Origin of the sequence: Rhizobium subbaraonis (assembly GCF_900220975.1) — a bacterium.
GTDB classification, from domain to species: Bacteria; Pseudomonadota; Alphaproteobacteria; order Rhizobiales; family Rhizobiaceae; genus Mycoplana; species Mycoplana subbaraonis.
In genome coordinates, this window is the sequence record NZ_OBQD01000008.1 from 55,895 (window position 1) to 282,421 (window position 226,527).

Below are 226,527 nucleotides of genomic sequence, written 5' to 3' on the forward strand. Positions count from 1 at the left end.
CGCTATTCTGCCGCCGCAACGAACAAGGAGACGATCATGAAACGCATCCTCGTAATCGCTTGCGCGCTCGGCCTGTCCGCTCCCATGGCTTTCGCCGACTGCGCCTATCACAAAAACACAAGTGCCTCTGCCGATGTCGACAAGACCACGACGACGGCAAGCATCTCGCAGCAATCGAGGCCCGCATCCGATGAAGTCGTGCTCCTGAAGAAGGGCGACGCTTCTGCACAGCAGAAAATCGCGGAATAGCAGGCAAGGCGCAGTGATGCCTTCACCGGCGAAAAAAGGGAAGGGCGGCCTTGGCGCCGCCCTTTGTCATTTCAATAGTAGGGCGACAGGCACTGCTGGCGCGGGCCGCCATAGGGTTGGAACGTGTTGTCGTAAGCCCGGTAGGAGCGATAGCGCGCCGAACACCATTCGAAGTGACGGGGATTGATGCCGCCCTCCTCGACGTAGCGTGGCTGGCTTGCGATCGCACCGCCGATGATCGCGCCGGCGCCGAAGGCCGCGAGCGGATACCAGTAGCCGTCGTCATAGCGGCGATAGCCATCGCGATAGTAGGGATAGCCGCGGTAACCGCGATAATACCCGCCACCACCATAGTAGCGGTTGCCGCCGCGATAATACCGGCCGCCGTCGCGATAGCCGCGTCGGACGTAGTAGTCGACGGCCTCGACATCGGTCGGGACCGTGACGCCGGTGCGGGGCATCGAGGCGGCTTCGGCTGGCAGCAGGCCGGTGGCAAGCGTGGCCGCGGAAAGCGCGGCAACCATCAGGCCCGTGACGATCTTCTTCATCTTCTTACTCCCGAAAGCCAATCTGGATTCTAAGACGGTCGCCATCATGCGGCTATTCGGCTGAATGCAGGATGAACCGGATCAGCCGCCTGTATTTGTCTTCTCCTCGCGCTTTGACTGGGTGTAGCGCGCGTGTTCGAACGCCAAGACGGCAGCCAGACCCAGCACGAACGGAATGATCAGGTAGAGGATGCGGAACACCGCGAGCGCGGCGAGCACGTCCACCGGGCTGAGCTCGGGCAGGCCGGCGATGAAGATCAGTTCGAGTACGCCGATTCCGCCCGGCGCATGCGACAGGAGAGCGGCCGAGAACGAGGCGAGGAAGATGCCCAGCACCACGAGATAGCCGGGATTGCCGGCTTCCGGCAGCACGAAATAGATGATGGCTGCGGCCGCGAGTAGCTCCACCGGCGCGATCAGCAGTTGCCGAAAAGCGATCGAGGGGCGCGGGTATTCGAGTTTAAGCCAGCGGGTCCGGATCGGACGGAATCCGACCAGGCTGCCGATGACATAGAGCGAAACGAGCGCCAGGATCAGGACGCCTGTCGAGAACGCCGCCTCGACCGGAAGTACCTCCGATACCCGCTCGATGATTTCCGGCTCGATGATCAGCACGAGGCCCATGAGGACAGCGGTTCCGAGCGCGAAGGTGAAGGAACAGAAGGCGACGAGTACGCCCACCTCGCTTGCCGAAAGCCCCTTGGAGGAATAGGCGCGGTAGCGCACGACAGCGCCGGAAAAGACCGAGGCGCCGATATTGTGGGCCAGCGCATAAGCCGTGAAAGAGGCGACGGTAATGAACCAGAGCGATATGCGACGGCCCAGGTGCTCCAGCGCCAGGTGGTCGTAGGCAGCGAGCGCGGCATAGGCGGCAATCGTCGCAAGCGCTGCCAGTATCCAGCCGGAAGGCGGAATGGCCAGCAGGCTTTCCCGGAATTCGTGGAACGAAAGGCCCCTGAGGTCGTGGTAGAGGATCCAGAGCGAAAATACGATTGCGGCTGCGCCGATGAGCGGCCAGAAAAACTTATTGAGCTTCATGCGCCCGGCGCCCGTCCGCAGCGGCTACCGTCCTTCCAGGACTGCTCCGATTGCGGACGATGTGCGCGATTGTCAGTCATGCCGTGCTTCCCCTTGGCCTCTTTTCCTCCGCAACGCTGGCCGTGCGGACCTGCCCTCGCTTTCGGAACTATCGGAGCAGGTTAAACACATGGAATAGGCAGGACAATGATTCGCAATGCCGCATGCGCCCGGGATACGCAATCGTGATCGCTCCCGGGCTATCGACGGCAGCGCTCAGCGGGCGCCGAGTGCGGCGAGAATGCGCACCCACGAACGGATGCCCTTTTCGAAGGACCGCAGTTCATACTTCTCGTTCGGCGAATGGATCCGGTCGTCCGACAGTCCGAAGCCGACGAGAAGCGATTCCATGCCGAGCATCCGCTGGAAATCGCCGACGATCGGGATGGACCCGCCCATGCCGATCATCACGGCAGGCTTGGGCCACTCCTGCGAAAGGGCATCCTTCGCCTTGTTCAGAAGCGGCGAATCATAGGGCAGCTGGATTGCCGGAGAGCCGCCATGGGCGTGGAAGCTGACGGAGCAGTCCGCCGGGATCTTCGATCGCACATAGGCGCGGAACGCATCGCGGATCTTTGCCGGATCCTGCTTGCCGACGAGCCGGAACGAAACCTTCGCCGACGCCTGGGCAGCGATCACCGTCTTGAAGCCGTCGCCGGTATAGCCGCCGAGGATGCCGTTGACCTCTGCCGTCGGCCGCGCCCAGGTCAGCTCGAGCACGGAACGGTTCTTCTCGCCGGCGGGAACCGAGAGGCCGATTTCGCCCAGGAACTTGTCCGCCGTCTGCCCGAGCTTGTCCCAGGAGGCCTTGATGTTTTCAGGCGTCTCCTCGACGCCGTCATAAAACCCTTCGAGCGTTACGCGTCCGTCCGCGTCATGGAGGCCTGCCAGGATCTCGGCGAGGATATGGATCGGATTGGCCGCCGCCCCCCCGAAGTATCCGGAGTGAAGGTCGCGGTCGGCCGCCTTGACGACGATCTCCTCGCCGACGAGCCCGCGCAGGCCCGCCGAGATCGCAGGCGTCTCCGCATCCCACATGTTGGTATCGCAAACGAGGGCGAAATCCGCTTTCAGCTCGGCAGCGTTGGCTTCCAGGAAGGGTTTAAGCGAAGGCGAACCGGACTCTTCCTCTCCCTCGAACAGGATGGTCACCTTGCAGGGCAGGGCGCCGATCGTCTCCTTGTAGGCGCGGCAGGCTTCGACGAAGGTCATCAGCTGGCCCTTGTCGTCGGACGTGCCGCGGCCCGTGATGATCCGGCGGCCACCGGCGATGTCGCGCACTGCCGGATCGAAGGGATCGTGTTCCCAAAGTTCCAGCGGATCGACGGGCTGAACGTCGTAGTGCCCATAGAAGAGGACATGCGGCGCATCCGCCGTGGCGCCGTCATGATGGGCGACCACCATCGGGTGGCCGGCGGTGTCGCGAACCGTGGCATCGAACCCCAGCGAGCGCAGTTCGTTCACCAGCCATTCGGCCCCGCGCTGTACCTCTGCCTTATAGGCGGGATCGGTGGAGATGGACTTGATGCGGACGAGGTCGAACAGGCGCTCAAGGGCGGCCGGAACGCTCGCTGCTGCATGATCGAGGACGGGAAGCAGGTTGGTCATGGTCGAATCCTTCTTTTCGACCGGACATTAGCGATTGTGACCGTTCCAAGAAAGGCCGTGCGTTCTCAAGAACGCGCTCAGCGCGCGATATTGGCGATCATCATGCGCATGTACTCCAGAAGCAGTTCCCTCTCGAACCTGCGGAACCCGCGAAACAGCTCACTCTCGGCGTCTTCCGCGGCGGCCAGGGCCTCAGCGCGCATCGCCTGCCCACGTTCGCTCAGATGGATCAGCTGCGCGCGCTTGTCGTTTGGATGCGGCGATCGCGTGATCAGCCCGTCGCGCTCCATGCGTGCGAGGGTATTGGCCATCGTAGCCTGCTCAATGTCGAGGCGATCCAGCAGTTGCCGCTGGGTCAGGCCGTCGCCGGCCCACAGTTCCAGAAGCACCGGCAGCTGCCCCGGCGCAAAACCGGACTGCCTGGCGCGGGCCTGCAACGCACGCGCGGCCTCCTTTGCCAGCAACCCGGCAAGATAAGCGGCCGATTCCCTCCGGTCGAACACCATTCGAGAAGGCTATGCCGGATTTCGATTCCGGGCAATCGGGGGCACTTGTCGGTTGGGAGCGAAATCGCCACCTGCTCCGGAATGACAAAAGCCGCTGCAGGCGGGAGGTAACGCCTGCAGCGGCTTCTGCAAATTGTGGACAAAGGCCCGGAGAGGGGGATAAGGCCTTTGTCCTCTGGTCTGGCGCGGCGGGGGACAGGCCGGGATGCCAGACCACGGCTTTATCAGGTGCCGATGAGTATCATTTGGTCCCCGGATTGTGGCTTTTCAAGGGACTTGCACGCCGGCGAAAATTACAAATCGGTAACGTTTGTGTGAGTCTCAAAGCGGTTTGGCTGGCCCTGCCCAACTGCAATGGACGATGGACGCGGGAAGCGGCGCGCGCTATCCATTCGCCCATGAAAAATGGTGATCATCTCTTCCTCGTCGACGGCTCCGGATTCATCTTTCGGGCCTTTCATGCGATCCCGCCGCTGAACCGGAAATCGGACGGTCTGCCGGTCAACGCCGTGTCGGGCTTCTGCAACATGTTGTGGAAGCTGCTCAAGGATGCGCGCAACACCGATGTCGGCGTCACGCCCACCCATTTCGCCGTCATCTTCGACTATTCCTCGAAGACCTTCCGCAACGCGCTCTACGATCAATACAAGGCGAACCGCACCGCCCCGCCGGAAGACCTGATCCCGCAGTTCGGCCTGATCCGCCACGCAACGCGTGCCTTCAACCTTCCCTGCATCGAGAAGGAGGGCTACGAGGCCGACGACCTGATCGCCACCTATGCGCGGCTCGCCGAGGCAGCCGGCGCCGACGTCACGATCGTCTCCTCGGACAAGGATCTGATGCAGCTCGTAACGTCGAAAGTGTCGATGTACGACAGCATGAAGGACAAGCAGATCGCGATACCCGAAGTGATCGAGAAATGGGGGGTGACGCCGGACAAGATGATCGACCTGCAGGCGATGACCGGCGATTCGACCGACAACGTCCCGGGCATCCCCGGTATCGGTCCAAAGACGGCGGCCCAGCTCCTGGAGGAATACGGCGATCTCGACACGCTGCTGGCGCGCGCGGAGGAAATCAAGCAGCAGAAGCGGCGCGAGAATATCATCGCGAACCGCGCCCAGGCGCTGTTGTCGCGCGAACTCGTGACCCTGAAGACGGACACGCCGCTCGATGTGCCGCTCGATGATCTCGTGCTCGAAGCGCAGGACGGGCCGAAGCTGATTGCCTTCCTCAAGGCGATGGAGTTCACCACGTTGACGCGGCGGGTAGCCGAGGCGTGCGATTGCGATGCTTCGGCGATCGATGCAGCCGTCGTGCCTGTCGATTGGGGGGCGGAGGCCCACGGTCCCGACCTCGACAAGGGTGAGGCCGGCGGCGCCAGCCCCATGTCCGGTTCGCTCGCGGAGAGTGCTGCCGAGGCGGCTGAGACCCTCCTGCCGAGTGCTTCGGCCAACGGACATGAACCCGCCACACTCGCGAAATCGAGGGCCGCGCTTTTTTCCGGCAAGCCGATCGATCATTCTTCCTATGTGACGATCCGCGACCTCGCGACGCTCGACCGCTGGATCGCGGACGCGCGCGAAACCGGCCTCGTCGCCTTCGACACGGAGACGACATCGCTGGATGCCATGCAGGCCGAGCTTTGCGGCTTCTCGCTGGCAATCGCCGACAATGCGACGGATCCCACCGGTATCGCCATCCGGGCCGCCTACGTTCCGCTGCTGCACAAGGCCGGCGCCGGCGATCTTCTTGGCGGCGGGCTCGTGGACGGGCAGATACCGATGCGCGACGCACTTGTGCGGCTGAAGGACCTGCTTGAGGATCCCGCAATCCTCAAGGTCGCGCAGAACCTGAAATACGACTATCTCGTCATGAAGCGCCACGGCATCACCGTCCAGAGCTTCGACGACACCATGCTGATGTCCTACGCGCTCGATGCGGGGGCGGGAACGCATGGCATGGATGCGCTGTCGGAGCGCTGGCTCGGCCACAAGCCGATCGCCTACAAGGATGTCGCTGGCAGCGGCAAGGGCGCCCAGACCTTCGACATGGTCGATATCGACCGGGCGACGGCCTACGCGGCGGAGGACGCCGACGTCACGCTTCGTCTGTGGCACGTGTTGAAGCCGCGGCTGCCGGCTGAACGGATGACGGCGGTCTACGAGCGCCTGGAGCGGCCGCTCGTGCCGGTGCTCGCGCACATGGAAGAGCGTGGCATCACCATTGATCGACAGATCCTCGCCCGCCTCTCCGGTGACCTCGCCCAGGGTGCAGCCGCGCTGGAGGACGAGATCTACGAACTTGCAGGCGAGCGTTTCACGATCGGCTCGCCCAAGCAGCTGGGCGACATCCTGTTCGGAAAGATGGGCCTGCCCGGCGGTTCGAAGACGAAGACGGGGCAATGGTCGACCTCCGCACAGGTGCTGGAAGACCTGGCGGCCCAAGGCATTCCCTTGCCGCGCAAGATCGTCGACTGGCGTCAGCTGACCAAGCTTAAGTCGACCTATACCGATGCGCTGCCAGGCTTCGTCCATCCCGACACCCGGCGTGTGCACACCTCATACGCGCTCGCAGCGACCACCACCGGTCGTCTGTCATCGTCAGATCCGAACTTGCAGAACATCCCCGTGCGAACGGCCGAAGGACGCAAGATCCGCACCGCCTTCATCGCCTCCCCCGGCCACAAGCTGGTATCGGCCGACTACAGCCAGATCGAACTGCGGGTGCTTGCGCATGTTGCCGACATTCCGCAGTTGAAGCAGGCCTTCGCGGACGGCGTCGACATTCACGCCATGACGGCATCCGAGATGTTCGGCGTACCGGTGAAGGACATGCCCGCCGAAGTGCGCCGCCGCGCCAAGGCGATCAATTTCGGCATCATCTACGGCATCTCGGCCTTCGGGCTCGCCAATCAGCTGTCGATCGAGCGGTCGGAAGCGGGCGACTACATCAAGCGCTACTTCGAGCGCTTTCCCGGCATCAGGGACTATATGGATTCCACCAAGGCCTTCGCCCGTGGCAACGGCTATGTCGAAACGATCTTCGGCCGCCGGGCGCACTATCCCGAGATCAAGTCGTCCAACCCTTCCGTGCGGGCCTTCAACGAACGGGCCGCCATCAATGCTCCGATACAGGGTTCGGCTGCGGACATCATCCGCCGGGCGATGGTCAAGATGGAGCCCGCACTCGCCGAGAGCGGGCTTTCCGCCGTCCGCATGCTGTTGCAGGTACATGACGAGCTCATCTTCGAGGTGGAGGATGGGGACGTCGAGCGTGCGATCCCGGTCATCGTCGGCGTGATGGAAAACGCTTCGATGCCGGCAGTATCGATGAAGGTGCCGCTGAAGGTCGACGCACGCGCCGCACTGAACTGGGACGAGGCGCATTGAGCGGTCGCGGCCAATATCGAGGGTACAACTGTTGCGGGTCCATTTACCACGTGCCGACGTTCGACGTCAGTACGGCACAACAATGTTTGCGCCTTAACGCCGCCTTAATCGCTTGATGCGCTTCTGCAGGTGGCTTGTGGGGCGCGCGGCGCCTGAAACGTGCGGGTGACGGGATGGACGCGGCGCGGCAAGGTAGTCTTTCTGCAGATTTCGAGCGGCGCGCGCCGCTGGTGGTGCAGGTCGTGCGCCAGTACGCGCCGAGCCGCGGCGGGCTGGAGGATGTCGTCGTCAACCTGTCGCGTCAGTTGCAAAGCCGTGGCTATCGGGTCCGCGTCGTGACGCTCGACCGCGTCTTCACCGCCCTGGACCGCAAGCTGCCCGCAAGGGAAACGATCGACGGTATCGAGGTCGTTCGCATTCCCTTTCGCGGCAGCACCCGTTACCCCATCGCCCCGGAGGTCTTTCGCCACCTCAAGGACGCGGATCTCGTCCATGTCCACGCGATCGACTTCTTCTTCGACGCGCTGGCATGGGGCAAGGTCCTGCACGGCAAGCCGCTCGTGGCGACCACGCATGGCGGCTTCTTTCATACGTCGAGATATGCGGCGATCAAGCGCATCTGGTTCAATGTTGCGACTCGTCTGTCGGCACTTGCCTATCGAAGGGTGATCGGTTGCAGCGCGCAGGATACGCGCCTGTTCCGCAAGATCGCCGGGCGCCGCACGGTCGAGATTGGCAACGGCGCCGATGTCGCCAAATTCCATGATGCCGGTGCGACGGAGCCGCTGCGCAGGATCGTCACCATCGGACGCTTTTCGTCCAACAAGCGCCTGGACCGTCTTCTGGATGCCCTGTCGCAGTTGATCGTCCACGAGCCTGACTGGCGTCTCTTCATCGTCGGCGTGCCCGGCGAGGTCAGCGAGACGGAACTGAGGGCGATGATCGCCGAGCGCAACCTCGACAACTATGTCGAAGTGCTTATCGGGCTCTCGAATGAAGGAATCAGGAATACGCTGTCCGGCTGCTCGCTCTTCGCGTCGGCTTCCGAATATGAGGGCTTCGGGCTCGTGGCCGTGGAGGCGATGAGCGCCGGTCTGATGCCGCTGCTCCATCCCAATCAGGCCTATACTGATCTCGCCGGAAGCCATCCCGAAGTGCGGCTTTGCGATTTTCAGGACGCGGAAGAGGCCGCAGGCACCATCCACGCCGCCTTCCTGGGGCTGGCGCGCGACGTCGCCGGCTACCGGACCGGAGCGATGCGGGCGGCAAATGGCTATTCCTGGGACAAGGTTGCCGGGCGTTATGCCGAGATCTATACCGAAATACTCGGAACTGTCGCGCCGGCCGCACGGGTCGCGCCGGCGAAGGGCGTTGAAGGCAATGGGGTTGCGGCCGATGGCTGAGTGCCGACCTGAGCGTAAAGGCTTGCTTGCGACCCGGCCCGGCAAACCGATGGCGGCCCGTGTTGTTGGAGCTCTGCTGATGGCCATTCTCCTGCCGCTCGAAGTCTCCGCCGCCTGCCTGCGGGGGGTGAACTTCGCCGGTGCCGAGTTCGGCGATCCTCCCGGCGTCTACGGCAAGGACTACATCTACCCGAGCGACGAGACGATCCGCTATTTTGCCGGCAAAGGATTTAACGGCGCCCGCCTGCCGTTCCGCTGGGAGCGGCTTCAGCCGAAGCTCGGCAGGGCGTTTGCGATGGGTGAACGCAGACGGCTTCACGATGCGGTCAAGCGGTTGAAGGCGGCCGGCTTCACCGTCGTTCTCGATCCGCACAACTATGCGTACTATCAGGGCCAGCAGATCGGTTCCGCCGACGTGCCGATAGCGGCCTTCGCCGATTTCTGGCACCGGCTGGCCACGGAGTTCAAGAACGATCCCGCGGTGCAGTTCGGCCTGATGAACGAACCGCACGACATCGCTGCTACAGATTGGCTGACGGCCGCGAATGCCGCGATCGCCGCCATCCGTTCGGCTGGCGCCACGAATCTCGTCTACGTTCCGGGAACCATCTGGACGGGTGCGCACAGCTGGGAGCGCGACAATCCCGGCGGATCGAATGCGACCGTCATGCTGGGTATCGAGGATCCGGAAAGGAACTTCGCCTACGAGGTTCACCAATACCTCGACAATGACTTCTCCGGCACGCACGAGACCTGCGAGGCTGCCGATGCGGCGGTTTCGGCTCTGGAGCGCTTCACCGCATGGCTGCGCGAAAACGGCAAGCGGGGCTTCCTCGGCGAGTTTGGCGCGCCTGCGAAGACCGAGTGCCTCACCGCCCTTTCCCGGATGACCGCCGTTGTCGACGGCTCGCCCGATGTCTGGACCGGCTGGACCTACTGGGCGGCCGGCGACTGGTGGCCCGAGAACGAGGCGCTCAACATCCAGCCCACCAAGGAAGGCGATCGCCTGCAGCTGCGGGCACTGGAGTACGGCGGCAGCATCCCCGCGCCCAAGGACGCATGTCCTGCCTTGGGTGAATCCCGCTAACGATCAGGCCTTTGTGAAAGTTCTGCGTGATCCTGTCTGCTATGCGGACAGGGGCGTGGCCGCGCGTGATTGTCCTGATCGCGGCCCATCGGCCCGGCGGTAGGCGCTGGCGGTGCCGACGAGAAACCACATCAGCGCTCCGGTCTTGATCGAATAGAAGCTGTCGCTGATCAGCATCAGAAGCAGCAGATAGATGATCATCATCGAGTGGAAACGCCATCCACGCGCATCCGCCATCGGGGCATAGACGAACAGGCTCCACAGCGCGACGAAACCGAAGATGCCAAACGCCGTCAGCGAGTAGCTGATGCCGGAATCGGCCGTAAAGGCGTTGGTCGTCTCCCAGCCCAGCACGACGCCGAGATCGAGCTGCGTGAGGATGTGCGCAGTGACCGCAAATCGGCCAGCAACGTCGTTCGGCCCGCCCCCCGAAACCGACGTGATGCCATAGATCGCCAGAACTGCGAGCAGGAAGAACGGCATGACCACCCAGACGAGGCGCGGAATGAAAGAGTAAAATGGATAGAGTAGGGTGATGAGGATGCAGGTGTACAGGCCGAAGCGGGCGTCGGCGAGCGCGACGACGGTGAAGGCGAGCAGGAACACGACCCAGCGCAGCCTGAATTCCCGGCCGCGAAAAAGAGCCCAGGCGTAGATGATGGCGCCGAAGTTGCCCATCGAGACCGGCTCGAGGAAGACGGAGGAGACGCGATGCTGCCCGAGGAAGGGCAGGATGGTGCGTGCCTCCGGCCGCTGCCCGGAGATGAACAGGCCCTTTGTCTGCCCGAAGACCTGATCCAGCGTCACGGTGCCGCGCGCCAGATAGTAGCCGATCACGTTGAAGTATTCGAGGAACGTCGGCAGGAACAGATACTCGAACAGTCCGAAGCCGACGACGATCAGGCCGCTCGCCAGCACGAGCCTGTCTGCCAGCTTCACATCCGCAATCCGCGTCGCCAGGAAATAGAAGGCGAGCGGAATGAGAATGTCGCGCACGGCCTTCGGATTGACCTGACCGCCGCGCAGCATGAACAGAAACACCATGTAGCTGACGAACAGCCCGAAGATGACGTAAAATGCCGACTTGCGGGTCATCGCCGCGAGAACGGTGCAGCCCACGATCGCAAGCTCGGCCATGATGACGTGGCGGTCGGCCGTTCCCATGATGCGGGTGTTGACGAAGCAGAGGATGGCGTTGAACACCAGCCCGCCAAGAACGGTTGCAGTCGCCACCTTCCGTAGAATATCCGGGGCGTCGGTATCGCCTACAGGGATTGCCGCGCCGCGCCGGCTGCGCGTCGGGTAGCGGGAACCGTAGCCAAGCGATCCGGTGTGCGACATCGGCAAGCCCCGCTACCGGCCGCCGCCGGCGAGAAGCACGCAGCCGAGCAGCTTGTCGCGCCAGGGACCGATCTCGGCCATCAGCGCGTCCAGCGCGTCGTTGTCTGCGGTTTCCGGCGACGCAACGATGACGATCCCGTCTGCCTGCTTGAGTACGGTCGGAATGACGGCTTCCGCCTGGGTTCCGCAGCAGTCGACGATCGTGAAGTCGATGGCCTCGACTTGCGGCGCTGTGCTGATGCGCGACGACGACAGGGCTGCGAGACGTCGCAATCCGCCGGAGCCTATGCGCTCCACCTGCAGGATGTTCTCCAGTTCCTGGCCGCTGGGCCTTACGCCATCGGTCCTGACTTTCACAGACCAGGACTGCCGGCTTGCCGAGCCGAGGCCCGAGCGAAGCGCGCCGTTGGCGAGAAGAACCACTTCGCCGGCGGCATGAAGGTCGCGCGCGACGTCTCCGGCAAGGCCGTTGCTGGCGCCGCCTGCAGGTGCAAGAAAGGCCACCGTGACCGGCCGGGTGGTTGCGAATTCGGCCTGCAGCAGCTGCGAAAGGCGATGAATGCCGGTATCGCGCGCAAGCGCTGCAGGTGCGGCGGGCCTGGCAAAGGGCAGGCGCTGCACGAGCTGATCGATCCGTCCGGGATGCGGCGGTCCGGCGGGAGCGACCGTCGAAAGGATTGGGGTGCCGGTCTTGGTCACGAGCCGTCGCTCGAGCCGCTTGGCGCCGCCAAAGAGTTCACGGGCGACGGCGAGTGCTGCCCCGGCGGCTGAGCCGAACAGGACGGCCGCGATCAGCACCAGGAGTTTCGGCGCCTGGACGGGCTTGTCCGACGGCACCGCCTCGGAAATGATGCGAGAGTTGCCGCTGCCTAGATCCTGCTGCCTGCTGAGCTCCTCCGACCGCGTCAGGAAGGCCTTGTAGACGGCGTCGATGGCCTGGGCCTCGCTGACGAGCTGCACGAGTTGGAACCGGAGCCTGCCGTTGTCCTTTGTCGAGGCCGCCTGATCGTCGAAACGCGTTTCGAGGGAGGCGAGGTTGGCCTTGGCACGCTCGTAGGTATTCGCCGATAGTTCACGGACGCGCTGCAGCTCGATTTCGATCGCATTACGGATGCTGGCGATCTGCGAGCGGATGGCGCGCATCTGCGGATGGTCGTTGCCGAGGTTGGCGGAAAGTTCGGCCTGGCGGTCGAGCGCCTGGGAGTAGCGACTGCGAAGGCCGGACAGCGCGCCGGAATTGAGCGTCTCGGGAATGGCACCGGCTTCGACGTTCGACACGTTGAGCTGCCGCGCCTGTTCGTACGCCGTCCTCTGCTGTTCGACCTGCTGGCGGGCGGCGAGCAACTGCTGGTTCAGCCCGACGAGCTGCTGGTCGGTGATCAGCCCCTGGTCGCCTATGCTGATCATTCCGTTCTCGGACCGGAAGTTCTCCACCGCCTCCTGTGCGTCGAGGACGCGCTGGCGCAATTCCTCCGCCTGCTCGGCGATGGTGCGGGTCGTGCGCAGGTTCACGTCGAGGCGTGCCTTGTCGGCTATCGCGATGTAGCTCTCGGAGATCGCGTTGGCGATCTTGGCGGCCATCTCGCTGTTGCCGTGCTTGACGGTGACGGTGAACACATAGCTGTCGCCATTGCGCTCGACGCTGAGATTTTCGAGCAGCGAGTTGATCACGCCGTCGACGGTCGCAGCTTCCGCCGTCGTTTGCCCGAGCAGTCTCGATGCAAGACCGACGCGATTGAAATAGGGGTCTTTCGTCAGGTCCAGCTTCCTGACCACTTCGCGCAGCACGTCGCGCGACTGGATCAGGTAGACCTGGCTGCCGATTACCTGCTGCGTGTTCGTGCCGCCGCCGGTGTCGGTGCCGACCACCGGTCCCCGCCCCGTATCGACGAAGAGTTCGGCCGTGGAGCGGAAGAACGGTTTCTGGGTGAAGACGAACACCATTCCGAACATGACGCATGCCAGTGCGGCGAGGATGACGTAGTGGATCCTCTTCCTCACGATGCCCGGCAACTGAAAAATGTCGATGTCCATCAAATGACCAAGGCCCGTATGGGACGGGCAACGCCTATTCCAACGATTGCACGCGTGTCCGGCGGCCGATATCGCCCGCAGGATCGTCCTCAACCTCTCAGATTATGGTTAACAAGTGATCAACCGTTTGCGGCAAAGGCACCATGCTCATCGCCGCGCGCAAAATGAATCATATTGGAAATACGATGCTTTTCGGGGCGGAGCGGCCGGAGACGGAAGCTGCGCCATGTCGCGGATCGACCATCGCGGCGTTTTCATGGAAATTTATCCATGTCCTTTCAGGCCATCTTATCTCTCCCTCGTGTATGCCTCTGGTTGAACTGGCAAGGTGCGCGGCATCGTGCGCCGGCCGCAAAGAACACGCGGGAGAAAATGTCATGAAACAGAAAATCCGTGAACTGCTCGCCAAGCATGGCGGTTTGCCGGTCGCAGTGGACCAGGTTGCCGACAATGCCGATCTCTATGCTGCGGGCATGTCGTCCTTCGCGTCCGTGCAGATCATGCTGGCGATCGAGGAAGCGTTCGACCTCGAGTTCCCTGACAGCCTTCTCAACCGCAAGTCGTTCCAGAGCATCGACGCCATCGCGAAAACCGTCGAAGGTCTCACGGGCAGCGCGGAGGCCGCCGAATGAACATGTCGACCGGCGCAGGTCTGGCGGAGCGAGCCGCGCGCGTGGCCGCCGTGGCCGAGGCGCACGCCGATGATGTCGATGCAAAGGGCCGCTTTCCGAAGGAGGCGGTCGATGCGATGCGGGCGGAACGCCTGCTGTCGATCCAGATTTCGCCAGGTCTCGGCGGCGAAGGCGCGTCGATTTCCGATATCGCCGAGCTCTGCTCGCTCATCGGCCAGGCCTGTGCGGCGTCGGCCATGGTCTTCGCCATGCACCAGATCAAGGCTTCGAGCCTCGTCTCGCATGGCGAGGACGCGGACTGGCATCGCGCGTTCATGCGTCGCATCTCCGACGAGCAGCTGCTGCTGGCATCGGCCACAACCGAGGGTGGGATCGGCGGCAACCTCCGCAACAGCATCTGCGCCATCGCGGTCGAGGGCGACCGCTGCCGGCTGGAGAAGGACGCGACCGTCATCTCCTACGGTGCCTACGCCGATGCAATCCTGATCACCTCGCGCAGCCATCCGGATGCCGCTTCCACCGACCAGGTGATGACGGTATTCACCAGGGACCAGTACACGCTCGAGCGCACCCATGTCTGGGACACGCTCGGCATGCGTGGCACCTGCTCTGACGGCTATCTCTTCAAGGGCGAGGCGCCGGCAACCCAGATCCTGCCCAAGCCGTTTGCGGAGATCGCGGCGCAGTCGATGCTGGCGACCTCGCACCTGCTGTGGAGCGCGGTCTGGTACGGGATCGCCGTCAACGCCGTGGCCCGCGCGCAGGCTTTCGTGCGCGCTGCGGCGCGCAGGAGCCCCGGTCAGACGCCGCCGGGCGCGCTGCGGCTCGCCGAAGCCTCAAGCCTGTTGCAGATGTTGAAATCGAATGTCGTCGAGGGCCTGCGGGAATTCGAGGCGGCAAAGGCAGATCCTGACCGGCTCTCGTCGATGGGTTTTGCCGTCGCCATGAACAATCTCAAGATCGGCTCGTCGGAAACGATCCTGACGATCATCAATCACGCCATGCTGATCTGCGGGATCATGGGCTACAAGAACGGTACCCCCTTCAGCCTCGGGCGCCATTTGCGCGACGCGCATTCGGCCCAGCTGATGATCTCCAACGATCGCATTCTCGGCAATACGTCCAATCTCCTGCTTGTCCATAAGCAGGACACCAGTCTCGTGGGGTGAAGCACGATGGATATGCAGACCTCGTTTCTCGACCGGCTTTTCGATGCCGGCCTTCTGATCGAAACCGGCGTTGAGGGCCTCTACGGCCGCAGCGGCCAGTTCGAGGACGTGATCACAGCCTTCGAGCGCCTGATCGATCGCTTTGGCGGCGCTGATGGCGCCGAGGCCATGCGCTTTCCGCCGGGCATGAACCGCGCCTTCTTCGAAAAGAGCGGCTACATGAAGAGCTTCCCGCAGCTGGCGGGCACCGTGCATTCCTTCTGCGGCAACGAACTCGACCACATGAGCCTGCTGCAGTGCATGGAGGTCGGCGAGGAGGACTGGACGAAGGACCAGAAGGCGACCGATATCGTCCTGACGCCCGCCGCCTGCTATCCGCTTTATCCGACGATCGCACGGCGTGGACTCATTCCGGCGAAGGGCGCGCTCTACGATCTCCAATCCTACTGCTTCCGGCATGAGCCATCGCAGGATCCGGCGCGCCAGCAGCTGTTCCGCATGCGCGAATATGTCTGCATGGGGACGGAGACGCACGTCACCGATTTCCGCCAGTCCTGGATGGACCGCGGTGTGCAGATGATGAAGGACGTCGGCCTCGAGGTGACCATCGATGTCGCCAACGATCCCTTCTTCGGGCGGGCCGGCAGGATGCTGGCCAACAACCAGCGCGACCAGAACCTGAAGTTCGAGCTCCTGATCCCGATCACCTCGGTCGCCAAGCCCACCGCCTGCATGAGCTTTAACTACCATCAGGACGCGTTCGGCTCGAAATGGGGGCTGATGATGGAGGACGGCAGCGTGGCGCACACCGCCTGCGTCGGCTTCGGCCTGGAGCGCATCGCGCTGGCGTTGTTCCACACCCACGGCCTCGACGTCGCCGACTGGCCGGAAAACGTCCGCAAGACCCTCTGGGGCTGACCTTGCAGGCACCGAGCGTCTTTCCGGGCCTGGATCCCGCCAACCACCGGCCGCACGCGCTTCACGACCAGGAGCGCATGTGGCCGGAAACCAACTGCTATGTCGATCTCTGGATCGAAGTCCTCCACGCGCTGGGGCTCTCGCCCGAAGCCATGCTCGGCTTCACCCTGACGCAGGATTTCGAGGGCGACCAGTTCACCTTCTTCAAGGTCCCTCTGGAAGATCTCGAGGCGCTGTACGGCATTCGCTGTACGGAGCTTGCGGTCTATGACCGGGTGGAGCGGCATGTCGCCGAGCAGATCGGCCGCGGCCGGCTCTGCCTCGTCGAGATGGATAGCTTTTACATGCCCGATACGCGCGGTGTCGGCTACCGGCAGGAGCATGGCAAAACGACAGTTGCAATCAACCGGCTCGACCTTGAAGGCCGGGTACTGGACTATTTCCACAACGCCGGTTTCTTCCGTCTGGAGGGCGAGGATTTCGACGGGCTTTTCCAGATGAACGCATCCGCCGATGCGCTGCCGTTCCTGCCCTATACCGAATTTGCCAAGTTTCCTTCGTCCTATCCATCCGAAGCGGACCTGCTTGCGGCTGCCCATCGCCTTTTGCGCTTTCATTTCGCGCGCCGGCCCCGAGAAAATCCGATCGCCGCCTTTGCCGGCGTTTTCCCGGGACAGGTGCAAGCGGTGGCCGAGCGCCCGTTCGGCTTCTTCCACAAATACGCCTTCAACACGCTACGCCAGGTCGGCGCCAACTTCGAACTTGCGGCAAGCCATCTCGACTGGCTCGCAGCAGACGGTTCGCTGGCGCCGGCATCGGACGCCGCTCGCCGGATTTCCGAAGTTGCGAAGTCAGTTCAGTTCCAGCTTGCCCGCGCCGTGACGCGCAAGCGGTTCGAGCCGCTCGCAACTGCACTGGACCCGGCCGTCGAAGCCTGGGAGGAGCTGATGCAGGTGCTCTCCCGGCACATCGGTTAACCGGAGCGGCAGGATGGGCGATCATAGACGCGAGCACGGCACGAAGCTCGACAGCGGCTGGCGCCTATGCCTGACGCCGCCTGGCGCGTGGTCTGCCCCCTCAATGCGTACCGCAGAGACGGCCGCTTTTGACGCCCCTGTTCCCGGAACCGTTGCTGGCGCGCTGGAGCGGGCCGGGTTGTTCGATCGGACGGACCCTGAGCCCTTGATCGACCGGGACGCCTGGTATTTCCTCGACATTGCAGGCGGCGCACCGGGCCCGGCCGTCCTTGCCCTCGATGGCCTGGCGACCATCGCGGAGGTCTACTGGAACGGCGAGAGGACGCTCTCTACGCGGTCCATGTTCGTCGCCCACGAGATCGCCGTGACCGTGAGCGGCGATGATCGTCTTGCCATCTGCTTCCGCGCCCTGGCGCCGCATCTCGAACGACGCGGCCCGCGCGCCCGCTGGCGCCCGCAGATGATCGTGCCGCAGGGCCTGCGCCTCGTGCGGACCACGCTGCTCGGTCACATGCCGGGCTGGTGCCCGTCGGTACAGGCTGTAGGCCCGTACCGGCCGGTGCGGCTAAGGCGACCGCAGGAAGCCAAGTTCGAGGATGTGCAGATCCGTGCCGCTCTAGATGATGAGGGAAACGGACATCTTCACGTCTCGTTGCGGGCGGGCGATCGCTCTGTCCCCCCGGAACTCTGCTGTGCCGGTTTTCGCGCGACGATGGAGCGGATGCCGGATGGCCGCTGGTCGGGTGACTTGGCCATGGCGGACGTCGAGCCCTGGTGGCCGCACACGCATGGAAAGCCCGTCCTGCATGCGGTCGAAGTCCGTGTCGCAGGAGACCGGCAGGTGATCGGGCGCACGGGCTTTCGCCGACTTCATGTCGATCGCGGCCCGGAAGGCTCGGGCTTCTCTCTGCAGGTGAACGGCGTTCCCGTCTTCTGCCGCGGCGCGGTGTGGACGACGGCCGACATCGTCGATCTGCCGGGCGACCGGGAACGATACGCACCGTTGCTTCGCCTGGCGAGAGAAGCGGGCATGAACATGCTGCGCATCGGCGGCACGATGACCTATGAGGCGAAGGCGTTCTTCGACCTTTGCGATGAGCTCGGCATTCTCGTCTGGCAGGATTTCATGCTGGCGAACTTCGACTACCCCGCTGCCGATCCGGAGTTCTGCGATCTCCTGCGCGAGGAGGCGAAGCAACTGCTGAGCCGGCTGTCCGCTTCGCCGTCGCTGGCTGTTCTCTGCGGCGGAAGCGAGATGTTCCAGCAGGCGGCGATGCTGGGCCTTCCGAAGGCCAGCTGGAGCGGTGCGCTGACCGACAATCTTCTGCCGGAAGTGGCGCAAGCGTTGCGTCCGGACGTGCCCTACGTTGCCAATTCCCCCTTTGGCGGCGCCATGCCGTTCTCGCCCGATGCCGGGGTTACCCACTACTATGGCGTCGGAGCCTATTCCCGGCCGCTGGAGGATGCGCGCCGGGCCGGTGTGCGCTTCGCCGCCGAATCGCTCGCCTTCGCCCATGTGCCGGAGCAGGCCACGCTGGATGCGCATCTGCCCGTTCCCTCGGTCCACGATCCACGCTGGAAGGCGCGCGTCCCTCGCGACCGCGGTGCTTCCTGGGATTTCGAGGACGTGCGGGACCATTATCTCGGCCTGCTCTATGACTGCGATCCCGCGCGCCTGCGTCGTGAGAATCCGGCTCGTTATCTCGATCTCTCGCGGGCGGTCAGCGGCGAGGTGATGGAGGCGACATTTGCCGAGTGGCGTCGCCCGCAATCGACCTGCAAGGGCGCGCTGGTCTGGACCCTGCAGGATCTGCTGCCGGGCGCCGGCTGGGGCGTGATCGACGCCACCGGCCTGCCCAAGCCGGCGTGGCATGCACTTCGGCGCGCGTTCCGGCCGGTGCAGCTTCTGCTGTCCGATGAGGGGACGAACGGGCTGGACCTGCATGTCCTGAATGACACCGACGCGGAGCGCCGGTTCGTTCTGGAGATCGCCTGCCTGCGCGACGGCCGCCAGCCGGTGGTATCCGGGCGCTGCGAGCTTTCGCTGGATCCACGCAAGGCTACGACGATGGCCGCGACCGATCTGTTCGGCGCCTTCTTCGACACGACCTATGCCTTCCGCTTCGGTCCGCCCGCGCATGACGTCACGGTCGCTGTCCTGCGCGATCGCGAAACGGCGTCCCCTGTCGCAGAGGCTTTCCATTTCCCGCAAGGACGTGCCAGCGCGCTGCATCCGGCAACGGCGACAGTCGTGCTCGAGGAGATCGACGGACGCTGGCTGTTGCAGATTTCGTCGGACCGGCTCCTCCAGTCCGTGCATATCGATTGCCCAGGATTTTTGCCGTCCGATAACTGGTTCCATCTCGCGCCGGGCACGCCACGCGCAATTTGCCTGACCGGGACCGGCGGGCTGGAGCGCCCGACGGGCGAGGTCGGTGCACTGAATCTGCCCGGCACTTTGTCGTTCTAGTTTCAAGGACGCCGCCAGAAACTGAGGCTGGAAGGCTTCGCCGGCGCTATTTCGCCGCCGCGAGCGCCATTTCGAGGATATGCCGCCGCAGAAAGGTTTTCGCGTCCGGTGGAGACATGTTGTGGTCTGCGCCCTGCACGATCTCGACGGTGACGCCCGGATAGGCCTTGATGCCCGTCCCGTCCGCGCCGAAATAGGCGTGGTAGCGTTCCAGTCCGACGTCGGTTTCGCTGTAGATCAGCCGCATCGGAACGTGCCGCTCCGAAAGTCTGCCAAAAGACGCATGCACCGCATGCCTCAGCCGGCCGAATTTCGACAGCCGCCAGAAGATGCTAGGTGCCGAGCGTGCGACGCGGCTGCCAAGCTGGCGGCATATGTTGCCAGCCGCCCGCCGGATGTCGATCTCGCCGGAGGCCAGCCGCCTGAACGTGTCCGCACGCAGGGCCCGCTTGCGGTAATCGCCAAGGGAACGCGGGTTGTAGCGCAGCGCCTCCTCGACGTTCTCGTCCTCGTCCCACACGAAAGTGAACGGATTGACGGCAACGACGCCGAGGCAACGCTCTTCCTCCAGTGCGCTGCGGAAGGCGAGATAGGCCCCGCTACAGCGCCCGGCGAGCACGGCAGGCCCGAGCCCGCGTCCGCCAAGAAGGTCGAAGGCCGCACGCACGTCGTCCTGCTGGCCGGCGGAAAAGAGCACCTGCCCCGGAGCGTCGGCAACCGGCGGACTGTCGCCGACATTGGCCGCGTCGAAGCGCAGGGACACGACGCCGTTTGAGGCCAGGTACCGCGCGGTTTCCACGGTGGAGCGCGCCCAGCCAGCCTGCCGGTCGTAGGCCGTACCGAGAAGCACGACCGCGGCGCCACGCCGCTCACCCTTCGGCAGGCAGAGCGTCCCGAACAGCCGGTGCCGGGGCCCGAAGCGGATCGGCTCCTCGCAGAATTCGTCGCCCTCCACGATTGTCGGAGCGGGGGGCATTGCAGGATGGACGGCGGTGCCTGTGTCCGCGGCCAGCGAGGCGACCCAGGCGGCAACGGCGGTCGCCACCGCCTCCGGCTGCCTTGCGATGGTGGGATTCGACACGAGATCGTCGTAGCCGTCATAGTCGCGGCGGGTCACGGTCGCACCGAGGCTCTCCAGCCGATCGGCGAACGCAGCTTCGTTGTCCCGCGCGGCACGATGAACGACGAGCACGGACCGGGCCGGGATCGCCTCGATGGCCTGAATGCTGAGACCCCGGACGGCGGCTGCGATCTCCCCCGGCATGACCAGCCCGGCGATCGACACTTTTGCGGCAATGCGCTGTTCGTCGCTCAGTCCGAGGCCGTCATCGACCATTTTCGACCAGGCGGCGAGTTCGCGCAGGTAGAAACGGCCGCTGATGACGGGTGCCATCAGGACGGCACCTTCGACGGGACCGAGACTGCCGGCATTCAGGGCGGCAAAGGTCGCACCAAGTCCATGCCCGACGAGGATCAGTCGGGAAGCGCCGGAAAGCCGGCGAAGCTCGGCCGCGGCCGCCTCGATCGCCGCCTCCCATACCGGAAGACCACCGGGAAATTCCATGTCGTCGGGCGCGTCGCCGGTGCCGGGGTAGTCGAAACGCAGGCTGGAAACCCCTGACGCGGCAAAGCGCTCGGCGAGATCGCGCCAGAGCTTGCGCGTGCACATTTCCTCGAAACCCCAGGGGCTGAGGAAGAGCACCGCGCAATCCGACGGCGCCGTCCCCGCCATTGCGGGTGTGTAGTGCCCGACCGTCCTGCTGAAGGATACGGGCATCGAAGCCGAACCCGGCTCCCAGGATAGTGTATCGAAGCTGTCGGCGGTTTCCTCTTTCGTGACGTAAAGCATCTGGCAAGTCACTCCGCGGGAGCATTCGCCTTCGCCCCGGCGACGAAGGACAAGCCGCGTCGAAGCGGGGCAAGGCGGGCGGACGATCGCGAGAGCACCATGTCGAGAACATGTGCATCCGCCGGATCGACCGCGCGCAGGAGGCGCAGGGCTGCGGCATATCCCAGCGCGCCGGCGAGAACACCCGCCGCCAGCCCTGCAAAACCGCGGACGATGTCGGTCACGGCGAAGGCCGCGAGAGCGCAGACTGCCGCAGCTGCCGCCACCTTGCCGACCGTCAGCGCAAGCCTGGGCGACATGTCGGCGCTCTTCATGCTGCGAAGGAGGAGGACGCAGATCAGCAGGAAGACGCCGCCGCGCACCAGCGCACCACCTGCGCCCCCGAACTGCGGAATGACGGCGATGCAGCCGATGAGCATGGCCAGAGCGCCGATGCCCGTCGTCACCAGCCTGATGCCGATGCGATCCATGGAGTAGAGGTACTGCGTCGTCAGCTGGCTGAAGACGAAGGCCGGCGAGCCGGCGGCGAGGATCGCGACAATGAGACCGCTCGGCCTGAAACTCTCCCCGTAGATCGTCACGACGAGCGGTTCGGCGATGGCGGCAAGGCCGAAGCAGAGCGGAAAGGTGATGTAGGCGAAGCTGCGCGTGACGGCGGCGAAGATGCCGGCCGGCAGGACGCCGTCGGAGCCTTCACGGCTATGGACATAGAACGGCAGCAGGCTGCCCGTCAGTTGCACCGGCAGTTGCAGCGCCAGATTGGCAAGCGACAGCGCCACGGCGTAGAAGCCAACGTCCTCCAGGCTCCGAAACTGCTGGAGAAAGAAGAGCTCGGGCCGGTTCAGGAACACCGCGCTCAGGACGAATTCGAAGAACAGGACGGCCGACGACGATATCAGCGCCTTCGGGGCAAAGCCGGCGCTGTTGCGCGGCGCCAGCACAATCCCGAGCGCAAAGGCAAAGGGTGCGGCCTGACCGGCGATATAGCCAAGCAACGCGCCTTCCACGCCCCAGCCGACGGCGCCAGCGATGACGAGAACGAGTTGCAGGATCGACGAAACAACCGTGATGCGGAAGAAGGCGGAAACCCGCTGCTCGCCGAGCAGATAGTTCTTGGTCAGCGCCCCGATCGACTGCACGAAGAGAAGCGCGCCTGTAAGGATGACGATGCTTTCCGGTGTGCCGATCACCGCTTCGCGCTCGGCTTCCCACGAAACGGACGCATAGAGGATCACGAGCAGGACGGTGGAGACAAGGACTGGCAAGGCGATATAGGCGGCGAAACCGCGCCGGTCCTGGGTGCCAAGGCCACGCGCCTTCAGCTGCGGAAGGCAGCGCATCAAGAGCACACCGGTTCCCAGTTCGGCGACGAGCGCGCCGGTCGTGGCGACCCAGAGCGCAAAGGCGACGGTACCGTTCGCCTCGGGCCCTAGCAGGCGGGCGATGGCGATCGAGCAGGCAAAGCCGGTCACGAGCAGCAGCATTCCCGCCGCCGCGTTCGTGATCGAATTCGACATGATGCCCTTGCTCATCGCGCCTTGCTACCTGCCCTGACAGCCCCGCCGGCTCCGGGGGGGAAAACTAGCGCTCATACGTTAAAATATCCTGCGCCGGCCGCACGACGCCGGCCGCCGTCCGCCAGCCGTCCCAGCGGCCGATCAGGATTTGCTGCGAGCGGCGCGCCATGTCTGGCCTGAGCGTTAGCGCATAGATCGCCATTCCGGCGATCGGTCGCAGGAGGCGCGGCAGAAAACCGGCGGCACCGAAGCGATGCTTGCGCATCACATAGCCAAGGCCGGCGCTGTAGCGGCGGATCTTGGCGATGTTCTCGGGCACGGTCTGGTCGCAGCCATCCTCCGGGTGGTGGCCGAAAAGGGAGGGATCGTAGTACCCCCTCTCGCCGCGTTCGATGAGCGTCAGGGCCAGGTCCTGGATCTCGTATGCCCCCCATGGCGTGCCCGAGCCGGGGCCGATCTTCTCATCGAACCCGCCGGCCGCGGCAAAAGCGCTTCGCCGCACGAGGAGCATCCACTCGATCAGTGTCGTCCAGACGTTGCTGCGGTCGATTGTGGTCGCTTCGGTGTCGAACTGGCCCATGATGGTGGCACCGGCGGCATTGGTAGCCCGGCCGCAATAGAAGTCGGCGGGCATCCGGTCCGTCAGGCGGAAATACCGTTCCAGCAGGTCGGCCGGATACCAGCAGTCGTCGTCCGGAAACATCAACCATTCGCCGCGCGCCTGGGCCGCGCCGAGGTTTCGGGCACGGCAGACGCCCTTCTTTGCGGTCTTCAGGTGGACGATCTCGAGCGTCCGAGAGAACGGCACGATCACGTCCAGCAGACGGTCATCCTCGTTCTGATCGACCACGATCACCTCGAAATCACGTCCGCTCTGCGCCGCCAGCGACCGAAACAGACGCGACAGTTCATTGGTGCGGCCAAGCGTGGCCACCACGAGGGAGAGGCGGAATGATCGTTCGTTCGGCGTCATATCGACCTTGAGGACGGAGGCCGCTACCGGCAGGTCGCGGATATGGCCGCGACATTATCCGGACGAGGCGTTAAGGCTGAATGAACGTCGCAGCGGCAATGTATCGGATTTTGGAGAAGGTACCCCGATGGCCTTGCGTCGGTGGACGCTTCGGCATAGCTCTCTGGCGAAAGAGCCGGATGCCCGATGCCCCACAAGGTCACCATTTACAGCCTCAAGCTTCACGATTTTCGCAACTATGCGTCAGTCGCGCTCGGGCTCGATGATCGCCATGTCGTACTCACCGGCGCAAACGGTGCGGGAAAGACGAACCTCATGGAGGCCGTCTCGTTTCTTTCCCCCGGACGCGGGCTGCGTCGGGCGGCCTATGCCGACGTCGCCCGCGAGGGTGCTGCCGGCGGCTTCAGCGTCTTCGCCGCAATCGATGGAATGCAGGGCGAGGTCGAGATCGGCACGGGCACGGATACCGGCGAGGACGGGCAATCACGTCGCCTCAGGCTGAACGGGACGACGGCACGTTCGGTGGACGAGCTCCTGGACCATCTGCGCGTCGTCTGGCTGACGCCCTCCATGGACGGCCTTTTCACCGGCTCGTCCTCGGATCGCCGCCGCTTCCTCGATCGGCTCGTGCTGTCGCTCGACCCCGAACACGGACGAAGGGCCGCCGATTTCGAAAAGGCGATGCGCGGCCGCAACCGCCTGCTGTCGGAACCTCGCCCCGATGCACGCTGGCTGGACGCGCTGGAAACGCAGATGGCCGAGCTCGGAGTCGCCATGGCGCTGGCGCGCCGGGAGCTGGTCGGCCTGCTCGCCGATATCGTCGAGGCTTCCCGCGACGAAGGGCCGTTCCCGTCTTCTTCCATGACGTTGAGCGGATTCCTCGACGACCGGCTCGATCGTCCCGCCTACGAGATCGAGGAGGAATATGCTGCCCTCCTGCGCGACGGACGCTTTCGCGATGCCGCCGCCGGCCGAACGCTGGACGGCCCGCACCGCGTCGATCTCCTCATTCGCCATCGGGAAAAGAGCATGGACGCGGCCCGTTGCTCCACCGGTGAGCAGAAGGCGCTGCTGGTCGGCATGATCCTCGCCCATGCGGGTCTCGTCGCAGGCATGACCGGACATGCGCCGATACTGCTGCTGGACGAGATCACCGCCCATCTCGACGAGGGGCGGCGTGCGGCCCTGTTCGATCGGATCGACGCGCTCGGCGGGCAGGCCTTCATGACGGGAACCGATCGTGCGATGTTTGCGGCGCTCGGCGAGCGGGCGCGCCTGCTGACCGTCGAAAACGGCAGGATCGAGGGATGAAACCCAACTTCGGAGACGGCAGGTGACCGGCGACAAAACCAGGCTCGACAAGATAGCGGGTAGGGATGCACTGGCGCCAGACGAGATCGAGCGTTACCGGCGCCACATCGTTCTCTCGGAGATCGGAGGGGCAGGGCAGCAACGGTTGAAGAACGCGTCCGTTCTGGTTATTGGCGCGGGCGGTCTCGGTGCCCCCGTCCTTCAGTATCTGGCAGCGGCAGGCGTCGGCCATATCGGCATCGTCGACGACGATACCGTCTCGCTGTCGAACCTGCAGCGGCAGGTGATCCACGCGACCGGAGCGGTCGGACGGCGGAAGATCGAAAGTGCTGCGGCAGCCATCGCCGCGATCAATCCGCATGTGCGGGTCACGACCTTCGAGCGTCGGTTTACGCCCGATACCGCGCCGCAGCTTCTGGCAGGCGTCGATCTTCTGGTCGACGGGTCGGACAATTTCGAGACGCGCTATGCCGCCGCCGACGCGGCGGAGGCAGCACGGGTGCCGCTCGTCACCGGCGCGGTCGGCCGCTTCGATGGCTCGCTGACGGTGCTGAAGCCGTGGGAGGCGGATGACGACGGGCGAAGGAACCCCGGTTACCGCGACCTCTTTCCCGAAGCGCCCCCACCCGGCGTCGTTCCTTCCTGCGCCGAGGTCGGCATCGTAGGCGCGCTGACCGGCGTGATCGGCACGCTGATGGCGATGGAGACGATCAAGCTCATCACCAGCGCCGGCGAGCCTCTCGTCGGACGGCTACTGTTGTACGACGGGCTTGCGGCACGCTTCGATGTGATGCGCTACCGCCGCCGCAAGGAGGGCCGGTGATGCAGGTTCGGCGCCTGGAGCCGTCATTCGGCCGCTACGACGAACTGCTGGCGATGATACGCGCCGCCTTTGCCTACATGGACGCCCGCATCGATCCACCGTCCTCAGCCCAGCGGCTGACGCCGGCCACCCTGAAGGAAAAGGCCCTGTCCGAAATCGTCTTTCTGGCGGTCGACGACCAGAGGCTTGTGGGCTGCATCTTCTGCCGTCCGGAGCCGCAGCGCCTCTACATCGGCAAGCTTGCGGTGGTGCCGGACCGGCAGGGGGACGGCATTGGCCGCGCGCTGTTGATGGCGGCGGAGGCCGAGGCCCGCAGACTGTCGCTTCCGGCGATGCGGCTGGAGACGCGCATCGAACTCACGGAAAACCACGCGCGTTTTCACGCCATGGGCTTCGAGAAGACGGCCGAGAACCGTCATTTGGGCTTCGACCGGACGACGTCCATCGAGATGACGAAGCACCTCTGAACCTTTGACTCCGTCTGGCCGGCGCCCGTCAGGTGCGCCCGGGCAGGACCCGGTCCGGCGGTCGGTGGCCGTCGAAGAAGGTGCGGATGTTGATGACGACCTTCTCGCCCATCTCGATCCGCCCTTCCAGCGTCGCAGACCCCATATGGGGCAGCAGCACCACCTTGCCTTCGGTCGCAAGCTTGACCAGCTTCGGGTTGACGGCGGGTTCGTGTTCGAAAACGTCGAGGCCGGCGCCGGCGATCTTTCCCTCGCGGAGCGATTTTATCAGTGCCACCTCGTCGATGATCCCCCCGCGTGCGGTGTTGACGATGTAGCTCGACGGCTGCATCAGCGCCAGCCGCCGGGCGGAGAGCAAGTGGTACGTCGCAGGCGTCGAGGGGCAGTTGACAGAGACGATATCGACGCGCGCCAGCATCTGGTCCAGGCTGTCCCAGTAGGTCGCCTCGAGTGCCTCTTCCGTCGCCGTGCTTACGCGGTGGCGGTTGTGATAGTGGATCGACAGGCCGAAGGCCTTGGCGCGGCGGGCGACGGCGGTGCCGATACGGCCCATGCCGACAATCCCGAGGCGCTTGCCCCAGATCCGGTGCCCGAGCATCCAGGTGGGCGACCATCCGGCCCACTCGCCCTTGCGGTCGGTCAGAAGGTGCGCGCCCTCGGCAAGCCTTCTCGGCACCGACAGGATCAGCGCCATCGTCATGTCGGCGGTGTCCTCGGTCAAAACGTTCGGCGTGTTGGTGACGGTGATGCCGCGCCGCGCCGCCGCGTCCACGTCGATATGGTCCACACCGTTGGAGAAGCTGGCGATAAGCTTGAGCTGCGGCCCCGCCTGCTCGATCAGCGCCGCGTCGATTCGGTCCGTGACCGTCGGCACCAGCACGTCATTGCTCTTCACCGCCGCCACCAGCTCCGGCTGCGTGCGCGGCGTGTCCTCGATATTGAGCTCGGCATCGAACAGCTCGCGCATACGCGTTTCGACCACGTCGGGCAGGCGACGGGTGAGGTAGACCTTCGGCTTTTTCTTGTTCGTCATGGTCCGTTCGGCGTCCTGTTGACGGGTCCTTAACCAAGATAGGCAAGACTTGCTTCATCAAGGGCATTTTCTACCAGACCCCGTCGCGAAGACAATCCGCTCTGAAGACCGGTCGCGCGAATTGCGTGCTCCGGCCGGGGTCCGGTCACCGGATGCCTTGTCTGGCTGGAAGTGGATCACGTCATGCGTCACTTACATTCTCGCATCTGCACCGTTGTGTTGGTCGCCCTGATGGCGCTGGGATCGCAGGCAGTTTCCAACGCCTTCGCCCAGGCTGCAAAAGGTCCGAGCGGGCTGCCCCTGCCGCGTTTCGTCAGCCTCAAGGCCAAGAGCGTGAACCTGCGCGTGGGGCCGAGCGTCGATTACGCGGTCGCCTGGCGCTACATGAAATCGGGTGTCCCGGTCGAGATCATCCAGGAGTACGACAACTGGCGGCGCATCCGCGACGCGGACGGTACCGAAGGCTGGGTCAACCAGGCGCTTCTGTCCGGAGAGCGGACGGCGGTCACGGCACCCTGGATGCGCGGCAAGGGCGCCGACGTCTTCGTCAACATGCGCCGGGAGCCCCAGTCGTCGAGCGCCATCATCGCAAAGCTCGAGCCCGGCGTCGTGATCAAGGTCGGCGAATGCAATGGCGACTGGTGCAGGGCCGAAGTGGAGGGTGCCGGCGGCTGGGTTTCGCAGGCCGAAATCTGGGGCGCCTATCCCGGCGAAGCCTTCAAGTAGCGACCTCGCCGGCGGGGGCTCAGGCGAGCCCGGCCGCTGTTGCGGCCTCGGCAAGGGAAACCATCGGCCGCGGCCCGATCTGCTCGATCACGATGCCGGCGGCAAGGCTGCCGAGCCTGCCGCAGTCTTGCAGCGAGCGGCCCTGCGTATAGCCGTGCAGAAATCCCGCAGCGTAGAGATCGCCCGCCCCGGTCGTATCCACCACCGACTCGATCGCGGTGGCGTGCACCCGCACGCGCTCGCCGTCCTTCATGATGATCGAACCCTCCTCGCTCATCGTGACGATCGCCAGCCGGCAGTCCTTTTCGATCATCGACAGCGCATACTCGAAGTTCTCCGTCTCGTAGAGTGCCAGGACCTCGGCCTTGTTGGCGAACACGATGTCGACCGTTCCCGAGCGCATCAGATCCAGGAATTCGTCCCGGTAGCGATGGACGCAGAAGCTGTCGGACAGCGTCATCGACATCTCCCGCCCGTTGGCGTGGGCGATGCGGGCGCAGGCGAGAATGGCTTCCTTGGCGCGCGGAGGATCCCAGAGATAGCCCTCGAAATAGGTCACCTTGGCCGCAGCCACTACCTCTTCCTCGACGTCCTCCGGGCCAAGCTCGACGCAGGCACCGAGATAGGTGTTCATCGAGCGTTCGCCGTCCTCCGTCACGAAGATCATCGATCGCGCGGTCGGTGGAATGCGGTCGAGCGGGTTGGTCGCGAAGTGGACGCCCTGAGCGCGAATGTCGTGGGTGAAGATGTCGCCCAACTGGTCCCTGGCCACCTTGCCGAAATAGGCCGCGCGCCCGCCGAAGCTGGCAATGCCGGCGGCGGTGTTGCCGGCGCTGCCGCCCGAGGCCTCCACCGCCGGTCCCATCCGCGAATAGAGCAGCTCAGCGCGCTCGGCGTCGATGAGGTTCATCGCGCCCTTGATGATGTCGTTGTCGGTGAGGAAAGTTTCGTCGCAGCGGGCGATGATGTCGACGATCGCGTTGCCGACCGTCAGCACGTCGAATTGGGTCATGCGGTTTATCCGTCTCGAAAGGTAAGAGCCGGTTACCGGTCTTAGCGGATTTTCGACGGATTGTAAGGGGTGCCGCCCGAAGGTTGCCCGTCGGGCGGCGAAATATCGTCAGTCCTTGGCGCGCTCGACGTAGGAGCCGTCCTCGGTGGCGATCACGACGCGGGTGCCAGCCTGGATGTGCGGCGGAACGAGCGTGCGCACGCCGTTGGACAGCATGGCGGGCTTGTAGGAGGAGGATGCCGTCTGGCCCTTCACGACCGGCTCGGTCTCGGTGATCTCCAGCGTGACGTGACGCGGCAGGTCGAGCGCGATCGCCACGCCCTCATGCGTCGACAGGATCACGGCCATGCCCTCCTGCAGGTAGGCCTTGGCATCGCCGACGTCGTCCGCCGACATCGTCAGCTGGTCGTAGCTCTCCGGGTTCATGAAGTGAAACCCGTCGCCGTCTTCGTAAAGGAAGGTGTGCTCGCGGTCTTCGACATGGGCGCGCTCGACCTGTTCGGTCGTGCGGTAGCGCTCCGATACCTTCACGCCGTCGGAGATGCGGCGCATGTCGACCTGTGTGACCGGCGTGCCCTTGCCCGGGTGGAAGTTCTGTGCCGTCAGAACCACGTAGAGTTTGCCGTCGACGTCGAGCACGTTGCCCTTGCGGACGGAAGAAGCGATGATCTTTGCCATAAGACTTCCTTGTATCTGGAGCGGCCGCGTCGTAGAGGACGCAGCAAGTGTCATCCCCGGACCGCAGAAAGCGGGATCGGGCCGCAACTACCCTAAATTCCGGTAAAAGGCCAGCGCGTCCGCCGGAATCTGATAGAAACTTGCCATGACCGTGAAGACCTCCGCCCCATCCCCCTGGTGGACGCCCGACGTCCATGCCGACCGCCGTCCGTTCCTGCTCGCGCGCAACCGTGTCCAGGCGGCGTTGCGAGGCTTCTTCGCAGAGCGCGACTTCATCGAGGTCGATACGGCGACGTTGCAGGTATCGCCGGGAAACGAGGCGCATCTGCATGCCTTTCGCACGGAGGCGATCGGCCATTCGGGCGCGGCGACGCAGCTTTATCTGCACACCTCGCCGGAGTTCGCCTGCAAGAAGCTGCTCTCTGCGGGTGAGAAGCGCATCGCCTGCTTCGCCCACGTCTATCGCAACCGCGAGCGCGGCCCCCTCCACCATCCGGAATTCACCATGCTGGAATGGTACCGGGCCGGGGAGAGCTATGAGGCGCTGATGGACGACTGTGCCGATATCCTGGCGCTGGCGGCCCGAACGGCGGGGGCCGACCGGCTCGCCCATCGCGGCCGTACATGCGATCCGTTTGCCGTGCCCGAACGTCTGACGGTTGCGGACGCCTTCGAGCGCCATGCCGGCATCGACCTTTTGGCGACGATCGCCTCGGACGGGGCGACGGACCGCCAGGGACTGGCTCAGGCGATGGCCGAAAGCGGCATGCGCGTTGCCGAAGACGATACCTGGGCAGATCTCTTCAGCCGCGTCTTGGTCGAGCGCGTCGAGCCGAAACTGGGGTTCGATCGCGCCACGGTCCTCTGCGAGTATCCGGTTGCCGAGGCCGCGCTGGCGCGGCCTTCGCCGCGCGATCCGCGGGTTGCCGAACGCTTCGAGCTCTATGCCTGCGGCGTCGAACTCGCCAATGCCTTCGGCGAGCTTACGGATGCAGCCGAACAGCGCCGCCGTTTCGGTCTGGAGATGGCGGAGAAGCAGCGCGTCTACGGCGAGCGCTATCCGCTGGACGAGGATTTTCTCGCAGCACTCGCAAACATGCCGGAGGCGAGCGGCATCGCGCTCGGCTTCGACCGTCTGGTGATGCTCGTGACGGGCGCTTCGCGCATCGACCAGGTGATCTGGGCGCCGGTTTCGGAGACCGCGTTGTGAGCGGGGCCGCGCGAATGATCCCGGCCGGGTCCGTCGCGTCGATTGGCGCGAGGACATTGCGCTCCGTTGCGGAACTGGACGACGCACTGCTTCTGCCGCCGGATGCCAGGGCCGAAGATCTCGCCCGCGTCGGCGAGCGCTATGCGGTGGCCGTAACGCCCGCCATGGCAGCGCTGATCGATCCGAACGATCCGTCCGATCCGATCGCGCGCCAGTTCATACCGGATGTCGCGGAGCTTGAGGCACTGCCCGGGGAACAGTCCGACCCGATCGGTGACCTGGCGCACAGTCCCGTGCCGGGCATCGTCCATCGCTATCCGGACCGGGTGCTGCTGAAGGCGGTGCATGTTTGCCCGGTCTACTGCCGGTTCTGTTTCCGACGCGAGATGGTCGGCCCTGCCGGCCTCGGAACGCTGACGACGGAGGAACTGGATCGGGCGATCGATTATATTGCCGGACGTCCGGAGATCTGGGAGGTGATCCTCACCGGCGGCGATCCGCTTGTGCTCTCGCCCCGCAGGCTGCGGGAGATCACGCAGCGGCTGGCGGCGATCGGCCACGTCAGGGTCGTGCGCTTCCATACGCGCGTGCCCGTCGTCGATCCAGACAAGGTGGATGCGGGTCTCGTCGACGCGTTGAAGGCGTCGGGAAAGACCACCTACGTGGCCCTGCATGCCAACCATCCGCGCGAACTGACGGCGGATGCGCGTGCTGCCTGCGCCCGCCTGATCGATGCCGGCATCGCCATGATCAGCCAGACTGTCCTTTTGAAGGGCGTCAACGACGATGCCGATGTCCTGACGGCGTTGATGCGCGCTTTTGTCGAGAACCGGATTCGGCCCTACTACCTTCATCACCCGGATCTGGCGCCCGGCACGAGCCATTTCCGCCTCGGTCTCGACGAGGGCCGGGCGCTGGTCGAGCAGATGCGCGGCCGCATATCCGGCCTGTGCCAGCCGACCTACATCCTCGATATACCGGGCGGCTACGGCAAGGTTCCGGTGCTCTCGCCAGCGGTTCGCGAAGGCGACGACGGTTGCTTCCGCATCCGCGACTATCGCGGCGGCGAGCATATCTATCCGCCGCCGGCCGAAAGTTCCGTCGCCAACGAGAAGGGCTGAGGGGCGGCGAGAGGCGTTCGTCCGGAACGATCTTTCCGACCTTCCAACGGCACTGGCTCAGGCCAGCGGCCACGGGATCAGAATTCCTCCCAGTCGCCGTCCTTGCTCTGCGACTTGGCGCCGAGAGCGCCCATCAGTTTCTGTTTCAGGAGGTGCGCCGGCGAGGCGACGGCTTTCGACGTCTCGCTGGCTGCCTTGACGTTCCACTGGCCAGCGGATTTGCGCGGAAGCCTGGTAACCGTGCCGGACGGCGCGGCAGGTGGCGCGGAGGTGTACGATGCGTCCGGCTCGCGTTGCGTCGTTGCCGATCGCGGCGCCGGTGTCCCCTCCGATCCGGCGGCCTGCAGGCCCGGCGAACGGGAAGGCTGGCTGATGGCGTTGCCGACGTTGAAACGGCCGATCAGGCCATTGAGCGCCTGAACGTCGTTGGCAAGGCCGTGGCTGGCGGCGGTTGTCTCTTCCACCATGGCGGCGTTCTGCTGCGTTCCCTGATCCATGTTGCCTACGGCCGTATTGATCTCCGACAGGCCCAGCGCCTGTTCGCGGGCGGCCTGCACGATTGCCTGCACATGGCCGTTGATCTCCTGAACCTGGGTCACGATCGCCTGCAGCGCCGTACCGGTCTCGGCGACAAGCGCCACGCCGCTGCCCACATGTTCGCCGGAGGCGCCGACAAGGGCCTTGATCTCGCGGGCGGCTTTGGCCGAGCGCTGGGCGAGTTCGCGCACTTCCTGCGCCACGACGGCAAAGCCCTTGCCGGCTTCGCCGGCGCGTGCGGCCTCGACGCCGGCGTTCAGGGCCAGCAGGTTGGTCTGGAAGGCGATGTCGTCGATCACGCCGATGATGTTGCCAATCTCGCCGGAGGAGCGCTCGATCTGCTGCATGGCGGCGATCGCACGGTGGACGATCTCGCCCGACCGTTCCGCGCCCTGGCGCGTACGGGCCACGAGCGCCCCGGCTTCCTCGGCGCGCCGCGTCGAATCCTTCACCGTGGTGGTGATCTGTTCCAGGGCCGCCGCCGTCTCCTCCACCGAGGCCGCCTGGTTTTCCGTCCGCCGCGCCAGCGAATCGGCAGCTGCGCGGATCTCCCGGGCGCTGGCGTCGATCGCCCTGGCATTGTCGCCGACCTCGCACAGCGCCTCGCGCAGGTGCGACACCGACGTATTGAAGTCCTGGCGCAGCCGGTCGAGGTCACCTTCGAAGGGCGTTTCGATCGAAGACGTCATGTCGCCGGCTGCAAGACGGCCAAGGGCCGCGCCGAGCGTGGCAACGGCGGCCTGCACCTTGCCGCTCTCGCGGTTGCGTTCCGCGTCGCGCGCCATGCGCTCGCCCTCGGCGATCGCGCGGTCGGACGTGGCCTGCCGCTCGAGCCGCATCCGCTCCGCCGCATTGTCGCGGAAGACGGCGACGGCCGCCGCCATCTCGCCGATCTCGTCGCGCCGCTCCGCGTAGGGAATTTCCTGCCCGATATTGCCGTCGGCAACTCTGTTCATCGCGGCAGAAATGCCTCCGAGCGGGCGAACGACCCGGCGCTGCACGACGAAGATGGCGGCGATCGCGAGGCCGACCGAAAGCAGGAGGGATGCAATGGTCAGACGATAGGCGGAATCCTGCTCCGCCTGGGCTGCATCGATCGCCGCGGCCGTCGAGGTCTGGTTGGCGGCGATCAGGCTCTTCAGCGCGGTCTCGATGCTGTCGGCCTGCTGCTGCATCGGACCGTGGAATATCTCAAGCGCCGGCCCCTTGGCGGCAATGGCGGAGAACTGCTTCAGTTTCTCGGATTCGGCCAGGTAGGCGGCCAGGCTTGCCTTGATGGTGGCGACGGTTGCCGTGGCTTCCGCGGCGTCGGAGATGCTCGCCGCATAAGCGTCGATCCGCTTGCCGAGTGCATCGGCGCGCTCCGTGATCTGCGCCTCGATTGCGGTGAGTTCGTCCGGATCCATCGAAAGGAGATGGGCCGAATAGGTCCCGCTCAATTCCGAGAAGGCGTTGCTGATTTGCAGGATTTCGCTCATCTGGGGCATGCGCTCCATGCCGATCCGCTCGAACTGGCCCGTGATCGTGGACAGCGAGCGGAACGCGACGGCGCCTTGCAGCGCTCCCAGAAGCACCATCAGGACGAAAAGGGTTGGAAGCAGTCTGCTGATCCGGACGGCACGCATGTTAAAGTTCCCAAAGTATTTATTGTGATCCCAGTACTTTCGCGCCGGGAGTCTAGTGTCGGGCGTTTAATGGGGCCTTAATGAGGGTTGCCAAACCCTGCCTTGCGGGACGGTCGCCCACACCCTACATCGCTTCAGCAAAAAGGGAGTAGCAGCATGATCCTCGACGCGGCGCGGCTGGCGCTGGCCAATCTTCTGGCACCGGAAACGCGGCGTGTTTTCTGGAAGGTTCTCGGACTGACGATCTTCGTCCTTGCGGTGCTGTGGTTCTCCCTGCGCGAGAGCTTCATCGCCTGGGTGCTGCCGTGGTTTGCCGGCTACATGCCGGCCATGCCTGACTGGGGGGTATGGCTGACATTCGTCTTTGGCATCGTGGCGAGCATCGGCCTTGCGCTGTCGATGGCGCTTCTGCTGGCTCCGGTCACCGCCGTCATTGCCGGCTTCTTCCTCGACGACGTGGCCGAGGTCGTGGAAAGGCGCGACTATCCCGCCGACCGGCCCGGCCGGGCCTTGCCGCTCGGTGCGGCGATCGCCGGATCGTTGAAGTTTCTGGGTGTGGTGCTGGCCGGCAACCTCGTCGCCCTGCTCCTGCTTTTCATTCCCGGCATCAACCTGATCGCGTTCTTCCTGGTCAACGGCTACCTGCTTGGGCGCGAGTTCTTCGAATTCGCCGCCATGCGCTTCCGCTCGCCGGAAGAGGCGCGCCTGTTCCGCGCCAAGCACGCCTCCACGGTCTTTCTGGCCGGCCTCGTCGTCGCGGCATTTCTCGCCGTGCCGATCGTCAACCTGCTGACGCCGCTCTTCGCCGCCGGCCTCATGGTTCATCTGCACAAGCTGCTTTCGCGCGAAGATCCTGGCTTTCGCGGCTGACGCTACTTCGGCAATGCCGCCGGATCGTAGTGGCCCGCGAACGCCGCGCTGGGCGGGATCGGCTTGATGACGTCGATCAGCACGCCATTCGGATCGGCGGTGATGAAGTGCCGCTGGCCGAAGGCTTCGTCACAGATGTCCTTCAGGATCGGGAGGCCGGCGGCGCGGCAGGCAACGTATACCGCATCCACGTCATCGACTTCAAAATTGAGAAGGATGCCCGAGGCCTTACCCCGTCCGGACAGCGGGATCGTCTCGTGCTGGCCGTCCAGGACCGCAAGCGTCACATGCTCGTCCTCGATCGATTGCAGGTGAACGTACCAGTCGCTTGAGAAGAGGGGCGTGAAACGGAAATGCTCGCGGTAGAATGCCGCGGTTCCGGGCACGTCGTCGGTCATGATGACGGGATAGTAGCTCGTGCATTTCATCACTTTCCCCTTCTTGATGGGTAACGTACAATCTGTATGTCTTTATTTAACATACATGCAGACTGTATGTAAAGGAGGGGCTGTGAGCCGCAGCAACAGGGACCGGACGGAGGCGACGCGCGCCGCGCTCATCGATGCCGCGCGCAGGCTTTTCGTGGAAAAGGGATATGCCGAGACGGCCACGCCCGACATCGTCGCCGCAGCCGGTGTCACCCGGGGCGCGCTCTATCATCATTTCGAGGACAAGAAGGCGTTGTTCCTCGCTGTCGTCGAACGGGAGGCTGCCAGGGTTGCGGCGGAGATCGAGGCGTCGTCTGCGACGGCCGGCGACGCGCGCGCAGCCCTTCTTGCCGGTGCGCGCGGATATTTCGACGCGATGTCGGTCGAGGGGCGCACGCGCCTCTTGCTGCTGGAAGCGCCGGCCGTACTCGGCGCGGCGGCCGTCGCCGCCCTCGACCGCGACAATGCGGAAGGGGCGTTGCGCATCGGCCTGACGGCGCTGCTGCAGCACCAGGAGGGCCGGATCCCTCTCGTGGAGCAACTGACGGCATTGCTATCGTCGGCGTTCGACCGCGCGGCGCTCGAGATTGCCGCCGGCGGCAAGCGCTCCCACTTCGAGGCGGCGATCGCGGAAGTGCTGGACGGGCTTTCGGCCTGATCGATCGGGACAGGCTGCTCTACTGCGCCGCGACGATCGCCTGCGGCGGCAGTTCCACGAGAGGTGCGGGAATGTCGCAGGTCTTCTCTGCAGACTTGCAGATGTCGGCGATGACGCAACGTTCGCATTCAGGCTTTCGCGCCTTGCAGACATAGCGGCCGTGCAGGATCAGCCAGTGGTGGGCGTGGTAGAGATATTCGCCCGGCACGATCTTCATCAGATGATCTTCGACTTCGTCCGGGGTCTTGCCCGGTGCCAGACAGATCCGGTTGGCGATGCGGAAGATGTGGGTATCGACCGCCATCGTCGCCTGGCCGAACGCCATGGACAGCACCACGTTCGCCGTCTTGCGGCCGACGCCCGGCAGCGTCACCAGTTCCTCGCGCGTGCGCGGTACCTCGCCGCCGAATTCTTCGACGAGCTTCCGGCTCAGCGCGATCACGTTTTTGGCCTTGTTGCGATAGAGCCCGATCGTCTTGATGTAGTCGCGCACCTTGTCCTCGCCGACCGCGAGCATCTTTTCCGGCGTATCGGCAACCTTGAAGAGCGCCCGCGTCGCCTTGTTGACGCCGGCATCGGTCGCCTGCGCCGAAAGGGCGACGGCAACGACGAGCGTGAACGGGTTGACGTGCTCCAGTTCGCCCTTGGGCTCCGGCCTTTGGATGGAGAAGCGCCGGAAGATCTCGCGCACCTCTTCGCGCGAGTACGCCGTCCTCGGCCTCCTGCTGACGCGCTTCGGAGCTGAGCGCGACGCTGGCGCAGCGACGATCGATTTCGGTTTCGCCTTCTTCATGCTGCCTCTATAGTCAGTGGTCATGAGCGATGGCAACGACGATATCAGCCTGGATGACCGGCCCCTGAATGATCGGCCCGTGTTCTTCGCCGAACTCAGGCCGCATCGTTCGCTGGGCCAGCGCGGCCATTTCGTCTTCTTTCTCGTCGCGGGAATGCTGACCGTGGCGCATATGGCCATCTTCCTGATCTCCGGCGCCTGGCCGATCGTGATGTTCTTCGGCGTGGACTTTCTGATCCTGTTCGGTGCGTTCTGGCTCAACAATCGCGCTGCCCGGGCATGCGAACTGGTCGAAGTCTCGCGTACCAGCATCTCGATCCGCAAGCGCGCCCCGTCCGGCTGCGAGACCGCGCATGAGTTCAATCCTTTCTGGGCGCGCTTCCAGGTTTCCCGCAAGGAGGAGATCGGAATTACGGACATGTCGGTCAGCGGTCAGGGCAGGCGCACCGACGTCGGGTCCTTTCTCCATCTCGACGACCGCGAACGCTTTGCTTCAACCTTTGCCGGCGCGCTGGCCCGCGTGAAGCGCGGGCTCTGACGACCGAGGCGGGTTCTTGCGGGGCAAGTTTCGGGTGGCGCTGTGGCTGGCGGCGTGTTTTCCTGCTGCCACAGGAGACGAACGATGAACATGACCGCCACACTGAAGTCCGACATCACCCCGCAAGGGGCGGACTACGAAACTGTCCGGCAGGTGATCGAGCTGATCACCGAGGACTATCGCGACCAGCCGTCGCTCGAGGATATCGCGGCCCGGCTGAAGCAGCCGCCGACGCAGTTGCAGAAGACGTTTACCCGCTGGGCCGGCCTTTCTCCGAAGGCGTTTCTGCAGGCGGTGACCTTGGACCACGCCAAGCGCCTCCTTCGCCAGGAATCGATGCCGCTTCTGGAAACGAGCATCGAGATAGGCCTGTCCGGTCCCGGCCGCCTGCATGATCTCTTCGTCACCCACGAAGCCATGTCGCCGGGCGAATGGAAGGCGCGCGGCGCCGGTCTGACGATCCGCTATGGCTTCCATCCTTCGCCCTTCGGCCAAGCCCTGGTGATGGCCACCGAGCGCGGGCTTGCCGGCCTGGCATTCGCAGACGACGGCAACGAGCAGGCCTGTCTCGACGACATGACCTGCCGTTGGCCCAACGCGACCTATGTCCGCGACCAGGAAGCAACCGCCCCCTATGCCGCGCGGATTTTCGATCCCGGGCGTTGGCGTCCGGAGGAGCCGTTGCGCATCGTGCTTATCGGGTCCGACTTCCAGGTCCGCGTCTGGCAGGCGCTGTTGCGCATTCCGATGGGCAAGGCCGTGACCTATTCGGATATCGCCGGAGAACTCGGCCAGCCCACCGCCTCGCGGGCGGTCGGCGCCGCGGTGGGGCGCAACCCGATCTCCTTCGTCGTGCCCTGCCATCGCGCGCTCGGCAAGAGCGGTGCGCTGACCGGATATCACTGGGGCCTCACCCGCAAGCGTGCCATGCTCGGCTGGGAAGCGGGCAAGGCGTGATACAAAAAGGGCCGCGCAAGCGGCCCTTTCGTCTGATCTTCGTCGTTGCGCTCAGTGCGCGCCGGACATGTCGCCGAGCACTTCCTTGGAGGCGACGGTCGAATCCGCGTTCAACCGATAGACCATCGGCACGCCGGTTGCGAGGTTGAGGTCCAGCACCTGCTCCTTCGTCAGCCGGTCGAGCACCATCACGAGCGCACGCAGCGAGTTGCCGTGGGCGGCGACCAGCACCGTCTGCCCTGCAAGCACACGCGGCAGGATGTCGGTCAGGTAATAGGGCCAGACGCGGGCGCCGGTGTCGCGCAGGCTTTCGCCGCCCGGCGGCGGAACATCGTAGGAGCGGCGCCAGATGTGCACCTGCTCCTCGCCCCACTTGGCGCGGGCGTCGTCCTTGTTGAGGCCGGAGAGGTCGCCGTAGTCGCGCTCGTTCAGCGCCTGGTTGCGGATTGTCTCCAGGTCTGGCTGGCCGACATTGTCGAGCACGATCTGGCAGGTCTTCTGCGCGCGGGAAAGATCGGATGTAAAGGCGATGTCGAACTTGATGCCGGTATCGGCCAGCGCCTTGCCTCCGGCATTGGCTTCCTCGACGCCAAGCGGCGTCAGGTCCGGATCCTTCCAGCCGGTGAACAGGTTCTTCAGGTTCCATTCGCTCTGGCCGTGGCGAACAAGGACAAGGGTTCCGCTCATGTGGTCTTCGCTCCTCGCGTTGGGATTGGGGTCAGTTCAGCCCGAGCACGTCGAGCATTGAATAGCGTCCGGGTTTCTTGTCGCGCGCCCACAAGGCAGCCTTGACGGCACCGCGCGCGAAGATCGAACGGTCGATCGCACTATGGGAAAGGGTGACGGTCTCGCCCTCGCCGGCCAGCAGCACCGAGTGCTCGCCGATCACCGAGCCGCCGCGCAGGGTGGCGAAGCCGATCGTGCCGGAAACACGGGCCCCGGTGTGTCCGTCGCGGACCCGGACGGCGTTTTCGGCAAGCGGGATGCCGCGGCCCTGAGCGGCGGCCTCGCCGAGCAGGAGTGCAGTGCCGGAAGGCGCATCGACCTTGTGGCGATGATGCATTTCCACGATCTCGATGTCCCAGTCGGTCGCGTCCAGCGCCTTCGCCGCCTGCCGCGTCATCACCGAGAGAAGATTGACGCCGAGGCTCATGTTGCCGGACTTGACGACACGGGCATGGCGGGCGGCAGCCCCAATTCTGTCCTCGTCCTCCGCGGAGCAACCGGTCGTTCCGATGACGTGGACGATCCGCGCCTGTGCGGCGAGCCCAGCGAACTCGACGGTGATGTCGGGCTTTGTGAAGTCGAGCACGCCTTCGGCCTCGACGAAGGCCTCGAGCGGCTGGTCCGTCACGGGGATGCCGATCGGCCCCAGGCCCGCCAGTTCGCCTGCGTCCTTGCCGACAAAGGGAGAACCGGGGCGGACGACGGCTGCATGCAGCTTTGCGCCATCCATCGCATGGACGGTTCTGATCAGCGCCTGGCCCATGCGGCCGCTCGCTCCGACCACGACAAGCTTCATGTCCGCTGCCGTCATTCTCCCGCTTCCTTCTCGTTTTCCTGCATTGGGACGCCCGGTGCCTGCAGGTTGTGCAGGCGAGCGTAGAGACCGTCGATCCGCCCTGCAAGGATGTCATGGGTGCCCTCTTCGGCGACCGTCCCGCTCTGCATGACGATGATCTTGTCGGCGTTGACGACGGTCGACAGGCGATGGGCGATCACCACCACCGTCCGGCCGCTCATGGCGTGCTCCAGCGCCTTCTGCACGGCCTGTTCGGATTCGGTGTCGAGTGCCGAGGTCGCCTCGTCGAGCAGCAGGATCGGCGCGTTGCGCACCAGCGCGCGGGCGATCGACAGCCGCTGGCGCTGGCCGCCGGAGAGCGTCACGCCGTTTTCGCCGACCGGCGTCTCGTATCCCTGTGGCTGATCGAGGATGAAGTCATGCGCGTAGGCGAGCCTGGCGGCTTCCTCGACCTCTGCATCGCTCGCCTCCGGGCGGCCGTAACGGATGTTGTCCCGGATCGTCCCCTCGAACAGATAGGGTTGCTGGGAGACATAGGCGAGGTTGTTGCGCAGCGATTGCTTGGTGACGTTGGCAATGTCCTGTCCGTCGATCAGGATCTGTCCCGAAGCCGGATCGTAGAAGCGCGGAATGAGGCTGATGACGGTCGACTTTCCCGCCCCCGACGGTCCGACGAGCGCGGTCGTCCTGCCGCCCTCGGCAATGAAGCTCACACCGTTGAGGATGCTCTTGCCGCCATTGGCATAGGAGAACGACACGTCGCGGAATTCGATCGTGGCCTGGGTGACAGCGAGCGGCTTGGCGTCTGGCTTGTCGCGCTGGTGCGGCTCGATGTCGAGAATCTCGTAGATCATCCGCGCATTGACCACGGCGCGCTCCATCTGCACCTGCAGCCGCGCCAGGCGCCGGGCCGGATCATAAGCCATCAGAAGCGCGGCGATGAAGGCGAAGAAGGCGCCTGGCAGAACCCCGCCATAGATCGCCTGATAGGCGGAATAGCCGAGCACGCTCGCGATCGCCACGCCCGCGAACGTTTCGGTCATCGGCGCCGTCCGCTCGGACAGCCGCGCGATCCGGTTTGAGCGCTTCTCCGCCTGGTCGATAATCGTTTCCACTTTGGAGCGGAGCTGATCCTCCATCGTGAAGGCCTTGACGATGCTGATGCCCTGGATCGTCTCCTGGATCGCGCCGAGCACGTGGCTGTTGATGACGACGGATTCGCGGGTTGCGGACTTGAGCCGCTTGGACACGTAGCGAAGGCCGAGCAGAAGCGGCGGGGCGACGAGGAAGACGATCGCCGTCAGCAGCGGGTCCTTAGAGATCATCACGCCGATCAGCGCTATCAGCGTCAGGAAATCGCGTGCGATCGACGTCACGGTCATGTTGAGGACGTCGCGGATGCCGTTGATGTTCTGGTTGATCTGTGCTGCCAGACGCGCCGAGCGTGCCTCGCTGAAGAAGCCGACGCTCAGCGACATCAGGTGCGAATAGAGCCGCCGCTGATAGTTTGCGACGATGTTGTTGCCGATTTTCGACAGGGTGACGGCCTGGCCGTAGGTGGCGAAGCCGCGCAGGATGAAGGCGATCAGGATCGCCCCGCAGATCCAGGCGACTAGGTCGGCCCTCCGGTTGGCAAACGCTTCGTTGACCACCGCTTCCATGATCCAGGCGGTGAAGGCGGTGGAGCCCGCGACGACGACGAGGCAGAAGATCGCGAAAGCATAGCCGCGAATGTGGTTGCGGCCGTTCTCCGCAATGACGCGCTTCAGAACGCCGGTGATCGTTTCGGCACTGACGTGACGATCGGTACGGCTCTTTTCGCTCAATAACCCATCTTTCCTGCAGCTGCGTAGGATGCCCGCTCCGGAGCGGGCATCTGTTGCGCCGCTCTATAGTGCCTCGCAGGCAATTTGGCGAGTCTGCCGTTGCGCAAAGCGGCCGCCTACCTTTGCCAGTGGCGCCCTTCGCTGGTGACGCCGAAGCGATCCGGCATGCGCGCGAAGGCGGCAAGTCCGGCAAGGGCCGCCATTGGATGGGTGACGACGTAGGTCGGAATTTGCCGCAGCAGCTCGCCGTGCGGGGCCTTGTCCTCGAAGGCGGCGCGGAACTCCGGCCCGCGCAACGCCGGCAGGATCTTCTGCGAGATGCCGCCGGCCAGATAGACCCCGCCCTTGGCCATGAAGATCATGGCGATGTCGCCGGCGACGCGGCCGAGATAGGTGGAAAATAGCGAGACCGTCTCCACGGCGGCCGCATCGCTACCCGTGAGCGCGGCCGAGGTCACGGCTGCGGGAACGTCGAGCGTCGCCTCCCGCGCGTCCGCAGCGCTGATGGCGCGGTAGATGTTCATGATGCCGCGGCCGCAGAGCAGTTGTTCGGCGGAGATACGGCCCTCTATCGGTTCCAGGAAGGGCCAGATCTGGTAATCGCGCTCGGTGCGCGGTCCCATGTCGATATGTCCGCCTTCGCCCGGAACCGGTATCCAGGCGTGCATGGCGTGGACGAGGCCGGCAACCCCGAGCCCGGTGCCAGGGCCGAGCACCGCGCGCGAGGCAACGGGATGTTCGTCCCCGCCGCCGATCTTCTCCCGGTCGCCGTCGGAAAGCGAGGCGACGGCCAACGCCTGTGCCTCGAAGTCGTTGACGAGCAGCACTTCCTCGAACCCGAGCTTCGCGATCATCTCGCGCGGACGCACGACCCAATCGCAATTGGTCAGCGGCACCTCGTCGCCCTCGATCGGTCCGGCCAGTGCCAGGATCGCCGAGCGCGGCTGGACCGAGGTCTTGTCGAGGATGCAGTTCTGCAGCGCATCGTCGATGTTTTCGAATTGCGCCGTCTGGATGATCGGATACTCCTTCGGCGCGGCGAAGGCGTCGAGCAGAAGCGCGAACCTGGCGTTGGTGCCGCCGATGTCTCCGATCAGGATGGGAAAGGGAAAGGCGAGCTCGCCATCGTTCGACTTTGCCATGAAACCTGTTTCTTCCTGCGGGCGCTTTTGCCGCAATCCGTTTTCGATCCGAAAGCTTTTGCCACCGTTGTCAGTTGGCCGCAACCAGCCGTTCCGCCGTAGCAAGGTTCAATGCCATGGGGATGTCGTAGACGATCGCAAGCCGCATCAGCGCCTTCACGTCGACGTCGTGCGGCATGGCCGTCAGCGGATCGACGAAGAAAATCAGCATGTCCACCTCGCCAGTGGCGATCAGCGCGCCAATCTGCTGGTCGCCGCCGAGCGGCCCGCTCTTCAGGCGCGTGACGTCGAGTTCCGGGCAGGCTTCCAGCACGCGCCCACCGGTCGTTCCGGTCGCGAAGATCCGGCTTTGCCGTAGCGCAGCCTCGTTGCGCCGGGCGAAATCCGCCATCTCGTCCTTCTTCTCGTCGTGCGCGATAAGAGCGATGGTCTTTGGAAGCGACATGGGTGGCCCCGAAACTAAATCGATTTGATGGCTCTATACAGGACCATGGTCGCCGTGAAAAGCCGCCTCCAGCGGAGCGTCGCGGCCCCGGTCGATCTGCAGCGGCTCCTACTGCAGCGACGGTCGCGGCAACGGCACGGGAACGGCGAAGGAAGGCTGCGCGCCATCGGCGGCAATTACGGCGGCGATGCTGCCATCGGCGGTCTCCGGCTCCTGGGTGGAATAGGCAAGAGAGCTGCCGCCGCCATATGTGACCTCCTGCTCCGATGCGGGGGCAGGGCCCGCCAGAACCGCCGCGCAGGCCTTCGGAAGATCGGAAAGCGTGGCAAGGCGCGGCGGCTTTGCCGGCTTTTGGTCCTTTTTCGGCGAAGGCTTTGCCCAGGGTTCGTCGGTGAACCACCAGGCGAGCGACTTGTCGCAGCCGTCGCCTGTCGGCACGGCCGCCTGCCCCTTGCAGTTCGCCGAGCCGGGCGGGCACTTGATGCGGATGTGGAAATGGTAGTCGTGCCCGTAGATCGGGCGAACCTTGCCGAGATCGGTGCGGTCGCCGGTCCAGGTGTCGCAGAGCTTCTTCTTGATGGCCGGATTGACGAAAATGCGCTCCACCTGCGGATAGCTCGCAGCAAGCATGATCAGGCGCGCCTGCCGCTCGCTCCAGGCGCTCGGATTGATCGTCAGGAACCGCTTCGGCTGCAGCATTGAGGTTGCCTGGATGCTTTCGCGCTCCTGGTAGGTCAGCGTCCGGTCCGGCATCGGCGTCAGCCAGATGTCGGCGTCGAGGCCGATCTGGTGCGAGGCGTGGCCGTTCATCATCGGCCCGCCGCGTGGCTGGGCGATGTCGCCGAGAAGCAACCCGTTCCAGCCGACCTTGGTGCGCGCGTCCTTCGAGAACTGCTCGATCAGCTCGATCATCGCCGGGTGTCCCCAGCGGCGGTTGCGCGAAAGCCGCATCGCCTGCCATGTCGGCCCGTCCGTCGGGATGGCCACGCCGCCGGCAAGGCAGCCCTTGGAATAGAAGCCGTAGGCCTGCGGCTGCATCACCGATGGCAGGGCCTTGCCGCCGAAAAGCTCCCGCGCCGGTCTGTCTTCGGCATGCAGCGGGGAGGCGATGGCCGCCAAAAGCGCTGCCGCGGTTCCAAGGCGGGTCAGGAGTGGCTTGAACGTGGGAAGCATTTCGTCGTCCAGAATCGATTTTGACTGTCGTACGGGCACGAAGTAGCACGGCGCGCGCCCGGCGGGGATGAAATCTGCGATGGCAAGGGGGCTGCAAAAAATCGCCGCTTTCATGGCGGCTCCTGTCATTTGCCCGGATTTTGTCTAATCTTTCCGGCAGACGGTTGCGGCAGTCGATAACAAGGGGCTTGGTATGAAGATAGGCAAATCCGGAATTCTCAGTGCGTTCGTGCTTGCGGCGGCGGTATCGTCGCTTGCCGCAGGGGCGGGGGCGCAGGAGAAGGCGCCGGAATGGCGGCACGGGATCTCCACCGTCGGCGAGCTCAAGTATCCGGCCGGATTTGCCCACTACAGCTACGTCAACCCCAAGGCGCCAAAGGGCGGCACGCTTCGGCTTTCCAGCGCCGGCGCATTTGATTCCTTCAATCCGCTGCTTGCCAAGGGTGAGGCCGCAGCCGGCCTCAACCTCGTCTTCGATACGCTGATGAAGTCTTCCGAGGACGAGGTCACCACCTCTTACGGCCTTCTGGCCGAGGGCGTCTCCTATCCGGACGATATCTCGTCCGCCACCTTTCGGCTCCGTCCGGAAGCGAAATGGGCGGACGGCCAGCCGGTGACGCCGGAAGACGTGATCTTTTCGTTCGAAAAAGTGATCGAGCACAATCCGCTCTACACCAACTACTACAAGCACGTCGTCTCCGTCGAAAAGACCGGTGACCGCGACGTCACCTTCCAGTTCGACGAGAAGAACAACCGCGAGCTGCCGCAGATTCTCGGCCAGTTCCCGATCGTGCCGAAGCACTGGTGGGAGGGCAAGGATGCCTCGGGCAAGGAGCGCGACATCTCGCGAACGACGCTCGAACCGGTCATGGGATCCGGCCCCTACAAGATCGCCACGTTCTCGCCGGGCTCGACGATCCGCTACGAACTGCGCGACGATTATTGGGGCAAGGACCTGAACGTCAACGTCGGGGAGAACAATTTCGGGCGCATCGAGTATTCCTATTTCGGCGATCGCAATGTCGAATTCGAGGCGTTTCGCGCCGGCAATGTCGATTACTGGTTCGAAAACCAGGCAAGCCGCTGGGCTACGAGCTATGACTTCCCTGCCGTAAAAGACGGGCGGGTGACGCGCGAGGAGATCGCCAACCCGTATCGCGCCACCGGCATCATGCAGGCCATGGTGCCGAACATGCGCAAGCCGATGTTCCAGGACGAGCGGGTTCGAGAGGCCCTGAGCTATGCCTTCGATTTCGAGGAACTGAACAAGACGGTGTTCTACGAGCAGTACAAACGGGTCAACAGCTTCTTCTTCGGAACGGAGCTTGCCTCCTCCGGCCTGCCGGAAGGCAAGGAGCTGGAAATCCTCAACGAGCTGAAGGATCAGGTGCCGCCGAGCGTTTTCACCACGCCGTTCGAAAATCCGGTCGGCGGCGACCCCGGCAAGCAGCGCGAGAACCTGCGCAAGGCCGTCGCGCTGCTCAAGGATGCAGGCTACGTGCTGAAGGGCAATCGCATGGTCAAGGAGGATACCGGCGAGCCGCTATCCTTCGAGATCCTGCTGTCGAGCCCCACGCTGGAGCGCGTTGCCCTTCCATACGCCAACAATCTCAAGCGCATCGGCATCGACGCCCGGGTGCGCACCGTCGATTCATCGCAGTATACCAATCGCACGCGCGCCTTCGACTACGATATGACCTGGGTCGTCTGGGGCCAGACCCTGCATCCGGGCAACGAGCAGAGCGACTATTGGGGTTCTTCCTCGGTCGACCGCCAGGGGTCCAAGAACTATGCCGGCATTTCCGATCCGGCTATCGACGCTTTGATAAACCGGATCATCTTTGCCAAGGACCGCGAAGAGCTGGTTGGGGCGACGAGGGCCCTCGACCGCGTCTTGCTCGCGCATCACTATGTCGTGCCGATGTACTACCGCATGGCCGCGCCGATCGCCTACTGGAACCGCATTGCCCGACCGGCGGAGCTGCCGGCCTACGGCATCGGCTTCCCCGACGCCTGGTGGTCGACCGAGGTCAAGCCGGAGTGAGTGCTTGCATTGGACCGCGCCGGCGCTCCAAATGGCAGCCAGTACGAATCACCGCCACGGCGGCCAAGGTTTATCGGGGATTTCGCGGATTGAGAGCTGACAGGGCGACAGGTGGCGGCATGGCTGCCGCGATCACGCGGAGGCCCGGCTGATGGGCGCCTACATCCTCAGACGCCTGCTGCTGATGATCCCGACGATCGTCGGCATCATGGCGATCTCCTTCATCGTCGTGCAGTTTGCGCCGGGCGGCCCGGTCGAGCAGGTGATTTCCGACCTGACCAGCCAGGGCGGTGGCGACCGCCTGTCCGGCGGTGGCGACATGCTGCAGGACTTCTCCCAGGACGCCTCGTCGGGCTATCGCGGCGCCCGCGGGCTCGATCCCGAATTCATCGCCAAGCTGGAAAAGCAGTTCGGCTTCGACAAGCCGCCGCTCGAACGCTTCCTGACGATGATGGGCAACTATCTCCGCTTCGACTTCGGCGAGAGCTTCTTCCGCAACACCTCCGTCGTCGACCTGATCATCGAGAAGATGCCAGTGTCGATCTCGCTCGGCGTCTGGATCCTGATCCTGTCCTACGCGATCTCGATCCCGCTCGGCATCAAGAAGGCGGTGTCCGACGGCTCGCCCTTCGACGTCTGGACGTCCGGCGTCATCATCGTCGGCTACGCCGTACCCAGCTTCCTGTTCGGCATCCTGCTGATCGTTTTGTTCGCCGGCGGATCCTTCTTTGACTGGTTCCCCTTGCGCGGCATCGTCTCCGACAATTTCTGGCAGTTGCCCTGGTGGCAGAAGCCGCTCGACTACATGTGGCACATGACGCTGCCGCTGATCACGCTGCTTTTGTCGGCTTTCGCCACAACGACGCTCCTGACGAAGAATTCCTTCATCGACGAGATCAAGAAGCAGTACGTCGTCACCGCCCGCGCCAAGGGGTTGACCGAACGCCAGGTGCTCTACGGCCACGTCTTCCGCAATGCGATGCTGATCATCATTGCCGGTTTTCCCGGCGCCTTCATCTCGGCCTTCTTCACCGGCTCGCTGCTGATTGAATACATCTTCTCGCTCGACGGCCTCGGCCGCCTCGGTTACGAAGCTGTGGTTCGCCGCGACTATCCGATCGTCTTCGCGACGCTCTTCATCTTCTCGTTGATGGGGCTGGTCGTCAGTCTGATTTCCGACCTTATCTATACCTGGGTCGATCCTCGCATCGACTTCGAGCGGAGGGAGGTTTGATGGCTGTTCTTCCCGTCGCCCGCGCCCTTCCTGAAGGGTCTCCGCCGAAGGGCCTTCTCTCCCCCACCAACCAGCGGCGCTGGGAGAACTTCAAGGCCAACCGGCGCGGCTACTGGTCGCTCTGGATCTTCCTCGCCTTGTTTATCGTCAGCCTTTGCGCCGAGTTCATCGCCAACGACCGGCCAATCATCGCTTCCTACAAGGGCGAGATCCTGTTTCCTGTGCTGGCGAACTACCCCGAGGAAAAGTTCGGCGGCTTCCTTGCCGAGACCGACTACAAGTCGGATTTCATTCGCGACGAGATCGAGGCGAACGGCTGGATGGTCTGGCCCCCGATCCGCTATTCCTATCGCACCGTCAATTCCAACATCCCCCACTCCGCGCCGACGAAGCCGTTCTGGCTGATGAGCGCGGAGGAGCGATGCTCCGGCTACCCGGATGGGGCGGCCGATCGGGGCTGCATGCTCGGCAACTTGAACTGGCTCGGCACCGACGATCAGGCGCGCGACGTGCTTGCCCGCGCCATCTACGGCTTCCGTATCTCTGTCCTGTTCGGGCTGGCGCTGACGATCGCGTCCGCCATCGTCGGCGTGTCGGCCGGGGCCGTGCAGGGCTATTTCGGCGGCTGGACCGATCTTCTCATGCAGCGTTTCATCGAGATCTGGTCGTCGATGCCGGTGCTCTACATCCTCTTGATCATCTCGGCGATCCTGCCGCCCGGCTTCTGGATCCTCCTGTCGATCATGCTCTTGTTTTCCTGGGTCGGCTTCGTGGGCGTCGTACGCGCCGAGTTCCTGCGGGCGCGAAACTTCGAATACGTGCGGGCCGCCCGCGCGCTCGGCGTCGGCAACGGCACGATCATGGTCCGCCATCTGCTGCCGAACGCGATGGTGGCGACGCTGACCTTCCTGCCCTTCATCCTGTCGGGCTCCATCACCACGCTGACCTCGCTTGACTTCCTGGGCTTCGGCATGCCGCCGGGTTCGCCCTCGCTGGGCGAACTGATCGCCCAGGGCAAGCAGAACCTGCAAGCGCCATGGCTGGGCCTGACCGCGTTCATCGTCATGTCGCTGATGCTGTCGCTTTTGATCTTCGTCGGCGAAGCCACGCGCGACGCCTTCGACCCGAGAAAGACCTTCCGTTGAGCCCGGCCATGAACGAAAAGAAGAGCGAGCCGATCCTAAGCGTGGAAGACCTCTCGGTCGCCTTCCATCAGGGCGGCAAGACGTCGCTTGCCGTCGACCAGGTTTCCTTCGAGATCGGTCGCGGCGAGGTCGTGGCGCTCGTCGGTGAATCCGGTTCCGGCAAGTCGGTGACGGCGAATTCCGTCCTCAGGCTTTTGCCATATCCCTCCGCCAGCCACCCCTCGGGTGCGGTGATGTTCAAGGGGCAAGACCTTTTGAAGGCGGCTGACGAGAAGCTGCGGCAGGTGCGCGGCAACGACATCACCATGATCTTCCAGGAGCCGATGACCTCGCTCAATCCGCTGCACACAATCGAGCGGCAGATCGGCGAGATCCTCGAGCTGCACCAGGGGCTGAAGGGCGCTCCAGCCAGGGTGCGCACCCTGGAGCTCCTGAACCAGGTCGGCATACGCGAGCCGGAGAAGCGGCTTTCCGCCTATCCTCACGAACTTTCCGGGGGACAGCGCCAGCGTGTGATGATCGCGATGGCTCTGGCCAACCGCCCAGAGCTCCTGATCGCCGACGAGCCGACGACGGCACTCGACGTCACCGTGCAGGCGCAGATCCTCGAGCTCCTGAAGAAGCTGAAGGAGGAGCACGGCATGTCCATGCTCTTCATCACCCATGACCTCGGTATCGTCCGCAAGTTCGCCGATCGGGTCTGCGTCATGACCAAGGGCAAGATCGTGGAAAGTGGGCCGGTGGAGACGATCTTCACCCATCCGCAGCACGACTACACCAGGCACCTGCTCTCGTCCGAACCGCGCGGCATGCCGCTGCCGGCCGACGACGCCAAACCGGTCGTCATGGAGGCCGAAGACATCAAGGTCTGGTTCCCGATCAAGGCCGGTTTCATGCGCAAGGTGGTCGATCACGTAAAGGCCGTCGACGGCATCGATCTGAGGCTGCGCGCCGGACACACGCTCGGCGTCGTCGGCGAATCCGGCTCGGGCAAGACGACGCTCGGCCTGGCCCTGACGCGCCTCATCCCGTCTTCGGGCAGGATCGCCTTTGTCGGCAAGGATATTGCTACATATTCGTTCCAGGAAATGCGACCGCTCCGCAACCGGATGCAGATCGTCTTCCAGGATCCCTTCGGATCGCTTTCGCCACGCATGTCGGTGGCCGACATCGTCGCCGAGGGGCTGCAGATCCATGAGCCGAACCTTTCCGCCGACGAGCGCGACCGCCGGGTCGCCGCCGCCCTGGAAGAGACCGGCCTCGACGCCAGCACCCGCTGGCGCTACCCGCACGAGTTTTCCGGCGGCCAGCGCCAGCGCATTGCGATCGCCCGCGCCATGGTGCTGAAGCCGCAGTTCGTGATGCTGGACGAGCCGACCTCGGCGCTCGACATGAGCGTGCAGGCCCAGGTCGTCGACCTGCTGCGCGACCTTCAGGCCAAACACAATCTCGCCTACCTTTTCATCAGTCACGATCTCAAGGTCGTTCGCGCGCTCGCCAACGAGATCATCGTCATGCGCGCCGGCAAGGTGGTGGAGCAGGGGCTGGCGTCGCGGATCATCGAGGCGCCGGAAATGCCCTATACCCGGGCGCTGATGGCTGCCGCGTTCGATCTGGCCGCGGTAAAGTCGGACGTGGTCCACCAGTAATTCCCTTCCCCGTATCGCGCAGGTTCGCCGTGTCAAAGAAAAACCCCGTCATCATCGACCTGAAATTCGACCGCGAGCAGGTCGCTTCGGCACTGAAGAGTGCCTTCGCCGGCCGTGAGGTGATCGACCTTGCATTGCCAGCCAACAGGACACGCGACCTTTCCGAGGCCGGCTATGCGGTGGTCTGGAAGCCCTCGCCCGACCTTTTCTCGAGGGCGCGCGGCCTGAAGGCGATCTTTTCGGGCGGTGCCGGCGTGGACCACGTGCTGACGATTCCCGGCCTGCCGGACATCCCCCTCGTTCGCTTTGTCGACCCGAGCCTGACGAACCGCATGAGCGAATGGGTGGTCCTGCAGTGCCTGCTGCACCTTCGGCAGTTCAAGACCTATCAGGCGCAGAGCGAGAAGCGCGTCTGGCACGAACTCGACCAACCCGCGGCGGCCGACGTGACGGTCGGCATCATGGGAATGGGGGTGCTTGGCGTGGATGCGGCCCACAAGCTCAAGACGATAGGCTTCGACGTCATTGGTTGGTCGCGCCGGAAGAAGGTCGCCGATGGTGTGGAAACATTCGATGCTGCCGGACGGGACACGTTTCTCGCCCGCACCGATATTCTCGTCGGCCTGCTGCCGTTGACCGAAGACACCCGTGGTATCTTCAATGGCGCGCTCTTTTCGAAGCTGCGCCGGAACGGGCCGCTCGGCGGACCGTTCTTCGTGAATGCCGGCCGGGGCGGCAGCCAGGTGGAGGCAGATATCCTCGCCGCGCTCGACGGCGGCACGCTTGCGGGGGCCTCGCTCGACGTCTTCGAGACCGAACCCCTGCCGCTTCAAAGCCGGCTATGGAACCATGCCAAGGTATTCGTCACCCCGCATGCGGCCGCAGCTTCCGATGTGAGGGCGCTCTTTGCCCATGTCGAGCAGCAGATCGCTCGCCATGAGAACGGCGAGCCGCTTCAGCATCTCGTCGACCGGTCGAGCGGCTATTGATCCGTTCGCTCGCCGGGTCTGCGCGCGTGGGTCATGGCCGGCGATAGCCGGTCGGCTGCTGATAGAGCCAGCCGATCCGCTCGATGGCACTGTCCAGCCGCTCGCGCGCCACGCTCATCGTATTGCCGTTCGCGTGGACGATCGTCTCTGCGTCTTCCATGATCGCGACGTGCCCCTTCCAGAACACGAGGTCGCCGCGCCGAAGTTCCGCCCGGTCGATCGTCGCGCCGAGACCGCTCGCCTGCATGTCTGAATCACGCGGCGCCTGCCGCCCGGCCATCATCATGGAAAGCTGCACGAGCGCCGAGCAATCGATGCCGAAACCGCTGCGCCCGCCCCAGAGATAGGGCGTTTCCAAGAAGCGCAGGGCGATCGATACGTAGTCGTCGGCGATCGGCTGGCCGGCCGGCGCGCAATGGGAAGCGACGACCGACTGGCCGTCTGCTAGCGTCAGATAGCGTGTGCCGCGCGTCTCGGTCTCGCCGATCGCCGTCAGCCGGCTGCCGGCAGACAGAGCAAATGCCGCAGGTGTGCGCAGGTCCGCACCGGTATAGGCGAACGTCCGGGGAGCGGCGACGACGTGGGTGGCGGGCGCCCCGGCTTCCGAAATGGCCGTCTCGGGGACGTAGCCGACGTAGCCGTCAAAATCGGCCTTCACCCATGCCCAGCCGCCGGCGCGGTCCAGCACCCGTAGCGTTTCGCCGAACAGAAGCTCGGAATCGATGCCCGCCGTCACGTCCGGCCGTGGCCGCAAGGCGACGACAGGCGCCGAAACGGTCGCCGCGATGCCGGCCACGTAGCGCGGCGCCTCGACAGTTCCGCGCAACGCTTCCTCCGCGAGGTCGCTGCGATAGGCGTTCAGGCGCCTGTCTGGAAGGGTGTTCATCATGGCCTCATGGCTTCAGCGCACGGCCCTGGTCGATGATCAGGTCGCACAATTGCTCAAGATAGAGCGCCCCGTCCACGGTGCGCTGGATGACGACGTTGCGGCGGTCGCGTTCGTCGCGTTGGCGCGTCACCAACCCCATGGCGCCCATCGTGTCCAGCGCGCGCGTGATCACGGGCTTGGTGACGCTGAGCTTGGCTGCCAGCCCGCGAACGGTGTGCGGTGGCGGCACGAGATAGATCTCCAGCAAGATCGCCATCTGCCTCAGGGTCAGGTCTCGTCCGTCGAGCTTGACCTGGCCGGAAGAGACTGCATGCCAGAGGCCGAGCGCCTGTGAGGCGGAGAGTTCCAGTGGCAATGTGTTTCCCGATCCAGTGACGTCAGCTTCGTTACGCTACCGTATCGGTGAAGATTTGCAAAGCACGCGCAGCCCCGCGATCGGGGCTGCGCGCCTCCCGCGCCGAAGCAGATTTGCTTAGCCGGCTGTCATTCGCAGATGGTGGTAGAGCGCGCGAATAGCCTGCGCTTCCCCGCCGACCGGCGAATGCGGCCGTTCGGTCGGCGCCCAGCCGTAGATGTCGAAATGCGCCCAGCTCCTGGTGCGAGTGACGAACCGCTTGAGGAACAGGGCCGCGGTGATGGCGCCCGCCATGCCGCCCGCCGGCGCGTTCGTCAGGTCTGCGATCCGGGCGGATACGTCCTTGTCGTAGCCCATGTAGAGCGGCATGCGCCACAACGGATCGTCCACGAAGACGCTGGCCTCTGCGAGGTCCGCGGCCAGATCTCCGTCATCGGTGAAGAAGGGCGGAAGATCTGGACCGAGCGCCACGCGGGCGGCTCCCGTCAGCGTTGCCATGTCGATCAGAAGGTCCGGTTCGTCCTCGTCGGCGAGCGCGAGCGCATCGGCAAGGATCAGCCGGCCCTCGGCGTCGGTGTTGTCGATCTGCACGGTCAGCCCCTTTCGGCTGCGATAGATGTCGCCAGGCCGGAAGGCATTAGCCGAGATCGAGTTTTCAACAGCGGGAACTAGAATGCGCAGGTCGATCTTCAGCTTGGCGTCCATGATCATCAGCGCCAGGCCCAAGACGTTCGCCGCCCCACCCAGGTCCTTCTTCATCAGCAGCATCGACGATGCCGGCTTGATGTCGAGCCCGCCCGTATCGAAACAGACGCCCTTGCCGACCAGCGTGACCTTGCGATGGCCCTTCTTGCCCCAGCGCATCTCAAGCAGCCGCGGGGCTTCGGCCGAGGCCCTGCCGACGGTGTGGATCAGCGGGAAATTCTCCTTGAGCAGATCGTCGCCCTTTATCACCGAGACCTTGGCCTTGTAGTGCTCGCCGAGCGCCCGGAAGACGTCTTCCAGCGCTTCCGGCCCCATGTCGTTGGTCGGCGTGTTGATGAGGTCGCGTGCCAGGAAAACCCCGGCAAGCTGGCGCCTGATGTCGGCCGCATCCGCATCGGCGGGGATCAGCAGCGTCGGTGCGTCCTTGGTGGCGCCGCGATAGCGCTCGAATCGGTAGCTGCCGAGCCCATAGCCGAGGGAAAGCCGGTTCGCTGTCAACGGCGCGGTCTCGATGTGCCAGTCACCGGCTGGAAGCGCACGCGCCAGCTTGCCCGTCAGGAAGGGCGCCTCGGAGGGCGTCTTGCCGAGACCGAACAGCGCGCCGCCCAGATGGCCGTCCTCGGTAGGAATGAGGAGGAGCGAACCGGATTCGGCCCTGAAGCCTGCCTTCCTCGCCCAATCCAGGGCGATCGGGTCGATCGTACCGGTCTCTATATGGGCAGGGGTGATCGCGAAGATCGGAAGCGTCTTGCCGCCGCGTGTGCTGAAGGGGGAGGGGCGTTCGATGAACTGGTACGGGGCCATGGGGAGAGCCTTTGCAGGAGGTCCGGGAATCGGCGGATTAACATTCTGTTAGGGTTAACAGAATATTGCTGGAGTGAGGATTGCGGCGTGATTCTTTCACTTCGCGCTGCAGGAGACGCTCTGGGGATCTTTCATGCTTTGCTTCGTCAACGCAAAAACGTCTTGCCGAAAATTCGTCCTTTTGACGGCCACCGCCCTGGTCACGGCCACCCTTGCGGGTTGCTCGGCCGGCACAAGCAAGATGACGACCGGCTCTATTCCGAAAATGTCGAAGCCGATTACGGAGATGAATGCCAGCGAATTGAGCCGGGCGGCCGAGAGTGTCGGAAAGGCCTATGAGAAGAATCCGAAAGACCGTCAGGCCGGCCTGAACTACGCGAACCTCCTTCGCATGACCGGCAGGAACGATCAGGCGCTCGCCGTCATGCAGCAAGTGGCGATCTTCCATTCGTCCGACCGCGAAGTTCTGGCAGCCTACGGAAAGTCGCAGGCGGCGGCGGGTCAGCTCCAGCAGGCGCTCGGCACGATCCAGCGCGCCCAGACGCCTGATCGGCCGGATTGGCGGCTGAAGTCGGCCGAAGGGGCAATCCTCGACCAGCTGGGCCGCTCCGAAGAGGCGCGCGGGCGCTACCGCGAAGCGCTCGACCTGAAGCCCAACGAGCCGTCGGTCATGTCCAATCTCGGCATGTCCTATCTTCTCGCCCGCGACCTTCGCACGGCGGAAACCTATCTGCGTTCGGCCACGCAGCAGCCAGGGGCCGATTCCAGCGTCCGGCAGAACCTCGCGCTTGCCATCGGTCTGCAGGGGCGCTTCGCCGAGGCGGAACAGATCGCGCGCCAGGAACTGAGCGCCGAACAGGCCGAGGCAAACGTCGCCTACCTTCGCAGCATGCTTTCCCAGCAGAACTCGTGGAAGCAACTCGCCAAGAACGACGACAACAACACCAACTGAATCGAGTTTGCAGCCGCACGCGATATTGACGTTCGCCCGTCCTCCACTGGGGGCGCGGCGCCGCTGTGCCGGAGCTTGCTGTAGGGCTCGGCCGAACGCAGCGCATACCAGAGTGATGGCGCGCCCCGGACCGTATCGGTCGCGGGGCACTACGCTTGCTTGACCAGCGGTCAGAAGTTGTCGGCGACCTGAATGCCGGCAGGGCCGAGAATGACTGCGATCAGCACCGGCAGGAAGAAAACGATCATCGGCACCGTCAGCTTGGGCGGCAGCGCGGCTGCCTTTTTCTCGGCCTCGTTCATGCGCGTGTCACGGCTTTCCTGCGCGAGCACGCGCAGCGCCTGCGCGATCGGCGTCCCGTAGCGTTCGGCCTGGATGAGCGCCTGCATGACGGCCTTGACGATGTCGAGGCCCGTACGCGTGCCGAGATTTTCATAGGCGACGCGACGGTCCTGCAGGAAGGAGAGTTCGGCCGTCGTCAGCACCAGTTCTTCGGCCAGTTCCGGCGAAGCCATGGCGATTTCGTCCGCCACGCGCCGCAACGCCACCTCCATCGAGACACCCGATTCGACGCAGATGAGCAGCAGGTCGAGCGCGTCCGGCCATGCCCGCTTGATCGAGAGCTGACGCTTGCTTATTCGGTTCGAGATGTAGATGTTGGGCGCGTAGAAGCCGAGATAGGCGGCGCCTATCGAGGCGAAGATCCGGACGCTCATCGGCTTGTCGCCGAGATAGCCGAGATAGAAGATATAGAAGGCGCCGACCGCGAAGAAGATGAACGGCAGGACGAAACGGGCGAACAGGAAGATGTTGAGCGCGTTTTGCGAGCGGTAGCCGGCCTGGCGCAGGCGGTTGACGGTGCCGGTGTCCACCAGCGCTTGCCGCAGGTTCAGCTTCTCGACGACCTGCCGCACCGAGCCGTTCTGTTGAGCGCGCAGCGAACCCTTGCCCTGGCTGCCTTCGGAGTTCAGCCGTGCCCGTTCCCTTGCGCGGATTTGGTCCCGTTCCAGCGCCACGGATTTCATTCGTTTGTCGAGGTCGCCGCGCTCGAAATAGGGTGCTGCGAGCGAATAGAACGTGGCAAGCACCGCGAGCGCGACGAAGACCGGCAAGAGCAGGTCAGGATTGGTGAGGGTCGCTGCGAGTTCCTTCATCGTTTCCCCTCAGATGTCGAAGTTGATCATGTTGCGCATCATGAGAATGCCGATCGACATCCAGACGGCGGAGCATCCGAGGATGAGGTGGCCGCGCGAATCGGTGAAGAGGATCATCATGTATTCGGGCGTCGTCAGGTAGACGAGCAGCATGACGATCAGGGGCAGGGCACCGATGATCGCCGCAGACGCCTTTGCTTCCATCGACATGGCAGAGACCTTGGCCCTCATCTTCCGCCTCTCGCGCAGGACGCGGGACAGGTTGCTGAGCGCCTCCGACAGGTTGCCGCCGGCCTGGCTCTGGATCGCGATGACGATCGAGAAGAAGTTGACTTCCTGAAGCGGGATGTGGGTGAACATGCGTGCGCAGGCCTCGGGGATGCTGAGGCCCATCTGCTGGGATTCGACGACGCGACGGAACTCGGATTTCACCGGATCCTGTCCTTCGGCGGCAATAAGTCGGAGAGCGTCCGTCAGCGGCAGGCCCGACTTGATCGAGCGCACCATCACGTCCAGGGAGTTGGGAAACTCTTCGAGGAACTTGTTCATGCGCCGCTTGACGATGAAGTTGAGGACCCAGCGCGGCACACCCAGGCCCGTGATGACGAACAGGCCTGCGGAGATGACCGGCGGCGCGCCGGCCACGAGCGAGGCGAACGCCATGAACAAGCCGAAGGCCAGGCCGATCAGAATGAATTGCGTCGGCGTCAGGCCGAGGCCCGCCTGCGACAGCTTTGCCTTCAGCGTCGGCGCTGCCTTCTTGTGGCGCTCCTGCTGCTTCTTCTCCAGGTCTTTGAGCGAGTCCTGCACCGACTTGCGGCGCTTGGACATTTCCTGCATGCGCTCGCGGGCCGCCCGGACCTTGTTCTGGTCGGTTTCGGCTGACTTGACCCGGTTGACCCGGCTCTCGGCCTTCTTTTCCGTCTCGATTCGCGAGAACAGCAGGCCATAGCCGAGCGCGCCGGCGGCCAGGGCCGCCAGGGCGACGATCGCGAGGATGGTGGGATCAAGTCCGAACATCTGCCCCTCGGCTAGTCAGGTTTCTGCATCTGGTCGAGCGTAGCCGCCAGGCGCCGCTCCTCGTTGAAATAGCGGGCGCGATCCCAGAAGTGCGGTTTGCCGATGCCTGTGCCGACATGGCGGCCGATAATACGGCCGTTGGCATCTTCGCCTTCGATCTCGAAGCGCATCAGGTCCTGCGTGACGATCACGTCGCCTTCCATGCCCACGACCTCGGTGATGTGGGTGATGCGGCGCGTGCCGTCGCGCAGGCGCGTGGCCTGGATGACGACGTCCACCGAGCCGGCGATGATTTCTCGCACCGTCTTTGCCGGAAGCGTGTAGCCACCCATGGCGATCATCGATTCCATGCGGCTCAGGCATTCGCGCGGCGAGTTGGCGTGGATCGTTCCCATCGAGCCGTCGTGACCGGTGTTCATCGCCTGCAGCAGGTCGAATACCTCCGGGCCACGCACTTCACCGACGATGATCCGTTCGGGTCGCATGCGCAGGCAGTTCTTGATGAGATCGCGCATGGTGATCTCGCCCTCGCCCTCGATGTTCGGCGGGCGGGTTTCGAGGCGCACCACATGTGGCTGCTGCAGCTGGAGTTCGGCCGAATCTTCGCAGGTGATGACGCGCTCGTCGGCATCGATGTAGCGCGTCATGCAGTTGAGAAGCGTCGTCTTGCCCGAGCCGGTGCCGCCGGAGATCACGAGGTTGCAGCGGACACGGCCGATGATCTGCAGGAGGGTGGAGCCCTCCGGCGTGATCGAGCCGAACTTCACCAGCTGATCGAGCGTCAGCTTGTCCTTCTTGAACTTTCGGATCGTCAACGCCGTGCCGTCGATGGCAAGCGGCGAGGCGATGACGTTGACGCGCGAGCCGTCGGGAAGGCGGGCGTCGCAGATCGGGCTCGATTCGTCGACCCGGCGGCCGACCTGGCTGACGATGCGCTGGCAGATCGACAGCAACTGCGCGTTGTCGCGGAACCGGATCTCCGATTCCTGCACCTTGCCGCTCACTTCGATATAGGTCTTGCCCGCGCCGTTGACCATGATGTCGGCGATGTCGTCGCGTGCGAGCAGCGGCTCCAGCGGGCCATAACCCAGAACGTCGTTGCAGATGTCGTCGAGCAGCTCTTCCTGCTCCGAGATCGACATCGCGAAGTTCTTGATGGTGATGATGTCGTTGACGATGTCGCGGATTTCCTCGCGCGCGCTCTCGGCGTCGAGTTTGGCGAGCTGCGACAGGTCGATCGTGTCGATCAGGGCGGAGAAGACCTGCGACTTGGTGTCGTAGTAGTCTTCTGTCCGCGGCAAGCGTTTGCGGGCGATCGGCGAGGGCTGATGCGCCGGCGCGACGGCCACCGTCTCGCGAACGGGTTCGGCCACAGGTTGCGGCGCCAGGGCTGCCGGTGCAGGCATCGAGGCGGCCTGCGGCGCATGGCCGGCAAAACCGCCGCCCTTTCCACTGCCTTCGTTTCCGCGTCTACCGAACATTCCGTGTCATCCAGTTCTCGTCAAGGCTCTGGCCCGTTCACTTCCGGCCGAGCATCCCCAGCATCTTGCCAAGCCCGCCCTTCTTGGGCTTCTTCACGGTGGCTCGCCCCGTCACCACATGGGCGATCTGCGAAAAGGTCTCGGCCGCCGGCGATTTCTTGTCCATTTCCGCGATCATCCGTCCGCTGTTGGCTGCCGCGCCGAACAGCTGGGCATCGAACGGAATGATCGCGATCGGCTGCGTCTCGATGGCTTCGCAGAAGTCGTTGGGCGCGATCTCCGGCCGCTTCGGCATACCGACCTGATTGAGGATCAGATGCGGCGGCCGGTCGTTGGGCCGCAGCTTCTTCAAGGCATCGAACATGTTCTTCGCATTGCGCAGGTTTGCGAGATCGGGCACGGCCGTCACGATCACTTCGTCCACCTCCGACAGAAGCGTGCGCGTCCATTCCGACCAGGCATGCGGAACGTCAAGCACGTTCACCGGCGCGCTTCTCTGCAGCACCTCCATCATCGGCTGGAACGATCCGCGCTCCAGATCGTAGGCGCGGTCGAGCATCGACGGCGCGGCGAGCAGCGAAAGGTGATCGGAGCACTTGGCGAGCAGGCGGTCGAGAAACACCTCGTCCAGCCTTTCCGGCGTATAGACGGCTTCCGCCATGCCCTGGGGGGGATCCTGGTCGAAGTTGATGTTGGCCGTGCCGTAGGGCAGGTCAAGGTCGGCCAGCACCACTTCCGTCGAAAACAGGTTGGAGATGTCCCAGGCGCAATTGTGCGCGATGGTGGACGAGCCCACGCCACCCTTGGCGCCGATGAAGGCGATCGTGCGGCCGAGCGGTTCGGCCTCCGGATCGACGAAGATGGCTGCGACCGCGTTCAGCACGTCGGCCATCGACACGGGGGCGACGAGATATTCCGAAATGCCGTTGCGGATCAGCTCGCGGTAGAGCGTGATGTCGTTGTGGTGGCCGACGACGATGACCTTGGTGCTGGGATCGCAAACCTCCGCAAGCGGAGCCAGTTCGCCCATCAGTGCGGATGGAGGGGCCGAGGTCTCCAGTATGATGAGGTTCGGCGTGGGGGCGGCGGAGAACATGTTGACCGCCGCCTGGATGCTGCCGTTGTTGATGCGGAAGCTCACCTTCGACATCCGCCGGTCGCTGGCGCAGCGCTCCATCGCCTGGAACATGCCTTCGCTTTCGCAAAAGGCATGGATCGATATGCGCGGCAGCGGGCGCACGTTGTCGAGCTCGCCGGCGCCCGGGCCTTCGTCAGGGCCGGCCGCCGCGGCGTGTGCCGCGTCGATGCTGTACTGGATGCTCGTCATCTTCAAAGCCCCGTCACTGTTCGCTCACCGTCACTCGCTCATTCCGTAGTCGCGATAGTCCTGGATCACCGTGCCGCGGCGTTCCGCATCGATGGACGTCATGCCGCGCGGGCCGACGAGATCCATGGGATTTGCGATCTGGGCGGCAAGGTTTGCCTGGCTCGCGCAGCCGAAATTGTAATACTGCCTGTTTTCCATCGTGTTCAGCGTCAGGTCCTCCGGCCACTGGCCGCAGGCGTTCGTCTTCGCGGTGGTGGAGACGAAGGCCAGCCGGATCGGTGCGGCATCCCCCTGTCCCGTCGCGCTGTAGGACGTTTCGATGATGCGCTTGCTGGGAATGCCTTCCTTCACGAGCGTGGCGCGGATATCCTTGCGAAGCGCTGCTGCGGCGCCGGCATTGTGCGACCCCTGCGGCACCATGATCTGCACCGTTCCCTTCGATGTCGCCTCATAGTCCTGCGCAAAGCCGCGAATGTTATCGCGCATGGGCAGCGTCAGCGAACGGTCCCCGGAAGCGACAGGCACGTCCAGAGTATGCTCGGCTTCGGTCAGCACGATCGGATGGCGCGTGCGGTAGTCGTCAGGGATCGATCCCGTCGCCGTCGCGTCCTTGGACGCGCAGCCGGCCAGCATGGCCGCCGAGAGGAGGAGCGAGGCCGTCACGAGGCGGGAGATCGGCATGAGGCGTTGCCTTTCGACAGGGGCGTGGATGCGGGTGGGTTCGGTCATTTTCCTGCCCCCGCTCACTTGTAGATGAAGCCGACGGAGCCACTATATGTGCCGGCGGGCACACCTGCTTCCTTGCGGCCGTAGATCTGGTTGACGCGACCGAGGAAGAAGCCTGCGGCGTCGTTCGTCGGGTTGAAGTTGTCGTCCGGCTTGTTCAGGGCGGTTCTGGCGACAGGGCGAACCAGATAGGGCGTCGCGATGATCACCATTTCCGTCTCGTTGCGGACGAAATCCCTGGATCGGAACAGGGTGCCGAAGATCGGGATTTTCGAAAGACCCGGGTAGCCGGACATGGCCTGGCGGATATCGTCGCGGACAAGACCTGCGATGACGATCGAACCGCCCGAGGGCAGCTCGACGCTGGTCGATGCCTGCCTGCGGCGAATGCCGAGCGCGGTGGCGCCCGGAATGGCCTTCTGGCCGATCAGCGATGCCGATCCTTCCAGGGTCGGCTCGGAAACTTCGGTCTCCACCTTGAGGCTGATGCGCCCGGCGGAAAGCACGACCGGCCTGAAATTCAGGCGGATGCCATAGTCGACCGTGTCATAGGTGCGGGCGACTTCGGGCGCGCCGGTGTCCTCGTTTGCCTTGATGCTCTGCTCGCTGAGGACCTTGAAGTCGCCGCCGACATAGAACTTTGCCTGTTCGCCGGAAATGGCCGTGAGGCTCGGTTCGGCGAGCGTGCGCATCACGCCGGCCTGCTCCATCGCGCTGATATAGCTTGCGATTGCGGTTCCGCCGATCGTTCCGGTGAGCCCGCCGCTGGTCGCCCAGTCGATGGCGCCGCCGAGATTGGTGGGGTTGCGGAAGGAGATGCCGCCGTCGCTGCCGGTCACCGAGCCGTTGAAACCGAGCTGCTTCAGCACCTGGCGGCTCACTTCGGCCACGGTGATCTTCAGCGTGACCTGGTCCTCGCCGTCGATCTTGAGCATGTTGACGACCTGCGACTTCTGCCGATCTTCGCCGAAGATGGCGGCGTCGCCGTTGTTGCCCTGGGCCGTCACGGTTCGCGTTGTCGCTTCACCGCCCGTGAGGAAGACATCGGCCAGGCGTGCTGCCTGCAGCGCGTCCTGCGGGGTCCGCACGGTGCCTGTCAGCACGATGTTGTCGGAGATGATCTCGACGGAAATGTCGGAATCCGGGATGAACCGGCGAAGATGGGCTTCGAGCCCGGAGATGTCACGCTCGACGGCGAGGTCCAGGCTGACGATTTCTTCGCCATTCGGCCCGAAGATGAAGACGTTCGTCTGTCCGATCTCCTTGCCGAAGATGTAGATGCGGCGCGAGGTCCGCGTCACCGCATCGGCCTTCATGGGGTCGGCCACCAGGATGTCGTGCGCATCGGTCGGAAGATCGACGACGATGGCCTTGTTGAGACCGAGCTTCAGCGACTTGCGCGCCCCCGGTCCGGCATTGGCGATGCGAACGATCGAGGCGGAAGCCGCCTCCGCCCTGCCTGCCGCTCCGTCGATCATCGCTGCGGGCATACCCGAAAAGGCGAGGCAGAAGCTCAGCCCGCCGGCAACCGAAGCCCGAAATTTCTTCCCGATTTCACGCACCTTGCGCTCCTGCTTCACTGGTTGGCCGCGGGCGAATTGGCCCTGACGATCTCGCCGGATTTGATGACCTGGATGGTCGGAGCGCCGTCGCCGCCGCTCAGCAGATGTTCCGCCGCCTGCGTGTCTTCCTCCTGGGCATCGGCCACGCTGCGAAGCGCCAGCTGCAGCCGTTCGGCCATCTGCTGGGCAACCGTGATCACCTTTGCCTGGTCGGGGGTCAGTTCCAGTGTGGCGGTGGTGCCGACGACGGTCTTCGAGCCGTCGTCCTTTTCCTGGATCTGCTGGTCGATCGCCAGCACGCGGACATTGTTTAGAATGGTTTCCGTGATCTTGGCGTCGTCGTCGCCTTCACGCACCATGATCACGTCGACGCGGTCGTTCGGCAAGATGAAGCCGCCGGCACCGGTGGCAACCGAGATCTCGGTGGAAACCGCCCGCTTTCCGGCGGGGAGCAGCGAGGACATGATCTTGCTGCTGGAATCGGCGATCTTTTCCTGCCGGATCGGCTCTCCGTTGAAGATCGGCATGCGCACGACCGCACCTGCGAGCTTTTCCAGCGCATCGGGCCGGCCCTGCTCGGTAATGAAGCCCTCGACGACGTTGCCCTTGGGCCACTCGCTCCAGCCGATCGAATCGGCGTTGAGCCGCGCGCCGATCGGAAGGCTTTGCTTGGCGACGAGCACGTTGATGCTCGGTTCGCGTTCGACCACCGGCTTACTTGCGACGGATATCTTGTTGCCGCGGGCGAGCTGCAGCGCGAGATAGCCTGCAACACCGGCCGACAAGACGGCCACTGCCAGAATAATGATTCGCGCCGGTTTCATGGTTCGCCCCTGGACGTGCAAGATTGCATCGTCACATTGCGCACCAAATGGTATAATTATGGTTAATGAGTTGCTTAAGGATGTGGTTAACGAAGTGTTGTGCGACGCACACTATGATACGTTGCCGGCCTTTATGCTCAATCTGGAATTGCAGATGCTCACGCCGGACCAGAATTCTCCGTCTGGCGTGTCGAGGATTGCCCTGACCATCAAGCCGTCGCGGCCGGCAGTTTCAGTGGAACGTGGCGAGGGCAGCCTGCATCAGGGGCGATGCCGGATAGGCGACAAAGGCTGCAATGCCGATCGCGATGCCATAGGGCACCTTCTTATGCGTCAGCAGGTGACCGGGAACCGGCAGGCCTGATGCGAGGATCGTGTTGGAACGGGCGCGCATCGAGAGCAGCACAAGGGTGAGAAGGCCGCCGAAAACCGACACGTAGAGCAGGTAGGACACGAGCGAGGCACTCATTCCGAACCAGACGGAACTCGCGGTCAAAAGCTTCGCGTCACCCCCGCCCATGACGTTCGCAGCGAAGAGCATGAAGCAGACGCCGAAGACCAGAAGGCCGGCAAGAAGGTGGAGACCGATCTGTGTCAGCGTCAGTCCCGCCAGCGGTGCAACAAGAATGAAGGAAGCGAGAAGTATCGCAGAGACGCGATTGGGTATCGTCATCGTGAGCAGGTCGGACAACGCTGCAATCGCCAGGCAAATCGGAAATACGACAAAGATAGCTGCTTCGGTCACAAGCTCTTCCTCACGCGCCCAGTATGACTTGCCCAGTATGGCCTTGCGACAATTAAGAATTCGCGACCAGCTGCCAATCATGACGGCAGGCTGCCGGCAAGGCGGCTGAAATGAAGAGAGGACCGGCCTTTGGGCGCGGTCCTCAACATCATGCTGTCCATGCGGCGAACCGCCTGGCATCCATCGAAATCAGGGGGCCGTGTTGTTTTCCCCGAGGGTGGTCGACAGGTTGTTGAACGTCTCGTTCAGTTCGCCGCCGAGGAGGCCAGCGCCGCCGATCAGGGCAACGGAGATGAGGGCAGCGATCAGGCCATATTCGATGGCGGTCGCGCCGGATTCGTCCTTCAGGAAGCGAGCGAAGATCTTGGTCATGGGAATTTCTCCTAACTCCAGGGTTTTGGTTCAGCACGTCCGACAACTGTTTGCCGTTGTTCGGATGACTGCAACCTACACGGGCCGGATTGCTGGCTGCTTAAGGAAGTGGGTTACCATCGCGTTAACATGGCTTCCCGAATATCGTGGTAAACAAAGGAGCAACATCGCCGCTAAAAGGCGCGCTGTCGCTCGCGTGCATACCGGCTATACTGAGAGCGGCTCCTTTTTCCCGCTGTTGCGATATCCTTGCCGAGAGGGCAGTCCCGCAACGCTCCGTGCGGGCAGGAAGAAAGCGCCGGGCGCTTAAGTATTCATTCACCATTCGAGTCCATCTTCTAGGCGACCTCAGTTCGGGACATTGTAGATGAGAACCGCTGGCACACTTGCGACTTCCAGGGGCATCCGCCTCGCCGTTGGCGCTCTCCTGCTTCCCTCTTGTATGGCGGTGGGCGTCGCCCGCGCCGAGGATGGCGAGATGATGCGGGTCTATATGGATCACGCGCGCGTGCTTAAGCTCGACCGTCCGGTCAGCAAGGTCATCGTCGGAAATGCCGAAGTCGCCGATGCGACGGTCGCGGACGCCAAGACCATCGTGCTCACCGGCCGCAATTTCGGAACGACCAACCTCGTCCTGCTGGATGTGGACGGCAACGCGATCGTGGACGAGCGCATCCTCGTCTCCATCGACGAGGGCAACACGGTTCGCGTCTTCCGCCAGACCGAGCGTTCCGTACTCTCCTGCACGCCGATCTGCGAGCAGCACGCCGATCGCGCTAAGAATGCGGCCGCCAGCGGTCCCTGACGCATTTTTCACCGTCACGACCTGCGCGAAAGTGAGAAGTGACTAAAATACGTCTTTCTCCGCTCACGAAAAATAAACGTTCTATCTCTTAGGCTCGTTGATAACCGTCGTGGACAGTCGTCGTGACGTCCTGATGGAGCTTGGGCACGGGTCTGTGCGTCGATTGTCCGGCGCGAATTTGGATGGGATGGCGGCCATGCTGAGGAAATCGGGCGGATTTGGTGAAAGAGCAAGGGGCAGGCTGAGGGCTCTTCTGCGGGAGCGCTCGGGCGGATCCGCTCTGCAATTCGCAATCCTTGCCCCGATGTTCTTTGTGGTCGTCTTTGCAACCATGGAAACGGTTGCTTCCTTCGCCGCCGAGCAAGTCCTGGTCAACGCCAACGACACGATCGCCCGCAAGATCAGAATGGGCGAAATTACCTTCAATACCGGCCAGCCGACCGACGTGAAGGATGAAGCGGCATTCCGCGCCAAGTTCTGCGAGGAACTCAATATCATGATGACCTGCTCGCTGCAGGAAATCGACATTCCCTCCCGGCTGTTCCTCGACGTGCGCAGCGCTCCGAGCTTCGCGGATTTGCCGGCCAACACGGTCCCTCGAACCGGAGATCCTAAGACCGGCCCGCTCGACCCCACGAAGTTGAAATTTTCGCCGGGCGGAAAATCCGCGATCAACATCGTGCGCGCCTATTATCGCTGGCCGGTTATCCTCGATTTCATGCGGCCCTACCTGGCGAACCTGCAGGCGCCCGACGGTTCGTTGAGCGACTATCTCCTCGTCGCAACGGCGGTCATTCAGAACGAGGCATATTGATGACGAAGAGCACGAGAACACCGAGTTCAGGTCGAAGCTTGAGGGCCGCTTTCCGCAGACTGATACGCGCACGCGACGGAGCGGGTGCTGTCGAGTTTGCCATCGTGATGCCGCTGTTGCTCGTTGGTTACATTGGAGCCTACGAAATCTCCGTCGCCTGGTCCTTCACCTCCAAGGTCGGGCGTTCCGCCGCCACGATTGCCGACGTCGTTGCCCAGGCTAAGGAAGTTTCACCCACGTATCTCGACGAGATGCCGTCGATAGCGTCGAACCTTCTGGCACCGTACAACGCCAACAACTACACCTTGAAAATCACCGGCATCCAGATCGACGACAACGGGAATGCCACGATTGCCTGGTCGCGCAACGAGGCCAAGGGCGTGCCCTACGTCAAGGGCACGACCGTGGAGCTGCCCTCGGAAATGACGAAGGTCAAATCCTTCATCGTCAGGACCGAACTGACGATGCCCTACAAGGTGCTGGTGGCCATACCCGGTGCGACCGCCGAGACGATCAAGTCTATCAATCTTCATCGGACGAGCTACAGCCGAGCGCGATTGGACAGCACCATCACGTGCACGACCTGTGGCTGACGCCGATTTTTCTTGAGCCGGTCCCCTCTTCCATGCCATTCCGACCCTAGATAAGCGTTTTTGAGCCGCGGCGCATATAACCTTCCGGAGTGCGTCCGGAGGCTTTGCGCCCGCTGCCAAACCCGATGTCGATAGGTGAAAGATGGCGAGAGCCTTTCTATTCGTGCTGGATTCCTTCGGTATCGGCGCCGGACCGGATGCGGCCGACTTCGGCGATGACGGCGCCGATACGCTTGGCCACATCGCCGAATTCTGCGCTGCCGGCGCCGCCGACCGCGCCGGGCTGCGTCACGGGCCGCTGAAGCTCCCCAACATGTCCGCACTCGGTCTGCTGCATGCGGCCAAAGCTTCCTCCGGGCGATTCCCCGACGGAATGGAAGTGCCTGCCCGCGTCTTCGGCCAGCATGGCGCGGCGAGCGAAGTCTCGCGCGGCAAGGACACGCCGTCGGGCCACTGGGAGATCGCCGGCACGCCGGTGATGTTCGATTGGGGGTACTTCCCGGCCGAAGGTGAAGCCTTTTCCGCCGATCTCGTCTCCACGATCTGCGAGCTCGGAAGGGTGCCTGGCATCCTCGGCAACTGCCATGCGTCCGGCACCGACATCATCGCCCGTCTCGGCGAAGAGCATATCCGCACCGGCAAGCCGATCTGCTACACCTCCTCCGATTCCGTCTTCCAGGTCGCCGCGCACGAAGGCCATTTCGGCCTCGACCGGCTGCTCGCCTTCTGCCAGACCGTCCGTATCATCCTTGACGAGTGGCCCGGCGGAAAGGTCGGTCGTGTCATTGCCCGTCCCTTCGTCGGCGAGACGCCGGCGACGTTCGACCGAACCGGCAACAGGCGCGACTATTCCGTTCCTCCGCCGGAGCCGACCCTGCTCGACCGCCTCAGCGAGGCAGGGCGCACGGTGCATGCGGTGGGCAAGATCGGCGACATCTTCGCCCACCAGGGCATCGGCCGGCTGACCAAGGCCAACGGCAACATGGCGCTGTTCGACGCCACGCTCAAGGCCATGGACGAGGCGGAGGCCGGCGATCTGGTGTTCGCCAATTTCGTCGATTTCGACATGCTCTACGGCCATCGCCGTGACGTTGCCGGCTATGCGGCGGCACTTGAGGCCTTCGACCGGCGCCTGCCGGAGGTGGACCGCAAGCTTCATGCGGGGGATCTGGTGATCCTCACCGCCGACCACGGTTGCGACCCCACCTGGCGCGGCACCGATCATACCCGCGAGCGCGTGCCCATCATGAGCTTCGGGCCGGGCATCCGCTCCCGCCTTCTCGACATCCGTCCGACCTTCGCCGACATCGGCGAGACGATCGCAAAGCATCTCGGCATCCCGCCGGGGCCTCATGGGCGCAGCTTCCTGTGACGCGGCTGCTGAGAAAGGCGGAACTTCACTGCCATCTCGAAGGCGCCGTTCCCCCGGCGCTGGCCCTGGCGCAGGCGCGCAGATACGGCGTCGCCACGGACGCCTTCATGAAGGATGGCGCCTACGTCTGGCACGACTTCACCAGCTTCCTCGGAGCCTACGATGCCGTGTCCGGGCTGTTTCGCAGCGAGGACGATTACGCGCTTCTGACCGAAACCTACCTCGACGACCTGGCAGCCGCCGGCGCGATCTACAGCGAACTCTTCATCTCGCCCGACCATGCAGAGGCTGTGGGCGTTGGCGCAGATGCCTATGTTGCCGGCATCGGTCGGGGCATCGAGGCGGTACGGGCGCGTAGCGGCATCGAGTGTCGCATGGTCGTCGTCGGACTGAGGCATTGCGGCCCGGAACGGGTCGAATGGGCGGCGCGCTACGCCGCGGCCGCCCGAAATCCGCTGATGACCGGCTTCAACATGGCTGGCGAGGAGCGCATGGGGGCTGTTGCCGATTTCGCCCGCGCCTTCGATATCGCCCGCGACGCCGGCCTTGGGATCACCATACACGCCGGCGAATTGAGCGGTGCGTCCAGCGTGCGCGACGCGCTCGACCTTATCCGCCCCACCCGCATCGGCCATGGCGTGCGCGCCGTCGAGGATCCCGGTCTCCTGGCGCGGCTGGCCGACGAAGGCGTCGTGCTCGAAGTCTGCCCCGGTTCGAATGTCGCGCTGGGCGTCTTTCCCGACTTCCCCGCCCATCCGCTCCGCCGCCTGCAGGCGGCCGGCGTGAAGGTCACGCTGAATTCCGACGATCCGCCCTTCTTCAAGACCTCGCTTGAGCGCGAATACGAGATCGCCTCGCGCATCATGGGCTTTTCCGACGAGGAACTGGATACGATGACGAGGACGGCGATCGAGGCTGCCTTCGTGGATGAGGAGACGAGAGCGCGCCTGCTCGCGCGGCTCTGATCGTGCTTGCCGCGGCGCGAACCGGGGATGACGCGGCGCCACCGCCTGCATTCTCTTGCAGGACATGGAGCGAATGTGAAAAAAGAAGGGATCAACCAACATGACGGAAGGTTTGGCCATGGACGGCGTCACAGTCATCGATCACCCGCTCGTGCAGCACAAGCTGACCATCATGCGCAAGAAGGACACTTCCACCGGCAGCTTCCGCCGGCTGCTGCGCGAGATCTCGACGCTGCTTTGCTACGAGGTCACGCGTGATCTCGAACTGACCACCGAGCGCATCGAAACGCCGCTGCAGACGATCGATGCGCCGGTCCTCGAAGGCAAGAAGCTCGTCTTCGCCTCGATCCTGCGCGCCGGCAACGGCCTGCTGGAGGGCATGCTGGAACTCGTACCCTCCGCGCGCGTCTCGCATATCGGCGTCTACCGTGACCACGAGACGCTCGAGGCCGTCGAGTACTTCTTCAAGGCGCCGGACCTTCTGAACGAACGTCTGGTCATCGTCGTCGATCCCATGCTGGCGACCGGAAACTCCGCCATCGCCGCAATCGAGAAGCTCAAGGAGCGCGGCGCCACCAATCTCCGTTTCCTTTGCCTGCTCGCCGCACCCGAAGGCATCCGCAATTTCCGCGCCGCCCATCCCGACGTCCCGGTCTATACCGCCTCCGTCGACAGCCACCTGAATGAAAAGGGCTACATCATGCCGGGCCTCGGCGACGCCGGCGATCGCATGTACGGCACCAAATGAGCGTCTTAACGGTCCGTTAGCCACGTCTTTCATTGATTGTGGCGAAATAGGACGCCCGCGCCGGTTCTTTGTGGTCCGTCAACCCGCGCATGGTCTACTGCCGGCATCCGCCCGGGGAGCTTCGAGTCTTGAGCTCGCCCGGGTCGGGGATGATTCCCGAAGGAGATGCCATGTTCGCTCGCAGTCTGTTTGTGGTCGCGGCCGTTGCGGTCGCAGCCGTCTATGTGCCCGGCTTGGCCGGCACATACCTCGCTCCAGGCGAGGCACCGGACAAGGCGCCCGAACCCGAAACAGCAGCAGCGCCGGCACAACCGGCCTCGACCGCACGCTACACCGGTAGCCGTGGCGTGACGCTCGAGGCAGACGACAGGGGGCATTTCTCCGGGCTCTTCACCATCAACGGCCGCAAGGTTGAAGGCATGGTCGACACCGGCGCCAGCATGGTCGCGATCAATCTTTCGACCGCCGAGCGACTAGGTTTTTCCCGCAACAAGCTCGAATTCCGCTATGCCGTTGACACCGCCAACGGCCGGGCGCGGGCTGCCTATGTGCGGCTGGACAGTGTCTCCATCGGCTCCATTACGGTTTCCAACGTCGGCGCGATGGTGCTGGACGACAAGGCGCTGGACGGCATGCTCGTCGGAATGACCTTCCTGAAGGGGCTCGCATCCTATCAGGTGGACGGCAGCAGCATGCGGCTCATCCGCTGATCCGGCTGACGATCGGATAGTCGGGCAGGGGGGCTGCGTCCTCGATCGTGTAGAGGGCGCGCAGGCGTGCAGCGAAGGCCTCGGCCTCTTCTTGCGAGCGCGCGTGCACGCGCCCGAGCTCGTCGCCCTTCTCCACGCGCGAACCAAGCGGAAGCAACCGGTCGAAGCCGACGCGGTGGTCGATCACCTCATCCGGTCTGGTCCGGCCGCCGCCGAGTTCGATCACCGCCAGGCCGATGCCGCGCGTATCGCAGGATGCCACGTAGCCCCCTGTGTCGGCCGTGACCGGCAGGATGACCGGCGCTCTCGCAAGCCAGCGTGACGGCTCGTCCATCAGCTTTGCAGGCCCGCCGAGCAGGAATATCATCTTCGAGAAAGCCTCGGCCGCACTTCCGTCCGCAAGCGCCCGCTGGGCGCGCCCATGTGCGGCCGCCGCATCTGCTTCGACACCTGCGCTGACCAGCATTTCGGCCGCCAGCGAGAGTACGACGCGTTCCAGCCGTGTGCCTTTCTTCGCCCCCTTCAGGACGTCGATGCAGTTTTCGACCTCGACCACGTTGCCGACTGCGTCGGCAAGCGGCTGGTTCATATCGGTGATCAGTGCGGTCGTCGGCAGTCCGGCCCCGTTGGCGACCTCCACGAGCGCGTGCGCCAGCCGTTCCGCATCGGCCCGGCTTGTCATGAAGGCTCCGTTGCCGAGCTTGACGTCGAGGACGAGCGACTGCAGGCCGGCTGCAAGCTTCTTCGACAGGATCGAGGCGGTGATCAGCGGTACGGAATCCACCGTCGCGGTGACGTCGCGTATCGCGTAGAGCCGCCGGTCGGCCGGCGCCAGCGCAGCACTCTGGCCGACGATCGCGCAACCCGCCTCCCTCACTGTCTTGCGAAAAAGACTGGGCGCGGGATCGATCGCATAGCCGGGGATCGATTCCAGCTTGTCGAGCGTGCCGCCGGTATGGCCGAGCCCGCGGCCGGATATCATCGGCACGGCCAGCCCGCAGGCGGCGGCGATCGGTGCCAGCATCAGCGAGACGTTATCGCCGACCCCGCCGGTCGAATGCTTGTCCGCCACCGGCCGATCGATCTCGCGCCAATCGAGCACGTCGCCGGAATCGCGCATGGCCTCGGTCAGCGCGACGGTTTCGCGTGCATCCATGCCGCGGAACCAGATGGCCATGGCAAAGGCGGCGATCTGGCCCTCGCTCGCCGCGCCATCGGTCAGCGCAGCGATGAAGGCGCCGATTTCACCCGCCGTCAGGACCTCGCCGTCGCGTTTGCGCCGTATGATCTCCTGCGGCAGCATCGTCAGTAGGCTGCGTTCTGGGTGCCGGACTCACGGCCCTCGAGGACCGCAATGATGTCACCGAGGAGTCCGGAGGCGCCGAAACGGAAGGTGGACGGCATCGCCCAGTCGGGACCGTGGATCGTGGCGGCGAGGTTGAGATAGAGTGCCGCCTCGCCGACGGTCCGCACGCCGCCGGCAGGCTTGAAGCCAACGTTGCGGCCGCTCTCGCGGATTGCGTTCAGCATGATGTCTGCGGCTTCCAGCGTCGCGTTCACCGCCACCTTGCCGGTCGAGGTCTTGATGAAGTCGGTGCCCGACGAGATCGCCAGATGCGAGGCGTTGCGGATCAGATCGCGATCCTTCAGTTCGCCGGTCTCAAGGATCGTCTTCAGCGTCACCGACGGCGGGCAGGCGTCCCTGACGGCGCGGATCATCTGCCGCACGGCATTCTCGTCCCCGGCCATCAGCGCCCTGTAGGGAATGACGAGATCGATTTCGTCGGCGCCGTTGGCGATCGCCTGCCGCGTCTCGGCAACGACCGCATCGACCGGAAGGTCGCCGGATGGGAAGTTGACCACGGTTGCAATCCGGATAGCGCTGTCGGCGCCGAGCAGCGCGCGCGCCTGCGCGACGAAACGCGGCCAGATGCAGATCGCGGCCGTCGGGCCAAACGGGGTGCTGGCCTGCCGGCACAGCGTCTCGATCGCGGTCCCGTCGCAGTCGTCGGTAAGATCCGTCAGGTCGAGCAGCGAAAGCGCCCTTGCGGCGACGAGGCGGGGTGTGGCTTCATGCATTGGCATTGTCTCCGGCCGCGATCATTTCGGCGAGGATGGCGGCGAGCCGCGCACCGCCCACCGGGGCCATGTCCTTTGTTTCATGGTGGCTGAGTTCGGCCCCGGTCATGCCGGCGCCGTAGTTGGTGATGACGGATGCCGCAGCCACCTTGAGGCCGAGGAAACGCGCGATCAGCACCTCCGGCACGGTCGACATGCCGACGGCGTCGGCGCCCAGCACGCGCGCCATCCGGATTTCCGCCGGCGTCTCGAAGCTCGGGCCGGAAAACCACATGTAGACGCCCTGATGCAGCGGCGTCCCCGTCTTCTGCGCTGCCGCTTCCATCTGCTCCGCCAGTCCGGCGTCATAGGCGTTGGTCATACCGACGAAGCGGTCGTCGCTCTCGACGCCGATCAGCGGATGGGTCCCGGAAAAATTGATGTGGTCCGAAATGCGCATCACAGAGCCGGGCGGCATGTCTTCGCGCAGCGAGCCCGAGGAATTGGTCAGGATCAGCGAGGTGACGCCGAGACCCTTCAAGACCTCGATCGGTCCGCGCATCGCGTTCGCATCGCCCTTTTCGTAGTAGTGCACCCGCCCCGACAGCATGATGACCGGAACGCCGCGCAAAAGGCCGATCACCATCTCGCCGGCATGGCCGGAAACGGAGCTTGCGGGAAAGCTCGGCAGCTCGGAATAGGGGATGCGGACGCCGCCTTCGACGGCATCCACCAGCGAGCCCAGGCCGGAGCCGAGCACGACGCCGTAGCGCGGCGCCAGTCCGCCAAGGCGCGGCACGAGGTGGTCGAGTGCGGCCCTCATCCGATGACCTCCGTCTTGAAGCTGTGCGGCAGCAGTTCGCTCATCGTCATGGTCTCCTTCACCCCGGTCTCGTCGCAGAGATAGATGCGCGTCGAAGGCGAGGCAAACTCGGCGATCTTCTGCCGGCAGCCGCCGCAGGGCGGGCAGAGCGGCAGCTTTTCGGCGATGACGGCGATTTCGACGATCTTTTTCGCGCCGCCCATGATCATGGCGCCGATCGCCGTCGGTTCGGCGCACCACCCCTGCGGGAACGAGATATTCTCGATGTTGGCGCCGGCATAGACCTTGCCGTCATCGGCACGGATCGCAGCCCCCACCGGAAACTTCGAATAGGGCGCATAGGCAAACCCCATCGCGGCGCGCGCCGCTTCGAACAGATCGTGGGACATGGATTACCGCTCCTTCACATAGGGTACGCCGCCGGCCCTGGGCGGAATGGCCTTGCCGATGAAGCCGGCCAGCAGAATGACGGTGAGGATATAGGGCAGCGCCTGCATCAGTTGTACCGGCACCTTGCCGATCAGCGGCAGCGGCGTGCTCTGATAGCGGATCGCGAACGCGTCGAGGAAGCCGAACAGCAGGCAGGCGAACATCACGGGCACCGGTTTCCATTTGGCGAAGATCAGCGCCGCAAGCGCGATATAGCCCTTGCCTGCGGTCATGCCCTTGGTCCAGCCGGCATTGGCGGCGAGCGACAGGTAGGCGCCGGCGATGCCGCACAGGATGCCGCAGCAGATGACGGCGCGGTAGCGCATCCAGATCACCGAAATACCGGCCGTGTCGACCGCGCCGGGGTTTTCGCCCACGGCCCTGAGCCGCAGCCCGAAGCGGGTGCGATAGAGGATCCACCAACTGGCCGGCACCATCAGGAAGGCGAGGTAGGTCAGCGCCTGGTGGCCGGAGATGAGATCGGCATAGATCGGCCCGAGCAGCGGCACGCCGCGCAGTTCCTCGGCAAACGGCAACTGGATCACCTGGAAGCGCGCGCCTTCGGCAAGCGCCGGCGTGCGGCCGCCCTGCCGGAACCAGGCTTCGCCGAGAATGACGGTGGAGCCGGCAACGATGAAGTTGATGGCGACACCCGAGACGATCTGGTTGCCGCGCTGGGTGATCGAGGCAAAGCCGTGCACCAGCGACAGGAGCACCGACACGACGACGGCGGCCAGCAGTCCGGCCATCGCCGACTGCGCGACGAAGGCGACGCAGCCGGCAGCAAAGGCGCCGCCGAGCATCTTGCCTTCGAGGCCGATGTCGAAGACGCCGGCACGCTCGGTGAAAAGACCGGCAAGTGCGGCCAGGATCAGCGGCGTCGAAAGCCGCACGGTCGACTGCGCGAGTTCAAGGAAGAGCTGAAAATAATCCATCGATCAGGCCCCCTTGACGGCTGCTTGCGTGCGGCCGCGCCCGGAAAACGCGAGCACGGCACGGGTGATGGCGGGGCGGAACATGTGCTCCAGCGCGCCCGCGAACAGGATCACCAGGCCCTGGATGATGACGATCATGTCGCGCGAGATCGAAGGCATCTCGAAAGCGATCTCGGCGCCGCCCTGGTAGAGGACGCCGAACAGGATGGCAGCCGGGATGATTCCGGCCGGGTGCGAGCGGCCCATCAGCGCTACCGCGATGCCGACAAAGCCGGCGCCCTGCACGAAGTCGAGCTGCATGCGGTAGGTCTCGCCCATGATCGGGTTCAGCGCCATCATGCCGGCGAGCGCGCCGGATATCATCATGGTGATGACGATGATCCGCGCCTCCTTGATGCCGGCGTAGCGCGCGGCCGAAGGGCTGTGGCCCATCGTGCGCATCTCGTAGCCAAGCTTCGTGCGCCAGATCAGAACCCAGACACCGAAGCTTGCAGCCAGAGCCAGAAGGAAGGTGACGTTGAAGGGCGCCGTGCCGACGCTCAGTCCGAAGATCGACATCAGCCAGTCGAGCCTCGGCAGCTGGCCGCCGGCTTCGAACGTGCGTGTTTCCAACGACATGGAACCGAGCGGCTTCAGCACCCGGTTGAGCATGTAGTTCATCAGGCTCGCGGCGATGAAGTTGAACATGATCGTGGTGATGACGATGTGGCTGCCGCGCTTGGCCTGGAACCAGCCGGGCAGGAACGCCCAGGCCGCACCGAACAGGGAGGCGCCGAGGATCGCCACCGGAAAGACCACGTACCATGGCATGAAGCGGTCGAGCCAGAGGCAGGCGAGCGCGACGCCGATGCCGGCGACATAGGCCTGTCCCTCGCCGCCGATGTTGAACAGCCCCGCATGGAAGGCGACGGCGACGGCAAGTCCCGTGAAGATGAAGGTGGTGGCGTAGTAGAGCGTGAAGCCGATATATTCGCCCCGCCCGAAGGCGCCGTTGACCATGTGGTAGGCCGCTTCCAGCGGACTTTCTCCGACCAGCAGCACGACAAGGCCCGCGACGGCGAAGGCGACGACGAGATTGACGAGTGGGATGAGGCCGTATTCGACCCAGCCCGGCAGTTTCGCGTAAGGGGTGCTCATTCGGCGGCCTCCTTCGGGCCTTCGACGCCGGCCATCAAGAGGCCGAGATCGCCTTCGGAGGCATCGGGCTTGCGTTCGCCGACGACGCGGCCGGCAAACATGACGAGGATACGATCGGACAATGCCCTGATTTCGTCGAGCTCGACCGAGACGAGCAGCACGGCCTTGCCCTGGTCGCGCATCTCGATGATCCGCTTGTGGATGAACTCGATCGCGCCGACGTCGACGCCGCGGGTCGGCTGACCGATGATAAGCACGTCCGGATCGCGTTCCATCTCACGCGCCAGCACGATCTTCTGCTGGTTGCCGCCGGAGAAGTTCGCGGTCTTCAGCCGAGCGTTCGGCGGGCGGATGTCGTATTTCTGGATGTTGGCTTCCGCGTCGGCGCGGATGGCGTCGATGTCGAGCACGAAGCCTTTGCGGTATTTCGGATCATCGTGATAGCCGAGAATGGCGTTCTCGCTTTCCTCGAACTTCAGCACCAGCCCGACATGATGGCGATCTTCGGGGACATGGGCGAGCCCGCGCCGTCGCAGCTCGGCCGGGTCGGCATGGCCGGTGACGTCTATTGCCTCGCCACCCAAATGCACATTGCCGGAAACCGCACGGCGAATGCCCGATATCGCCTCCAGCAGCTCCGACTGGCCATTGCCGGCGACACCCGCAATGCCGACGATCTCGCCGGCGCGCAGCTCGAAGGAGACGTCGTCGACCATGGTCACGCCGCGACTGTCGCGCACGGTCAGGTTCTTCACCGAAAGCTTGACGTCGCCCGGATGCGCCTCACCTTTTTCGACGCGCAGCAGCACCCGGCGACCGACCATCAGCTCGGCCAGTTCCTCGACGGAGGTCTTCGCGGTCTCGCGCGTCGCCACCATCTCGCCGCGGCGCATGACGGACACTTCGTCGGTAATCGCCATGATCTCCCGCAGCTTGTGGGTGATGAGGATGATCGTCTTTCCCTGGGCCTTCAGCTGCTCGAGAATCCGGAACAAATGGTCCGCCTCGGCGGGAGTCAGAACGCCGGTCGGTTCGTCGAGGATCAGAATATCGGCCTTGCGGTAGAGGGCTTTGAGGATTTCCACGCGCTGCTGCAAGCCTACCGGCAGTTCCTCGATGACGGCGTCCGGGTTGACGTCGAGCGCATATTCCCTCTCCAGCCGCTTCAGTTCGGCCCTGGCCTTGGAAATGCCCGCGTTCAGGATCCAGCTCTCCTCGGCCCCCAGCATCACGTTTTCCAGCACGGTGAAGTTCTCGACCAGCATGAAGTGCTGGTGGACCATGCCGATGCCGGCCGTGATCGCCGTGTTCGGGTCGCGGATGTCGATGGCGCGGCCGTCGACCAGGATCTCGCCACGGTCGGCCTGATAGAAGCCGTAAAGGATCGACATAAGCGTCGACTTGCCGGCGCCGTTCTCGCCGATGATGCCGTGGATGGTCCCCTTCCGGACCTTCAGGTTGATGTCCTTGTTGGCATGGACGAGGCCGAAACTCTTGTCGATGCCTTTCAGTTCGATTGCCAATTCACCCATGACGATCCGTTGTTCTTGTGTGCCGAGGCCGTCTGCCTGTCGGAAGCGACCGGCCCGGCTTTGGCGATTTCGCCGCGCCATTGGACGTGTCGCCCGCGCTTCAGTCTTGTTTCTTCCGCCGCGCTTGTCCAGCATCATTGCGGCCGGCGCCGTCATTCGCTAGGGCGTCCCCTGTGACGATGAACGGCTCCAGATCGAATGCACAGAAGCGGAAGGCTGCCTGAACGATGACCAATCCCCAGAACCCCGCCGCCGACAGCATCGGCCGCATTGCCGCTCTCGAAGAGCGTATCGCCCATCAGGACCGCACGATCGAGGAACTTTCCGACCAGTTGACGGAGCAGTGGAAGGTCGTCGAGCAGATGCGAGCCAAGCTGGACAAGCTGACCGAGCGCTTCCTCATGCTGGAGGAGAATTCGCTCGAGGCTCCGGCGATCACCCGCCCGCCGCACTATTGATGCCGCAAAATCGCAAGAAAAGCCCGCCGGCGTCGACTGACGACGCCGGCGGGCTTTTCATTTCAGCGGCAATCAGTAGGGGCAGGATTCGTCCGACATGTAGTCGTGGACGGTTACCGTACCGGCGATGATGTCGGCCGTCGCCTTGTCGACCGCGGCCTTCATCTCGGGCGTGATCAGCGCGGCGTTGTTGTCGTCCATCGCGACGCCCACGCCATCTTCCTTCAGGCCAAGCACGTTGACGCCGGGCGTAAACTTGCCGTCGTTGGCCGACTTGAAGGCATCGTAGACGGCGACGTCGACGCGCTTGAGCATCGAGGTCAGCACCTTGCCCGGATGCAGCATGTTCTGGTTGGAATCGACGCCGATGCCGAGCTTGCCCGCATCCGCGGCTGCCTGCAGGATGCCGACGCCCGTGCCGCCTGCGGCATGGTAGACGACGTCCGAGCCCTGGTCGAACTGCGACTTGGCGATTTCGCCGCCCTTGACCGGGTCGTTCCAGGCGTCAGGCGTGGTGCCGGTATAGGCTTCCAGAACGTTGACGTCGGAGCCGGTCGACTTCGCGCCGCCGATATAGCCGCAGGCGAACTTGTGGATCAGCGGAATGTCCATGCCGCCGACGAAGGAGACGGTCTTGGACTTCGACGCCATGGCGGCCATGATGCCGGCCAGCCACGAGCCTTCCTCTTCCTTGAAGACGACGGAGCGCACGTTCGGCTTGTCGACGACCATGTCGATGATGGCGAACTTCGTGTCCGGATACTCGGCCGCGACCTTTTCCAGCGTGGCGGCCCAGGAGAAGCCGGCCATCACGATCGGGTTGTTGCCGTCGCCGGCGAAGCGGCGGAGCGCCTGCTCGCGCTGGGCGTCGTTGGCGATCTCGAAGTCGCGGTAATCGATGCCGGTCTCTGCCTTGAATTTCTCGGCGCCGTTGAAGGCGGCTTCGTTGAAGGATTTGTCGAACTTGCCGCCGAGATCGTAGATGATCGCCGGCTTGATGTCGGCCGCAAGAGCCGTCGCCGACATGGCCGCCGTGGCAAGGAAAGTGATCAAGGTTTTTTTCATCGTGCAGCCCTGTTGCTATTGATTTTTTTGGGTCCTCCCGCACGTCCCGTAAAGTGACTGTCTGCGGAGTGCCGACCCTGTTCCCTAGGATCGGACGCGGCGATCCTTGCACGCCGCCAGCAAAATTTCACGACAATTTTTTCAAGTGGTAAAAAAACGTTGCGGGCCTGTCAGGCCCGCAATTCGCTTCTCTCCGAAGGTGTCTCGTTCCGTCATCCGATGGCGCAGGAGACGCCGGTGCCGCGCAATCCGGTCGCGCACCTTGAGCGCGGTTTGCAACTGTTCGTCTTCGTTGGTGTAGATCGCCGAGCGATACGTCGTGCCGATGTCGTTGCCCTGCCGCATGCCCTGGGTCGGATCGTGCTGCTCGAAGAAAACCTTCAGAAGCGCCTCTAGGGAAACGGTCTTGGGATCGTATACGACGCGGACGACTTCCGTATGACCGGTCAGCCCGGTCGTCGTCTCCTGGTAGGTCGGATTCGGGGTGAAGCCGCCGGAATACCCGACTGCCGTGACGTAGACGCCGGGAATCTGCCAGTAGAGCCGTTCTGCGCCCCAGAAGCAGCCGAGGCCCAGCAGGATGCTCCGGGTATTGTCGGGATAAGGCTCCTTCAACGGGTTGCCGTTGACGAAGTGCGTCTCGGCCGTCGGAATGGGCTCCGGCCGGCCGGGCAGGGCGCCCTCAGGCGTCGGCATTGTCGTCTTCTTGTTGAACATGTCGATCAGGAACACGCGGGATACTCCTTTCAGGCCCGGAGGGCCGGGCGTTTTCATAAGCGAGAAAGACAAAACCCCGGCATCTCGCCTCGGAACGTCTCTTTTTCAGGCGGTGAAGCGGCCGGCGAAGGGTCGGCGCTTGTAGCCGATCATCCACAGGAGCAGCGCTACGACCAGCAGCACGATCGCAGCCGGCTGCGACAGCACCCACAACGCCGCCGGGTCCCAGAGCAAGGGATGCACCCGGTTCATCAGCGTGTCGGCGAGGAACGCGATCGATTCGGGGCTGGCGGCACTCCAGGCAACTGCAAGCGGCGTCAGGATGGGAGCGGAGGCTGCAACCGACTGGATGGCGTCCAGCGTCGCGGCCATGATCGCCAGCACCAGCACGCCGAGGCTTAGCATCCTGAAAACGAAGCGTATCATCGTGGTTGTCACTCCGGGAGAGGCGGGGGAGGGCCGGCCGGTTCCATGCTTCTGCACATAGATAAGGGGCGCTGTGTCCCGTTGCAATCGGCCGCCCGATTGCTTCTGAAGGCGCGCGTCAAATTTCTGTCAGAAAGCGGTTGATCCCGCCGCCATCATCGGTATATATCGCGCCGTCCCGCCAACTTGAAACAGCCTGGCGGTCCGCGCCGGATTGACCACCGGCCGTCAGCGGATGGACAGGTGGCCGAGTGGTTGAAGGCGCACGCCTGGAACGCGTGTATAGGGGAAACTCTATCGAGGGTTCGAATCCCTCTCTGTCCGCCATATTCCCAAATGTCCGACCCGAACACCTTGAATTCGCGCACTCGTCAGCAAGAAGACCGCCTGCGATCACAGCACGATGCCTGATTGCTATCGTTGCGTGCTGATGATGCGCCAGCCGAGCAGGGTCAAGAGGATCGTCGTCAGCGGATCGAGCAGATGAAGAAGCAGAAGCCGGCGCAGCCGATCGTGCCGACGCCGAATGCCTCTGCCATGTGCGCGCCGCAGCTGTTCCAGGTCCTCACGGACACCATGATTCGCGCTGGCCGGTCCAGGGGCGGGCATAGCCACGGGCCACGAGCACGTCGCCGATCGACTTTCCGTTGCGAACGACGATCCGCAGCTTGCGGCCGTACTGGTCCTCGTCGATCGGCTTCCATGCCGCAAGTTCGAAAGCGCCGGCATTGAGCAGCAGGCGAAGCGCCTCCTTCGCGTCGCCGCCCAGATTGCGTTCGCGGTCGCATTTGGCTTCCTTCGTCGCCGGCACATAGATGTCCGCCAGCCGGATCTTCGCGCCTCGATAGACGAAATTGCCCCCGTCGATGACGCAGTTGTCCTGCTTTATCCCGCAATAGAAGAAGGCCGTCCCGCCTGCGGCCTGGCTGGGCGGCGCGGGAATCGGCTGCGGCGGCAACAGCGGCCTCGTGTCGGGGGTTGGTGCCGCGGCGGCTGCGGGCATAGGCGGGCGCTTTTCAGTCGGTTCGGCCAGCTTTGGCGGCACGCGGTGCGGCGGCTCGGCCGGCTTGGGCCGTGTGGCCGGCTGTTCGGTGAGGCGAATCGTATTGCCTGGCCGAAGCAGGCTCGTCAGGCCGTCCAGATTCTCGCGTGCAACGATCGCGACGATGATCGCCACACCCAGTGCGTACCAGGGCCACATGCGCTGCCGTGCCGACGACGGCTTGCGGATTCCGGACGAGCGGCGTTTTCGCGGTTTTTTGGAGGGCATGTTCTATTCCGGAATCGCTGGCTGAGCTGCTGCGGTAAGTACGCCCGCTTCGTCCTGGATGTCAAAGCGGCGCGCGCCGCGCGGCTATCGGAAGGGCCTGCAAAGGCTCTCCATGTCAGGCGTATACTTTTCGTTACTTTTCCCGTTCAAACTTTTTTGTTCATCTGGCGTTCAGAAAAGGCCGGTGCGGAGCAGCGCATTGGGATAGTCTGTGTGCTGAAAGGAGGGCCGCCATGATTCGCACCACCCTGTCCGTGACGGTTTTTGTCACGTTCGTAGCCGTCATGTTCGGACTGGCTTTGGTTCCCGAGATGGTCGACCACTACACCGTGTCCGGCCAGGCCGATCAGGTAGCCGTCGTCGAGTAATACGGAACAACGCCTGAAACGAAATGCCCGGGCTATGATTGAACGGCAGCCGCATTGCGCGCGCTGCGGGCTATCGAACGATCTAGCTGCTCGATAATTCGAGCTAGATTGTGGAATTCCGCTTGGCGCAAACAATGATTGCACCTAAGCTTTTCTGCGTGGCGCCGGCGTCACCTCAGAAAATGCCCCAACCTGTGCCTCCCGGCGCCCGCACAGCGCCGGGCTCTTCTTGTCTGGTGACCGGTTCATTTCCATCGCATGCGAACGCTGAACACATTTGGCGGTTGCAGGAACTTCCGCCGTTTCCGCCCGTTGTTCGGCATGTGTGGCAAGAGGGCTTGCCGCCGAATAGGGATCGGAGGCCGGCAATCCGCGGTCTGTTTTGTCTGGCGAGGCACTGCTTGCCTTCCGATCGGTTTCAACAAGGAAAGGGAGATCACCATGGCAGAGTTGGACGCCCAGACGCAGCTTGCGAGCCTTCGCGAGGAAATCGACAGGCTGCGAAAGGAAATGTCTGCCCAGGCGAGCGAAGTGGTGGATGAAGCGCGCGACCGCGCCGGTCGAGCCGGAAAGTCCATGCGTGCTGCCGCCCGTCACGGCGCAGGGTATGTGCGTTCGGAGGGCGCGGCTGTTGCGGATACAGCCCGGGAACACCCCGCCGCGGTCTCCACGCTCGTCCTTGTCGCCGGCCTTGCCGGTGTCGCCGTCGGATATCTGCTGGCATTGGCCAGCGAACACCCCTCGCGCAGCAGCCGCTACTGGCGTTGAGGCGACTGACGGCCGGCTTCGATGAAGAATGGTCGCCCGGCTGCTGCCGGCCGCATATTGCGGCCGGCAGGCGTCAGCGTCGGCGCAAGCCGAAAAGATAGCCGACGAGTGCCGCGCCGAAGAGCGCCCCGAGTGGGTTGGCGGCAACCGCGACGCGCACTTCCTCCCGAACCGAATTGACGCGGGAAACCGCATATTGCCCGGTGTTCTCGGCAATCACGCCGAGGGTATCGCGCAGCTGCGCCACCTCGGCCTTCAGAATTTCCAGCTGTTCCGTGATTGCCGCCTTCGCCGCTTCCGCATTGGCGTCGGCACCGTATGCGCCGAGGGTATCTTCGACGGTTTTGTCCGACTTCGTGGAAGGTTCGACGACGCCGAGCGGCGCGCGGCGGCCTGGCTGCTTTTCATCTGCCATTGCAGTTCTCCTGGGTGCAGTACCTTGTCTTGGATGAACTAGAGATACCTGTGTCGGGTTCCCCAAAAAGGCAAATCATTCCGCGCTGCGCCTTGTCTGCGGATCTTTTCCGGTCCTTAACCATTTGTTAACCAAAGCCGCCGATGCTGAGGCAATCGGAGCTGCACCGTCTTCTGTCACACGGCTGTTACCGTGAGCTCTTAGAAGGTGTGCCTGAGGCGCTCGACACCATGCGCCGAAGAGTTTCGGTTCGTTCTTGCTGACCACGGATGTACTGGCAGCAGACGGATCGCTTCCCGCCACAGGCGGGAATGAGGAAGCGGGGCAAGTCCCCGCTTTTTTCATTTCGCGCGGGAGTGGACCGCGCCATCCGCTTCCGCTACCGATTGCAGATGAAGGTGCTGCGCACTCGCGCGCGCTCCGCTCCGTTTCTCCCGTCGCGTGCGCCCATTCCATGACCGATACTGCAACGAACGTCATCCCCCTCTTTGCGCTCATTCTGCTCGGCTGGATGCTCGTGAAGGCGGGGTATCTCAAGCCCGCCGTCGGCGAGGCGCTCGGGGAGTTCGTCTTTCGGGTTGCCGTCCCGGTGCTGCTGTTCAGGACGATCGCGGAGGCGACGTTCGAAGGCGACTCGCCCTGGCGCATCTGGGTGGCCTATTTCAGCGGGGTCGCCGTGACCTGGGCGATCGCCCATCTGGTGGCAACGCTCGTCTTCCTGCGCGATCGCCGTTACGGCGTGCTGGCCGGTGTGTCGGCCGCCTTTGCCAACACCGTCTTCATCGGGCTGCCGCTGGTTTCTCGCATCGTGGGCGAAGACGGGCTGGTGGCGATCTCCGTTCTCCTGTCGGTACATCTGCCGGTGATGATGATCGCCGGCTCGGTACTGATGGAGCTGGCGGAGCGCAAGGAGGGGACGCGACCTGCGCAGAGCGCCGCCAGCCTCGTGCTCGGGCTCAGCCGCAGCCTGGTGCGCAATCCGCTGGTCATCGGCCTTGTTTGCGGCGCATTGTTTCATCTCTTCGACGTCCCGCTTGAAGGCCCCGCAAAGATCGTCGTGGATCAGCTTGCCTCGGTCGCGGCACCGGCAGCCCTTGTCTCGATCGGTATGGCGCTGGTGAAATACGGCCTTCGCGGCAATGTAGCCCCGGCCATCGTCATGTCGGCCTTCAAGCTCTTCCTGCTGCCCGCCTGCGTCTTCTTTGCCTGCCGCCTCGTCGGTCTGGACCAGGACTGGACGACTGCGATCGTGCTGACGTCGGCCGTTCCGACGGGCGTCAATGCCTGGCTGCTGGCCAACCACTTCAATGTCGGGCATGCGCTGGCGTCGTCGACGATCACAATATCGACCATGGCGGGCGTCGTCAGCGTCTCGTTCTGGGCGTGGCTCCTGGGGGCGTGATCTGGCCGCGGCAATGCTTTCTCCGCGCGGCGCGCAGGGCGCCCAAGGCTGACCGGGCGGCTTTGCCGCTCCGGCAAGCGCGGATATCCGCCGCCCTGCGGCAGAGGCCTCAAACGAAAAACCCGGCCATTGGCCGGGTTTTGAAATCGAGTGTCAGGCAGGATCACTGCGCCGCCGGTGCAGTCTCCGCTGCGGGGGCGGTCTCCGCTGCGGGTGCCGCGCCTTCCGCCGGTGCCGCACCGTCTGCCGTTGCCGCACCTTCTGCTGGTGCCGGGCTTTCGGCGGCGGGTTCAGCCGCAGCGCCTTCTGCAGACGGGCTTGGCAGCGGGGCCGGATTGTCGGAAAGCGAACGCAGGTAGGCGATCAGATTGGCGCGCTCGTCGTCCTTCTTCAGGCCGGCAAAGCCCATCGCCGTCCCGGCAATGTACTTCTTGGGAGCCGCCAGGAAGTGGTTGAGGTGTTCGTAGTCCCAGACCTGCTTGCCGCCCTCGGCGAAGGTCTTCATTGCCGCGGAGTAGCTGAATCCTTCATGCGCGGCGATCGGGCGGTTCACGATGTCCCAGAGATCGGGGCCGACCTTGTTCGGTCCGCCCTTCTCTCCGCTATGACAGGCCTGACACTTCTTGAAAACCGCTTCGCCGGCCGAAGCGTCGGCCGATGCCAGCAGCGTCGCGATCGGGGTCGCTGCCGCCTCGGCACCACCCTCCGCGCCGCCCTCGGTTGTCCCTTCCGCTGCGACGATCGTGAACCCTTCCTTCTCGGGGGCAGCCGAATGGAAGATGCCCTCCGAGGCGATCGACACCGACATCAGCACGAAAATAGTGCCAAGCAGGGCGCCCACGCCCATATTGATATAAGGGTTCATCCTCAGCTCCCACGAAACGGCACTATTATGCCGATAGTCTTGAATTTGCGCGGAACCTATGTCTTTTGCTGCTTCGTTGCAACAGTCATTGTGCGCCCGGCACTGAGACGTTTTGACACTTTTATGCGCGATTTCTGAAGGGCTACGAATGAATTCCCCGAGTTTCGACGAGACGCTTGTCCTGATCCCGGCCCGCATGGCCTCCACCCGCCTTCCGGGCAAGCCGCTGGCCGACATTTGTGGAGCGCCGATGATCGTGCAGGTGGCAAGGCGCGCCGCTGAATCCGGGGCCGGTCGCGTGGTCGTAGCCGTCGATCACCAGGAGACCTTCGACGCGGTGGCAGCGGCAGGCTTCGAGGTGGTGATGACCAGGGTGGAGCACCAGTCCGGCTCCGACCGGATCCACGAAGCGCTGCTGAAGTGCGACCCGGACGGCCGGGCAAGGGTGATTATCAACGTGCAGGGAGATCTCCCGACCATCGATCCGGCAACGATCCGCGCCGCGCTGAACCCGCTTGCCGATCCGGCAACGGACATTGCGACGCTGACGACCGAGATCATCGATGTGGAGGAGAAGACGAATCCGAACGTGGTCAAGGTCGTGGGCTCGCCGATCGGTGAGAACCGGTTGCGCGCGCTTTATTTCACCCGCGCAACCGCCCCGTACGGCAACGGGCCGCTCTATCACCATATCGGCCTCTATGCCTATCGGCGCAAGGCGCTGGAGATGTTCGTCTCTCTGCCGCCCTCGACCCTCGAAAAACGCGAGTCCCTGGAGCAGTTACGGGCGCTCGAGGTTGGCCTTCGCATCGACGCCGAGATCGTTGACACCGTTCCGCTCGGTGTCGATACTCCCGCCGATCTCGAAAAGGCCCGCAGGCTGCTTGCGGCCGCGCCCCTCTGATGGACCGTCCCATGATACAGAAGAACAACAGGATCGCCTTCCAGGGCGAGTTCGGCGCGAACTCCGACATGGCCTGCCGGGACATGTTCCCGCAGATGGAGCCGCTGCCCTGCCAGACCTTCGAGGAAGCCTTCCTTGCGGTCGAGAACGGCGATGCCGATCTCGCCATGATTCCGATCGAGAACACGCTCGCGGGGCGGGTCGCCGACATCCATCATCTGCTGCCGGAATCGCGACTGCACATCGTCGGCGAATACTTCATGCCGATCCGCTTCCAGCTGATGGTGCTGCCGGGCGTGACGAAGGACGAGGTCCGCACGGTGCACAGCCACATCCACGCGCTCGGCCAGTGCCGGCGGATCGTGCGCATGAACGGCTGGAAGCCTGTGATCGCAGGCGATACGGCGGGTGCGGCAAAGCTCGTCGCCGAGAAGGGAGACCGCAGCATGGCGGCGCTCGCGCCGCGGCTGGCTGCCGATCTCTACGGCCTGGAAATCATCGCGGAGAACGTCGAGGATTCCGAAAGCAACGTCACCCGCTTCGTCGTGCTTGCGCGCGAAGCCGACGTGCCGGCGCGTGCCAAGCCAGACGAGGTGATCGTCACGACTTTCGTCTTCAATGTGCGTAACATCCCCGCCGCGCTCTACAAGGCGCTGGGCGGCTTTGCGACGAACGGCATCAACATGACGAAGCTGGAAAGCTACCAGATCGGCGGCAAGTTCTTTGCCACGCAGTTCTATGCCGATATCGAGGGGCACCCGGACGACGCCAACCTGCGGCGCGCGCTGGAGGAGCTGCGGTTCTTCTCCGAGAAGGTTCGCATCCTCGGCAGCTACCGCGCCCACCCGATGCGCCTCAGCATGTGAGGCGCCCCCGGCTCGTTCAGGCGAGCCGGCTCAGGCGAAGGTCGTTCAGGTTGGCCACTTCAGGCGGGCCACTTCAGGCGGGACTGTGCAGGTGGGTCCGCTCAGGTGGGCCAGTCCAGCCAGTCGCGCATCAGCAGGTGTGCGATCGCGCCCTTCGGCGGCGAGGTGGTCGCCCCGGTCACGGGATCGGTGCTCGCCGTCCGCGCCAGCATTGCCGCAGTCTCCTCCCGCGTGAACCAGCGGCAATCTTCCAGTTCTTGTTCGTCGCGATGAATGTCGAAGGATTTCGCTTCGCCGTAGCAGCCGATCATCAGCGAGTGCGGCATGGGCCAGGGCTGGGAGGCGTGGTAGCGCACCCGTCCGAGGCGGATGCCTGATTCCTCCAGCGTCTCGCGCCGAACGGCATGCTCGATCGTTTCGCCCGGCTCGACGAAGCCGGCAAGGCACGAATACATCCCTTCAGGAAAATGCGGCGAGCGGCCGAGCAGGCAGCGATCACGCTCGGCATCGATCGCCAGCATGATGACGACCGGATCCGTGCGCGGGAAAGTCTGGTGCCCGCAGGCGTTGCACACCCGCCGGTAGCCGCCGATCTCCATGCGGGTCGGAGAACCGCATCTGCCGCAGAAGCGGCTGTTGCCGTTCCACGTCAGAAGCGCGGAAGCCTGGGCGAATTGTCCGAGCAGGTCGTCGTCCAGCATCTGCTGGCGGTAAAGCGTGCGGCCGTCGGAGGCCCTGAGCGGCTCGTGCAGCGTGTCGGGATCGGCGCGGACGGGAATGGCGAGCCGGGGCTCGCCGTTCTTCAGATAGCCCAGCAGGATGGCTTCGTCGACGATCGGATCGAGCCCCGCCAGTTCGTAGGGTGCAAAGAGCGGATCGATGATCTTCTCGTCATGCTTGACGACGAGCTTGCCGGCGGCCAGCACAAATGCGTGCACGCCTTCGGTGTCGAGCGCGCGCGCCACACAGTCTTCAGCGCGGTACTCCGAACGCCGGTCGAGGCTGTTCTCGGCGAAGGCGACCATGGTGCTGGGTTCGGCGTGCGGCAGGTGCAGGTCGAAAATCGAGGATTTCATGAGTTCAGATGTTCCAGCAGTGTCTTGGTGAAGATGGCCTTCCTCTCGTCCGCCCAGGTTTCGGCCGCGCCGAAGCCCCAGACCGGGCCGGGCCAGTTCGGGTCGCCCTCGCTGCGCGCAATCACATGGACGTGTAGCTGACGGACGATGTTACCCAGCGCGCCGACATTGATCTTGGTGGCGCCGGTCGCCCGCTTCAGGGCATCCGCCACCAGGTTGATCTCAAAGGTCAGCATCGTCTGGTCGAGCGGCGTGAGGTCGAAGATCTCGCAGGCGTCGGCGCGCTGGGGCACGAGCACGAGCCAGGGCCAGCGTGCGTCCTTCATCAGGCGCAGTTCGCAAAGCCCGATCTGTGTCAGAAGCTCGCTGTCTCGACCAAGCCGCTCGTCCACCTCGAATGCGTTCAAATCCGTCGCTCCCGTCTTTGCTCCGTGCCCCGTTGAGTCATGCCACGCCTTCGCCCCCGCACCAATAGTTTTTTGGCGTGCCGGCTTGCATTCTGGCCCAAGATTGCCGATATGGAGGTCGGGAGGTTGGTGGTGGACGAGCCACTCGCCAACCGGGTCAGGTCCGGAAGGAAGCAGCCCTAACGAGCCCCGGCACGGGTCATCGTGCCAGCCTCCCACCCAACGTCCTGTCCTGTCGGGACGCCATTTTCAAGCGATGCGGCAGGGGCGATGAGCGACGACACTCCACTTCCGTCAGGTGAGAAACCCGCCGCATACCGGGTTCTGGCGCGCAAGTACCGCCCCAAGGATTTCACGGACCTGATGGTCGGTCAGGAGCCGATGGTCCGCACACTGACCAACGCCTTTGAAACCGGCCGCATCGCGCAGGCCTATATGCTGACAGGCGTTCGCGGTGTCGGCAAGACGACGACCGCCCGCATCCTGGCCCGCGCGCTGAACTACAAGACCGCCGAGATCGACCGCCCCACCATCGACCTGAGGGTGCCGGGCGAGCATTGCCAGGCGATCATGGAAGGCCGGCATGTCGATGTGATCGAGATGGATGCCGCCTCGCACACCGGCATCGACGACATTCGCGAGATCATCGAGCAGGTGCGCTACCGCCCGGTCTCGGCGCGCTACAAGGTCTACATCATCGACGAAGTGCACATGCTTTCGACGCAGGCCTTCAACGGCCTGCTGAAGACGCTCGAGGAGCCGCCGGAGCATGTGAAGTTCATCTTCGCCACGACGGAAATCCGTAAGGTGCCGATTACGGTGCTATCGCGCTGCCAGCGTTTCGACCTGCGCCGCATCGCCGCCACCGATCTCGTCGGGCTTTTCGGCACCATCCTCGGAAAGGAAGGCGTGCAGGCCGAGCCCGACGCGCTCGCCATGATCGCGCGCGCCGCCGAAGGCTCCGCGCGTGACGGCCTGTCGCTGCTCGACCAGGCGATCGCCCATGGCGGCGGGGTCGTCGAGGCGGCTGCCGTGCGGTCCATGCTGGGCCTTGCCGACCGCGCCCGTATCGTCGATCTCTTCACGCACGTCATCCGCGGCGACGTCGCGGCCGCGCTGGCCGAGTTCCAGGCGCAGTACGAGGCCGGCGCCAGCCCGCCGGTCGTGCTGACGGACCTTGCCGATTTCACCCATCTCGTGACGCGAATGAAATATGTGCCCGATGCGGCAGGCGATCAGTCGCTGAGCGAAATCGAGCGCGTGCGCGGCGCCGAGCTGGCGCAGAGCGTGGCAGTGACCGCGCTGTCGCGCATCTGGCAGATGCTGCTGAAGGGGATACCGGAGACGGAATCCTCCAGCCGCCCCGCCGGGGCGGCGGAAATGGTGCTGATCCGGCTGGCGCATGCGGCCCACCTTCCTTCGCCGGAAGACGCCGCGCGGCGCCTTGCTGAGCTGGCCAACGGCGGCGGCAACGGAAATGGCCAGCGCCCGTCGTCCGGGCCGGCCTATTCCGGCGCCGCGCCCGCGCCCACGTCCGTTTCCGCAGTCTCGCGCAGTGCCGAGCAGCCGAGCATGCGCTCGGGTGGCGGTGCGACCATGCTGCGGGCGGTGCCGGCTGGCGACCAGCAGCCGCAGGCGACGATCCAGCCCTCTCCGCAACCGGCTGAGGCCGCACCGGTGCCGAAGGTGCCGGTCGCCTCGCTTGAGGATATTTCCGAGCTCTGCACGAAGAACCGCGACATCCGCCTTCGGGCGCTGCTTCGCAATTTCGTCCGGCCGGTGAAGTTCGAGCCGGGACGCGCCGAGATCGGCCTTGCGGACGATGCGCCGAAGTCGCTTGTGGGCGACCTGCAGCGCCGCCTGGAGGAATGGACGGGCATCCGCTGGATGGTCATCGTTTCGCGCGAGGCCGGCGGCCTGACGCTGGCCGAAGCCGAAGCCAAGGCGCAGGAGGCGCGTGTCGCCGACGCGCGTCAGGACCCGGACGTGGCAGCCATTCTGCAGCGTTTTCCGGGCGCGAAGATCACCGACGTGCGGATCAAGCCGCCGGAGGTCGAGAACGAGACGGTCGAGGTCGCCGCAGTGGCAGAATCTGCCGAGGGCGATATCCTGCCCGGCGACGACATCGAGTTTTGATGCAATTCAGCGAGAAGAACGGAAGGAGCGGCCGATGCGCGACATCATGGGCATGATGGGCAAGGTCAAGGAAATGCAGGCCAAGATGGAGAAGATGCAGGAGGAAATCGCTGCGCTCTCCGTCGACGGCACGTCCGGCGGTGGTCTCGTCACCGTCACGCTGGACGGCAAGGGCAACCTGCACGGGCTGAAGATCGATCCTTCGCTCTTCAAGGAAGACGATGTCGAGATCCTGGAAGACCTTATCGTGGCCGCTCACAAGGACGCCAAGGACAAGGCCGAGGCGCTGGCCGCTGAAAAGACCAAGGCGCTGACCGCCGGCCTGCCGATCCCGCCGGGCTTCAAGCTGCCGTTCTGATCCCTACCGAAAGGCGGGGCGTCACGTTTCGCCAGCCACTCGCCAGCCGGAGGCGCCGTTGTCACGCAGGCGTGGCAACGTTGATCGCGCCCGCTGGTCAGCCGGTCAGCGCGGCGCGCAGCTTGTCGCTGATGGGCGTTGCCAGATAGCGTGCGCGATCGGCGTCGGACAGGTTCCTGCCGTAAGTTCGCAACAGTTCCGGCATGGTGACGGCCGGGCCTTGGAACGGTGCATATGTCGCTTCGTCCCCGGCCTGGATGATGCCGTCACGCAGTACGCGGCAATAAAATCCCGGTCGGGCTGCATTCATGAAGCGCCTGGCGAAGCCGGGATCGCCCATGCGCACGGCGAGCGTAGCGCAGGGAACGCGCGTCGAAGTCACCTCCAGGAGCGCGCTTTCCGTCTCGAACCGGTCGCCGACGCAGATGCTGCGACTGTCGATGGCCTCGATGACAACATTCTCGCCGAACGTGCCGGGGTGGATGGTGCGGCCGAGTTCGTCAGACCACCAGTCCAGGTCGATCGATCCGAGGCCGTAGATCGCCTGTTCCGGACCGCCGTGATGCCGGCGGTTGCAGATCGCATCCCCGATCAATCCTTCCCGGTCGACCATGATCGGCGCGTCGGACGGCGCCTTGAAAATGCCGGACTTGTAGCTCTTTCCGGGGACCGGGCGGGCGACGCCGGTGCATACGGCAAGGATCTTCATCGATTGTTCCCTGTGTGCGGCATGGATTCCGTTTCTTGAGGATATGGGATAGAAACCGGCCATGGCAAAACGAGTCACCGGACCCGAAATCGAAAAACTCATCCAGCTCCTGGCCAAGGTGCCGGGGCTCGGACCGCGTTCCGCCCGCCGCGCCGCGCTGCATCTGGTCAAGAAGAAGGATCAGCTGCTCGGGCCGCTGGCCGACGCCATGGGCGAGGCACATCGCAAGGTGCGGATCTGTACCTGCTGCGGCAATGTCGACACCGTCGATCCCTGCACGGTCTGCACCGACGAGCGGCGCGACCGCTCGGTCATCATCGTCGTCGAGGACGTCTCCGATCTCTGGGCGCTTGAGCGCGCCGGCGCGATGAACGCCGCCTATCATGTGCTTGGCGGCACGCTTTCTCCGCTGGATGGCGTCGGCCCCGATGATCTCAATATCCGCGGCCTCATCAACCGCGTGTCGGAAGGCGGCGTCCGTGAGCTGATCATCGCCGTCAACGCCACCGTAGAGGGCCAGACCACCGCGCACTACATCACCGACCAGTTGCAGGGGCTGGACATCAAGATCACCCGCCTTGCCCATGGCGTGCCTGTCGGCGGCGAGCTGGACTATCTCGACGAAGGTACCCTGACGGCAGCGCTCAGGGCGCGTACGACGATTTGACCTAAGGAGCGGCGATGCGAACACGCGACCACATCAGGCCTGCAGGCCACCCGCCTCACCCGAGGGCCAAGGCGCCGGCGGCGGGATCGCGGACAGGGAAGGCGCGCGCCGCCGTGCTGGCGCTGCTCGTGGCCGCACTTCCTTTGCCGACCTTCGCCCAGAGCCGGACCGACGTCGAGCGCCAGTTCCAGGCCTGGCTCCAGAAGGACCTCTGGCCGGAGGCCAGCCAGGCCGGCGTGTCGCAGAAGGCATTCGCGGCGGCGTTCCAGGGCATCAGCCTGAACTGGGACCTGCCCGATCTCGTGCCGCCCGGATCCAGGCCGAAGAGGGATCAGAAGCAGAGTCAGGCCGAGTTTTCCTCACCCGGCGCCTATTTCTCCGAGAAGCGACTGCAGGGGCTTGCCGCCAGCGGAAGAACGCTGGCCAAGACCCATGCGGCGACCTTGCGCAAGGTGGAGCAGGCCTATGGCGTCCCCGGCGAGATCGTCCTCGCCGTGTGGGGACGCGAATCGGGCTTCGGCCGCGCCGACATTCCCCATCCGGCGATCGAGGTGCTGGCAACCAAGGCCTTCATGTCGACCCGCAAGGACATGTTCCGTCGCGAACTGATCGCCGCGCTCCATATCGTCGACGGTGGCGACCGTACCCCGGCCCAGCTGAAGGGGTCGTGGGCCGGCGCCATGGGGCAGCCGCAGTTCATGCCGACGAGCTACCTGAAATATGCCGTCGACTTCGACGGCGACGGTGTGCGCGACATCTGGAATTCCGTGCCGGACAGCCTTGCCTCCATCGCCAACTACCTGCGCCAGAAGGGTTGGGAGCAGGGCCGCAGCTGGGGATTTGAGGTACGCATCCCCGATGGCGTTTCCTGCGCCCAGGAAGGGCCGGACCTGGCAAAGCCGATCAGCCAGTGGTCGGCCGCCGGCATCGAGCGGGTGTCCGGCAAGCCGTTCGCCCGCAGTGAGGCCGGCGCCTCCGGCATGATGCTGGTCCCGGCTGGCACCCACGGCCCGGAATTCATCGTCACGCCCAACTTCTACGTGATCAAGGAGTACAACAATTCCGACCTCTATGCGCTCTACATCGGCAATCTCGCCGATCGGATCGCCTATGGCAGCGGATCGTTCACTGGCGCGTGGGGCGATGTGGGCAAGATGCTGCGCTCGGACGTGCTTTCGATGCAGAAGGCACTGGTCGCCAAGGGCTACGACGTCGGCAAGGTTGACGGATTGCCCGGCTACAAGACCCGACGCTCTCTCGGTGCCTGGCAGGCAAAAGCCGGGCTACAGCCGACCTGCTATCCCGACGCGTCCCTGAAGACGAAGCTGCGCTGAACCGTCCGGCTTCCTGTTCTCGCGCCGTGCAGTCTGAAGACTAAGCTGAAAGCCGCTTTGGAGCGAGGAATGGTGCGTCGGATCCGGCAGCTCTACTGTCAGTGGTGCATCTCCACCTGCTTGTAACGCTCGTATTCGGTCGGCAGGATCGTCTGCCGTTCGATCATCCGGTGGACCCGCGGCGGCTCGTCGCCCCGATGCAGCGCGCGAAGAAGATCGCCGTTCTCGGCATCGGCCTGCGTGCGCCGCTGGTTGTGGCGGACATATTCGATCCATGTCGGCACGTGGTACGTCTCGGTCCAGACGGTCGGATTTTCGAGATCGCGCATCAGCGTCCATTGCCCCGCGCCATCCCGGATGCGAATGCGCCGCCGTTCCGTCATGGCCGTCAGGAAGGCCTGGATGTCCTCTTCCGCGATCTCGTAGTCGATGAGGACGACGATGGGACCGCTGCGGGGCTTCAGGTCGAGCGGCAGATCCGGCTCGCTGAAGCGGTTGAGCGGATCGAGGTTGAGCGATTCGAACTGCGGCAGACCATAGCGCAGCCCGAGCGCGCCGCCGACGAGCATGGCGGCGGCCGCCCAGAGGAGCGCGTTAGTGGCACCCTGTCCGTCTGCCACCGCACCCCAGAGCCAGCTGCCAGCCGCGATGCCGCCGAAGGTGGTGGTCTGGTACAGCGACAGCGCGCGGGCGACGACCCAGCGTGGCGTCGAAAGCTGCACGGTCGTGTTGAAGAGCGACAGCGCCAGCACCCAGCAGGAGCCTGCGATAAACAGTGCGGGTCCCGTGATCACGGCGTAGCTGCTGGTGGCCGTGATCGTCGCGCTTGCCGCAAAGCCTGCGAAGGCGAAGCGTACGATCGCTTCGCTGGTAAAGCGCTCGCGCGCCCAGGCGCTGGTCAGCGCTCCGCCGATCGCGCCGACGCCGAAGCAGCCGAGCAGGATGCCGTATGTCAGAGGTCCGCCGGCGACCAGATCGCGGGCGACCAGCGGCAGCAGCGCCAGGATGGCGCTGCTCGAAAGGCCGAAGGCGAAGCCGCGCAACAGCACCTTGCCGATGTTGGGCGACATGGACACGTAGCGCAGTCCGGCGGAGATCGCCCGGCCGAACGTCTCTCGCGGAAGCGGATTTTCCGGCACCACCGGCTTCCAGCGCAACAGCGCGAAGATGAGGGCGAAATAGCTGCAGGCATTGGCGGCAAAGGCCGCTGCCGCACCGGCTGCCGCCACGATTGCGCCGCCGACGGCCGGGCCGACGCTTCGGGTGATGTTGAAGCCCATCGAGTTCAGCGCCACGGCGGCCGGAAGATCCTCGCGCGGTACCATATCGCCGACGGAGGCCTGCCATGCCGGGTTGTTGAGGGCCGTCCCGCAGCCGATCAGGAAGGTGAAGAACAGCAAAAGCCACGGCGTGATCAGTCCCCACCAGGCACAGAGCGTCAGCGTCAGCGACACGACAAGCATGAAGAACTGCGCCGTCAGCATGATGCGGCGACGGTCGAAACTGTCGGCAAGGGCCCCGGAAATCAGCGAAAACAGCATGATCGGCAGCGAGGTCGAGGCCTGCACCAGCGCCACCATGTTGGCCGAGCTGGAGATGGACGCCATCATCCAGGCGGCCCCGACCGACTGCACCAAGCCGCCGAAGTTGGAGACCAGGCTCGCCGCCCAGATGAGCCGGAAAGTTTTGTGCCTGAAGGGCGCAAGCGGGGATTTGCGGTCGGGCACTGCTCATTCTCACTGTTCTTGTTCGTCGTTGCGCGACAGGATAGCCAGGACGGCGCCTGCGGCAAGATGAACCATGTGCGAACCCTGCAATTTTGACAGCTCGGCGGGCTTCCCGCCGCCCGACCTTGCAATCCGGTCCGATCGCGTATATATCAGGCTCAAATTCTTGATCGGTTTGATGAAGAGTGGGCCCCGCGAGGACCCGCTCTTTTTTATTGCCCCGGTCAGGCGCACACTGGACGACGCCCCGTCGGGCCGCGCGGCTTCGATTGCCGCCGGCGCCTTGCCCGGGTGGAGAAAGCGATTATGACTGAAATTCAGAACGAACCGCGGCTGATCGTTGAGACGGGTCTCGACCGGCGCGTTGCCGACATCATCGAGCCTACGCTCGAACAGTTGGGCTATCGCTTGGTGCGCGTGCGCATGTCGGCGCAGAACGGCCTGACGATGCAGATCATGTGCGAGCGCAACGACGGCACGATGACGGTTGAGGATTGCGAGGCCGTCTCGATGGCCGTCTCGCCGGTCCTCGACGTTGAGGATCCGGTCGACAAGGCGTATCATCTCGAGGTTTCGTCGCCGGGTATCGATCGCCCGATGGTCCGCAAGTCGGATTTCGCGCGTTGGCAGGGTCATCTCGTCAAGTGCGAGACGTCGATCCTCGTCGATGGTCGCAAGCGTTTTCGCGGCAAGATCGTATCCAGCGATGCGGACGGTTTCAAAGTCGAGCGCGATCAGCCGGCCTACGGCGAGGAACCGACCGTGGTGATCCCGTTCTCGGCGCTGGCCGAGGCGAAGCTGATCCTGACCGACGATCTGATCCGTGATGCCCTGCGCGCCGACAAGGCCGCCAAGGCGGAAGCGGCGAACCAGAACGGCGAAGACGAAGAGTGAACAACGAGTGCGCCGCGACCAAAGGGCAGGACCCGGGCAGTTGCGGTGAACAGGACGGAACCGGAGCGGCGCGCCGCTCCCCATGGCCGGCGGAAGCGTCCGGCGTGACAACGGAGACTTGAGACAATGGCAGTCAGTGCTAACCGGCTCGAACTTCTGCAGATCGCGGATGCCGTGGCCCGCGAAAAGGTCATCGATCGCGAAATCGTTCTGGCTGCGATGGCCGACGCCATCCAGAAGGCCGCCCGTTCGCGGTATGGCTCGGAATCGAACATCCGCGCCGACATCAATTCCAAGACCGGCGAGATCCGCCTGCAGCGCCTGCTGGAGGTCGTCGAGCACGCCGAGGACTACTCCACCCAGATCCCTCTGGAACTGGCGCGCGACCGCAACCCGGACGCCAAGCTCGGCGATTTCATCGCCGACCCGCTGCCGCCGATGGATTTCGGCCGTATCGCCGCCCAGTCGGCCAAGCAGGTGATCGTGCAGAAGGTGCGCGAGGCCGAGCGTGACCGTCAGTTCGACGAATACAAGGATCGCGTCGGCGAGATCGTCAACGGCACGGTCAAGCGCGTCGAGTACGGCAACGTCATCGTCGATCTCGGCCGTGGCGAAGGCATCATCCGCCGCGACGAGATGATCCCGCGCGAGAACATGCGCTACGGCGATCGCGTTCGGGCCTTCGTTTACGACGTCCGTCGCGAGCAGCGCGGCCCGCAGATTTTCCTGTCGCGCACCCATCCGCAGTTCATGGTGAAGCTGTTCACTATGGAAGTTCCGGAAATCTACGACGGCATCATCCAGATCAAGTCGGTTGCGCGTGACCCGGGTTCGCGCGCCAAGATCGCCGTCATCTCCAACGACAGCTCCATCGATCCGGTCGGCGCCTGCGTCGGTATGCGCGGTTCGCGCGTCCAGGCCGTCGTCGGCGAGCTGCAGGGCGAGAAGATCGATATCATTCCGTGGTCGCAGGACCCCGCTTCCTTCATCGTCAACGCCCTTCAGCCGGCCGAAGTCGCCAAGGTCGTTCTCGACGAGGACGCCGAGCGCATCGAAGTGGTCGTTCCGGATGAGCAGCTGTCGCTTGCGATCGGTCGCCGCGGCCAGAACGTGCGTCTCGCCTCGCAGCTGACCGGCTGGGACATCGACATTCTCACCGAGCAGGAAGAAAGCGAACGTCGCCAGAAGGAATTCAACGAGCGGACCAATCTCTTCATGGATGCACTCGATGTCGACGAGATGGTCGGCCAGGTGCTCGCATCCGAAGGCTTTGCCGCCGTCGAGGAACTGGCTTACGTCGATCTCGACGAAATCGCCTCGATCGATGGCTTCGACGAGGACACGGCGACCGAGATCCAGACCCGCGCCCGCGAATATCTCGACCGCCTCGAGGCGGAACTGGACGCCAAGCGCAAGGAACTCGGCGTTGCCGACGAACTGCGCCAGATCGACGGCCTGACATCGCAGATGCTGGTCGCGCTCGGCGAGGACGGGATCAAGACCGTCGAGGACTTCGCCGGTTGCGCCGCGGACGATCTCGTAGGCTGGTCGGAGCGCAAGGACGGCGAGACGAAGAAGTTCGAGGGTCTGTTCTCGAAGTTTGACGTTTCGCGCGCCGAAGCCGAGGCGATGATCGTTCAGGCTCGCCTGGCCGCCGGCTGGATCACCGAGGCCGATCTCGCCGCCGAGGACGCCCCGGTCGAAGTTGTCGAAGGTGCGGAGCAGGACGCCTGAGCGGCATCCCTCTCAATAGCGGTTCCGGCAGCGGCGTTTGATCGCCGCTCCCGGTATCGCAGGGACGAAGATGATGGAGCGTTTCCGGCTCTGCGAGAGGCGGAAATGAGACTGGAACGCAGCAGCCGGAGAAGCCGTTGCCCGAGAGCAGAAAGAAGGACGACGGCGAAAACGGCCGCATGTGCATCGTGACCCGCGAGAGCGGCGATCCCGATGCGCTGATCCGCTTCGTCGCCGGTCCCGACGGCAGTGTCGTCGCTGATCTGAAGCGGCAGCTGCCGGGACGCGGCTGCTGGGTGAAGGCCGAGCGTTCGCTGGTCGAGAAGGCGGTGGCGAAGAAGCTGTTCGCACGCGCGCTGAAGGCCGAGGTGAAGGCTTCGGCGGACCTCGCTGCCGAGGTCGACCGGCTTTTGATGGGGCAGCTGGCGGGGATGATGAACCTTGCCCGCAAGGCCGGTCAGTTCGTCACCGGCGGCGCCAATGTCGACAAGGCGGTGCGCAGCGGGGCGGCGCTGGCGGTGTTCCACGCCACCGATGCGGCTGCCGACGGCGTCAGGAAGATAGATCAGGCGCGGAGGGCATACATGTTCGCCGCTGACGAGGAAAGCGAAATTCCTTCCTACCGCCTGCTTTCGCAGGGCGAAATGGAAGGGCTTTTGGGCCAGAATGCTTTTATCCATGCTTGCGCGCTTGCAGGGCAGGCGGGTGAGGGTGTAGTGAAGCGCGCAATCATGCTCGAAATGTACCGTGGCGATGGCTCGGGTCGGGCGCAGGGCGACGCTCGCCAGCCAAAGCGATGACGCGGGTGACCGGCCGAAACCGGCATCAAGCGCGTCGGGCGACAGGAATTGAACGACAGGGTCTGGTGTTGCGCATCCGGCTCTGATCCAACGGAACGGATACGGAATGACCGACAACAAAGACGACAAGACGATCAGCGTAGCGGGCAAGAAGACGCTGACCCTGAAACCCTCGGGGGTTCAGCAGGGTACAGTGCGTCAGGACATGGGCCGTGGCCGCACGAAGGCCGTCGTGGTCGAGACCCGCAAGCGCCGTCCGTCGCGGCCGGAGGACGAACGTCCGCCGATCCAGCCGGTGACGTCTGCTCCGCGCGTTGCCGAGCAGTCGCCCGTGCGCCAGCAGCCGGTTTCGGCGCCCCCGCCGCGCCAGGAGCCGCAGCGGCCGCGTGTAGGCGTCGTGCTGAACCAGCTTTCTCCGGATGAGATTGAGGCTCGCCGCAGGGCGCTCGCCGATGCGCAGGTGCGCGAGGCCGAGGACGCCCGTCGTCGTGCCGAGGAGGAAGCCCGCCGCAAGGTCGAGGAAGAGGCCCGCCGCAAGGCCGAGGAAGAGGCCCGAATTCAGCGCGAAAAGGAAGAAGCCGAGCGCAAGGCCGCGGCCGAAGCGCGCGGCGAACCCGAGGCCGAGCCTGTGGCTGCTGCGGTCGCACGGCAGGAATCAGCGCCCGCTGCTGCACCCCGTCCGGCCGTTGCCCGGCCCGCCGCACCGTCGGCTCCCGCGCCGGCAGGCGCAGTCCGCGGACGCCGTGAGACGGAGCAGGATGACAGCCGCGGCCCCCGCGGTGCCGGCGCGCCCGTGCGCGGCAAGGTCACGCGTCCCGAGCCGGCAAAGGTTCCGGCTCGTCCGAAGGGCGACGAAGGCCGCCGCCAGGGCAAGCTGACGCTGACGACTGCTTCATCCGACGAAGACGGCTCGACGCGCGGTCGCTCGATGGCTGCGATGCGCCGCCGTCAGGAGAAGTTCAAGCGCTCCATGATGCAGGAAACGCGTGAAAAGATTTCGCGCGAAGTCGTGTTGCCCGAGACCATCACCATTCAGGAGCTGTCGCAGCGCATGTCCGAGCGCGCCGTGGACGTCATCAAGTTCCTGATGAAGGAAGGCCAGATGATGAAGCCGGGCGATCTGATCGACGCCGATCTGGCTGAACTCATCGCCGGCGAATTCGGCCACACCGTCAAGCGTGTGTCGGAATCCGATGTCGAAGAAGGCATCTTCAACGTTGCCGACGAAGAGGCCGAGCTGCAGCCGCGTCCGCCGATCGTCACGATCATGGGCCACGTCGACCACGGCAAGACCTCGCTGCTCGACGCGATCCGCCATGCCAACGTCGTCGCCGGCGAAGCCGGTGGCATCACCCAGCACATCGGCGCCTACCAGGTCGAACACGACGGCAACAAGATCACCTTCATCGACACGCCCGGTCACGCCGCGTTTACGGCGATGCGTGCCCGCGGTGCGCAGGCGACCGACATCGCGATCCTCGTGGTCGCGGCCGACGACAGCGTCATGCCGCAGACGATCGAGTCCATCAACCATGCCAAGGCTGCGGGCGTTCCGATCATCGTGGCGATCAACAAGATCGACAAGCCGACCGCCGACGCCCAGCGCGTTCGCACGCAGCTCCTCCAGCACGAGGTGTTCGTCGAATCCATGGGCGGCGAGGTGCTCGACGTCGAGGTATCGGCGAAGAACGGCACCAACCTCGACAAGCTGCTCGAGGCGATCCTGCTGCAGTCGGAAATCCTCGATCTCAAGGCCAATCCGAACCGGACCGCCGAAGGCGTCGTCGTCGAGGCCGAACTCGACCGTGGTCGCGGTGCGGTTGCCACCGTCCTCGTCCAGAAGGGCACGCTGACGCCCGGCCAGATCATCGTCGCCGGCGACCAGTGGGGCCGCGTGCGCGCGCTTGTTACCGACAAGGGCGAGCATGTTAAGTCCGCAGGCCCGTCCCTGCCGGTCGAGGTTCTCGGTCTTTCGGGCACGCCGGCTGCGGGCGACAAGTTCGCCGTCGTCGAGAACGAAAGCCGCGCCCGCGAGATCTCCGAGTACCGCCAGCGCCTCGCCCGCGAGAAGCAGGTGGCCCGCCAGTCCGGCTCGCGCGGCTCGCTCGAGCAGATGATGACCCAGCTCCAGACCTCCGGCATGAAGGAGTTCCCGCTGGTCATCAAGGGCGACGTGCAGGGTTCGATTGAAGCGATCGCCGGTGCGCTGGAAAAGCTCGGAACGGACGAAGTCCGTGCCCGCATCGTCCATTCTGGGGCAGGCGGCATCACCGAGTCCGACATCTCGTTGGCGGAAGCCTCGAATGCCGCGATCATCGGCTTCAACGTCCGTGCCAATTCGCAGGCCCGCAGCCTCGCCGAGCGCCAGGGTATCGAAATCCGCTACTACAACATCATCTACGATCTGGTGGATGACGTGAAGGCGGCTATGTCGGGCCTGCTGTCGCCGGAACGGCGCGAGACCTTCCTCGGCAATGCCGAGATCCTGGAGGTGTTCAACATCACCAAGGTCGGCAAGGTTGCGGGTTGCCGCGTCACGGAAGGCAAGGTCGAGCGTGGGGCGGGCGTCCGCCTGGTTCGCGACAACGTCGTCATCCACGAAGGCAAGCTCAAGACGCTCAAGCGCTTCAAGGACGAAGTCTCCGAAGTCCAGTCCGGCCAGGAATGCGGCATGGCTTTCGAGAACTACGAGGACATCCGCGCAGGCGACACGATCGAGTGCTTCCGCGTGGAGCATGTTACGCGCACGCTGTAACGGCTCGATCAGGCAGTTGTCATGCGGGCGCCGGAGGGTTTCGGCGCTCGCATTTTTTTGAAGGTAACGACAATGACCAGAGCAACGTCCTCCGCGCCCTCGCAGCGAATGCTGCGCGTCGGCGAACAGGTTCGCGCTGCGATCACCCAGGTACTGCAGCGCGGCGAAGTGCGCGATCCGTTGATCGAGAAGACCGTCATTTCCATTTCGGAAGTGCGCATGTCACCCGATCTGAAGCATGCGACGGCTTATGTGACGCCGCTCGGCGTTCCCGACCACGCAGCCGTCATCGATGCGCTGAACCGCAACGCCAAGTTCATCCGCGGCCGGCTCGGCCCGCAGCTCAGGCAGATGAAGTACATGCCCGACGTGCGCTTCCGCGATGACACGAGCTTCGACAACTACAAGAAGATCGATGAGCTTTTGCGCTCCCCCGAGGTTGCACGCGACCTCGACGAAACCGGCGAAGAATAAATAGAAGAAACGATGTCCAGACCCCGCAAACCGAAAGGCCGCCCGATTTCGGGCTGGCTGATTCTCGACAAGCCGTTCGACTTCGGCTCCACCGAGGCCGTCTCCAAGATCAAGTGGCTGTTCAAGGCGCAGAAGGCCGGGCATGCCGGCACGCTCGATCCGCTCGCCTCCGGCATGCTGCCGATCGCGCTTGGCGATGCGACGAAGACCGTTCCCTACGTCATGGACGGACGCAAGATCTACGAGTTCACTGTCACCTGGGGCGAAGAGCGGGCTACCGACGATCTCGAAGGCGACGTGACGCGGTCGTCGGAGATCCGTCCCGTGCCCGAGGCCATCAAGGCCCTGCTGCCCGGCTACACCGGCGTCATCCAGCAGGTGCCGCCGCAGTTCTCGGCGATCAAGATTGACGGCGAGCGCGCCTACGACATCGCACGCGATGGCGAGACGGTTGAAATTCCCTCGCGCGAGGTCGAGATCCACCGCCTGACCCTTCTGGGCTGCCCGGATGCGAACACCGCACGGTTCGAGGTGGAGTGCGGCAAGGGCACCTATGTGCGGGCGCTCGCCCGCGACTTCGGCCGCGACCTCGGCTGTTTCGGGCACATTTCCGAGCTGCGGCGCACCTATGTGGCTCCCTTCGGCGAGGACACGATGGTGCCGCTGTCGGCGCTGACGGCGCTGGAAGAGATCGAGGACGAGGCCGAGCGGCTCGCCGCACTGGACGCCTATCTGATCGATACCGGTGAGGCGCTCTCCAGCCTGCCGCAGATCGTTATCAACGACGACCAGGCCCATCGGCTGCGCATGGGCAACCCCATCATCCTGCGCGGTCGCGATGCGCCGGTGTCCGCCGACGAGGCTTACGCCACGGCGCGCGGCAAGCTGGTGGCGATCGGCGAGATCGGCGGGGGGGAGTTCCGTCCCAAGCGTGTGTTCGCCGGCTAAGGAAATCCGGGCTGTCGACGGCTCACGTCGGCGGTGGTTGCTTGCCGATTCGGGCCAAAGCGCCATTGGCGTCTTGATTTCGCAGGCTGTGAAAGGCTCAATAGACCGATGTCGCCATTCGGCGGCGTCGGCCGTGGCGCAGGCCGGCCGTTTGGCGCTCATGGCAGCAGAGGGGCCATCGGTTGATCTCTGAGAAGAAGAAGCCGCAGCAATCGTCCGAAAAGGGTGTCTTCGGCTGGCGCACCCGCTTCCGGCATCCCATCGCCTTCTACCTTGTATCGCTTATCCTGCTGGCGATCGTTCCACCGTTCATATTCTCCGCCGTGCTTCTCAACCGCGCCAACGAGGCGCAGGAGCGTGCGCAGGAATCGCTGCTGCGAACCTCGACGGGCGCCGTGGGGCGTGTCATCGAGCGTGAAATAACGTCGATGCTGTCGACGCTTGCGGTGCTGGCGACCTCCGAGCAGCTGTTGCGCGGCGATTTTCGCGGCCTGCAGGAACAGGCCGAAAAGGCGCTGTCGGGGACCAACGACTACTTGCTCGTGATCGACAGTAATTTCGATCAGCGGCTGAATACCCGTGTGCCCTACGGCACCGACCTTGGTCCGACCTCTGACAAGGACACGGCAAAACGGGCCTTTGAAACCGGCAAGCCCACCGTGTCGCGGCTCTTCTACGGGCAGACCGCGCAGAAATGGGTCTTCAACGTGCACATGCCGGTGACGCTGGCATCCGGGGAGCAGATTCTCCTGACGCTGACGCAGAACGCCGAGGACTTCCTCGGAACCGTGCATCGCGACATGCTTTCGCCCGGATGGAGCGCCGCAGTGCTCGACGATGCCGGCACCGTCATCGTTTCGACGGATCCGGCAGCCACTGTCGGCAAGCCGTTCTTCCTGCAGGTCGTGCCGGCCCTCAGGATAGGGATTGGCGATGCGCGCCACGACAATACGGACTATCAGGTCGTGACCGATTTCTCTGCGCTCACCGGCTGGAAGATCGTCGCCTGGGCGAAGGCCTCGGACGTTCAGGCCCCGGCCAAGTCCTCGTTTCTCTGGCTGGTCTTTGGCGGCGCCGCATTCGCGGGACTGGCCGCCACCGCCGCAATCCTGATTGCCCGTGCCGTTTCCCGCGACGTCAGGCAACTCGCCCGCGACGCGACGCAATTGGGGCTTGGAAAGGACGTTCCGCCGCGCCGGCACGTGATCTCGGAACTCGACACTGTCTCCAAAGCGCTGTCGGAGGCTGCCGATGCCCGGGCGAGAGCGGAAAACGAAGTCCGCTTTCTGATGCGGGAGGTTGCGCATCGCTCGAAGAACCAGTTGACGGTTATTCAGGCCATGCTGAACCAGTCCGCCAACACGGTCGATTCCGCGGCGGTTTTTGCCGAAACCTTCCGCAAGCGCGTGGCGGGTCTCGCGCGTTCGACAGATCTGATGATCGCCCATGCGGCCCAGGGGGTGGAACTGGCCGAGCTCGCCAGAAACCAGCTGAAGCCCTTCATCCCGGACAACGGTGCACGGGTGCGCATAGGCGGGCCATCGGTGCGCGTCGACAGTCAGGCCGCCCAGACGCTTGGCATGGCCCTGCACGAACTGGCGACCAATGCCTCCAAGTATGGCGCGCTGGCGAACGAGCGCGGCATTGTCGACTGCTCCTGGACGATCGAGGACGGGCGGCTGGCTTTCGTCTGGCGCGAGCGCGGCGCAGATATCGACCAGGAACAGATCGCCACGCAGCGAAAGGGCTTCGGCAGTGTCGTTCTGGAGCGGATGCTCGGCATGGCGCTGCAGGCGGAGCTTGAGCGCCACATGAGGCCGGACGGAATTGAATGGCTCGTCTGGATCCCGCTTTCGCAGCTGAAAGGCGAGGGGGATCAGGGATCCGGCGATGCCAGCTCGCCCCCCTGAACGCAATCGCCGGCACCGTGTCGACCCGGCTTTTCGACGGCTCTTCCATTTCGGCATTGAATGGTTTATAGGCAGCGCCAGCATGCGGGACTGTATTCCGCCATGCCTTCATGGCCGTCGCTGGACGACATCCCGGCGACCGGCGTCCCAAGTCCTCCGTTTTCAGAAAGGATATACGATGTCGATCACTGCCGAGCGCAAGGCTGCGCTGATCAAGGAATATGCAACCGCCGAAGGCGACACCGGTTCTCCGGAAGTTCAGGTTGCGATCCTCACCGAGCGCATCAACAACCTGACCGGTCACTTCAAGGACCACAAGAAGGACAACCACTCCCGTCGTGGCCTTCTGACGCTGGTTTCCAGCCGCCGCTCGCTTCTTGACTACCTCAAGAAGAAGGACGAAGCCCGCTACAGCAAGCTGATTGCTGCCCTGGGCATCCGCCGCTAATCACTTCTGGCGGGCGTTCCGTATGGGACGCCCGCCAGCGCTTTTTTGCGGAAGACTTTCCGCAAAATGTTCCGAGACCCGGAACCGAGATATTCCAGCAGGCCGGATGGGCCGGTCCTGCGGAACCAACCGATGACCTGTCATGGGGCAGGATTGCAGGATGCTTCAGGCGCTCGCCTGTCTCCGGTAGCGCGCGAAGCGCCAGAGCGGGGCGGCGTACACGGTGCCAAAGCGAAGCCTCCCGTTGTCTTGCCCATGATGTGTCATGAATGCGGATAGAGCCACCTGCGCCGGCAAGGCGGCGGTGCGTATCTCCGCAACCACGTAAGGACAAGACATGTTCGATACCCATACGGTTGAAATCGAATGGGCGGGCCGTCCGCTCAAGCTTGAAACCGGCAAGATCGCCCGTCAGGCCGACGGTGCCGTTCTGGCCACCTACGGTGAGACCGTCGTTCTCGCCACCGTTGTTTCGGCCAAGGCGCCGAAGCCCGGCCAGGACTTCTTCCCGCTCACCGTCAACTACCAGGAAAAGACCTACGCGGCCGGCAAGATCCCCGGCGGCTACTTCAAGCGCGAAGGCCGTCCGAGCGAGAACGAGACACTCGTCTCCCGCCTGATCGACCGCCCGATCCGCCCACTCTTCCCGGAAGGCTACAAGAACGACACCCAGGTCGTCGTTACCGTTGTCCAGCATGACCTCGAGAACAATCCGGACGTTCTCTCGATGGTCGCCGCCTCGGCAGCCCTGACGCTCTCCGGCATTCCGTTCATGGGCCCGGTCGGTGGCGCGCGCGTCGGCTACATCAACGGCGAATACGTTCTGAACCCGCATCTCGACGAGATGGACGAATCGGTCCTCGACCTCGTCGTCGCCGGCACCCAGGACGCAGTTCTGATGGTGGAATCCGAAGCCAAGGAACTGAACGAAGAAGTCATGCTCGGCGCCGTCATGTTCGGCCACAAGGGCTTCCAGCCGGTCATCGACGCAATCATCAAGCTCGCTGAAGTGGCTGCCAAGGAGCCGCGCGAATTCGAGCCGGAAGATCATTCGGAACTCGAAGCCGAAATGCTGGGCCTCGCTGAAGCCGAGTTGCGCGCTGCCTACAAGATCACCCAGAAGGCCGACCGCTACGCTGCTGTCGATGCCGTCAAAGCCAAGGTCAAGGCGCACTTCTTCCCCGAAGGCGTCGAGCCGAAGTACTCCGCCGAAGTCATCGGCGCCGTCTTCAAGCACCTGCAGGCCAAGATCGTCCGCTGGAACATCCTCGACACCAAGAGCCGCATCGACGGCCGCGATCTGTCGACGGTTCGTGCGATCGTCTCCGAAGTCGGCATCCTGCCGCGTACCCATGGTTCGGCGCTTTTCACCCGCGGCGAGACCCAGGCGATCGTCGTCGCCACGCTTGGCACCGGCGAGGACGAGCAGTACGTTGACAGCCTGACGGGCATGTACAAGGAACGCTTCCTGCTGCACTACAACTTCCCGCCCTACTCGGTCGGCGAAACGGGCCGCATGGGTTCCCCGGGGCGCCGCGAAATCGGTCATGGCAAGCTCGCATGGCGTGCCATCCGTCCGATGCTGCCGTCGGCCGATCAGTTCCCCTACACGCTGCGCGTCGTTTCCGAGATCACCGAGTCCAACGGCTCGTCCTCGATGGCAACCGTCTGCGGCACCTCGCTGGCGCTGATGGACGCAGGTGTTCCGCTGGCAAAGCCGGTCGCCGGCATCGCCATGGGCCTGATCCTCGAGGGTGACCGCTATGCGGTTCTCTCCGACATCCTCGGCGACGAAGACCACCTCGGCGACATGGATTTCAAGGTCGCCGGCACCGCCGACGGCATCACCTCGCTGCAGATGGACATCAAGATCGCTGGCATCACCGAGGAGATCATGAAGGTCGCGCTTGAGCAGGCGCAGGGTGGCCGCAAGCACATCCTCGGCGAGATGGCCAACGCCATCACCGAAGGCCGCTCTGAACTCGGCGAGTTTGCGCCGCGCATCGAAGTGATGAACATCCCGGTCGACAAGATCCGCGAAGTCATCGGCTCGGGCGGCAAGGTCATCCGCGAGATCGTCGAGAAGACCGGCGCCAAGGTCAACATCGAAGACGACGGCACCATCAAGATCGCTTCCTCCTCGGCCAAGGAGATCGAGGCAGCCCGCAAGTGGATCCACTCGATCGTCGCCGAGCCGGAAGTGGGTCAGGTCTACGAGGGCACGGTTGTCAAGACCGCCGACTTCGGCGCCTTCGTCAACTTCTTCGGCCCGCGCGACGGCCTCGTCCACATCTCGCAGCTCGCTTCCGAGCGCGTTGCGAAGACCTCCGACGTCGTCAAGGAAGGCGACAAGGTCTGGGTCAAGCTGATGGGCTTCGACGAACGCGGCAAGGTTCGCCTCTCCATGAAGGTCGTTGACCAGTCGACCGGCAAGGAAATCGCCGCCGAAAAGAAGAGCGACGGCGGCGAAGCTGCCGAGTAAGATCTTTTCGATTGTTATCGGGGGCGCGGAGCGGAACGTTCCGCGCCCCTTTTCTATGATAGCGCACAGCCCGCACACACTCCGAAAGCCCTCCCGATGAGCCGCGACGCCCTCAAGACCCTGTTCCATCCCTTCTCCGCCGGGATTCTCGATCTGCCTGCTGAAGGCCAGCGGTATCTCTTTCTCGGTGCCGAGGCCGGGCAGCGGCTCCCGGAGGGCTTTTCGGCCGAGATCGACGCCGTGCAGCCGTTGCGACCGCTCTACCGCGCACTCGAAGCCCAGCGTGCAAAAGTGACGCCGACGATCGAAGGCGAGGGGTATGACGGCGCGTTGGTCCTTTGCGGCAAGCACAAAGGTGAAAACGAAAACCGCATCTCCGAAGCCCTGAGGCGCGTTCACGAAGGTGGCCTGATCGTGATTGCCGGCGGCAAGGAAGACGGCATCCAGTCACTGCGCAAGCGGATCGACCGCTTCGGCTTCGGCGGCGACCACGCGCCGAAATACCATGGTGTCGCCTTCTGGTTCCGCCGCCCGGCCGACGTTTCAGAACAGGCCGGCGCGCTTGCCGCCCGCCCCGTCCGCGTCGAAGGCCGCTTCACCGCCGCGCCCGGCATGTTCTCGCACGACAGGATCGACGAAGGCTCGGAGCTCCTTGCCACGCGCATCCCCGAGGACTTCCGCGGTCACGCGGCCGATTTCGGCGCCGGCTGGGGCTATCTCTCGGTGCTGCTCGCAGAGCGCGCGCCCGGCCTGAAGGGCGTGGACCTGTTCGAGGCGGACTATAATGCGCTGGAGGCGGCGAAGGAGAACCTGGCGGAAAACTGCCCGGATGTCCCCACGCGATTCTACTGGCAGGACCTGACAGCCGAGCCGCCGCGCGACCACTACGACCTGATCGTGATGAACCCGCCCTTCCACGAAGGTCATGCGGCCGATCACGGCCTTGGCGCATCCATGATCCGCATGGCGGCAAAATCGCTGAAGGCCGGCGGCCGCCTGATGCTCGTCGCCAACCGCGGCCTTCCCTACGAGCCCGTACTGAAGGAAGCGTTCAAGGATAGCGGCGAGGTTTGCCGCAATGCCCGCTTCAAGGTGCTGTTCGGCCGGAAGTAGGCATTTCCGGTTCCGGCTGGCTTTAGGCGGCCGTGACGCGTCCTGCGGCAAGTGATCAACAGGCTGTGAGATCGCGCCGCCGGAGCGGCTGGAGCCGCCACGAACCTTTCCCTTCTCTGTGTGACGTGATTCCGTCTGCCTCGTGATTCGCAAACTCCGCGCATCGAGGGAGATGGTTTGAGCTATTTCGCATCCAAATTCTTCTGGCTTGCGGCGCAACCGCTTTCGCTGGCCTTTTTCGCTGTCGCCGCCGCTCTGCTGCTTGGCTGGTACGGACGGAGGCGCCTGCAGGCCGCCTCCCTGCTTCTCTGCGCCGGCATTCTCTTCGTCACCCTTTACACCAGCACCGGTACGGTCCTGCTGCAGAACCTGGAAAACCGGTTCGCACGCGCCAGCCTCCCCGAGGGCGGACCGCGCTGCCTCATCGTGCTGGGCGGCAGCTTCGAGGCGGAGGTCATCGCTTCACGCGGCGGCTTTGAGATGAACCAGGCGGGCGATCGCTTTGTCGAGGCGCTCAGGCTGTTGCGGACATATCCGCAGGCGCGCGCACTCGTTTCGGGCGGCGACGGTTCCTTCAGCGGGCGCTACGCGGGTGACGCGGCCGTCTCGGAAACGTTGTTCGCAGCCTTCGGCATCGGGCCGGAGCGGCTCATTCAGGAGGGGACCTCGCGCACCACCTTCGAGAATGTCGAGAACGCCAAGGGGCTGTTTGCCGAGAACGGCCTGCAAAACTGCCTGCTCCTGACCTCAGCCTTCCATATGCCGCGCGCGATCGGCCTGTTCCGCAGATCGGGGCTTGAGGTTTTGCCCTGGCCGACCGACTACCGAACGAGCGGCAACGCCAGCCTGCGTCTCGATTTCACCCAGCCGTCGTCCAACGCGCAGCTGACGACGACGGCGCTGCGTGAGTGGATCGGGCTGCTAGCTTACTTTATAGCCGGACGAACCGAGACGCTTTTCCCGCAGTAGCGCCTCAGCGCTTGGAGATCGTGTCGAACCGCAGTCCGCGTACGCGGCTGGTGATGATGCAGTAGTCGTCGTCGTCACGGCCGCAGGAGGCGGCGTTCGCCTTCATTTCGAAGGTCAGGTTGCCGTAGCGCTTCTTCAGTTCGTAGCCGTAGAGGTCGGCATTGGCGATGAAGACATATCCGCCCTCGGCGACGCCGACATAGAAATTGTGCGGGCAGCCAACGTTTCCGCAGAGCTTGCCATCGACGCCGTCGCAATTCACCGCGCCACGGTTGACGATCACGTCGTCCAGCCCGTCATTATTGAAGTCGACGATATCGGCGAAATGCTCCCCATAGGTTGCGACCTTGCACGTCTGCGCCACTTCGGCCTTCTCCTGTGCGATCGCGTCGTCCACGATTTCGGCCGCGTTCAGCGGCGCGGGGGAGAGCAGGGCGAACGAAAGGACGAAGCTGGAGAGCACCGTGCGGGAAAACATCGTTCAGGGCCTTTCCTTGATGTCGGGATCGGTCAAGATAGGTAGGGACGCGCCGTTGCGGGCGTTGTGAGGGGATCATTGCCCGATCAAGCTTTTGCGAGGCTTGGCTGCGGCTTTCTCGGAGGATGGCGTGACCGTTCTGGAACTGCTCGATTATGCCGGCGTTGCCGTGTTTGCCGCAACCGGTGCCCTTGCGGCGTCGCGCAAGCAGCTGGACGTCATCGGCTTCCTGTTCCTGGCTGCTGCGACCGGCGTCGGCGGCGGCACGTTCCGCGATGTCGTTCTCGGCGCCGTGCCGGTCTTCTGGGTCGTCAAGCCGGCCTACCTGCTCGTCTGCATCGGGGTCGGCCTGGTGGTCTATTTCACCGCCCATCTCTTCGAGTCGCGATACCGCATGCTGCTCTGGCTCGATGCAGTTGGCATGTCCGCCTATAGCGTCATGGGAGCGGCAAAGGGCTTTGCCGCCACGGGGTCGCCGACGGTTGCGGTCACCACGGGCGTCATGACGGCGAGCGTCGGCGGCATTCTGCGCGATCTTCTTGCGGGAGAGCCCTCGGTGTTGTTGCGGCCGGAAATCTATGTCACCGCTGCGCTCAGCGGCGCCTCGGTGTTCACCGCTGCATCGGTAGCGGGAGCTCCGCTGGTCTTAGCGTCTGCTGCCGGCGTACTGGCGGCCTTCGCCGTGCGCGGCGGCGCGTTGCGTTACGGATGGCGGATTCCGGTCTACAAGCCGCGGCCTGGCAGGCACCCCGATGACGTCATGTAGCCGTCAGGGCCGCTATCAATCTTGAGAAGGGAGGAGGGAAACCTCGGTACGTCAACGGCTTTTCTTGTGCCGCAGACGGATGATCACGTCGACATGAGCGATTTCCATGCCTTCGGGCGGCTGTGGCAGGTTGCCGATCTGGATGCTGCTGACGGGAATATCCAGCACCTCGTTCTGGCCTTCGACGAAAAAGTGATGGTGGTCGGAAATGTTGGTGTCGAAGTAGGTGCGCGACCCCTCCACCGCCAGGACGCGGACGAGCCCGGCCTCGGTGAACTGGTGCAGGGTATTGTAGACGGTCGCGAGCGAAACCGGCACGCCGGCCTCGACGGCCTCCTCGTGCAATTCCTCGACCGTCAGGTGCCGGTCGCCCTTGGCGAAGAGCAGATCTGCGAGCGCGATGCGCTGGCGGGTCGGCCGCAGGCCACAGTCGCGCAACCGCGTTTCGATGCTGACTTCTCTTACATGCGCCATGGTCGACGAATCCATTCGTCCGCTCTTGCAGAACAATCTTGACGTTTCGATATAACTTTTGAAAGAGCCGGATTCAATAGTTTTGAATGGGGAGGAAAGACTGCCGCATGCCGAAAACCAATGCTTTGGCGTCGCAGTCGGCACTTAGGACTAGCTGTCGCTCCGGTCATCATGTATGCGGGACGCGAAATTCGCACTGGCGCGCCCTCGCTTGGCGCGCCAGTCGCAGCCGGTGCAGGACCGGGTCATCGCTTCATTTTGGCCCCGTACTGCTCTAAAGCTAAAAGACAAGAACTCTAAGGACCGGGAAGAAACAGTCCATGACGACCAGGCAATCCAGCTATAACTACGAGGAAATCCTGTCCTGCGGACGCGGCGAGCTTTTCGGCCAGGGCAATGCCCAGTTGCCGCTTCCGCCGATGCTGATGGTGCATCGCATCACCGACATTTCCGAGACCGGCGGCGATTTCGACAAGGGCTATATCCGGGCCGAGTACGACGTTCGCCCGGACGACTGGTACTTTCCCTGCCACTTCCAGGGCAACCCGATCATGCCCGGCTGCCTTGGCCTCGACGGCATGTGGCAATTGACCGGCTTCTTCCTCGGCTGGCTGGGCGAACCCGGTCGCGGCATGGCGCTTTCCACCGGCGAGGTAAAGTTCAAGGGCATGGTCCGCCCGCACACGAAGCTGCTGGAATATGGTATTGATTTCAAGCGCGTCATGCGCGGGCGCCTCGTTCTGGGGACCGCCGACGGCTGGCTCAAGGCCGATGGCGAATTGATCTATCAGGCCACCGACCTCCGGGTCGGTCTGTCGAAGGAAAAGGCCGAGTAAGGTCGAAGCGCGCATCGAGCGACAAAGCAAGAAAAGGTCAGAATCTATGAGACGGGTTGTTGTCACAGGTCTTGGGATCGTGTCTTCCATTGGGAACAATGCCGACGAGGTCACGGCGTCGCTTCGCGACGCCAGATCCGGCATCAGCTTCTCCAATGATTTTGCCGAGCATGGCTTCAAGTGCCAGGTCTGGGGTGCGCCGAACATCGATACGTCCGACATGGTCGATCGCCGTGCCATGCGCTTCCTGTCGCAGGGCGGCGCCTGGAACCATGTCGCCATGAAGCAGGCGATCGCCGATTCCGGCCTTGCCGAAAAAGACTATTCCGAAAACGATCGTGCCGGCATCATCATGGGCTCCGGCGGCCCGTCGACGCGCACCATCGTCGAGGCCTCGGACATCACGCTGAAGAACGGCAGCCCGAAGCGCATCGGTCCGTTCGCCGTTCCGAAGGCCATGTCTTCGACCGCCTCCGCCACGCTCGCCACCTGGTTCAAGATCCATGGTGTGAACTATTCGATCTCCTCGGCCTGCTCGACGTCGGCGCACTGCATCGGCAATGCGGCAGAAATGATCCAGTGGGGCAAGCAGGACGTCATGTTCGCAGGCGGCCACGAGGATCTCGACTGGTCCATGTCGAACCTGTTCGATGCCATGGGCGCGATGTCCTCGAAGTACAACGAGACCCCGGCAACGGCCTCGCGCGCCTATGACGTCAACCGCGATGGCTTCGTGATCGCCGGCGGTGCAGGTGTCCTCGTGCTTGAAGAGCTGGAGCATGCCAAGGCGCGTGGCGCCAGGATCTATGCCGAGATCGTCGGCTATGGCGCCACCTCGGATGGCTATGACATGGTGGCCCCGTCCGGCGAAGGCGCTGTCCGCTGCATGCGCCAGGCGCTTGCGACCGTGAAGGGCGATGTCGACTACATCAACACGCACGGCACATCGACGCCGGTCGGCGATTCAAAGGAAATCGGTGCCATCCGCGAGGTCTTTGGCGACAAGATCCCGCACATCCAGTCGACCAAGTCGCTGACGGGCCATTCGTTGGGTGCTGCCGGCGTGCAGGAATCGATCTACAGCCTTCTCATGATGCAGGCCGGCTTTATCGGCGAGAGCGCACATATTGCCGAGCTGGATCCCGAATTCGACGGCGTGCCGATCGTCCGCAAGCGCATCGACGATGCGAAGATCGATATCGCGTTGTCCAACTCGTTCGGCTTCGGCGGCACCAACGCAACGCTCGTGTTCCAGCGCTACAACGGATAAGAGATCGATGACGGGGATCATGAAGGGCAAACGCGGCTTGATCATGGGGGTCGCGAACAATCACTCCATCGCCTGGGGGATTTCGAAGGCGCTGGCCGGCCAGGGTGCGGAACTCTGCTTCACATATCAAGGTGAGGCGCTGGGCAAGCGGGTGAAGCCGCTGGCCGCCGAGCTTGGCTCGGATTTCCTGCTGCCGTGCGACGTCGAGGACATCGCCTCGGTCGATGCGGTCATTGACGCCATCAAGGAGCGCTGGGGCAAGCTCGACTTCATCGTTCACGCAATCGGCTTTTCCGACAAGAACGAGTTGAAGGGCCTCTACGCCGACACGTCGCGCGAAAACTTTACCCGCACGATGGTCATCTCCTGCTTCTCCTTCACCGAGATCGCCCGCCGCGCGGCCGATCTCATGAGCGAAGGCGGCACGATGCTGACGCTGACCTATGGCGGCTCGGTTCGCGTGATGCCGAACTACAACGTCATGGGCGTCGCCAAGGCGGCGCTGGAAGCTTCCGTGCGGTATCTGGCGTCCGACTACGGCCCGCGTGGCATCCGCGTCAACGCGATCTCCGCCGGCCCGATCCGCACGCTTGCGGGTGCCGGCATTTCGGACGCGCGCGCGATGCTGTCCTGGCAGCAGAAGAATTCGCCGCTGCGCCGCACCGTGACGATCGACGACGTCGGCAATTCTGCACTTTACCTGCTGTCCGATCTCTCCGGCGGTGTCACCGGGGAAATCCACTATGTGGACTCGGGCTACAACATCACCTCGATGCCGGCGCTCGAGACCCTGTCGAGGGCAGACAGCGAGTAGGGGTTCGGCTTTTTGTGCACGAAAGGGGAAGTGCCGCCCTGCTGCGGCCTTCTCATCTCAGCACGAGTATCGCCAGCAGAACCGCAATCGAGATTACCGTTCCCAGCAACAGCCAGCGCACGCGACCGTTCATCTGCACCGGGTTTCCCGGGTGGTGGACGAAGGCAATCGGGCTCTCCGACGTTTCGGAATGGCCCTCGCCCTGCTTGACGTCCTTTGCAATCACCTCTGCCACGTCTTCTGTGATTGGCGGTCTTGAAGGTCCGAACACCATCGCGCGCTCTCCTCGAAGGGGATCGGCAGGATGGTGTACCTGATCGGGCCGGATTGCAATCGGGATCTGCAATAGCGGTCATGCGCCACACGCGAGCGACTGCGGCTTCAGGTGGCGGTCGCTACTGGCCCCACCCGCTTGTAGAACAGCGTCGTGCCGCAGAAGCTGCCGTCCGGGTAGAGCGCATAGTCCGGAATGACGCCGACCCATTCCCATCCGAGCTTGCGGTAGACGGTTTCGGCGGGGCTGCCTGTCGCAGTGTCGAGGACGAGCACGCTCTTGCCGCGTTGCGCCGCCTCCTGCTCGGCGCGTTCCATCAGTTGCCGTGCGATGCCGCGGCCGCGCGCCGTCTCCTTGACCAGCAGTTTCTTTATGTCGGCGCGGTGGCCCTGGTTCGGCATCTGCTGGAGGCCGACCTGCACGGTGCCGACGATGACGCCGTCGAGCTCGGCGACGAAGAGCAGGACCGAGCCGTCGGCGACACCTTTGGCAACGCCCTCCCAGAAGGGTAGCGCATCTGCCTTGCCATAGGGCGCCATGAAGCCGACCGACGCGCCGCCCATGACACAGTCTACGAGAACGTCGGCGAGTTGAGTGATCCGGGTCTTCGTCTCGTCGTGGTCGAGTAACCTGATGATGTGCATGGCTTTCGCTTCTCTTCAATTGCGGCCGCGGTCGAGCACGACGGCATAATGTGCCGCCGCATCGCCGGTATTGTGAAAGACGTGCCCCTCGGAGATGCTCATGTAGAGGCAATCGCCAGGCGCCAGTCGGTAGGTGACGTTCGCAACGGTCATCTCCAGCACGCCGGAGAACAACCAGACGTGCTGGCTCATGCCGGCCTTGCCGGTCTCCGGAGGGTAGGTGACCCTCGCATCGGCCGGAAGCTCCACCTCGACCAGGTCGATCCTGGAGGCGGTCTGCGGCGGCGATACGGCGCGGCGCTCGTAGCCCGTCTCCGGGTCGCGCCAGATCGGTTGCTCGGCGCGTCGGGCCAGCGGACCCTTCTCGTCGCGTTCGGAGGCGAAGAAGGTGGATAGCGTGACGTCGAGCGCGGCGCAGAGCCGCGACAGCAGCTGGGCTGTCGGGCTCGCCTCTCCGCGTTCGATCCGTGAAATCATAGCCCGGCTGACGCCGGACCGGTTCGAAAGTTCGTCCAGCGTCAGGCTGCGCCTGCCGCGCAGCGCCTTCAGGCGCTCCGCAATAGCGGTGTCAATTTGGTCCGTCTCAATTTCCATTATAGTAGATATAAGCGGCACTATGATGGAGTCAAGCGTCTCGCGGTTTCAGGAAATATTTCCCTTTGTGCCGCTAAGACGACAACGCGGCCGGCTGGCGACGGCTATGGTGGCGGCTGTCGCGGGGAAGGGGTCTCTACACATGCAGGCGAGCAAGGCAAAGAGCGCGTCGCTCCTGTCGATCATGGCGATCGTCTTCTCGATGTGCGGTGTCGCAATCGGCAACGGCATCATGTTCGCCTACGTACCCTTCGTCCTGTCGAAGACCGGAGACGCCGGCTGGGCGCCCGGAGCAGCCGTGACGGCGATCGCCTTCGGCGGCCTTCTCGGCTGCGTGCTTGCCGGCCCGCTCATCCGGCGGGTGGGTCATGCGCGCGCCTTTTCCTGCTCTCTTGCGCTTGTGATCCTGTCCGCAGTGCTGATCAGCCTTGGCGTGCATCCGATCGTCTGGATCGTTGCGCGCGGGCTGTACGGTACGGCCGGCAACATCAACTTCATCATTGCGCAGAGCTGGCTGAACCACGCCAGTGAAAACAGCTGGCGCGGCAAGGCCATGTCGTTTTTCTACATGGCCTACGTCATTTTCCTGGGGCTCGGCGCGTGGCTGTTCGGGCAGATGCCGGCCGGCGGGAACATCGCCCCCATCGCAACGATCTTCTTCACCGCGGTGGCGCTGCTGCCGATCGGGCTGACCCGCCTTGCCAATCCGCCGCCGCCCGCCAAGGCCAGCCCCGACATAAGGAAGGCATGGCGCAATTCGCCGGTGGCCTTCGTCGGCGTTCTCGCCGCCGGCGGGCTCTCGATGGTCGTGCAGGGTTTCACGCCCATCTATGCCGCTGCCAACGACGTCAGCCAGCAGGACATCGCCGCGCTGATGTTCGGCATGCAGTTCGGGCTGTTCTTCGTGCAGTATCCGCTCGGCATGCTCTCGGATCGGCTAGACAGGCGGATTGTCCTGATCCTCACCTGCCTGCTGATCACGGCGACCGCGGTGGCCGCACTCGGGGTTACATTCTCCAACCTGATCCTGCTGATCGTCGTCTTCGCGATCTGGGCCGGGACGGTGGAGAGCGTCTATTCGATCGCCAATGCCCACGCCAACGATCGCGCCGACCCGGCCGATTTCGTGCCGTTGGCGTCTACGCTTCTGGTCGCATGGTCCGTCTCGGCAACGCTCGTGCCGCTGCTGGTCACGCTGCTGACGCCGGTGCTCGGCGAGCAGACGTTCATCTATGCCGCCATGGCGGTTGCGATCGCCTACGGCGTCTTCGTGCTGGCCCGCCTGCGCAAGCGCGAGACCGTGCCTGTCGAGGAGCGGGAGGGATTCGAGCTGATGAGCGCGCAGGTTCCGAATGCCGGGGCGCTGGTGGAGGGGACACCGCACGCGACAGCCGAGAAGCGATAGCGCAATTCTCCGTGATCAGGCCATCGGCGCCGCATGGGCGGCGCCGTCGGGCTCAAGCAGGTTCAGCCGGTAACCTGGGCGATCCAGTCGTTGAGGCTGTAGTAGTTGGTGACGCGGCTCACCTTGTCGCCCTTCACCTCGAAGAAGGCGCCGGCCGGCAGCTTGTAGGTCTGGCCCTTGGCTTCCGGCAGGCCCTCGTCGGTTGCGAGATAGGCGCCATTGACGATGAATTCGGCTGCGCCCCGGCTGCCGTCCTCGCTGGTCATGATCACCATGTCGGTCAGCTCTTCCTTGTAGCAGCGGTTCATGTGGGCCATGAACGTCGCGAAGGCCGCCTTGCCGATCTGGCGTTCGCCCTGGTTGATGTCGTGCACCACGTTTTCGTCGAGTAGCGCCAGAAAGGCATCCATGTCCTGGCGGTTGAAGGCTTCGTAGTAGGCGCGGATGATCTCGGCGGCTTTCATGATTCTCTCCTTGAACGGGGCATGCTTGCTGAACTGGACGGTCGATGTATAACCAAGCCGGCGTCACGTGGAAATGCTGAATGACCCTTGAAATCAAATCGTTTTCGGGTGCCGAAGCGGCGCCTTATTTTGAAGATCTCGCGCGGCTGAGGATCTCCGTCTTCAGGGATTTTCCCTATCTTTACGACGGCGATCTCGCCTATGAGCGAACATATCTGGCCACATATGCGAAATCCGAGGGATCGGTCTTCGTTCTCGCCTTCGACGGTGACAGCGTGGTGGGGGCTGCGACCGGAACGCCGATGGCGGCGGAGACCGGGGAGGTGCAGGCGCCATTCGTCGCCTCCGGCCGCGATCCCGGCAATTATTTCTATTTCGGCGAAAGCGTCCTGCTGTCGGGATATCGCGGCCGCGGCGTCGGCGTGAAATTCTTCGAAGGCCGCGAGGCGCAGGCGAAAAGGCTGGGGCTGATGCTCTGCACCTTCTGTGCCGTCGAGCGGCCCGCCGACCATCCGCGCCGACCTGCTGACTACGTTCCGCTCAACGGCTTCTGGCAGAAGCGCGGCTATCGCCATCACCCGGAACTGCGCACGACCTTCACCTGGCGCGATCTCGATGAGGCGCAGGAAAGCCCCAAGCCGCTGTCCTTCTGGATCCGCGACCTTCGCCACAATGACTGATGCCCGACCGGCGAAGGCGCAATAGCCTGAAAATACGGCGAACGGCCGGTTAATTTACCGCTTTGCGGGCGCAAGACGCACTGCTATATGGCGGCCATGAGCACCAATTCGTCGACGCCCCTTGACCATATCCGCAACTTCTCGATCGTGGCCCACATCGACCACGGAAAATCGACGCTGGCCGACCGGCTGATCCAGTCGACAGGCGGCCTCGCGGATCGGGAAATGTCCGAGCAGGTGCTCGACAACATGGAGATCGAGCGCGAGCGCGGCATCACCATCAAGGCCCAGACCGTGCGCCTGCACTACAAGGCCAAGGACGGCGAGACCTATGTGCTGAACCTGATCGACACCCCCGGCCACGTCGACTTCGCCTATGAAGTCTCGCGGTCCCTGTCGGCCTGCGAGGGCTCGCTGCTGGTCGTCGACGCCTCTCAGGGCGTGGAGGCGCAGACGCTCGCCAACGTCTATCAGGCGATCGACAACAACCACGAGCTCGTCACCGTCCTCAACAAGATCGACCTGCCGGCGGCCGAGCCCGACCGCATCAAGGACCAGATCGAGGAGGTGATCGGCATCGATGCGTCCGAAGCCGTGCTGATCTCCGCCAAGACCGGCCTCGGCATCCCCGACGTGCTCGAGGCGATCGTCCACAAGCTGCCGGCGCCCAAGAGCGAGGGTGGCGAAAAGGCGCCGCTGAAGGCGCTCCTGGTCGACAGCTGGTACGATACCTATCTCGGCGTCATGGTGCTGGTGCGCATCATCGAGGGCCGCCTTTCGAAGGGCCAGACGGTCCGCATGATGGGCACGGACGCAAAATACACGGTCGAGCGCGTTGGCGTTCTGACGCCGAAGATGGTGGCTATGGATAGCCTCGGCCCGGGCGAGATCGGCTTCATCACGGCGTCCATCAAGGAAGTGGCCGATACCCGCGTCGGCGATACCATCACCGAGGACAAGCGCCCGACGGCAAAGGCCTTGCCGGGCTTCAAGCCGGCCCAGCCGGTGGTCTTCTGCGGCCTTTTCCCGGTCGATGCGGCCGATTTCGAGGACCTGCGCTCGGCGATGGGCAAGCTGCGCCTCAACGACGCCTCGTTCTCCTTCGAAATGGAAAGCTCGGCAGCGCTCGGCTTCGGCTTCCGCTGCGGCTTCCTCGGCCTTCTGCATCTGGAGATCATCCAGGAACGGCTGGAGCGCGAATTCGATCTCGACCTGATCGCGACGGCGCCCTCGGTCGTCTACAAGCTGTTCATGACCGACGGCTCGGAGCGCGAGCTGCACAATCCGGCCGACATGCCGGACGTCGTCAAGATTTCCGAGATCCACGAGCCGTGGATCCGCGCGACGATCCTGACGCCCGACGATTATCTCGGTGGCATCCTGAAGCTGTGCCAGGATCGCCGCGGCATCCAGATCGAGCTGACCTATGTCGGCACGCGCGCGATGATCACGTACGATCTGCCGCTCAACGAGGTGGTCTTCGACTTCTACGACCGGCTGAAGTCGATCTCCAAGGGCTATGCTTCCTTCGACTACCAGATCACCGACCACAAGGAAGGCAATCTGGTAAAGATGTCGATCCTCGTGAACGGCGAACCCGTCGATGCGTTGTCGATGATGGTGCACCGCATGGCGGCGGAAAAGCGCGGCCGCGAGATGTGCGAGAAGCTGAAGGAATTGATTCCGAAGCACATGTTCAAGATCCCGATCCAGGCCGCGATCGGCGGCAACGTGATTGCCCGCGAAACGATTTCCGCCCTGCGCAAGGATGTGACCGCCAAGTGCTACGGCGGCGACGCGACCCGCAAGCGCAAGCTGCTCGAAAAGCAGAAGGCCGGCAAGAAGCGCATGCGCCAGTTCGGCAAGGTGGAGATCCCGCAGGAAGCCTTCATCGCTGCGCTGAAGATGGGCGACGAGTGAGCGAAGTCCTGAGCTGTAGGTCTCCTGCCGCCAAGGCCGCGTCGTTCTGTGCCTCGATGCAGGACCGATAGGCGAGGGGCCGTCGGATCGCCGGGTATCGGCGATCTGTGGGGCAGGGATAAGAGCGCCTGCCTGCGTGCCCCGAAGGGCTCAACGCCGCTGCCATCGTCTGGTTCCGGCTTCCAGCCGCTCTCGACCCGTTGCGGTTGTGGGCATGTCGTGTAGCGTCCGTATCCTGTTTGTTCAAACGGTCCATACCAGTCTTGATCGGTACTCGAGAACGCCTCGTCCTATATGCTCTTTTGACGTCACTGACCTCGCTCAGTATTGACGCGCTGCTGCCGGGGCTGCGGGACATCGGTGCGGAAGTCACGGCTGCCCCACCGCTTTCCACGCAGCACATCATAACCCTCTTCATCTTCGGCATGGCATTCGGCGAATTGCTCATGGGCCCCTTGTCCGATGCAGTTGGACGAAAAAGGGCTCTGCTGCTGGGCCTGGCGATCTACGTCGCAGGCACGATCATTGCCGGTCTGGCCGGAGGGCTGGAGACAGTCGTTCTCGGCCGGTTCCTTCAGGGCGTGGGCGTGGCCGGCCCGAAGATTGCGACACGTGCCATGATACGTGACCAGTTCGAAGGAGATGCCATGGCTCGCATCATGTCCTTCATGTTCACCCTCTTCATTCTGGTGCCCATGCTCGCTCCGAGCCTGGCTCAAGGGCTCATCTTCCTTGGGGGGTGGCGCAGTGTTTTTGCGGCCTATCTCGCAATCGCAGGACTTCTTGGCCTCTGGCTGGTGGTTCGGCAGCCGGAAACCTTGCCTGTCGCAAGACGCATTCCCTTTCGACCTGCACTCCTGTTCCTCAATGGCTGCCGCATCCTCTCCAATCGCCGCGTAACCCTCCTGATCGTGGCGACCGGATTGGTTTTCGGTGCGCAGCTCCTTTATCTCAGTACGGCGGCCGATCTCTTCTTTGATGCATACGGCGTCAGGGAAACATTTCCCTTCTATTTCGCGCTGCTGGCTACGGGTATGGGGCTTGCGTCTTTCTTGAATGCCAGGCTCGTTCAACGCTTCGGCATGGAGGCAATGGCGCGTGCAGCCTTCACGGGGTTGGCATCCATCGCCCTTCTGATGATGCTGACATCCCTCTGCTATGGTGACCGCCTGCCATTCGCAGTGTTGATGACGTTCCTGTATGCGGTTTTCTTTGCCATCGGTGTGCTCTTCGGCAATTTGAATGCCATGGCCATGCAATCGCTGGGGGAGGTTGCCGGTTTTGGCGCTTCCTTGATCGCGTCAGTATCCAGCTTTGTCGCAACGCTGTTCGCCGTCGGTCTGGGCGCGCTCTATGACGGAACGGCGGTGAACCTCTCGATGGGCTTTCTCGTTGCGGGCTTCGTTTCGCTTGTTCTGGCGGAAGTGGCGCTCCGAAGCGATGCGTCGCCGGTAAGCGCTGCTCGATAGTCCGGCATTCAAGGTGACGGTCAGGGGTGCCGACAGCTGCCGATGCATGCGGTTGGCGCAACGCGGCCTTCCATTTCCTTGTTTAGATCCAGTGCCACGCCTGCCTTACTCCGTCCCCTCCCTCATCTCCTTGTGCCGCGCCTCGAACTCATGCCGCAGTGTCCGGCGTCCTTCGGCGGCCTTCGCGCGGCGCTTTTTGGTCTCCGTGTCGAGGACGAGCGCCGGCACGGCGGTCGGCTTGCCGTCGGCGTCGACGGCGACCATCGTGAAATAGCAGGAATTGGTATGCCGGCGCTCGCCGGTACGGATGTTCTCCGCCTCGACCCTTATGCCGATCTCCATGGAGGTCCGGCCGGCAAAGTTGACCGAGGCGCTGAAGGTGACGAGTTCGCCGACATGGATCGGCTGGCGGAAGACCACCTGGTCGACCGAGAGCGTCACCGCATATTGCTGCGAGAAGCGCGAGGCGCAGGAATAGGCAACCCGGTCGAGCAGGTTCAACAGCGCCCCGCCATGCACCTTGCCGGAGAAATTCGCCATGTCTGGCGTCATCAGCACCACCATTTCGAGCTGGCTTGGGTCGTGGGCGCGGTCCATGCGCGGTCCTTTCAGAAACGGGGTACGACAGCCGATCCGCGGACCGGGCGACCAAGCCTACAGTCCGCCCGCTGCAAGGAGAAGCGTGGGACCTGTCCATCCCCTGCGATTCGTTGGCAGCGATCGCCGGCGTAGACGCCCGATGCCCTCGCGCGGGACCGATTGACGCCATCCTCCCACTACCTCACAGGTCGCCGGTCGGGCGGCGCTGCTGCCGGCTCGCCCGTGCGACGCAGTTGATTATCCGGCTAATAAATTCGCTGGAACGTTCGACTCCTTCTCCGACGCGCCGTCGAGGTAATCTCCTTCCGAACGACGCGTCCGGCGCCTCAGACGTTGCGTCGCCGCCCTTCCAGAAGGTCCAGCACGGAGTTTGCCGCCTCGATGACGTTCGTTCCCGGGCCGAATACCGCAGCCACGCCGTGGTCATGCAAATACTGGTAGTCCTGCCGCGGAATGACGCCGCCGCAGACGACGATCACCTCGCCGCCGCCTTTCTTCTTCAGGTCCTCCACCAGTTGAGGCAGCAGCGTCTTGTGGCCTGCAGCCAGTGAGGAGACACCGACGACATTGACGCGCTCCGCCAGCGCCAAGTCGGCTGCCTCTTCCGGCGTCTGGAACAGCGGGCCCGCAAGCACGTCGAAGCCGATGTCGCCGAAAGCCGATGCGATCACCTTGGCGCCGCGATCGTGCCCGTCCTGGCCGAGTTTGGCGACCATGATCTTCGGCTTGCGGCCGAGCTTGCTCTCGACGCCGGACATGCGCGACTTGAGAACCTCCAGTTCCGGCTCGTCACGATAGGCTTCGCCGTAGACGTCCTTGATGACCTCAGGCGTCGCCGCATGGTCGCCGAAGGCCTGGCGCATGGCATCCGAAATCTCGCCGACGGTCGCCCGTTCGCGCGCGGCCTCGACAGCGGCCGCCAGCAGGTTGCCCTTGCCGGAGCTAGCCGCCTCGGCGAGCCGGTCGAGCGCCGCCTTGACCTTGGCGCTGTCGCGCCGTCGCTTCGTCTCCTCGATGCGCCGGATCTGGGCAGCGCGCACCGCGCTGTTGTCGATCTCAAGGATGTCGATCGGCTGCTCGTTCTCGAGCCGATATTTGTTGACCCCGACGATGACTTCTTCGCCCTTGTCGACCGCTGCCTGCCGCCGCGCTGCCGCTTCCTCGATCAGTCGCTTCGGCAGGCCATCGTTCACTGCCTTCGTCATGCCACCAAGCGCCTCGACCTCGCTGATCAGCGCCCAGGCCTTCTCCGCCAGTTCGTTCGTCAAGCTCTCGACGTAGTAGGACCCGGCAAGGGGATCGACGACCTTGGTGACGCCAGTCTCGTGCTGCAGGATCAGCTGTGTGTTGCGGGCGATGCGGGCGGAAAACTCCGTCGGCAGCGCGATCGCCTCGTCGAAGGAATTGGTGTGCAGCGATTGCGTGCCGCCAAGAGCGGCCGACATCGCCTCGAAGGCGGTACGGACGATATTGTTGTAGGGGTCCTGCTCGGCCAGCGACACGCCGGAGGTCTGGCAGTGGGTGCGCAGCATCAGCGAGGAGGCCTTCTTCGGCTGGAACTCCTCCATGATGCGGGTCCAGAGAAGCCGGGCGGCGCGCAGCTTCGCCGCCTCCATGAAGAAATTCATGCCGATAGCGAAGAAAAACGACAGCCGACCGGCGAAGTCGTCGACGTCGAGCCCCTTGGCGAGTGCGGCGCGCGCATATTCGCGCCCGTCCGCCAGCGTGAAGGCCAGTTCCTGCACCAGCGTCGCGCCCGCCTCCTGCATGTGGTAGCCGGAGATGGAAATGGAGTTGAACTTCGGCATCTCCGTCGCCGTGTACGCGATGATGTCGGCGACGATCCGCATGGAGGGCTCGGGCGGATAGATATAGGTGTTGCGGACCATGAACTCCTTGAGGATGTCGTTCTGTATGGTCCCGGAAAGGGCGGCGCGGGAAACACCCTGTTCCTCCGCCGCCACGATGAAGTTCGCAAGGATCGGGATGACCGCGCCGTTCATCGTCATCGAAACGGACATCTGGTCGAGCGGAATACCGTCGAACAGGATCTTCATGTCCTCGACCGAATCGATCGCAACGCCTGCCTTGCCGACGTCGCCTTCCACGCGCGGATGGTCGCTGTCATAGCCACGGTGGGTGGCAAGGTCGAAGGCGACCGAAAGCCCCTTCTGTCCGGCGGCGAGGTTCCTTCGATAGAAGGCGTTGGACTCCTCCGCCGTCGAGAAGCCGGCATACTGGCGGATCGTCCAGGGACGGCCGGCATACATCGTTGCCCGCGGTCCGCGCACGAACGGTGCGATGCCGGGCAGCGAAGCGAGATGACTTATGCCCTGAAGATCGTCCGCCGTGTAGAGCGGCTTGACGTCGATGCCCTCGGGCGTGTGCCAGGTCAGCGCATCGGCCGAAGCCTTCAGTTCGCGCTCGGCCAACGCCTGCCAGTCCTTGATTGTCTTCTCGGCCATCGTTCCACTCCGATTCCAATCTCTCTGCAGCTGCGCCTCTGCCGGTGTCAGCCCCTCATTCCCCTCGGGACCTTCTCCCCGCAAGCGGGACGAAGGCGGCCTGCGGTATCGGCAACGCCCCTCCCTCTGCCGTCGGAGGCCATCCGCGTCCCCTCTCCGCGCTTGCAGGGGACTAGGGTGAGGGGCAAGTCCGGCGTGCGAAAGGTCATCCTGCCCGGGCGCCCCCAGGCCGCCATTCTACGCGCTTATTCGAACTCCATGATGACCTCGTCGACGGCCAGGCTTGCGCCGACGGAGACCGGCACGCGTTTGACCACCGCTTTTCGCTCGGCACGCAGGATGTTTTCCATCTTCATCGCCTCGATCGTGGCGAGCGCCTGCCCCGCCTCCACCGTGTCGCCTTCGGCGACCGCGACCGCGGTGATCAGACCCGGCATGGGGCAGAGAAGCATCTTGGATGTATCGGGCGGCAGCTTCACCGGCATCAACCTGGCCAGTTCCGCCACGCGCGGTTCGCGCACCCGGGCGATCACATCGATGCCGCGCCAGCGCAGCCGCAGCGAATATCCGATCTTGTCGACTTTCACGCCCATCGGCATTTCGTCGATGAAGAAGGTCGCATGCGTCTGTCCCGGCAGCCAGTCGCTGCGGATCGAGGCTGTCCCGCCGTCCGCAAATGTGACGCGGGACGCATCGCCCTCCTGGGCGAACGTGACGGCAATAGCCTCGCTGCCAAGCGCCACCGACCATTCCCTGCCGACGACGCGGCGATGGTTGCCGATCGTGCCGGAAATCTTCGTCGCCCGCCTCTGCAGGCGGTCGTTGATCAGGGTCGCGACCGCTGCGAGCTTGCGTCGCGCATCTGCATCGGGCGAGACGCCCTGGAAGCCGTCCGGAAACTCCTCGGCGATGAAGGCGGTCGTCAGGTGGCCCTCGCGAAACCGGGCATTCTGCATAACCGCCGACAGGAAGGGCAGGTTGTGACCGATGCCCTCGACCTCGAAATCATCAAGGGCTTGGCCCATGGCCTCGATTGCGGCCTGCCGGTCCGGCCCCCAGCTGCACAGCTTGGCGACCATCGGGTCGTAGTACATCGATATCTCGCCGCCCTCATAGACGCCGGTATCGTTGCGTATGATCGCGCCGTCCTCCTGCACGCCTTCTGCCGGCGGGCGGTAACGCGTGAGCCGGCCGATCGAAGGCAGGAAGTTGCGATAGGGGTCCTCGGCATAGAGCCGGCTCTCGATCGCCCAGCCGTTCAGCTTGACTTCCTCCTGGCCGAAGGAAAGCCTCTCGCCGGCGGCGACGCGGATCATCTGCTCTACGAGGTCGATGCCGGTGATCAGTTCGGTGACGGGATGCTCCACCTGCAGCCGCGTGTTCATCTCCAGGAAATAGAAGTTGCGGTTCCCGTCGACGATGAATTCGACCGTGCCCGCCGAATGGTAGCCGACGGCTTTGGCCAGCGCGACCGCCTGTTCGCCCATCGCCTTTCGGGTGGCTTCGTCGAGGAAGGGCGAGGGCGCCTCCTCGATGACCTTCTGGTTCCGTCGCTGGATGGAGCACTCGCGCTCGCCGAGATAGAGCGTGTTGCCGTGCCGGTCGCCCAGTACCTGGATTTCGATGTGGCGCGGCTGGGTGACGAATTTCTCGATGAAGATGCGGTCGTCGCCGAAGGAGCTCTTCGCCTCGTTCTTCGACGACTGGAAGCCTTCGCGTGCCTCGGTGTCGTTCCAGGCGATTCGCATGCCCTTGCCGCCACCGCCGGCGGACGCCTTGATCATCACGGGATAACCGATTTTGGCGGCGATCCGCACCGCTTCCTCGGCATCCTCGATCAGGCCCATATGGCCGGGTACGGTGGAGACGCCGGCCTCGGCTGCGATCTTTTTGGACGTGATCTTGTCGCCCATCGCCTCGATGGCGCGCAGCGGCGGGCCGATGAAGGCGACGCCCACTTTCTCCAGCGCGGCGGCAAAGGCGGCGTTTTCCGACAGGAAGCCGTAGCCGGGGTGAACCGCGTCGGCGCCGGTCTGCCGGATTGCGTCGAGAATCCGGTCGATGACGATATAGGACTGGTTCGACGGTGCCGGACCGATATGCACCGCCTCGTCGGCCATCTGCACATGCAACGCCTCGCGGTCGGCGTCCGAATAGACGGCGACGGTGGCAATGCCCATCTTGCGGGCGGTCTTGATGACGCGGCAGGCGATCTCGCCACGATTGGCAATGAGGATTTTCGTGATCGCCAAGGCTAGATCTCCATCACGTCTTCAAATGATTCGGGGAAGGAGGCGCGGGCCGCCTTCTCGTCGATTATCAGCAATGCTTCATACGAGGTGGGGTCGAACTCCTTCTCCGCCGCCACAACCTCACGGCCGAAGAGCAGGTTCAGCCGGGCGGCATCGAGATTGCCGCGTTCGAACGGTTCCGGTCCGAACTGATGCCAGAGCGCATGGAGGAAGGCCGCGTCTATCTTGTGCTCGGCCGAGCCCGGTCGGGCACGACGGGGCAGGGCCTTGATCGGCGTCACGCCTTTCGGGTTGGCCCGGCGGATGGTGAACTGGACGCCCGTGCCCGGCATGCCGGACGGGAAGCCACGATGTTTTGTCATGTCGGGAAGCTTGGCCATGATCCTGGTCTTCCCTCACAACGGAATGGTGTCGTGCTTGCGCCAGCGCGCATCCACCTGCTTGTTGCGCAGGGAGGCGAAGGCACGGGCAATGCGCTTGCGCGAGGAATGCGGCATGATCACCTCGTCGATGAAGCCGCGCTCGGCGGCGACGAAGGGGTTGGCGAACCTTTCCTCATACTCGGCCGTCCGTGCGGCGATCTTGTCTGGATCGCCCAGTTCAGAGCGGTAGAGGATCTCCGTCGCGCCCTTGGCGCCCATCACCGCGATCTCGGCGGTCGGCCAGGCATAGTTGACGTCTGCGCCGATATGCTTGGACGCCATCACGTCGTAGGCGCCGCCATAGGCTTTACGGGTGATCAGCGTCACCATCGGCACCGTCGCCTGGCTGTAGGCGAACAGAAGCTTGGCGCCGTGCTTGATCACCCCGCCATATTCCTGCGCAACCCCCGGCAGGAAGCCCGGCACGTCGACCAGCGTCAGGAGCGGAATGTTGAAGGCATCGCAGAAGCGCACGAACTTTGCCGCTTTCCGCGACGAGTCGATGTCGAGGCAGCCGGCGAGCACCATCGGCTGGTTGGCGACGACGCCGACCGTCTGGCCCTCAAGCCGGATGTAGCCGGTGATGATGTTCTTTGCAAAATTCTCCTGCAGCTCGAAGAAGTCGCCTTCGTCGGCAATCGCCAGGATCAGTTCCTTCATGTCGTAGGGCTTGTTGGAGCTGTCCGGGATGAGCGTGTCGAGCCGTGCCTCCAGCCGCGCCGGATCGTCGTGAAACGGGCGCACCGGGGGCTTCTCGCGGTTGTTCAGCGGCAGGAAGTCGAACAGCAGCCGCACATGCTCCAGCGTCTCGATGTCGTTCTCGTAGGCCCCGTCGGCGACGGAGGATTTTTTCGTGTGCGTCCCGGCCCCGCCCAGTTCCTCGGCAGTGACGATCTCGTTGGTCACCGTCTTCACCACGTCCGGCCCGGTGACGAACATGTAGGATGAATCCCGCACCATGAAGATGAAGTCGGTCATGGCAGGCGAATAGACCGCCCCGCCCGCACATGGGCCCATGATCACGGAGATCTGCGGGATGACGCCGGAGGCCTCGGCGTTGCGGCGAAACACCTCGGCATAGCCGGCAAGCGAGGCGACGCCTTCCTGGATGCGGGCGCCGCCCGAATCGTTCAGCCCGATCACCGGGGCGCCGTTGCGCACCGCCATGTCCATGATCTTGCAGATCTTCTGCGCATGGGTTTCCGACAGCGATCCGCCCAGCACGGTGAAGTCCTGGCTGAAGACGTAGACCTGTCGCCCGTTGATCGTGCCCCAGCCGGTGACGACGCCGTCGCCGGCGATCTTCTGGCCGGCCATGCCGAAGTCGACCGCCCGGTGGGTGACGTACATGTCGTATTCTTCGAACGAGCCCGCATCGAGCAGCACCTCAAGCCGCTCGCGTGCCGTCAGCTTGCCCTTGCCGTGCTGGGCGTCGATCCGCTTCTGCCCCCCGCCGAGATAGGCCTCGTCGCGTCGAGCCTGCAACTGCTCCAGTATCGGGCGCATTCTCACTCCCTGTGAATTCGGTTTGTGCGCCCATTATGCCGATATTGGCTTGCGGAAAACAATTGAACGGGTGCGAAAGCGGAAATATAAAATAGCAAACTTGAAAATGCGAATTTGCAAAATCGGTGAGTCATGGCGATCGGCAAACTCTTCATCGGCCGCAAGGTCCGCGATCTCAGGCAGGCGAGCGGCATCACACAGAGCCAGTTCGCCGAGCGTATCGGTATCTCCACCAGCTACCTGAACCAGATCGAGAACAACCAGCGCCCGGTATCCGCAGCGGTGCTTCTGGCGCTCGCCGACAAGTTCCGCCTCGACATCGCCGAGCTGTCGGTGGGGGAGAACGACCGGCTGCTGTCTGCGCTGTCGGAGGCGCTGACCGACCCGCTGTTTGCGACCTACTCGCCGAGCCTGCAGGAGCTGAAGCTCGTCACCCAGAACGCACCAGGGCTGGCGCATGCGCTCATCGCCTGTCATCAGGCCTACCGTCGCAACAGCGAAAGGCTCGCAAGCTTCGACGCCACGCTTGGCCGGGCCGGCGGGCCTGCCGAAATGACGCCCTATGAGGAAGTGCGCGACTTCTTCCATTTCGTCGACAACTACATCCACGAGCTGGACGCCTTCGCCGAACGGCTTGCGATGGACCTCGGCATCGGCCGCGGCGACAACCAGGCTGTCCTGACCGAGCATCTGGCACGGAGGTTCGCGGTGCGTGTCGCCCGTGGGGCGGCCGGTGACGACGCCATCCGGCGCTACGATCCGCAAGCCCGCGTCCTGACGGTCAATCCCTACGCCGCCGCCTCGACGCGCGATTTCCAGCTGGCGCTGCAGATCGCCCAGCTTCAGGCTGCCAGCGAGATCGACGCGGTGGCGCAGGCGGCGGGGTTCCGCTCGGAGGAGGCGCTGGAAATCTGCCGCATGGGGCTGGAAAACTATGTCGCGGGCGCCCTGCTTTTGCCCTACGGCACGTTCCTGCAGGCTGCACAGGATCTGCGCCACGACCTGGAACTGCTTGCCGCCCGCTTCGGCGCCTCGATCGAGCAGGTCTGCCATCGCCTCAGCACGCTGCAGCGCCCGGGCCTGAAGGGTGTGCCGATCTTCTTTGCCCGCATCGACCGCGCCGGCAACATCACCAAGCGCCACAGCGCAGCTAAGTTTCAGTTCGCCCGCTTCGGTGCCGCCTGTCCGCTCTGGAATGCCCATGAAGCCTTCGAGCGTCCCGGCCGCATCCTGCGCCAGCTGGCGGAGACGCCCGACGGCGTTCGTTATCTCTGTCTTGCCACCCACACCTCCAAGGGCAGCGGCGGCTTCCGTGCCGCGCGCCCCGAATATGCGCTGGCGCTCGGCTGCGAGATCTCCTACGCGCCTGCGTTCGTCTACGCCGATGATCTCGACATGGAGAATTCGGGGGCCTTTGCCCCCATCGGCATCTCCTGCCGCATCTGCGAGCGCGCCGACTGCGCCAGCCGCGCCGTCCCGCCCTTCAAGCGCCGGCTGCACGTGGACCACAACGTGCGCCGGATCGTGCCTTACGGTTTGGGGGTATGAGCGCGTCGAAGCCGTCGGCCTGGGCGACGCATGATTGACGCGAATGGCCGTTGTGATATTGGCGCTACGACGAGTATCGCACCGCTGCGAAGACGCGCTGGAGAAACAGAATCATGCGATGGGGCTTGCCCAAAAAGGTCGAGAAAGAGGCGAAAAGCCAACGGGTCGTGATCCCGACGCACGATAGCATCGATGATCTCCTGCAGGCAGGCTTCGGCTCATGCGGTCACTATTTCTTCCATGACAACGAACAGAAGAAATACATCCTGGTTTTCTTCAACGGCGCGATGAACCGCCAGTATCACTCGGAAACGCCGCTGTTCAACCGTTGGTCGTGGGGCAGCCGGTGCAAGTTTCCCGTCGTCTGTGTCAGCGATCCTGCGGTCGCGCCTTCAACAGGCCTGCATATCGACTGGTATCTCGGTCGCCGGGATGAGTGGACCTTGGAGAGGGTCTGGGCACAGCTTCACCACATCAGGTCAGTGATCGCTCCCGAGGCGAAGTTCATCGTCATGGGCTCGTCTGGCGGCGGCTTCGCCGCCCTGCAATCTACGATGATGGGCCACGCCAAGGAATGCTACTGCATCAATCCCCAGATCGAGTTGTGGCGCTTTCAGAACCAGTCCCGTTACTTTGCCTCGCTCCGCAAATACAATGGTGACGATTCCGGCCAGATCCCGCCGGAGGATTTGCATCGTTTTTCCGTGATCGAGGCAGGCAAGAGCCGTGCCCATCGCGGGTCGGCCATCTTTTACGCGCAGAACAGCGCGGACGTTCCCCATGTCCGCGACCATTTCCTGCCGTTCATGACCGAGTTTTCCGCCACGTCTCACAACCGCACCAGCAAGATTCACCACATCTCCTTCCGGGATGCTGCTCTGAAGCACCTGCCGCCAAGCTATGAGCAGACGCTGAAGATATTCGGCCAGCCGTTTAAGCGGTTGATGAAATAGCCCGGCAACCTGTTTCGACCGGCGTCTTGTCCGGAGGGGCGTTTCGGGCCGGCGCCGGTTGTCGTTGCGCGGAAGCGTAAAGCATTGCCCTAAAAAGAAAAACCCCGGATGACCGGGGTTTCTTTAAGACGTCTTGAAACGTCTTCACAATGGAATGGTGCCCAGAAGAGGACTCGAACCTCCACACCCTTTCGAGTACCAGCACCTGAAGCTGGCGCGTCTACCAATTCCGCCATCTGGGCGACGGACGCGGATGTACGGGGAGCCGCCGTCGGTGTCAACTGGCTTTTTGAAGTTTTTGCAACGACATGCGATTTTCCCTCGGCTTCTCCACGGTGGGCCGTTACGCTTGACGACCGGCCGCCCATCGGCGGATCAGATCGAGGCCGTCCTCGAGCAGGCCCTGGGCGGCGCCCGCGTCTGCAGCTTCCACATAGCAGCGCATCTCCGGCGCATTGCCGGAGGGGCGGAAATGGATGATACGGCCGTCTTCGAGCGTCACGCGCAGCCCGTCGATGTCGCTCGTCCTTGCCGGAGTGCCGAGCGGTGCCAGAAACGCGGCCAGCGCCTGCGGGCCTGAGCGAAGCTCCGCCATCAGCGCCGCGCTCGTTTCCACCGGAAAGTTCTCGAGCCGGTCGGCGGCGGCGGCCGGCAGGCCGAAATCGGCGGCTACGGCCGATAGCGGCTGATCGCGTTCGGCGGCCAGTGCCAGAACCGCAAGCGCCGGCAGGAAGCTGTCGCGGGTTGGAAGGGCAGAGAGCGTGCGGCCGTTGACGATGCAGCTCGTACCCGTCAGCGTGCCGCCATTGGCCTCAAAGCCGACGACGGCCCTTGCACCGGCGGCGACAGCTGCGTCCATGGCCGCGATGACGAAGGGCGAACCGACGCGTGTGCGCCGGACCTCGAACGTTCCTGCGGCTTCGATGCCGGAATTGGAGGTGACGGGCGTGGCCACAACGTCGGCGCCGAGGAAGTTCGCGGTGATCAGGCCGAGCAGGTCCCCCCGTAGCGGTGTGCCGGTTTCGTCGGCCACGAGCGGACGGTCGCCGTCGCCGTCCGCAGAGACGATAGCGTCGAGATCGTGCTCGCTGGACCAGCGCCGTAGCATCTCGATCGTTTCTGGCGAGACGGCCTCGGTATCGACCGGGATGAATTCCTGCGAGCGTCCGAGAGGCACGCAGTCGGCGCCGAAGGCCGAAAGCACGGTGACGAAGAGGTCCCGCGCCACCGTGCTGTGCTGGTAGATGCCGATACGCTTGCCATCAAGGGCGCCAGGTGGCAGCAGGCCGTCATAGCGCTTCAGGAACAGGGTTTCGGCATCGGCGGAGCCATCGGGTGCGACCGCTGGTTCCGCATCGGGGACCTGGCCTGCGCCGGAGAGGGCGGCTGCCAACTGCGTGATCGCCGCCTCGTCATCTTTGCCGATTTCGCCGTCCGGCCGGTAGAACTTGATGCCGTTGCGGTCGGCGGGAATGTGGGAGCCGGTAACCATCAGGCTGGCGGCTCCCTTTTCTAGGCCAAGGAGCGCCAGCGCCGGTGTCGGGACGGTGCCGCAATCGAGAGGCGCCAGGCCGGCCCTCCGCAGGGCGCCGGCTGTGATCGCGGCGATTGCCGGGCTGGACGGCCGGAAGTCGCGGCCGATCAACACCGTGTCGCCTGGCTTGGCGAGGCCGGCTTTCAGCAGGTAGCGTGCAAAGGCGGTGGCGTAAAGTGCTGCCGGCGGCCCCTCCAGATCGGTCGAAAGACCGCGCAGTCCGCTGGTGCCGAATTTCAGACTCATCTCATGCTCCAAGTTGTAGTATGCTGGCGTCCGCCCGCATTTCATGCCCGATTTTTTCCGGCTTGTCCCGTCCTTCGATGCCGAAGGTCAGCGGCTTCTGGAACGGGAGCGGATGCCGGCCAGCGAGGACGATATGGCGCGTGAATGCGCCGACATGCCACGGAACTTGTCGAAATTCCATCTCTCCTAACGCACAGGGGGTCGAAATGTTCAGGCTGCGCAGTTTCGTTTTCACCGGCGCACTGGCCCTTGCCGGCGCTCTCGTCTCGGCCCCCGGCGCCAGTGCCGGATCTTTCGTGCAGGCCGATCGGATCGTCGGAACCAAAGTTCTGCCGGCCGCAGTTGCCTGCAATGCCTATAGTTGCTGGAATTCCGGACCGTTCTACAATCCGATCAACCGGCCATATTATCGAGCCTACGCCTGGCCGATTTATCGCCCCTACAGGCCCTATGCACCCTATTACCGGCCGTACTACCGGCCCTATTCGTCGAGCGTGACGATCTACCGGCCCTATGAGAGCCCATACTATGCGCCGCGCGCCTACAGCGGGGCCGGTGCTCACGTCGCATGGTGCATGAACCGCTATCGGACCTATGATCCGGCGACCAACCGCTTTCATGCAGGCAACGGCGTCTACAGGGCCTGCGTCTCGCCCTATCCGTGATGAGGCAAGCGTCGCCTGGAGCCGCCTTCGGGCGGCGCTCGCGTGCTTCGCCTGTCAGTTCCTGTCGACGTGACCGAGATCCCGCTCGGGCTCGATGACGTCGCGCACCTTTTGTTTCAGTTCCTTGGGTCCTGGGAAACCGCCGTCGCGTTTGCGCTCCCAGATCAGTTCCCCGTCGATCCGGATCTCGAAGTTGCCGCCGGTGCCGGGAATGAGGGCGACCTCGCCAAGGCTGTCGCCGAACGTCTGCAACAGCTCCTGGGCCATCCAGCCCGCCCGAAGCAGCCAGTTGCATTGGGTGCAGTAGAGGATGGAAATCCGGGGCTTGTGTTCGCTCATGGTTCAGTCCGCCTGCCTGGCTTTCGTCGGGGCCGATAGCGACGGGCTTATGCCCATGGCGCCCGATTGGCAATCCGCACCGTTGAACCGCTCACGAAAATGTCAACTCGGTTCATCATGTTTTGTCGAGGTGCTGCTTGCGCCTGGAAAGCCGTCCGCGGACAAGGGTGCAGTGCAACAATTTCGACGGTAACCCCCATGAGTGACATGCATTCAACTCGCGACAGGCTGTTTCTTCCCTTCCTCGGTCCTGTCTATTCTTCTCTGAGCGAAAGTGCGGAAACGCTGCTCCGCGTCGTCGCCGGCCTGCTTCTCGTCACGCACGGATACGGAAAGATCCTCAACCCGTTTGGCGCAGTCGGTATGGTGGAAGGGCTTGGCTTCTACCCGGGCGTGTTCTGGTCTCCGCTTCTGGCGGCGACCGAGTTTTTCGGTGGCATCCTCGTGGCAATCGGGCTGTTGACGCGCCCTGCTGCCATCGCCTCAGCGATCGTCCTGGCTGTCACCGTCTATTTCCACTGGATCGTCAAGGCAGAGGGCATCGGCGGCGCGGAAAAGTCCATCCTCTGGACTGCGATCATGCTCTATTTCGCGGTTCGCGGCGCCAACACCCAATCTGTCGACGCACGACTGGGCCGTCAGTTCTGACGCGGCTTTAGGTCGGGCATCATCCGCCCTACGGCGGCGAGCAGGATCTCGTCGGCGTAGGGCTTCATTATGACCGGAGCGCCATCGACGGGCGCGACACCGGATCGGTGCACCTCCGATACCGAGGTGAAAATGAGCGGTACGCCGAGCCTCTTCAGTCGCCGCACGCCGTCGCTGACGGATAGGGATCGCACGGAAAGATCGACCAGACAGAGGCTCAGCGCCGAAAGGTCGGAATCTGCCCATCGCTCGAACTGATTGGGCCGAATGATCGAAACGCGGCATTCAAAAGCTGAACTGATCAGGAATTCGGCATCGACGGCGATCAGGAACTCTTCCTCCACGATTGCGATATGCGGATAGGCCTTGTTCATTGCAGGCGTACTTTCCAGGGCAGAGGAGGGCTTGCGAGCTGGCTCCTTAAAAATGGGTGCAAGTGCGCCCGGGGCGGGGCAATGTCTCTCTCGAACGCGCTGACGTCATTTAAAAAAGACGTAGGGACTGCCCGTTGGCTGGAACCGAATAAATCGCTTTCGCGTTGATAGACGACATGTCTGCAACCGGGGAAGGAATGGTTTGATGGGGCTTGATCCAAACGTGCGGCAGCGCTGTCGCAGCCTGCGGATTCCAACATGACCGGGTCGTCCGCATCCGCGCCGGGCAAGTGGCACACACCGTGTTCCAAATGTCCGCTTCAGGAACTGAAGAGCTTCCGCAAATTTTCGCCGCGCGAGCTGGAATTCGTGTCCCAGTTCAAGGTCGGAGAGTTGTCGGTCGAGCGCGGGGCGACGGTTCTGGTGGAGGGAACCCACAGCCCGCACATCTATACCGTGCTGATCGGCATGGGATTCCGCTACAAGCTGCTGGAGGACGGGCGCCGGCAGATCATGAACTATGCCTTTCCCGGAGATCTGCTCGGTCTGCAGGGCGTGCTGATGGGAGAGCTCGACCACTCTGTCGAGGCGCTGACGCCGGTCACCCTTTGCGTATTCGAGCGCTCGAAGCTCGACAGCCTGTTTACGCGCCATGCCTCTCTCGCCTACGACCTCACCTGGATCGCGGCACGGGAGGAGCGGATTCTCGACGAACACCTGCTCAGCATCGGACGGCGTTCCGCACTGGAGCGAACTGCCTATCTTTTATCTTACATCCACCAGCGCGCATTGGCCGTAGGGATGCTGCACGGTGCACGCCGGACCATCCCGCTGACGCAGCAGCACCTGGCCGATACGCTCGGCCTGTCCCTTGTCCACACCAACAAGACGTTGCGCAAGCTGTCGGACCGTCAATTGATCCGCTGGCAGGACGGTGGCTGCGAGGTGAACGAGCCCGAAGGCCTTCTCAGGGTGTCGGGCTGGGAGGGCCTCAAGGAGACGGCTCGTCCCTTTATCTGACGCACGCCGTCAGACGACGTCCCAGTGAAGGGGAAACATCGGGTCGAACACCGTCACGGGCCCTGCTCCCGTCTCGATCTTTGCCGGGTAGGTGACCGGCGTCTCGCGCCGCACCAGCCGGATCGTGTCCTCGTTCGCCGGCAGGCCGTACCAGGCCGGGCCGCTCAGCGAAGCGAAGGCTTCCAGCCTGTCGAGCGCATTCTCCTCTTCGAAGACGTGCACCAGGCAGCTCATGGTGTTGATCGAGGTGTAGATGCCGGCGCAGCCGCAGGCGCATTCCTTGAGCGGATCGACATGCGGAGCCGAATCGGTGCCGAGGAAGAAGCGTGCATCACCCGAGGTCGCAGCGGCGCGAAGTGCCAGGCGATGGTGTTCGCGCTTGGCGACCGGAAGGCAGTAGTAGTGCGGCTTGATGCCGCCGACCAGGATCGCATTGCGATTGATGATCAGGTGGTGGGTCGTGATCGAGCCGGCGAGATTGGCCTTCGAGCTGCTGATGTAGTCGATGCCGTCCTTCGTCGTCACATGCTCCATCGTCACCTTCAGTTCCGGCAGACGCTTGCGCAGCGGTTCCAGCACGGTGTCGATGAAGACGGCCTCGCGATCGAAGATGTCGACTTCCGGTGTCGTCACCTCGCCGTGGACGCAGAGCGGCAGGCCGATCCTGGCCATACGCTCGAGCACGGGCATCGCCTTCTCGATGTCGCGCACGCCGCCATGCGAGTTCGTCGTTGCCCCTGCAGGGTAGAGCTTGACGGCGGTGATCAGCCCACTCGCCTTGCCTGCCTCCACGTCGTCGGGGTTCGTGTGCTCGGTCAGATAGAGCGTCATCAACGGCTGAAAGCGGTCGCCGGCCGGAACCGCGGCCATGATCCGCTCGCGATAGGCTGCCGCGTCTGCAGTCGTGACGACCGGCGGAACGAGATTCGGCATGATGATCGCACGGGCAAAGTGACGGCTGGTATCGCCGATCACGCCCTTCAGCATCTCGCCGTCACGCAGATGCAGATGCCAGTCGTCAGGTCGGCGAATGGTGATCGATTGCATGCGCTGAGAACTCCACGGCTCGATGAAAAATCATGCCGCGGGCATTATCACCCCAGGACCGCCGAAGGCAAACATTTTTGCCGGTCGTCAGGCCGGGCTGGTGCCGAACCGGTTTTCGCCGCGCGTTCCTTCGCTCGCATACCAGTAGACCAGCACGATCCAGCCGATCAGCGGAATGAGCCCCACGAGCAGCCACCAACCCGAGCGGTCGGTATCGTGAAGGCGGCGAATGGCGACGCCGAGCCCGGGCAGGAGCACGCCCAGTCCGTAGACCACGCTGAGGATCTCCCGGCCGAATACGGCCTGATCGACGCCGCCAAGCACCACGGAGGCAATGACGTTGAAAAGCGCGAACCACCAGAACTCCGGGCGGCTCGCACGGCCGGTAAAGACGGCATACTTCGAAAAGACGGTAGAGACTGCTTCCGAAAATGTCATGCTATCCCCCTCCGGCGCCATAAGGCGCAGCCGCACACTGTGGTTGTGTTCTGTGAAATTGCACCATCTTGCGCCGCGCATCAATGCGGTCGGCATGGACGGCCGGCAGGAGGAAAAGGCGTGTCAGGCGTTGTCGATCGTCACATTCGCGTGCCGGCGGCATTCCAGCACCAGCCGCCCGTTTGGCAGGTCGTTACCGTGCGCCTTCGCACGTGCCACGTCCTCCGCAAGTCCATAGCCCAGCCAGCGCTCCAGAAGGCGCTTCTCGAGGACTGGCACGGGCGGAGCGAGCATGACGGAATAGTCGAACATGCCTTCCAGCTCCGCCCATTTGCCCTGGTCCAGCAGCAGGTAGTTTCCCTCGACGATGATGAAACGGTGCTCCGGCAAAACCACCCTGGCAGAGGCTATGGCCAGCTCGCGCGAGCGGTCGAAGACGGGGACCAGCACCTCCTGATCGGCCGGGCGCACGGCGCGGATGATGTCGAGGAACGCGCGCACGTCGAACGTTTCGGGGGCGCCCTTGCGGGCCAGCAGGCCTCGATCGATCAGGACGGAATCGTCCATATGAAAGCCGTCCATCGGCAGCACCTCCGCCCGCTCGCCGCGGGCCTTCAGGGACGCGCGCAGTTCGTCGGCCAGGGTGGACTTTCCCGAACCCGGCGGACCTGCGATCGCAATCAGAAAGCGCCGGGCATCGCCGGCGCGCCGGATGATGTCCGACGTCATCTCCGCAATGATGCTGTTCACGTTGCCCGCGCCTCCCTTGCGATCCCTTGATACCGCCGTGGCGGCAACCGCAGAAGTCGGCATATTGTGCGAGACGAAGGGTATCGGCAAGGCGCGGCTGGCCGCGCGATGGCGCCCTCCACATTCCCGCTGAAAAGCCGCAAGACGCTGTATCGCTTGGACCTTGAACGCCGGATCCCGCTGTGCTTGTGTGCCGACACGAAAGGGAGAAGCACATGCGCGTACTGGTCGTGGAGAATGACAGGATAACGGCCCTCGGCCAGATAAAAACCGCCCTACTCGAGGCCGGCGCGGAAATCGAGCTGTGCCGTCCCCACGCCGGCGAGGCGCTACCGTCGGACGGACCGGCCTTTGACGCCCTGGTGGTCATGGGCGGCCCCCAGTCGGCCGTCGATGATGAGCGACATCCTTATCTGCCGGCCTTGTGCGCCATGATGCGGCGCTACGGTGATGCTGGCAAATCCGTGCTCGGCGTCTGCCTCGGAAGCCAGCTTCTGGCGCGCAGCTACGGTGCGACCAATCTCATCGGCGAAGCCTTCGAGTTCGGCTGGTGCGACATCCAGCCGACGGAACAGGGGCTCGCTGACCCTTTGCTCGCTTCGGTCGGCGGTGCCTTTCCGATCTTCCAGTGGCACAGCGACACCTTCACGCTGCCGGAAGGCGCCGTTCGCCTGGCACACAATCAGACCGCGTCGAACCAGGCCTTCCGCATCGGGCGCGCCACCTACGGCACGCAATTCCACTTCGAGGTGGACCGGTCGGTGGCCACCTGGTGGCGCGACCTCTTCCCGGAACAGATCGAGCGGATGGCGCCGGGATGGATCGACAGCTTCGATGCGACCGCCGCCGCGCGCGGGCCTGATGCCGATGCCGCGGGCCTGGCGATTGCCCGTGCCTGGGTCTCGACGATTGCCGCCGGCATGGAAACGCAGGACCTGGTTACGGTCGGCAGCGCGGCCTGAGTCTTGGCAATGAGCACAGGCGGCCTGCCGCCTTGCCTTGCGGACATGGCAGCTTGGATCGGGCCGCTGCCGGCCCTACCAGGGCAAACCGCGCAGTTCGCGTTCGCGCGAGAGCGGTGGATTGCGGCTTGAGAAGCTGCGGCCGTTCTGCGTGCAGGTGTAGACCGGGTGATTGAACTCGCCCCAGCGACGACCGTCGGTGTCGTCATAGCTCCGCGTACAGACAACCTCGTTTGCAGCCTCTGCCGCAGCTTTGTCTTCCTGGGACTTTACGCCGGGCAGGTCTGTGAAAGGATAGGCGTTCTCTCCGCCTGCAAAGGCTCCCGCCTGTTGCGCGAAAGTGGGGGAGGAGAGCGAGAGCAGCGCCACAGCAAGGGGAATGGCAAGGAAGGTGCCGCGGTGGCGGTCAGGTTTCGACGGTTTCATATCTATCCATTGCGTCAGCGGCTGCAATCTTGGCCTCGCATAGTACCGTGGCGGGCAAACATGCGATATAGCCCAGGCAGTTTCTGCGGATTATGTGGGGTTTGAGATGGCAAGTGCAATACGATATCACGAGGGCGACATTCCGGCGGCCGATGCAGCGCGCTATGACGGCGCGATCGCGATCGACACGGAGACCCTCGGCCTGATCCCTCGCCGAGACCGGCTGTGCGTCGTCCAGCTTTCCCCCGGCGACGGCACGGCGGACGTCATCAAGATCGCCGCCGGCCAGACGCGGGCGCCCAATCTCGTCGCCATGCTCAGCGATCCTTCCCGCCAGAAGATCTTTCACTACGGCAGATTTGACATCGCCGTGCTGTTCCACACTTTCGGCGTCACCTGTTCGCCCGTCTTCTGCACCAAGATCGCTTCCCGGCTGACGCGCACCTACACGGACCGGCACGGGCTGAAGGACAATCTGAAGGAGCTTCTGGAGGTGGATATCTCCAAGCAGCAGCAGTCTTCCGACTGGGCTGCCGAAACGTTGTCGCCGGCCCAGCTCGAGTACGCGGCATCCGACGTGCTTCACCTGCACGCGCTGCGCGACAAGTTGATGGCGCGGCTTGTCCGCGACGGCCGGCTGCAGCATGCAGAAGCCTGCTTCGCGTTTCTGCCGACGCGCGCCAAGCTGGACCTGCTCGGCTGGGACGAAACGGATATTTTTGCCCATAGCTGAGGCTGTCGGCAAAAGCCGGCACGGATCGGTCAGGATTGCTTAACCAAATCGCCGCTATTTTCGGCTGCATGAATTTAGGTTTTGCAATCGGGACAGTTTAATGATTCCGCCTCTGTCGCAGTCGACCGGCCTGCTGGTCTCCGATCAGCTTAGCAAGATGATCGAGGAGATGGAGGCCCGCCACAAGGAGGCCGACGACAAGGCGAAGGGCAAGGATCGCAAGGACGAGACCTTCGGCGTGACCAGCGATCCGCCGAAGGCCGCCGCCAACGAGAAGATCAACGCCTATTTCTTCGGTTCCCTGAAGGGCGAGCCGGATCCGCTCGCCACGCTGATCTCCCGCTTCTCCTCGGCCCTCGGCATCACCCAGGGCAAGGACGAAACGAGCTTCTCCTTTGCGCAGCGCCTCAGTGATGCCGTCTCCATGCTCGGTTTCGCCAAGACCGGCAGCGGCGGAGAAGCGGCCGTTCTGACGCTGAAGTCGCTCGGCGTGAGCGAGGCCGAAGTGATCGACGTCATGCAGGGCAATTCGACGTCGAAGACGGCTCCGAATGCTGTCCTTGCAGCGCGCATTGCGAGCCAGGCGGGGCTGACGGGCGAGGAGGAGGACTTCGGCGCCCGCATCGCCGAAACGCTGACGGCGCGACGGGCCGCGCTGCCGAAGAGCGTCGCCGCACTGGAGGAAACGACCGGGCTGAAGAAGCTCGGCCTGACCGCATCCGACATGATCGCTGCCATCGCAAATCCCTGGAGCGACGCCGGCCAGCGGGTGAAGGACGCACTCGCCGAGCAGGCGGAGAGCGAAAGCGGGATGAGCCGCGACATGCGCAAGGTCATCCAGCGTCTCGAGGACGTTGCCGATCCCAGTACGCTGGCAGAGTTGAAACGCGGCGACAACGGCTATGATCCAAGCCGCGTCGAGGATGCGGAAACGAGGGCTGAGCGCGAAGAGACTATCCAGGACCTGGAGAACGCTGAAAAGCTTGAAGACGTTCGCGACATGCAGGCGGCGCTCGGCGAGCATATCGCTGAGCGCGATGAAGATGACGCAGGCGGCCCGGCTTCGGCGACCGACGCCGGGCTGGAGCTGATCCAGGTTCTGGCCGCGCTTCCCGACGCACCGGACGCTGGCAACGACCAGGCTGATCCGGACAACACCGATCTTGACGACCGCGCGGTTGACGAACGCCTGTCCGCCGGCGTGGCAGGCGCGGGTTCGAAGGCAAAGGAGGAGGTCGAGGACGCACTTGCGGTCAAACGCTTGGCCGATGCTGAGCGGGACCTGTTCCTGCCGGTGGACGACATCGGCATCTACGAGTTGCTGCGCCGCAAGGCCGCCTGACACGAGGCCCTGACACGGGAGGCTGCCAGGATGCGGCCTGCTGCTGGCGAGCCTGAGACCGGCCAGCGTCGGTCGCGATGTTTACAGCGTTCAACTGCCGGTCCTGCGGACGATGCCGACCCTTGCGAGGACCTCCTTGGGGATGGCGTAGCGGCGGACGATGTCGCGTTGGTCGCGCAGGCCGCAGATTTCGCGCTGGATGAAGAAGGCCCATACCGCGTCCGCCGCTAGATCCAGCAATTCCTCCCGCTCTGCCGGACTGCAGCCCTGTTCGGCCCTCCCGCGCAGCTGTTCCAGTGCCTTTTCAACCTTCGTTCCATGGCGTCCCAGCGCATCGGCGCGCTCCGCCATCAGTTCGTACTCGAGCACGTTTAAGCCCGATGAGACGTGACGATCCTGAAATTGCGGTGGTCGAACGGACATGGTGCTCTCGATATCGCTAGATGGTATCCATCTTCGGCGATCCGGCGCGGGACGGCAAGTCGCCGGCCTTTGTCGTAATAACGCAAAATTAACCATGATGTGAGATCCCATGGAGATCAAGCATGCCCGGGTACAGCCTATTTTCACTCCGGCTTCCCGCGGCAAGCTTCAGAAGCAGAGCGGTCCGTCCAGGTCGAAAGCTTGAAAATGGCAGGCCGCAGCGCGGGGCCGAACGTCAATCTCATGGGCGCGCATGATGCCCCGCCATCCTGAACATGGATCGTTTGAGAGAGGCATCGTGCCTGCCGGAACGGCAGTGATCTGAGGATGCCCTATGGAGATGGTGATGCTGCCGCGCATAGCGACGTCGATCACAGTCCCGATCCCGTCACCGACGGAACCTGGAGGCGAAGCCGCACCCGATGCGGCCCGTCCCGTTCTATCCGCCGAAGCCCTGGCCAATCTCAGGGCCGCGGTGCTGCTACGCCTGCTCGAAGCGATGATGCGTCAGATCGAGCGTGGCGGTGACGGAGCTGGCGGCGATAACGCTGGAAACAGCGGTAACAGTGGCGTCAGCCGGCGACTGCTCGATGCCCTCTTTGCTGCCATAAAGACGCTGCCGCAGCGGGGCGGCGCTGGCGAGGACGCCACCCGCAACCTCGCAAACCTCATTGCGCGCCTGCCTGCCGAACTGAGGCCTTCGACCGAGAAGCTTCTTACTACCGTGCTGGCATCGACGCCCACGCGCATCCTTATGGAAGTGATCCGCAATCCCGGCGGGCCGGATGCGCAACGCCTGGCGCAGGCACTGCTTTCGGCCGCGGCACAAACCGGCGGCGACGAAGATGGTCCGGTGGTCCGCTCTCCCCAGCGCTTTTTCCTTGCCGAGGCCCATCTGGCCGCTGCAGGCCGCAGGGCAGGGGAGGCGGTGCAGCCGGCGCGCGAAGGGATCGTCGACAGCCGCGCGCTGCAGGCAGCACTCCGGCGTCTGTTTGAAGGGGAGAAGGAAACGAACACGGGGACGCCCGCTCGACCCTCGCTGCCCGCTTTGCACGAAGAGGCGTCCACGCCATCGCGAAAGCCGGTACCGGAAGAGACCACTCGAACGCAGCAGCCAGCCTCCCGCCCCGCCACGGAGGCGCAGGCGCCGGTGCGCGAGCACGAACGGGTGCCTGGCCGTCCTGCCGGTGAGGTGAACAGGCCGCTCGCCGGGACGGCCAGCCCGGTGCAGAACACGGTAGGCCGCGAGGTCGCAGAAGGGCCCGCGCAAACCACAAACGTGGGCAAACCCGTCAGCGCTCAGGCGGGCGCAGCTGTACCTGCAAACGCCGGCCGCGAGCACGAAGGCATGATGCGCCTGATTGCCGGCGTAGTCGCCAATTTGAGCGAGGACGAAGCGCTGGTGCTGCGTCTCCTGCTGCAGGCGCCCCTGCCGGAAGAGCCGGATATGCCGGCGTTGCAGATCGTTGCCCCGCAGGAAGGCGACGACCAGCCCGAAGGGCTGCCAAGGGCAGCAAGCACCGTGCTGGCACCGGCCGCTGAGGCGACCGTAGCGCGCGCCCCGGAACAGGCTCCCACCGATGCCGTAAAGGAGAGGGCGGTCGCAGCGCCCGTCTCGCTGACGTTGCCTGCCGACGATGATACGCCGACCGGTCAGCCGCGCGCTTCGGCCCAAGGCGAGGCGGCGTCCGCCCGCCCGCCGGCCGTCGCGCTGCCTGATCAGCAGACGGAAAGGCCGCCATTGCCGGCGATGATGCGTGAGGGACTTGCCATTCCGTTCGTGCCCTACCTGCCCGCTGCAGACGATCTGGAGACGCGCGAGGCGCGTCGTAAGGACGAGGCGGAGGAGGACAAGCCAACGGCCGAGGACGACGAAGCGCCGGAAGATCGGGCACAGGACGAGGAGGCTGGCGAGGGCGACGCGGAAGGCGACGGCCAGCAACCGTCAGGGCAAGCCGACAGTGCGGACACGGAGCGGCGGCGCCGCAGGGTCGAGGAATTGGTGGGCCCGCCAGACCCCGGCTTCGCATACTATCAGAAGCTCGGCGAATACTGGACGTGACGGCCGCGTCACGACGGAAATGACGGGGTCCACAAACGGAAAACCCGCGGGGATCGCTCCCCGCGGGTTCTTAATTTTCAGACCGTGAAGAACGATTACTCGTTGTTCTGGCGGTTCTTCAGGGCCGCACCCAGGATGTCGCCGAGCGAAGCGCCCGAGTCGGACGAACCGAACTGTGCGACGGCTTCCTTTTCTTCGGCGATTTCCAGAGCCTTGATCGACAGCTGGATCTTGCGGTCCTTCTTGGAGAAGTTCAGCACGCGTGCATCGACGACCTGGCCGACCGAGAAACGCTCGGGGCGCTGCTCGTCACGGTCGCGCGACAGGTCGGCACGACGGATGAACGACGAGATGTCCTCGTGGTTGACCAGCTTCACTTCGATGCCGCCGTCGTTGATTGCGGTGACTTCGCAGGAGACGACAGCGTTCTTGCGCAGGTCGCCGGAAGCGGCAGCTTCGCCGACCGCATCGCGGCCGAGCTGCTTGATGCCGAGCGAGATGCGCTCCTTGTCGACGTCCACGTCGAGAACGACAGCCTTGACGACGTCGCCCTTGTTGAACTCCTCGATGACCTGCTCGCCCGGACGGTTCCAGTCGAGGTCGGAGAGGTGGACCATGCCGTCGACGTCGCCTTCGAGGCCGATGAACAGGCCGAACTCGGTCTTGTTCTTGACTTCGCCTTCGACTTCGGTGCCAGCCGGATGGCTATGCGCGAATGCTTCCCACGGATTCTCAAGCGTCTGCTTGAGGCCGAGCGAGATACGGCGCTTGGTCGGGTCGACTTCGAGAACGACGACGTTGACTTCCTGGCTCGTGGACAGGATCTTGCCGGGGTGTACGTTCTTCTTGGTCCAGGACATCTCGGAGATGTGGATCAGGCCTTCGATGCCCGGCTCCAGCTCGACGAACGCACCGTAGTCGGTGATGTTCGTGACCGTACCGGAGATCTTCTTGCCGGTCGGGTACTTCGTGCCGATGCCATCCCACGGATCGCTCTCGAGCTGCTTCATGCCGAGCGAGATACGGTGGGTTTCCTGGTTGATGCGGATGATCTGAACCTTGACGGACTGGCCGATGGACAGGATCTCGGAGGGATGGTTGACGCGACGCCATGCCATGTCGGTGACGTGCAGCAGGCCGTCGATGCCGCCGAGGTCGACGAACGCACCGTAATCGGTGATGTTCTTGACGACGCCGTCGACAACCTGGCCTTCTTCGAGGTTCTGGACGATTTCAGAACGCTGCTCGGCGCGGGACTCTTCGAGAACCGTGCGGCGCGAAACGACGATGTTGCCGCGGCGCTTGTCCATCTTGAGGATTTCGAAGGGCTGCGGGTTGTGCATGAGCGGGGTGACATCGCGGATCGGACGGATGTCGACCTGCGAACGCGGCAGGAAGGCGACGGCGCCGTCGAGATCGACGGTGAAGCCACCCTTGACCTGGTTGAAGATGACGCCTTCGACGCGCTCGCCAGCTTCGAACTTGACTTCGAGCTTGGCCCAGCTCTCTTCGCGGCGAGCCTTTTCGCGCGACAGAACAGCTTCGCCGAGAGCGTTTTCGATGCGCTCGACATAGACTTCGACTTCGTCGCCGACCTTCAGCGTGCCGTCCTTGGACTTGGCGCCGAATTCCTTGAGCGCGATGCGGCCTTCGACCTTGAGGCCGACGTCAACGATCGCGACATCCTTTTCGATGGCGGTGATGATGCCCTTGGCGACATAGCCTTCGGCCAGGTCGTGGGTGGCGAAGGATTCCTGCAGAAGGGCTGCGAAATCGTCGCGCGTGGGATTAGCTTGAGACATGGAAACTCCTGATGTGCCTCTGGGGCACGGGCGCCGGGGGTTAGCGTTGACAACGAGCGAGGCGCATCCGCCTCCCCTGTGGGAAAGCAAAACCGGCGCGGGGACGGCTTGTCGCTCTAATGCTTAAGGGCAGCCTCGATGATGGATCGCGCAGCCGAAAACGCCGCCTCTATACTCATTTCCGAGGTGTCAAGCAAGTGCGCGTTTTCCGCAGGCCGCAGCGGACTGTCGAGGCGGCCCATGTCGCGCTCGTCGCGGCGGCGCACATCCTGAAAGACGGCGTCGTATTCCGCAGCACCGCCATTGGCGATGATTTCGTCGTAGCGACGGCGGGCGCGCACGTCCGCGGACGCGGTGACGTAGAGCTTCACGACGGCATCCGGGCAGACCACGGTACCGATGTCGCGGCCATCGAGCACGGTGCCGGGCGCGCGTTCGGCAAATTCGCGCTGTGCTTCCACCAGAGCCCGGCGGACGGCCGGCATAACTGCGATCTTCGAGGCAGCCTCGCCGATGTCGTGGGCAGACAGCAAGGTACGGTCGAGGCCGGAAAGATCGAGATTGCGGGCAACGCCTGCGGCCACCGCCTCGTCGTCCAGCGGCAGCCCTCGGTCGAGCAGCGCCTTTGCGGTGGCGCGATAGGTCAGGCCGGTGTCGAGGTGGTGGAAACCGTAAGCCTCGGCGATCAGCCGCGACAGCGTACCCTTGCCGGCGGCCGCGGGACCGTCGATGGCGATCGTCGTCATTTCACACCCTTACGTCGCTTCGGTTTCACGAGCGTGTTAGCGGAAAAGGGTAGGCGCTGCCAAGAGGAGAAGTCCGCCCTGGCGGCCCGCCTGCTCACGTCCCGCTTACGTTTCGGTGATCGGCGGCCCCCCAGGTCAAACAGAGGGTGCCCGCCACAGTCAGCCTAGTCGATCTTCGCGCCCAGTCCCGTCATCAGGCCCATGAATTCGGGGAAACTGGTGGCGATCATCGTCGCATCGTCGACCGTCACCGGATGTTCGGAGACCAGCCCCATGACCAGGAAGCTCATGGCGATGCGGTGATCCAGGTGCGTTGCGACGGCGGCGCCCGACGCGTTGCCGAGGCCAAGGCCGTCCGGTCGGCCGTGCACGACCAGCGAGGCCTCGCCCTCGTCGCAATCGACGCCGTTCAGCTTCAGCCCTTCGGCGACGGCGGAAAGGCGGTCGCTTTCCTTCACCCGCAGTTCCTCCAGTCCGTTCATCACGGTTGTGCCTTCGGCAAAGGCGGCCGCGACGGCCAGGATCGGATACTCGTCGATCATCGAGGGCGCCCGTTCCTCGGGCACGGTAACGCCCTTCAGTTCCGAATGCCGCACGCGCAGGTCGGCCACATCCTCGCCGCCGGCGAGACGCGCGTTCAGCACTTCGATGTTCGCACCCATTTCCTGTAGCGTCAGGATCAGCCCCGTGCGCGTCGGGTTCATCAGCACGTTCAGAATGGTAACGTCGGAGCCGGGGACCAAGAGGGCCGCGACGAGCGGGAAGGCGGTCGAGGATGGGTCGCCCGGCACGTCGATCACCTGCCCGGTCAGCTTGCCCTGACCCTCAAGCCGGATCGTGCGCACACCCGCCGCGTCCGTCTCGACCGTCAGGTTCGCGCCGAAGCCCTGCAGCATCTTTTCGGTGTGGTCGCGCGTCATGACCGGCTCGATCACCGTGGTGATGCCCGGGGTGTTCAGACCGGCCAGCAGCACGGCCGACTTCACCTGCGCGGACGCCATCGGCACGCGGTAGGTGATCGGTGTCGGCGTCTTCGGGCCGCGCAGCGTCACCGGCAGCCGGTCGCCGTCAGCGGACGTCACCTGCACGCCCATTTCGCGCAAGGGATTGAGCACGCGTCCCATCGGCCGCTTCGTCAGCGAGGCATCGCCTATGAACGTGGAATCGAAATCGTAGACGCCGACGAGGCCCATCGTCAGGCGGCAGCCGGTGCCGGCATTGCCGAAGTCGAGCGGTGCCTCCGGTGCGAGCAGCGCGCCGTTACCCACGCCGTTGATGATCCAGGTGTCGCCCTCCTTGCGGATCTTCGCGCCCATGGCCTGCATCGCCTTGCCGGTGTTGATCACGTCTTCGCCTTCCAGAAGGCCGGTGATCCGCGTCTCGCCGCTGGCAAGTCCGCCGAACATGAAGGAGCGATGCGAGATCGACTTGTCGCCGGGAATGCGGACAGTGCCGGAAAGGGCGTTCGACTTGCTTGCGGTTGCGGGCTTTGCCTGGGCGCCATGCGACATGGTGCGGTTCCTTCAATAAAGAGCGTGCGTGCCTTGGCGAACGGCCACCCGCGCGGCCGCAAGCGCCTGCGGCCTGCGTGCGGGACCCTTCGCCGGAAGTTCTGCGGGGTGCTATCACAAAGCGTATCGAGCGTCATCAACCCGCCCGAGAAAAAGCCGCAGGCGCTCCAAAGCCCGCAAGCCCCGCAAAAGGCGGCAAAGTTAGCCTTTGACAGCGGCGGTCAAGACGATTATGGGGACCGGCTAATTCTTTTACCCGACCATCCGCCGGTTATCCGGCTTCGCCGGAAATATTCGGCCATTCAAGAGGCTTTGACAGTGGCAAAACCGGAACTTGGAACCAAGCGCATTGACCCGGAGACGGGCCGTAAGTTCTACGACCTGAATCGCGACCCGATCGTATCGCCTTACACCGGCAAGTCCTATCCGCTGTCCTATTTCGAGGAGACGTCCGCCGCCGCCGTCCTGGAGAAGGATGAGGACGAGGAGGTCAACGAGGTCGATACCGAGAACACCGAAGTCGAATTGGTATCGCTGGAGGATGCTGACGACGAAGCATCGGGCGGCGACGACCTGCCGGATCTGGGCGACGACGATGTCGATATCGGCGATGACGACGACGACACCTTCCTCGAGCAGGACGAAGATGACGAAAACGACGACATGAGCGGCATCATCGGCGTTACCGGTGACGACGAGGAAGTCTAAGTTTATGATTTTCCGGCCGGATTTAAAAAATTCGGCCGGATTGGATTTTTCGGCTTGCCATCTTCTGAAACCGGAAGTATGAAGCCGCACCTGCCGGGGAAAACCCGGTTCGGTATCCCGGAACCGGCCTCGCCGGACCCTTGATGGGGCTATAGCTCAGCTGGGAGAGCGCTTGCATGGCATGCAAGAGGTCAGCGGTTCGATCCCGCTTAGCTCCACCAAATCTCACCTGAAAAATTAACGAATTGTCGAAGTTTCGCATCGATGAATGTCGTCGCGATGCCGTCGGCTGTGCGCGACATCTCCATTGGATGTTGCTCCCTGGCCGGCTGCAAGGATCGCAAGCGGCTGCCCGCCCTGCGGGGACGCGCGCTAAAATGCTCCGGCGGGAGGCGGAGGATCGGGAGGGAAGGTGATTTTCCCGAAAGGAAGCCGAAATGCCTGCCACGCATGGACCTCAAGCAACGGATCTCGAGACCATCGCCCGTACGGGCGGACGTTTTCGCCGCATGGCGGCGCGCGTTCCGACCTATCTTGCCGATGTGAGGGAAAACCCGGCCTGGCTGCCGATGTTCCTGCTGGCGCGCACCATGCCGTTTCGCAGGGCGCACTGGCTCACCGCGCGGCGCGTGCCGCCTGCTTCGGCTGCGGCCTCATCGATCTTCGGCAAGCTGGATGCTGCGCGTATTGCCGATGAACTGAGACGTAGCGGCATCTGCTCCGGTCTGATGCTGCCGGCCGAGATCCGGGAGGAAATCGCGCGCTTCGGGCATGAGACGCCATGTTTCGGCAATTTCGAACGCAAGCTCGAGTTTCTGGCGTCCGATCATGAGCAGGCCGAACGCCGCTTCGGCAGAACGATCCTCAGCGGCCATCATTTCGAGCGGGTGATGCAATGCGAGGCAGCGCTTGCCCTCCAGCGCGATCCGCTTTTGCTGGATGTGGCCCGGCATTATCTGGGCGGGGAAGCGCAGATCATCTGCACGCGCACCTGGTGGAGCTTTCCGACGCGATCGGCATCCGATGCCGATCTCAGCCGCGCCTCCTTCAAGTATCATTTCGATCTGGACGATTGGCGCATGTTGAAGTTCTTCTTCTATCTGACCGATGTCGACGAGACCGCGGGCCCGCATGTCTACGTCCGCGGCAGCCATCGCCGTCGGCGCCTGAAGCATCAGCTGACGCTGCTCGTCGGGCATCCGGCTGGCGAAGTGCTGGATTTCTACGGCGAGGAGAATGCCCAGGCGCTGACCGGCAGCGCAGGCTTCGGCTTCGTCGAGGATCCCTTCGGTTTCCACATGGGAACGGTGGCGACGCAAAAGCCGCGCCTGATGATGGAGGTAGGGTTCGGCGTGTCCAGGCCATCACGGCGGCGATATCACGGCGAGCCTGTGATCAGGTAAGCCGAAGGCGCGCCTGGCAGCTTGCGGCCCGCACGATGAAGCCGATGTTACGCCGCCGGCAGCGGCGCGACAAAATCATCAGGCGCAGAACCACTCCAGTTGGAAAGGCTCGTGCTTGGTGGCATTCCAGGGCTTGCTCTTGCCCGCATAGTGCAGGATCGTTGCCTGGGAAGCGAAGTCGCTACGCCTCGCTTGTTCGATATAGCGCAGGTAGTTGGCCTGAAAGTTGTATTTCACGCTTACCGTCGCCATGAGTGAGGGGTTCTCGGCGAAGTATTTGCTGAAGTGACTCTGCTCGTTCAATTGCGGTTCGGAGGCAAAGGCGTAGCGCAGCAGTTCGTCGCGAAATTCCGTCTTCAGCAGCGGTTCGCGGATAAGCATCATTCCGCTGTTGACGCGCCGAGTATGCGGGCCCCACAGTTCCCCATCCAGCAACCTTTGCAGGCGCTCCTCGATGTCAGCGTTTGCTCGCCGCTTGCCGTCGCCATCCTGAAACAGCGATCGCTGGATCTGTGGCGCGCAGAGAAAGGGCTTTCGAGGACGCAGCGTCAGCAGTTCCTCCAGCGGGGAACGGCAGATCATGTCGACGTCAAGGAAAAGAAGCTGGCTCGTTTGCTGGCGCTCGAACACCGACCATTTGAGGAATGTGCCCTTGTTCCAGGCCGCTCGCTCCGGTCTTTTCACGGTGTCCCTGGCTGCCTTGTACATGGTCTCGAGAAGCGACCCGTCGACGGTGCGCTTGACGTCGGCGACGGCCAGGACCAGCGGATCCTTGAAGACGTTTGGATCGTCGGTGTAGATCGCAATCGGGCAGTCGAGCAGCGTGCGCTGTCTGACCATGGAGCGTATCATGGCGCCGAAGGGCGCGAGATAGCCACTGTCGAATGCAAATGCGAGGGTCGTCTCTGAATTGGCAGGGCTTCCCCCGGCGATCTTGCGTAGCGACACCAAAAGGCTCCATTGGATTGGCCGGTTTCGGCCAATGATATATCCTTAACGTTCGGCGGATCCGCTCAGAATTGACCGCCGACAGCAGCGGGCTGCTCTCTCGCCCAGAGATCAGGCGCGTTTCAAGCGTTCTGCTCGTCCCGCGAAGGCCTCCAGCCTTTCCGGGAACTGCTGCTGGTTGCAGTGCCGGACCACGAAGTCACGCCCTTTCTGGGCCTGCGCCCGATAGGCCGCTTCGTCGGTCCAGAAACGGCGCACCGTCTCCAGAACCTTTTCGGGCTCGCAGTAGACGGCCGCGTCCCCGAAGGTCTCGCGGAACTGCGGCGGCAGGATCGTCACCTTGCCGACAGCCATGCCTTCCATGGGCGCGCGACCGAACTCCTCGATATAGAGTTCGTGCGGGAAGTGGATGAAGAAATCGAGGTCCGCCAGGAAGGTGCTGACAGGAGTGGCATCGAAATGCTGGACTTCCCAGTTCTGCGGCGAGTAGCCGAGCATGCCTCGCGCGTGCTTCGCGCCGCCCTGAAACTTCACTTCGACGTCCGTGTCGACGCAGTAGGCGGCCTTGAGCGCCTCGAGCGTGCTTGGCCATTTGGTATAGGCGTCCCGGCCATGGCGACCGAGGACCGGGCGGCGATCGCCGCCTCCGCGCCATACGATCGGTTCCGAGCACCACGTATCGGTATCGACCATCGGGTGCCAGGGCTCGGAATATGGCTCCGGATAGGTCGGATCCTCCTGCATGAGTCGCTTCACCCAATGCGAGATCGGTATCCAGGTGCCGGGGGTGCCGAACAGTTCCACCAGATGCTGGCGGATCACCTCGGGTTCATACTGGCGGTCGGAGCCATCCACCAGGCGGGTCGCGAACTGGTTGATCAGAACGATGACGCTGTCGGCCTCGATCTTGGCAAAGCGGTCGGGCAGGTTTTGCAGCACGGCAGGATAGCCGATCAGCACCGTTTTGGCCTTCACGATGTCGCCCGGCGTGAGGATGGCAATGCCGTGCTTCAGGCAGGCGTCATAGAAGACCGGGTTAAGCGGCGACTCGACGTTCAGCTCATACTTCCGCCAGTGGACCGCGGCAATCTTCAGTCCGGAGCGAGCAGCGGCCGCAATGTAGTTCATCGTCGAAACAAACGCGCCGCCCTTGAGGACGAAGTCGCAGATGACCACGAGGTCGAACGTCTGCTCCCCGGCCGGCCGGCGCTGGTTGCCCATCGGCACCGGGAAGCGGCCGTTTGTCCGCGGAAGATAGGGATCGCCGCCTTGCTCGAGGCTCAGATGCCAGTTCCGGTAGGAATCCCGGTATTGGCCGCGAACGCCGTAATAGAGCGAGCGCATGTGGGTCGCCTTTGAGCGGGTCAGCGAATCCTCGCGCGCCAGGGAGAACGAGAGGATATTGTTATGTCTCACCTTGCAGATCGAAGCCTCGCCGTAGACGGCAACAATCCGCGACCTGAACTCCGCATCCCCGGTCACCCTCACTTCGTCCCAGCCGCGCAGGCGGTCGAAGACCTCGCGCCGGACCAGCAGCGAGGAGAAGTTCATGTCGAGCAGGCTCTTCTTCGGAATCCAGGAACCGACCACGCCGAGATCTTCGTCGACGCGAAGCCAGTGGGAAAGGACCGCCACGCAGTCCGGATTGGCCAGCAGCTCCTGCATCTGCCGCTCGATCTTCTCCGGATGAGACCAGTCGTCGCTGTCGCATACGGTGATGAAATCGCCGGTCGCGACTTCCACACCGTCGTTGCGCGATGGATAGGCGCCGCCGTTGACCTTGCGCCGAACGAGGCGGACACGCGGGTCATTCGCCGCAAACCGCTCGACCAGCGCGCAGGTGTCGTCGGTACTGCAATCGTCGACGACGATGATCTCGATGTTGCGCCATGTCTGCGCAGACAGGCTCTCCAGTACCATCGTCAAGGTCTTCTCGGCATTGAAGGCCGGAATGATGATGGAAACCTTGAGGTCCTGTACCGCCTGGCTTGCGGGCGCGTGCGCGGCGATGTTCCAGATGCTGAGCGGTTTCGCGGGGTCGGCGAGCCTGATCGGTGCCATGCCCGATGGCGCCATCGCGAAGTTGAGGCCATTCAGATAGATCTGGTCGCATTCGGAGGGCGACTGGCCCTCAAGACGCGCCTTGCGGCGCAGCACGTCCGCCTGCATGAGCGAGAAGTCAATGAAGGAATCCACCTTCGCCTGCATGCCGCGCATCAGCGCGTCGGCTTCTGCGGCGCGGCCCGCCTGCGCCAGGCACATGAACTGGCAAAGGCGTTTCTCGCGAATGTTGTCGCGGTGGAGCCGGATGCTGCGGTCCATCAGGTCGGCCGCATGGCTGAAGTCACCCTCGACGAAGCTCCAGCGGGCGAGGGCATAGGCTGCGGCCGATCGCTGGCTGGAACTGAGGCTGCGGTCTTCCACGCATTGCTTGAGTTCGGGGTGCGCGTATCTGGCGAACCCGCCCCACATTTTTGCTTCGAGGTCGGCGATGTTGCGATGGTTCGATGCCTGGCCGTCGCCCTTTTTCACGCGCTTGCCTGCAGACCCCTGCCTGTTGTTCCTTTTGAAGTCTGCATAGGTATGGCGCAGGGCAAAGGGCAGCTTCAGCATTGCCGGCAGCGATCGCGCCGCGACGATGTCTGCACCGAGGCGGTAGGCGAGCTGGGCCTGGATCTGGCTGATCGCGTCCTTCGACCGCCGCTTGGCCTGGTCTGCCTGAACGGCACGCTCCAGAAGCATCGCGTTACTTTGCTGTAGCGCCTCGATCTGCGCCCGTAGATTGTCAGCGAGCTCCACCTGCGATCGAACATTCTCGGCGGTTGCGGCAAACGCCGGAGCCGTCTCCTCTGCTGGATGCGTGGCCGCATCGTCCGGGGAGGGTGCGTCCTGATCGCGCTTCGACAGGTCTATCCTGTATTCCCTGTAGGCCCGGCGCAGCGAAACCGGCAGCCCCACGAGCCCGGAGACGGAACGGCTGGCCGCAATCAGTTCGCTGCCAAGCCGGTAGGCAAGCTGGTCCTTCTGCCTGTCGGCGGCGGCGGCAGCGTTCCGCATGGCCCGCTCCGAAGCCTCGACACGCAGCCGAAGGGCGGCGTTCAGATCGAGAAGCGAGCGAAACTCTTCTCTCAGAGCAAGTATGTCGGCACCCTTGGAGGCATGCGGCGTACCGGTGTTGCCGTCGATCGGAAGGGCTTCTCCAGAAGCTTCAAGCATATCGTCGTCCTGCGATTGATGCTGGCCTGTCATGCATCCCTCTTGATGTTGCGGTCGATTGCAGTGATTTTGCCAGTGACCGCTACAGCTGTGGCACCGTTCGCCGAAATAGCGGCACATCCATAGTGGAGGCCCCTGTCGAAGTCAAAATGCATGGGGACGGAGAGGGCCATTTTTTAACGAATTTTGGAGACTGTCTCGACCTTGAAGGCGAGCTGTGCTGATCTGCGGCCGGGCCGCCAGAAGCTGGGGTTGGCGTCTGCATGTCTGTCGATTGAGCAAGCGGCAAAATTAGGGCGATCGTCGAGTAGGCGCCCTGGATTTTCCGGCTGGAACAACTGACATGTGCGGGTTCTATTCTTTTCCGGTCAGTATTCCTAAACTCAACTACAGACGGTGGTGACGAAATTGGCAATATACACGATAGAAGTCGGCGCTAAAGCTGCCGACATTTCGGCCCTCATCAAAAACGCGGCCGCGGGCTCGACAATCCAGTTCAAGGCAGGAAACTACACCTTCGACGACAAGGTCGTGATCGCACGCAGCGACATCACCATCCTCGGCGCGGGCGTTGGAAAGACGAACATCACGGTCAAGGCGAAAGACACAGACAACGCCACCGCCTTTGACGTTCAGGGCGGCAAGGCCGTCGAACTGACAGCCAGTCTCACGGAATCGACCGTCAAGGGAAAGACGACGACGCTCAAGTTGTCGAACGTCGATGGCATTTCAGCAGGTTCGATCATTCAGCTTCAGCAGGCGAACGACGACGCCTGGTTCAAGTCCGTGGGCAATACGCACCTTAAGGTCGCAGGAACCGACCCGCTCCGAGAAATGATTGCAAAGGTCAAGTCGGTGAATGCCAAGACCGGCGAGGTGGTGCTGGAGAAGTCGCCAACGCCTTACAATTTTGAGAAGGGCAAGACGACCGTCAGCGTCGTCAACGTGGTCAAGAACATCGAGATCGGCGGGCTCTCGATCAAGACCGACCTTGGAACGGCCGGCAAATTCGACTTCACCAACAAGGCTGACAAGTTCAACAATTCCTCGACCGTCGAGGTCACCCGTGCGACCGATGTCAATCTGCACGACATCGAAGTGAAGGACAACGCCTCGCACGGCTTCACCTTCAGTTCGGTATACGGCATTTCGGGTGATAGGCTGACGACCATCGGCTCGCACAACAAGGGCGCAGAGGGCAACGGCTACGCGTTCTTCTTCAAGCACGCCTTCAACAACACCTTCGCCAACCTCACCGACATGGACATGCGCCATTCGGTTCTGTTCGGTTCGTGGAGCGCGGAGCATTACAATAGCTTCCACGTCCTTTCGACAAACCGCGACATCAACTTCCACGGCAGTCCTGACGACCAGAACACCATCTACGTCGATCGCGCGGTGTTGAGCTACGACGGCAAATATGCTCACGGCGGCGTTGCACCGGGCAATCCGAAGATCCACCCGAATTCGACGATCGATGCGAACGACGTGAAGTTCAAGTATTTCCGCGGCAACTCGGCGCAGGACAATATCTACGGTTCCAACTCCGGCAGTGACCTCGCCGGCGGCGCCGACATGGACAAGCTCGTCGGTGGCACCAGCAAGGATCGTATCGACGGCGGTGCCGACAATGATATCCTGACAGGCGGTGGCAGCGCCGATCTGTTCATCTTCAAGCGCGGCTACGACTTCGACACGGTGACTGATTTCTCGCTTTCCGAAGACAAGCTGGATCTTTCCAGCACCGGCATCGTCCGCAAGGCCGACCTTGCGATCCGCCAGATCGGTAAATCGACGGTCATATCGCTTGGCGGGGGCGACGAGGTCGTTCTCAACAACGTGACCGCCAGCAAGCTCGCCAACAAGAACTTCACCTTCAGCAAGGCCGTGAGTAAGGGCGTCACCGTCGAACTGATGGGCTCGGATCGCGGCGCGACCGGCACCAACAAGAATGACGTGTTCAAGATGTCGCCCGGTTACCTTGACGACAAGCTCAATGTCATCGGAGGTGCGGGCACCGACACCATTCAGGTCGTCAAGGGATCCAGCCTCAAATTGACCGCCTTCGGTCGCCTCGACGGGATCGAAGTCATCGACATGACGAAGGCGCCGTCGGTCGGCACGGTTACGATCAGCAAGAAGACAGCGCTCCAGAGCGACAAGGGATACCTGACCGTCAAGGTTGACAGCACGGGAACGAAGATCGCGACGACCGACATCAAGGATGTCGATCTCGTCAGGATCAGCGGCTCGGGTCCGGTCAAGCTGGACAACGGCGGCGCATACATTTCCGCGGCGTCCGGCACGAAGCTGAACGTCACCGGCGGCAAAGGAAGCGACCATATCGAGGGTGGTTCGTCTGCGGACAAGATCAACGGCGGCAGCGGCAATGACTTCATCGACGGCGGCAAGGGCAAGGATATCCTTTCCGGCGGCAGCGGCAACGACCGCATCACCGGCGGCCTGGGGGCAGACGTGCTGACCGGCGGCTCCGGCGGCGACCGGTTTATCTTCACCTCGACAAAGGACTCCACCGTTGCTGCCAGCGGTCGGGACACGATCAAGGACTTCTATCGCAGCCAGGGTGATCTGATCGACGTATCGCGGGTCGACGCCAACACGAAGAAGTCCGGCGGCCAGGCTTTCAGCTTCATTGACAAGGACGCGTTCAGCGGCAAGGCCGGCGAACTGCGCTATGAGAAGTCCGGCGCAGGGACGCTCGTCACCGGCGACGTGAACGGCGACAAGAAGGCAGACTTTTCGATCTTCGTGGATCAGCTGATCACCTTTAAGGCGTCCGACTTCATTCTCTGATCGGAGAGATCATTCAAGATGGTGAGAGCGCGCCGTGACAGGCGCGCTCTTTTCGTTTGTCGTCCGAGCCGGGCCGCAGCTGCCCCCTTTCCAGTTTTGCCTTGTTGGTCGGAACTGACGAGCGCCGGATCGGGGGCTGGAAACGCAGCGTCAACGCATTGCCGCGGGATATGCTGCCTCGAGGGGATCTGAAGCCACGACGTGCGCGCCCTGCGCCGTACAAATGATGGCCGCTCCACGTAGTGCCAGGAGAGGTCGGCCAATGCCAGCGTGAGAGTGATCAGGATCACTGACTGGATGAAGCTGGGCGTCGTTCCGAAACAGTGGTGGGAGAAGACGAAGACGACGTAGTGGATGAGATGCCGCGAGCATCGCAACGGATCACTTCGGCATTATACGGCTCCAATATTCTAGTTGACTAGGAAACCTCGTTGATTTAGTTTCCTAGTCAACAAAGGATGACTTATGACCTCGACCTCGGAACTGACCGATCACACCGGCTACTGGATGCGAATGGTGTCAAACGCCGTGTCGCAGGAGTTCGCGCGCAAGGTATCGGACGAGGATGTCACCGTCGCGGAGTGGGCGTTCATGCGAGCTCTCTACGACTTCGAGCCGACGCCTCCGTCAGTTTTGGCGGAGAGGATGGGCATGACCAAGGGTGCAATCAGCAAGCTCGCGGAAAGGCTGGCGGCCAAAGGACTGGTTAGGCGGGTGGAGAGCCGGGACGACAAGCGCGCTCACACCCTGTCCCTGACGACGGAGGGCCGGGCCAAAATCCCGGTCCTGGCATCGCTTGCCGACGAGAATGACGCTGAATTCTTCGGCGTGTTGACGAAGGAAGAGCGCGATGCGCTCGACCGTATTCTGAGGGTTCTCGCCGCACGGCGCCAGCTGACAGCACCCCCGGTGGACTGAACCCGCCGGCCAAACTCAATAATGAAGCGAAAGGAGGCCGCCATGGACGCGGAACGGATTTCTATTGCCGCAACTTGCCTGCACGCAGCTCACGATGGAAGCCTGAGCTTTCCGGAGATTGTTGGCAAACTGGTCGCTGCCGGCTTCGAGGGCTACACGGTCGACTATCGCCGCAACAGCCAGACCTGCTATCTGCCCGACGGCGACAGCGTAACGATGGATATGCAGCCCTCAGCTGGCAAAGTCGCCGCTGCCTTCGATGCCACCGAGGTGGAGCGCCTGGTGCGATGGGCGCAGGCGAACCCCGCCGACTACAGCTATGTCGCTTTCTGTGAGAAGGCGAAAGCCGCCGGCTGCGCGGGATACCTCGTCTCATTCCTGGGCCGGCGCGTCGTCTATTTCGGCCGCACCGCAGAGACCCATGTCGAACACTTCCCAAAGTGACGGGGGTGCCGGTCATGCCGCTTTCCGGCTTGCTCGTCGGCGGGGCCATTCCCGCCGTCTGCCTCGGGCCCGGCACCGTATTTGCGCGGGTGAGCCTAGGCGCCGGCGTATCCAGCCCTTTAGAACAGCCCTGATCGCCGCGTAGCCGGGGCGATGACGGACTATCACCCTGACGAGGCATGCGGCGACGTTCACGCGTTACCCGTTCAAGGACATCGGCCTTTCACGAAATTGAGGAGCTTCCCGGAAGGCGGCGTCCGACATTGGGCAAGTCTTGCCGCCGCAAAACAACGAGAGAGCGCAAGGCTGCCTCAATCTTTACGGTACTAAGCTTGTTCCGGAGCAGTGGAAAGAAATGGCGCACCCGAAGAGATTCGAACTCCTGACCCCCAGATTCGTAGTCTGGTGCTCTATCCAGCTGAGCTACGGGTGCGCTTTGAAGCCATGGGCGTGTTGCCCGGCTGCGAGCGATCTCCTACTGGGTCCGCCGTGCGATTGCAAGCGCCTTTTCTCAAAAAAATGAAATTGGTTGATCGGTGCCGCCTGGAATGTGGATGACGCCGTGCCGCCCTTGGGAAGCGTTGCGACCGTCGGGACGAATTCCGGGATCGCGCATGCTGAAGGCGACGCGGCCGCCAGCCCGCTCTGTCCGTGCCTAGGAGGCGCGGTTGCGGAAGGCGGCCAGCGGCACTGGTCGGTCCGGCAGCTCGATGCGGAACTGCGTGCCTTCGGTCGGCTTCTCCACGAGCGCGATCGTGCCGCCATGGGCAAGCACGAGCTCACGGGCGATCGCCAGCCCAAGGCCCGTTCCGCCGGAGCGCGTCGAGCCTCTAAAGGCGGTGAACAGATTTTCCCGGGCTTTCTCCGGCATACCGGGTCCGGTATCGTCGATCGTGATGGATACGACGCTGCCGGTGCGCACGGCCGCCACGGTCAGTCGGCCATGGTCGTGCTGCTGTGTCATGGCCTCGACCGCGTTCCGGCAGATGTTGTGGATCACCCGGAACAACTGTTCGCTGTCGGCGTCGACCTGAAGTCCGGCTTCGATCTGGATGGCGAACTCGACGCCCGAATGCCGGTCGTTGGCCAGCATTTCCGAAACGTCGACCACCAGCGGCGCCAGCGGAACGAAACGGCGGCGCGGAGCCGGCTCGCGCATGCGGCCATAGGCCAGAACGTCGGTGGTATAGCCGACGGCGCGATCGATGGTTCGCAAAAGCTTCGGCGCGATACGCTTGACGAGCGGATCATCGACATCGGCCAGACGGTCCGACATCAGCTGCGCCGACGACAGGATGTTGCGCATGTCGTGGTTGATCTTGGAGACGGCCAGGCCGAGATCGGCGAGGTTCTTCTGTTCCCGCAGGGTTCCTTGCAGTGCCTTTTGCATTTCCGCCAGGTGAGCGCCCGCCACGGCCAGTTCATCGTCGCCGTCGGCCGGCTGCAGCACCCGCGTACTGTCCGTGGGATCGGCGGCAAAGTCGCGCATGTTGCCCGTCATGCGGCGTATCGGGCGGATCAGCATCCGGTTGATGGCGAGGAAGATAAGCCCCCCGGTGATCGCGGAAAGAACGACGGTGAAGAACAGAACGTTGCGGGCATAGACGAGCATCGCCTTGCGCAGGGCCTTGTCGGCGAGCACCACTTCGATCGTGGTGTCGCTGTCACCGAGCGGGCCGTAGGCGCGGATGATCCGGTCCCCGCCGAAGAAGAGCGTGTCGAAGGCGTCGCAGATGGCCGAGATCGGCTCGACCGCGGCAAGGTCGTATTGCGCGTCGACGGTCGGCGGGATGTCGGCTACCGCGACGAGGCGCGCGGCATCATGGCGGCGCAGCACGATCGCCTTGGTGCCGGTGGCCATCAGCGTCTCGTCCTGCAGCGCCCGGGAGAGATCCTGCTGCGGGAACCCGTCTGCGACGATCGCGGCGGCGGCCGCAACGTTCAGCCGATCGCTCAGCCACCGGACCCGCATGCTTGCCACAGAGGGGACGAAGATCAGCACTTCCGCAAGGACGATGAAGGCGACCGTCAAAAGCAGCAGGCGCCCCGACAGCCCCTTCAGGGTGCTCGGCATCTGCACGCGTCCCAGCATCGGCGTAGTTTCGCTTTCCTTCATGGTCACTCCTGGCCATGCCATATCGGGATGGCGGCGTATCAGCGACGGTGTCTGTCGGCCCCCTCGGGTTCCTGACATCCGGACCGGCTGCGCGCGAGCGCAGATGTCGCATCGTTCCGGAAGTCTGGGCATGCCGGCGCATGCCGTTCAATATTCATCATAACGGATGTGGCCACGCATTCCAATCGGCGGGAGCGCGGCGGCAAGGGCTGCCGGACACCCGGCATGTCGCCAAACAAAAGGGTGGCGAACTGGCCGCCACCCCTCATCCATCGACTTGCTTGCTGTCGGAAGGCTCAGAACTCTTCCCAGCCGTCCGGGCTCACCGCCTGTGCCGCATTCCCGCGGCTGACGAACGCGCGTGCCACGTTGCTCACCATCTTGCGCGCCGGCGATTCGACCGGCCGGTGGGAGGGCTGGGCGACGACGACGGGGCTCTCGCCGGTGCGGAAGCGCGACACGAGGCTGGTCAGGCTGTCGGCTTCAGCCTTGAGCTTGTGGGTGGCAGCGGAGCTTTCCTCGACCATCGCCGCATTGTGCTGCGTGACCTGGTCCATCTGGTTTACCGCGGTGGATACTTCCTGCAGTCCAGTCGCCTGCTCGCGTGCTGCGGTGGCGATCGAGTGGATGTGGTCGTTGATCTTCATCACCCGGATCTCGATGTCGGCGAGCGATTCGCCGGTGGCCTGGACGTACTTTACCCCGACAGACACCTCGTCGCCGGACTTGGTGATGAGGCCCTTGATGTCCTTGGCGGCGCTTGCAGCGCGCTGCGCAAGCTCGCGCACCTCCTGCGCCACGACCGCGAAACCCTTGCCGGCGTCGCCCGCACGCGCCGCTTCCACGCCGGCGTTGAGCGCCAGAAGGTTGGTCTGGAAAGCGATCTCGTCGATCACGTTGATGATCTGCGTGATCTCGTTCGAGGCCTGTTCGATGCGCCCCATGGCGTCGATGGCATTGCGGACCACTTCGCCGGACTGCTTGGCGCTGCGGGTCGCCTCGCCGACCATGGTGGTCGCTTCCTGGGCGCGTTCGGTGGAATTGCGGACGGCTGCGGTGATCTGCTCCAGTGCTGCCGACGTCTCTTCCAGCGCGGCCGCCTGCTGTTCGGTGCGCTTGGAAAGGTCGTCGGATGCCGTGCGCAGTTCGCCGGAGTTGGCGTTGATGGAGTCGGTGGAGGCGCGCACATCGCGCATCGCGTTCTGCAGCGTTGCCAGCGTGCTGTTCACGTTGGTCTGCAGTTCGGCGAATGCGCCCTGGAACGAGCCGTTCATCTTGCTCGTCAGGTCGCCTTCGGCAAGCGCTGCGATCACGCGGCGCGTCTCATTGATGCCGGTATCGACGCTGCTGACGAGTTCGTTGACGCTGGCGGCGAACCGATTGAGGTCGGCGTTGCCGTAGTCCTTGTCGATGCGCTGCTTGAAATCGCCAGCGGCAGCGGCGTGCACCACGGTTGCGATCGAAGACTGCAGGTCGGCACTCTTCTCACGCAGGACCTGTTCCTGTGCGTTGAGGTCGCGGACCTCGATCGCGTTCTTGCGGAAAATGGCGACGGCGGCGGCCATGTCGCCGATCTCGTCCTTGCGGCCGGCATAGGGCACTTCGGTCGACAGGTCACCGGCGGCGAGCTGTTTCATGGTGGTCGTCACGTTCTGGATCGGTTGGCTCAGATGGTTGGTAGCGACGTAGAAGGCGGCACCCCCGCCGACGGCGAGGCCCAGCACGATCGTCGAGAGCACGAGTGCCAGCATGAGGGTCTGGAATTCGGATACGTCGGCCTTGATCGCGGCGAGGTTTGCGCGGTCGGTTTCGACGACGGCATCGATTTCCTGCTGGAACGCCTTGCGGTTGGCCCGGTTGGCGTCGTTGTTGCCCTGCTCGTTGGCGGCCTTGGGCGAGACTTCCGAGCCGAGCCGGGCGGTTTCTGTGCGGAACGTGCGGAATTCGGCGGCGCGGCTTACCACGGCCTCGAACGCCTTCATCTGCGCCTCAGGAACCTTCGGACGCCAGGCGGTCAGGGTCTTGTCGATCTCGTCCAGTTCGCTCCGGATGCCGCTTGCGAATTTCTGTGCGGCCTCGGTGGTGGGCGAGCTGTAGACGCCGCGCGCCTCCATGACGACGGCGGTCACCTGCCGGTTGAGATGCTCGCCGAGATAGGCGCGATCGGCAGCGTTTTCGAACTGGCGAAGCTTGTGGTCGTACTGATAGACGACGCCGATCGCCATGCCGCCGATGACGATGGCGATCATCCCCATCAATCCTACGATGAGATAAATTCTTGCGCGTATTTTCATTGCGGCCCCCTCTGCCACGAGAAAGAATTGCACAGGCAGCGGCTGGCCGCACTGAATGCTGCCTATTTTGTAGTCTTTAAAAGTTAATGAGAATTCTAATGGATACTAACGTGATAAAGCGTGCGGAAGCATTTCGGACTTGATTTTCGTCAAGGAAATCAGCTTCTTCAGATAACGTTACGTAAGGCCGTTGTCCGCGTCGCGCAACTACGCCACCAGAACTTGCAATTCCACGTTAAGCCATTTCGCGTTTTGCCCCGCATTTGCGGCGTGGAATTGACTTTCCCCGGGCTTTGCCCTTATAAGCCGCGCACGTCCGGGCGGGCCGTCATATTGTGATGGCCGACAGCGTCCGTAAACGTAACGCTCCTTGCTTAAACGCAAACCCAAGAAGGGCCGCACACCGCGGTATTAAAATAAATGTCGAAGCGTACCTTTCAGCCTTCCAAGCTTGTTCGCAAGCGTCGCCATGGCTTCCGTGCCCGTATGGCCACCAAGGGCGGTCGCGCGGTTCTTTCCGCTCGCCGTGCACGCGGCCGCAAGCGTCTTTCGGCCTAAGGCCGCGCTTGCCCGAAGCGAGATAGCCGGGCAATGACGAAGAATGACGAAAAATTGACTGTCGGACGGCTGAAAAGCCGCCCGCAGTTTCTTTTTGTTCGGGACGGCGAGAAGCGCAAGGGGCCGCTGTTCCTTCTTGAACTGCGCGACCGGCAGGAGCCGGAAACCGCGCCGCGCGTCGGCTTCACCGTCACGAAGAAGCACGGAAATGCCGTCGAACGCAATCGCATGCGCCGTCGCCTGAAGGAGGCCGTGCGACTGTCCGCCGGGTTTGCAATGGCGCCCGGACACGACTATGTCATTGTCGCCAGACGCGACATTCTCAATGCGAGCTTCGCAGAGCTTCAGGACCGTCTTCGCGAGCGCATCAGCAACAGGCAGAAACAAAAGAGGCCGGCTTCCGCAGGCCCCGGGAAAGAATGATGGAAAACAACCGCAATTATTTCGTGGCGATTGCGCTGTCGGTGCTGATCCTGATCGCCTGGCAGTTCCTCTACGTCAATCCGAAGATCGAGCGCGAGCGTTCGGTCGCCGAGATGCAGGCGGAACTGGACAAGGCCAACCCGGTGACACCGCAGGGCACGACCGCAGCGTCGGAATCGGCGCCGTCCGCCGGCGCGGTGCCGGGCACGACCACGGAAGGCGGCCAGGCGGCTGCGCCCCAGTCGGTGCGCATCCAGATTGACACGCCGTCGCTGCTCGGCTCCATCAACCTCACCGGCGCCCGCTTCGACGACCTGAAGCTGCGCGAGTATCACGAGACCGTCGACCGCTCGAGCCCGATAATCACGCTGCTGAGCCCCGCCGAGACGGAGCATGGTTACTTTGCCGAAGTTGCCTATGTCGGCAACGAGACGACGGGCCAGGTCCCCGGCCCGCAGACGGTCTGGACCCAGGAGGGCGAGGGTAAGCTGACGACCACGACGCCGGTGACGCTCAGCTATACCAACGACAAGGGCATCAAGTTCGTCCGCACCGTCGCGGCCGACGAGCACTACATGTTCACCGTGACGGACTCGATCGAGAATGCGTCCGGCGCGCCGATCTCGCTGTCGAGCTATGGGCGCGTGACCCGGTTCTCCAAGCCGACCACGCCGAGCGTCTACGTGCTGCACGAAGGCTTTATCGGCTACCTCGGCGAACTCGGCCTGCACGAGGTGAGTTACTCCTCCGCTGAAGACGACACCACGATCGCGCCCGGAAGAGCCACCAGCGGCTGGCTCGGCATTACCGACAAGTACTGGGCGACGGCGCTGATCCCGCCGCAGGCAACCCCCTACGAGACCCGCTTCTCCCACTTTACCGACGGGCGCCCGCGCTTCCAGGCCGATTTCCGGCAGGAGCCGATCACGATCGCGCCGGGTCAGAAGGGCGAGGTCAAGAACATGCTGTTCGGCGGCGCCAAGGAAGTTCCGGTCATCGACAGCTACCAGACGTCGCTGTCCATTCCGCGCTTCGACCTGATGATCGACTGGGGCTGGTTCTGGTTCTTCACCAAGCCGATGTTCCAGTTGCTCGACTTCTTCTTCCGCTATTTCGGCAATTTCGGCATCGCCATCCTCATCACCACCATCGTCGTCAAGGGCGTCTTCTTCCCGCTCGCCAGCAAGCAATATGCATCGATGGCGAACATGAAGCGGCTGCAGCCGAAGATGGAAGAGCTGAAGGCCAAGTTCGGCGACGATCGCATGGGCCTGCAGCAGGCCATGATGGCGCTGTACAAGGAAGAGAAGATCAATCCGCTTGCCGGCTGCTGGCCGATCCTCTTGCAGATCCCGGTCTTCTTCGCGCTCTACAAGGTCATCTACATCACGATCGAAATGCGCCACGCGCCGTTCTTCGGGTGGATCCAGGACCTTTCCGCGCCCGATCCGACGTCGCTGTTCAACCTGTTCGGGCTACTGCCCTGGGACGTTCCGCATGCGCTGCTGATCGGCGTCTGGCCGCTGATCATGGGCTTCACCATGTTCCTGCAGATGCGCATGAACCCGACGCCGCCGGATCCGACCCAGGCGATGATCTTCACCTGGATGCCGGTCGTCTTCACCTTCATGCTGGCGAGCTTCCCGGCCGGCCTGGTCATCTACTGGGCATGGAACAACACGCTCTCCGTCATGCAGCAGGCCGTCATCATGAAGCGTCACGGCGTGAAGATCGAACTGTTCGACAATCTCAAGGGTGTTTTCCGCAGGAAGAAACCCGATCCGGCCAAGTAGCCGGCCTTCATCGAAGTCGCTCCCGAAGCCCCGGTTCGCCGGGGCTTCTTGCGGTTTGGGCCTTGATTGTGATGCCCGCATTGCGACACCTGCCTGTCGTTGCCGCATGCGTCAGCCAGACGCCGTTCTGCCATGATGTCCCGTCCACTCTCGGCGAGCCTCATCATGCCTGCACCCGTGGTTTCAACTCAGACCGCCCGCGCCGGGGTTCGTGGCGAGAGGATCGGCGCGGCAATGGTGCTGGGCTCTGCGATCGTCTGGAGCTTTGGCGGCGTGCTCGCCCGCATGCTCGACATTGAGGACGGCTGGACCGTCATTTTCTGGCGCTCGCTCTTTGCTGCCCTGTTCCTGCTGGCCTTCATGCTGCTGCGCGATGGCGTCCGGGGCACGCGGGCGCTTTTCGCCGACATGGGAATGGCGGGCTTTGCCGTCGGTGCCTGCTTTGCGACGGCGTCCACCTCGTTCATTCTCGCGCTTGCCTATACGACGGTTGCCAATGTCGTGCTGATCCAGGCAAGCGTCCCGCTGATTGCGGCCTTGCTCGGCTGGGTGCTCTTCGGCGAGCGGGTCGGCGCGGCCACTTGGGTGGCAATCGCGGCGGTCATTTGCGGGGTCGCAATCATGGTTTCCGGGTCCCTGACGGGCAGCGTCTCCCCGCTCGGTGATGCCCTGGCACTCCTGATCGCCTTTGCCTTCGCCTCGGCGACCGTGATCACGCGGCGCTATTCCGATGTGCGCATGACGCCCGCCGGCTTCACGGGGGCCGTTCTCGCCGCCGGCGCTGCAGCAAGCCAGACGAGCGGCTTTGCCGTGACCGCCGGCGAGCTCGGTATTCTGGTCGTCTTCGGCGCGCTGAACTTCGGGCTGGGCCTTGCGCTGTTCGTCACCGGCGCGCGCCTGATCCCGTCGGCGCTGGCAGCTCTTCTCGGAACGGCGGAGACGGTCTTGCAGCCGCTCTGGGTTGCGATCTTCCACGACGAGATTCCCGGCGAGCGCACGGTCGTCGGCGGCGCAATCGTCCTAGCGGCGCTACTATGCCACCTCGGGCGGGAGATGTGGCGCCAGCGCCGTGGCTGAGCGCAACCGCGTTGTCGCTTGACAATGCCGGGCAAAACCTTGAAGCCGGGCAGACAATTCGCGAAGGCCGAGAGAGATGACTGTGACGAAATCCGACGACAAACCGCTTTTCGGCCGGCCCTGGATCTTCATTCGCGGCGTGCCGGCGATGAAGTTCCTGCCGCCCGAGGGCCCGCCGGAAATTGCCTTCGCCGGTCGTTCCAATGTCGGAAAGTCGTCGCTGATCAATGCGCTGGTCGGCCACAAGGGGCTGGCGCGCACGTCCAATACGCCGGGGCGCACGCAGGAGCTGAACTACTTCGTGCCGGACGGCTTTTCCGGCGAGGCGGACGACCTGCCGCCGATGGCGCTCGTCGACATGCCGGGCTACGGCTATGCCCAGGCACCGAAGGAGCAGGTCGACGCATGGACCAAGCTCGTCTTCGACTACCTGCGCGGCCGTTCCACGCTCAAGCGCGTCTACGTGCTGATCGACAGTCGCCACGGCATCAAGAAGAACGACGAGGAGGTGTTCGACCTGCTCGACAAGGCGGCCGTCTCTTACCAGATCGTGCTGACGAAGACCGACAAGATCAAGGAAGCCGGCGTGCCCCGGCTGATCGGCGAGACGGCGGAAAAGCTGCGCAAGCGGCCTGCGGCCTATCCTGAGGTGCTGGCGACGTCGTCGGAGAAGGGCCGCGGACTCGATACACTGCGCGACGCCATCGTGACGACGATCACGCGCTGAAACACCCGATGCCGAAGAACCGCGACGTTCTCCGGATCGTAAATCCGCACTGTTGAACGTTCCTGCCCGAGTTGAACATTCCTCCGGTGTGTTGACCTGCGTCACTACACCGTCATCAAACGTGCCCTATCTGCTAGGTCGTCGTGCGTCCGACCGGACGCGCGCGGGAAGCAGTAGACTCGAGTTTGCGCATGCGCGACCAGAAGACCGTGCCGGTCCGCGGGGCATGCGCCAGCAGTATCAAGCGGTCGGCGTCCGCCGACGCGGTTTCAACAGGGAGCACGCTCATGTCCGATTTGATCGTAGTGGGATTTGATACGCCGGACGAGGCCGACAAGGTCCTCGTAAAGCTGAACGGCCTGAAGAAGGAATATCTGATCGATCTGGAAGATGCCGTGGTCGTCGTCCGCGACACGGCCGGCAAGGTTCACTTGAAGCAGAGCATGAACCTGACGGCGATCGGCGCCTCATCCGGCCTGCTTTCCGGCGCCCTGTGGGGCGGCCTCGTCGGGCTCCTGTTCCTCAACCCGCTGGCCGGCTTCGCCATCGGCGGCGCCGTCGGCGCAGGCGCAGGCGCTCTCTCCGGATCGCTCGCCGATTACGGCATCGACGACGAGTTCATCAAGTCACTGGGCGATACGATCCCGAACGACTCCTCGGCTCTCTTCATCCTCGTGCGCAAGGTTCAGCCGGAGAAGGTGCTGGCCGAGTTTCAGGGCGTCCGCGGGCGCGTACTCAAGACGTCGCTCTCGCCCGAGCAGGAAAAGAAGCTGCAGGAAGCCCTCTCCGGCGCCGCCGCACAACCCGCCGCTCCCGCCGCGAGCTGATACTGGCGGGCGACGTTCGTTGAACGAGCGTCGCCAGCAAGTGGGGCCATCGCGGACCTGACGATGGCCCCTGCCGATGCCGATCCGCCCGACCAGACGCGTGCGTCGCACGCCCCTGATGGGCCAGGGATCAGCTCTTCGGCAACAGCACCCTATCGATCACATGGATCACGCCGTTCGATTGCTTGACGTCGGCGATCGTCACCGTCGCGACGCCGCCCGTCTCGTCGGTCAGGGTCAGCTTGTCGCCATCCATCCTGGCCTTGAGAACGCAGCCGCCCACGGTCGCGACATCGTGCTCGCCGCCGTCGTCGGCAATCATCTTGCCGATCGCCGCAGCCATCGCGTCGGCCTGTACGACATGGCATGTCAGTACGGTAGTCAAAGTTGCCTTGTTCTCAGGCTTCAGCAGCGTGTCGACCGTGCCGGCGGGAAGAGCCATGAAGGCCTCGTTCGTCGGCGCGAAGACGGTGAAGGGGCCGTCGCCCTCCAGTGTCTCGACAAGGCCAGCGGCCTTGACAGCCGCGACCAGCGTCGTGTGGTCTTTCGAGTTGGCCGCATTCTGGACGATGCTCTTGTCCTCATACATGGCCGCCCCGCCGACCATGGGGTTCTTGGCCTGTGCCGTGAGCGCTCCGAGGCAGAGGATCGAGGCGGTCGCGACGAGGGATATCCCTGATATGCGCATGTTTCCAATCCTTCCGTACTGCTTTTTGAAAAAACGGCCTTGCTGCCGTCACGATTGTCTACGGAAGATCGAATGAGAAAGTTTCACCGCCGGTGCGCAATCCATGAGGCGGGTGTTGCCGGTACAGCAAGGAGAACCTGCCGTCCCTGGTTCAGAAGCTCCGTGCCCTGCCCGAAGCGATCACGGGACCGGTGGCAACGCCGGTGGGCGAGCCTCCGAGCGGCTCGACGCTGACGGCGAGCACCGCTCCCCTCAGTCGCGGCCGCATCGCGTCCGGTATGCGGATCATGCCATCGCCCGATTGCGGCAGGACGCCGAGCGATACGGGTGCCTTTCCGTCCTCGACGAGCCAGAGTTCGAGTGACTTGGCGCTTTCCTGCTTGGCCGCGACCGGGGTCATCATCAGCATGCCTTTCGCCGCGTCGAAGTGTGCGACGAGGCCCATCGGGCTGCCTGTGCCTGCGAGCTCGGCGATCTGTTCGGGTGCCGGCGGAGCGGAACGGAAGATTTCGGGGCCGAGCGCGACGAGCCCCACCGAGAGCGCCGTCATCGCCAGCGCCGCCCCGCGCCAGAAGGGCAGGGAAGCCCAGATGCTGCGCTGTGGTCGTGCCTGTCGCGTCGCCGGTTCGAAGATGCGCTGCTCGATTACGGAATAGACGCGCGGTGAGGGCGGCATCGTTTCCAGCTCGTGATTGATGGTCGACAGGTTTTCTTCCCATCGGTTGACCATGGCCGCGAATACCCGGTCATTGCGGAGCCGGGCCTCGACCTTGCGTCGGTCCTCCGCCGATAGAACGCCAAGGACATACTCGCCTGCGATCACCTCGTCGCGGCGCGGATCCCTGCTGTTCTGGTCGGGCGTTGTCATGATCCCAGGCACTCTCTCAATTTCAGCAGGCTTCTGCGAAGCCAGGTCTTCATGGTGTTCAGCGGCACGCCATGGCGCGTGGCAAGCTCCTCGTAGCTCAGGCCCTCGACATAGGCCGCCCGCACAGCCGAGGCCTTGTCTGTCTCCAGGCGCCTCAAGCAACCCTCGATGCGGCGCCCTTCCGACCGTTGGATGGAATTTTCCTCCGGGCTCGGGTCCGTATCGGCGATATCATATGCTTCCTCGATGTCGCTTGCCACTGGTCTTCGCGCGCGGATCACGTCAATCGCATGATGGCGCGCGATCGCGGCAAGCCAGGCAAAGGCGCTCGTTTCGCCTGGTGCAAAGCGATCGGCTCTCTGCCAGATCTTGACGTAGATTTCCTGCAGGGCCTCCTCGGCATCCTCGCGCCTACCGAGCATACGCAGGCAGATCGGAAAGAGTTTCGCGCAGGTCAGATCGTAGAGCCGACGGAACGCCTGCCGGTCCTTCAGGCTGATGCGACCGATCAGGTAGGAGATTTCGTCGTCACGCACGGAGTGCCCTTTTCTTCCCCGGAGGCGCATGTCATCCGGCCCGCCTGCTGCTGCATATATGGCGCGGAGCGGATTAGGAAAGAGCAGCGCCCGCCGCCGCATTCGTCATTCCATCGTCACGCGACATGCGTTAAACAGGCGCCGACAATTTTGCGAGGCTCTCATGTCCCTGACCGAAAGCGAAACCCAGGCCCGGCTGCTGGCGCAGGCTCTGCCCTACATGCAGCGTTACGAGAACAAGACCATCGTGGTGAAGTACGGCGGCCATGCGATGGGCAATCCGGAGCTCGGCAAGGCATTCGCCAGCGACATCGCGCTTCTCAAGCAGTCGGGCGTCAATCCGATTGTCGTCCATGGCGGCGGGCCGCAGATCGGCGCCATGCTCGCCAAGATGGGAATCGAATCAAAGTTTGAAGGCGGCCTGCGCGTGACCGACCAGATGACGGTCGAGATCGTCGAGATGGTGCTGGCAGGCTCGATCAACAAGGAGATCGTCGCCCTGATCAACCAGACGGGCGAATGGGCGATCGGGCTCTGCGGCAAGGACGGCAACATGGTCTTCGCCGAGAAGGCCAAGAAGACCGTTGTCGATCCGGACAGCAATATCGAGCGCGTCCTGGATCTGGGCTTCGTCGGCGAAGTGGTGGAGGTGGATCGCACGCTGATCGACCTGCTGGCGAAATCCGAGATGATTCCGGTCATCGCCCCCGTTGCGCCCGGCCGCGACGGCCACACCTACAACATCAACGCCGACACGTTCGCCGGCGCGATCGCAGGAGCGCTGAACGCCACGCGCCTCTTGTTCCTGACCGACGTGCCCGGCGTTCTCAACAAGCAGGGCGAGCTGATCAAGGAGCTTTCGGTTTCCGAAGCCCGGGCGCTGATCAAGGACGGCACGATCTCCGGCGGCATGATCCCCAAGGTAGAGACCTGCATCGACGCCATCAAGGCGGGCGTTCAGGGCGTGGTCATCCTCAACGGCAAGACCGCGCACTCCGTACTGCTCGAAATCTTCACCGAGCGCGGCGCCGGCACGCTGATCGTGCCCTGACCATGTGCGCGGGCAGCCATTGAAAACTCGGCCCGCGCCGCCCCTTGCGCCTGAAGCCCTCAGGGTGAGCCGTAGACGGTCGCCGCCTGCCTGCCCAGCCATTCGATCATGGCGCGGTAGGGCCCGGGGCCGTAGCTGACGCGGGCGACACCGAGTTTGGCAAGCGCTGCGACCGCCGGCACGCCGGCCCTCATCATCACGTTGACGGGCAAGGGCACTGCGTCGCAGATGCGTCCGATCAGTCCGCTCTCCGCCAGTCCCGGGACGAAGAACCCGCTGGCGCCGGCTTGCGCATAGGCCCGGCCTCGTTCGATTGCGGCGTCCACCAGCGCTTCGTGCCGGCTTGCGTCGGGCTGTTGCAGGAAAAGGTCCGTTCGGGCGTTGATGAAGAACGGCGTCCCCTTGTTCTCTGCCATTAGCCGGATGGTGCGGATGCGCCGTGTCTGCAGGTCGACGGGATGGATGCCCGAGCCGCCTATCACCTGATCCTCGAAATTGATGCCGACCGCCCCCGCATCGACGATCCGCGACACGTTCAGGGCCACGTCGTCCGGTTCGACGGCATAGCCACCCTCGAAGTCGATCGTGACGGGGAGATCGGTCGCATCCACGATCGACCGGGCGATTTCCGCAAGGCGAAGGAGCGGAACGGCTTGGCCGTCCGGATAGCCGCCGGCGGCTGCGACCGACCAGCTTCCGGTGGCGATCGCCTTTGCGCCCGCGGCAGCGACGGCCTTGGCGCTGCCTGCATCCCAGATGTTGTACAGCACCAACGGGTCGCCCCTTCGATGCAACTCGGCAAACGCCTCGGCTCTCAATTTCTGTTCCATGCCCTGCCTCCGCTGGAGAGTATCCTGCCCATCGTCCTGAGCAGGATGGGGGGCTTCCACTCCGCCAGGCCAGGGTCGAAATAGCATGTAGGCTTGCTATCCGGATTTCCAGCCTCTCGGCCGACCCGGCGACGGAAAAGGACGGACGGGGTGCTACTTCCACATCAACAGAAGCAGGATGCCCGTGACGATGAGCGTGCAACCAGCCGCCTCCATGCGGTTGATCCGCTCGCGGAAGACGAAATAGGAGGACGCGAAGGTGAAGAGCAGTTCGATCTGGCCGAGCGCGCGCACATAGGCAACCTGCTGCAGCGCCATCGCGGTGAACCAGCAGGCCGAACCGGTGACGCCCGCAAGTCCGACGATGGAGGAGGAGCGCCAGGAGCGGATGACACGGCCGATCTCCGAGGGATCCTTGAGAAGCATCCAGCCGAGCATGAAAACGGTCTGGAACGTGGTGACGCAGGCAAGCGTCACGGCCGCCTGCATGACGGGGTTCGGGCCATCCAGCGACAGCGCCGCCGAACGATAGGCGACGGCGGAAATGCCGAAGATCGCGCCCGACGCGATGCCGATCAGGGCGGTTCTGCCGGTCAAGGCCACAAGAAGATTGCGCCACGACAGCGGCATGCGGGCGACCGAAATCATCATCACGCCGACCACGCCCACGACGATCGCGCCGATGGCGCCCGGCGTCAGCCGTTCGCCTAGAAGCAGAAGCCCGAAGATCGCAGCCTGCACCGGCTCGGTCTTGGAATAAGCCGTGCCGACGGCGAAGTTGCGCAGCGAGAAGAGATAGACGAGCAGGATGGTGGCGAAGATTTGTGCCAGCCCGCCGATGACCGACCAAACGGCGAACGAAACACTGAGATCAGGGAAGGGGTAGCCCGCGAAATGGTGCAGCGCCGTCACGTAGGCGATCGCGATGGGAAAGCCGTAGCCGAAGCGGACGAAGCTCGCACCGGTCGTTCCGAGCGCACTGCGCAAATGCTTCTGCAGCGCCGATCTGAGGTTCTGCAGGAACGCGGCGCAAATGGTAATGACGATCCAGGCTTCCATTGATGCGGGCTAGCATGACGGTTGCCGCAAATCCATTGCCGCATCGCGGCGACGATTCCTTTTTGCTTCCTGTTGCGCCCGTGTCATAAGGGCGCCCATGACCGAGATCAGCAATATCCCCGACAAGTCAGACTTCGCCCATGTCACCGAGTGGGTGTTCGATCTGGACAATACCCTCTATCCGCATCACGTCGATCTCTTCTCGCAGATCGACGTCAACATGACGGGCTATGTTGCAGCCCTTCTGGGGCTGTCGCGCGAAGAAGCGCGAACGCTGCAGAAGCGCTACTACCAGGATCACGGCACGACGCTGAAGGGATTGATGCTGCATCACGGCATAGACCCGCTGGATTTTCTCGAAAAGGCCCATGCGATCGACTATGGCGTGCTGGCCCCGGATCCGGCGCTGGGGGAAGCGATCAAGGCGCTGCCGGGGCGCAAGTTCATCTTCACCAATGGCAGCGTCAAGCATGCGGAGATGACGGCCCGTGCGCTCGGCATCCTCGACCACTTTGACGATATCTTCGACATCGTGGCGGCCGAATACGTGCCGAAGCCGGCCGACGCCACCTACGACAAGTTCATGGCGCTCAACCGCGTCGACACGGCGCGTGCGGCCATGTTCGAGGATCTGCCGCGCAATCTCCTGGTGCCCAAGGCGCTCGGCATGAAGACCGTTCTCCTGATGCCGCGCGACGAGAGCCACGAGTTCACCGATGCCTGGGAAAAGAGGACCGATGCGGATGTGCACATCGATTACGCCACGTCCGACCTCACCGGCTTCCTTTGCCGGCTGATCGACCGATAGGGCTGCCGTACGAGTTTGCGAAGAGGCCGGCTTTTCACCGGCCTCCCGCCATCATGCCTGGCTTATTTTCCGGTTGCCGCCGCTTCCGTATCCAGCGTCTCGTAGAACTTCTCGATCACCGACCAGGCCTCGTCGGCTGTGTCGACGAAGTGCATCAGTTCGACGTCGCCCGGCGAGATCGTGCCGAAATCGGCGAGCGCGTTGAAATTGATGATCGAGTTCCAGAAGGTCTTGCCGAAAAGGATCAGCGGCACGAGCGCCATGCGCCCGGTCTGCATCAGCGTTACGGTCTCGAAGAGTTCGTCGAGCGTGCCGAAGCCGCCCGGGAATACCGTGACCGCCTTTGCGCGCAGCAAGAAGTGCATCTTGCGCACCGCGAAATAGTGAAAGTTGAAGCTGAGGTCGGGCGTCACATAGGCATTGGGCGCCTGCTCGTGCGGCAGCACGATGTTGAGGCCGATCGACGGCGCGCCGACATCCGCCGCGCCCCGGTTGCCCGCTTCCATCACGCCGGGGCCGCCGCCGGTGACGACCACGAACTCCTTGAACCCGGTCTCTGCCGAACGCTCCGAGCACAACTTGGCGAATTTGCGCGCCTCGTCGTAGTAGACCGACGCTGCCTCGAGGTTCTTGCGCTGCGTCTCGTTGCGGGCTGCCCAAGCTTCCATGCCGGGCGCGGGAATGCGCGCGCCGCCGAACATCACCACCGTCGAGTTGATGCCGCGCTCGGCGAGCATCATCTCGACCTTGAGAAGCTCGAGCTGCAGCCGCACCGGGCGCAACTCTTCGCGGCAGAGGAATTCGTCGTCCACATAGGCGAGCCGGTAGGCCGGCGACATCGACTGCGGGGTGTGGGGAACGACCGAAGCCCGGTGCTTGTCGAACGCGCTGTCGGCCAGCGGATCCCAGACGCCGTCCTTGCGGCGAAGGTTCTTTTTCTTCAGTCGTGCCATATCACTATCCATCCAGCGGTCTGCTTCACATGAAGGCGCGTAGCAGGCCTGTTCAACGTTGTCATTCGGGCAATGTCCGGCTGTATCATCTCGCCGGTCTCGTCGCGACACCATCCGCCGGAAAAGGGCTTCAACTTTCCGGGATCATGCTCTAGGACTCGCTGCCGAAAATGATATGTCCCCTCCGGCATCCCGATGGGCCAGAATAATGGTCGAAGTTTAAGGAATTCCGATGAACAACTCCAATCTCGCCGCCCTTGAAGCCACCATTGAACGCGCCTTCGAAGAGCGCGATTCCGTTACCACCTCGACGCGCGGCGAGGTTCGCGATGCCGTGGAGGCCGCGCTGAACCTGCTCGACAGCGGCAAGGTGCGGGTGGCCGAGAAGGGTTCCGACGGTAACTGGACGGTCAACCAGTGGCTCAAGAAGGCCGTGCTGCTGTCGTTCCGCCTCAATCCGATGGAGATCGTTCCCGGCGGCCCCGGCGCTTCGGTCTGGTGGGACAAGGTGCCCTCGAAGTTCGACGGCTGGAGCGTCAACGAGTTCGAGCGCGCCGGCTTCCGCGCCGTGCCGAACTGCGTCGTTCGCCGCTCCGCCTACATCGCGCCGAACGCGATCCTGATGCCCTCCTTCGTCAACCTCGGCGCCTATGTGGGCGAGGGCACGATGGTCGATACCTGGGCGACGGTCGGCTCCTGCGCCCAGATCGGCAAGAACGTCCACCTGTCCGGCGGCGTCGGCATCGGCGGCGTACTGGAGCCGATGCAGGCCGGACCGACGATCATCGAGGACAACTGCTTCATCGGCGCCCGCTCGGAAGTTGTCGAAGGCTGCATCGTCCGCGAAGGCTCGGTGCTCGGCATGGGCGTCTTCATCGGCAAATCCACCAAGATCGTCGATCGCGCGACGGGCGAGATCATGTATGGCGAAGTGCCGCCCTATTCCGTGGTCGTCGCAGGCTCCATGGGCTCTGGCGCCACGATGGCTAATGGCCAACCCGCGCCGAACCTCTACTGCGCGGTCATCGTCAAGCGCGTCGACGAGAAGACCCGCTCCAAGACCGGCATCAACGAACTGCTCCGGGACTGAGCAATGGGCAGTTCGGACCAGCCGCCAAGTTTGCGATGGCTCTTCTTCGGCTGGTCCGGCCGCGTCTCCCGTCTGCCCTATGCGCTCGCTTGGGCTTTCTGGATGACGCTGGCCGCGGCCTTTCTGACACGCATGGTAATGACGCCGCAGGATCAGCCGGCGTTCGTTGTCTGGACGCTCCTGTTTTTCGCGGTGGGCGTCGTCTCCACCCTTTCCTCGGTCATGCTGACGATCAAGCGCTTGCATGACATGGCCCTGCCGGCGCCGCTGGTTTTGTGCCTGTTCGTCCCGGCGATTTCCATCTTCGCGCTCATTGCCTTCCTCGTCTGGCCCGGCACGCCCGGGCCAAACCTGCATGGCGCTGTTGCCGACCGCCCAAAGGAATGACGCCAGTGGCCCGCTGCATTATTTCCCGGCCGCTCCGCATCGCCTTTCGGGTGCGAAACATGCAGCGAATTCAGAATTTTGTCGGAGTGCCGTTGCGCCATCTTTCCCCTGCATGCAGGTGAAGGATGATGACAGCGCGCGCCCTATGAGCTAGACCCGACAAAGCGCTCCAGAACCTAAGACCGGCGGTGCATAGCGCGGCCAGCCGGCAGGCAGTCCAGCACATGACCACGATCGATCCCGTCCTCAATCTCGCCACTCTCATCCGCTGCCCTTCCGTCACGCCGGCCGAAGGCGGTGCGCTGGCGGCGCTGGAGGCCATGCTCGCCCCGCTCGGCTTCAATGTGGAGCGCGTGGTGATGTCGGCTCCGGGGACGCCGGATGTGGAGAACCTCTATGCGCGCATCGGCACCAACGGCCCGCATCTGATGTTTGCCGGCCACACCGACGTCGTGCCGGTCGGCGATGAGACCGCCTGGACCCACGGCCCTTTCTCGGCCGATATCGCCGACGGCGAAATGTACGGCCGCGGCGCTGTCGACATGAAGGGCGGGATTGCCTGCTTCGTTGCGGCCGTCGCCCGCCACATTGAGAAGCACGGGCCGCCGGCCGGCTCCGTCTCCTTTCTGATTACCGGTGACGAGGAAGGCCCCGCGGTCAACGGCACCATCAGGCTTTTGGAATGGGCGGCGGCGAAGGGCGAGCGCTGGGATGCCTGCGTGGTCGGCGAGCCGACCAATCCGGACATGCTGGGCGACATGATCAAGATCGGCCGGCGCGGCTCGGTCTCGGGCACGCTGACCGTCTTCGGGGTCCAGGGGCACGCCGCCTATCCGCACCTGGCGGACAATCCCGTCCGCGCCGTCATTGCTCTTGCCGATGCGCTGATGGACCCGCCCTTCGATGCGGGCACGGCCGACTTCCAGCCTTCGAACCTGGAGGTGACCACCATCGACGTGGGCAATCGCGCCGTAAACGTGATCCCGGCCAGGGCCTCTGCCAGCTTCAATATCCGCTTCAACGACAACTGGACGGCCGATGGCGTGAAAGCCGAAATCGTTCGCAGGCTGGAAAAGGCGGCATCCGACGACCGGCTCCGCCCGGGCCGTCAGCCGGTCCGCTACGAAATCACCTGGGCGGAACGTCCGAGCCACGTGTTCCTGACGCGCGACGACCGGCTCATCGCCTCCCTGTCGGCGGCGATCGAGGCGGCGATCGGCAGGGTTCCGAAGCTGTCGACCACCGGCGGCACGTCTGATGCGCGTTTCATCAAGGATTACTGCCCCGTCGTCGAATTTGGCCTCGTCGGCCAGACGATGCACATGGTCGACGAACGCGTCGCCGTCGCCGATCTCGAGACGCTGACGAAGATATACGAAACCTTCCTGGAACGCTGGTTCGCCGATGCCGGGGATTGACGAGGTCCTCCATTATCTCACCGGTGTCTGGCAACTCGTCCGACAGAAGCCCGAAGGCTTCCGCTGGCTGGACCTCACCTGGCGCGGTCTTGTTCGCTCGTTCTGGGCGATGGCCTGGAGCCTGCCGGCGCTGGCAGTCATATGGGCCTCGTGGCGCCTCTATTTTCTCGGCCGCATGCCGGAAGGAACGGGTGCCGGGTTCGATTTCGTCCTGAAGCTCGCCTTCATCGATCTCGTCGGCTGGTTCCTGCCGCTGATCCTCGTCGCCTTGCTGGCACGCCCGCTGGGATACGCGCAGCATCTGGCGACCATGGTCATCGCCAGCAACTGGATCGCCGTGCCCTTTGCCTACGCGACCGCCATTCCCTTTGCCATCGCGCTGGTGGTGCCGGATTTCTCCGCTTTTTCCGGGCTCCTGCTCTACGCCGTCTTCGGCATGAGTATCATGCTGCAGTACCGTCTGATGTGGATGTGCGTCGGCAAGCAGTCGCTGCTGGCGGCGACTATCACCGCATTGTTCGTGCTGCCGCCTCTTCTTGCAGGGCAGGGTCTGCAGGTTCTGCTCGGCACATTGCCGGGCTGAGAAATATCAGTAGTCGACCTGCATGAAGTAGAGCCCCTCCGGTGGGGCGACCGGGCCGCACGCCTTGCGGTCTCGAGCCTGCAGCGCTGCCCGCACATCGGCCACGCTCCACTTTCCTTCGCCTGCAAGCTTCAGCGTGCCGGCAAACGAGCGGATCTGATTGTGAAGGAAGCTCTGCGCCGTGGCGCGGATCTCGATCAGCTCGCCCGTGCGCGTCACGTCGAGCCGGTCGATCGTTCGGACCGGGCTGTTGGCCTGGCAATGGGCCGAGCGGAAGGTCGTAAAGTCGTGCTTGCCGACGAGTTCCTGCGCGGCGGCGTGCATCGCCTCGTGGTCGAGCGGCTTTGCCACGAACCACGCGCGCTTCGCCTCCAGCGCCAGCGGCGCCCGGCGCGCGATGATGCGGTAGAGGTAGTGGCGCCGCTGTGCGGAAAATCGGGCATCGAAGGTGTCGTCCACCAGCGCGGCATCAAGGATCGCCACCCGCTCGCCCGCCTGCATCAGATGCGCGTTCAGGGCGTTGCGAAGCGTGTGCTCCTCCCAGGCCCGGGACAGGTCGGCATGGGCGACCTGTCCCATGGCGTGGACGCCTGAATCGGTGCGGCCGGCGCCCCGGATCGAGATCGTTTCGCCGGTGAGGGAGAGGATCGCCTTTTCCACGGCGCCCTGAACGGAGGGGCCGTTTTCCTGCCGCTGCCAGCCGACATAGGGCGTACCATCATACTCTATGATCATGCGGTAGCGCGGCATCAGGCGATCACCGTGCCGGCCGGAACCGGTGTACCGCGCAGGAAATCCGCAACGTCGAGCGGCTTGCCGCCGGCCTTCTGCAGGCGGGTGAGCGAGATGGCGCCATCCGCGCACGCGACGACGAGACCATCGCGGGATAGCACCGTTCCCCTCGCCCCGTTGCCATCGGCGATCCGTGATCCCAGCACCTTCACCCGCTCGGGCCTGCCGGCAACGTCCAGTTCGAACCAGGCGCCTGGGAAGGGGGACAGCGCACGGATGTGGTTGTGCACATCGGCCGCGGGGCGGGCGAAGTCGATCCGGGTCTCGCCCTTGTTGATCTTGGCCGCATAGACAACACCCTCGTCGTCCTGCGGCGTCAGCGGCAGCACACCGGTTTCCAGGCGTTCCATCGCCTGTGCCATCAGCGTGCCGCCAACCTGCATCAGCCTGTCGTGCAATTCGCCGCCGGTCATCTCGGGCGCAATGGCGACGCGCTGGGTCAGCGCAACGGGACCGGTGTCGAGCCCCTTGTCCATCTTCATCACCATCATGCCGGTTTCCGTGTCACCAGCCATGATCGCCCGCTGGATCGGTGCCGCACCGCGCCAGCGCGGCAGCAGCGAGGCGTGACCGTTGTAGCAGCCGAGCCGGGTGCCGGTCAGGATCGCCTCGGGCAGGAGCAGCCCGTAGGCGACCACTACGGCAACATCGGCTTCGAGCGCCCGGAAGGCTGCACGATCTTCCTCGGCCTTGAAGTTCAGGGGCGTGTACACGGGGATGCCGAGCGCTTCGGCGCGCTGGTGCACGGGCGATTTCTGCAGCTCCAGCCCGCGTCGCCCCGCAGGCCGCGGCGGCTGCGAATAGGCGGCGACGATTGTATGGCCGGCCTCGAAAAGCGCGTTCAGCGTCGCCACGGAAAATTCCGGCGTGCCCATGAAGATGATGCGAAGCGCCATGCCGCAATGCTCCCGTCAGGCGCATGATTCTCCGGATCGGACCGATCGCCAGAGCGGCGCATGCGCGGGTTCAAACTGTTACCGTAGTGGCCCGGGGTCAGCGTTTCAACGTCGCCGTCAGATCGCCTTGGCGCCGCGGGTCTTTGCGGCCTTGGTGAACTTGCGGATCACCATGTCGCGCTTGAGCTTGGAGATATGGTCGATGAAGAGCACGCCGTTGAGGTGGTCGATTTCGTGCTGCAGGCAGGTCGCCAGCAATCCGTCGGCCTCGATCGTCTGCTCCTTGCCGTCGCGGTCGAGATAACGCACGGTGATCGCGGCCGGGCGCTCCACTTCGGCGTAGTAGTCCGGGATCGAAAGGCAGCCTTCCTCGTAGACGGAACGCGCATCGCTCGAGGCGACGATCTCGGGGTTGATGAAGACGAGCGGCGTCTTCTCCTCGCCGTCCTTCGAGACGTCCAGCACCAGCATGCGGCGCGGCACGCCGATCTGGATCGCCGCCAGGCCGATGCCGGGCGCGTCGTACATCGTCTCCAGCATGTCCGTTGCCAGGCGGCGCGTCTCGTCGTTGATGGCCTCCAGGGGGGTGGAGACCTGTCGCAGGATGGGATCGGGAAGAATAATCAGCGGTTTGATCGTCATGTGCTTCACTTAGCGGTTTGTCGGGCGCCTTTCAATTGTCTTGGAAGGCATCGCTTTCCATCCAGGCTACCCGGCATTCTGTTCACGTTATGATCTATCTTCGGGCGCAAATACTGGTATGTTTGCGCCATGACTCCGCAATTCTCTTTCAAGGAAACGCTGATTCGGCTGGTGGATGCCCTGTCGCGGGATCCGGCCCTGCAGCTTCTGTGCATTCTGGCGGCGGCCGTGCTGCTAGGCATCTTCTATGTCGCTCGCCGTTCGGCGCGTATTCGGCAGCAGGCATCGGCCGTAGCCGACGCGCGGCTTTCGGAGCTGTTACGGGCGCAAAACGAGATGCAGGGCCGTGTCGCGGCCATGGCCGAGGTGTTTGGCGCGCGGCAGGCGGAGACCAACCAGTCGATCAATCAGCGGCTCGACGGGCTGACGCAGCGGCTCGGCCAGTCGATCAGCGAGCAGACGCGCGCCACCCATGAGAACCTCCGCCGGCTGCAGGAGCGGCTGGCGGTGATCGACACCGCGCAGACGAACATCCAGTCGCTGGCCAAAGACGTCGTCGGCCTGCAGGCCATTCTCTCCAACAAGCAGACGCGGGGTGCGTTCGGGCAGGCGCGCATGGAGGCGATCGTCGCGGACGGCCTTCCGATGGGTGCCTACGAATTCCAGCCGCAACTGGCAAACGGCGTCCGTCCCGATTGCGTCATCCGCATGCCGAACGGCCAGCCGCCGCTGGTGATCGACGCCAAGTTTCCGCTGGAGGCATGGAACGCCATGGGCGCGGCCAAGAGTGCCGAGGCGTCGAAGGCCGCAGCCCAGCAGTTTCGCCGTGACATGGAGGTCCATGTCCGTGACATCGCGGAGAAGTACCTTCTCCCGGGCGAGACGCAGGACACCGCCTTCCTCTTCGTTCCCTCGGAATCGATCTTCGCGGCCGTCCACGAGAACTTCGAGGCGATTGTCCAGAAGGCCCATCGTTCCCGCATCGTCATCGTCTCGCCCTCCCTCCTGCTGCTGTCGATACAGGTGCTTCAGGCCTTGCTGAAGGACCAGCGCATGCGCGAGCAGGCGCACGTTATCCAGGGTGAGGTGGTCCGGCTGATGGAGGACCTCGGACGTCTCGATGACCGCGTTCGCAAGCTGCACGGCCATTTCACCTCGGCACAGAAGGATGTGGACCAGATCCTTACCTCGACGGAGAAGCTCGCCCGCCGGGGCGCGCGCATCGGCGAGATGGAGTTCGAAACCGCAGCCGCGTCCGCCTCGGTCCAGCCGCAGCAACCGGCCGAGCGAGGGGTCGAGAGCCGCACCGGCCAATTGAAGCTCAGAGTGGTTGACGAGGACTGATCGTCTCGGGCAGTGTCGGCCGAAGAAAACCGCTGAGGAACGCGTCCCCATGATCACCGTCTTCGGATCCATCAACATGGATCTCATCGCCACGACCGAGCGTCTGCCGAAGCCGGGGGAAACCGTGCGCGGACATACGTTCACGACTGCGGCCGGCGGCAAGGGCGCCAATCAGGCGCTGGCGGCCCGGCGTGCGGGCGCGACCGTACGGATGGCGGGTGCGGTAGGCGGCGATGCCTTCGCAGCCGAATCGCTGGTGCTGCTGACGCAGGCCGCGGTAAACCTCGACCTGGTGAAGGTCGCAGACGAGCCGACGGGCACGGCCCACATCCTCGTCAGCGACGACGGCGAGAACGTTATCGTCGTCGTGGCCGGGGCCAACGGCGACGTCACGGCTGCGGACGCCAAGGCTGCGGTCTCGCAGATGTCGGCGGGCGACGTCCTGATGCTGCAGCTGGAAGTGCCGCCGGAAGCCGTGGAGGCGGCGCTCGACGCGGCAAAGGCGCGGCGGGTCACGTCGGTCATCAACCTCGCGCCGCTGACGTCGGATGCCCAAATGCTGGGTGCCAAGGCCGATATCGTCGTCACCAACGAAACCGAGTTCGAGCTTTTCGCCGGCAAGCAGAACCTGTCGGACGCGGCGCGGGAAGCCGAAATGCGCGCGATCCATGAGCGCACGGGCCAGACGCTGATCGTCACGCTCGGCGCCGACGGGGTCATCGCCATCCGCAAGGGCAACGTTTTTCGCACCCCCGGCCTGAAGATCGAGCCGGTGGATACTGTCGGTGCCGGCGACAGTTTCTGTGGCTATCTTGCTGCCTCGCTCGATGCCGGCCTTCCCTTTGCCGACTGCCTGCGCCGCGCGGCCGTCGCCGGCTCGCTGGCGTGCCTCAAGCGCGGCGCCCAGCCCTCGATACCCGATGCTGCTGCGGTCGATGCCCTGGTGTCGGCAAGCTAGCCTTGTTCATGCGCAGGTGGAACCTTTCTTGAAACGCGGGTGCTGCGGCCTACCTTTTGTTGCGCTGCGGCAAGGAGAGAGGCGATGAGCGAAGACGAGGCCCCGGAGACCAAACTTACCCAGACGAAGCGCCGCTGGGCCGAGCAGGGCCGCTTTCTGACGGGCCGGATCAGCCGGCAGGGTACGGATCGCCTGCCGCCGGGCCAGCATCTGGTGAAGAACTGGCCCGTTCTCGATCTCGGTCAGCAGCCGGTCGTCCGGCCCGAGAGCTGGCGGCTCGATATCGCAGGCGAGGTGGATAGCCCGGCTTCGCTCGACTGGCGCGCCTTTCAGGCGCTGCCGCAGACCAACAATCAGTCCGACATCCACTGCGTGACGACATGGTCGCGCTACGACAATCGCTGGCAGGGGGTCTCCACGCATGACCTGCTCGATCTCGTCATGCCGAAGCCGTCGGCGAGCCATGTCATGCTGTCGAGCTATGACGGCTATACCACCAACCTGCCGCTTGCCGATTTCGCCGTCGAGGACGCGATTCTGGCCACCCACTGGGAGGGAGAACCCCTGTCGGTGGAGCACGGCGGCCCGGTGCGCCTCGTGGTGCCCCACCTCTACTTCTGGAAAAGTGCCAAGTGGGTGAACCGCATCGAGTTCCTGGTCGGCGACCGGGCGGGTTTCTGGGAGCGCAACGGCTATCACATGCGGGGCGATCCCTGGACCGAGGAGCGCTATTCGGGGGATTGAGCTTTGTCCCTAGCTCGTAGGAGCTATTCTTCCCGTTGTCGACAGGTTCACGAGGGATCAGTATATTAGCGCCTTCTTTTAAAATGGAGGGCGCCCCCGATGGCGACGTACACCGTCTATTTTCCCGGTGGCAAGTATCCCCAGGACTACAGCCCTGCCATTGCCGGCTTCAACTACAATCCGATGTTCGGCGAACTGGTCGATCTGTCTTCGGCGACGGTGATCGGCAGTTCGTCGACGCGCTATACCCTGCAGCTCGATGACGGCCTCAAGCTGCGCTTCAGTGGCTCCGGCTTCACCTTCGATGGCGGCGGGGACGCGACCGGCGGGACGGTGACGAAGGTCGAGTTGCTGCAGTCGAACGGCACGACGCTGGTATCGACGCTCACGGGACTCAGCCTGTCGCTGGAGGCCCTGCAGGATGCGGCGACCGTCTTCGATCCGTGGAGCCTCCAGTCCTGGATACTCAACCGCAGCGACATCCTGAACGGGTCGTCCGGAAACGACGATCTGGAGGGTTTCGCCGGCAACGATACGATCAACGCCAAGGGCGGCGACGACTTCGTCATCGGCGGTGAGGGCAGGGACCGCTACGACGGCGGAACCGGCTGGGACAATCTCAGCTTCCAGGACGCGCGCTTCAATCCCAATGCGCTTGGCGGCGTCGTGCTCGACGCGGCATCCGGCACAGTGGTGGACCCTTACGGCAACACCGAGCAGTTCCAGAATTTCGAGACCTTCCGGGGTACCCAGTTTCGCGACATGCTGAAGGGGTCGGCCAGGGACGAGGATTTCCAGGGCGTCGGTGGGCGGGACGTCATCGACGGCCGTGGTGGCTTCGACACCGTCAGCTATCATCGCGACCAGAGCAACGGTGGTCGCGCCATCGGCGTGACGGTGGACCTCAAGGCCGGAACGGCGATCGACGGCTTCAGCAAGACGGACACCCTCAGCCGCATCGAGGGCGTGCGCGGCACCGCCTATGCCGACAGCCTGACCGGCGGCAACGGCGACAACTGGTTGCGCGGAGACGGAGGAAACGACTATCTCGCAGGCGGCCTCGGCAACGACCAGTTGCGCGGTGACGGCGGCAGCGACTACTTCGTCTTCAACACGAAACTCAGCGCTGCGTACAATGTCGATGAGATCGAGGACTTCAACGTCGCCGCCGACACGATCAAGTTGGAGAACGCGGTCTTCACCAAGCTGAGCGGCATCGGAACGCTCTCGGCATCGCAGTTCGTGGCCAATGACAAGGGCTGCGCGGAAAACGCCTCGCACCGCATCATCTACGAGAAGGACGCCGGCAATCTCTACTACGATTACAACGGCAAGGCGTCCGGCGGTCGCGTGCTGTTCGCGACGCTTGACGACGGCCTGGCAATGACGGCGGCAGATTTCTTCATCATCTGACGGCGCCATGCCCCCGGCGGCGTCAGCGCGCAGACCCGTCAGCGTCGGAACGTGTCTTCGTAGATTGCGGGCTTGAAGCCTGCAAGATAGCGGCCGTCCACGTCGAGGATCGGTCGCTTTATCATCGATGGCTGCGCCACCATCAGCGCAATCGCCCTTTCGGCGTCGAGATCGGCCTTCTCCGCCTCGGGAAGCGCGCGGAAGGTGGTGCCGGACCGGTTCAGGACCGTCTCCCAGCCCAATTCGTCGATCCAGCGTCTGATCGATGCGGCGTCGATTCCCTCCGCCTTGTAGTCGTGGAAGAGATAGGGGATGCCGTGCGTGTCGAGCCAGGTCCGGGCCTTCTTCATCGTGTCACAGTTCTTGATGCCGTAGATCCTGACGGTCATTTCCATGTTTCCTTTCGGCTCAAAGGCTGAGGAACTTTTCGACCACCGCATCGACCTCGGCGCTCTTCAGGCCGGCGATGTTGATGCGGGCAGAGCCGGGCATGTAGATCGCGTGCTCGGCGCGAAGCCGCAACACGTCCTCTTCGGCAAGCGGCAGCAGCGAGAACATGCCCTCCTGTTCGGCGACCGCTGTCAGGACCTGCCACCGGCGCGAAAGCCCGGCAGCGAGGCGTTGGCGGATCGAGGCGACACGGCCGCGCATCACGTCGAGCTCCGCCATCCAGTCGGCCTTGAGCACGTCGTCTCCCAAGATCTCGCTGACGATCGCGGCCCCGTGGTCGGGCGGCATCGAGTAGGCGGTACGCGCCAGCGCGGCAAGGTTGGAGCGGGCCGAAAGGGCGATATCCCCTGTCGCCGTCACGGCGAACACCGCCCCGGTGCGTTCGCGGTAGAGGCCGAAATTCTTGGAGCAGGAAATCGCAAGCAGGGCCTCCGGGACGGCGTCTAGCACCGTGCAGAGGCCCGCCCGGTCCGCTTCCAGCCCCCTGCCGAAACCCTGATAGGCGCTGTCGATCAGCGGCAGCAGGCCGCGCTCGGCGATCAGCGTCGAAAGCGCGTGCCATTGGTCCGCAGTGAGAACGGCGCCGGTCGGATTGTGGCAGCTGGCATGCAGCAGCACCGCGTCCCCTTTCTCTGCCGTTTTCAGAGCCTCCATCATCTCGTCGAACAGGATCGACTGGGACGGAACGTCGAAGAACGGGTGCGAGACGACCTCCAGTCCGGCGACCTTGAAGATTGCCGGATGGTTCGGCCACGTCGGCACGCCGACCCAGATCCGTGTCACGCCCATGCGTGCCATCAGGTCCGCGGCAAGCCGCAAAGCGCCCGAGCCGCCGGGCGTCTGCAGGCTGGCGACGGCCCGGTCGCGTCCGGAAGGACCGGTCGTCAGCTCCCAGAGCCGTTCGAGGAACACGGGGTCGCCTTCGGGCCCGACATAGGATTTCGTCGCCTGGCCAGCGACAAGCCGGCGTTCGGCTTCCTTCACCGCGCGGAAGATCGGCGTCGCGCCCTCTTCGTCACGGTAGACGCCGACACCCAGATCCACCTTTCCGGCCCTGGCATCGGCGCGATAGAGCCCGATCAGGGCGAGAAGCGGATCATCGGGCTGGCGGTTGAGCGTTTCGAACATGATGAGACCCCTTCGACTGGGTTTGGCTTGTGATCGTTTATGCGAAATCCGCCCCAATTTCGAGCCTGAACTTGCTGGACCGCACCTGTAATCCGGAGGGGGACGCTCATTCATTTTCGCCGACGGACCTGCGTCACGCGGTTGCGGCGAGGAAGGGGCTACCCTATGTTCTGCCTTGCCTGCGCGCCCCTGCGAAGGAAGGGCTGTTGAAGAAACTGAACGAAAAGATGAGCTCCGCCGCCCTGGCGGCGATCCGCAATCGCCGTGGGCACCGGCCGTTCTCCGCCAATCGCGACGGCGGCGACACCGTCATCGCCTCCTACAACGTCCATAAATGTGTCGGCGTCGATCGCAAGTTCGATCCGGACCGCGTGGCGGCTGTCATCTCGGAGATCGATGCCGATGTGATCGCGATCCAGGAAGCCGACAAACGCTTCGGCGCGCGCTCCGGCCTGCTGGATCTGACGGCGCTTGAGCGGGACTGTGGCCTCATCCCGGTTCCCATTATGACGCATTCGACCAGCGGCCACGGCTGGCATGGCAACATGCTGATGATCCGCAAGGGCACCGTCCTGAACGTGCGCCAGTTGAAACTGCCGGGCGTGGAGCCGCGCGGGGCGCTGGTGGTGAATTTCGATTTCCCCAATGGCAGGCTGCGCGTGGTCGCCGCCCATTTCGGCCTGCTCAAGCGGTCGCGGCAACTGCAGGCCAAGGCGGTGCTGGCCTCCGTGGCCCAGGAGGAGGAGATGCCGACCGTTTTGATCGGCGATCTCAACGAATGGCGCGTCGGCCGTCGCTCCTCACTGTCGCCGCTCGCTCCCGTGTTCGATCCCGCTGCCGGCGCAGTTCCAAGCTTTCCCTCGCGCTTTCCCGTTCTGGCGCTGGATCGCGTGCTCGGCCACCCGCACGATCTCGTGGCCGCTGTCGAAGTTCACGACAGTCCGCTTGCCCGTGTCGCCTCCGATCACCTGCCGATCAAGGCGCATATCGATCTTCAGTCGATCTGGGACCGTTCCTACGGCAACGCGCATCGCGTCGGGGCGACGGCGGAAGCGGTTCGGTAAAGGGCGCGATCTCAAAGATAGGGCGAGCCCAGCCAGGTGATCCGCTCGATCAGCCGCCGCGAGAAGGGGCGTGCCCGCAGAGCCTGCAGGTTCACCTCCTTCGCCGTCCTGAGCGCTTTGCCGATGCGCGCTTCGATCTCGGCTGCGAAGAACGTGTCGAACACCTCGATGTCAATCTCGAAGTTCAGGCGTAGCGAGCGCGGATCGAGATTGGAGGATCCGATGTAGGACCAGACCCCGTCGATGACTGTCAGCTTGGAATGGTTGAAGGCGCCGCCTGCGCGCCAGATCCTGCAGCCGGCCTTGAGCAACTGGTCGAACTGCGCCGTCATTGCAAGATCGACCAGTTTGAGATTGTTGGTCCCGGGGACGACGATGTCGATGGCCACGCCGCGGCGCGCCGCCGTCGCAAGCGCGCTGATCAGGTCTCTCTCAGGCAGGAAATAGGGCGACATGATCCGGATACGGCTCTTGGCGACCGAGATCGCCCCCATCAGCATGCGCTGGTTGGCTTCGAGGCTGCTGTCGGGGCCGGAAGAGACGGCGCGCGCGAACAGCGCGGCGTTGGGCTCAGCCTTCGGCGGCGCCAGTTGCCATGCCTCGCCATCGAGCGCGGCGCCGCCGGAAAATCGCCAGTCCTCGTAGGCAACGTGGAAGATATCGCCGACAATCGGTCCTTCCGCGCGGAAGTGCGTGTCCTTGGCTTCGTCATCGCCGGAAAATTCGCGGGCGAACGCAGCGCGTATGTTGAGCCCCCCGGTGAAGGCGACGGCGCCGTCGACGATCAGGATCTTCCTGTGCGTCCGAAGATTGGCGTAGGGCAGCCGCAGTCCCATGACGATGTTGCCGTTGAAGACGCGGGTGGAGACGCCGCCCTGTTTGAGCGTCTGCATGATGCTGGGCGTCGAATAGCGGGCACCGACCGCGTCGATCAGCACATGCACCTTCACCCCGCGCGCCACCGCTGCTGAAAGGGCGGAGGCAAACCGCAAACCCATGCCGTCGCGGTCGAAGATGTAGGTTTCGAGCAGGATGCTGCGCCGGGCTCCGTTGATCGCATCGAGCATCGCCGTATAGGCGATGTCGCCGGTTTCCAGAACCGCGATGCGGTTTCCGGAGGTCAGCGCGAAGCGGCTGACATTGTCGCCCAAGTGCTTCATCGCCGAAAGGGCGCCGCCGTAGCGGCTGTAGACTGTCTCTCCGGACACGTCGTGATGAACGGTGTGGTGGCCCTTCCTGGTGATCGCGCCGGCTCGCTGCAGCGTCAGCGTCTTGCGCCGGATCCGGTTGATGCCGACGACGTAGTAGATGACCGCGCCAAGGATCGGCGACAGCAGGATGACGCCGACCCAGCCGATCGCTGCGCGCACCTCTTCCTTGGTCATCGTCGCGTGGATTGCAGCCGGTGTGCCGAGCACGATCGAAAGCACGACCAGGACATGCGGCCAGTAGTCGGAGATCGTCTGCAGCATTCCGTTCCGCCGGTCACCATCTGAAGGTTGAACGCTATTGTCCCTCCACCTTAGCGTATCGGCAAAGAAAATCAGTATCGATTTTAAGGAGGGATTGCGCGCAGATTCAACGTCTTATCACGCCGACCTGCGCGCGGGGGCTCAGTCTTCCAGCGTTCCAGGGGCGCGATCGGCGCGGGTGCGTTCGCGGCAGGCAATCTTCATTAGGTCGTCGCCGCGGCGCACGAACCGGTCGGAGGTCCGCGTCGCGATCAGACCGGGCTGGGCGGCCCGAACCTCGATCGAACCGTCAGCAAACCCCGGCCGTGTCACGAGCGTTGCAAGCAGGTCGCCAGCCTCGATCGTGTCGCCGATGTCACGGTGGAACAGCACCGTGCCAGGCTCCATCGCCCGCACCATCTCGATGTTGTCGAGGGGAACGGCCGGTCCGGAAAATGCCTGAGCGGGCAGCAGCGGCCCGCCTTGTGGCGTGGCGATCACGCCGCGCGCGACGAGAAAGTTAAACAGCCCATCGGCGTCTTTTGTTGCACTCTCAGGATAGACGTCGCGCCGCCCGCGCAACTCGACGGTAGCCGCCAGCCGTCCCGGAACGGAGGCCTGCTTCTCGCCGCCCTGGCGCTTGAAGGCATAGCCGACTGCCTCCTCAAACGCGGTGCTTTCGCCGTCCGACAGGAACACCGCTTCCATCGAAAGCGCATTCGCAAGATCTGCCGCCTCTGGCCAGAAGGCCTCGTCGATATAGGCGTATTGCACGGATTCGTCGTCGCAATGAAGGTCCAGCACCAGTTCGGCGCCGAGCGCCATGTGAAGCAACGTCCGCTTCAGCCGGTTCACCGCCGTCTGCTGATCGAAGTCCTTCAGGAGCCCGTCCCGCTCCGAAAGGGGGACGAGCGGAAAATCGCGGTTGAAATTTGTGCGCGAGGCTAGATCAAAGCGGCCCTGCATCTCGCCGAAATGCGCCTGTGCCGCGCCGATCGGATTGGCCTGCGGCACGATGGTGATATCGCCCAGGACGGCGCCGGCCGCTTCCGCCTCGCGCAGCCGCGCGCAAAGGAAGTGGATGAGAGCCGTGCCCGGCAGCTCGTTCGAATGCAGTGCCGCCTGGATGTAGACCTTCGGCGCATCCGCAACGGTGCCGGTGAAACGCAGCACGGGAAGCCGCCATTCGAGGCCGGGCGTGTCGCCGGCAAGGGTGATCTCGGTAACGTCCACGATGTCTCCTCGCAAAGTCTTTTGCCGCGGTTATGGGGATTGATTGCAATCGGTGCAAGTCCGCACGCATTTTTCGAGCGCCCGGAATCGGGTTGAACTGGCGCCGGCAAGGGACGATCTTAGGTAAACGAAGCGGAGCCTGGATCATGTCGAGCGCGTGCAGCTACCTGATCTTTGAAACGGCAGGCGGTCCTTGCGGCATCGCCTGGAGCCGCACCGGCGTCCTGCGCTTCCAGCTGCCGGCCGACGATCCAGAGACGACACGGCGTCTGCTTATGCGCCGGTTGCCGTCCGCCGAGCCGGCGGATCCGGCACCTGCCATCGCCGAGGCCGTCGCGATGGTCCGGCGCTATTTCGCCGGCGAAGCGGTCGATTTCTCCGGCGTCCCGCTCGACCTTGCCGGCCAGAGCCCTTTCTTCACGGCGATCTATGGTGCCGCCCGGCGTGTCGCCTGGGGGCAGACGACGACCTACGGCGCCCTTGCCCGTGACCTCGGCGCCGGTCCCGAAGCCGCGCGCGACGTCGGCCAGGCCATGGCCAAGAACCCCGTCGCGCTCATCATCCCCTGCCATCGCGTGCTCGCCGCCGGAGGCAAGGTCGGCGGCTTCTCCGCCCCCGGCGGCGCCGGCTCAAAGCTCAGGATGCTGGCGCTGGAGGGCATCACCTTTGCCCCGCGGGAGCCGGCACAGCAGACGTTCGGGTTCTAGCCGGGCTGGGGCGCGCCGGCCAGCCTGTCCGGTTCCAGGATCACAGAACCGGAAGGACCCCGCCATCATCGACCATTGGTCTTACCTCCGCGCCGCTGGAAAGCCGTGGCGCTTAGCCGCCCAAACCACGGCCAGCGTTGGGACCAGCAGCGCCAGCAGTGCGGGCGAGAACGCGGAGACGCCGAAGAGACCCAGCAGAGCGCCGCCGATGATGCCGCCGCCCGCAATCGCCATGTTCCAGGCCGTGACCAGCATCGACTGTGCCACATCGGCCGCCTCCCCAGCCGTCTTTGCGATGGCTGTCTGGAACAGTGTCGCAGCGCCTCCGTAGGCCAAGCCCCAGGCCGCCGTTGCGGCATAGATGACGCTGGGTATTTCGCCTGTCACTCCAAAGGCCAAGGCTGACAGGCCGAACAAGACGGTACTGGAAAGCGTCAGCGCACGCAGATGACGATCAATCAGTACGCCGATGATCCAGATGCCCAGCAGAGACGTGACGCCGAACACCAGCAGCACCAGATCCGTCCGTTCGGCCATGCCTGCCACCGTGAGGAACGGGGCGATGTAGGTATAGAGGATGTTGTGAGCCAGCACGAAGGCCAGCACCGCAAACAGCACCGGGCGCACGCCGGCCACGGTAAACACATGCCCCAGCGAGAGCCTCTTGCCCGCTGCCTGTCCCGCAAAGTCCGGCACCGTGATGCGCACCCACACCATGAGCACCAGCGCCAGCCCGCTCATGATGCCGAAGCACATCCGCCAGCCCACAAGGTTTCCGAGGAAAGTGCCGGCAGGTACGCCAAGCGAGAGCGCCAATGGCGTGCCCACCATGGCAATGGCAATGGCTCGGCCCTTCTGGTGCTCGGGCACCATGCGCGCGGCATAGCCCGCCAGCAGTGCCCATAGCAGCCCGGCCGACACTCCCGCCAGGAAACGCGCCACCATCGTCAGAACATAGCTGCCGGAAAACGTCGTGACAGTGTTGGCGACGGCGAAACCCGCGATGGCGGCCAGCAGCAACGGGCGGCGACGCGCGCCCTGCGTGGCGGCGGTCAGCGGAATCGCCGCCACCAGCGAACCGATGGCATAGAACGTGACCAGTTGCCCGGCCAGTGCCTCGGAAATCTCCAGACCGGCACTGATCTGCGGCAGCAGGCCCGCTGGCAGGGCTTCGGTCAGGATCGTGACAAAGCCTGCCATTGCCAGTGCCAGCAGCGATGCCATGGGAAGGCGTGCGGCCTGTGCGCCGCTATCGAGAGTCGTTGTCGAAATTGCCATGAATCTGCCTTTTCGGGTGCCGACGGCGTGCGCAACTGGCACTCAACCGGCACGAATTGAAGTAGGCCGTCATATTGAGGTGTTCCCAATGCAAGACAATAATGCCAATGTTCAAAACATATCGGACAAATATTCTTAAATAGCGGAACCATGGACTCTCTCAATGGCATCTCGTTCTTCGTGCAGGCGGCTGAGACCCGCAGTTTTTCCAAGGCGGGGCGCATCCTCGGCGTATCCTCGTCGGCTGTGGGCAAAAGCGTGTGCCGATTGGAAGAGCGCTTGGGCGTGCGCCTGTTTCACCGCAGCACGCGCAGCATCACGCTGACCGCCGAGGGCGCGCTATTCCTTGAACGCTGCCGGCGCATCCTGTGCGAAGTCGAAGCAGCCGAGTTGGAACTCTCCGAGACGCAGCAAGCGCCGCGGGGGCGGCTGCGCATCAGCCTGCCCCTGGTCGGGATGCTGGTCGTGCCCGCGATCACTGCCTTCATGCGTCGCTATCCAGCCATCGAGTTGGACGTGGATTTCTCGGATCGTTTGGTGGACGTGATCGAGGAAGGCTTCGACGTGGTGGTGCGTACCGGCCAACCGACCGACTCGCGCCTCATGTCTCGCCCGGTGGGCAGCTACCGGCTGATACTGGTCGCCTCGCCGGACTACCTGGCGAGACACGGAATGCCCGAGGTTCCCGCTGATCTGGAGTGTCACGCCTGCTTGCAGCACAAGTTTCCCTCAACCGGAAAACTGGAGCCGTGGCCGTTGAAGGGCACGGAAGGCGCGCCGGAACCGACGCTGCCGATATCTATGGTGTGCAACACATCCGCTGCCTTGATGGACGTGGCGGTGGCGGGCCTGGGCATCGCGTGCCTGCCGGACTTCATGGTGCGTCGGGCCATTGAACGGGGCCAACTGGTTTCGGTACTGGACGCGCATGTCGAGCACCAGGGAACCTTCTGGCTGCTTTGGCCGTCGAGCAAGCATCTGGCACCGAAACTGCGCGTTTTCATCGACTTCATGGTCGAGGCGCTTTTTGCAGAAAAGGCGGTGGCACCGGCCAAGGCCAGAGCCACTGCCCCTTCTTTCTAGTGGTTCAACGGCCGTAGGGCCGGGTCTATGCCGGTCGCAGCATCATTCCCACTCGATTATTGATTGGCAGCATAACGCCTTGAAATATCGTCATTAAAAATATTTTTCGCGGCGATATACCGTCAGCCATCCCGGCAAAACCGCTGGCTTTTGAAATTATTGGATTTTTCCGGAATACCCCGAAAAACCGTACTTTCGGGATCTATCGTCAAGCGAGGAACGCAGGAAACAATCCGACTCGATCCGTGCATCCCGCCGATTTCACTACGTAGTCCTATCATCAAAGCCGTCGATTGTCACTGGACCGTCGCGCGTGGGACGGAAGTGAGAACATGGCTACGATCAAAGCAAGCAGCGCTAGAAGGCTCTTGCCCGATTGACCGTCTCGACAACTCCGGCCTCGCCCGCTTGTTGTCGATGAGGTGCCGCCGGAGGTGACTGCTGAGTGTGACGGCACTCAGGAAATTGATTGCAGCCGTAAAAGGTGGTGTCGTTGCGACCTTTGCGCTCAACCAATTCCCCGACCAGGCAACTGGGACACTGGTCGAGTTCCTTCCCCTCTATGGTTTCAAACCGGACCTCATTGCCGGCGATTTCGCAAAGCTCGCGAATGTAGCGTGAGGGCTTGCGCCTATTGCAGAGGATGAACGTCCCTCTGCTGGCGCGGGTAAGCGCGACATAGAAGAGTCGGCGCTCCTCCGCGTAGGCGAACGTCTCCGGGCGCGGGATAACGAGATTGAGCAGCTCGTCATCTTCGATGCGGCTGGGAACGCCGTAGTCGCCCTCGCTGACATCAAGCAGGATCGTGTAATCTGCCTCAAGGCCCTTGGAGCGATGAAACGACATGCCGGCAACCTCGATCGCCGAAAATTCGGGGGGCTGACCGTGAAATGGATCCAACAGGTTGTAACGCCACAAGACCAGCACCTTCAGCTTTTGCCCGGTCTCACGCCGCCACTGGCTCGAAATGCCATCAAGAAAGGTGTTCAGGCGATCGAGCAGTTGGAAACAGGCTTTCGGGAAGCTTGGCTTTCGCCACTCCACGCTGACCGGAATGACCCGGATTGATCGCGGTATGGAGGCGCGCGTCGACCGCACTGTCTTCCTGATCTGGTCTGGATTGCGCTGAACGAAGCCCGCAGCAGTGTCGGCGAGCAGCTGGTTGCAGCGGTAGGTCTGTTCGAGCCGCCCTTGCCAGCAGGCGCCAAAGTTCGCCTCGAACTGGGTGAAGATCGTAATGTCCGACCCGGCGAAGCGGTAGATCGACTGCCAATCGTCTCCGACAGCAAAAACCTTGGTGAAGGGCTTCTGGTGTTTGAGCGCTTTGATCAGATTGGCCCTCGGGTCCGAAATATCCTGAAACTCATCCACCAGGACCAGTGAATACGGGCTCTGATAGCGACCCGTCTCGACGAGGCGCACTGCGTCGCCGATCATCGAATCGAAGTCGATACGCTTCGCCTCGTCGAGCTTGCGTGAATAGGCTTCGGTGATCAGCCAGACAGCACGCGCGAAATGCTGCGCGCGGGGTTTGTCATGCAGGGACTTGGCCCGCTCGAGCAGCATCTCCAGCGTAAGCTGGCTAGCCCGGATATGCTTGATGCACACGCCGATCAGCTTCTGGTAGTGCGTGATCACCACCGGCTCGACCGCCTTGAGGATCTCGTCGACACTTTTCTCGGTCAGCGGAATTTCGCGTTTTGTCAGCTGTGCCTCGAGATGCGGCAACAGCGTCCCATCGCGCGCCTGTGCTGAGGTCGTCTCGAAGAAATCCAACTCTTCGCGCTTGTATCCGGCGCGTTTACCCTTGGTGTGCTCGGCGTAGTTCACAAAAGGCGACGAACCATCCGCGTTAATCGCGAAATGCTCATGGAATGTGTCGGTCAGCGGGTAATGGAAGTCAGGCTGAACAAAGCGCTCGCTCCCATCCTCCTCTTTGAATGAGATCTGCTTTTCATACTCGAACTCGACAGAGTGGACCCACAACCAGTTCGCGATCCGTTGCTCCTGAAGGGATTTCACATACACGTCTGCAAGTGTGCCGATGGTGCTACCGCCCTTGTCGTTGCGATCGGCGATGTAGCGATTGTAGTCCGCCTCCGAGTCAAAGACCTCCGCCGGAATGTCGGCCTTGGGCAAAATGGAGAGAAGGTCGATCCACAGGCGGCGAAACTCTTCATCAACCTCCATCAGCTCGCGTATGATCTTGTCAATCACACGGGCTTCGCCGGCGGGATGCTCGACCCAGTTGGCAAGCTGAGGTGGGCGGCCTTCCGTCTCTTCGATGATCCCTCGGCCGAGCGCGTGAAAAGTCGTCACCCGGCACTCCAACGCCTCCTCATCTACGTTCAGTTGCCTGGCGATCCGTTCCTTCAGCTCATCGGCTGCGCTCTTATTGAATGCCAGAACAAGAATTTCGCTCGGATGGTAGAGCTCCTTTTCGAGGACATAGGCGACTTTCCCGACCATGGTTGCGGACTTGCCTGAGCCAGCCGATGCGACGAGCAGGTTGTTGTCTTCGAGACGGATGCAGGCCTCCCGCTGCTCTTGGGAAAGCGAAAATCCGCCAAGGTTGGCGAAGAATTTCTCGAACTTCTGCATCTCGTGAACAACGAAACTTTCGTTGTAGCGACTGCGGACAGCCGGGTCGGTGAGCATGGCAAATGAGGTTGGCAGATAGCCTCTTAGTGTGCCGGGGATCAGAGCTGCATCAAACAACGGGTGCGCCAATGCCAGTGACGCCTTTCCCGGGACGCTCGCGATCGCCCGGCTAACGTCCGCATGAGCAAGATATTGCCTGTTGCTGTCGGTGATCGCGCGAATCTTGCTGTCGACCTCGCGCAGGCGTTCCTTGTCGGAGTCGATAAGGTTCGCGAGGTGCAGATTCACGAAAGCCAGCAAGTCGTCGCATAAAGTTTGAGCCGCTTTGGCCGTCAGGCCGGACAGAGCATCAATACGGCCCTTCGACCGGATCTCGACCGTGTGCCAAAGGAGAGCCTTGGTTGACGAAATAGACGAGATCTCAAGACACTGGATTTCGTCTTCGTGTGTTGATTTCAGGCTAATCCGGTCCTGAGAAGATGAGCTGAGAACCAGTTTCCATTTCTCTGACAGGAAAAGACGCGCCCAAAGGCTGGGCCGGTATGTGCGGGATCGACCAAATATTGGCGGTTTCATCGAGCCGCCCGGCCTGTGGTTGCGGCGTTCCACAGAAATCGGGGATTTTCATCCCTTTCGATGTCGCTCATCTCCCCCCGATCCCCCAGTTTCTTATTTGGCCGTGCTGTTCGCGCGCGCGGCTATATCGGCGCACCGCGCCATGAGCGCCTCGAACGGCTCCGCGTCGTCGAAGAGCAACCCATCCTCGACCATGCGGGCATAGTCATCCTCCAGCGCCTTCGCGCCATCGCCAGCCGGAACGAGTTGCAGGCCGCCATTGACGGCTGCCCCGTAATCAATCGGCGAGCGATCAGCCGCTTTCTCCGCAAAGAACATCGACTTGTGGCGAGCGACCGCGTTCGCCAGATCGCGATCCGCGAAGGCAGCGTCCGCAAGACCGGCTTCATCGAGCCGGGCGACATCATGCCAATGCCGGGCGAAGCGGTCCCCACGCAGCCGGTCCTGGTGGCAGAAAACATGGATGGCGGTCGCCTTCTCCCAGAACGTCCGCTCGGCGTGCATGACGCGCGGACGCGCTGTCGGGAATATCAGGCCATCGATCAGGCCAGAGGCATCGCAGACAACATCGCGCAAACTGGCCGGCTCGCCCGTCGACCGCGCGCCGAACTCCAGCATGACACTGGGGGCGACATAGCCCGATCCGACTGCGGTCGGTTCGTAGTCGATAAAGAGCCGATCACCTTCGACGCGGATCGTCGCCGCCAGACCTTCCGTGGCCAGGGCGTCGGCGACTACCGGCTGCACGACAGCGCCAACCCATTCCGGTAGCCGGCGACGAACCTCGCTGGACCAGCGCTTTTCCTCGCTTCGCGTTTTCGGCAGGCCCTCGCCATTGTCCCCGACCAGGTCGGGCGCGATGGCCCGAATGTCGTAGGTCAGATCCACATCCTCCGAAAACCGATGGATGACCTGATAGGCTTTCGACAGCGATGTGCCGCCCTTGAACACCAGATGCTCACCAAGCGGCGCCGTGTAGAGCATGCTCAACGCCCACACCACCCAGACGTCCTTTTCGAGCAGATGCGCGGGCCGCCCCGAACGATCCGCCGCGACGCCAAGGGCGTCGCGGCGATCCTGAGCCGAGAGGAGCAGGAAGGTTTCAGCCATAGGCCGCCTTCCCGACACTCTGCGCCAGCCATGTCGGAAGCTGCGGCGCGGCCGCCACCAATTCGCCAAAGGCGCCGGGCGGCAGCTTTCGCTTCAATGTCCTGAGCGCAGTTTCGGCTTTCTCCGGGCCGAGCCAGGCCAAGGCCCGGACGGCCTCTCCCGCCGGCCGGTTGGCCAGAGCCAATTGCCAGCGCGGGGCATGGCGCAATTCCACGACCTGCTTGCCGAGATTCATCTTCCGGCTGCGCCCGGAAGTTAGATAGACCGAGCGAACCGGCACCTGCGTCGTCAGGCCAAGCGCGTTTGCGGCCGCCACACCGTTCGAGACAATGGTCTCGCCACGCTGGCTGGCAAGGGCCTCCACAGCCTGTTCGACCGACGGCGCGCGCGTCCCGAACCGACTGGCGACGGGACGGAGATAGACACCGCGCCCAGCCCGGATGAGTTGTTCGCGCTCGGCCAGACGCGACAAGGCCTGGTCTACCGCGGCGCGATTGCCGAGATGGAGCAGCCCCTTAGCGGACACAGAAGCGCCCTCGGGCAAACCCGCCATATGCGACAGAATCTGTTCGGTCAGCCGTGTCATCGTCTTTCTCCTGTCAGGAACATACGCAGTTTTCTGACAGTTTTCAAGGAAACACATCCGGGACGGAAAGCTGGGACAAGGGGAAAGCCTTCCCCTGCGGTCGAGCGTTGGGTCTCGCCCGACCCCTTCTGCGGGGAGATCCCCGCAACGCCCCCCATAGAGTGAGAGTGCGGACGGGTTTCCCGTGACGGGTCGAGGGCTGGAGAAGAGGTCTCCGGCGCCCGTCGCGGAGATCCGCGATGTTCAGGAAAAACCACAGTTCCCGTGCCGGCTCAGGCCGGACGAGCCTCTATGACGACATCACCGACAAGATCATCGCTGAGCTTGAGGCGGGCCGTGCTCCCTGGGTCCAGCCATGGGGCTCGGCCGCGGCCAAGGCGCCGCTCGCCATGCCCCGCAACGCTGCGACCGGACGGCACTATTCCGGCATCAACGTGCTCATCCTCTGGGGGGCGGTGATCCAGCACGGCTTCCCCGACCAGAGTTGGCTCACCTTCCGCCAGGCGCTGTCGCTGGGCGGCAATGTCCGCAAAGGCGAGCACGGCACGACCGTCGTCTATGCCGACCGCTTCACGCCGGAGGACGAGAAGCGCCGAGCCCGCGAGACTGGTGAGGACGCCGCCGCGATTCCGTTCCTCAAGCGCTTCACCGTCTTCAACGCCGCGCAATGCGACGGCCTGCCGGACGACATCGCCGCCATCGCTCCACCGCCACCGCCTGGCCTCATCGAGCCGCGCGTCGAGGCTCTGATCGAAGCGACGGGCATCGATTTCCGCATCGGCGGCGATCGCGCCTTCTATGTGCCCGCGCACGACTATGTGCAGGTGCCGCCACCGCAGGCCTATTTCGAGCCGATCAACTGGCACCGCACGGCCCTGCACGAACTTGGGCACGCCAGCGGCCATGCCTCCCGGCTCGGTCGCGATCTGACCGGCGGTTTCGGCACGAAGAAATACGCCTTCGAGGAGTTGGTGGCCGAGATCAACGCGGCCTTCTGCTGCGCGTCTCTCGGCATCGTACCGACCGTCCGCCATGCCGACTATATCGGCGCCTGGCTGGAGGTGCTGCGCGAGGACAATCGTGCCATCGTCCGCGCCGCCTCCCAGGCCAGCAAGGCGGCCGATTGGCTGCTCGGCTTCCTGCCCGACGCCGATGTCGGCACGGCCGGCCACGGACGGGAAGCGGCGTGATGGACACACATGGTGAAATCGGCCCACGCAAGGCTTAACAGTCCATTACTGACCTTGCTGTAGACTTCCCCCAGCCTTTGCAGGCAACAGGACGCAGTGGGATTCGTAACTCGTGATGGAAAACACCTTGGGGCCAGATAACGCCATATGGGATGATGGTGAATGGGTGAGCTGGGACGAAATCAATCAGCAGATTCAATATAAAGAGTGGCGTGCGCGCTATCCGAATGCGGACCTGTCGCTTGTATCGGTCTTTGAGTCGTTGATCGGCACCGCCGAGGAATACTACCATCTCACCGGCAGACACCTGCAAGTATATGGTGATATTGGCGAGCTGTATGGTGCGATCACCCATGGCATCAAGCTGCACCGCAATTACGCCAAAGGGTCCGATGGCCGTCTTGGCAATGACTTCGTTGAGGTGAAAACCATCACGCCATTCAAGAATTGCGATGTTGTCGAGATCAATCTTGAGCGCAATTTCAGCAAAATCCTGATCGTGAAGATCAACGCGGATTTTGAGGTGCGAGGCAAGTTGATCGACCGCAAAGCCCTCCCCAAAGGCAATGGAAGGGGGAAGCGGCTACGCATCGACTGGTCGCTGGTGGAAGCGTAGCCGGCGATAGCAAGCCGCACTCCGACATGAATGGATTGTGTGTGGCCCGATTAATGGGAGACCTCGCGCGGCGTGACGATCCGGAAAGGCGGGAAAGCGGGGCTCCGGCTGCACGCTTTTCCGCTTCTGCGGCGCTGCCCTTCTTAGAGTGAGAGGGCGGCGCTTCGCTTCGTGACGGGTTGGAGGTCGAGAGAGAGTCTCCCGGCCGCCCGTCGCGGAGTAACGAACATGGCGACTGCCATCCAGAAGATTACCCTGTCGTCGGCGCGCGACATCCCCTTCAACAAGCTGGTGCTGAGCCAGTCCAACGTCCGCCGCGTCAAGGCCGGCGTCTCGATCGAGGAAATGGCCGAGTCCATCGCCCGGCGCGGCCTCATTCAGAGCCTTCATGTCCGTCCGGTCCTCGACGCCGATGGCGCAGAGACCGGAATTTTCGAGGTGCCGGCCGGCGGTCGCCGCTATCGCGCACTCGAACTGCTCGTGAAGCAGAAGCGTTTGGCCAAGACGGCGACGGTGCCCTGCGTCATCGGCGACGCCAACAGCGACATCCTCGTCGACGAAGTGTCGCTGGTCGAGAACATGGAACGCGCACCGCTCCATCCGCTCGACCAGTTCCGCGCCTTTCAGGCCATGCGCGACAAGGGCATGACCGAGGAGGCCATCGCCGCCGCCTTCTTCGTCAGCGTCACCGTGGTAAAGCAGCGCCTGCGCCTCACCTCCGTCTCGCCGACCCTGCTCGAAATCTATGCCGATGACGGCATGACGCTCGAACAGCTCATGGCCTTCACCGTCAGCCCCGACCATGCCCGTCAGGAACAGGTCTGGGACGCGATCAAGGATAGCTGGCAGAAGGAGCCCTATCAGATCCGGCGGATGCTGACCGAGACCGCGGTTCGCGCCTCGGACAAGCGGGCCATTTTCGTCGGTGTCGATGCCTACGAGGCCGCAGGCGGCATCGTACTGCGCGATCTGTTCCAGTCCGACGACGGCGGTTGGCTGCAAGACCCCGTCCTGCTCGACCGTATGGTGGCGGAGAAGCTGAAAGCCACCGCCGATCAGATCGCCGAGGAAGGCTGGAAGTGGATCGAGGTCGCGGTGAGCTTCCCCTATGGCCACGACCACGGCCTTCGTGAACTCACCGGCGTTGCAGTCGATCTGTCCGACGAGGAGCGTGCGACCCGCGAAGCGTTGCGCGAGGAATATGACCGGACCGAAGCGGAATATTCCGAGGCCGACGAGTTGCCAGACGTGATCGATCAACGTCTCGGCGAGATCGAGCAGGCTCTGGAGGCCTTCGAGAACCGCCCCGTCAGCTACGATCAGGCCGACATCGCAATTGCCGGCGCCTTCGTCAGCCTCGACGTCGACGGCTCGCTGTCGATCGACCGCGGCTATGTCCGCGCCGAGGATGAGCCCCAGGCCGAGCCCGATGGCGAGGCGTCCGAGGGCGACCAGCCCGATACGCCGGCCGTCCAACGCGCGGTCATCACCATCGGTGGCAAGCCCGCCGAGCCCGAGGATGATGAGGAAGACGGCATCAAGCCGTTGCCCGAGCGTCTCGTGATCGAGTTGACCGCCCATCGCACCCTGGCGCTTCGCAACGCGCTGGCGGAACATCCGCACGTCGCCATGACCATGTTGCTGCACAAGCTTCTGAGCGACACCTTCATCCACACCAACCCGTCCGGTTGCCTCGAGGCCAATGTCCGCCACATCTTCTTCTCGGCCCAGTCCGAGGAATTGAAGGACAGCCCATCGGCGCAGGCGGTCAACGATCGCCACGAGCGCTGGGGGGATCACATCCCCGCTGACGATGAGGCGCTCTGGGCCTGGCTGACCGATCTCGATGACGGCACGCGCCTGGAACTTCTGGCGCTTTGCGTCAGCTACGGCGTCAATGCGCTATTCGAACGTCCGAACCCCTATTCCGGCTCGGGCGTCAGCCAGCATGGCCTCGACGTGCGTCTGGCGCAGGCCGACCGGCTCGCACGGGCTACGGGCATGGACATGGTGGCCGCAGGCTGGAAGCCCACGGTCAGCAACTATCTCGGCCGCGTGACCAAGCCCCGCATTCTCGAGGCCGTCCGCGAAGGCGCCGGCGAGCGGGCCGCGCAGCTCATCGACCACATGAAGAAGGGCGACATGGCCAAGGAAGCCGAACGCCTTCTGGCCGACAGTGGCTGGCTGCCCGAACCGCTGCGCCTCGCGTCCATCGATGGCGATCAGCCTGGTCCCGACGATCAGGCCGATCCAGGCGAGGACACCGCCTTGCCGGACTTCCTCACCGAGGGCGGCGAAGACGACGATACCGCCGACGACGAGGATGAGGTCCAGCACGCCGTCGCCGCCGAATAGCGCGGATCGCGCGGGGCGGCTCCATTCGTCCCGCGCATCTCACCCCGATCTTCCACACCGCTCGGCCCCACGGTCGACAGCCTGCGTGGCTGTGCCGTGCGGACCGAGCATTTCCGTTTCAGGAGCCCGTCATGGCCGACTATTTCACCCATTTCTCATGCCTGCTCGATGTCGGCACGCCCGAGAACGCCGCCCGCGCGCTCAACCTCTATAACCGCCTGTCCGAGACCGGCGCATCGGAGGAACCGCCTTCCGAGGGCTTCCTCCTCTCGATCCAGCCCGAGCATGGCGGCACGCAGCTCTGGATGCACGACGACGTCACCGGCGATCCCGAGCGCCTGATCCAGTTCGTGAAGCGCTGTGCCGCAGAGTTCGGTCTGACCGGCCGCTGGGGGGTCCAATATGCCAACACCTGCTCGAAGCCCCGGCTCGACGGCTTCGGCGGCGGTGCGCATGTCCTCGATCTCGCCACCGGAGAGACCGTGGACTGGATCTACACCGATGGCTGGCTCGACCAGACCCTCTCCGACGAGGGAGGCCCGCTATGAGCATCCCGTCCTATGCCCGGAGCAATTTTCAGACGCTGCTGCGCGCTGCCGGTGACGGCAACCTTGCGCTCATGGAATGCCTCGATGCCGTGACCGGCGCTCCGCGTTACGTCATCTGCGCGGTGGGACGAGACGATGGTGATTTCGTCTTCACGCCCTTCGGCCACCTCGCTGACGGCAATCCCTATGACGCCTATCTGCCGCCCAACCCCGGCGATCCTGGCGGCTTCATGCATCCGGGTACGCTGGGAGAAGCGTCATGATGGACATCGACGCCATCTTCGCCGCCGATCACGACCGCCCGCCCGCCGAGCGGTCTCTCCCTTGGCTGGAAACCAGAGACGGCATCACCGTCGTCGTGGAGCCCAAGCCCCATTGGGCCAGCGACATGCGGGCCTTCCGGGCCGAGGCTCGCGAATATTGCGCCTATGCCGATTGGAACGCGAACGGGGCGCGCGCCCGGTTCTTCGGGCACATCGACACCAGCGGCGATGACCTGATCCGCAAAGCGCGCAGGCTCGTCGCCCGCGAGATCACCAACGGGCACTGGGCCTGACCCCTCAAAGCGCCTCTGCCGCTCGGCCGAGGCGCTTTTTTCATGTCGGCAGCGACGTGTTCGAGAGTGAGAGGGCAGCCGGGACGGGTTTGAGTTCGGGCGGTCGAGAGAGAGCGCCGTCCGGGCCTGCCGTTCCCGCTCTCCCGAGGTTCCGATCCATGAACATCATGTCCCCCGTGGCCGGTCCGGCTGCGCCCGTTGCCCGCGCGTCCGCCATCATCGCCGCCGCCCATCAGCTTCTCACCATGCTCGAACGCGGCCAGCGGATCGACAACGCCAATCTCCGCATCGCCATGGAAACGGCCTTCGAGGCTTCCGACACGAGCGGCGCCTGGGACTGGAAGACGGCCTACGAAGCCTGTGAAGGCGCGACCGTCCTGTTCCTGCGCAAATACGGACGTGCGCTTTTCCGTAAAGCCGGCACTCCGGCTGCACGGCTTGCCGCCCTGTCGAAAATCACCGGCCTTCTGCCGACACACACCCGTCGCTCGGAGGAAGCCCAGGCGCTTCAGCAATTCTCGACGCCGGTCCCGCTCGGCCTCGCCGCTATCGCGGCCGCCGCGATCACACCGCACGACATTGTGCTGGAGCCGTCGGCAGGCACGGGTCTTCTCGCCATCCTCGCCGAGATCAGCGGAGGCTCGCTGCTCCTCAACGAACTGGCGGAAACCCGCGCTGATCTACTTGGCCAGCTCTTTCCAGCCCTTGCCGTCACGCGGTGTGACGCCGCCCAGATCGACGACCACCTTCCGGCGTGCGCCATCCCTTCCGTCATCGTGATGAACCCGCCCTTCTCGGTGATGGCGCACGTCTCTGGTCGGGTCGCCGACGCCGCCGCGCGTCATGCTGCTTCGGCCCTGGCGCGGCTTGCCGATGGTGGACGTCTGGTGACGATCACCGGCGCAAACTTCGGCCCCGAGCAACCGGCCTGGCGTGACACCTTCATTCGGCTTCAGGGGCGTGGGCGCGTCGTCTTCACCGCGGCGATCCACGGCTCCGTCTATGCCAAGCACGGCACGAGCATCGAAACGCGGCTGACCGTCATCGACAAGCTGCCGGCCGAAGACCCGGCCACGTTCCCTGGGTCCGCTGGCGTTGCGCCCGACGTCGCCACGCTGCTCGCGTGGATCGAAGCGCAGATTCCACCGCGCCTGCCGGTCGCTCTGCCCGACATCGCGCCGCCCGTGTCGGGCTCGGCGCCCCGCACCGTGCGGGGTTATCTCGCGCGCGCCGCCACGGAGCGTCCGGCCGCACGCTCCACCATGGACCCGCAGGGCGTTGAACTCGCCTACGACACGATGGACTGGACACCGCCGGAAGGCGCCCACCTCACGGACGCGATTTATGAAGAATATGGATTGCAGTCGATCCGTATTGCCAGTTCTCAGGCGCACCCCACCAAGCTCGTGCAGTCGGCGGCCATGGCGAGCGTTGCACCACCCAAGCCTGCCTATCGGCCGATGCTGCCCGCGAACATCACCGATCTCCTGTCGGACGCCCAGCTCGAAACCGTCATCTATGCCGGCGAAGCCCATTCGGGCTTCCTCGCCGGCTCCTGGATCGTTGATGCGACCTGCGATCTCGTGCAGGCGGCCAAGCCCGATGACGAAAACGCCGTGCGCTTCCGGCGCGGCTTCATGCTCGGCGACGGCACTGGGGCGGGCAAAGGACGTCAATCTGCCGGCATCATCCTCGACAACTGGCTGCGCGGTTGCCGCAAGGCGGTCTGGATCTCCAAATCCGACAAGCTGATCGAGGACGCGCAGCGCGATTGGTCCGCGCTCGGCATGGAGCGTTTGCTGGTCACGCCGCTGTCGCGCTTCCCGCAAGGGCGGCCGATCACGCTTTCGGAAGGCGTCCTGTTTGCAACCTATGCCACGCTACGGTCCGACGACCGTGGTGAGAAGGTTTCCCGCGTCCGGCAGATCGTCGAATGGTTGGGCTCCGATTTCGATGGAGTGATCATTTTCGACGAGAGCCACGCCATGGCCAATGCCGCAGGCGGCAAGGGAGAACGCGGCGACGTTGCCGCCTCGCAGCAGGGACGTGCGGGCCTTCGGCTTCAGCATGCCCTGGCCAACGCGCGCGTCGTCTATGTGTCGGCTACCGGCGCGACCACCGTCCACAATCTCGCCTATGCCCAGCGGCTCGGCCTGTGGGGCGGTGAGGATTTCCCCTTCGCCACCCGCGCCGAATTTGTCGAGGCGATCGAGGACGGCGGTGTCGCGGCCATGGAAGTGCTCGCCCGAGATCTGCGTGCGCTGGGCCTCTATACCGCCCGATCGCTCTCCTACGATGGCGTCGAATATGAGCTGATCGAGCACGCCCTGAGCGACGAGCAGCGGCGTATCTACGATGCCTACGCCAGTGCCTTCGCCGTCATCCACAATCATCTCGACGCCGCGATGCAGGCGGCCAACATAACCGGCAGCCCAGATAGCGGGGGAGCCACACTGAACCGCCAGGCCAAGTCCGCCGCCCGCTCGGCCTTCGAGTCCGCCAAGCAGCGTTTCTTCGGCCATCTGCTCACTTCGATGAAAACGCCCACGCTGATCCGGTCCATCGAACGTGACCTGGATGATGGCCACGCCGCTGTCGTCCAGATCGTCTCGACCGGCGAAGCGCTGATGGAGCGCCGGCTGGCGGAAGTCCCAACCGAGGAATGGAACGATATTCGCGTCGACATCACGCCGCGCGAATATGTTCTGGACTATCTGGCCCATTCCTTCCCGGTCCAGCTCTACGAGCCGTTCACGGATGGCGAGGGCAATCTGTCCTCGCGCCCGGTCTATCGCGACGGCCACCCCGTCGAGAGCCGCGAAGCTGTCGCGCGCCGTGACGAGTTGATCGAACGTCTTGCGTCTTTGCCTCCCGTGCCGGGGGCGCTCGACCAGATCGTACAGCGCTTCGGCACAGATATGGTCTCCGAGGTGACTGGCCGCTCCCGGCGCATCGTCCGCAAGGGAGAACGCTTCGCCGTCGAAAACCGCGCGCCATCCGCAAACCTTGCCGAGACGGCTGCGTTCATGGACGACCTGAAGCGCATTCTCGTGTTCAGCGACGCCGGCGGCACCGGCCGCAGCTATCACGCCGAACTCTCAGCAAAGAACCAGCGTCTGCGCGTGCATTATCTGCTCGAACCCGGATGGAAGGCCGACGCCGCCATCCAGGGTCTGGGCCGCACCAATCGCACCAACCAGGCGCAACCGCCGCTGTTCCGCCCGATCGCCACGAACGTCAAAGCCGAGAAACGCTTCCTGTCCACGATCGCACGCCGGCTCGATACGCTGGGCGCGATCACGCGCGGTCAGCGCCAGACCGGCGGCCAGGGTCTGTTCCGGCCGGAGGACAATCTGGAATCGAGCTACGCCCGCGATGCGCTGCGGCAGCTCTATCTCCTGATCGTTCGCGGCAAGGTCGAGGGTTGCTCGCTGGGTCGCTTCGAGTCCGCGACCGGCCTGAAATTGACCGACGAGGGCGGCATCAAGGACGAGTTGCCGCCGATCACCACGTTCCTCAACCGCCTGCTGGCGCTGACCATCGAGCTTCAGGGCATCCTCTTCACCGCCTTCGAGCAATTGCTCGACGCCAAGGTGGCCGGAGCCATCGCCAGCGGCGTTTATGACGTCGGGCTGGAAACGCTGACGGCGGAGAGTTTCGTCGTCGCTGAGCGCACGACCATCTACACCCATCCGGCAACGGGCGCACAAACGCGGCTGCTCACCATCACCGAGCGCCGCCGAAACCAGCCAACCACGCTCGATACGGCGCTCGACTGGCTCGACGATCCGCATGCCCGGCTGCTCATCAACGCGCGTTCGGGACGCGCTGCTGTCCAGGTGCCGGCGCCGTCCATCATGCTCGACGACGGCGAGATCGAGCGCCGTGTCCGCCTGATCCGGCCGATGGAACAGCACCACGCAAGCCTCGCCATGATGGAAGACAGCCATTGGCAGGAAACCGCTCGCGACAGCTTTGCAGCGGTCTGGCAACGTGAAGTCGCCGAAGTGCCAGCCTATACCGATGGCGCCATCCACATGGTCAGCGGTTTGCTCCTGCCGGTGTGGAAGCGCCTGCCGAACGAGTCGACGCGCGTCTATCGGCTCCAGACCGATGATGGCGAACGCATCATCGGGCGGCGGGTTTCGCCCGCCTGGGCCATGAATGCCGTCTCGACGGGAACGGCCAACCTCAGCAGCGATGATGCCTACGCCGCTCTGGTGGACGGTCGCACCATCCTCGACCTGGCCAGCGGGCTCCAGCTTCGCCGCGCGCGCGTCATGGGCGCGAACCGGATCGAACTGTCCGGCTTCACCGACACCATGCGGGATCGCCTGCGCGCCTATGGCCTCTTCAGCGAGATCATCTCGTGGAAGCTGCGCTTCTTCGTTCCGGTCGATGCCTCTGGTCCCGCCATCATAGGCAAGCTGCTCGCCACTTATCCGGTCGAGCGGATCAGCGAGCGTGAGGCAGCGTGATGGCTCGGCGGGACGCTTCTGAACTGGCACACCGTCTCGGCCGACAGGCCGAGGCGGTCTGCCGCCACTATCTCTCCAACGGCCACCGGCAGGGCAATTACTGGCAGGTTGGCGATGCTCGTAATGCCGCAGGCCGTTCCATGTTCGTGCGCCTGCGTGACACACCGAAGGGACCAGCGGGCAAATGGACCGACGCCGCCACCGGCGAACATGGCGACCTTCTCGACATTATCCGGGAATCGCTCGGCCTCATCGACTTCGCAGACGTTGCTCAAGAGGCGCGCACCTTCCTCAGCCTGCCGCACCCCGAACCGGAGCGGGCATCACGCCGCGGACTGGCGCCAGCGCCATCGGGTTCGCCCGAGGCGGCACGCCGTCTCATCGCCATGACGCAGCCGATCACCGGGACCATTGTGCAGACCTATCTGCGCAGACGCGGCATTGCGCTTTTGCACGGAACCGGAAACCTGCGCTTCCACCCCCGCTGCTACTACAAGCCCGACGATGGCCCGACCGAGACCTGGCCCGCCATGATCGCCGCCGTCACCGACCTCGCTGGCAAGATCACCGGCGCGCACCGCACCTGGCTCGCGCCTGACGGCTCCGACAAAGCCCCCATCGACACACCGCGCAAGGCGATGGGCGATCTCCTCGGCAATGCCGTCCGCATCGGTGCGCCCGGCAGCGTGATGGCGGCAGGCGAAGGTATCGAGACCATGCTGTCGCTCCGGCAGGTTCTGCCCGATATGGCGATGGCGCCGGCGCTTTCGGCAGCACATCTGGCCGCCATCCTGTTCCCGGCGACTTTGCGGCGACTCTATATCGTCCGAGACGACGATCCGGCCGGTGACGGCGCGCGGGACATACTGATCGAACGGGCGAACGCCGAGGGAATCGAGGCCATTCCATTGTCGCCGGCATTCGGGGACTTCAACGAGGATTTGCGGCGGCTCGGTATCGACGCACTTCGGGCAGGCGTTCGAGTGCAGCTCGCTCCAGACGACGTCGTACGCTTCATGAACCTGGCCGCTTAGCCGGAAAGGATTGGGGAGCGGCGTACAGCCGCCATGCCCGCAACGATGCGCCAGTGACGGCAAAAGGACCGCGCCTCGGCCTTCGAGAGGGCGATCGGCCATCAGCCGGGCCGGACAAGGCAATGGCTGCGGCCGACGATTTTCCGGCGGCGCATGTCCACCCCGCGCGGCAGGCCGCGCGGGGTGGACATGCGCCTTTCCATCGCGAAACAAAATCGCCGGCCTTCGCCATCCTCCGCTGACGCTTCGGCCCTTCGGCTCACGCTCTCAGGGTGCAGGTCCGTCCCGCCCGACGGTTTCGTCGCCATGAAGGCCGCGACGGTCGCGGTCCTTGCCGACGGAGCATCCCATGAGCGAGCATGACGACTACGAACCGCACCACGAGACATCCCCGACCGACCATCTGATCCAGGATTTGCAGCTCCACGGCTACCGCCCCTCCGAAGACGAGTTGGACCAGCGCCCGCCACCTGAAGACCGCATCATCGAAGGCGCCGTCGCCGACATCTTCGACGCCCTGGTCGCCACGATCACCGACACCAGCCTCGACTTCGATCTCCCCGATCTCCTCTGGTCGACCGTCAATATGTTCCACCGTGCCGTGGACCGCATCGAACAGAAGCTCGACGACAACGAGCAGGCGCAAAGGCAGCTTCAGCGCGAACAGGATGGCTCCGAGGTGAAGTCCCTTCAGCTCGAGCGCCTCATCGACATCGGCATGAACCTGATCGACCGCCGCGACGGCATGGAAACCTTCCGCGAAGCCGCCGCTGGACGCTACCTCGTCGCCACCGGCTCCCCCTGGTCGCAACGCACCGGATCACGGGTCAACCATCGCCACCTCACCGCGTCGCTGATCGACAGCAGGGATTTCCTCGCCGCCAGGAGGCGCGCGGATACCGAGGTGCTAGTACCCGCCGGCCCGAAGATCGCCTTCTCGGGCGGCGACACCGCCGACCATAAACAGATCTGGGCCAAGCTCGATCAGATTTATACCAAGCACCCCGACATGGTGCTGCTGCATGGCGGCTCTCCGAAAGGCGCCGAAAAGATCGCTTCCCGCTGGGCCGACAGCCGCAAGGTGCCGCAGGTCGCCTTCAAGCCGGACTGGACGAAGCACGCCAAGGCCGCACCGTTCAAACGCAATGACCAGATGCTCAGCATCGTGCCGATCGGGGTCGTGATCTTCCCCGGTACGGGCATTCAGGACAACCTGGCCGACAAGGCCCGCAAGATGGGCATCCCGGTCTATCGGTTCGGCTCGGGCGGCGCGTGAGCGCCGCCGGGACCGGCTGCCTTGAAAAATGATAGCAACTCTTATATGATGCTATCACCGCTATCAAACTTGCAGGAGGCGCTATCATGCCCGCAGTCACGATCAGGAATCTGTCCGACGCGACGCATCGCGCCCTCAAGGTGCGGGCGGCGCAGCACGGCCGCAGCGCCGAAGCGGAAATGCGCGACATCCTCGAAATGGCTGTTCGTCCCAATACGCGCCTCCGGCTCGGCACGGCGCTCGCGGAACGCAGCCGCCGCCTCGGCTTGACCAATGAGGATGTCGAGGCCCTCGACCAGGCTCATGACAAGGCACCCGCCAAGCCGATGAGCTTCGAATGATCCTCCTCGACACCAATGTCGTATCGGAGGCGATGAAGCCCGCTCCCGACGAGGCCGTGCGCGCATGGCTCGACGAGCAGGCGGCGGAAACACTCTTTCTCTCCAGCGTCACCATCGCCAAGCTGATGTTCGGCATCGGCGCGCTCCCCGACGGCAAGCGCAAGGAGCGTCTCACCGAAGCTCTAGATGGGGTGATGGAACTGTTCGCGGACCGCGTCCTCCCGTTCGATGTCGATGCTGCGCGCCGCTATGCGGATCTCGCTGTCAAAGCCCGAGCGGCCGGGAAAGGCTTCCCTACTCCCGACGGCTACATCGCGGCGGTCGCAGCCGCCAAGGGTTTTGCCGTCGCCACGCGCGACAACAGCGCATTCGAGGCTGCGAATGTCACGGTCATCGATCCCTGGAAGGCCGGGCGCTGACATCCGGCCACCGGCAGCGCAGGTGAGGTCAGCCGAGCCGGCAGCAACAGTCCTCGCTGCATGCAGACAACCCGGTCTCCTGATCGGACGACCACCCCCGCTTCAAGACGCTGATCCTTGGGTTCAGCCGATGGCCTGACGCCATCAACCCGTAAAGGGTCGGACTACGCATAGCGTGCCGCCGCTCCGGCTTCGCCTGCACGGTGATTGCGGCCACCGGCCGAACTCTTCGGGCGCCTGTCAGCGGGGGATGGACCTCCGCTCAAACAGGAGCCAGGTCGATGCCCTTCCAAACCGCTCACGCCTTCGCCTTCAGCCTCGCTACAACCCTGATGGCGGCCATCGTCATCTATCGCGCCGGAGACGGCACGCTCTCCGTCACCCCAGCGTCGGAATATGATGGCGATGAAAACGCCATCGTCGGCGAAATTGACCCCTTCGCCTCCTGAGGCGAACCGGGTCGCGCAGTCGGCGGACGCTTCACGCTTCTGCTCCCCCCGTGGCTCGAATTCTGCTAATCTCGCATGTGCGCCGTGGTGGTGGTGGAGGCGCGTCCGTCTGACATTTGACGAAAGACACCACCATGATCTTCATCGGCATTCTCCTCAGCATCGCCGCCATCGGCTTCCTCTGCTGGCTCCTTTTCACGCTTGCGGTGTTCGCTCTTCCGTTCTTCGCGAGCGTGTCTGCCGGCACATGGGCCTACGGCACCGGCGCGGGCTGGCTCGGCGCGATTGTCGTCGGCTTTGTCGCCGCCGGCCTGACCTTCGGCATCGGCCAATTCCTGCTCGCCACCGTCCGTCCGACCTGGGCACGCCTGCTCATCGCCGCAGCCTTCGTCGCCCCGGCCGTCGTCGCCGGGTTCCATGCCACCCATGGCATCGTGAAGCACACCATGCCGTCGGAGACATGGCAGACCGTGTTCTCGGTCATCGGAGCGATCGCGGTCGGCATCGTCGCCTTCGCGCGCATCACTGGAATGGCGGCCTCCGGCCCATCTGCCGAGCATGTGTCCCACGCCTAAACCCGCAGCGCCCATCGCGGCGGGATCCAGCGGCACATGCCTTTGTCCCCCACGCCATCTGGTCGCCCGATGGGGAAGCGGCATCGCGAAGGATCGGCTGCGCCCACCTGTCACGGAACGATGGAGCGCATCGGGGCGGCAACGACGTCGTGGCCGGCAGATCCTCAGCGTCGAGGCGTTCCGTCAGAGCTGGTGGAATGGCGAAATGCGCAGCGCAGGCCTCTTCGAGGGAGGTCTACGCCTGTGATCGCCGATCGGACTTCCCGGGCCAATGCGAAGGTCTCCGCCGTCTCCGCCGTCGATCCTCCAGCACCCGCACCAAAACGGCCTCTTCAATGGCCTGATCTGGCCGAAGGACGGCTTTGCCTCGAGCGCCTAAGCCACAACGGCTGGCCCCGACTTTCTTCCCCTGCCGGCTGCGCCGTCATTCCTCGCGAAACAACAAAGTCGCGCCTGCGCCATCCTCCGCTTTGCTGCGGTCGCAAGCGATGTGTCGTCGCTCGCCTCCGTCCGGTCGATCGCCATCGAGGCCGCAATGGTGCGGGCTCGAAACGGAAAACGGAGACTTACAATGGCGACCATAGGCACCTTCAAGAAGACCGGCTCGAACGAATTCGGCGGCGAAATCGTCACCCTCAGCGTCCAGGCCAAGGGCGTGCGCATCGTCCCCGACCTGCGCGCCAGCGGCGAGAACGCCCCCAGCCACCGGGTCCTGGTCGGCCGCGCCGAGATCGGCGCCGCCTGGTCCAAGCGCTCCAACGAGGGCCGCGACTATCTGGGCCTCAAGCTCGACGATCCGAGCTTCAACGCTCCGATCTACGCCAACCTCTTCGATGACGAAGACGGCGAAGGTTACTCGCTGATCTGGTCCCGCCCCAACGGCCGCCGCGCAGACTGAGGCGGCTTCACGAGGCCCCGGCCGAAAGGTCGGGGCCGCCTTCCTGCTCAAATCGCACCCGATCGCAGATGCGTGCCCCAAATAGTCGGGTCAAACCGAAGGCGCGCTCTCCAGCTTTACTGCAAAAGCCAGCCCGCAGAACCTTCACTTCACTGACGACAACGCCTCGATTGCCCGAATCAGCAAATCGGCGCCAGCACGACACGGCCCTTCGGCAACCTCTTTGAGCTGGCAGAAACGGGCCAATACGACTAAAATAGCCGTAGTTCTGGAGCGCGCGCCAGTTGCGATGGGAGGTGATCATGCATGATCACCGCCCGACAATCACGGGCCGCACGCGCGTTGCTGGGTTGGACACAGGAGACGCTCGCTGACAAGGCCCGCCTATCGCTGACCGCGCTCAAGCGCCTCGAATCCGAAAGCGGGCTCGATGTGTACGAGACGACGCGCGATCAGGCACGCAGGGCCTTGGAAGCTGCCGGCATCGTCTTCCTGTCGACCGACCGAGGGCAAGGAGTGCTGCTGGTCGATGATCGCGGAAACAAGCCGAACCGATCTACAGGCTTACGCTGACCTGTGGGCAGCCAGGTTCCTCATCATTCGCACTGCCTCCATTTCGGATCAAACATGGATAATAGACGGGCACCGCATATTCGCCGAGTCTGCACCATGACCGCACCATTCCAGGACCTCGCGCCATCGGGGCAAGATCTCACCGATTACGACAAGTCGCACGCCAAACTATACATGCGCTTGCTGGATGCGGCCGCTGACGGCGCGCATTGGGAGGAAGCCGTGCGCGTGCTGTTCGACCTCGATCCCGCCCGTGAACCCGAACGCTGCCGCCGCATCCACGACAGCCACCTCGAACGCGCCCGCTGGATGACCCACACCGGCTATCGACACCTCTTGCGATCGGCTCACCGCTGAGAGGTTTGCCCACCGTGATGCCGTTCTGACATCATGCAATGCCCTCCGCCGGGCTTCCAACACCCTCGTCGCGCCCCGAAAAATCACACGCTCGACCTACGCGCACCACGCGGGAGAGTTGATGCGATGAGGCCCGATACATCGAACTGGCGAGACGACCGCAGCTACGATTTCTTCGATACACTGCCGATCGAAGGTCTCGCCTGGGAGTGCCTTCGCAGATACCGCCCTTATCAGGACGATTACGCCAGTCTGGTCGATGCTGGCGCCGAGACTCAGCCGCTGCCAGACGACAGGCAGCAGCGCTGGGGGTTGCGATTTCCCCGCAAGACCAGGTCGTTCTGCCCTACAGCAACAGGTGGTGTGGTCGCCGCAGAGCGATCCCGCCGTCCTCTTTCTGACAGCGCGGCCGAGCTTTCTGCCGTCCAGCTCAAACCGCCTCGCCGACAGGTTCGCTGCGGGACGTGATGGCCCTGAAGGAGCCTATGCTGGTCTTCCCGAGCACGACCTCCAGCTACTCTTCCTACCCGGCATATCCGCACACGACCAGCTTGCGGCGGTCGTCCCCATCGATGACGACATCCTCGATCGCATCGATGCGCTGACACGCCTCGCGCGCGCCTGGCTCCAGCGTCCGTCATTGCGCGACACGCGCATGACCGCCGAGCAGCGCCGCCGCTTTCGCCTCAAACTTCGTGCTGCTGACGGCCGCATGAACGGCGCGACCTATCGCGACATCGCGATCGCAATCTATGGCGCGGCGCGCATCGATACCGACCCGTGGAAGACCTCGCCGCTGCGGGATGCCGTGATCGCCTTCGCCGAAGCCGGATTGGCCCTCATCGATGGCGGCTATCTGCACCTGCTTCGGCATCGTCGGCGCACCTAGCCTGCGCCACCGACAGGGGTGGGGAATTTAGCCATCCCAAGTCCCCCATCCATCCCGCCGGCGGTTCTCCGCCACCGTTGTCGCTGTCAGCCGCTGATCGCCAGCGGCCCCCAGCAACCCAACGGAGGCCCGCCCAATGCGACCCGATACCGCCGCGCTCCCGCCACGCTACCTGCGGACCAAGGAAGCCGCTGAATTTCTCAGCCTGTCTGCGCGCACCCTGGAAAAGCATCGCACCTACGGCACTGGTCCGGCCTATCACAAACTCGGCGGGCGCGTCGTCTATTCGGTCGACGATCTGGAGACCTGGGCTGAGCGCGGCGCCGTGACCTCGACGTCCGATCCGCGCGGCTCCGTGCTTCCCGCAAAGCGCCAGACGCTACCGACCGGCCAGATCGCCGGCCGATACGCACGCTGATCGTGGCTGGTCCCTTTCATGGTGGTGCGTCGTCGTGACCCTTCGGAGCGTGGGCAGCTCGACCTGTTTCGCGCGCTTCCCGGCGACTTCGCGCCACGAGACGCGCAGGATCTCATGGCCTATCCCTTCTTCTCCCTCTCGAAATCGCACCGCATAGCGCCGATCGATTTTTCGGCGGGCGGCGTCTCCATCCGGGTAGAGGCCGTTCCCGATCATGGCATGGCCACGATCTGGGACGCCGACATCCTGATCTGGGCCGCCAGCCAGATCGTCGAGGCCCGCGACGCAGGCCTGCGCACCTCGCGTCTGATGGCGGCGACACCTTATGAGATCCTCACCTATGTCGGGCGCGGCACATCCATGCGCGACTATCAGCGGCTCAAGGCCGCGCTCGACCGGCTGCAATCGACCACCATCTCGACGTCGATCCGCCAGCCCGCCGAAGGCCGCCGTCACCGCTTCTCGTGGATAAACGAGTGGCAGGAGCGCACGGATCGCCAAGGACGACCGGATGGCATCGAGCTGATCGTCCCCGACTGGTTCTACAAGGCCGTCCTCGATGACGCGCTCATCCTCACCATCGATCCGGCCTATTTCGATCTCACCGGCGGCCTCGATCGCTGGCTCTACCGCATCGTGCGCAAACACGGCGGCCGTCAGCGCGGCGGCTGGCGTTTCGACCTACGCCACCTCCACCTCAAATCCGGCAGCCTGTCGCCGTTCAAGCGCTTCGCCTTCGAACTGCGCGACATCGTGCGGCGCCAACCACTGCCCGGCTACGTCCTGTCGCTCGAAGTGGAAATCGGCGGGCGCACGCTGCTGGCTTTCGAACCACTGGCCGCCTGTGGAAAACCTGTGGACGGCCTCGTGCTATCGGGAACCCGACCTATCGTGCCATCGGGAACCCGAGGCTCGTGCCATCAGGAACCCAGTCCGGCCTTAACTTCTGGAAATCGTGGGCGGATTCGTGCCCTTAACTTAGAGTCTAACCAAGAATCTAACTTTGAAGAGCGCGCGCGCGATGTGGAAAACCTCATCCGCACCGCCGCAGCGAGCCTCCGCGCCGCCGGTAAATCACCGCGCAAGGGTGCTCCAGCAGCTCAGACGGGCCGGAAAGAGAGCGAACCGGCTTCCCCCGATCAGCTGCCGCACCTCGATCGGCCTGGAGGTGCGCGATGATCGTCGCGTTCCTCAACCAGAAAGGCGGTGTCGGCAAGACGACGCTGGCGCTCAACCTCGCAGGCGAACTCGCCGGGCGCGGTCAGCGCGTCACCCTGATCGACGCGGACCCACAAGGCTCGGCCCTCGACTGGTCTCAGCAACGCAGCCATGAGGGCCTGCCGCGCCGGTTCGGCGTCGTCGGCCTGGCGCGCGACACGCTCCACCGCGAAGCGCCGGAGCTGGCCCGCGATCTCGACCACATCGTCATCGACGGCCCACCGCGTGTCGCAGCTCTCATGCGCTCGGCGCTGCTCGCCGCCGATCTCGTGCTGATCCCGGTGCAGCCATCGCCGCTCGACGGCTGGGCATCGGCCGAGATGCTGGCGCTGTTCCGCGAAGCCCGCGTCTATCGCCCGGAACTGGTCGCCCGCTTCGTACTCAATCGCTGCGGCGCGCGCACCATCCTGGCCCGCGAGACGGCCGAGACGCTGGCTGATCACGATCCTCCGCTTCTCGCCACCACCATTGGTCAGCGCATCGCCTTCGCCGCCGCCGCGCAGACCGGCCGCCTGGTCGCCGAACTCGACGATGCGACATCGGCCACACGCGAGATCGCGGCGTTCGCCGACGAACTCTTGCGTCTGCGGATCGACGGGGGCGCACAATGAACGAACGATCCCCTCGTCGTGGCTTCGCCTCGCGCCCCGCCGATCCCGACCAATGGATCAAGGCTGCGGACAACGCACCACGCGCCGCTGACGTCGCTGCGTTCACCGCCAGGCTCACCATCGATGTGACGCCCGAACTGCGCGGACGGATCAAGATCGCCGCGTTCGGGCGCGGCGTCACCGTCGCCGACATGCTGCGCGAGCTGCTCGCGCGTGAATTCCCCTCGACACCAGGAGACCCCACATGACCGGCACTGCGGCTCCCCGCATGCGTGGCGGCCCGCTGCCGTCAGCGCTCCCCCATGACAGCATGACCCACGTCGAACTGACGTGGATCGAGAAGAAAATCGAATACTGGATCAGGTTCGGCCGTGAGGCGCATGAACAGATCCTCGACCGCCGCCGGCGTGTCGTCTCCTTCCGTCCGAACACCGTATTCGCGTTCGTGCGATGGGCAGCCAACGACTTCGGCACGATCATCTCGCGCATCGACATCGTGCGCGCGGTCGAGCCCGGAGAACCCTACCAGACGCTGCCCTTTGTCCGGCCGGGCGGTGAAATCCTGCTCAGGATCGACGGATGGCCGAAGGTCGAAGACGTACTGCGCCACGTCGATGCCATTGAAGCGATCGACATCGAGGCGGACGCCGTTTCGCCGGAACACTGGCGTCACGTCCACAATCGGATGGCGGCTGGACATCAGCCGCGCCCCTATACGCTCGACCAGCATCGCGCCTTCCTCCTGCGCCGGAGGACGCGGTCGTGACGCGCGCCGGTCTCTTCCTCGTCATGGCTCTCGCGACCACGGGCATCGGCTATCCGGCGCTCACCCCGATGCCGATCAAGTTCCTGTGGAACGCATCGGCGAGCGCCCCCATTGGCTTCTACACGATCGACGTCGATGGCCCGTTCGACGTCACCGATCTCGTTGCCGTCGATGCGCCCGAGCCGCTCGCGACCTTCATGGCCGAACGCGGCTATCTTCCCAAAGGCGTCCCGCTGCTGAAGCGCATCCTCGGCGTTTCCGGGCAGACCGTTTGCCGCTCGAACCTCTCCGTTACGATCGACGGCCTCGAGATGGGCGATGCGCTGCCGCGTGATCGCGCCGGGCGTGACCTCCCGGTCTGGCAGGGCTGCCGCCGTATCCCGACCGGCGAAGTCTTCCTCATGAACTGGCAGGTCCGCGACAGCCTGGACGGTCGCTATTTCGGCCTGACCTCCACCGACCAGATCATCGGCCGCGCCGTCCCCCTGTGGACCGACGAGGACGGAACGGGCCGCTTCGAATGGCGCGCACCGACGCGATGAACACCTCGCCATCGGCGGGGGACGGCGCCCACCGATGGCTTTCCCAACGTCGCCGCAAAGGAAGTCATCATGCCTCAGATTGGTCAATTCACGCGCCAGGACACGGGCTTCGCCGGCAAGCTGGAGACGTTCACGCTCTTCCGCGATGTCGTCATCGTGCCGGCAGAGCCCTCCGATGCCGAGAACGCGCCGGATTACCGCGTTCACGCCAGCGACGATGGCAAAGCCGAAGCAGGTCCGGAAATCGGTGCGGGCTGGAAACGCACCGGCGAGCGCGCGGGCGAATACGTTGCCGTACTGATCGACGACCCTGCGCTGCCGCAGCCGATCCGCGCCAATCTGTTCCGCGACGATGACGCCGGGAACGCCTGGTCGCTGCACTGGTCGCGCCCGCGCGACCGCGCCGGGAAGGACTGACCGATGTCCGGTCCTCGTCCAACGATGAGCCGTAGGGATGCGCGCGGGCGGCATCACGCCGTCCGGCGCATGGCCTTCCTTCTCTTTTCCGGCCTGGCCCTCGCAGCAGGCGCACAGGACGCCGCTCTTGCCCAGTCCGTGTCGGCTGCGCGCACGGTCGCTGGCGATCCGCACGCCGCCTTCGTCACCGAAGCCTCGCAGCGGTTCGGCATTCCCGAACACTGGATCGTCGCCGTCAAACGCGCCGAAAGCGCCGGCGATGTGCGCGCCATATCGTCGGCCGGCGCGCTGGGGTTGATGCAGGTCATGCCCGATACCTGGGCCGCGCTTCGCGTTCGCTATGGGCTCGGGCGTGATCCCTACGACCCGCGCGACAACATCCTCGCAGGCGCTGCCTACCTGCGCGAAATGTTCGACCGCTATCGCACGATCCCCGCAATGCTGGGGGCCTACAATGCGGGGCCTGGCCGCTACGACGAATACGTCCAGACCGGCCGCGCCCTGCCCGCCGAAACGCGGGCCTACATCGCGCTGCTGGCTCCGCAGCTAGGCGCACCATCGCCGGCGAGCGCGCCATCAGTTTCGCCGCCACCGCCGCCGGATTGGCGGGAAGCGCCGCTCTTCGTCGTGCGTTCCGCCGACGCTCGTTCGGCAACATCGCCATCGGAAAGCGCGCGGTCGAACGACAGCCGCTCCTCCGTCGCGGCGCGCACTCCCGATACCGCCGAAGACTCGAACGCCCCGATCGTGGTCGCTCGCTCTGACGGGGGGACGCCCCGATGAGCTGCGGAAGTATCCTTCGCACTCTGTCGCATTCCGGCGTGACATGGAGGGCACAAGGGGGAGAGGCAGGCACAACAACCGCACGATGGCAGGATAAAAGGCCGCACATTGCGCGGCGGTCGGGCGGTTGTTTTTGCAAGAGGTTTTGGCGCGCTCCGCACATTGCCGTGCTCATCGGCAATGTGCGCCTGACGCCCAATTGCTTGTATCAGCGTGATTTTTCGCACATTGCGGCCTTGCGTCATGGCCGATGACCACGAGTTTCGTGTTCGGCCTGGGCGCATCCGGTCAAACCGTGCGCAGTCGGCTCGGCCCTTCATCGCGCAGGCGCTGGCCGCCGCGAAGAAGGCGGGCGGCGGCGTCTCGCGCTCCGGGCGCGTCGTTGCCGCCAATCGCTCGCGCTTCGGCCACGGCCAGCGCGCCAGCATCCAGGCGAACCGCTTCATCACCGCGCGCACGCGCGGCGCAGTCATCAAGGCCCGCGTCGTGCGGCACTCCGGCCGCACCGCGCCGCTCGGCACGCATCTCGACTATCTCCGCCGCGATGGCGTGACCCGTGAGGGAGAAAAGGCCCGGCTGTTCGGGCCGGGAACGGAGGAAGCTGATGGCCGCGCCTTCGCCGGGCGATGCGAGGATGATCGCCATCATTTCCGCTTCATCGTCTCACCGGACGACGCCGTGGAGATGTCGGACCTCAAGTCCTTCACCCGCGATCTTGTCGGCCAGATAGAAAGGGACCTGGACACGCGGCTCGATTGGGTCGCGGTCGATCACTGGAACACCGAGCATCCTCACGTCCATCTGATCGTGCGCGGCGTCCGCGACGACGGCCAGGACCTCGTGATCTCGCGCGACTACATCAAGGAGGGTATGCGCGATCGCGCGCGTGACCTCATCACACAAGAGCTTGGCCCGCGCACGGATCTCGATATTCGCCGCACGCTCGAACGCCAGACCGAGGCGGAGCGCTGGACGCACCTTGATCGGCAGCTTGCCCGCGACGCTGGAAAGACCGGCGTCATCGATGTCGCCCCGGAAGGCGGCCGCCAGCCCGACGCTTACGCCGTCGAGAAAGTAGGTCGCCTGCGCAAACTCGCAACCCTCGGCCTCGCCAGTGAAGTCGGACCTGGCCAGTGGATGATCGACGATCAGGCTGAGGTGACGCTGCGCCAGCTCGGCGAACGCGGCGACATCATCAAGCGCATGCACCGCGCACTCACCGAACGCGGTATCGACCGCGGCTCGGGCAACTATGTCCTGGCAGGGGAAAGTCTCGATGTGCCGGTCATCGGCCGTCTGGTCGAGCGCGGCCTCGATGACGAGCTGAAGGGAACGGCCTACGCCGTGGTCGACGGCGTCGATGGCCGGACCCACCACATCCGCTTGCCGCATCTCGATGCGGCGGGGGACAGCGCACCGGGCTCGATCGTCGAGCTGCGCGCCTATGAAGATGCGAGAGGCGAACGCCGCGTCGCGCTCGCCGTCCGCTCCGATCTCGATCTCCAGCATCAGGTGAACGCCTCGGGCGCGACCTGGCTCGACCGGCAGTCCATCGCCCGCGAACCCATCGCCATGTCGGAGGGCGGCTTCGGCGCCGAGGTGCGGCACGCAATGCGACAACGGGCGGAGCATCTGGTCCACGAAGGTCTCGCCGAGCAGCAAGGCCGCCGCGTCATCTTCAGCCGCAACCTGATCGAGACGCTTCGCCGCCGCGAGGTCGACGCCGTTGCCGACCGGCTGGCGAAGGAGACAGGCCGGCCGTTCAAAGTGGCCGGCAATGGCGAATATGTCGCCGGCACCTATCGCCAGCGCATGACGCTCGCATCCGGCCGCTTCGCGATGATCGATGACGGCCTCGGCTTCCAGCTCGTGCCCTGGTCGCCGTCCCTCGAAAGCCAGCTCGGCAAACACGTCTCCGGGGTCGCCCGCGGCGACGGCGGTGTCGACTGGAGCTTCGGCCGCAAGCGGGGGCTCGGCCTCTAATCACCTAAGAAGAAAGGACCGCAGCAATGTCCGCGACCAAAATCCTGTGGGGCCAGATCGCCGTCGTCTTCCTCATCGTGCTGCTCACCACCTGGGCGGCGACGCAATATGTCGCATGGAGCCTCGGCTTTCAGGCACAGCTCGGCGCGCCCTGGTTTTCCCTGTTCGGCCTACCGATCTACTATCCGCCGGCGTTCTTCTGGTGGTGGTATTTCTACGACGCCTACGCGCCGGAGGTCTTCGCCAAGGGCGGGATGATCTCGGCGTCGGGCGGCTTCATCGCCATAGCCGTCGCCATCGGCATGTCGGTCTGGCGCGCCCGCGAAGCAAAAAGCGCAGCGACCTACGGCTCCGCCCGCTGGGCCGGAAAGGACGAGGTGAAGGCCGCGGGCCTGCTCAGTCCCGACGGTGTCGTGCTCGGCCGCTATGATCGCGACTATCTCCGTCACGACGGCCCCGAGCATGTGCTTTGCTTCGCCCCGACCCGATCGGGCAAGGGCGTCGGCTTGGTCGTGCCCTCCCTGTTGACCTGGCCGGGCTCGGCCATCGTCCACGACATCAAAGGGGAAAACTGGCAGCTCACCGCCGGTTTTCGCGCCCGGCATGGCCGCGTTCTGCTGTTCGACCCGACCAACCCCAAATCGTCGGCCTACAATCCGCTGCTCGAGGTGCGCCGCGGCGAATGGGAAGTCCGCGACGTCCAGAACATCGCCGACATCCTGGTCGATCCCGAAGGCTCGCTCGAAAAGCGGAACCATTGGGAGAAGACCAGTCATGCCCTGCTGGTCGGCGCCATCCTGCATGTGCTCTACGCCGAGGACGACAAGACATTGGCCGGCGTCGCCGCTTTCCTGTCCGATCCAAAGCGCCCGATCGAGTCGACGCTTGCCGCGATGATGAAGACCAGCCACCTCGGCGAGGCAGGGCCGCACCCCGTCATCGCCAGCGCCGCGCGCGAGTTGCTCAACAAATCGGACAACGAACGCTCGGGCGTGCTCTCCACCGCCATGTCGTTTCTCGGCCTCTACCGTGACCCTGTCGTCGCCGAGGTGACACGGCGCTGCGACTGGCGGATCAGCGACATGGTGGGCGGCAAGCTCCCGACCACGCTCTACCTTGTCGTGCCGCCGTCCGACATCAACCGCACCAAGCCATTGATACGCCTGATCCTCAATCAGGTCGGCCGCCGTCTCACCGAGGATCTGCAAGCGAAGGCCGGGCGGCATCGCCTGCTGCTCATGCTCGACGAGTTTCCCGCCCTCGGCCGCCTCGATTTCTTCGAGTCCGCGCTGGCCTTCATGGCGGGCTACGGTCTCAAGAGCTTTCTGATCGCTCAATCGCTGAATCAGATCGAGAAGGCTTACGGCCCGAACAACTCGGTCCTCGACAACTGCCATGTGCGCGTTTCCTTTGCGACGAACGACGAAAGGACCGCGAAGCGGGTCAGCGACGCGCTCGGAACCGCGACCGAGATGAAGGCGATGAAGAACTACGCCGGGCATCGGCTCTCGCCCTGGCTCGGCCATTTGATGGTGTCGCGTTCGGAGACCGCGCGACAGCTCCTGACACCAGGCGAGATCATGCAGCTCCCGCCGACCGACGAGATCGTCATGGTCGCCGGGACGCCGCCGATCCGGGCGAAGAAGGCGCGCTACTATGAAGATGCCCGCTTCAAGGAACGCATCATGTCACCGCCGGGGCTGGCGCGGCCTGCTGAAGGTCGGCCCGACGATTGGAGCAAGCTGCCGATCCCCGCGCGCCCGGACATGACCGAAAACGCTGCGCCAACGATGAGCGGTGACAACGAAGAGGATTCCACCGACTCCGAACGTCGGCATCAGCCCGAACTCAACCGGGTGAACCCCATCGAAAAGAAGGCGCCGATCGACAATGAGTTTGAGATCGATTTGCCTGACGACACAGAGGACGACGCCGCGCGCAACCAGCGGCTGACCCGCGTCATGCGCGGCGTTGCCCGCCAGGTCTCGCTCGATCCCAATGACGGCATGGAGCTGTAGCACCATGCCCGGACGCAAGAAGAAGGTGCCGATTTCCGTATATCTCGACCCCGACATCATGGCGACACTATCGGACTATGCAGGCCGACGTGAACAACCGCTCTCCCTGATCGCCGAGGCCGCCATCGCGTCCTTCCTGTCGCCGGACGATGCGGAGCGGCGTGAAGCCGTGGTCGCCAAACGCCTCGACCAGATCGATCGCCGTCTCAACCGCATGGAGCGCGACATCGGGATCTCCGTCGAGACCATGGCCGTATTCATCCGGTTCTGGCTCAACACGACGCCGGCGCTGCCCGAGCCCGCAGCCCAGGCAGCGCGCGCCATGGTCGGGAAGCGCTACGAGGCGTTCATCGCGGCCCTTGGACGGCGCTTGGCCCAGGGACCGAAACTTCGGCAGGAGATCGTTGAAGATGTCGGCGAGTCGCCGTCCAGCCCGACAGAGAGCGATCCATAGGCTTCAGCGCGCGTGGATCAATAGCATCGCCCAACCGCCGTTCTCCTGTATTTGCACGCCACGCTACTACGACGATCGATACTTGTTGAATCAGCCTGATTCACGGCTCTTTTAATCACCCCGATCCGGGGACCGTCTTTTTCAGCCCCGTCAGAAAGCGGGGCCGAAATGACCACAACCAGCCAGAAGCCGGAGGCGTTCGCGCGCGGTGCGCGCATGCTTCGCACCGCGCTCGGCTCGACCATCACCCATTTTCTCGAAGACCCAGCCGTCGTCGAAATCATGCTGAACCCGGACGGCCGTCTCTGGGTAGATCGCCTCTCTGAAGGGCTGGCCGATACGGGTGAGACGCTGTCGCCCGCCGATGGCGAACGCATCGTGCGGCTGGTCGCTCACCATGTCGGCGTCGAGGTGCATCCGCGCAGCCCGCGAGTCTCCGCCGAGCTTCCTGAGACGGGAGAGCGGTTCGAGGGCTTGCTGCCGCCCGTTGTCGCCGCACCGGCCTTCGCCATCCGCAAGCCCGCCGTCGCGATCTTCACGCTCGACGATTATGTGGCCGCCGGAATCATGTTCGCCGACCAGGCGGCGACGCTACGCGCAGCCGTGATGGCGCGCGCCAATATCCTTGTCGCGGGCGGCACTTCCACCGGCAAAACCACGCTGACCAATGCGCTTCTGGCCGAGGTCGCCAAGACGGCGGATCGCGTCGTCATCATCGAGGATACCCGCGAGCTTCAGTGCGCCGCGCCCAATCTTGTCGCCATGCGGACCAAGGATGGAGTGGCCACGCTCTCGGAGCTGGTTCGCTCTTCGCTACGCCTGCGCCCCGATCGCATTCCCATCGGCGAGGTGCGCGGCTCTGAAGCTCTCGATCTCCTGAAAGCATGGGGAACCGGCCACCCCGGCGGCATCGGCACGATCCACGCCGGGAGCGGCATCGGCGCGCTGCGCCGCCTTGAACAACTCATCCAGGAGGCCGTCGTCACGGTCCCGCGCGCCCTGATCGCCGAGACCATCGATCTTGTTGCCGTCCTCTCCGGCCGCGGCTCCGCGCGCCGGCTCGCCGAACTCGCCCGTGTCGAAGGGCTCGGCCCGGACGGTGACTACGCCATCACCCCCGCAACCCTTGACCGCACAGGAGCCCCAACATGATCCGCACCACGATGAGCGTTCGCCGCTATGCCGCGACGGCCGCCGCCTTCACCTACATCAACCTCGTCCTCGTTCCCGCCGCCCATGCCTCCGGCTCGTCCATGCCGT

Annotated in this window: 218 protein-coding genes, 4 tRNA genes and 1 other RNA gene (1 of these 223 running past the window's edge); 128 read left to right on the forward strand and 95 right to left on the reverse strand. The window is 64.0% G+C overall.

Annotated features, from left to right (window positions below; genetic code table 11):
- Positions 1-36: 36 nt before the first annotated feature.
- Entirely contained in the window at positions 37-249 is a 213-nt protein-coding gene (locus CRO48_RS13445) for a hypothetical protein (RefSeq protein WP_097140088.1), read from the forward strand.
- Positions 250-320: 71 nt separating this feature from the next.
- On the opposite strand, the gene CRO48_RS13450 is transcribed toward CRO48_RS13445, so the two are convergent.
- From CRO48_RS13450 to CRO48_RS13465, 4 genes are all read right to left on the reverse strand, one after another.
- Positions 321-797: a BA14K family protein gene (locus CRO48_RS13450; RefSeq protein ID WP_097140090.1), complete on the reverse strand. Its 477-nt coding sequence runs from the start codon at positions 795-797 to the stop codon at positions 321-323.
- A gap of 81 nt (positions 798-878) precedes the next feature.
- Positions 879-1,835, reverse strand: a complete 957-nt coding sequence (locus tag CRO48_RS13455) for a lysylphosphatidylglycerol synthase transmembrane domain-containing protein (protein ID WP_097140091.1) — start codon at positions 1,833-1,835, stop codon at positions 879-881.
- A 255-nt stretch (positions 1,836-2,090) separates the two neighbouring features.
- Positions 2,091-3,482, reverse strand: coding sequence for a dipeptidase (locus CRO48_RS13460; RefSeq protein WP_097140093.1), 1,392 nt, complete (start codon positions 3,480-3,482; stop codon positions 2,091-2,093).
- A gap of 77 nt (positions 3,483-3,559) precedes the next feature.
- On the reverse strand, positions 3,560-3,988 hold the full coding sequence (locus CRO48_RS13465) for a MarR family winged helix-turn-helix transcriptional regulator (protein WP_097140095.1): 429 nt from the start codon (positions 3,986-3,988) through the stop codon (positions 3,560-3,562).
- A 398-nt stretch (positions 3,989-4,386) separates the two neighbouring features.
- Here CRO48_RS13465 and polA point away from each other — a divergent pair, with 398 nt between their 5' ends.
- From polA to CRO48_RS13480, 3 genes are all read left to right on the forward strand, one after another.
- Positions 4,387-7,380 carry a DNA polymerase I gene (gene polA / locus CRO48_RS13470; RefSeq protein ID WP_097140097.1) on the forward strand — a complete coding sequence of 998 codons (2,994 nt, stop codon included), beginning with the start codon at positions 4,387-4,389 and terminating at the stop codon, positions 7,378-7,380.
- Positions 7,381-7,553: 173 nt separating this feature from the next.
- Positions 7,554-8,783, forward strand: coding sequence for a glycosyltransferase family 4 protein (locus CRO48_RS13475; protein WP_097140099.1), 1,230 nt, complete (start codon positions 7,554-7,556; stop codon positions 8,781-8,783).
- Positions 8,784-8,862: 79 nt separating this feature from the next.
- Positions 8,863-9,870 (forward strand): glycoside hydrolase family 5 protein, encoded by a 1,008-nt coding sequence (locus tag CRO48_RS13480; RefSeq protein ID WP_245423521.1) that lies wholly within the window; start codon positions 8,863-8,865, stop codon positions 9,868-9,870.
- A 39-nt stretch (positions 9,871-9,909) separates the two neighbouring features.
- On the opposite strand, the gene CRO48_RS13485 is transcribed toward CRO48_RS13480, so the two are convergent.
- Together CRO48_RS13485 and CRO48_RS13490 are read right to left on the reverse strand one after the other, a co-directional pair.
- A complete protein-coding gene (locus CRO48_RS13485) occupies positions 9,910-11,211 on the reverse strand; it encodes a UDP-phosphate alpha N-acetylglucosaminyltransferase (RefSeq protein WP_097140103.1) in 1,302 nt (433 codons plus the stop codon).
- 12 nt (positions 11,212-11,223) lie between these two features.
- Positions 11,224-13,245 carry a GumC family protein gene (locus CRO48_RS13490; protein ID WP_141402052.1) on the reverse strand — a complete coding sequence of 674 codons (2,022 nt, stop codon included), beginning with the start codon at positions 13,243-13,245 and terminating at the stop codon, positions 11,224-11,226.
- A 377-nt stretch (positions 13,246-13,622) separates the two neighbouring features.
- On the opposite strand from CRO48_RS13490, the gene CRO48_RS13495 reads away from it, so the two are divergent.
- Genes CRO48_RS13495 through CRO48_RS13515 form a run of 5 tightly spaced genes read left to right on the forward strand, consistent with a single transcriptional unit; the run spans position 13,623 to position 19,411 of the window.
- A complete protein-coding gene (locus CRO48_RS13495; protein ID WP_097140107.1) occupies positions 13,623-13,877 on the forward strand; it encodes an acyl carrier protein in 255 nt (84 codons plus the stop codon).
- Positions 13,874-15,046, forward strand: a complete 1,173-nt coding sequence (locus tag CRO48_RS13500) for an acyl-CoA dehydrogenase family protein (protein ID WP_097140109.1) — start codon at positions 13,874-13,876, stop codon at positions 15,044-15,046. Before CRO48_RS13495 ends, CRO48_RS13500 begins: the two co-directional genes overlap by 4 nt.
- A gap of 6 nt (positions 15,047-15,052) precedes the next feature.
- The gene (locus CRO48_RS13505; RefSeq protein ID WP_097140111.1) at positions 15,053-15,964 is read left to right on the forward strand and encodes an amino acid--[acyl-carrier-protein] ligase; all 912 of its coding nucleotides are present in this window, start codon (positions 15,053-15,055) and stop codon (positions 15,962-15,964) included.
- Entirely contained in the window at positions 15,955-16,941 is a 987-nt protein-coding gene (locus CRO48_RS13510) for a DUF1839 family protein (RefSeq protein WP_097140493.1), read from the forward strand. Before CRO48_RS13505 ends, CRO48_RS13510 begins: the two co-directional genes overlap by 10 nt.
- Before the next feature lie 13 nt (positions 16,942-16,954).
- Positions 16,955-19,411 (forward strand): glycoside hydrolase family 2 protein, encoded by a 2,457-nt coding sequence (locus tag CRO48_RS13515; RefSeq protein ID WP_097140113.1) that lies wholly within the window; start codon positions 16,955-16,957, stop codon positions 19,409-19,411.
- Positions 19,412-19,457: 46 nt separating this feature from the next.
- Here CRO48_RS13515 and CRO48_RS13520 read toward each other — a convergent pair whose 3' ends face one another.
- From CRO48_RS13520 to CRO48_RS13530, 3 genes are read right to left on the reverse strand one after another with little or no spacing between them, the layout of a single operon-like run.
- Positions 19,458-21,260, reverse strand: coding sequence for an alpha/beta hydrolase family protein (locus CRO48_RS13520; RefSeq protein WP_097140115.1), 1,803 nt, complete (start codon positions 21,258-21,260; stop codon positions 19,458-19,460).
- Between the two features lie 8 nt (positions 21,261-21,268).
- On the reverse strand, positions 21,269-22,792 hold the full coding sequence (locus CRO48_RS13525; protein WP_097140117.1) for a lipopolysaccharide biosynthesis protein: 1,524 nt from the start codon (positions 22,790-22,792) through the stop codon (positions 21,269-21,271).
- 49 nt (positions 22,793-22,841) lie between these two features.
- Positions 22,842-23,750 carry a glycosyltransferase family 2 protein gene (locus tag CRO48_RS13530; protein ID WP_097140119.1) on the reverse strand — a complete coding sequence of 303 codons (909 nt, stop codon included), beginning with the start codon at positions 23,748-23,750 and terminating at the stop codon, positions 22,842-22,844.
- A gap of 186 nt (positions 23,751-23,936) precedes the next feature.
- Here CRO48_RS13530 and recF point away from each other — a divergent pair, with 186 nt between their 5' ends.
- From recF to CRO48_RS13545, 3 genes are read left to right on the forward strand one after another with little or no spacing between them, the layout of a single operon-like run.
- Positions 23,937-25,061, forward strand: a complete 1,125-nt coding sequence (recF, locus tag CRO48_RS13535; protein ID WP_097140121.1) for a DNA replication/repair protein RecF — start codon at positions 23,937-23,939, stop codon at positions 25,059-25,061.
- Between the two features lie 22 nt (positions 25,062-25,083).
- The gene (moeB, locus tag CRO48_RS13540) at positions 25,084-25,884 is read left to right on the forward strand and encodes a molybdopterin-synthase adenylyltransferase MoeB (protein WP_097140123.1); all 801 of its coding nucleotides are present in this window, start codon (positions 25,084-25,086) and stop codon (positions 25,882-25,884) included.
- Complete coding sequence (locus tag CRO48_RS13545; RefSeq protein WP_097140125.1) at positions 25,884-26,351, forward strand: GNAT family N-acetyltransferase; 468 nt, start codon at positions 25,884-25,886, stop codon at positions 26,349-26,351. The genes moeB and CRO48_RS13545 overlap by 1 nt, the downstream gene beginning before the upstream one ends.
- 28 nt (positions 26,352-26,379) lie before the next feature.
- On the opposite strand, the gene CRO48_RS13550 is transcribed toward CRO48_RS13545, so the two are convergent.
- Positions 26,380-27,384 carry a 2-hydroxyacid dehydrogenase gene (locus CRO48_RS13550; RefSeq protein ID WP_097140127.1) on the reverse strand — a complete coding sequence of 335 codons (1,005 nt, stop codon included), beginning with the start codon at positions 27,382-27,384 and terminating at the stop codon, positions 26,380-26,382.
- A gap of 231 nt (positions 27,385-27,615) precedes the next feature.
- On the opposite strand from CRO48_RS13550, the gene CRO48_RS13555 reads away from it, so the two are divergent.
- Positions 27,616-28,110 carry an SH3 domain-containing protein gene (locus CRO48_RS13555; protein ID WP_407071929.1) on the forward strand — a complete coding sequence of 165 codons (495 nt, stop codon included), beginning with the start codon at positions 27,616-27,618 and terminating at the stop codon, positions 28,108-28,110.
- Positions 28,111-28,129: 19 nt separating this feature from the next.
- Here CRO48_RS13555 and CRO48_RS13560 read toward each other — a convergent pair whose 3' ends face one another.
- A complete protein-coding gene (locus tag CRO48_RS13560) occupies positions 28,130-29,122 on the reverse strand; it encodes an adenosine kinase (protein ID WP_097140131.1) in 993 nt (330 codons plus the stop codon).
- A gap of 108 nt (positions 29,123-29,230) precedes the next feature.
- Positions 29,231-29,800 (reverse strand): elongation factor P, encoded by a 570-nt coding sequence (gene efp / locus CRO48_RS13565; RefSeq protein ID WP_097140133.1) that lies wholly within the window; start codon positions 29,798-29,800, stop codon positions 29,231-29,233.
- Positions 29,801-29,945: 145 nt separating this feature from the next.
- Between efp and epmA the strand changes: the two genes are divergently transcribed.
- Together epmA and CRO48_RS13575 are read left to right on the forward strand one after the other, a co-directional pair.
- Positions 29,946-31,010 (forward strand): EF-P lysine aminoacylase EpmA, encoded by a 1,065-nt coding sequence (gene epmA / locus CRO48_RS13570; RefSeq protein ID WP_097140135.1) that lies wholly within the window; start codon positions 29,946-29,948, stop codon positions 31,008-31,010.
- Positions 31,011-31,024: 14 nt separating this feature from the next.
- Positions 31,025-32,131 carry a lysine-2,3-aminomutase-like protein gene (locus tag CRO48_RS13575; RefSeq protein WP_097140137.1) on the forward strand — a complete coding sequence of 369 codons (1,107 nt, stop codon included), beginning with the start codon at positions 31,025-31,027 and terminating at the stop codon, positions 32,129-32,131.
- Positions 32,132-32,208: 77 nt separating this feature from the next.
- On the opposite strand, the gene CRO48_RS13580 is transcribed toward CRO48_RS13575, so the two are convergent.
- Complete coding sequence (locus tag CRO48_RS13580; protein WP_097140139.1) at positions 32,209-34,293, reverse strand: HAMP domain-containing methyl-accepting chemotaxis protein; 2,085 nt, start codon at positions 34,291-34,293, stop codon at positions 32,209-32,211.
- A gap of 156 nt (positions 34,294-34,449) precedes the next feature.
- Here CRO48_RS13580 and CRO48_RS13585 point away from each other — a divergent pair, with 156 nt between their 5' ends.
- Positions 34,450-35,163 (forward strand): sulfate transporter family protein, encoded by a 714-nt coding sequence (locus CRO48_RS13585; protein WP_097140142.1) that lies wholly within the window; start codon positions 34,450-34,452, stop codon positions 35,161-35,163.
- Between the two features lie 2 nt (positions 35,164-35,165).
- On the opposite strand, the gene CRO48_RS13590 is transcribed toward CRO48_RS13585, so the two are convergent.
- On the reverse strand, positions 35,166-35,591 hold the full coding sequence (locus CRO48_RS13590) for a VOC family protein (protein WP_097140143.1): 426 nt from the start codon (positions 35,589-35,591) through the stop codon (positions 35,166-35,168).
- Positions 35,592-35,673: 82 nt separating this feature from the next.
- On the opposite strand from CRO48_RS13590, the gene CRO48_RS13595 reads away from it, so the two are divergent.
- Positions 35,674-36,249, forward strand: coding sequence for a TetR family transcriptional regulator (locus CRO48_RS13595; RefSeq protein ID WP_097140146.1), 576 nt, complete (start codon positions 35,674-35,676; stop codon positions 36,247-36,249).
- Positions 36,250-36,268: 19 nt separating this feature from the next.
- On the opposite strand, the gene nth is transcribed toward CRO48_RS13595, so the two are convergent.
- Positions 36,269-37,042: an endonuclease III gene (nth, locus tag CRO48_RS13600; RefSeq protein ID WP_097140148.1), complete on the reverse strand. Its 774-nt coding sequence runs from the start codon at positions 37,040-37,042 to the stop codon at positions 36,269-36,271.
- A gap of 22 nt (positions 37,043-37,064) precedes the next feature.
- On the opposite strand from nth, the gene CRO48_RS13605 reads away from it, so the two are divergent.
- Both CRO48_RS13605 and CRO48_RS13610 read left to right on the forward strand, forming a co-directional pair.
- Positions 37,065-37,580, forward strand: a complete 516-nt coding sequence (locus CRO48_RS13605) for a DUF2244 domain-containing protein (protein ID WP_097140150.1) — start codon at positions 37,065-37,067, stop codon at positions 37,578-37,580.
- A gap of 84 nt (positions 37,581-37,664) precedes the next feature.
- On the forward strand, positions 37,665-38,537 hold the full coding sequence (locus CRO48_RS13610) for a methylated-DNA--[protein]-cysteine S-methyltransferase (protein WP_097140152.1): 873 nt from the start codon (positions 37,665-37,667) through the stop codon (positions 38,535-38,537).
- A 51-nt stretch (positions 38,538-38,588) separates the two neighbouring features.
- Here the strand turns inward: CRO48_RS13610 and CRO48_RS13615 are convergent, their stop codons facing one another.
- From CRO48_RS13615 to mepA, 6 genes are all read right to left on the reverse strand, one after another.
- Entirely contained in the window at positions 38,589-39,224 is a 636-nt protein-coding gene (locus tag CRO48_RS13615; RefSeq protein WP_097140155.1) for a 2,3-bisphosphoglycerate-dependent phosphoglycerate mutase, read from the reverse strand.
- 31 nt (positions 39,225-39,255) lie between these two features.
- Positions 39,256-40,074 (reverse strand): 4-hydroxy-tetrahydrodipicolinate reductase, encoded by an 819-nt coding sequence (gene dapB, locus CRO48_RS13620; RefSeq protein ID WP_097140157.1) that lies wholly within the window; start codon positions 40,072-40,074, stop codon positions 39,256-39,258.
- Positions 40,071-41,885, reverse strand: coding sequence for an ABC transporter ATP-binding protein (locus tag CRO48_RS13625; RefSeq protein WP_097140159.1), 1,815 nt, complete (start codon positions 41,883-41,885; stop codon positions 40,071-40,073). The genes dapB and CRO48_RS13625 overlap by 4 nt, the downstream gene beginning before the upstream one ends.
- 116 nt (positions 41,886-42,001) lie before the next feature.
- A complete protein-coding gene (locus CRO48_RS13630) occupies positions 42,002-43,027 on the reverse strand; it encodes a glucokinase (RefSeq protein ID WP_097140161.1) in 1,026 nt (341 codons plus the stop codon).
- Positions 43,028-43,097: 70 nt separating this feature from the next.
- Complete coding sequence (locus CRO48_RS13635) at positions 43,098-43,472, reverse strand: methylglyoxal synthase (protein ID WP_097140162.1); 375 nt, start codon at positions 43,470-43,472, stop codon at positions 43,098-43,100.
- Positions 43,473-43,580: 108 nt separating this feature from the next.
- A complete protein-coding gene (mepA, locus tag CRO48_RS13640) occupies positions 43,581-44,645 on the reverse strand; it encodes a penicillin-insensitive murein endopeptidase (RefSeq protein WP_097140495.1) in 1,065 nt (354 codons plus the stop codon).
- Between the two features lie 193 nt (positions 44,646-44,838).
- Between mepA and CRO48_RS13645 the strand changes: the two genes are divergently transcribed.
- The 5 genes from CRO48_RS13645 (at position 44,839) to CRO48_RS13665 (ending at position 51,706) form a co-directional block, all read left to right on the forward strand.
- Complete coding sequence (locus tag CRO48_RS13645; protein ID WP_097140165.1) at positions 44,839-46,689, forward strand: extracellular solute-binding protein; 1,851 nt, start codon at positions 44,839-44,841, stop codon at positions 46,687-46,689.
- Between the two features lie 151 nt (positions 46,690-46,840).
- Complete coding sequence (locus tag CRO48_RS13650; RefSeq protein WP_097140168.1) at positions 46,841-47,923, forward strand: microcin C ABC transporter permease YejB; 1,083 nt, start codon at positions 46,841-46,843, stop codon at positions 47,921-47,923.
- Entirely contained in the window at positions 47,923-49,068 is a 1,146-nt protein-coding gene (locus tag CRO48_RS13655) for an ABC transporter permease (RefSeq protein ID WP_097140170.1), read from the forward strand. The genes CRO48_RS13650 and CRO48_RS13655 overlap by 1 nt, the downstream gene beginning before the upstream one ends.
- 8 nt (positions 49,069-49,076) lie before the next feature.
- Complete coding sequence (locus tag CRO48_RS13660) at positions 49,077-50,717, forward strand: ABC transporter ATP-binding protein (RefSeq protein WP_097140172.1); 1,641 nt, start codon at positions 49,077-49,079, stop codon at positions 50,715-50,717.
- Positions 50,718-50,746: 29 nt separating this feature from the next.
- Entirely contained in the window at positions 50,747-51,706 is a 960-nt protein-coding gene (locus tag CRO48_RS13665) for a 2-hydroxyacid dehydrogenase (protein WP_097140174.1), read from the forward strand.
- Between the two features lie 31 nt (positions 51,707-51,737).
- Here CRO48_RS13665 and CRO48_RS13670 read toward each other — a convergent pair whose 3' ends face one another.
- From CRO48_RS13670 to CRO48_RS13680, 3 genes are all read right to left on the reverse strand, one after another.
- Complete coding sequence (locus tag CRO48_RS13670; RefSeq protein WP_097140506.1) at positions 51,738-52,592, reverse strand: C40 family peptidase; 855 nt, start codon at positions 52,590-52,592, stop codon at positions 51,738-51,740.
- Positions 52,593-52,599: 7 nt separating this feature from the next.
- Positions 52,600-52,950, reverse strand: a complete 351-nt coding sequence (locus CRO48_RS13675; protein ID WP_097140176.1) for a MarR family transcriptional regulator — start codon at positions 52,948-52,950, stop codon at positions 52,600-52,602.
- Between the two features lie 117 nt (positions 52,951-53,067).
- A complete protein-coding gene (locus tag CRO48_RS13680; protein ID WP_097140178.1) occupies positions 53,068-54,459 on the reverse strand; it encodes a leucyl aminopeptidase family protein in 1,392 nt (463 codons plus the stop codon).
- 133 nt (positions 54,460-54,592) lie between these two features.
- On the opposite strand from CRO48_RS13680, the gene CRO48_RS13685 reads away from it, so the two are divergent.
- Positions 54,593-55,411 (forward strand): tetratricopeptide repeat protein, encoded by an 819-nt coding sequence (locus tag CRO48_RS13685; protein ID WP_097140180.1) that lies wholly within the window; start codon positions 54,593-54,595, stop codon positions 55,409-55,411.
- Between the two features lie 170 nt (positions 55,412-55,581).
- On the opposite strand, the gene CRO48_RS13690 is transcribed toward CRO48_RS13685, so the two are convergent.
- The 9 genes from CRO48_RS13690 to CRO48_RS13730 form a co-directional block, all read right to left on the reverse strand.
- Positions 55,582-56,565 (reverse strand): type II secretion system F family protein, encoded by a 984-nt coding sequence (locus CRO48_RS13690; RefSeq protein WP_097140183.1) that lies wholly within the window; start codon positions 56,563-56,565, stop codon positions 55,582-55,584.
- Between the two features lie 9 nt (positions 56,566-56,574).
- Positions 56,575-57,585 carry a type II secretion system F family protein gene (locus tag CRO48_RS13695; RefSeq protein ID WP_097140185.1) on the reverse strand — a complete coding sequence of 337 codons (1,011 nt, stop codon included), beginning with the start codon at positions 57,583-57,585 and terminating at the stop codon, positions 56,575-56,577.
- An 11-nt stretch (positions 57,586-57,596) separates the two neighbouring features.
- Positions 57,597-59,066, reverse strand: a complete 1,470-nt coding sequence (locus CRO48_RS13700) for a CpaF family protein (RefSeq protein WP_097140187.1) — start codon at positions 59,064-59,066, stop codon at positions 57,597-57,599.
- A gap of 37 nt (positions 59,067-59,103) precedes the next feature.
- Complete coding sequence (locus CRO48_RS13705) at positions 59,104-60,393, reverse strand: AAA family ATPase (protein WP_097140189.1); 1,290 nt, start codon at positions 60,391-60,393, stop codon at positions 59,104-59,106.
- A 30-nt stretch (positions 60,394-60,423) separates the two neighbouring features.
- Positions 60,424-61,074 carry a CpaD family pilus assembly protein gene (locus CRO48_RS13710; RefSeq protein ID WP_097140509.1) on the reverse strand — a complete coding sequence of 217 codons (651 nt, stop codon included), beginning with the start codon at positions 61,072-61,074 and terminating at the stop codon, positions 60,424-60,426.
- Positions 61,075-61,136: 62 nt separating this feature from the next.
- Positions 61,137-62,681, reverse strand: a complete 1,545-nt coding sequence (locus tag CRO48_RS13715; RefSeq protein WP_176526755.1) for a type II and III secretion system protein family protein — start codon at positions 62,679-62,681, stop codon at positions 61,137-61,139.
- Positions 62,682-62,695: 14 nt separating this feature from the next.
- A complete protein-coding gene (cpaB, locus tag CRO48_RS13720) occupies positions 62,696-63,505 on the reverse strand; it encodes a Flp pilus assembly protein CpaB (protein ID WP_097140190.1) in 810 nt (269 codons plus the stop codon).
- Positions 63,506-63,737: 232 nt separating this feature from the next.
- Positions 63,738-64,250 (reverse strand): A24 family peptidase, encoded by a 513-nt coding sequence (locus tag CRO48_RS13725; RefSeq protein WP_097140192.1) that lies wholly within the window; start codon positions 64,248-64,250, stop codon positions 63,738-63,740.
- Between the two features lie 189 nt (positions 64,251-64,439).
- On the reverse strand, positions 64,440-64,622 hold the full coding sequence (locus CRO48_RS13730; protein WP_097140194.1) for a Flp family type IVb pilin: 183 nt from the start codon (positions 64,620-64,622) through the stop codon (positions 64,440-64,442).
- A gap of 442 nt (positions 64,623-65,064) precedes the next feature.
- Here CRO48_RS13730 and CRO48_RS13735 point away from each other — a divergent pair, with 442 nt between their 5' ends.
- From CRO48_RS13735 to CRO48_RS13765, 7 genes are all read left to right on the forward strand, one after another.
- The gene (locus tag CRO48_RS13735) at positions 65,065-65,427 is read left to right on the forward strand and encodes a pilus assembly protein N-terminal domain-containing protein (RefSeq protein WP_097140196.1); all 363 of its coding nucleotides are present in this window, start codon (positions 65,065-65,067) and stop codon (positions 65,425-65,427) included.
- Positions 65,428-65,623: 196 nt separating this feature from the next.
- On the forward strand, positions 65,624-66,241 hold the full coding sequence (locus tag CRO48_RS13740) for a TadE/TadG family type IV pilus assembly protein (RefSeq protein ID WP_245423522.1): 618 nt from the start codon (positions 65,624-65,626) through the stop codon (positions 66,239-66,241).
- Positions 66,241-66,834 (forward strand): TadE/TadG family type IV pilus assembly protein, encoded by a 594-nt coding sequence (locus CRO48_RS13745; RefSeq protein WP_141402053.1) that lies wholly within the window; start codon positions 66,241-66,243, stop codon positions 66,832-66,834. The genes CRO48_RS13740 and CRO48_RS13745 overlap by 1 nt, the downstream gene beginning before the upstream one ends.
- Positions 66,835-66,976: 142 nt before the next feature.
- The gene (locus CRO48_RS13750; RefSeq protein ID WP_097140203.1) at positions 66,977-68,206 is read left to right on the forward strand and encodes a phosphopentomutase; all 1,230 of its coding nucleotides are present in this window, start codon (positions 66,977-66,979) and stop codon (positions 68,204-68,206) included.
- A complete protein-coding gene (locus tag CRO48_RS13755) occupies positions 68,203-69,171 on the forward strand; it encodes an adenosine deaminase (RefSeq protein WP_097140205.1) in 969 nt (322 codons plus the stop codon). The genes CRO48_RS13750 and CRO48_RS13755 overlap by 4 nt, the downstream gene beginning before the upstream one ends.
- Before the next feature lie 118 nt (positions 69,172-69,289).
- On the forward strand, positions 69,290-69,919 hold the full coding sequence (gene upp, locus CRO48_RS13760) for a uracil phosphoribosyltransferase (RefSeq protein WP_097140513.1): 630 nt from the start codon (positions 69,290-69,292) through the stop codon (positions 69,917-69,919).
- 170 nt (positions 69,920-70,089) lie between these two features.
- Positions 70,090-70,629, forward strand: coding sequence for a TIGR02281 family clan AA aspartic protease (locus tag CRO48_RS13765; RefSeq protein WP_097140207.1), 540 nt, complete (start codon positions 70,090-70,092; stop codon positions 70,627-70,629).
- On the opposite strand, the gene deoA is transcribed toward CRO48_RS13765, so the two are convergent.
- From deoA to CRO48_RS13800, 7 genes are read right to left on the reverse strand one after another with little or no spacing between them, the layout of a single operon-like run.
- Positions 70,619-71,932 (reverse strand): thymidine phosphorylase, encoded by a 1,314-nt coding sequence (deoA, locus tag CRO48_RS13770; protein WP_097140209.1) that lies wholly within the window; start codon positions 71,930-71,932, stop codon positions 70,619-70,621. The two genes, CRO48_RS13765 and deoA, sit on opposite strands and share 11 nt — an antisense overlap.
- A 2-nt stretch (positions 71,933-71,934) precedes the next feature.
- Positions 71,935-72,708 (reverse strand): deoxyribose-phosphate aldolase, encoded by a 774-nt coding sequence (gene deoC, locus CRO48_RS13775; RefSeq protein ID WP_097140211.1) that lies wholly within the window; start codon positions 72,706-72,708, stop codon positions 71,935-71,937.
- Positions 72,701-73,510, reverse strand: coding sequence for a purine-nucleoside phosphorylase (locus tag CRO48_RS13780; RefSeq protein ID WP_097140213.1), 810 nt, complete (start codon positions 73,508-73,510; stop codon positions 72,701-72,703). Before CRO48_RS13780 ends, deoC begins: the two co-directional genes overlap by 8 nt.
- On the reverse strand, positions 73,507-73,899 hold the full coding sequence (locus tag CRO48_RS13785; RefSeq protein ID WP_097140214.1) for a cytidine deaminase: 393 nt from the start codon (positions 73,897-73,899) through the stop codon (positions 73,507-73,509). The genes CRO48_RS13780 and CRO48_RS13785 overlap by 4 nt, the downstream gene beginning before the upstream one ends.
- A 3-nt stretch (positions 73,900-73,902) precedes the next feature.
- Positions 73,903-74,874, reverse strand: a complete 972-nt coding sequence (locus CRO48_RS13790) for an ABC transporter permease (RefSeq protein ID WP_097140216.1) — start codon at positions 74,872-74,874, stop codon at positions 73,903-73,905.
- 3 nt (positions 74,875-74,877) lie between these two features.
- Positions 74,878-76,011, reverse strand: a complete 1,134-nt coding sequence (locus CRO48_RS13795; RefSeq protein WP_097140218.1) for an ABC transporter permease — start codon at positions 76,009-76,011, stop codon at positions 74,878-74,880.
- Positions 76,008-77,543: an ABC transporter ATP-binding protein gene (locus CRO48_RS13800; RefSeq protein ID WP_097140515.1), complete on the reverse strand. Its 1,536-nt coding sequence runs from the start codon at positions 77,541-77,543 to the stop codon at positions 76,008-76,010. The genes CRO48_RS13795 and CRO48_RS13800 overlap by 4 nt, the downstream gene beginning before the upstream one ends.
- Positions 77,544-77,770: 227 nt before the next feature.
- Here CRO48_RS13800 and CRO48_RS13805 point away from each other — a divergent pair, with 227 nt between their 5' ends.
- Positions 77,771-78,001, forward strand: coding sequence for a SlyX family protein (locus CRO48_RS13805; protein ID WP_097140220.1), 231 nt, complete (start codon positions 77,771-77,773; stop codon positions 77,999-78,001).
- 72 nt (positions 78,002-78,073) lie between these two features.
- Here CRO48_RS13805 and CRO48_RS13810 read toward each other — a convergent pair whose 3' ends face one another.
- The 3 genes from CRO48_RS13810 to CRO48_RS13820 all read right to left on the reverse strand — a co-directional run bounded on the left by CRO48_RS13810 (position 78,074) and on the right by CRO48_RS13820 (position 80,209).
- A complete protein-coding gene (locus CRO48_RS13810) occupies positions 78,074-79,066 on the reverse strand; it encodes a BMP family lipoprotein (RefSeq protein ID WP_097140222.1) in 993 nt (330 codons plus the stop codon).
- Positions 79,067-79,207: 141 nt separating this feature from the next.
- Positions 79,208-79,798, reverse strand: coding sequence for a peptide-methionine (S)-S-oxide reductase MsrA (msrA, locus tag CRO48_RS13815; RefSeq protein WP_097140224.1), 591 nt, complete (start codon positions 79,796-79,798; stop codon positions 79,208-79,210).
- 90 nt (positions 79,799-79,888) lie between these two features.
- Entirely contained in the window at positions 79,889-80,209 is a 321-nt protein-coding gene (locus CRO48_RS13820) for a hypothetical protein (RefSeq protein WP_245423523.1), read from the reverse strand.
- A gap of 237 nt (positions 80,210-80,446) precedes the next feature.
- Here CRO48_RS13820 and CRO48_RS13825 point away from each other — a divergent pair.
- Positions 80,447-80,536: transfer RNA gene (locus tag CRO48_RS13825), tRNA-Ser, on the forward strand.
- A gap of 238 nt (positions 80,537-80,774) precedes the next feature.
- On the opposite strand, the gene CRO48_RS13830 is transcribed toward CRO48_RS13825, so the two are convergent.
- Complete coding sequence (locus tag CRO48_RS13830; protein WP_097140226.1) at positions 80,775-81,479, reverse strand: thermonuclease family protein; 705 nt, start codon at positions 81,477-81,479, stop codon at positions 80,775-80,777.
- A 233-nt stretch (positions 81,480-81,712) separates the two neighbouring features.
- Between CRO48_RS13830 and CRO48_RS33250 the strand changes: the two genes are divergently transcribed.
- Together CRO48_RS33250 and CRO48_RS13835 are read left to right on the forward strand one after the other, a co-directional pair.
- Positions 81,713-81,847: a hypothetical protein gene (locus CRO48_RS33250; RefSeq protein WP_280952672.1), complete on the forward strand. Its 135-nt coding sequence runs from the start codon at positions 81,713-81,715 to the stop codon at positions 81,845-81,847.
- A 441-nt stretch (positions 81,848-82,288) separates the two neighbouring features.
- Positions 82,289-82,615: a hypothetical protein gene (locus CRO48_RS13835; RefSeq protein ID WP_097140228.1), complete on the forward strand. Its 327-nt coding sequence runs from the start codon at positions 82,289-82,291 to the stop codon at positions 82,613-82,615.
- A gap of 73 nt (positions 82,616-82,688) precedes the next feature.
- Here the strand turns inward: CRO48_RS13835 and CRO48_RS13840 are convergent, their stop codons facing one another.
- Positions 82,689-83,030: a hypothetical protein gene (locus CRO48_RS13840; protein ID WP_097140230.1), complete on the reverse strand. Its 342-nt coding sequence runs from the start codon at positions 83,028-83,030 to the stop codon at positions 82,689-82,691.
- Positions 83,031-83,484: 454 nt separating this feature from the next.
- Between CRO48_RS13840 and CRO48_RS13845 the strand changes: the two genes are divergently transcribed.
- The gene (locus CRO48_RS13845; RefSeq protein ID WP_097140232.1) at positions 83,485-84,432 is read left to right on the forward strand and encodes an AEC family transporter; all 948 of its coding nucleotides are present in this window, start codon (positions 83,485-83,487) and stop codon (positions 84,430-84,432) included.
- Between the two features lie 163 nt (positions 84,433-84,595).
- Here the strand turns inward: CRO48_RS13845 and CRO48_RS13850 are convergent, their stop codons facing one another.
- Positions 84,596-85,297 (reverse strand): c-type cytochrome, encoded by a 702-nt coding sequence (locus CRO48_RS13850; RefSeq protein ID WP_097140234.1) that lies wholly within the window; start codon positions 85,295-85,297, stop codon positions 84,596-84,598.
- 148 nt (positions 85,298-85,445) lie between these two features.
- Here CRO48_RS13850 and CRO48_RS13855 point away from each other — a divergent pair, with 148 nt between their 5' ends.
- Positions 85,446-86,201, forward strand: a complete 756-nt coding sequence (locus tag CRO48_RS13855) for a 3-deoxy-manno-octulosonate cytidylyltransferase (protein WP_097140236.1) — start codon at positions 85,446-85,448, stop codon at positions 86,199-86,201.
- 11 nt (positions 86,202-86,212) lie between these two features.
- Complete coding sequence (locus CRO48_RS13860) at positions 86,213-87,067, forward strand: prephenate dehydratase (protein ID WP_097140518.1); 855 nt, start codon at positions 86,213-86,215, stop codon at positions 87,065-87,067.
- A 101-nt stretch (positions 87,068-87,168) separates the two neighbouring features.
- Here CRO48_RS13860 and nudC read toward each other — a convergent pair whose 3' ends face one another.
- Together nudC and CRO48_RS13870 are read right to left on the reverse strand one after the other, a co-directional pair.
- Positions 87,169-88,143 (reverse strand): NAD(+) diphosphatase, encoded by a 975-nt coding sequence (gene nudC, locus CRO48_RS13865; RefSeq protein ID WP_097140237.1) that lies wholly within the window; start codon positions 88,141-88,143, stop codon positions 87,169-87,171.
- Positions 88,140-88,550, reverse strand: a complete 411-nt coding sequence (locus tag CRO48_RS13870) for an HIT domain-containing protein (protein WP_097140239.1) — start codon at positions 88,548-88,550, stop codon at positions 88,140-88,142. Before CRO48_RS13870 ends, nudC begins: the two co-directional genes overlap by 4 nt.
- A gap of 121 nt (positions 88,551-88,671) precedes the next feature.
- Here CRO48_RS13870 and ffs point away from each other — a divergent pair.
- From ffs to CRO48_RS13885, 3 genes are all read left to right on the forward strand, one after another.
- Positions 88,672-88,769: signal recognition particle sRNA small type (gene ffs, locus CRO48_RS13875), an RNA gene on the forward strand.
- A 51-nt stretch (positions 88,770-88,820) separates the two neighbouring features.
- Positions 88,821-90,686, forward strand: a complete 1,866-nt coding sequence (locus tag CRO48_RS13880) for a DNA polymerase III subunit gamma/tau (protein WP_097140241.1) — start codon at positions 88,821-88,823, stop codon at positions 90,684-90,686.
- 34 nt (positions 90,687-90,720) lie between these two features.
- Positions 90,721-91,044: a YbaB/EbfC family nucleoid-associated protein gene (locus CRO48_RS13885; protein WP_097140243.1), complete on the forward strand. Its 324-nt coding sequence runs from the start codon at positions 90,721-90,723 to the stop codon at positions 91,042-91,044.
- 97 nt (positions 91,045-91,141) lie between these two features.
- Here the strand turns inward: CRO48_RS13885 and CRO48_RS13890 are convergent, their stop codons facing one another.
- Positions 91,142-91,753, reverse strand: coding sequence for an MOSC domain-containing protein (locus CRO48_RS13890; RefSeq protein WP_097140245.1), 612 nt, complete (start codon positions 91,751-91,753; stop codon positions 91,142-91,144).
- 61 nt (positions 91,754-91,814) lie between these two features.
- On the opposite strand from CRO48_RS13890, the gene recR reads away from it, so the two are divergent.
- On the forward strand, positions 91,815-92,420 hold the full coding sequence (gene recR / locus CRO48_RS13895) for a recombination mediator RecR (protein ID WP_097140248.1): 606 nt from the start codon (positions 91,815-91,817) through the stop codon (positions 92,418-92,420).
- Between the two features lie 14 nt (positions 92,421-92,434).
- Positions 92,435-93,754: a lytic murein transglycosylase gene (locus tag CRO48_RS13900; RefSeq protein ID WP_097140250.1), complete on the forward strand. Its 1,320-nt coding sequence runs from the start codon at positions 92,435-92,437 to the stop codon at positions 93,752-93,754.
- Positions 93,755-93,852: 98 nt separating this feature from the next.
- Here CRO48_RS13900 and CRO48_RS13905 read toward each other — a convergent pair whose 3' ends face one another.
- The gene (locus tag CRO48_RS13905; protein WP_097140252.1) at positions 93,853-95,481 is read right to left on the reverse strand and encodes an MFS transporter; all 1,629 of its coding nucleotides are present in this window, start codon (positions 95,479-95,481) and stop codon (positions 93,853-93,855) included.
- Between the two features lie 306 nt (positions 95,482-95,787).
- On the opposite strand from CRO48_RS13905, the gene rimP reads away from it, so the two are divergent.
- The 11 genes from rimP to CRO48_RS13965 all read left to right on the forward strand — a co-directional run bounded on the left by rimP (position 95,788) and on the right by CRO48_RS13965 (position 110,008).
- Positions 95,788-96,375, forward strand: coding sequence for a ribosome maturation factor RimP (gene rimP, locus CRO48_RS13915; RefSeq protein ID WP_097140256.1), 588 nt, complete (start codon positions 95,788-95,790; stop codon positions 96,373-96,375).
- 126 nt (positions 96,376-96,501) lie between these two features.
- Positions 96,502-98,109 (forward strand): transcription termination factor NusA, encoded by a 1,608-nt coding sequence (nusA, locus tag CRO48_RS13920; RefSeq protein ID WP_097140258.1) that lies wholly within the window; start codon positions 96,502-96,504, stop codon positions 98,107-98,109.
- Between the two features lie 137 nt (positions 98,110-98,246).
- Positions 98,247-98,909: an RNA-binding protein gene (locus CRO48_RS13925; RefSeq protein ID WP_245423524.1), complete on the forward strand. Its 663-nt coding sequence runs from the start codon at positions 98,247-98,249 to the stop codon at positions 98,907-98,909.
- Between the two features lie 106 nt (positions 98,910-99,015).
- Positions 99,016-101,664 carry a translation initiation factor IF-2 gene (gene infB, locus CRO48_RS13930; protein ID WP_097140260.1) on the forward strand — a complete coding sequence of 883 codons (2,649 nt, stop codon included), beginning with the start codon at positions 99,016-99,018 and terminating at the stop codon, positions 101,662-101,664.
- Positions 101,665-101,736: 72 nt separating this feature from the next.
- Positions 101,737-102,138: a 30S ribosome-binding factor RbfA gene (gene rbfA, locus CRO48_RS13935; RefSeq protein ID WP_097140522.1), complete on the forward strand. Its 402-nt coding sequence runs from the start codon at positions 101,737-101,739 to the stop codon at positions 102,136-102,138.
- Between the two features lie 12 nt (positions 102,139-102,150).
- The gene (gene truB, locus CRO48_RS13940) at positions 102,151-103,086 is read left to right on the forward strand and encodes a tRNA pseudouridine(55) synthase TruB (RefSeq protein WP_097140263.1); all 936 of its coding nucleotides are present in this window, start codon (positions 102,151-102,153) and stop codon (positions 103,084-103,086) included.
- A gap of 182 nt (positions 103,087-103,268) precedes the next feature.
- On the forward strand, positions 103,269-104,996 hold the full coding sequence (locus CRO48_RS13945; protein ID WP_097140265.1) for a sensor histidine kinase: 1,728 nt from the start codon (positions 103,269-103,271) through the stop codon (positions 104,994-104,996).
- Positions 104,997-105,174: 178 nt separating this feature from the next.
- A complete protein-coding gene (gene rpsO, locus CRO48_RS13950; protein WP_097140267.1) occupies positions 105,175-105,444 on the forward strand; it encodes a 30S ribosomal protein S15 in 270 nt (89 codons plus the stop codon).
- 337 nt (positions 105,445-105,781) lie between these two features.
- Complete coding sequence (gene pnp, locus CRO48_RS13955) at positions 105,782-107,926, forward strand: polyribonucleotide nucleotidyltransferase (RefSeq protein WP_097140269.1); 2,145 nt, start codon at positions 105,782-105,784, stop codon at positions 107,924-107,926.
- A gap of 96 nt (positions 107,927-108,022) precedes the next feature.
- A complete protein-coding gene (locus tag CRO48_RS13960) occupies positions 108,023-109,039 on the forward strand; it encodes a class I SAM-dependent methyltransferase (RefSeq protein ID WP_097140271.1) in 1,017 nt (338 codons plus the stop codon).
- A gap of 177 nt (positions 109,040-109,216) precedes the next feature.
- Positions 109,217-110,008 carry a YdcF family protein gene (locus CRO48_RS13965; RefSeq protein WP_097140273.1) on the forward strand — a complete coding sequence of 264 codons (792 nt, stop codon included), beginning with the start codon at positions 109,217-109,219 and terminating at the stop codon, positions 110,006-110,008.
- Between the two features lie 4 nt (positions 110,009-110,012).
- Here the strand turns inward: CRO48_RS13965 and CRO48_RS13970 are convergent, their stop codons facing one another.
- Entirely contained in the window at positions 110,013-110,486 is a 474-nt protein-coding gene (locus CRO48_RS13970) for a hypothetical protein (RefSeq protein WP_097140275.1), read from the reverse strand.
- Between the two features lie 130 nt (positions 110,487-110,616).
- Here CRO48_RS13970 and CRO48_RS13975 point away from each other — a divergent pair, with 130 nt between their 5' ends.
- Positions 110,617-111,252: a trimeric intracellular cation channel family protein gene (locus CRO48_RS13975; protein ID WP_097140277.1), complete on the forward strand. Its 636-nt coding sequence runs from the start codon at positions 110,617-110,619 to the stop codon at positions 111,250-111,252.
- A gap of 51 nt (positions 111,253-111,303) precedes the next feature.
- Here CRO48_RS13975 and irrA read toward each other — a convergent pair whose 3' ends face one another.
- Positions 111,304-111,726: an iron response transcriptional regulator IrrA gene (gene irrA / locus CRO48_RS13980; RefSeq protein ID WP_097140524.1), complete on the reverse strand. Its 423-nt coding sequence runs from the start codon at positions 111,724-111,726 to the stop codon at positions 111,304-111,306.
- Between the two features lie 320 nt (positions 111,727-112,046).
- Here irrA and fabA point away from each other — a divergent pair, with 320 nt between their 5' ends.
- Genes fabA through fabI form a run of 3 tightly spaced genes read left to right on the forward strand, consistent with a single transcriptional unit; the run spans position 112,047 to position 114,646 of the window.
- A complete protein-coding gene (fabA, locus tag CRO48_RS13985) occupies positions 112,047-112,562 on the forward strand; it encodes a 3-hydroxyacyl-[acyl-carrier-protein] dehydratase FabA (RefSeq protein ID WP_097140279.1) in 516 nt (171 codons plus the stop codon).
- Positions 112,563-112,608: 46 nt separating this feature from the next.
- Positions 112,609-113,832 (forward strand): beta-ketoacyl-ACP synthase I, encoded by a 1,224-nt coding sequence (gene fabB / locus CRO48_RS13990; protein WP_097140281.1) that lies wholly within the window; start codon positions 112,609-112,611, stop codon positions 113,830-113,832.
- Positions 113,833-113,839: 7 nt separating this feature from the next.
- Positions 113,840-114,646 (forward strand): enoyl-ACP reductase FabI, encoded by an 807-nt coding sequence (fabI, locus tag CRO48_RS13995; protein ID WP_097140283.1) that lies wholly within the window; start codon positions 113,840-113,842, stop codon positions 114,644-114,646.
- A 52-nt stretch (positions 114,647-114,698) separates the two neighbouring features.
- Here the strand turns inward: fabI and CRO48_RS14000 are convergent, their stop codons facing one another.
- From CRO48_RS14000 to CRO48_RS14010, 3 genes are all read right to left on the reverse strand, one after another.
- The gene (locus tag CRO48_RS14000; protein ID WP_097140285.1) at positions 114,699-114,920 is read right to left on the reverse strand and encodes a hypothetical protein; all 222 of its coding nucleotides are present in this window, start codon (positions 114,918-114,920) and stop codon (positions 114,699-114,701) included.
- 107 nt (positions 114,921-115,027) lie between these two features.
- Positions 115,028-115,564, reverse strand: a complete 537-nt coding sequence (locus tag CRO48_RS14005; protein ID WP_097140287.1) for a GNAT family N-acetyltransferase — start codon at positions 115,562-115,564, stop codon at positions 115,028-115,030.
- Between the two features lie 15 nt (positions 115,565-115,579).
- Positions 115,580-116,158 (reverse strand): helix-turn-helix domain-containing protein, encoded by a 579-nt coding sequence (locus CRO48_RS14010; protein ID WP_097140289.1) that lies wholly within the window; start codon positions 116,156-116,158, stop codon positions 115,580-115,582.
- A 142-nt stretch (positions 116,159-116,300) separates the two neighbouring features.
- Between CRO48_RS14010 and CRO48_RS14015 the strand changes: the two genes are divergently transcribed.
- Positions 116,301-117,563 carry an MFS transporter gene (locus tag CRO48_RS14015; protein WP_097140291.1) on the forward strand — a complete coding sequence of 421 codons (1,263 nt, stop codon included), beginning with the start codon at positions 116,301-116,303 and terminating at the stop codon, positions 117,561-117,563.
- A gap of 62 nt (positions 117,564-117,625) precedes the next feature.
- Here the strand turns inward: CRO48_RS14015 and CRO48_RS14020 are convergent, their stop codons facing one another.
- On the reverse strand, positions 117,626-118,027 hold the full coding sequence (locus CRO48_RS14020; protein WP_097140293.1) for a ketosteroid isomerase-related protein: 402 nt from the start codon (positions 118,025-118,027) through the stop codon (positions 117,626-117,628).
- Between the two features lie 80 nt (positions 118,028-118,107).
- Here CRO48_RS14020 and CRO48_RS14025 point away from each other — a divergent pair, with 80 nt between their 5' ends.
- The 3 genes from CRO48_RS14025 to CRO48_RS14035 all read left to right on the forward strand — a co-directional run bounded on the left by CRO48_RS14025 (position 118,108) and on the right by CRO48_RS14035 (position 122,096).
- The gene (locus CRO48_RS14025) at positions 118,108-118,707 is read left to right on the forward strand and encodes a GNAT family N-acetyltransferase (RefSeq protein ID WP_097140295.1); all 600 of its coding nucleotides are present in this window, start codon (positions 118,108-118,110) and stop codon (positions 118,705-118,707) included.
- Positions 118,708-118,794: 87 nt separating this feature from the next.
- Positions 118,795-120,627 (forward strand): translation elongation factor 4, encoded by a 1,833-nt coding sequence (gene lepA, locus CRO48_RS14030; RefSeq protein ID WP_097140297.1) that lies wholly within the window; start codon positions 118,795-118,797, stop codon positions 120,625-120,627.
- Positions 120,628-120,929: 302 nt separating this feature from the next.
- Positions 120,930-122,096 (forward strand): MFS transporter, encoded by a 1,167-nt coding sequence (locus CRO48_RS14035; protein ID WP_245423525.1) that lies wholly within the window; start codon positions 120,930-120,932, stop codon positions 122,094-122,096.
- Between the two features lie 105 nt (positions 122,097-122,201).
- Here the strand turns inward: CRO48_RS14035 and CRO48_RS14040 are convergent, their stop codons facing one another.
- The 5 genes from CRO48_RS14040 to CRO48_RS14060 form a co-directional block, all read right to left on the reverse strand.
- The gene (locus CRO48_RS14040; protein ID WP_097140301.1) at positions 122,202-122,693 is read right to left on the reverse strand and encodes an acyl-CoA thioesterase; all 492 of its coding nucleotides are present in this window, start codon (positions 122,691-122,693) and stop codon (positions 122,202-122,204) included.
- 329 nt (positions 122,694-123,022) lie between these two features.
- Positions 123,023-125,161 (reverse strand): methylmalonyl-CoA mutase, encoded by a 2,139-nt coding sequence (scpA, locus tag CRO48_RS14045; RefSeq protein ID WP_097140303.1) that lies wholly within the window; start codon positions 125,159-125,161, stop codon positions 123,023-123,025.
- Positions 125,162-125,406: 245 nt separating this feature from the next.
- Complete coding sequence (locus CRO48_RS14050) at positions 125,407-127,413, reverse strand: acetyl-CoA carboxylase biotin carboxylase subunit (RefSeq protein ID WP_245423526.1); 2,007 nt, start codon at positions 127,411-127,413, stop codon at positions 125,407-125,409.
- 2 nt (positions 127,414-127,415) lie between these two features.
- Positions 127,416-127,793: a hypothetical protein gene (locus tag CRO48_RS14055; RefSeq protein ID WP_097140304.1), complete on the reverse strand. Its 378-nt coding sequence runs from the start codon at positions 127,791-127,793 to the stop codon at positions 127,416-127,418.
- A 15-nt stretch (positions 127,794-127,808) separates the two neighbouring features.
- Entirely contained in the window at positions 127,809-129,341 is a 1,533-nt protein-coding gene (locus CRO48_RS14060; RefSeq protein WP_097140306.1) for an acyl-CoA carboxylase subunit beta, read from the reverse strand.
- A 132-nt stretch (positions 129,342-129,473) separates the two neighbouring features.
- Here CRO48_RS14060 and CRO48_RS14065 point away from each other — a divergent pair, with 132 nt between their 5' ends.
- Together CRO48_RS14065 and CRO48_RS14070 are read left to right on the forward strand one after the other, a co-directional pair.
- Positions 129,474-130,889 (forward strand): helix-turn-helix domain-containing protein, encoded by a 1,416-nt coding sequence (locus tag CRO48_RS14065; RefSeq protein WP_097140308.1) that lies wholly within the window; start codon positions 129,474-129,476, stop codon positions 130,887-130,889.
- A 113-nt stretch (positions 130,890-131,002) separates the two neighbouring features.
- Positions 131,003-131,842, forward strand: a complete 840-nt coding sequence (locus CRO48_RS14070; RefSeq protein WP_097140310.1) for a hypothetical protein — start codon at positions 131,003-131,005, stop codon at positions 131,840-131,842.
- 155 nt (positions 131,843-131,997) lie between these two features.
- Here CRO48_RS14070 and CRO48_RS14075 read toward each other — a convergent pair.
- A tRNA-Leu gene (locus tag CRO48_RS14075) sits at positions 131,998-132,084 on the reverse strand.
- Between the two features lie 101 nt (positions 132,085-132,185).
- Positions 132,186-133,622: a phosphomannomutase gene (locus CRO48_RS14080; RefSeq protein ID WP_097140312.1), complete on the reverse strand. Its 1,437-nt coding sequence runs from the start codon at positions 133,620-133,622 to the stop codon at positions 132,186-132,188.
- Positions 133,623-133,828: 206 nt separating this feature from the next.
- Here CRO48_RS14080 and CRO48_RS31800 point away from each other — a divergent pair, with 206 nt between their 5' ends.
- Positions 133,829-134,287 carry a BA14K family protein gene (locus CRO48_RS31800; RefSeq protein ID WP_141402054.1) on the forward strand — a complete coding sequence of 153 codons (459 nt, stop codon included), beginning with the start codon at positions 133,829-133,831 and terminating at the stop codon, positions 134,285-134,287.
- Between the two features lie 54 nt (positions 134,288-134,341).
- On the opposite strand, the gene CRO48_RS14095 is transcribed toward CRO48_RS31800, so the two are convergent.
- A complete protein-coding gene (locus CRO48_RS14095) occupies positions 134,342-134,626 on the reverse strand; it encodes a SelT/SelW/SelH family protein (protein ID WP_097140315.1) in 285 nt (94 codons plus the stop codon).
- Between the two features lie 198 nt (positions 134,627-134,824).
- Between CRO48_RS14095 and CRO48_RS14100 the strand changes: the two genes are divergently transcribed.
- Complete coding sequence (locus CRO48_RS14100) at positions 134,825-135,274, forward strand: DoxX family protein (RefSeq protein ID WP_097140317.1); 450 nt, start codon at positions 134,825-134,827, stop codon at positions 135,272-135,274.
- On the opposite strand, the gene CRO48_RS14105 is transcribed toward CRO48_RS14100, so the two are convergent.
- Positions 135,265-135,648, reverse strand: coding sequence for a hypothetical protein (locus CRO48_RS14105; protein ID WP_097140319.1), 384 nt, complete (start codon positions 135,646-135,648; stop codon positions 135,265-135,267). The two genes, CRO48_RS14100 and CRO48_RS14105, sit on opposite strands and share 10 nt — an antisense overlap.
- A gap of 258 nt (positions 135,649-135,906) precedes the next feature.
- Between CRO48_RS14105 and CRO48_RS14110 the strand changes: the two genes are divergently transcribed.
- Positions 135,907-136,668, forward strand: a complete 762-nt coding sequence (locus CRO48_RS14110; RefSeq protein ID WP_097140321.1) for a Crp/Fnr family transcriptional regulator — start codon at positions 135,907-135,909, stop codon at positions 136,666-136,668.
- 9 nt (positions 136,669-136,677) lie between these two features.
- Here CRO48_RS14110 and pyrC read toward each other — a convergent pair whose 3' ends face one another.
- The 3 genes from pyrC to CRO48_RS14125 form a co-directional block, all read right to left on the reverse strand.
- A complete protein-coding gene (gene pyrC / locus CRO48_RS14115) occupies positions 136,678-137,715 on the reverse strand; it encodes a dihydroorotase (protein ID WP_097140323.1) in 1,038 nt (345 codons plus the stop codon).
- Between the two features lie 87 nt (positions 137,716-137,802).
- Positions 137,803-138,153: a DUF805 domain-containing protein gene (locus tag CRO48_RS14120; RefSeq protein WP_097140324.1), complete on the reverse strand. Its 351-nt coding sequence runs from the start codon at positions 138,151-138,153 to the stop codon at positions 137,803-137,805.
- A 123-nt stretch (positions 138,154-138,276) separates the two neighbouring features.
- Positions 138,277-138,903, reverse strand: coding sequence for a nucleoside triphosphate hydrolase (locus CRO48_RS14125; RefSeq protein ID WP_097140527.1), 627 nt, complete (start codon positions 138,901-138,903; stop codon positions 138,277-138,279).
- A gap of 215 nt (positions 138,904-139,118) precedes the next feature.
- On the opposite strand from CRO48_RS14125, the gene CRO48_RS14130 reads away from it, so the two are divergent.
- Complete coding sequence (locus CRO48_RS14130) at positions 139,119-139,865, forward strand: type 1 glutamine amidotransferase (RefSeq protein ID WP_097140327.1); 747 nt, start codon at positions 139,119-139,121, stop codon at positions 139,863-139,865.
- A 75-nt stretch (positions 139,866-139,940) separates the two neighbouring features.
- Here CRO48_RS14130 and CRO48_RS14135 read toward each other — a convergent pair whose 3' ends face one another.
- The gene (locus tag CRO48_RS14135; protein ID WP_097140328.1) at positions 139,941-140,291 is read right to left on the reverse strand and encodes a hypothetical protein; all 351 of its coding nucleotides are present in this window, start codon (positions 140,289-140,291) and stop codon (positions 139,941-139,943) included.
- Positions 140,292-140,397: 106 nt separating this feature from the next.
- Between CRO48_RS14135 and CRO48_RS14140 the strand changes: the two genes are divergently transcribed.
- Together CRO48_RS14140 and CRO48_RS14145 are read left to right on the forward strand one after the other, a co-directional pair.
- Complete coding sequence (locus CRO48_RS14140; RefSeq protein ID WP_097140330.1) at positions 140,398-141,024, forward strand: ribonuclease D; 627 nt, start codon at positions 140,398-140,400, stop codon at positions 141,022-141,024.
- 100 nt (positions 141,025-141,124) lie between these two features.
- On the forward strand, positions 141,125-142,366 hold the full coding sequence (locus CRO48_RS14145) for a hypothetical protein (protein WP_097140332.1): 1,242 nt from the start codon (positions 141,125-141,127) through the stop codon (positions 142,364-142,366).
- 90 nt (positions 142,367-142,456) lie between these two features.
- Here the strand turns inward: CRO48_RS14145 and CRO48_RS14150 are convergent, their stop codons facing one another.
- Positions 142,457-142,789, reverse strand: a complete 333-nt coding sequence (locus CRO48_RS14150) for a DUF6665 family protein (protein ID WP_097140334.1) — start codon at positions 142,787-142,789, stop codon at positions 142,457-142,459.
- A gap of 346 nt (positions 142,790-143,135) precedes the next feature.
- On the opposite strand from CRO48_RS14150, the gene CRO48_RS14155 reads away from it, so the two are divergent.
- Complete coding sequence (locus CRO48_RS14155) at positions 143,136-144,851, forward strand: hypothetical protein (protein ID WP_141402055.1); 1,716 nt, start codon at positions 143,136-143,138, stop codon at positions 144,849-144,851.
- A 95-nt stretch (positions 144,852-144,946) separates the two neighbouring features.
- On the opposite strand, the gene rpsA is transcribed toward CRO48_RS14155, so the two are convergent.
- From rpsA to aroA, 3 genes are all read right to left on the reverse strand, one after another.
- Entirely contained in the window at positions 144,947-146,653 is a 1,707-nt protein-coding gene (rpsA, locus tag CRO48_RS14160; RefSeq protein WP_097140337.1) for a 30S ribosomal protein S1, read from the reverse strand.
- Positions 146,654-146,769: 116 nt separating this feature from the next.
- Positions 146,770-147,399 carry a (d)CMP kinase gene (gene cmk, locus CRO48_RS14165; protein WP_097140339.1) on the reverse strand — a complete coding sequence of 210 codons (630 nt, stop codon included), beginning with the start codon at positions 147,397-147,399 and terminating at the stop codon, positions 146,770-146,772.
- Positions 147,400-147,563: 164 nt separating this feature from the next.
- A complete protein-coding gene (gene aroA / locus CRO48_RS14170) occupies positions 147,564-148,910 on the reverse strand; it encodes a 3-phosphoshikimate 1-carboxyvinyltransferase (protein WP_097140341.1) in 1,347 nt (448 codons plus the stop codon).
- Positions 148,911-149,228: 318 nt separating this feature from the next.
- Between aroA and CRO48_RS14175 the strand changes: the two genes are divergently transcribed.
- The 3 genes from CRO48_RS14175 (at position 149,229) to CRO48_RS14185 (ending at position 151,021) form a co-directional block, all read left to right on the forward strand.
- Positions 149,229-149,618 (forward strand): TIGR02300 family protein, encoded by a 390-nt coding sequence (locus tag CRO48_RS14175; RefSeq protein ID WP_097140343.1) that lies wholly within the window; start codon positions 149,229-149,231, stop codon positions 149,616-149,618.
- 145 nt (positions 149,619-149,763) lie between these two features.
- Positions 149,764-149,839, forward strand: a tRNA-Ala gene (locus CRO48_RS14180).
- A 216-nt stretch (positions 149,840-150,055) separates the two neighbouring features.
- Positions 150,056-151,021: a phytanoyl-CoA dioxygenase family protein gene (locus tag CRO48_RS14185; protein WP_097140345.1), complete on the forward strand. Its 966-nt coding sequence runs from the start codon at positions 150,056-150,058 to the stop codon at positions 151,019-151,021.
- A gap of 78 nt (positions 151,022-151,099) precedes the next feature.
- On the opposite strand, the gene CRO48_RS14190 is transcribed toward CRO48_RS14185, so the two are convergent.
- Together CRO48_RS14190 and CRO48_RS14195 are read right to left on the reverse strand one after the other, a co-directional pair.
- Entirely contained in the window at positions 151,100-151,969 is an 870-nt protein-coding gene (locus tag CRO48_RS14190; protein ID WP_141402056.1) for a glycosyltransferase, read from the reverse strand.
- A 111-nt stretch (positions 151,970-152,080) separates the two neighbouring features.
- Positions 152,081-155,185: a glycosyltransferase gene (locus CRO48_RS14195; protein ID WP_176526757.1), complete on the reverse strand. Its 3,105-nt coding sequence runs from the start codon at positions 155,183-155,185 to the stop codon at positions 152,081-152,083.
- A 408-nt stretch (positions 155,186-155,593) separates the two neighbouring features.
- Between CRO48_RS14195 and CRO48_RS14200 the strand changes: the two genes are divergently transcribed.
- The 3 genes from CRO48_RS14200 (at position 155,594) to CRO48_RS14210 (ending at position 159,361) form a co-directional block, all read left to right on the forward strand.
- Positions 155,594-157,999 carry a calcium-binding protein gene (locus tag CRO48_RS14200; protein ID WP_097140350.1) on the forward strand — a complete coding sequence of 802 codons (2,406 nt, stop codon included), beginning with the start codon at positions 155,594-155,596 and terminating at the stop codon, positions 157,997-157,999.
- Between the two features lie 465 nt (positions 158,000-158,464).
- Positions 158,465-158,917, forward strand: coding sequence for a MarR family winged helix-turn-helix transcriptional regulator (locus tag CRO48_RS14205; protein WP_097140352.1), 453 nt, complete (start codon positions 158,465-158,467; stop codon positions 158,915-158,917).
- Between the two features lie 42 nt (positions 158,918-158,959).
- Entirely contained in the window at positions 158,960-159,361 is a 402-nt protein-coding gene (locus CRO48_RS14210) for a DUF1398 domain-containing protein (RefSeq protein WP_097140529.1), read from the forward strand.
- Between the two features lie 356 nt (positions 159,362-159,717).
- Here the strand turns inward: CRO48_RS14210 and CRO48_RS14215 are convergent.
- From CRO48_RS14215 to CRO48_RS14225, 3 genes are all read right to left on the reverse strand, one after another.
- Positions 159,718-159,794: transfer RNA gene (locus CRO48_RS14215), tRNA-Arg, on the reverse strand.
- A gap of 222 nt (positions 159,795-160,016) precedes the next feature.
- The gene (locus tag CRO48_RS14220; protein ID WP_097140354.1) at positions 160,017-161,477 is read right to left on the reverse strand and encodes a sensor histidine kinase; all 1,461 of its coding nucleotides are present in this window, start codon (positions 161,475-161,477) and stop codon (positions 160,017-160,019) included.
- A gap of 296 nt (positions 161,478-161,773) precedes the next feature.
- Positions 161,774-163,771, reverse strand: a complete 1,998-nt coding sequence (locus CRO48_RS14225) for a methyl-accepting chemotaxis protein (protein WP_097140356.1) — start codon at positions 163,769-163,771, stop codon at positions 161,774-161,776.
- 420 nt (positions 163,772-164,191) lie between these two features.
- Here CRO48_RS14225 and rpmH point away from each other — a divergent pair, with 420 nt between their 5' ends.
- The 6 genes from rpmH to CRO48_RS14255 all read left to right on the forward strand — a co-directional run bounded on the left by rpmH (position 164,192) and on the right by CRO48_RS14255 (position 169,176).
- Positions 164,192-164,329 (forward strand): 50S ribosomal protein L34, encoded by a 138-nt coding sequence (gene rpmH / locus CRO48_RS14230; protein ID WP_097140358.1) that lies wholly within the window; start codon positions 164,192-164,194, stop codon positions 164,327-164,329.
- Between the two features lie 33 nt (positions 164,330-164,362).
- Positions 164,363-164,752: a ribonuclease P protein component gene (rnpA, locus tag CRO48_RS14235; protein ID WP_097140361.1), complete on the forward strand. Its 390-nt coding sequence runs from the start codon at positions 164,363-164,365 to the stop codon at positions 164,750-164,752.
- The gene (gene yidC, locus CRO48_RS14240) at positions 164,752-166,545 is read left to right on the forward strand and encodes a membrane protein insertase YidC (protein WP_176526758.1); all 1,794 of its coding nucleotides are present in this window, start codon (positions 164,752-164,754) and stop codon (positions 166,543-166,545) included. Before rnpA ends, yidC begins: the two co-directional genes overlap by 1 nt.
- 165 nt (positions 166,546-166,710) lie before the next feature.
- On the forward strand, positions 166,711-167,622 hold the full coding sequence (locus CRO48_RS14245) for a DMT family transporter (protein ID WP_245423527.1): 912 nt from the start codon (positions 166,711-166,713) through the stop codon (positions 167,620-167,622).
- A gap of 76 nt (positions 167,623-167,698) precedes the next feature.
- The gene (gene yihA, locus CRO48_RS14250) at positions 167,699-168,349 is read left to right on the forward strand and encodes a ribosome biogenesis GTP-binding protein YihA/YsxC (RefSeq protein WP_097140367.1); all 651 of its coding nucleotides are present in this window, start codon (positions 167,699-167,701) and stop codon (positions 168,347-168,349) included.
- Positions 168,350-168,636: 287 nt separating this feature from the next.
- Positions 168,637-169,176: a DUF1269 domain-containing protein gene (locus CRO48_RS14255; protein ID WP_097140369.1), complete on the forward strand. Its 540-nt coding sequence runs from the start codon at positions 168,637-168,639 to the stop codon at positions 169,174-169,176.
- A 130-nt stretch (positions 169,177-169,306) separates the two neighbouring features.
- Here CRO48_RS14255 and CRO48_RS14260 read toward each other — a convergent pair whose 3' ends face one another.
- The 3 genes from CRO48_RS14260 to CRO48_RS14270 all read right to left on the reverse strand — a co-directional run bounded on the left by CRO48_RS14260 (position 169,307) and on the right by CRO48_RS14270 (position 171,268).
- A complete protein-coding gene (locus CRO48_RS14260; protein ID WP_097140371.1) occupies positions 169,307-169,864 on the reverse strand; it encodes a fasciclin domain-containing protein in 558 nt (185 codons plus the stop codon).
- Between the two features lie 151 nt (positions 169,865-170,015).
- A complete protein-coding gene (locus CRO48_RS14265) occupies positions 170,016-170,732 on the reverse strand; it encodes an anti-sigma factor (RefSeq protein ID WP_097140373.1) in 717 nt (238 codons plus the stop codon).
- Positions 170,729-171,268, reverse strand: coding sequence for a sigma-70 family RNA polymerase sigma factor (locus CRO48_RS14270; protein WP_097140375.1), 540 nt, complete (start codon positions 171,266-171,268; stop codon positions 170,729-170,731). Before CRO48_RS14270 ends, CRO48_RS14265 begins: the two co-directional genes overlap by 4 nt.
- A gap of 163 nt (positions 171,269-171,431) precedes the next feature.
- Between CRO48_RS14270 and argB the strand changes: the two genes are divergently transcribed.
- A complete protein-coding gene (argB, locus tag CRO48_RS14275) occupies positions 171,432-172,319 on the forward strand; it encodes an acetylglutamate kinase (RefSeq protein WP_097140377.1) in 888 nt (295 codons plus the stop codon).
- A gap of 59 nt (positions 172,320-172,378) precedes the next feature.
- On the opposite strand, the gene CRO48_RS14280 is transcribed toward argB, so the two are convergent.
- Both CRO48_RS14280 and CRO48_RS14285 read right to left on the reverse strand, forming a co-directional pair.
- Positions 172,379-173,149, reverse strand: coding sequence for an isocitrate lyase/PEP mutase family protein (locus tag CRO48_RS14280; protein WP_097140379.1), 771 nt, complete (start codon positions 173,147-173,149; stop codon positions 172,379-172,381).
- 153 nt (positions 173,150-173,302) lie between these two features.
- Entirely contained in the window at positions 173,303-174,208 is a 906-nt protein-coding gene (locus CRO48_RS14285; RefSeq protein WP_097140382.1) for an EamA family transporter, read from the reverse strand.
- 97 nt (positions 174,209-174,305) lie between these two features.
- Between CRO48_RS14285 and CRO48_RS14290 the strand changes: the two genes are divergently transcribed.
- On the forward strand, positions 174,306-175,016 hold the full coding sequence (locus CRO48_RS14290; protein WP_097140385.1) for a pyrimidine 5'-nucleotidase: 711 nt from the start codon (positions 174,306-174,308) through the stop codon (positions 175,014-175,016).
- A 62-nt stretch (positions 175,017-175,078) separates the two neighbouring features.
- On the opposite strand, the gene CRO48_RS14295 is transcribed toward CRO48_RS14290, so the two are convergent.
- Positions 175,079-175,969, reverse strand: coding sequence for an LOG family protein (locus tag CRO48_RS14295; RefSeq protein ID WP_097140387.1), 891 nt, complete (start codon positions 175,967-175,969; stop codon positions 175,079-175,081).
- A 232-nt stretch (positions 175,970-176,201) separates the two neighbouring features.
- Between CRO48_RS14295 and dapD the strand changes: the two genes are divergently transcribed.
- The 4 genes from dapD to CRO48_RS14315 all read left to right on the forward strand — a co-directional run bounded on the left by dapD (position 176,202) and on the right by CRO48_RS14315 (position 179,447).
- Complete coding sequence (gene dapD, locus CRO48_RS14300) at positions 176,202-177,059, forward strand: 2,3,4,5-tetrahydropyridine-2,6-dicarboxylate N-succinyltransferase (protein WP_097140389.1); 858 nt, start codon at positions 176,202-176,204, stop codon at positions 177,057-177,059.
- Between the two features lie 3 nt (positions 177,060-177,062).
- Entirely contained in the window at positions 177,063-177,446 is a 384-nt protein-coding gene (locus CRO48_RS14305; RefSeq protein ID WP_097140390.1) for a DUF805 domain-containing protein, read from the forward strand.
- A 224-nt stretch (positions 177,447-177,670) separates the two neighbouring features.
- Positions 177,671-178,864, forward strand: coding sequence for a succinyl-diaminopimelate desuccinylase (gene dapE / locus CRO48_RS14310; RefSeq protein WP_097140392.1), 1,194 nt, complete (start codon positions 177,671-177,673; stop codon positions 178,862-178,864).
- Entirely contained in the window at positions 178,851-179,447 is a 597-nt protein-coding gene (locus tag CRO48_RS14315) for a hypothetical protein (protein ID WP_097140395.1), read from the forward strand. The genes dapE and CRO48_RS14315 overlap by 14 nt, the downstream gene beginning before the upstream one ends.
- A gap of 6 nt (positions 179,448-179,453) precedes the next feature.
- Here the strand turns inward: CRO48_RS14315 and truA are convergent, their stop codons facing one another.
- From truA to def, 3 genes are all read right to left on the reverse strand, one after another.
- On the reverse strand, positions 179,454-180,197 hold the full coding sequence (gene truA, locus CRO48_RS14320; protein WP_097140397.1) for a tRNA pseudouridine(38-40) synthase TruA: 744 nt from the start codon (positions 180,195-180,197) through the stop codon (positions 179,454-179,456).
- On the reverse strand, positions 180,197-181,135 hold the full coding sequence (fmt, locus tag CRO48_RS14325; protein ID WP_097140400.1) for a methionyl-tRNA formyltransferase: 939 nt from the start codon (positions 181,133-181,135) through the stop codon (positions 180,197-180,199). Before fmt ends, truA begins: the two co-directional genes overlap by 1 nt.
- 117 nt (positions 181,136-181,252) lie before the next feature.
- A complete protein-coding gene (def, locus tag CRO48_RS14330) occupies positions 181,253-181,777 on the reverse strand; it encodes a peptide deformylase (protein ID WP_097140402.1) in 525 nt (174 codons plus the stop codon).
- Between the two features lie 129 nt (positions 181,778-181,906).
- Between def and CRO48_RS14335 the strand changes: the two genes are divergently transcribed.
- The 4 genes from CRO48_RS14335 to CRO48_RS14350 all read left to right on the forward strand — a co-directional run bounded on the left by CRO48_RS14335 (position 181,907) and on the right by CRO48_RS14350 (position 186,236).
- Positions 181,907-183,121: a DNA recombination protein RmuC gene (locus CRO48_RS14335; RefSeq protein ID WP_097140403.1), complete on the forward strand. Its 1,215-nt coding sequence runs from the start codon at positions 181,907-181,909 to the stop codon at positions 183,119-183,121.
- 49 nt (positions 183,122-183,170) lie between these two features.
- The gene (locus CRO48_RS14340) at positions 183,171-184,079 is read left to right on the forward strand and encodes a ribokinase (protein ID WP_097140406.1); all 909 of its coding nucleotides are present in this window, start codon (positions 183,171-183,173) and stop codon (positions 184,077-184,079) included.
- 84 nt (positions 184,080-184,163) lie between these two features.
- Entirely contained in the window at positions 184,164-184,823 is a 660-nt protein-coding gene (locus CRO48_RS14345; protein ID WP_097140408.1) for a sulfite oxidase-like oxidoreductase, read from the forward strand.
- 99 nt (positions 184,824-184,922) lie between these two features.
- Positions 184,923-186,236 (forward strand): calcium-binding protein, encoded by a 1,314-nt coding sequence (locus CRO48_RS14350; protein ID WP_097140409.1) that lies wholly within the window; start codon positions 184,923-184,925, stop codon positions 186,234-186,236.
- Between the two features lie 38 nt (positions 186,237-186,274).
- On the opposite strand, the gene CRO48_RS14355 is transcribed toward CRO48_RS14350, so the two are convergent.
- Positions 186,275-186,625 carry an ArsC family reductase gene (locus tag CRO48_RS14355; protein WP_097140531.1) on the reverse strand — a complete coding sequence of 117 codons (351 nt, stop codon included), beginning with the start codon at positions 186,623-186,625 and terminating at the stop codon, positions 186,275-186,277.
- Positions 186,626-186,644: 19 nt separating this feature from the next.
- Positions 186,645-187,814, reverse strand: coding sequence for an amino acid aminotransferase (locus tag CRO48_RS14360; RefSeq protein ID WP_097140410.1), 1,170 nt, complete (start codon positions 187,812-187,814; stop codon positions 186,645-186,647).
- A 227-nt stretch (positions 187,815-188,041) separates the two neighbouring features.
- Between CRO48_RS14360 and CRO48_RS14365 the strand changes: the two genes are divergently transcribed.
- Positions 188,042-188,878 (forward strand): endonuclease/exonuclease/phosphatase family protein, encoded by an 837-nt coding sequence (locus CRO48_RS14365; protein ID WP_097140533.1) that lies wholly within the window; start codon positions 188,042-188,044, stop codon positions 188,876-188,878.
- An 11-nt stretch (positions 188,879-188,889) separates the two neighbouring features.
- On the opposite strand, the gene CRO48_RS14370 is transcribed toward CRO48_RS14365, so the two are convergent.
- Both CRO48_RS14370 and CRO48_RS14375 read right to left on the reverse strand, forming a co-directional pair.
- On the reverse strand, positions 188,890-190,350 hold the full coding sequence (locus CRO48_RS14370; protein ID WP_097140411.1) for a phospholipase D-like domain-containing protein: 1,461 nt from the start codon (positions 190,348-190,350) through the stop codon (positions 188,890-188,892).
- A 141-nt stretch (positions 190,351-190,491) separates the two neighbouring features.
- On the reverse strand, positions 190,492-191,562 hold the full coding sequence (locus tag CRO48_RS14375) for a M14 family metallopeptidase (protein ID WP_097140413.1): 1,071 nt from the start codon (positions 191,560-191,562) through the stop codon (positions 190,492-190,494).
- Positions 191,563-191,708: 146 nt separating this feature from the next.
- Between CRO48_RS14375 and CRO48_RS14380 the strand changes: the two genes are divergently transcribed.
- Complete coding sequence (locus CRO48_RS14380; protein ID WP_097140415.1) at positions 191,709-192,269, forward strand: methylated-DNA--[protein]-cysteine S-methyltransferase; 561 nt, start codon at positions 191,709-191,711, stop codon at positions 192,267-192,269.
- Positions 192,270-192,350: 81 nt separating this feature from the next.
- On the opposite strand, the gene CRO48_RS14385 is transcribed toward CRO48_RS14380, so the two are convergent.
- A complete protein-coding gene (locus CRO48_RS14385; RefSeq protein ID WP_210201992.1) occupies positions 192,351-193,493 on the reverse strand; it encodes an MFS transporter in 1,143 nt (380 codons plus the stop codon).
- 204 nt (positions 193,494-193,697) lie between these two features.
- Between CRO48_RS14385 and CRO48_RS14390 the strand changes: the two genes are divergently transcribed.
- A complete protein-coding gene (locus tag CRO48_RS14390; RefSeq protein WP_097140418.1) occupies positions 193,698-194,630 on the forward strand; it encodes a LysR substrate-binding domain-containing protein in 933 nt (310 codons plus the stop codon).
- A 357-nt stretch (positions 194,631-194,987) separates the two neighbouring features.
- Here the strand turns inward: CRO48_RS14390 and CRO48_RS14395 are convergent, their stop codons facing one another.
- The 3 genes from CRO48_RS14395 to CRO48_RS14405 all read right to left on the reverse strand — a co-directional run bounded on the left by CRO48_RS14395 (position 194,988) and on the right by CRO48_RS14405 (position 199,503).
- Complete coding sequence (locus CRO48_RS14395) at positions 194,988-197,807, reverse strand: UvrD-helicase domain-containing protein (protein WP_097140535.1); 2,820 nt, start codon at positions 197,805-197,807, stop codon at positions 194,988-194,990.
- A gap of 93 nt (positions 197,808-197,900) precedes the next feature.
- Entirely contained in the window at positions 197,901-198,917 is a 1,017-nt protein-coding gene (locus CRO48_RS14400; RefSeq protein WP_097140420.1) for a nucleotidyl transferase AbiEii/AbiGii toxin family protein, read from the reverse strand.
- Positions 198,910-199,503 (reverse strand): DUF6088 family protein, encoded by a 594-nt coding sequence (locus CRO48_RS14405; protein WP_097140422.1) that lies wholly within the window; start codon positions 199,501-199,503, stop codon positions 198,910-198,912. Before CRO48_RS14405 ends, CRO48_RS14400 begins: the two co-directional genes overlap by 8 nt.
- Before the next feature lie 239 nt (positions 199,504-199,742).
- Here CRO48_RS14405 and CRO48_RS14410 point away from each other — a divergent pair, with 239 nt between their 5' ends.
- The 31 genes from CRO48_RS14410 to CRO48_RS14560 form a co-directional block, all read left to right on the forward strand.
- The gene (locus CRO48_RS14410) at positions 199,743-200,693 is read left to right on the forward strand and encodes an ArdC family protein (RefSeq protein WP_097140424.1); all 951 of its coding nucleotides are present in this window, start codon (positions 199,743-199,745) and stop codon (positions 200,691-200,693) included.
- A gap of 115 nt (positions 200,694-200,808) precedes the next feature.
- Entirely contained in the window at positions 200,809-201,309 is a 501-nt protein-coding gene (locus tag CRO48_RS14415; RefSeq protein ID WP_097140426.1) for a hypothetical protein, read from the forward strand.
- Between the two features lie 228 nt (positions 201,310-201,537).
- Complete coding sequence (locus tag CRO48_RS14420; RefSeq protein ID WP_097140428.1) at positions 201,538-203,664, forward strand: ParB/RepB/Spo0J family partition protein; 2,127 nt, start codon at positions 201,538-201,540, stop codon at positions 203,662-203,664.
- Between the two features lie 131 nt (positions 203,665-203,795).
- On the forward strand, positions 203,796-204,212 hold the full coding sequence (locus CRO48_RS14425) for a hypothetical protein (protein WP_097140430.1): 417 nt from the start codon (positions 203,796-203,798) through the stop codon (positions 204,210-204,212).
- Positions 204,209-204,475 (forward strand): DUF6117 family protein, encoded by a 267-nt coding sequence (locus CRO48_RS14430; protein WP_097140432.1) that lies wholly within the window; start codon positions 204,209-204,211, stop codon positions 204,473-204,475. Before CRO48_RS14425 ends, CRO48_RS14430 begins: the two co-directional genes overlap by 4 nt.
- Positions 204,472-204,768: a hypothetical protein gene (locus tag CRO48_RS14435; protein ID WP_097140435.1), complete on the forward strand. Its 297-nt coding sequence runs from the start codon at positions 204,472-204,474 to the stop codon at positions 204,766-204,768. Before CRO48_RS14430 ends, CRO48_RS14435 begins: the two co-directional genes overlap by 4 nt.
- Before the next feature lie 158 nt (positions 204,769-204,926).
- Positions 204,927-209,246, forward strand: coding sequence for a strawberry notch family protein (locus CRO48_RS14440; RefSeq protein ID WP_097140437.1), 4,320 nt, complete (start codon positions 204,927-204,929; stop codon positions 209,244-209,246).
- Positions 209,246-210,280 (forward strand): DUF7146 domain-containing protein, encoded by a 1,035-nt coding sequence (locus CRO48_RS14445; RefSeq protein WP_097140439.1) that lies wholly within the window; start codon positions 209,246-209,248, stop codon positions 210,278-210,280. Before CRO48_RS14440 ends, CRO48_RS14445 begins: the two co-directional genes overlap by 1 nt.
- Before the next feature lie 349 nt (positions 210,281-210,629).
- Positions 210,630-211,556 carry a DUF2493 domain-containing protein gene (locus CRO48_RS14450; RefSeq protein WP_097140441.1) on the forward strand — a complete coding sequence of 309 codons (927 nt, stop codon included), beginning with the start codon at positions 210,630-210,632 and terminating at the stop codon, positions 211,554-211,556.
- An 86-nt stretch (positions 211,557-211,642) separates the two neighbouring features.
- Positions 211,643-211,897 carry a FitA-like ribbon-helix-helix domain-containing protein gene (locus CRO48_RS14455; protein WP_097140443.1) on the forward strand — a complete coding sequence of 85 codons (255 nt, stop codon included), beginning with the start codon at positions 211,643-211,645 and terminating at the stop codon, positions 211,895-211,897.
- Positions 211,894-212,316, forward strand: a complete 423-nt coding sequence (locus CRO48_RS14460) for a type II toxin-antitoxin system VapC family toxin (RefSeq protein ID WP_097140444.1) — start codon at positions 211,894-211,896, stop codon at positions 212,314-212,316. The genes CRO48_RS14455 and CRO48_RS14460 overlap by 4 nt, the downstream gene beginning before the upstream one ends.
- A 281-nt stretch (positions 212,317-212,597) precedes the next feature.
- The gene (locus CRO48_RS32205; protein ID WP_169800605.1) at positions 212,598-212,765 is read left to right on the forward strand and encodes a hypothetical protein; all 168 of its coding nucleotides are present in this window, start codon (positions 212,598-212,600) and stop codon (positions 212,763-212,765) included.
- A gap of 134 nt (positions 212,766-212,899) precedes the next feature.
- Positions 212,900-213,340 carry a hypothetical protein gene (locus CRO48_RS14465; RefSeq protein ID WP_097140446.1) on the forward strand — a complete coding sequence of 147 codons (441 nt, stop codon included), beginning with the start codon at positions 212,900-212,902 and terminating at the stop codon, positions 213,338-213,340.
- A gap of 571 nt (positions 213,341-213,911) precedes the next feature.
- Positions 213,912-214,238: a DUF736 domain-containing protein gene (locus tag CRO48_RS14475; RefSeq protein ID WP_041535876.1), complete on the forward strand. Its 327-nt coding sequence runs from the start codon at positions 213,912-213,914 to the stop codon at positions 214,236-214,238.
- 306 nt (positions 214,239-214,544) lie between these two features.
- On the forward strand, positions 214,545-214,811 hold the full coding sequence (locus CRO48_RS14480) for a helix-turn-helix domain-containing protein (protein ID WP_045811379.1): 267 nt from the start codon (positions 214,545-214,547) through the stop codon (positions 214,809-214,811).
- A 96-nt stretch (positions 214,812-214,907) separates the two neighbouring features.
- Positions 214,908-215,168, forward strand: coding sequence for a DNA -binding domain-containing protein (locus CRO48_RS14485; protein ID WP_097140448.1), 261 nt, complete (start codon positions 214,908-214,910; stop codon positions 215,166-215,168).
- Between the two features lie 126 nt (positions 215,169-215,294).
- Positions 215,295-215,636: a transcriptional regulator domain-containing protein gene (locus CRO48_RS32915; protein WP_245423528.1), complete on the forward strand. Its 342-nt coding sequence runs from the start codon at positions 215,295-215,297 to the stop codon at positions 215,634-215,636.
- Positions 215,530-216,057 (forward strand): DUF2285 domain-containing protein, encoded by a 528-nt coding sequence (locus tag CRO48_RS14495; protein WP_342588276.1) that lies wholly within the window; start codon positions 215,530-215,532, stop codon positions 216,055-216,057. Before CRO48_RS32915 ends, CRO48_RS14495 begins: the two co-directional genes overlap by 107 nt.
- 136 nt (positions 216,058-216,193) lie before the next feature.
- On the forward strand, positions 216,194-216,475 hold the full coding sequence (locus tag CRO48_RS14500; RefSeq protein ID WP_012110094.1) for a helix-turn-helix transcriptional regulator: 282 nt from the start codon (positions 216,194-216,196) through the stop codon (positions 216,473-216,475).
- Positions 216,476-216,493: 18 nt separating this feature from the next.
- Positions 216,494-217,654 (forward strand): replication initiator protein A, encoded by a 1,161-nt coding sequence (locus tag CRO48_RS14505; RefSeq protein WP_097140451.1) that lies wholly within the window; start codon positions 216,494-216,496, stop codon positions 217,652-217,654.
- Entirely contained in the window at positions 217,651-218,304 is a 654-nt protein-coding gene (gene parA / locus CRO48_RS14510) for a ParA family partition ATPase (RefSeq protein WP_097140453.1), read from the forward strand. Before CRO48_RS14505 ends, parA begins: the two co-directional genes overlap by 4 nt.
- On the forward strand, positions 218,301-218,552 hold the full coding sequence (locus CRO48_RS14515) for a hypothetical protein (RefSeq protein WP_047820995.1): 252 nt from the start codon (positions 218,301-218,303) through the stop codon (positions 218,550-218,552). The genes parA and CRO48_RS14515 overlap by 4 nt, the downstream gene beginning before the upstream one ends.
- Positions 218,549-219,070, forward strand: a complete 522-nt coding sequence (locus CRO48_RS14520; protein WP_097140455.1) for a DUF2840 domain-containing protein — start codon at positions 218,549-218,551, stop codon at positions 219,068-219,070. The genes CRO48_RS14515 and CRO48_RS14520 overlap by 4 nt, the downstream gene beginning before the upstream one ends.
- A complete protein-coding gene (locus tag CRO48_RS14525; protein WP_097140456.1) occupies positions 219,067-219,612 on the forward strand; it encodes a S26 family signal peptidase in 546 nt (181 codons plus the stop codon). The genes CRO48_RS14520 and CRO48_RS14525 overlap by 4 nt, the downstream gene beginning before the upstream one ends.
- A 69-nt stretch (positions 219,613-219,681) precedes the next feature.
- On the forward strand, positions 219,682-220,029 hold the full coding sequence (locus CRO48_RS14530; RefSeq protein WP_045811420.1) for a DUF736 domain-containing protein: 348 nt from the start codon (positions 219,682-219,684) through the stop codon (positions 220,027-220,029).
- A 3-nt stretch (positions 220,030-220,032) separates the two neighbouring features.
- Positions 220,033-220,812 (forward strand): lytic transglycosylase domain-containing protein, encoded by a 780-nt coding sequence (locus CRO48_RS14535; protein ID WP_097140458.1) that lies wholly within the window; start codon positions 220,033-220,035, stop codon positions 220,810-220,812.
- Positions 220,813-221,055: 243 nt separating this feature from the next.
- Positions 221,056-222,795: a relaxase/mobilization nuclease domain-containing protein gene (locus CRO48_RS14540; protein WP_097140460.1), complete on the forward strand. Its 1,740-nt coding sequence runs from the start codon at positions 221,056-221,058 to the stop codon at positions 222,793-222,795.
- Between the two features lie 26 nt (positions 222,796-222,821).
- Positions 222,822-224,813, forward strand: coding sequence for a conjugal transfer protein TraG (locus tag CRO48_RS14545; protein ID WP_097140462.1), 1,992 nt, complete (start codon positions 222,822-222,824; stop codon positions 224,811-224,813).
- A gap of 4 nt (positions 224,814-224,817) precedes the next feature.
- Entirely contained in the window at positions 224,818-225,267 is a 450-nt protein-coding gene (locus tag CRO48_RS14550) for a CopG family transcriptional regulator (RefSeq protein ID WP_097140464.1), read from the forward strand.
- Positions 225,268-225,435: 168 nt separating this feature from the next.
- Entirely contained in the window at positions 225,436-226,419 is a 984-nt protein-coding gene (trbB, locus tag CRO48_RS14555) for a P-type conjugative transfer ATPase TrbB (protein WP_097140466.1), read from the forward strand.
- Positions 226,416-226,527, forward strand: partial view of a TrbC/VirB2 family protein gene (locus tag CRO48_RS14560; protein WP_097140468.1) — the beginning only. The gene runs 221 nt beyond the window's last position; only the first 112 of its 333 coding nucleotides appear in the window; the start codon lies at positions 226,416-226,418; the stop codon falls past the right edge of the window. Before trbB ends, CRO48_RS14560 begins: the two co-directional genes overlap by 4 nt.

Coding starts and splice junctions, on each gene's coding strand:
- CRO48_RS13445 (WP_097140088.1), top strand. CDS start 37: ATGAAACGCATCCTCGTAATCGCTTGCGCGCTCGGCCTGTCCGCTCCC.
- CRO48_RS13450 (WP_097140090.1), bottom strand. CDS start 797: ATGAAGAAGATCGTCACGGGCCTGATGGTTGCCGCGCTTTCCGCGGCC.
- CRO48_RS13455 (WP_097140091.1), bottom strand. CDS start 1,835: ATGAAGCTCAATAAGTTTTTCTGGCCGCTCATCGGCGCAGCCGCAATC.
- CRO48_RS13460 (WP_097140093.1), bottom strand. CDS start 3,482: ATGACCAACCTGCTTCCCGTCCTCGATCATGCAGCAGCGAGCGTTCCG.
- CRO48_RS13465 (WP_097140095.1), bottom strand. CDS start 3,988: ATGGTGTTCGACCGGAGGGAATCGGCCGCTTATCTTGCCGGGTTGCTG.
- polA (WP_097140097.1), top strand. CDS start 4,387: ATGAAAAATGGTGATCATCTCTTCCTCGTCGACGGCTCCGGATTCATC.
- CRO48_RS13475 (WP_097140099.1), top strand. CDS start 7,554: ATGGACGCGGCGCGGCAAGGTAGTCTTTCTGCAGATTTCGAGCGGCGC.
- CRO48_RS13480 (WP_245423521.1), top strand. CDS start 8,863: ATGGCCATTCTCCTGCCGCTCGAAGTCTCCGCCGCCTGCCTGCGGGGG.
- CRO48_RS13485 (WP_097140103.1), bottom strand. CDS start 11,211: ATGTCGCACACCGGATCGCTTGGCTACGGTTCCCGCTACCCGACGCGC.
- CRO48_RS13490 (WP_141402052.1), bottom strand. CDS start 13,245: ATGGACATCGACATTTTTCAGTTGCCGGGCATCGTGAGGAAGAGGATC.
- CRO48_RS13495 (WP_097140107.1), top strand. CDS start 13,623: ATGAAACAGAAAATCCGTGAACTGCTCGCCAAGCATGGCGGTTTGCCG.
- CRO48_RS13500 (WP_097140109.1), top strand. CDS start 13,874: ATGAACATGTCGACCGGCGCAGGTCTGGCGGAGCGAGCCGCGCGCGTG.
- CRO48_RS13505 (WP_097140111.1), top strand. CDS start 15,053: ATGGATATGCAGACCTCGTTTCTCGACCGGCTTTTCGATGCCGGCCTT.
- CRO48_RS13515 (WP_097140113.1), top strand. CDS start 16,955: ATGGGCGATCATAGACGCGAGCACGGCACGAAGCTCGACAGCGGCTGG.
- CRO48_RS13520 (WP_097140115.1), bottom strand. CDS start 21,260: ATGCTTTACGTCACGAAAGAGGAAACCGCCGACAGCTTCGATACACTA.
- CRO48_RS13525 (WP_097140117.1), bottom strand. CDS start 22,792: ATGAGCAAGGGCATCATGTCGAATTCGATCACGAACGCGGCGGCGGGA.
- CRO48_RS13530 (WP_097140119.1), bottom strand. CDS start 23,750: ATGACGCCGAACGAACGATCATTCCGCCTCTCCCTCGTGGTGGCCACG.
- recF (WP_097140121.1), top strand. CDS start 23,937: ATGCCCCACAAGGTCACCATTTACAGCCTCAAGCTTCACGATTTTCGC.
- CRO48_RS13545 (WP_097140125.1), top strand. CDS start 25,884: ATGCAGGTTCGGCGCCTGGAGCCGTCATTCGGCCGCTACGACGAACTG.
- CRO48_RS13550 (WP_097140127.1), bottom strand. CDS start 27,384: ATGACGAACAAGAAAAAGCCGAAGGTCTACCTCACCCGTCGCCTGCCC.
- CRO48_RS13555 (WP_407071929.1), top strand. CDS start 27,616: ATGGCGCTGGGATCGCAGGCAGTTTCCAACGCCTTCGCCCAGGCTGCA.
- CRO48_RS13560 (WP_097140131.1), bottom strand. CDS start 29,122: ATGACCCAATTCGACGTGCTGACGGTCGGCAACGCGATCGTCGACATC.
- efp (WP_097140133.1), bottom strand. CDS start 29,800: ATGGCAAAGATCATCGCTTCTTCCGTCCGCAAGGGCAACGTGCTCGAC.
- epmA (WP_097140135.1), top strand. CDS start 29,946: ATGACCGTGAAGACCTCCGCCCCATCCCCCTGGTGGACGCCCGACGTC.
- CRO48_RS13575 (WP_097140137.1), top strand. CDS start 31,025: ATGATCCCGGCCGGGTCCGTCGCGTCGATTGGCGCGAGGACATTGCGC.
- CRO48_RS13580 (WP_097140139.1), bottom strand. CDS start 34,293: ATGCGTGCCGTCCGGATCAGCAGACTGCTTCCAACCCTTTTCGTCCTG.
- CRO48_RS13585 (WP_097140142.1), top strand. CDS start 34,450: ATGATCCTCGACGCGGCGCGGCTGGCGCTGGCCAATCTTCTGGCACCG.
- CRO48_RS13590 (WP_097140143.1), bottom strand. CDS start 35,591: ATGAAATGCACGAGCTACTATCCCGTCATCATGACCGACGACGTGCCC.
- nth (WP_097140148.1), bottom strand. CDS start 37,042: ATGAAGAAGGCGAAACCGAAATCGATCGTCGCTGCGCCAGCGTCGCGC.
- CRO48_RS13605 (WP_097140150.1), top strand. CDS start 37,065: ATGAGCGATGGCAACGACGATATCAGCCTGGATGACCGGCCCCTGAAT.
- CRO48_RS13610 (WP_097140152.1), top strand. CDS start 37,665: ATGAACATGACCGCCACACTGAAGTCCGACATCACCCCGCAAGGGGCG.
- CRO48_RS13615 (WP_097140155.1), bottom strand. CDS start 39,224: ATGAGCGGAACCCTTGTCCTTGTTCGCCACGGCCAGAGCGAATGGAAC.
- dapB (WP_097140157.1), bottom strand. CDS start 40,074: ATGACGGCAGCGGACATGAAGCTTGTCGTGGTCGGAGCGAGCGGCCGC.
- CRO48_RS13630 (WP_097140161.1), bottom strand. CDS start 43,027: ATGGCAAAGTCGAACGATGGCGAGCTCGCCTTTCCCTTTCCCATCCTG.
- CRO48_RS13635 (WP_097140162.1), bottom strand. CDS start 43,472: ATGTCGCTTCCAAAGACCATCGCTCTTATCGCGCACGACGAGAAGAAG.
- mepA (WP_097140495.1), bottom strand. CDS start 44,645: ATGCTTCCCACGTTCAAGCCACTCCTGACCCGCCTTGGAACCGCGGCA.
- CRO48_RS13645 (WP_097140165.1), top strand. CDS start 44,839: ATGAAGATAGGCAAATCCGGAATTCTCAGTGCGTTCGTGCTTGCGGCG.
- CRO48_RS13650 (WP_097140168.1), top strand. CDS start 46,841: ATGGGCGCCTACATCCTCAGACGCCTGCTGCTGATGATCCCGACGATC.
- CRO48_RS13655 (WP_097140170.1), top strand. CDS start 47,923: ATGGCTGTTCTTCCCGTCGCCCGCGCCCTTCCTGAAGGGTCTCCGCCG.
- CRO48_RS13660 (WP_097140172.1), top strand. CDS start 49,077: ATGAACGAAAAGAAGAGCGAGCCGATCCTAAGCGTGGAAGACCTCTCG.
- CRO48_RS13670 (WP_097140506.1), bottom strand. CDS start 52,592: ATGAACACCCTTCCAGACAGGCGCCTGAACGCCTATCGCAGCGACCTC.
- CRO48_RS13680 (WP_097140178.1), bottom strand. CDS start 54,459: ATGGCCCCGTACCAGTTCATCGAACGCCCCTCCCCCTTCAGCACACGC.
- CRO48_RS13685 (WP_097140180.1), top strand. CDS start 54,593: ATGCTTTGCTTCGTCAACGCAAAAACGTCTTGCCGAAAATTCGTCCTT.
- CRO48_RS13690 (WP_097140183.1), bottom strand. CDS start 56,565: ATGAAGGAACTCGCAGCGACCCTCACCAATCCTGACCTGCTCTTGCCG.
- CRO48_RS13695 (WP_097140185.1), bottom strand. CDS start 57,585: ATGTTCGGACTTGATCCCACCATCCTCGCGATCGTCGCCCTGGCGGCC.
- CRO48_RS13700 (WP_097140187.1), bottom strand. CDS start 59,066: ATGTTCGGTAGACGCGGAAACGAAGGCAGTGGAAAGGGCGGCGGTTTT.
- CRO48_RS13705 (WP_097140189.1), bottom strand. CDS start 60,393: ATGACGAGCATCCAGTACAGCATCGACGCGGCACACGCCGCGGCGGCC.
- CRO48_RS13710 (WP_097140509.1), bottom strand. CDS start 61,074: ATGCCGATCTCCCGCCTCGTGACGGCCTCGCTCCTCCTCTCGGCGGCC.
- cpaB (WP_097140190.1), bottom strand. CDS start 63,505: ATGAAACCGGCGCGAATCATTATTCTGGCAGTGGCCGTCTTGTCGGCC.
- CRO48_RS13730 (WP_097140194.1), bottom strand. CDS start 64,622: ATGACCAAGATCTTCGCTCGCTTCCTGAAGGACGAATCCGGCGCGACC.
- CRO48_RS13735 (WP_097140196.1), top strand. CDS start 65,065: ATGGCGGTGGGCGTCGCCCGCGCCGAGGATGGCGAGATGATGCGGGTC.
- CRO48_RS13740 (WP_245423522.1), top strand. CDS start 65,624: ATGCTGAGGAAATCGGGCGGATTTGGTGAAAGAGCAAGGGGCAGGCTG.
- CRO48_RS13745 (WP_141402053.1), top strand. CDS start 66,241: ATGACGAAGAGCACGAGAACACCGAGTTCAGGTCGAAGCTTGAGGGCC.
- CRO48_RS13750 (WP_097140203.1), top strand. CDS start 66,977: ATGGCGAGAGCCTTTCTATTCGTGCTGGATTCCTTCGGTATCGGCGCC.
- upp (WP_097140513.1), top strand. CDS start 69,290: ATGGACGGCGTCACAGTCATCGATCACCCGCTCGTGCAGCACAAGCTG.
- CRO48_RS13765 (WP_097140207.1), top strand. CDS start 70,090: ATGTTCGCTCGCAGTCTGTTTGTGGTCGCGGCCGTTGCGGTCGCAGCC.
- deoA (WP_097140209.1), bottom strand. CDS start 71,932: ATGCTGCCGCAGGAGATCATACGGCGCAAACGCGACGGCGAGGTCCTG.
- deoC (WP_097140211.1), bottom strand. CDS start 72,708: ATGCATGAAGCCACACCCCGCCTCGTCGCCGCAAGGGCGCTTTCGCTG.
- CRO48_RS13780 (WP_097140213.1), bottom strand. CDS start 73,510: ATGAGGGCCGCACTCGACCACCTCGTGCCGCGCCTTGGCGGACTGGCG.
- CRO48_RS13785 (WP_097140214.1), bottom strand. CDS start 73,899: ATGTCCCACGATCTGTTCGAAGCGGCGCGCGCCGCGATGGGGTTTGCC.
- CRO48_RS13790 (WP_097140216.1), bottom strand. CDS start 74,874: ATGGATTATTTTCAGCTCTTCCTTGAACTCGCGCAGTCGACCGTGCGG.
- CRO48_RS13795 (WP_097140218.1), bottom strand. CDS start 76,011: ATGAGCACCCCTTACGCGAAACTGCCGGGCTGGGTCGAATACGGCCTC.
- CRO48_RS13800 (WP_097140515.1), bottom strand. CDS start 77,543: ATGGGTGAATTGGCAATCGAACTGAAAGGCATCGACAAGAGTTTCGGC.
- CRO48_RS13805 (WP_097140220.1), top strand. CDS start 77,771: ATGACCAATCCCCAGAACCCCGCCGCCGACAGCATCGGCCGCATTGCC.
- CRO48_RS13810 (WP_097140222.1), bottom strand. CDS start 79,066: ATGAAAAAAACCTTGATCACTTTCCTTGCCACGGCGGCCATGTCGGCG.
- CRO48_RS13820 (WP_245423523.1), bottom strand. CDS start 80,209: ATGATACGCTTCGTTTTCAGGATGCTAAGCCTCGGCGTGCTGGTGCTG.
- CRO48_RS13830 (WP_097140226.1), bottom strand. CDS start 81,479: ATGCCCTCCAAAAAACCGCGAAAACGCCGCTCGTCCGGAATCCGCAAG.
- CRO48_RS33250 (WP_280952672.1), top strand. CDS start 81,713: ATGATTCGCACCACCCTGTCCGTGACGGTTTTTGTCACGTTCGTAGCC.
- CRO48_RS13835 (WP_097140228.1), top strand. CDS start 82,289: ATGGCAGAGTTGGACGCCCAGACGCAGCTTGCGAGCCTTCGCGAGGAA.
- CRO48_RS13840 (WP_097140230.1), bottom strand. CDS start 83,030: ATGGCAGATGAAAAGCAGCCAGGCCGCCGCGCGCCGCTCGGCGTCGTC.
- CRO48_RS13845 (WP_097140232.1), top strand. CDS start 83,485: ATGACCGATACTGCAACGAACGTCATCCCCCTCTTTGCGCTCATTCTG.
- CRO48_RS13850 (WP_097140234.1), bottom strand. CDS start 85,297: ATGAACCCTTATATCAATATGGGCGTGGGCGCCCTGCTTGGCACTATT.
- CRO48_RS13855 (WP_097140236.1), top strand. CDS start 85,446: ATGAATTCCCCGAGTTTCGACGAGACGCTTGTCCTGATCCCGGCCCGC.
- CRO48_RS13860 (WP_097140518.1), top strand. CDS start 86,213: ATGATACAGAAGAACAACAGGATCGCCTTCCAGGGCGAGTTCGGCGCG.
- nudC (WP_097140237.1), bottom strand. CDS start 88,143: ATGAAATCCTCGATTTTCGACCTGCACCTGCCGCACGCCGAACCCAGC.
- CRO48_RS13880 (WP_097140241.1), top strand. CDS start 88,821: ATGAGCGACGACACTCCACTTCCGTCAGGTGAGAAACCCGCCGCATAC.
- CRO48_RS13885 (WP_097140243.1), top strand. CDS start 90,721: ATGCGCGACATCATGGGCATGATGGGCAAGGTCAAGGAAATGCAGGCC.
- CRO48_RS13890 (WP_097140245.1), bottom strand. CDS start 91,753: ATGAAGATCCTTGCCGTATGCACCGGCGTCGCCCGCCCGGTCCCCGGA.
- recR (WP_097140248.1), top strand. CDS start 91,815: ATGGCAAAACGAGTCACCGGACCCGAAATCGAAAAACTCATCCAGCTC.
- CRO48_RS13900 (WP_097140250.1), top strand. CDS start 92,435: ATGCGAACACGCGACCACATCAGGCCTGCAGGCCACCCGCCTCACCCG.
- rimP (WP_097140256.1), top strand. CDS start 95,788: ATGACTGAAATTCAGAACGAACCGCGGCTGATCGTTGAGACGGGTCTC.
- nusA (WP_097140258.1), top strand. CDS start 96,502: ATGGCAGTCAGTGCTAACCGGCTCGAACTTCTGCAGATCGCGGATGCC.
- infB (WP_097140260.1), top strand. CDS start 99,016: ATGACCGACAACAAAGACGACAAGACGATCAGCGTAGCGGGCAAGAAG.
- rbfA (WP_097140522.1), top strand. CDS start 101,737: ATGACCAGAGCAACGTCCTCCGCGCCCTCGCAGCGAATGCTGCGCGTC.
- truB (WP_097140263.1), top strand. CDS start 102,151: ATGTCCAGACCCCGCAAACCGAAAGGCCGCCCGATTTCGGGCTGGCTG.
- rpsO (WP_097140267.1), top strand. CDS start 105,175: ATGTCGATCACTGCCGAGCGCAAGGCTGCGCTGATCAAGGAATATGCA.
- pnp (WP_097140269.1), top strand. CDS start 105,782: ATGTTCGATACCCATACGGTTGAAATCGAATGGGCGGGCCGTCCGCTC.
- CRO48_RS13960 (WP_097140271.1), top strand. CDS start 108,023: ATGAGCCGCGACGCCCTCAAGACCCTGTTCCATCCCTTCTCCGCCGGG.
- CRO48_RS13970 (WP_097140275.1), bottom strand. CDS start 110,486: ATGTTTTCCCGCACGGTGCTCTCCAGCTTCGTCCTTTCGTTCGCCCTG.
- irrA (WP_097140524.1), bottom strand. CDS start 111,726: ATGGCGCATGTAAGAGAAGTCAGCATCGAAACGCGGTTGCGCGACTGT.
- fabA (WP_097140279.1), top strand. CDS start 112,047: ATGACGACCAGGCAATCCAGCTATAACTACGAGGAAATCCTGTCCTGC.
- fabB (WP_097140281.1), top strand. CDS start 112,609: ATGAGACGGGTTGTTGTCACAGGTCTTGGGATCGTGTCTTCCATTGGG.
- fabI (WP_097140283.1), top strand. CDS start 113,840: ATGACGGGGATCATGAAGGGCAAACGCGGCTTGATCATGGGGGTCGCG.
- CRO48_RS14000 (WP_097140285.1), bottom strand. CDS start 114,920: ATGGTGTTCGGACCTTCAAGACCGCCAATCACAGAAGACGTGGCAGAG.
- CRO48_RS14005 (WP_097140287.1), bottom strand. CDS start 115,564: ATGCACATCATCAGGTTACTCGACCACGACGAGACGAAGACCCGGATC.
- CRO48_RS14010 (WP_097140289.1), bottom strand. CDS start 116,158: ATGGAAATTGAGACGGACCAAATTGACACCGCTATTGCGGAGCGCCTG.
- CRO48_RS14015 (WP_097140291.1), top strand. CDS start 116,301: ATGCAGGCGAGCAAGGCAAAGAGCGCGTCGCTCCTGTCGATCATGGCG.
- CRO48_RS14020 (WP_097140293.1), bottom strand. CDS start 118,027: ATGAAAGCCGCCGAGATCATCCGCGCCTACTACGAAGCCTTCAACCGC.
- CRO48_RS14025 (WP_097140295.1), top strand. CDS start 118,108: ATGACCCTTGAAATCAAATCGTTTTCGGGTGCCGAAGCGGCGCCTTAT.
- lepA (WP_097140297.1), top strand. CDS start 118,795: ATGGCGGCCATGAGCACCAATTCGTCGACGCCCCTTGACCATATCCGC.
- CRO48_RS14040 (WP_097140301.1), bottom strand. CDS start 122,693: ATGGACCGCGCCCACGACCCAAGCCAGCTCGAAATGGTGGTGCTGATG.
- scpA (WP_097140303.1), bottom strand. CDS start 125,161: ATGGCCGAGAAGACAATCAAGGACTGGCAGGCGTTGGCCGAGCGCGAA.
- CRO48_RS14055 (WP_097140304.1), bottom strand. CDS start 127,793: ATGGCCAAGCTTCCCGACATGACAAAACATCGTGGCTTCCCGTCCGGC.
- CRO48_RS14060 (WP_097140306.1), bottom strand. CDS start 129,341: ATGCGCCCGATACTGGAGCAGTTGCAGGCTCGACGCGACGAGGCCTAT.
- CRO48_RS14065 (WP_097140308.1), top strand. CDS start 129,474: ATGGCGATCGGCAAACTCTTCATCGGCCGCAAGGTCCGCGATCTCAGG.
- CRO48_RS14070 (WP_097140310.1), top strand. CDS start 131,003: ATGCGATGGGGCTTGCCCAAAAAGGTCGAGAAAGAGGCGAAAAGCCAA.
- CRO48_RS14080 (WP_097140312.1), bottom strand. CDS start 133,622: ATGAGTCTGAAATTCGGCACCAGCGGACTGCGCGGTCTTTCGACCGAT.
- CRO48_RS31800 (WP_141402054.1), top strand. CDS start 133,829: ATGTTCAGGCTGCGCAGTTTCGTTTTCACCGGCGCACTGGCCCTTGCC.
- CRO48_RS14095 (WP_097140315.1), bottom strand. CDS start 134,626: ATGAGCGAACACAAGCCCCGGATTTCCATCCTCTACTGCACCCAATGC.
- CRO48_RS14100 (WP_097140317.1), top strand. CDS start 134,825: ATGAGTGACATGCATTCAACTCGCGACAGGCTGTTTCTTCCCTTCCTC.
- CRO48_RS14105 (WP_097140319.1), bottom strand. CDS start 135,648: ATGAACAAGGCCTATCCGCATATCGCAATCGTGGAGGAAGAGTTCCTG.
- CRO48_RS14110 (WP_097140321.1), top strand. CDS start 135,907: ATGACCGGGTCGTCCGCATCCGCGCCGGGCAAGTGGCACACACCGTGT.
- pyrC (WP_097140323.1), bottom strand. CDS start 137,715: ATGCAATCGATCACCATTCGCCGACCTGACGACTGGCATCTGCATCTG.
- CRO48_RS14120 (WP_097140324.1), bottom strand. CDS start 138,153: ATGACATTTTCGGAAGCAGTCTCTACCGTCTTTTCGAAGTATGCCGTC.
- CRO48_RS14130 (WP_097140327.1), top strand. CDS start 139,119: ATGCGCGTACTGGTCGTGGAGAATGACAGGATAACGGCCCTCGGCCAG.
- CRO48_RS14135 (WP_097140328.1), bottom strand. CDS start 140,291: ATGAAACCGTCGAAACCTGACCGCCACCGCGGCACCTTCCTTGCCATT.
- CRO48_RS14140 (WP_097140330.1), top strand. CDS start 140,398: ATGGCAAGTGCAATACGATATCACGAGGGCGACATTCCGGCGGCCGAT.
- CRO48_RS14145 (WP_097140332.1), top strand. CDS start 141,125: ATGATTCCGCCTCTGTCGCAGTCGACCGGCCTGCTGGTCTCCGATCAG.
- CRO48_RS14150 (WP_097140334.1), bottom strand. CDS start 142,789: ATGTCCGTTCGACCACCGCAATTTCAGGATCGTCACGTCTCATCGGGC.
- CRO48_RS14155 (WP_141402055.1), top strand. CDS start 143,136: ATGCTGCCGCGCATAGCGACGTCGATCACAGTCCCGATCCCGTCACCG.
- rpsA (WP_097140337.1), bottom strand. CDS start 146,653: ATGTCTCAAGCTAATCCCACGCGCGACGATTTCGCAGCCCTTCTGCAG.
- cmk (WP_097140339.1), bottom strand. CDS start 147,399: ATGACGACGATCGCCATCGACGGTCCCGCGGCCGCCGGCAAGGGTACG.
- aroA (WP_097140341.1), bottom strand. CDS start 148,910: ATGTCGCATGGCGCCCAGGCAAAGCCCGCAACCGCAAGCAAGTCGAAC.
- CRO48_RS14185 (WP_097140345.1), top strand. CDS start 150,056: ATGCCTGCCACGCATGGACCTCAAGCAACGGATCTCGAGACCATCGCC.
- CRO48_RS14195 (WP_176526757.1), bottom strand. CDS start 155,185: ATGCTTGAAGCTTCTGGAGAAGCCCTTCCGATCGACGGCAACACCGGT.
- CRO48_RS14205 (WP_097140352.1), top strand. CDS start 158,465: ATGACCTCGACCTCGGAACTGACCGATCACACCGGCTACTGGATGCGA.
- CRO48_RS14210 (WP_097140529.1), top strand. CDS start 158,960: ATGGACGCGGAACGGATTTCTATTGCCGCAACTTGCCTGCACGCAGCT.
- CRO48_RS14220 (WP_097140354.1), bottom strand. CDS start 161,477: ATGAAGGAAAGCGAAACTACGCCGATGCTGGGACGCGTGCAGATGCCG.
- CRO48_RS14225 (WP_097140356.1), bottom strand. CDS start 163,771: ATGAAAATACGCGCAAGAATTTATCTCATCGTAGGATTGATGGGGATG.
- rpmH (WP_097140358.1), top strand. CDS start 164,192: ATGTCGAAGCGTACCTTTCAGCCTTCCAAGCTTGTTCGCAAGCGTCGC.
- rnpA (WP_097140361.1), top strand. CDS start 164,363: ATGACGAAGAATGACGAAAAATTGACTGTCGGACGGCTGAAAAGCCGC.
- yidC (WP_176526758.1), top strand. CDS start 164,752: ATGGAAAACAACCGCAATTATTTCGTGGCGATTGCGCTGTCGGTGCTG.
- CRO48_RS14245 (WP_245423527.1), top strand. CDS start 166,711: ATGCCTGCACCCGTGGTTTCAACTCAGACCGCCCGCGCCGGGGTTCGT.
- yihA (WP_097140367.1), top strand. CDS start 167,699: ATGACTGTGACGAAATCCGACGACAAACCGCTTTTCGGCCGGCCCTGG.
- CRO48_RS14255 (WP_097140369.1), top strand. CDS start 168,637: ATGTCCGATTTGATCGTAGTGGGATTTGATACGCCGGACGAGGCCGAC.
- CRO48_RS14260 (WP_097140371.1), bottom strand. CDS start 169,864: ATGCGCATATCAGGGATATCCCTCGTCGCGACCGCCTCGATCCTCTGC.
- CRO48_RS14265 (WP_097140373.1), bottom strand. CDS start 170,732: ATGACAACGCCCGACCAGAACAGCAGGGATCCGCGCCGCGACGAGGTG.
- argB (WP_097140377.1), top strand. CDS start 171,432: ATGTCCCTGACCGAAAGCGAAACCCAGGCCCGGCTGCTGGCGCAGGCT.
- CRO48_RS14280 (WP_097140379.1), bottom strand. CDS start 173,149: ATGGAACAGAAATTGAGAGCCGAGGCGTTTGCCGAGTTGCATCGAAGG.
- CRO48_RS14285 (WP_097140382.1), bottom strand. CDS start 174,208: ATGGAAGCCTGGATCGTCATTACCATTTGCGCCGCGTTCCTGCAGAAC.
- CRO48_RS14290 (WP_097140385.1), top strand. CDS start 174,306: ATGACCGAGATCAGCAATATCCCCGACAAGTCAGACTTCGCCCATGTC.
- CRO48_RS14295 (WP_097140387.1), bottom strand. CDS start 175,969: ATGGCACGACTGAAGAAAAAGAACCTTCGCCGCAAGGACGGCGTCTGG.
- dapD (WP_097140389.1), top strand. CDS start 176,202: ATGAACAACTCCAATCTCGCCGCCCTTGAAGCCACCATTGAACGCGCC.
- CRO48_RS14305 (WP_097140390.1), top strand. CDS start 177,063: ATGGGCAGTTCGGACCAGCCGCCAAGTTTGCGATGGCTCTTCTTCGGC.
- dapE (WP_097140392.1), top strand. CDS start 177,671: ATGACCACGATCGATCCCGTCCTCAATCTCGCCACTCTCATCCGCTGC.
- CRO48_RS14315 (WP_097140395.1), top strand. CDS start 178,851: ATGCCGGGGATTGACGAGGTCCTCCATTATCTCACCGGTGTCTGGCAA.
- truA (WP_097140397.1), bottom strand. CDS start 180,197: ATGCCGCGCTACCGCATGATCATAGAGTATGATGGTACGCCCTATGTC.
- fmt (WP_097140400.1), bottom strand. CDS start 181,135: ATGGCGCTTCGCATCATCTTCATGGGCACGCCGGAATTTTCCGTGGCG.
- def (WP_097140402.1), bottom strand. CDS start 181,777: ATGACGATCAAACCGCTGATTATTCTTCCCGATCCCATCCTGCGACAG.
- CRO48_RS14335 (WP_097140403.1), top strand. CDS start 181,907: ATGACTCCGCAATTCTCTTTCAAGGAAACGCTGATTCGGCTGGTGGAT.
- CRO48_RS14340 (WP_097140406.1), top strand. CDS start 183,171: ATGATCACCGTCTTCGGATCCATCAACATGGATCTCATCGCCACGACC.
- CRO48_RS14345 (WP_097140408.1), top strand. CDS start 184,164: ATGAGCGAAGACGAGGCCCCGGAGACCAAACTTACCCAGACGAAGCGC.
- CRO48_RS14350 (WP_097140409.1), top strand. CDS start 184,923: ATGGCGACGTACACCGTCTATTTTCCCGGTGGCAAGTATCCCCAGGAC.
- CRO48_RS14355 (WP_097140531.1), bottom strand. CDS start 186,625: ATGACCGTCAGGATCTACGGCATCAAGAACTGTGACACGATGAAGAAG.
- CRO48_RS14360 (WP_097140410.1), bottom strand. CDS start 187,814: ATGTTCGAAACGCTCAACCGCCAGCCCGATGATCCGCTTCTCGCCCTG.
- CRO48_RS14365 (WP_097140533.1), top strand. CDS start 188,042: ATGAGCTCCGCCGCCCTGGCGGCGATCCGCAATCGCCGTGGGCACCGG.
- CRO48_RS14370 (WP_097140411.1), bottom strand. CDS start 190,350: ATGCTGCAGACGATCTCCGACTACTGGCCGCATGTCCTGGTCGTGCTT.
- CRO48_RS14380 (WP_097140415.1), top strand. CDS start 191,709: ATGTCGAGCGCGTGCAGCTACCTGATCTTTGAAACGGCAGGCGGTCCT.
- CRO48_RS14385 (WP_210201992.1), bottom strand. CDS start 193,493: ATGGCATCGCTGCTGGCACTGGCAATGGCAGGCTTTGTCACGATCCTG.
- CRO48_RS14390 (WP_097140418.1), top strand. CDS start 193,698: ATGGACTCTCTCAATGGCATCTCGTTCTTCGTGCAGGCGGCTGAGACC.
- CRO48_RS14395 (WP_097140535.1), bottom strand. CDS start 197,807: ATGAAACCGCCAATATTTGGTCGATCCCGCACATACCGGCCCAGCCTT.
- CRO48_RS14400 (WP_097140420.1), bottom strand. CDS start 198,917: ATGGCTGAAACCTTCCTGCTCCTCTCGGCTCAGGATCGCCGCGACGCC.
- CRO48_RS14405 (WP_097140422.1), bottom strand. CDS start 199,503: ATGACACGGCTGACCGAACAGATTCTGTCGCATATGGCGGGTTTGCCC.
- CRO48_RS14410 (WP_097140424.1), top strand. CDS start 199,743: ATGTTCAGGAAAAACCACAGTTCCCGTGCCGGCTCAGGCCGGACGAGC.
- CRO48_RS14415 (WP_097140426.1), top strand. CDS start 200,809: ATGGAAAACACCTTGGGGCCAGATAACGCCATATGGGATGATGGTGAA.
- CRO48_RS14420 (WP_097140428.1), top strand. CDS start 201,538: ATGGCGACTGCCATCCAGAAGATTACCCTGTCGTCGGCGCGCGACATC.
- CRO48_RS14425 (WP_097140430.1), top strand. CDS start 203,796: ATGGCCGACTATTTCACCCATTTCTCATGCCTGCTCGATGTCGGCACG.
- CRO48_RS14430 (WP_097140432.1), top strand. CDS start 204,209: ATGAGCATCCCGTCCTATGCCCGGAGCAATTTTCAGACGCTGCTGCGC.
- CRO48_RS14435 (WP_097140435.1), top strand. CDS start 204,472: ATGATGGACATCGACGCCATCTTCGCCGCCGATCACGACCGCCCGCCC.
- CRO48_RS14440 (WP_097140437.1), top strand. CDS start 204,927: ATGAACATCATGTCCCCCGTGGCCGGTCCGGCTGCGCCCGTTGCCCGC.
- CRO48_RS14445 (WP_097140439.1), top strand. CDS start 209,246: ATGGCTCGGCGGGACGCTTCTGAACTGGCACACCGTCTCGGCCGACAG.
- CRO48_RS14450 (WP_097140441.1), top strand. CDS start 210,630: ATGAGCGAGCATGACGACTACGAACCGCACCACGAGACATCCCCGACC.
- CRO48_RS14455 (WP_097140443.1), top strand. CDS start 211,643: ATGCCCGCAGTCACGATCAGGAATCTGTCCGACGCGACGCATCGCGCC.
- CRO48_RS14460 (WP_097140444.1), top strand. CDS start 211,894: ATGATCCTCCTCGACACCAATGTCGTATCGGAGGCGATGAAGCCCGCT.
- CRO48_RS32205 (WP_169800605.1), top strand. CDS start 212,598: ATGCCCTTCCAAACCGCTCACGCCTTCGCCTTCAGCCTCGCTACAACC.
- CRO48_RS14465 (WP_097140446.1), top strand. CDS start 212,900: ATGATCTTCATCGGCATTCTCCTCAGCATCGCCGCCATCGGCTTCCTC.
- CRO48_RS14475 (WP_041535876.1), top strand. CDS start 213,912: ATGGCGACCATAGGCACCTTCAAGAAGACCGGCTCGAACGAATTCGGC.
- CRO48_RS14480 (WP_045811379.1), top strand. CDS start 214,545: ATGATCACCGCCCGACAATCACGGGCCGCACGCGCGTTGCTGGGTTGG.
- CRO48_RS14485 (WP_097140448.1), top strand. CDS start 214,908: ATGACCGCACCATTCCAGGACCTCGCGCCATCGGGGCAAGATCTCACC.
- CRO48_RS32915 (WP_245423528.1), top strand. CDS start 215,295: ATGAGGCCCGATACATCGAACTGGCGAGACGACCGCAGCTACGATTTC.
- CRO48_RS14500 (WP_012110094.1), top strand. CDS start 216,194: ATGCGACCCGATACCGCCGCGCTCCCGCCACGCTACCTGCGGACCAAG.
- CRO48_RS14505 (WP_097140451.1), top strand. CDS start 216,494: ATGGTGGTGCGTCGTCGTGACCCTTCGGAGCGTGGGCAGCTCGACCTG.
- parA (WP_097140453.1), top strand. CDS start 217,651: ATGATCGTCGCGTTCCTCAACCAGAAAGGCGGTGTCGGCAAGACGACG.
- CRO48_RS14515 (WP_047820995.1), top strand. CDS start 218,301: ATGAACGAACGATCCCCTCGTCGTGGCTTCGCCTCGCGCCCCGCCGAT.
- CRO48_RS14520 (WP_097140455.1), top strand. CDS start 218,549: ATGACCGGCACTGCGGCTCCCCGCATGCGTGGCGGCCCGCTGCCGTCA.
- CRO48_RS14530 (WP_045811420.1), top strand. CDS start 219,682: ATGCCTCAGATTGGTCAATTCACGCGCCAGGACACGGGCTTCGCCGGC.
- CRO48_RS14535 (WP_097140458.1), top strand. CDS start 220,033: ATGTCCGGTCCTCGTCCAACGATGAGCCGTAGGGATGCGCGCGGGCGG.
- CRO48_RS14540 (WP_097140460.1), top strand. CDS start 221,056: ATGGCCGATGACCACGAGTTTCGTGTTCGGCCTGGGCGCATCCGGTCA.
- CRO48_RS14545 (WP_097140462.1), top strand. CDS start 222,822: ATGTCCGCGACCAAAATCCTGTGGGGCCAGATCGCCGTCGTCTTCCTC.
- CRO48_RS14550 (WP_097140464.1), top strand. CDS start 224,818: ATGCCCGGACGCAAGAAGAAGGTGCCGATTTCCGTATATCTCGACCCC.
- trbB (WP_097140466.1), top strand. CDS start 225,436: ATGACCACAACCAGCCAGAAGCCGGAGGCGTTCGCGCGCGGTGCGCGC.